Source organism: Vogesella sp., assembly GCF_046297735.1.
Lineage (GTDB): Bacteria > Pseudomonadota > Gammaproteobacteria > Burkholderiales > Chromobacteriaceae > Vogesella > Vogesella urethralis.
This window is the reverse complement of record NZ_JBKBHK010000004.1, coordinates 1-230,686: the sequence shown is the minus strand read 5'-3', so window position 1 is coordinate 230,686 and position 230,686 is coordinate 1. Positions and strand designations below refer to the sequence as shown.

Annotated in this window: 169 protein-coding genes, 13 tRNA genes and 1 riboswitch; of the genes, 117 read left to right on the top strand and 65 right to left on the bottom strand. The window is 62.5% G+C overall.

What is annotated here, in order from left to right; all coding sequences use genetic code 11:
* Positions 1–210: 210 nt before the first annotated feature.
* Positions 211–1,674: an IMP dehydrogenase gene (gene guaB / locus ACK4FZ_RS07025; protein ID WP_409819224.1), complete on the bottom strand. Its 1,464-nt coding sequence runs from the start codon at positions 1,672–1,674 to the stop codon at positions 211–213.
* A 134-nt stretch (positions 1,675–1,808) separates the two neighbouring features.
* On the opposite strand from guaB, the gene ACK4FZ_RS07020 reads away from it, so the two are divergent.
* The 12 genes from ACK4FZ_RS07020 (at position 1,809) to ACK4FZ_RS06965 (ending at position 8,975) form a co-directional block, all read left to right on the top strand.
* On the top strand, positions 1,809–2,228 hold the full coding sequence (locus ACK4FZ_RS07020) for a DUF4124 domain-containing protein (protein ID WP_409819222.1): 420 nt from the start codon (positions 1,809–1,811) through the stop codon (positions 2,226–2,228).
* A complete protein-coding gene (gene uvrC / locus ACK4FZ_RS07015; RefSeq protein WP_409819219.1) occupies positions 2,229–4,034 on the top strand; it encodes an excinuclease ABC subunit UvrC in 1,806 nt (601 codons plus the stop codon).
* A 17-nt stretch (positions 4,035–4,051) separates the two neighbouring features.
* Positions 4,052–4,633: a CDP-diacylglycerol--glycerol-3-phosphate 3-phosphatidyltransferase gene (gene pgsA, locus ACK4FZ_RS07010; protein WP_409819217.1), complete on the top strand. Its 582-nt coding sequence runs from the start codon at positions 4,052–4,054 to the stop codon at positions 4,631–4,633.
* A gap of 97 nt (positions 4,634–4,730) precedes the next feature.
* Positions 4,731–4,806, top strand: a tRNA-Gly gene (locus ACK4FZ_RS07005).
* Between the two features lie 25 nt (positions 4,807–4,831).
* Positions 4,832–4,907 (top strand) — tRNA-Gly (locus ACK4FZ_RS07000).
* A 25-nt stretch (positions 4,908–4,932) separates the two neighbouring features.
* Positions 4,933–5,008: transfer RNA gene (locus tag ACK4FZ_RS06995), tRNA-Gly, on the top strand.
* Between the two features lie 25 nt (positions 5,009–5,033).
* Positions 5,034–5,109, top strand: a tRNA-Gly gene (locus tag ACK4FZ_RS06990).
* A 50-nt stretch (positions 5,110–5,159) separates the two neighbouring features.
* Positions 5,160–5,233: transfer RNA gene (locus ACK4FZ_RS06985), tRNA-Cys, on the top strand.
* Between the two features lie 329 nt (positions 5,234–5,562).
* On the top strand, positions 5,563–6,774 hold the full coding sequence (gene hmpA, locus ACK4FZ_RS06980) for an NO-inducible flavohemoprotein (protein ID WP_409819215.1): 1,212 nt from the start codon (positions 5,563–5,565) through the stop codon (positions 6,772–6,774).
* A gap of 47 nt (positions 6,775–6,821) precedes the next feature.
* Positions 6,822–7,319, top strand: coding sequence for an RrF2 family transcriptional regulator (locus tag ACK4FZ_RS06975; protein WP_409819213.1), 498 nt, complete (start codon positions 6,822–6,824; stop codon positions 7,317–7,319).
* Between the two features lie 171 nt (positions 7,320–7,490).
* Positions 7,491–8,774, top strand: coding sequence for an acetyl-CoA C-acetyltransferase (locus tag ACK4FZ_RS06970; RefSeq protein ID WP_409819211.1), 1,284 nt, complete (start codon positions 7,491–7,493; stop codon positions 8,772–8,774).
* A gap of 116 nt (positions 8,775–8,890) precedes the next feature.
* A tRNA-Leu gene (locus tag ACK4FZ_RS06965) sits at positions 8,891–8,975 on the top strand.
* Positions 8,976–9,066: 91 nt separating this feature from the next.
* Here ACK4FZ_RS06965 and ACK4FZ_RS06960 read toward each other — a convergent pair.
* A complete protein-coding gene (locus ACK4FZ_RS06960; RefSeq protein WP_409819209.1) occupies positions 9,067–9,450 on the bottom strand; it encodes a VOC family protein in 384 nt (127 codons plus the stop codon).
* 25 nt (positions 9,451–9,475) lie between these two features.
* Positions 9,476–9,817 carry a hypothetical protein gene (locus tag ACK4FZ_RS06955; protein ID WP_409819207.1) on the bottom strand — a complete coding sequence of 114 codons (342 nt, stop codon included), beginning with the start codon at positions 9,815–9,817 and terminating at the stop codon, positions 9,476–9,478.
* Positions 9,818–10,126: 309 nt separating this feature from the next.
* Here ACK4FZ_RS06955 and ACK4FZ_RS06950 point away from each other — a divergent pair, with 309 nt between their 5' ends.
* The 5 genes from ACK4FZ_RS06950 (at position 10,127) to ACK4FZ_RS06930 (ending at position 15,256) form a co-directional block, all read left to right on the top strand.
* A complete protein-coding gene (locus ACK4FZ_RS06950; RefSeq protein WP_409819205.1) occupies positions 10,127–11,503 on the top strand; it encodes an esterase-like activity of phytase family protein in 1,377 nt (458 codons plus the stop codon).
* Between the two features lie 152 nt (positions 11,504–11,655).
* Entirely contained in the window at positions 11,656–12,558 is a 903-nt protein-coding gene (locus ACK4FZ_RS06945; RefSeq protein ID WP_409819203.1) for a hypothetical protein, read from the top strand.
* A 132-nt stretch (positions 12,559–12,690) separates the two neighbouring features.
* Complete coding sequence (locus tag ACK4FZ_RS06940; protein WP_409819432.1) at positions 12,691–13,908, top strand: MFS transporter; 1,218 nt, start codon at positions 12,691–12,693, stop codon at positions 13,906–13,908.
* Entirely contained in the window at positions 13,905–14,870 is a 966-nt protein-coding gene (locus tag ACK4FZ_RS06935; RefSeq protein ID WP_409819201.1) for an alpha/beta hydrolase, read from the top strand. Before ACK4FZ_RS06940 ends, ACK4FZ_RS06935 begins: the two co-directional genes overlap by 4 nt.
* 29 nt (positions 14,871–14,899) lie before the next feature.
* Positions 14,900–15,256: a translation initiation factor Sui1 gene (locus ACK4FZ_RS06930; protein WP_409819199.1), complete on the top strand. Its 357-nt coding sequence runs from the start codon at positions 14,900–14,902 to the stop codon at positions 15,254–15,256.
* A gap of 62 nt (positions 15,257–15,318) precedes the next feature.
* Here ACK4FZ_RS06930 and ACK4FZ_RS06925 read toward each other — a convergent pair whose 3' ends face one another.
* The 6 genes from ACK4FZ_RS06925 to ACK4FZ_RS06900 form a co-directional block, all read right to left on the bottom strand.
* A complete protein-coding gene (locus ACK4FZ_RS06925; RefSeq protein WP_409819197.1) occupies positions 15,319–16,635 on the bottom strand; it encodes an ATP-binding protein in 1,317 nt (438 codons plus the stop codon).
* Positions 16,632–17,294: a response regulator gene (locus ACK4FZ_RS06920; RefSeq protein ID WP_409819195.1), complete on the bottom strand. Its 663-nt coding sequence runs from the start codon at positions 17,292–17,294 to the stop codon at positions 16,632–16,634. Before ACK4FZ_RS06920 ends, ACK4FZ_RS06925 begins: the two co-directional genes overlap by 4 nt.
* Before the next feature lie 39 nt (positions 17,295–17,333).
* Positions 17,334–17,876: a cytochrome b/b6 domain-containing protein gene (locus tag ACK4FZ_RS06915; RefSeq protein WP_409819194.1), complete on the bottom strand. Its 543-nt coding sequence runs from the start codon at positions 17,874–17,876 to the stop codon at positions 17,334–17,336.
* 59 nt (positions 17,877–17,935) lie between these two features.
* Positions 17,936–18,205: a PepSY domain-containing protein gene (locus ACK4FZ_RS06910; protein ID WP_409819192.1), complete on the bottom strand. Its 270-nt coding sequence runs from the start codon at positions 18,203–18,205 to the stop codon at positions 17,936–17,938.
* Positions 18,206–18,434: 229 nt separating this feature from the next.
* Positions 18,435–19,160: a phosphatase PAP2 family protein gene (locus ACK4FZ_RS06905; RefSeq protein ID WP_409819190.1), complete on the bottom strand. Its 726-nt coding sequence runs from the start codon at positions 19,158–19,160 to the stop codon at positions 18,435–18,437.
* Between the two features lie 102 nt (positions 19,161–19,262).
* The gene (locus tag ACK4FZ_RS06900) at positions 19,263–20,150 is read right to left on the bottom strand and encodes a DMT family transporter (protein ID WP_409819187.1); all 888 of its coding nucleotides are present in this window, start codon (positions 20,148–20,150) and stop codon (positions 19,263–19,265) included.
* Positions 20,151–20,246: 96 nt separating this feature from the next.
* Between ACK4FZ_RS06900 and ACK4FZ_RS06895 the strand changes: the two genes are divergently transcribed.
* Positions 20,247–21,047, top strand: coding sequence for an AraC family transcriptional regulator (locus ACK4FZ_RS06895; RefSeq protein ID WP_144373507.1), 801 nt, complete (start codon positions 20,247–20,249; stop codon positions 21,045–21,047).
* Between the two features lie 59 nt (positions 21,048–21,106).
* Here ACK4FZ_RS06895 and ACK4FZ_RS06890 read toward each other — a convergent pair whose 3' ends face one another.
* Positions 21,107–22,528, bottom strand: a complete 1,422-nt coding sequence (locus ACK4FZ_RS06890) for a DUF945 family protein (RefSeq protein WP_409819184.1) — start codon at positions 22,526–22,528, stop codon at positions 21,107–21,109.
* A 147-nt stretch (positions 22,529–22,675) separates the two neighbouring features.
* Here ACK4FZ_RS06890 and ACK4FZ_RS06885 point away from each other — a divergent pair, with 147 nt between their 5' ends.
* On the top strand, positions 22,676–23,329 hold the full coding sequence (locus tag ACK4FZ_RS06885; protein WP_170252268.1) for a thermonuclease family protein: 654 nt from the start codon (positions 22,676–22,678) through the stop codon (positions 23,327–23,329).
* Positions 23,330–23,346: 17 nt separating this feature from the next.
* On the opposite strand, the gene ACK4FZ_RS06880 is transcribed toward ACK4FZ_RS06885, so the two are convergent.
* The 10 genes from ACK4FZ_RS06880 to ACK4FZ_RS06835 all read right to left on the bottom strand — a co-directional run bounded on the left by ACK4FZ_RS06880 (position 23,347) and on the right by ACK4FZ_RS06835 (position 32,571).
* Entirely contained in the window at positions 23,347–24,741 is a 1,395-nt protein-coding gene (locus tag ACK4FZ_RS06880; RefSeq protein WP_409819182.1) for an FAD-dependent oxidoreductase, read from the bottom strand.
* Positions 24,738–25,553, bottom strand: a complete 816-nt coding sequence (phnX, locus tag ACK4FZ_RS06875; RefSeq protein ID WP_409819179.1) for a phosphonoacetaldehyde hydrolase — start codon at positions 25,551–25,553, stop codon at positions 24,738–24,740. The genes ACK4FZ_RS06880 and phnX overlap by 4 nt, the downstream gene beginning before the upstream one ends.
* 11 nt (positions 25,554–25,564) lie before the next feature.
* Positions 25,565–26,665: a 2-aminoethylphosphonate--pyruvate transaminase gene (locus tag ACK4FZ_RS06870; RefSeq protein WP_409819177.1), complete on the bottom strand. Its 1,101-nt coding sequence runs from the start codon at positions 26,663–26,665 to the stop codon at positions 25,565–25,567.
* A gap of 68 nt (positions 26,666–26,733) precedes the next feature.
* The gene (locus tag ACK4FZ_RS06865) at positions 26,734–28,422 is read right to left on the bottom strand and encodes a putative 2-aminoethylphosphonate ABC transporter permease subunit (protein ID WP_409819175.1); all 1,689 of its coding nucleotides are present in this window, start codon (positions 28,420–28,422) and stop codon (positions 26,734–26,736) included.
* Positions 28,413–29,555: a putative 2-aminoethylphosphonate ABC transporter ATP-binding protein gene (locus ACK4FZ_RS06860; protein ID WP_409819173.1), complete on the bottom strand. Its 1,143-nt coding sequence runs from the start codon at positions 29,553–29,555 to the stop codon at positions 28,413–28,415. The genes ACK4FZ_RS06865 and ACK4FZ_RS06860 overlap by 10 nt, the downstream gene beginning before the upstream one ends.
* Positions 29,552–30,115, bottom strand: coding sequence for a phosphonate degradation HD-domain oxygenase (locus ACK4FZ_RS06855; protein ID WP_409819171.1), 564 nt, complete (start codon positions 30,113–30,115; stop codon positions 29,552–29,554). Before ACK4FZ_RS06855 ends, ACK4FZ_RS06860 begins: the two co-directional genes overlap by 4 nt.
* 42 nt (positions 30,116–30,157) lie before the next feature.
* Positions 30,158–31,171 (bottom strand): putative 2-aminoethylphosphonate ABC transporter substrate-binding protein, encoded by a 1,014-nt coding sequence (locus ACK4FZ_RS06850; protein ID WP_409819169.1) that lies wholly within the window; start codon positions 31,169–31,171, stop codon positions 30,158–30,160.
* A gap of 102 nt (positions 31,172–31,273) precedes the next feature.
* The gene (gene phnF, locus ACK4FZ_RS06845) at positions 31,274–32,005 is read right to left on the bottom strand and encodes a phosphonate metabolism transcriptional regulator PhnF (RefSeq protein WP_144373498.1); all 732 of its coding nucleotides are present in this window, start codon (positions 32,003–32,005) and stop codon (positions 31,274–31,276) included.
* A gap of 116 nt (positions 32,006–32,121) precedes the next feature.
* A tRNA-Thr gene (locus ACK4FZ_RS06840) sits at positions 32,122–32,197 on the bottom strand.
* Positions 32,198–32,211: 14 nt separating this feature from the next.
* On the bottom strand, positions 32,212–32,571 hold the full coding sequence (locus ACK4FZ_RS06835; protein WP_409819166.1) for a hypothetical protein: 360 nt from the start codon (positions 32,569–32,571) through the stop codon (positions 32,212–32,214).
* 12 nt (positions 32,572–32,583) lie between these two features.
* Between ACK4FZ_RS06835 and ACK4FZ_RS06830 the strand changes: the two genes are divergently transcribed.
* The 4 genes from ACK4FZ_RS06830 (at position 32,584) to ACK4FZ_RS06815 (ending at position 37,943) form a co-directional block, all read left to right on the top strand.
* Positions 32,584–34,116, top strand: a complete 1,533-nt coding sequence (locus ACK4FZ_RS06830) for a class I SAM-dependent methyltransferase (protein ID WP_409819164.1) — start codon at positions 32,584–32,586, stop codon at positions 34,114–34,116.
* 79 nt (positions 34,117–34,195) lie between these two features.
* A riboswitch (TPP riboswitch) is annotated at positions 34,196–34,290 on the top strand.
* A 55-nt stretch (positions 34,291–34,345) separates the two neighbouring features.
* Complete coding sequence (locus ACK4FZ_RS06825) at positions 34,346–35,359, top strand: thiamine ABC transporter substrate binding subunit (RefSeq protein WP_409819430.1); 1,014 nt, start codon at positions 34,346–34,348, stop codon at positions 35,357–35,359.
* Between the two features lie 123 nt (positions 35,360–35,482).
* Positions 35,483–37,015: an ABC transporter permease gene (locus tag ACK4FZ_RS06820; RefSeq protein WP_409819162.1), complete on the top strand. Its 1,533-nt coding sequence runs from the start codon at positions 35,483–35,485 to the stop codon at positions 37,013–37,015.
* Entirely contained in the window at positions 36,999–37,943 is a 945-nt protein-coding gene (locus ACK4FZ_RS06815; protein ID WP_409819161.1) for an ABC transporter ATP-binding protein, read from the top strand. The genes ACK4FZ_RS06820 and ACK4FZ_RS06815 overlap by 17 nt, the downstream gene beginning before the upstream one ends.
* Here ACK4FZ_RS06815 and ACK4FZ_RS06810 read toward each other — a convergent pair.
* Positions 37,906–38,256, bottom strand: a complete 351-nt coding sequence (locus tag ACK4FZ_RS06810) for a hypothetical protein (RefSeq protein WP_409819160.1) — start codon at positions 38,254–38,256, stop codon at positions 37,906–37,908. The genes ACK4FZ_RS06815 and ACK4FZ_RS06810 overlap by 38 nt on opposite strands.
* 184 nt (positions 38,257–38,440) lie before the next feature.
* Here ACK4FZ_RS06810 and ACK4FZ_RS06805 point away from each other — a divergent pair, with 184 nt between their 5' ends.
* Together ACK4FZ_RS06805 and ACK4FZ_RS06800 are read left to right on the top strand one after the other, a co-directional pair.
* Positions 38,441–39,028, top strand: coding sequence for an SIS domain-containing protein (locus ACK4FZ_RS06805; protein ID WP_144373491.1), 588 nt, complete (start codon positions 38,441–38,443; stop codon positions 39,026–39,028).
* Between the two features lie 349 nt (positions 39,029–39,377).
* Entirely contained in the window at positions 39,378–41,069 is a 1,692-nt protein-coding gene (locus tag ACK4FZ_RS06800; protein WP_409819159.1) for a methyl-accepting chemotaxis protein, read from the top strand.
* A gap of 129 nt (positions 41,070–41,198) precedes the next feature.
* Here the strand turns inward: ACK4FZ_RS06800 and ACK4FZ_RS06795 are convergent, their stop codons facing one another.
* The 8 genes from ACK4FZ_RS06795 to hemP (ACK4FZ_RS06760) form a co-directional block, all read right to left on the bottom strand.
* A complete protein-coding gene (locus ACK4FZ_RS06795; protein WP_409819158.1) occupies positions 41,199–41,675 on the bottom strand; it encodes a YbaK/EbsC family protein in 477 nt (158 codons plus the stop codon).
* A gap of 67 nt (positions 41,676–41,742) precedes the next feature.
* Positions 41,743–42,879 carry a methyl-accepting chemotaxis protein gene (locus tag ACK4FZ_RS06790; RefSeq protein ID WP_409819157.1) on the bottom strand — a complete coding sequence of 379 codons (1,137 nt, stop codon included), beginning with the start codon at positions 42,877–42,879 and terminating at the stop codon, positions 41,743–41,745.
* A gap of 199 nt (positions 42,880–43,078) precedes the next feature.
* Positions 43,079–43,858, bottom strand: a complete 780-nt coding sequence (locus ACK4FZ_RS06785) for an ABC transporter ATP-binding protein (protein ID WP_409819155.1) — start codon at positions 43,856–43,858, stop codon at positions 43,079–43,081.
* Positions 43,839–44,843 carry a FecCD family ABC transporter permease gene (locus ACK4FZ_RS06780; protein WP_409819153.1) on the bottom strand — a complete coding sequence of 335 codons (1,005 nt, stop codon included), beginning with the start codon at positions 44,841–44,843 and terminating at the stop codon, positions 43,839–43,841. The genes ACK4FZ_RS06785 and ACK4FZ_RS06780 overlap by 20 nt, the downstream gene beginning before the upstream one ends.
* Positions 44,840–45,655 (bottom strand): hemin ABC transporter substrate-binding protein, encoded by an 816-nt coding sequence (locus ACK4FZ_RS06775; protein ID WP_409819152.1) that lies wholly within the window; start codon positions 45,653–45,655, stop codon positions 44,840–44,842. Before ACK4FZ_RS06775 ends, ACK4FZ_RS06780 begins: the two co-directional genes overlap by 4 nt.
* Positions 45,645–46,700 (bottom strand): hemin-degrading factor, encoded by a 1,056-nt coding sequence (locus tag ACK4FZ_RS06770; protein ID WP_409819150.1) that lies wholly within the window; start codon positions 46,698–46,700, stop codon positions 45,645–45,647. Before ACK4FZ_RS06770 ends, ACK4FZ_RS06775 begins: the two co-directional genes overlap by 11 nt.
* A 10-nt stretch (positions 46,701–46,710) precedes the next feature.
* Positions 46,711–48,810, bottom strand: a complete 2,100-nt coding sequence (locus ACK4FZ_RS06765) for a TonB-dependent hemoglobin/transferrin/lactoferrin family receptor (protein WP_409819148.1) — start codon at positions 48,808–48,810, stop codon at positions 46,711–46,713.
* Between the two features lie 70 nt (positions 48,811–48,880).
* Positions 48,881–49,051 carry a hemin uptake protein HemP gene (gene hemP, locus ACK4FZ_RS06760; protein WP_144373482.1) on the bottom strand — a complete coding sequence of 57 codons (171 nt, stop codon included), beginning with the start codon at positions 49,049–49,051 and terminating at the stop codon, positions 48,881–48,883.
* A 260-nt stretch (positions 49,052–49,311) separates the two neighbouring features.
* Here hemP (ACK4FZ_RS06760) and ACK4FZ_RS06755 point away from each other — a divergent pair, with 260 nt between their 5' ends.
* Entirely contained in the window at positions 49,312–50,688 is a 1,377-nt protein-coding gene (locus ACK4FZ_RS06755) for an SEL1-like repeat protein (protein WP_409819146.1), read from the top strand.
* Between the two features lie 33 nt (positions 50,689–50,721).
* On the top strand, positions 50,722–51,483 hold the full coding sequence (locus ACK4FZ_RS06750; RefSeq protein WP_409819144.1) for a hypothetical protein: 762 nt from the start codon (positions 50,722–50,724) through the stop codon (positions 51,481–51,483).
* Between the two features lie 66 nt (positions 51,484–51,549).
* Here ACK4FZ_RS06750 and ACK4FZ_RS06745 read toward each other — a convergent pair whose 3' ends face one another.
* Positions 51,550–52,749: an ammonium transporter gene (locus ACK4FZ_RS06745; protein ID WP_409819142.1), complete on the bottom strand. Its 1,200-nt coding sequence runs from the start codon at positions 52,747–52,749 to the stop codon at positions 51,550–51,552.
* 424 nt (positions 52,750–53,173) lie between these two features.
* On the opposite strand from ACK4FZ_RS06745, the gene ACK4FZ_RS06740 reads away from it, so the two are divergent.
* From ACK4FZ_RS06740 to ACK4FZ_RS06725, 4 genes are all read left to right on the top strand, one after another.
* Positions 53,174–53,554, top strand: a complete 381-nt coding sequence (locus ACK4FZ_RS06740; RefSeq protein WP_409819139.1) for a hypothetical protein — start codon at positions 53,174–53,176, stop codon at positions 53,552–53,554.
* Positions 53,555–53,607: 53 nt separating this feature from the next.
* Positions 53,608–54,039 carry a hypothetical protein gene (locus ACK4FZ_RS06735; RefSeq protein ID WP_409819137.1) on the top strand — a complete coding sequence of 144 codons (432 nt, stop codon included), beginning with the start codon at positions 53,608–53,610 and terminating at the stop codon, positions 54,037–54,039.
* A gap of 27 nt (positions 54,040–54,066) precedes the next feature.
* A complete protein-coding gene (locus tag ACK4FZ_RS06730; protein WP_409819134.1) occupies positions 54,067–54,438 on the top strand; it encodes a hypothetical protein in 372 nt (123 codons plus the stop codon).
* Positions 54,439–54,527: 89 nt separating this feature from the next.
* On the top strand, positions 54,528–54,929 hold the full coding sequence (locus ACK4FZ_RS06725; RefSeq protein WP_409819132.1) for a hypothetical protein: 402 nt from the start codon (positions 54,528–54,530) through the stop codon (positions 54,927–54,929).
* 80 nt (positions 54,930–55,009) lie between these two features.
* Here ACK4FZ_RS06725 and ACK4FZ_RS06720 read toward each other — a convergent pair whose 3' ends face one another.
* A complete protein-coding gene (locus ACK4FZ_RS06720; protein WP_409819129.1) occupies positions 55,010–55,633 on the bottom strand; it encodes a 4'-phosphopantetheinyl transferase family protein in 624 nt (207 codons plus the stop codon).
* Positions 55,634–55,690: 57 nt separating this feature from the next.
* A complete protein-coding gene (locus tag ACK4FZ_RS06715) occupies positions 55,691–56,185 on the bottom strand; it encodes an Lrp/AsnC ligand binding domain-containing protein (RefSeq protein ID WP_409819127.1) in 495 nt (164 codons plus the stop codon).
* A gap of 181 nt (positions 56,186–56,366) precedes the next feature.
* On the opposite strand from ACK4FZ_RS06715, the gene ACK4FZ_RS06710 reads away from it, so the two are divergent.
* From ACK4FZ_RS06710 to ACK4FZ_RS06680, 7 genes are all read left to right on the top strand, one after another.
* Positions 56,367–57,686, top strand: coding sequence for a D-amino acid dehydrogenase (locus ACK4FZ_RS06710; protein ID WP_338116351.1), 1,320 nt, complete (start codon positions 56,367–56,369; stop codon positions 57,684–57,686).
* A gap of 7 nt (positions 57,687–57,693) precedes the next feature.
* Positions 57,694–58,761, top strand: coding sequence for an alanine racemase (alr, locus tag ACK4FZ_RS06705; RefSeq protein ID WP_409819125.1), 1,068 nt, complete (start codon positions 57,694–57,696; stop codon positions 58,759–58,761).
* A 144-nt stretch (positions 58,762–58,905) separates the two neighbouring features.
* Positions 58,906–60,081, top strand: a complete 1,176-nt coding sequence (locus ACK4FZ_RS06700) for a diguanylate cyclase (RefSeq protein ID WP_409819122.1) — start codon at positions 58,906–58,908, stop codon at positions 60,079–60,081.
* A gap of 112 nt (positions 60,082–60,193) precedes the next feature.
* Positions 60,194–61,246: a PAS domain-containing protein gene (locus ACK4FZ_RS06695; protein ID WP_409819121.1), complete on the top strand. Its 1,053-nt coding sequence runs from the start codon at positions 60,194–60,196 to the stop codon at positions 61,244–61,246.
* Complete coding sequence (locus tag ACK4FZ_RS06690) at positions 61,247–63,274, top strand: PAS domain S-box protein (protein WP_409819427.1); 2,028 nt, start codon at positions 61,247–61,249, stop codon at positions 63,272–63,274. It begins immediately after the preceding gene.
* Entirely contained in the window at positions 63,271–64,995 is a 1,725-nt protein-coding gene (locus tag ACK4FZ_RS06685) for a putative bifunctional diguanylate cyclase/phosphodiesterase (protein ID WP_409819118.1), read from the top strand. The genes ACK4FZ_RS06690 and ACK4FZ_RS06685 overlap by 4 nt, the downstream gene beginning before the upstream one ends.
* Positions 64,985–66,202 carry a response regulator transcription factor gene (locus tag ACK4FZ_RS06680; RefSeq protein WP_409819116.1) on the top strand — a complete coding sequence of 406 codons (1,218 nt, stop codon included), beginning with the start codon at positions 64,985–64,987 and terminating at the stop codon, positions 66,200–66,202. The genes ACK4FZ_RS06685 and ACK4FZ_RS06680 overlap by 11 nt, the downstream gene beginning before the upstream one ends.
* Here ACK4FZ_RS06680 and ACK4FZ_RS06675 read toward each other — a convergent pair.
* Positions 66,197–67,276: a hypothetical protein gene (locus ACK4FZ_RS06675; protein WP_409819114.1), complete on the bottom strand. Its 1,080-nt coding sequence runs from the start codon at positions 67,274–67,276 to the stop codon at positions 66,197–66,199. The genes ACK4FZ_RS06680 and ACK4FZ_RS06675 overlap by 6 nt on opposite strands.
* Before the next feature lie 74 nt (positions 67,277–67,350).
* On the opposite strand from ACK4FZ_RS06675, the gene ACK4FZ_RS06670 reads away from it, so the two are divergent.
* The 3 genes from ACK4FZ_RS06670 to ACK4FZ_RS06660 all read left to right on the top strand — a co-directional run bounded on the left by ACK4FZ_RS06670 (position 67,351) and on the right by ACK4FZ_RS06660 (position 69,349).
* The gene (locus ACK4FZ_RS06670; RefSeq protein WP_144373470.1) at positions 67,351–68,046 is read left to right on the top strand and encodes a GAF domain-containing protein; all 696 of its coding nucleotides are present in this window, start codon (positions 67,351–67,353) and stop codon (positions 68,044–68,046) included.
* Positions 68,047–68,131: 85 nt separating this feature from the next.
* Positions 68,132–68,740 carry a GTP cyclohydrolase II gene (gene ribA / locus ACK4FZ_RS06665; protein WP_409819112.1) on the top strand — a complete coding sequence of 203 codons (609 nt, stop codon included), beginning with the start codon at positions 68,132–68,134 and terminating at the stop codon, positions 68,738–68,740.
* A 78-nt stretch (positions 68,741–68,818) separates the two neighbouring features.
* A complete protein-coding gene (locus ACK4FZ_RS06660) occupies positions 68,819–69,349 on the top strand; it encodes a hypothetical protein (RefSeq protein WP_409819110.1) in 531 nt (176 codons plus the stop codon).
* A gap of 149 nt (positions 69,350–69,498) precedes the next feature.
* Here the strand turns inward: ACK4FZ_RS06660 and ACK4FZ_RS06655 are convergent.
* The 8 genes from ACK4FZ_RS06655 to ACK4FZ_RS06620 all read right to left on the bottom strand — a co-directional run bounded on the left by ACK4FZ_RS06655 (position 69,499) and on the right by ACK4FZ_RS06620 (position 73,667).
* Positions 69,499–69,574, bottom strand: a tRNA-Ala gene (locus ACK4FZ_RS06655).
* A gap of 9 nt (positions 69,575–69,583) precedes the next feature.
* Positions 69,584–69,659 (bottom strand) — tRNA-Glu (locus tag ACK4FZ_RS06650).
* Between the two features lie 7 nt (positions 69,660–69,666).
* Positions 69,667–69,742: transfer RNA gene (locus ACK4FZ_RS06645), tRNA-Ala, on the bottom strand.
* A 148-nt stretch (positions 69,743–69,890) separates the two neighbouring features.
* Entirely contained in the window at positions 69,891–70,865 is a 975-nt protein-coding gene (locus tag ACK4FZ_RS06640) for a DMT family transporter (RefSeq protein WP_409819108.1), read from the bottom strand.
* 463 nt (positions 70,866–71,328) lie between these two features.
* Positions 71,329–72,147, bottom strand: a complete 819-nt coding sequence (locus ACK4FZ_RS06635) for an AraC family ligand binding domain-containing protein (protein ID WP_409819106.1) — start codon at positions 72,145–72,147, stop codon at positions 71,329–71,331.
* A 72-nt stretch (positions 72,148–72,219) separates the two neighbouring features.
* Positions 72,220–73,329, bottom strand: coding sequence for a GGDEF domain-containing protein (locus ACK4FZ_RS06630; RefSeq protein WP_409819104.1), 1,110 nt, complete (start codon positions 73,327–73,329; stop codon positions 72,220–72,222).
* Positions 73,330–73,473: 144 nt separating this feature from the next.
* Positions 73,474–73,549, bottom strand: a tRNA-Glu gene (locus ACK4FZ_RS06625).
* A gap of 42 nt (positions 73,550–73,591) precedes the next feature.
* Positions 73,592–73,667: transfer RNA gene (locus tag ACK4FZ_RS06620), tRNA-Ala, on the bottom strand.
* 166 nt (positions 73,668–73,833) lie between these two features.
* Between ACK4FZ_RS06620 and hpnC the strand changes: the two genes are divergently transcribed.
* From hpnC to ACK4FZ_RS06580, 8 genes are read left to right on the top strand one after another with little or no spacing between them, the layout of a single operon-like run.
* Positions 73,834–74,670, top strand: coding sequence for a squalene synthase HpnC (gene hpnC, locus ACK4FZ_RS06615; RefSeq protein ID WP_409819102.1), 837 nt, complete (start codon positions 73,834–73,836; stop codon positions 74,668–74,670).
* Positions 74,667–75,512 (top strand): presqualene diphosphate synthase HpnD, encoded by an 846-nt coding sequence (gene hpnD / locus ACK4FZ_RS06610; RefSeq protein WP_144371297.1) that lies wholly within the window; start codon positions 74,667–74,669, stop codon positions 75,510–75,512. The genes hpnC and hpnD overlap by 4 nt, the downstream gene beginning before the upstream one ends.
* Positions 75,509–76,807, top strand: a complete 1,299-nt coding sequence (gene hpnE, locus ACK4FZ_RS06605) for a hydroxysqualene dehydroxylase HpnE (RefSeq protein ID WP_409819098.1) — start codon at positions 75,509–75,511, stop codon at positions 76,805–76,807. Before hpnD ends, hpnE begins: the two co-directional genes overlap by 4 nt.
* Positions 76,791–77,543 carry an SDR family oxidoreductase gene (locus ACK4FZ_RS06600; protein ID WP_409819424.1) on the top strand — a complete coding sequence of 251 codons (753 nt, stop codon included), beginning with the start codon at positions 76,791–76,793 and terminating at the stop codon, positions 77,541–77,543. The genes hpnE and ACK4FZ_RS06600 overlap by 17 nt, the downstream gene beginning before the upstream one ends.
* Before the next feature lie 9 nt (positions 77,544–77,552).
* Positions 77,553–78,203, top strand: coding sequence for a hypothetical protein (locus ACK4FZ_RS06595; protein ID WP_409819095.1), 651 nt, complete (start codon positions 77,553–77,555; stop codon positions 78,201–78,203).
* 8 nt (positions 78,204–78,211) lie between these two features.
* Positions 78,212–79,582, top strand: a complete 1,371-nt coding sequence (gene radA / locus ACK4FZ_RS06590; protein WP_409819093.1) for a DNA repair protein RadA — start codon at positions 78,212–78,214, stop codon at positions 79,580–79,582.
* Positions 79,583–79,591: 9 nt separating this feature from the next.
* Positions 79,592–80,155, top strand: a complete 564-nt coding sequence (locus tag ACK4FZ_RS06585; protein WP_409819090.1) for a sigma-70 family RNA polymerase sigma factor — start codon at positions 79,592–79,594, stop codon at positions 80,153–80,155.
* Positions 80,152–80,328, top strand: a complete 177-nt coding sequence (locus tag ACK4FZ_RS06580) for a zf-HC2 domain-containing protein (protein ID WP_409819088.1) — start codon at positions 80,152–80,154, stop codon at positions 80,326–80,328. Before ACK4FZ_RS06585 ends, ACK4FZ_RS06580 begins: the two co-directional genes overlap by 4 nt.
* A gap of 134 nt (positions 80,329–80,462) precedes the next feature.
* Here ACK4FZ_RS06580 and ACK4FZ_RS06575 read toward each other — a convergent pair whose 3' ends face one another.
* Positions 80,463–80,825 (bottom strand): DUF2325 domain-containing protein, encoded by a 363-nt coding sequence (locus ACK4FZ_RS06575; RefSeq protein WP_409819086.1) that lies wholly within the window; start codon positions 80,823–80,825, stop codon positions 80,463–80,465.
* A gap of 261 nt (positions 80,826–81,086) precedes the next feature.
* Here ACK4FZ_RS06575 and ACK4FZ_RS06570 point away from each other — a divergent pair, with 261 nt between their 5' ends.
* A complete protein-coding gene (locus tag ACK4FZ_RS06570; RefSeq protein WP_409819083.1) occupies positions 81,087–83,150 on the top strand; it encodes a TonB-dependent receptor in 2,064 nt (687 codons plus the stop codon).
* Between the two features lie 219 nt (positions 83,151–83,369).
* Positions 83,370–86,954 (top strand): pilus assembly protein, encoded by a 3,585-nt coding sequence (locus ACK4FZ_RS06565; protein ID WP_409819081.1) that lies wholly within the window; start codon positions 83,370–83,372, stop codon positions 86,952–86,954.
* An 86-nt stretch (positions 86,955–87,040) separates the two neighbouring features.
* Here ACK4FZ_RS06565 and ACK4FZ_RS06560 read toward each other — a convergent pair whose 3' ends face one another.
* The 3 genes from ACK4FZ_RS06560 to ACK4FZ_RS06550 are packed head-to-tail and all read right to left on the bottom strand — an operon-like array spanning position 87,041 to position 91,199.
* Positions 87,041–88,570, bottom strand: coding sequence for a DHA2 family efflux MFS transporter permease subunit (locus ACK4FZ_RS06560; RefSeq protein ID WP_144371306.1), 1,530 nt, complete (start codon positions 88,568–88,570; stop codon positions 87,041–87,043).
* A gap of 9 nt (positions 88,571–88,579) precedes the next feature.
* Positions 88,580–89,728: an HlyD family efflux transporter periplasmic adaptor subunit gene (locus ACK4FZ_RS06555; RefSeq protein ID WP_409819079.1), complete on the bottom strand. Its 1,149-nt coding sequence runs from the start codon at positions 89,726–89,728 to the stop codon at positions 88,580–88,582.
* A gap of 31 nt (positions 89,729–89,759) precedes the next feature.
* Positions 89,760–91,199 (bottom strand): efflux transporter outer membrane subunit, encoded by a 1,440-nt coding sequence (locus ACK4FZ_RS06550; protein WP_409819077.1) that lies wholly within the window; start codon positions 91,197–91,199, stop codon positions 89,760–89,762.
* 102 nt (positions 91,200–91,301) lie between these two features.
* On the opposite strand from ACK4FZ_RS06550, the gene ACK4FZ_RS06545 reads away from it, so the two are divergent.
* Entirely contained in the window at positions 91,302–91,916 is a 615-nt protein-coding gene (locus ACK4FZ_RS06545; RefSeq protein WP_409819076.1) for a TetR/AcrR family transcriptional regulator, read from the top strand.
* A gap of 75 nt (positions 91,917–91,991) precedes the next feature.
* On the opposite strand, the gene ACK4FZ_RS06540 is transcribed toward ACK4FZ_RS06545, so the two are convergent.
* Positions 91,992–93,089 carry a hypothetical protein gene (locus ACK4FZ_RS06540; RefSeq protein ID WP_409819074.1) on the bottom strand — a complete coding sequence of 366 codons (1,098 nt, stop codon included), beginning with the start codon at positions 93,087–93,089 and terminating at the stop codon, positions 91,992–91,994.
* A gap of 207 nt (positions 93,090–93,296) precedes the next feature.
* Positions 93,297–94,979 (bottom strand): ABC1 kinase family protein, encoded by a 1,683-nt coding sequence (locus tag ACK4FZ_RS06535; RefSeq protein ID WP_409819072.1) that lies wholly within the window; start codon positions 94,977–94,979, stop codon positions 93,297–93,299.
* A gap of 245 nt (positions 94,980–95,224) precedes the next feature.
* Here ACK4FZ_RS06535 and ACK4FZ_RS06530 point away from each other — a divergent pair, with 245 nt between their 5' ends.
* The 9 genes from ACK4FZ_RS06530 (at position 95,225) to ACK4FZ_RS06490 (ending at position 105,790) form a co-directional block, all read left to right on the top strand.
* The gene (locus ACK4FZ_RS06530) at positions 95,225–96,010 is read left to right on the top strand and encodes a C40 family peptidase (RefSeq protein WP_409819070.1); all 786 of its coding nucleotides are present in this window, start codon (positions 95,225–95,227) and stop codon (positions 96,008–96,010) included.
* A gap of 127 nt (positions 96,011–96,137) precedes the next feature.
* On the top strand, positions 96,138–96,350 hold the full coding sequence (locus tag ACK4FZ_RS06525; protein WP_144371313.1) for a hypothetical protein: 213 nt from the start codon (positions 96,138–96,140) through the stop codon (positions 96,348–96,350).
* A 5-nt stretch (positions 96,351–96,355) separates the two neighbouring features.
* Positions 96,356–97,603 carry a lipoprotein-releasing ABC transporter permease subunit gene (locus ACK4FZ_RS06520; RefSeq protein ID WP_409819068.1) on the top strand — a complete coding sequence of 416 codons (1,248 nt, stop codon included), beginning with the start codon at positions 96,356–96,358 and terminating at the stop codon, positions 97,601–97,603.
* Positions 97,596–98,288, top strand: a complete 693-nt coding sequence (lolD, locus tag ACK4FZ_RS06515; protein WP_409819066.1) for a lipoprotein-releasing ABC transporter ATP-binding protein LolD — start codon at positions 97,596–97,598, stop codon at positions 98,286–98,288. The genes ACK4FZ_RS06520 and lolD overlap by 8 nt, the downstream gene beginning before the upstream one ends.
* A 26-nt stretch (positions 98,289–98,314) precedes the next feature.
* Positions 98,315–99,598, top strand: a complete 1,284-nt coding sequence (locus ACK4FZ_RS06510) for a mechanosensitive ion channel family protein (RefSeq protein ID WP_409819064.1) — start codon at positions 98,315–98,317, stop codon at positions 99,596–99,598.
* Between the two features lie 9 nt (positions 99,599–99,607).
* On the top strand, positions 99,608–100,231 hold the full coding sequence (locus tag ACK4FZ_RS06505) for a response regulator transcription factor (RefSeq protein ID WP_409819061.1): 624 nt from the start codon (positions 99,608–99,610) through the stop codon (positions 100,229–100,231).
* Positions 100,228–100,671: a dihydroneopterin triphosphate diphosphatase gene (gene nudB, locus ACK4FZ_RS06500; protein WP_409819058.1), complete on the top strand. Its 444-nt coding sequence runs from the start codon at positions 100,228–100,230 to the stop codon at positions 100,669–100,671. The genes ACK4FZ_RS06505 and nudB overlap by 4 nt, the downstream gene beginning before the upstream one ends.
* Before the next feature lie 81 nt (positions 100,672–100,752).
* A complete protein-coding gene (locus ACK4FZ_RS06495) occupies positions 100,753–101,478 on the top strand; it encodes a response regulator (RefSeq protein ID WP_409819056.1) in 726 nt (241 codons plus the stop codon).
* 28 nt (positions 101,479–101,506) lie between these two features.
* Positions 101,507–105,790 carry an ATP-binding protein gene (locus ACK4FZ_RS06490; protein ID WP_409819054.1) on the top strand — a complete coding sequence of 1,428 codons (4,284 nt, stop codon included), beginning with the start codon at positions 101,507–101,509 and terminating at the stop codon, positions 105,788–105,790.
* Here the strand turns inward: ACK4FZ_RS06490 and ACK4FZ_RS06485 are convergent.
* Positions 105,787–106,479, bottom strand: a complete 693-nt coding sequence (locus ACK4FZ_RS06485) for an SOS response-associated peptidase (RefSeq protein WP_409819050.1) — start codon at positions 106,477–106,479, stop codon at positions 105,787–105,789. The two genes, ACK4FZ_RS06490 and ACK4FZ_RS06485, sit on opposite strands and share 4 nt — an antisense overlap.
* Between ACK4FZ_RS06485 and ACK4FZ_RS06480 the strand changes: the two genes are divergently transcribed.
* Positions 106,478–106,702: a hypothetical protein gene (locus ACK4FZ_RS06480; protein ID WP_409819047.1), complete on the top strand. Its 225-nt coding sequence runs from the start codon at positions 106,478–106,480 to the stop codon at positions 106,700–106,702. The genes ACK4FZ_RS06485 and ACK4FZ_RS06480 overlap by 2 nt on opposite strands.
* A gap of 93 nt (positions 106,703–106,795) precedes the next feature.
* On the opposite strand, the gene ACK4FZ_RS06475 is transcribed toward ACK4FZ_RS06480, so the two are convergent.
* Together ACK4FZ_RS06475 and ACK4FZ_RS06470 are read right to left on the bottom strand one after the other, a co-directional pair.
* On the bottom strand, positions 106,796–108,418 hold the full coding sequence (locus tag ACK4FZ_RS06475; RefSeq protein ID WP_409819046.1) for a VWA domain-containing protein: 1,623 nt from the start codon (positions 108,416–108,418) through the stop codon (positions 106,796–106,798).
* 10 nt (positions 108,419–108,428) lie between these two features.
* Positions 108,429–110,507 carry an AAA family ATPase gene (locus tag ACK4FZ_RS06470; protein WP_409819044.1) on the bottom strand — a complete coding sequence of 693 codons (2,079 nt, stop codon included), beginning with the start codon at positions 110,505–110,507 and terminating at the stop codon, positions 108,429–108,431.
* A 226-nt stretch (positions 110,508–110,733) separates the two neighbouring features.
* Between ACK4FZ_RS06470 and ACK4FZ_RS06465 the strand changes: the two genes are divergently transcribed.
* The 3 genes from ACK4FZ_RS06465 to ACK4FZ_RS06455 all read left to right on the top strand — a co-directional run bounded on the left by ACK4FZ_RS06465 (position 110,734) and on the right by ACK4FZ_RS06455 (position 112,803).
* On the top strand, positions 110,734–110,940 hold the full coding sequence (locus ACK4FZ_RS06465; protein ID WP_409819041.1) for a hypothetical protein: 207 nt from the start codon (positions 110,734–110,736) through the stop codon (positions 110,938–110,940).
* Complete coding sequence (locus ACK4FZ_RS06460; RefSeq protein WP_409819039.1) at positions 110,937–111,599, top strand: hypothetical protein; 663 nt, start codon at positions 110,937–110,939, stop codon at positions 111,597–111,599. The genes ACK4FZ_RS06465 and ACK4FZ_RS06460 overlap by 4 nt, the downstream gene beginning before the upstream one ends.
* Positions 111,600–111,675: 76 nt before the next feature.
* The gene (locus tag ACK4FZ_RS06455) at positions 111,676–112,803 is read left to right on the top strand and encodes a DUF3883 domain-containing protein (protein WP_409819036.1); all 1,128 of its coding nucleotides are present in this window, start codon (positions 111,676–111,678) and stop codon (positions 112,801–112,803) included.
* Between the two features lie 56 nt (positions 112,804–112,859).
* Here ACK4FZ_RS06455 and ACK4FZ_RS06450 read toward each other — a convergent pair whose 3' ends face one another.
* The 4 genes from ACK4FZ_RS06450 to ACK4FZ_RS06435 form a co-directional block, all read right to left on the bottom strand.
* A complete protein-coding gene (locus ACK4FZ_RS06450; RefSeq protein ID WP_409819034.1) occupies positions 112,860–113,792 on the bottom strand; it encodes an antA/AntB antirepressor family protein in 933 nt (310 codons plus the stop codon).
* Between the two features lie 195 nt (positions 113,793–113,987).
* Positions 113,988–114,290: a hypothetical protein gene (locus ACK4FZ_RS06445; protein WP_409819032.1), complete on the bottom strand. Its 303-nt coding sequence runs from the start codon at positions 114,288–114,290 to the stop codon at positions 113,988–113,990.
* A 322-nt stretch (positions 114,291–114,612) separates the two neighbouring features.
* Positions 114,613–115,989: an ATP-dependent nuclease gene (locus ACK4FZ_RS06440; RefSeq protein ID WP_409819029.1), complete on the bottom strand. Its 1,377-nt coding sequence runs from the start codon at positions 115,987–115,989 to the stop codon at positions 114,613–114,615.
* 116 nt (positions 115,990–116,105) lie between these two features.
* Positions 116,106–117,539 carry a P-loop NTPase fold protein gene (locus ACK4FZ_RS06435; RefSeq protein WP_409819028.1) on the bottom strand — a complete coding sequence of 478 codons (1,434 nt, stop codon included), beginning with the start codon at positions 117,537–117,539 and terminating at the stop codon, positions 116,106–116,108.
* A gap of 313 nt (positions 117,540–117,852) precedes the next feature.
* On the opposite strand from ACK4FZ_RS06435, the gene ACK4FZ_RS06430 reads away from it, so the two are divergent.
* From ACK4FZ_RS06430 to ACK4FZ_RS06245, 38 genes are all read left to right on the top strand, one after another.
* On the top strand, positions 117,853–118,596 hold the full coding sequence (locus ACK4FZ_RS06430) for an endonuclease/exonuclease/phosphatase family protein (RefSeq protein ID WP_409819026.1): 744 nt from the start codon (positions 117,853–117,855) through the stop codon (positions 118,594–118,596).
* 204 nt (positions 118,597–118,800) lie between these two features.
* Complete coding sequence (locus ACK4FZ_RS06425) at positions 118,801–119,457, top strand: PepSY-associated TM helix domain-containing protein (RefSeq protein ID WP_409819024.1); 657 nt, start codon at positions 118,801–118,803, stop codon at positions 119,455–119,457.
* Positions 119,458–119,463: 6 nt separating this feature from the next.
* Positions 119,464–121,245: an efflux RND transporter periplasmic adaptor subunit gene (locus ACK4FZ_RS06420; RefSeq protein ID WP_409819022.1), complete on the top strand. Its 1,782-nt coding sequence runs from the start codon at positions 119,464–119,466 to the stop codon at positions 121,243–121,245.
* Positions 121,242–123,185, top strand: coding sequence for a MacB family efflux pump subunit (locus tag ACK4FZ_RS06415; protein WP_409819020.1), 1,944 nt, complete (start codon positions 121,242–121,244; stop codon positions 123,183–123,185). The genes ACK4FZ_RS06420 and ACK4FZ_RS06415 overlap by 4 nt, the downstream gene beginning before the upstream one ends.
* Before the next feature lie 12 nt (positions 123,186–123,197).
* Positions 123,198–124,583 (top strand): efflux transporter outer membrane subunit, encoded by a 1,386-nt coding sequence (locus tag ACK4FZ_RS06410; RefSeq protein WP_409819017.1) that lies wholly within the window; start codon positions 123,198–123,200, stop codon positions 124,581–124,583.
* Between the two features lie 128 nt (positions 124,584–124,711).
* Entirely contained in the window at positions 124,712–125,899 is a 1,188-nt protein-coding gene (locus tag ACK4FZ_RS06405) for a DUF3857 domain-containing protein (protein WP_409819016.1), read from the top strand.
* Positions 125,900–125,959: 60 nt separating this feature from the next.
* Positions 125,960–126,472, top strand: a complete 513-nt coding sequence (locus ACK4FZ_RS06400) for a DUF2271 domain-containing protein (RefSeq protein WP_409819014.1) — start codon at positions 125,960–125,962, stop codon at positions 126,470–126,472.
* Positions 126,473–126,487: 15 nt separating this feature from the next.
* Positions 126,488–127,348 carry a DUF4198 domain-containing protein gene (locus ACK4FZ_RS06395; protein WP_409819012.1) on the top strand — a complete coding sequence of 287 codons (861 nt, stop codon included), beginning with the start codon at positions 126,488–126,490 and terminating at the stop codon, positions 127,346–127,348.
* A gap of 86 nt (positions 127,349–127,434) precedes the next feature.
* Complete coding sequence (locus ACK4FZ_RS06390; protein ID WP_409819010.1) at positions 127,435–128,448, top strand: FAD:protein FMN transferase; 1,014 nt, start codon at positions 127,435–127,437, stop codon at positions 128,446–128,448.
* Positions 128,445–129,797 (top strand): sulfite reductase subunit alpha, encoded by a 1,353-nt coding sequence (locus ACK4FZ_RS06385; protein WP_409819008.1) that lies wholly within the window; start codon positions 128,445–128,447, stop codon positions 129,795–129,797. The genes ACK4FZ_RS06390 and ACK4FZ_RS06385 overlap by 4 nt, the downstream gene beginning before the upstream one ends.
* A 346-nt stretch (positions 129,798–130,143) precedes the next feature.
* The gene (locus ACK4FZ_RS06380; protein ID WP_409819006.1) at positions 130,144–132,366 is read left to right on the top strand and encodes a catecholate siderophore receptor Fiu; all 2,223 of its coding nucleotides are present in this window, start codon (positions 130,144–130,146) and stop codon (positions 132,364–132,366) included.
* Between the two features lie 99 nt (positions 132,367–132,465).
* A complete protein-coding gene (gene hemP / locus ACK4FZ_RS06375) occupies positions 132,466–132,666 on the top strand; it encodes a hemin uptake protein HemP (protein ID WP_409819004.1) in 201 nt (66 codons plus the stop codon).
* Between the two features lie 119 nt (positions 132,667–132,785).
* Positions 132,786–133,547, top strand: a complete 762-nt coding sequence (locus tag ACK4FZ_RS06370) for a hypothetical protein (protein ID WP_409819001.1) — start codon at positions 132,786–132,788, stop codon at positions 133,545–133,547.
* A gap of 283 nt (positions 133,548–133,830) precedes the next feature.
* A complete protein-coding gene (locus ACK4FZ_RS06365; protein ID WP_409818999.1) occupies positions 133,831–134,568 on the top strand; it encodes a methionine ABC transporter ATP-binding protein in 738 nt (245 codons plus the stop codon).
* On the top strand, positions 134,569–135,255 hold the full coding sequence (locus tag ACK4FZ_RS06360) for a methionine ABC transporter permease (RefSeq protein WP_409818997.1): 687 nt from the start codon (positions 134,569–134,571) through the stop codon (positions 135,253–135,255).
* A 44-nt stretch (positions 135,256–135,299) separates the two neighbouring features.
* Positions 135,300–136,109 (top strand): MetQ/NlpA family ABC transporter substrate-binding protein, encoded by an 810-nt coding sequence (locus ACK4FZ_RS06355; RefSeq protein ID WP_409818996.1) that lies wholly within the window; start codon positions 135,300–135,302, stop codon positions 136,107–136,109.
* A complete protein-coding gene (locus ACK4FZ_RS06350) occupies positions 136,110–136,289 on the top strand; it encodes a hypothetical protein (RefSeq protein ID WP_409818994.1) in 180 nt (59 codons plus the stop codon).
* Between the two features lie 228 nt (positions 136,290–136,517).
* Entirely contained in the window at positions 136,518–138,989 is a 2,472-nt protein-coding gene (locus tag ACK4FZ_RS06345) for a TolC family outer membrane protein (RefSeq protein WP_409818992.1), read from the top strand.
* An 84-nt stretch (positions 138,990–139,073) separates the two neighbouring features.
* Positions 139,074–168,365 carry a VCBS domain-containing protein gene (locus tag ACK4FZ_RS06340; protein ID WP_409818990.1) on the top strand — a complete coding sequence of 9,764 codons (29,292 nt, stop codon included), beginning with the start codon at positions 139,074–139,076 and terminating at the stop codon, positions 168,363–168,365.
* Positions 168,366–168,406: 41 nt separating this feature from the next.
* Positions 168,407–168,694 carry a DUF3467 domain-containing protein gene (locus ACK4FZ_RS06335; protein ID WP_051028601.1) on the top strand — a complete coding sequence of 96 codons (288 nt, stop codon included), beginning with the start codon at positions 168,407–168,409 and terminating at the stop codon, positions 168,692–168,694.
* Positions 168,695–168,761: 67 nt separating this feature from the next.
* A complete protein-coding gene (locus tag ACK4FZ_RS06330) occupies positions 168,762–170,582 on the top strand; it encodes an efflux RND transporter periplasmic adaptor subunit (RefSeq protein ID WP_409818988.1) in 1,821 nt (606 codons plus the stop codon).
* Between the two features lie 4 nt (positions 170,583–170,586).
* The gene (locus ACK4FZ_RS06325) at positions 170,587–172,740 is read left to right on the top strand and encodes a PqqD family peptide modification chaperone (protein ID WP_409818986.1); all 2,154 of its coding nucleotides are present in this window, start codon (positions 170,587–170,589) and stop codon (positions 172,738–172,740) included.
* 2 nt (positions 172,741–172,742) lie between these two features.
* Entirely contained in the window at positions 172,743–174,719 is a 1,977-nt protein-coding gene (locus ACK4FZ_RS06320; RefSeq protein WP_409818984.1) for a hypothetical protein, read from the top strand.
* Between the two features lie 25 nt (positions 174,720–174,744).
* On the top strand, positions 174,745–175,476 hold the full coding sequence (locus ACK4FZ_RS06315; RefSeq protein WP_409818982.1) for an efflux RND transporter periplasmic adaptor subunit: 732 nt from the start codon (positions 174,745–174,747) through the stop codon (positions 175,474–175,476).
* Between the two features lie 24 nt (positions 175,477–175,500).
* The gene (locus ACK4FZ_RS06310) at positions 175,501–177,558 is read left to right on the top strand and encodes a ShlB/FhaC/HecB family hemolysin secretion/activation protein (protein ID WP_409818981.1); all 2,058 of its coding nucleotides are present in this window, start codon (positions 175,501–175,503) and stop codon (positions 177,556–177,558) included.
* Positions 177,559–177,584: 26 nt separating this feature from the next.
* Complete coding sequence (locus ACK4FZ_RS06305) at positions 177,585–187,091, top strand: filamentous hemagglutinin N-terminal domain-containing protein (protein WP_409818979.1); 9,507 nt, start codon at positions 177,585–177,587, stop codon at positions 187,089–187,091.
* 50 nt (positions 187,092–187,141) lie between these two features.
* Positions 187,142–187,681, top strand: coding sequence for a VanZ family protein (locus tag ACK4FZ_RS06300; protein WP_409818977.1), 540 nt, complete (start codon positions 187,142–187,144; stop codon positions 187,679–187,681).
* A gap of 35 nt (positions 187,682–187,716) precedes the next feature.
* Positions 187,717–189,006 (top strand): Xaa-Pro aminopeptidase, encoded by a 1,290-nt coding sequence (pepP, locus tag ACK4FZ_RS06295; protein ID WP_409818974.1) that lies wholly within the window; start codon positions 187,717–187,719, stop codon positions 189,004–189,006.
* Positions 189,007–189,050: 44 nt separating this feature from the next.
* Complete coding sequence (locus ACK4FZ_RS06290; RefSeq protein WP_409818972.1) at positions 189,051–190,220, top strand: FAD-dependent oxidoreductase; 1,170 nt, start codon at positions 189,051–189,053, stop codon at positions 190,218–190,220.
* A gap of 66 nt (positions 190,221–190,286) precedes the next feature.
* Positions 190,287–191,441, top strand: coding sequence for a UbiH/UbiF family hydroxylase (locus tag ACK4FZ_RS06285; RefSeq protein ID WP_409818969.1), 1,155 nt, complete (start codon positions 190,287–190,289; stop codon positions 191,439–191,441).
* Positions 191,442–191,464: 23 nt separating this feature from the next.
* Positions 191,465–192,223, top strand: coding sequence for a DsbC family protein (locus tag ACK4FZ_RS06280; protein ID WP_409818967.1), 759 nt, complete (start codon positions 191,465–191,467; stop codon positions 192,221–192,223).
* A gap of 51 nt (positions 192,224–192,274) precedes the next feature.
* A complete protein-coding gene (locus ACK4FZ_RS06275) occupies positions 192,275–192,868 on the top strand; it encodes a hypothetical protein (protein WP_409818964.1) in 594 nt (197 codons plus the stop codon).
* 106 nt (positions 192,869–192,974) lie between these two features.
* Positions 192,975–193,232 carry an acyl-CoA-binding protein gene (locus tag ACK4FZ_RS06270; protein ID WP_409818961.1) on the top strand — a complete coding sequence of 86 codons (258 nt, stop codon included), beginning with the start codon at positions 192,975–192,977 and terminating at the stop codon, positions 193,230–193,232.
* A 108-nt stretch (positions 193,233–193,340) separates the two neighbouring features.
* Positions 193,341–193,562, top strand: a complete 222-nt coding sequence (locus ACK4FZ_RS06265; protein ID WP_409818958.1) for a hypothetical protein — start codon at positions 193,341–193,343, stop codon at positions 193,560–193,562.
* A 71-nt stretch (positions 193,563–193,633) separates the two neighbouring features.
* A complete protein-coding gene (locus ACK4FZ_RS06260; RefSeq protein ID WP_409818956.1) occupies positions 193,634–196,423 on the top strand; it encodes a YjbH domain-containing protein in 2,790 nt (929 codons plus the stop codon).
* A gap of 100 nt (positions 196,424–196,523) precedes the next feature.
* The gene (locus tag ACK4FZ_RS06255; protein ID WP_409818955.1) at positions 196,524–198,800 is read left to right on the top strand and encodes an SLBB domain-containing protein; all 2,277 of its coding nucleotides are present in this window, start codon (positions 196,524–196,526) and stop codon (positions 198,798–198,800) included.
* 28 nt (positions 198,801–198,828) lie between these two features.
* On the top strand, positions 198,829–199,965 hold the full coding sequence (locus tag ACK4FZ_RS06250) for a GumC family protein (RefSeq protein WP_409818952.1): 1,137 nt from the start codon (positions 198,829–198,831) through the stop codon (positions 199,963–199,965).
* 41 nt (positions 199,966–200,006) lie between these two features.
* A complete protein-coding gene (locus tag ACK4FZ_RS06245; protein WP_409818950.1) occupies positions 200,007–201,107 on the top strand; it encodes an MraY family glycosyltransferase in 1,101 nt (366 codons plus the stop codon).
* A 70-nt stretch (positions 201,108–201,177) separates the two neighbouring features.
* On the opposite strand, the gene ACK4FZ_RS06240 is transcribed toward ACK4FZ_RS06245, so the two are convergent.
* Both ACK4FZ_RS06240 and ACK4FZ_RS06235 read right to left on the bottom strand, forming a co-directional pair.
* Positions 201,178–202,482, bottom strand: coding sequence for a nucleotide sugar dehydrogenase (locus tag ACK4FZ_RS06240; RefSeq protein WP_409818947.1), 1,305 nt, complete (start codon positions 202,480–202,482; stop codon positions 201,178–201,180).
* Positions 202,483–202,646: 164 nt separating this feature from the next.
* Positions 202,647–203,381, bottom strand: a complete 735-nt coding sequence (locus ACK4FZ_RS06235) for a peptidylprolyl isomerase (RefSeq protein WP_409818944.1) — start codon at positions 203,379–203,381, stop codon at positions 202,647–202,649.
* 194 nt (positions 203,382–203,575) lie between these two features.
* Between ACK4FZ_RS06235 and ACK4FZ_RS06230 the strand changes: the two genes are divergently transcribed.
* Complete coding sequence (locus ACK4FZ_RS06230; RefSeq protein WP_409818941.1) at positions 203,576–204,076, top strand: GNAT family N-acetyltransferase; 501 nt, start codon at positions 203,576–203,578, stop codon at positions 204,074–204,076.
* 116 nt (positions 204,077–204,192) lie between these two features.
* Complete coding sequence (locus ACK4FZ_RS06225) at positions 204,193–205,455, top strand: nitronate monooxygenase (protein WP_409818939.1); 1,263 nt, start codon at positions 204,193–204,195, stop codon at positions 205,453–205,455.
* 99 nt (positions 205,456–205,554) lie between these two features.
* Here the strand turns inward: ACK4FZ_RS06225 and ACK4FZ_RS06220 are convergent, their stop codons facing one another.
* Positions 205,555–206,439 (bottom strand): sulfite exporter TauE/SafE family protein, encoded by an 885-nt coding sequence (locus tag ACK4FZ_RS06220; RefSeq protein WP_409818936.1) that lies wholly within the window; start codon positions 206,437–206,439, stop codon positions 205,555–205,557.
* Between the two features lie 200 nt (positions 206,440–206,639).
* On the opposite strand from ACK4FZ_RS06220, the gene ACK4FZ_RS06215 reads away from it, so the two are divergent.
* From ACK4FZ_RS06215 to ACK4FZ_RS06200, 4 genes are all read left to right on the top strand, one after another.
* Complete coding sequence (locus tag ACK4FZ_RS06215) at positions 206,640–207,326, top strand: MarC family protein (RefSeq protein ID WP_409818934.1); 687 nt, start codon at positions 206,640–206,642, stop codon at positions 207,324–207,326.
* A gap of 93 nt (positions 207,327–207,419) precedes the next feature.
* Positions 207,420–208,181, top strand: coding sequence for a sulfite exporter TauE/SafE family protein (locus ACK4FZ_RS06210; RefSeq protein ID WP_409818931.1), 762 nt, complete (start codon positions 207,420–207,422; stop codon positions 208,179–208,181).
* Positions 208,182–208,250: 69 nt separating this feature from the next.
* Positions 208,251–208,946, top strand: a complete 696-nt coding sequence (locus tag ACK4FZ_RS06205) for a TerC family protein (RefSeq protein ID WP_409818928.1) — start codon at positions 208,251–208,253, stop codon at positions 208,944–208,946.
* 790 nt (positions 208,947–209,736) lie between these two features.
* The gene (locus tag ACK4FZ_RS06200) at positions 209,737–210,222 is read left to right on the top strand and encodes an Lrp/AsnC family transcriptional regulator (RefSeq protein ID WP_409818925.1); all 486 of its coding nucleotides are present in this window, start codon (positions 209,737–209,739) and stop codon (positions 210,220–210,222) included.
* 139 nt (positions 210,223–210,361) lie between these two features.
* Here ACK4FZ_RS06200 and ACK4FZ_RS06195 read toward each other — a convergent pair whose 3' ends face one another.
* From ACK4FZ_RS06195 to ACK4FZ_RS06180, 4 genes are all read right to left on the bottom strand, one after another.
* On the bottom strand, positions 210,362–211,213 hold the full coding sequence (locus ACK4FZ_RS06195) for a 23S rRNA (adenine(2030)-N(6))-methyltransferase RlmJ (protein ID WP_409818923.1): 852 nt from the start codon (positions 211,211–211,213) through the stop codon (positions 210,362–210,364).
* A 99-nt stretch (positions 211,214–211,312) separates the two neighbouring features.
* Positions 211,313–212,440 (bottom strand): hypothetical protein, encoded by a 1,128-nt coding sequence (locus ACK4FZ_RS06190; protein WP_409818921.1) that lies wholly within the window; start codon positions 212,438–212,440, stop codon positions 211,313–211,315.
* Between the two features lie 10 nt (positions 212,441–212,450).
* Positions 212,451–215,294, bottom strand: a complete 2,844-nt coding sequence (locus ACK4FZ_RS06185) for an ATP-binding protein (protein WP_409818919.1) — start codon at positions 215,292–215,294, stop codon at positions 212,451–212,453.
* Positions 215,295–215,485: 191 nt separating this feature from the next.
* A complete protein-coding gene (locus tag ACK4FZ_RS06180) occupies positions 215,486–217,648 on the bottom strand; it encodes a malate synthase G (protein ID WP_409818916.1) in 2,163 nt (720 codons plus the stop codon).
* A gap of 132 nt (positions 217,649–217,780) precedes the next feature.
* On the opposite strand from ACK4FZ_RS06180, the gene ACK4FZ_RS06175 reads away from it, so the two are divergent.
* Together ACK4FZ_RS06175 and ACK4FZ_RS06170 are read left to right on the top strand one after the other, a co-directional pair.
* Positions 217,781–218,677: a LysR family transcriptional regulator gene (locus ACK4FZ_RS06175; protein WP_144371361.1), complete on the top strand. Its 897-nt coding sequence runs from the start codon at positions 217,781–217,783 to the stop codon at positions 218,675–218,677.
* 130 nt (positions 218,678–218,807) lie between these two features.
* Positions 218,808–218,892, top strand: a tRNA-Tyr gene (locus ACK4FZ_RS06170).
* A gap of 135 nt (positions 218,893–219,027) precedes the next feature.
* Here ACK4FZ_RS06170 and corA read toward each other — a convergent pair.
* Both corA and ACK4FZ_RS06160 read right to left on the bottom strand, forming a co-directional pair.
* A complete protein-coding gene (corA, locus tag ACK4FZ_RS06165) occupies positions 219,028–219,999 on the bottom strand; it encodes a magnesium/cobalt transporter CorA (RefSeq protein WP_409818914.1) in 972 nt (323 codons plus the stop codon).
* A 156-nt stretch (positions 220,000–220,155) separates the two neighbouring features.
* The gene (locus ACK4FZ_RS06160; RefSeq protein ID WP_409818911.1) at positions 220,156–221,541 is read right to left on the bottom strand and encodes a PLP-dependent aminotransferase family protein; all 1,386 of its coding nucleotides are present in this window, start codon (positions 221,539–221,541) and stop codon (positions 220,156–220,158) included.
* A 127-nt stretch (positions 221,542–221,668) separates the two neighbouring features.
* On the opposite strand from ACK4FZ_RS06160, the gene ACK4FZ_RS06155 reads away from it, so the two are divergent.
* From ACK4FZ_RS06155 to ACK4FZ_RS06140, 4 genes are all read left to right on the top strand, one after another.
* Positions 221,669–222,430 carry a transporter substrate-binding domain-containing protein gene (locus tag ACK4FZ_RS06155; protein WP_409818907.1) on the top strand — a complete coding sequence of 254 codons (762 nt, stop codon included), beginning with the start codon at positions 221,669–221,671 and terminating at the stop codon, positions 222,428–222,430.
* A 57-nt stretch (positions 222,431–222,487) separates the two neighbouring features.
* Positions 222,488–223,573 (top strand): succinylglutamate desuccinylase/aspartoacylase family protein, encoded by a 1,086-nt coding sequence (locus ACK4FZ_RS06150; RefSeq protein ID WP_409818905.1) that lies wholly within the window; start codon positions 222,488–222,490, stop codon positions 223,571–223,573.
* Positions 223,574–223,644: 71 nt separating this feature from the next.
* A complete protein-coding gene (locus ACK4FZ_RS06145) occupies positions 223,645–225,396 on the top strand; it encodes an ABC transporter transmembrane domain-containing protein (protein WP_409818903.1) in 1,752 nt (583 codons plus the stop codon).
* A 61-nt stretch (positions 225,397–225,457) separates the two neighbouring features.
* On the top strand, positions 225,458–226,468 hold the full coding sequence (locus ACK4FZ_RS06140) for a nucleoid-associated protein (protein WP_409818901.1): 1,011 nt from the start codon (positions 225,458–225,460) through the stop codon (positions 226,466–226,468).
* A gap of 82 nt (positions 226,469–226,550) precedes the next feature.
* On the opposite strand, the gene ACK4FZ_RS06135 is transcribed toward ACK4FZ_RS06140, so the two are convergent.
* Both ACK4FZ_RS06135 and ACK4FZ_RS06130 read right to left on the bottom strand, forming a co-directional pair.
* Positions 226,551–227,183, bottom strand: a complete 633-nt coding sequence (locus ACK4FZ_RS06135) for a transcriptional regulator (RefSeq protein WP_409818899.1) — start codon at positions 227,181–227,183, stop codon at positions 226,551–226,553.
* 80 nt (positions 227,184–227,263) lie between these two features.
* Complete coding sequence (locus tag ACK4FZ_RS06130) at positions 227,264–228,232, bottom strand: ornithine cyclodeaminase family protein (RefSeq protein ID WP_409818895.1); 969 nt, start codon at positions 228,230–228,232, stop codon at positions 227,264–227,266.
* Positions 228,233–228,401: 169 nt separating this feature from the next.
* Here ACK4FZ_RS06130 and ACK4FZ_RS06125 point away from each other — a divergent pair, with 169 nt between their 5' ends.
* Both ACK4FZ_RS06125 and ACK4FZ_RS06120 read left to right on the top strand, forming a co-directional pair.
* Positions 228,402–229,184, top strand: coding sequence for a transporter substrate-binding domain-containing protein (locus ACK4FZ_RS06125; RefSeq protein WP_409818892.1), 783 nt, complete (start codon positions 228,402–228,404; stop codon positions 229,182–229,184).
* 114 nt (positions 229,185–229,298) lie between these two features.
* Positions 229,299–230,540: an NAD(P)/FAD-dependent oxidoreductase gene (locus tag ACK4FZ_RS06120; protein WP_409818890.1), complete on the top strand. Its 1,242-nt coding sequence runs from the start codon at positions 229,299–229,301 to the stop codon at positions 230,538–230,540.
* Positions 230,541–230,686 lie beyond the last annotated feature (146 nt).

Here is a 230,686-nt window from a genome sequence, read left to right as displayed (position 1 = left end):
GGATGACGAGTCGTGACACCCGGCAGTGCTTACCAGTGGTGGCGTCGCTGCATTCGCCGCAGCATACGGCGCCAAAAGACTTGCTGACCGAAATCTGGGCGCTGTTGGTGTGGCGTGGTTCAGGCAGGCTGAATCGCGAGTGGACAGGCCGGAACAAAAGAAAAACCCCGCAGCGTGCTACGGGGTTTTTGCGGCCAACCTTGGCGCAGCTTAGCGGCCGGCGTTGTAGTTGGGGGCTTCTTTGGTGATCTGTACGTCGTGCACGTGCGATTCGCGCATGCCGGCGGAGGTGATTTCCACAAAGCCGGCTTTTTCGTGCAGCACGTCGATGCTCGGGCAGCCCAGGTAGCCCATCGACGAACGCAGGCCGCCGATCAGCTGGTGGATCACCTGGGCGATCGGGCCCTTGTACGGTACGCGACCTTCGATGCCTTCCGGCACGAACTTGTCAGCAGCGTTGGAGCTGTCCTGGAAGTAGCGGTCGGCCGAGCCCTGGCTCATCGCACCCAAGCTACCCATGCCGCGGTACGATTTGTAGGAACGGCCTTGGTACAGTTCCACTTCGCCCGGGGCTTCCTCGGTACCGGCAAACATGCCGCCCAGCATCACGGCGTTGCCGCCGGCAGCCAGGGCCTTGGAGATGTCGCCGGAGTAGCGGATGCCGCCGTCGGCGATCATCGGTACGCCGGTGCCTTTCAGCGCTTCGGACACGTTGTGGATGGCGGTCAGCTGCGGTACACCGACACCGGCCACGATACGGGTGGTGCAGATGGAGCCGGGGCCGATGCCCACTTTCACGCCGTCGGCGCCGGCAGCCACCAGGGCCAGGGCAGCTTCGGCAGTGGCAATGTTGCCGCCGATCACGTCAACCTGCGGGTAGGTTTCCTTCACCCACTTCACGCGGTCCAGTACACCCTGGCTGTGGCCGTGAGCAGTATCCACCACGATCACGTCCACGCCGGCAGCCACCAGCGCTTTCACGCGCTCGTCGGTATCGGCACCGGTACCCACGGCAGCACCCACGCGCAGACGGCCTTGGCTGTCTTTGTTGGCGTTCGGGTGTTCGCTGGTCTTGATGATGTCCTTGACGGTGATCAGGCCTTTTAGCTCGAATGCGTCGTTTACTACCAGCACACGCTCCAGGCGGTGGGTGTGCATCAGCTCGCGGGCTTCTTCGATGCTGGCGCCTTCCTTGACGGTAACCAGGCGTTCGCGCGGGGTCATGATGCTGGAAACCTGCTGTTCGAGGCGGGTTTCAAAGCGCAGGTCGCGGTTGGTGACGATGCCGACTACCTTGCCATCCTGGACCACCGGCAGGCCGGAGATCTTGTGCTGGCGGGTCAGCAGTACCAGGTCGCGTACCAGCATGTCCGGGGCGATGGTGATCGGGTCTTTTACCACACCGCTCTCATGGCGTTTCACTTTGGACACTTCCAGTGCCTGCTTTTCGGCACTCATGTTCTTGTGAATGATGCCGATACCGCCTTCCTGCGCCATGGCAATGGCCAAGCGGGATTCGGTAACCGTATCCATAGCGGCGGATACCAGCGGCAGGTTCAGGGTGATATTGCGGGTGAGGCGGGTGTGGAGGGCAACGTCGCGCGGCAGTACAGCAGAATGGGCCGGGACGAGGAGAACGTCGTCGAAAGTATAGGCTTTCTCGATGATGCGCATCTTGGCGTTTCCTTAGGCGGCAAAAACGCATTATACCGATCTGGCCGTGTAAGTGCAAAACCCGCTTGCAGCGTTTTGCCTGCCTGGGGTAAGGCAGTGTATAAAGTGGCCTGCTGTGAGCACGGGGAAGTTTCATGAGAAAAGACAAGGTGATAGGGCTGTTGTTGCTGGCTGCCTGCAGCCTGGCCCAGGCCGAGGTATACAAGTGGGTAGATGCCAGCGGCAGGACCGTGTTTTCCGACCAGCCGCCGCCGGCCAAGCCGGGCGCTAAAGTGGAGCGTATCAAGGTCTATCCCGGGGGTACTGCGGCTGGTAAAACCCAGGCTTCGGACCCTGCGGCCAAAGCTGCACAGCCTGGTGGCAGTCTGGAAGGCGACATCAAGGCCATGAACGAGCGCATAGAAAAGCATAATCGCGACGTGAAGGCGCAAAACTGCCAGACGGCACAGGCCAACGTGGCAGCGCTAGACCGCGCCGGCAGCCGGCCCGACCCCAAGCGCGAGGACATGCTGAAGCGTGCGCGCGAGGAAGTGCGTATCTGGTGTAGCAAGTAAATGCAGCCAAGCCCGTTTGATTACCGGCCGGTACTGGCCAGCCTGCCCAATCTGCCCGGGGTGTATCGCATGTTCGATGCCTCGGGCAATGTGCTTTATGTCGGCAAGGCTATCGACCTCAAGAAGCGCGTCAGTTCGTATTTCCAGAAGAACGATCTCAGCCCGCGCATCCAGCTGATGGTGGCCCAGATCGCCAGCATCGAAACCACCGTGGTACGCAGCGAGGCCGAAGCGCTGATCCTGGAAAACAACCTGATCAAGGCGCTGGCCCCCAAGTACAACATCCTGTTCCGCGACGACAAGTCTTACCCCTATCTGATGATGTCGGGCCACGCCTGGCCACAGCTGGCGTACTTTCGTGGCGAACCCAAAAAGCCGCACCAGTATTTTGGCCCGTACCCCAACGGCTACGCGGTGCGCGAAAGCATCCAGATCCTGCAGAAGGTGTTCCGGTTGCGCACCTGTGAAGACAGCGTGTTTGCCAACCGCTCGCGGCCGTGCCTTTTATTCCAGATCAAGCGCTGCTCCGGCCCCTGTACCGGCGAGATCAGTGCCGAAGCCTATCGCGAAGACGTGCGCGGCGCCGTCTCCTTTCTGCAAGGCAAGCATAACGAGCTGATCGATACCCTCACCGAACGCATGCTGGCGGCTTCCGAGGCGCTGGCCTTCGAGCAGGCAGCCGAGCTGCGCGACCAGATCCAGGCGCTGGCGCGGGTGCAGGAAAAACAGTTCATCAGCAGCAATACCAGCCAGCTGGACGCCGACGTGGTGGCCATCGTGTGCCGTGGCGGGCTGGTGTGCGTCAACCTGGTGATGATTCGCGGCGGTCGCCACCTGGGCGACAAGAGCTTCTTCCCGCAAAATGCCGACGACAGCAGCGCCGCGGCCAACCTGGAAGCCTTCCTGGCGCAGCACTACCTGGGCGCCAGCCTGCCTGCCGTCATCATTCATAACGAACACGTGGCGCCAGAGCTGCAAGCTGCGCTGGTGGAGCAGGCCGACAAGCGGCTGGCGTTTGTGGGCAACCCCATCGGCGAGCGCCGCGTGTGGCTGGAAATGGCCGAGAAGAACGCCACGCTGGCTATCGAACAGCGCTTGCTGAGCGCCGCCAGCCAGCAGGGCAGGTTGGCCGCACTGGCCGAACTGATGGAAGTGGAGCAGGTGGCGCGGCTGGAGTGCTTCGATATCAGCCATACGCTGGGGGAAGCCACCGTGGCGTCCTGCGTGGTGTACGACCGTGGCGGCATGCAGCCGTCGGAGTACCGCCGCTTCAATATTGAAACTGCCGCCGCCGGCGATGACTACGCCGCCATGCGCGAGGCGCTGACCCGCCGCTACAGCCGCCTGGCCGCAGAAGACGGCCGCTTGCCCGACGTGCTGCTGATCGACGGTGGCAAAGGCCAGGTAGGCGTGGCGCTTGAGGTGCTGGCCGAAGTGGGCGTCGATGTACCCATCGTCGGCGTCGCCAAGGGCGAAGAGCGCAAACCCGGCCTGGAAACGCTGATCGTGCCGCATCTGCAAAAGACGCTACAATTGCCGCACGACCACGTCGCCCTGCACCTGATTCAAACCGTTCGTGACGAAGCGCACCGCTTCGCCATTACCGGCCACCGTGCGCGGCGCGCCAAGGCGCGTACCACCTCCACGCTGGAAGACATCCCGGGCGTGGGCCCCACGCGCCGGCAGCGGCTGCTCACCCGTTTTGGCGGGCTGCGTGGCGTGGTGGCTGCCAGTATCGACGACCTGGCGCAAGTAGACGGTATCAGCCGCGCGCTGGCCGAAAAAATCCATAATGCCCTGCACTAGCACTACAGAGCCGACTCATGCCCTTTAACCTCCCCATCCTGTTGACCTGGCTGCGCGTAGCCCTTATCCCCGTCTGTGTGGCGGTCTTTTTCCTGCCGGACAGCGTGCTGCTGCAGCACCATCGAAACAGCCTGGGCGCTTTCATCTTCGGCCTGGCTGCCGCCACCGACTGGCTGGATGGCTACCTGGCGCGACGCCTGGGGCAAACCTCGGCCTTTGGTGCCTTTCTGGACCCGGTAGCCGACAAGCTGATTGTGGCGGCTGCGCTGATCCTGCTGGTGGAACTGGGCCGTCTGGAAGGCTGGATGGCGATGATCATCATCGGCCGCGAGATCGCCATTTCGGCCTTGCGCGAGTGGATGGCGGAGATGGGTAGCCGCGGCAGTGTGGCGGTGGCCTATATCGGTAAGTTGAAAACGGCGGCGCAGATGGTGGCCATCCTGTTGCTGCTGTACGCCGGCCCGCTGCTACCGGGGCTGGATACCATGCTGGCAGGAAAGGTATTCATGATTGTCGCTGTCATTTTGACTTTGTGGTCAATGGTTTATTACTTGCAGATGGCAGCGCGCGAATTTTCGGGCAAAAAAATTGATGTTTGAGTGTTGACACCCCCGAAAAGATCATTATAATTCGCCTTCTCTTAACGACGCAGCGAAAACAAAACGCCGCGAAGTTCTGAGAAAAACCAAGTTTTATGCGGGAATAGCTCAGTTGGTAGAGCGCAACCTTGCCAAGGTTGAGGTCGCGAGTTCGAGCCTCGTTTCCCGCTCCATAAAACTTAAGCAGTACCATGCGACGCGGGAATAGCTCAGTTGGTAGAGCGCAACCTTGCCAAGGTTGAGGTCGCGAGTTCGAGCCTCGTTTCCCGCTCCATAAAATTTAAGTAGCACCATGCGACGCGGGAATAGCTCAGTTGGTAGAGCGCAACCTTGCCAAGGTTGAGGTCGCGAGTTCGAGCCTCGTTTCCCGCTCCATAAAATTTAAGCAGCACCATGCGACGCGGGAATAGCTCAGTTGGTAGAGCGCAACCTTGCCAAGGTTGAGGTCGCGAGTTCGAGCCTCGTTTCCCGCTCCACAGATTGTTCAAATTGTTTGAATGTGTTACCCTTCAGGCAATCAAGTTTTGGCGCGGTAGCAAAGCGGTTATGCCCCGGATTGCAAATCCGGTCAGTCCGGTTCGACTCCGGACCGCGCCTCCAGATAAAGCCCGATAGATCAATGATCTGTCGGGCTTTTCTCATTTCACTCTCCCCAAACGATCGTCTGGCCCGATGTTGTCATCGGAGCGTTGCCAGGGCCTGGCTGCGTGCCGGCGATGGGCTGTCACGCCCGTGTTGTATGGCTGTGGTGTGTTTTCGGCAAAATGCGGCGGGGAAGGGGCCTGTCTCTGGCTGTGTACTGGGTGCTTGTATTGCCAATCTTAAAGATGTATATTTTACACATCTTAATGTCGCAGGCGCCCGTTTGGTAGTGGCGCCGGTTTTTTACCCTTAAAGATGTATTTTTTGTTCATCTATTGGAGCCCGCTATGCTGGATCTCGCCACCCGTCAACTCGTCAAAGCCACCGCGCCGGTACTCAAAACCCACGGGGTTGCGCTTACCCGTCATTTTTATGTCCGCATGTTCCAGCACAATCCGGAGCTGAAGCAGCTATTCAACCAGGGCCACCAGCAGGCTGGCAGCCAGCAGCAAGCGTTGGCGATGGCGGTGGCTGCCTACGCCGAGCATATCGACAACCCGTCGGTGCTGGCGCCGGTACTGACGCTGGTTGCCAACAAGCACGCCAGTCTGGGCATTCGCGCTGAGCATTACCCCGTCGTTGGCCGCCACTTGTTGGCGTCCATTGCCGAAGTGCTGGGCGACGCGGCCGATGACGCGTTATTGGCCGCCTGGGGCGCGGCCTACGGCCAACTGGCCGACCTGCTGATTGCCGAAGAAGCGGCGCTGTACCAGCAGGCCGCCACGCAGGCGGGGGGCTGGAGCGGCTGGCGCGCCTGCCGTGTGGTACGCAAGGTGGCGGAAAGCAGCGAGATCACGTCGTTTTACCTGCAGCCGGCCGATGGCGGCAGCTTGCCGGCGTGGTTGCCTGGCCAGTACGTTACCGTGCGCGTACCAGTGCCGCAGCTGGGCATCATGCAGCCGCGCCAGTACAGCCTGTCGTCGGCACCGGGGGGCAGCGCCCTGCGCATTTCGGTCAAGCGTGAAGCGGCCGGCGCCGACCGCCCGGCCGGCATGGTGTCCAATGTGCTGCACGATACGCTAGAGGAGGGCGCGCTGATCGACGTGGCGCCGCCGATGGGCGACTTCTGGCTGGATACCGCCGCCGACACGCCGGTGGTGCTGATCAGCGCCGGCGTCGGCATTACCCCGATGATGGCCATGCTGGACGCGCTGCTGCAGGCCGGCCGGCCGCGCCCGGTGCAGTTCCTGCACGCCTGCCGCAGCCCGTCGGTACAGGCTTTTGGCGCGCACCTGGCCAATCTGGCGGCCGAATACCCGCAGTTGCAGCTGGCACTGTGGTACGAGCAGGCCGACAGCTTGCCGGCCCGCGGTGCGGTGGCCAGCCAGGTTGGCCGCATGCAGCTGACTGCGGCCAACGTGCTGCCGGCCGCGCATTACTATCTGTGCGGCCCGCTGGCCTTCATGCAGGCGCAGCAGGCCAGCCTGCTGGCGTTGGGCGTGCCTGCGGCCAACCTCCACGCCGAGGCCTTCGGCACCGGCGGTAACGGCCTGGGCTAAGCGGCCTTGCCCGCCGCCGGGTTTTGTCAGCCGGCGGCGGGCAGCGTATGCTGCGCACTGTTTCCACGCCGCCTACCGTTATGCAACTTACCCAGTTTACCGACCTGGGCCTGCGCGTCCTGATGTACCTCAGCTACCAGCAGCGCGAACAGCCCGTCACCATCGCCGAAATCGCCGAACGCTTTGCCATCTCGCGCAATCACCTGATGAAGGTGGTGCACGCCATGGCGCAGCAAGGCTGGCTGGCCACCACGCGCGGCAAGGGCGGCGGTCTGGCGCTGGCCATGCCGGCCGATCAGTACCGGCTGGGGCAGGTAATCCGCCAGTTGGAGCAGGTCACGGTGCTGATCGATTGCGCCGAGCCGCCCTGTGCGTTGCGCGGCCAGTGCCGGCTGAAAGGCGTGCTGGACGAGGCGCTGGCCGCCTTCTTTACCGTGCTGGACCGCTACACGCTGGCCGACGTGGTGGCGCAGCCCACCGGCCAGGCCATTGCCATCCTGCACCGGCTGGGTAGCGCCGGCCTGCCGCCAGCTGGCGGCAGCTAAGCGCGTTGCTACCGGCTACGCTATAAAAGGTGGCGCGGCCAGCCAGGCCCTGACCATGCACGGGGCTTGAGGCAAATTCAAACGCGTGTTTAACTGTGAGCCAGCGCTGCCGCCACGGCAGCCGGCAAGGGCCGCAGAGCCCCCCGCCCACACCAACACGAGGAATTTCCCATGCTGCACGGTACCCCGCGCAAAGTCGCCATCGTCGGCGCCAACCGCATCCCCTTCGCCCGCTCCGGCACCGCCTACAGCCAGCTATCCAATAGCACCATGCTCACCGACACCCTCAAAGGCCTGGTGGAAAAATGCGGCCTGCAAGGCCAGCTGCTGGGCGAGGTGGTGGGTGGCGCAGTGATGAAACACGCCCGCGACTGGAACATGGTGCGCGAATGCGTACTGTCCAGCGGCCTGCACCCCCACACCCCGGCCTACGACATCCAGCAAGCCTGCGGCACCGGGCTGGAGGCCACCATTCTGGTAGCCAATAAGATCGCGCTGGGCCAGATCGACGCCGGCATCGCCTGCGGTACCGATACCACCTCCGACGCGCCGGTAGCCGTCAGCCGGGGCCTGCAGCGTGCGCTGATGGACATCAACGCCGCCCGCAGCACCGCCGACAAGCTCAAGCTGCTGCCACGCCTGCTGAACCCGGCCAACCTCAAGCCCGAGCTGCCGGCCAACGCCGAGCCGCGCACCGGCAAGAGCATGGGCCAGCACGCCGAAATCACCGCCCAGCGCTACGGTATTAGCCGCCAGGCACAAGACGCGCTGGCGCTGGCCAGCCACCAGAAGCTGGCCGCCGCCTACGACCGAGGCTTCTTCGACGACTTGGTCATGCCTTACCACGGCCTGCAGCGCGACAATAACCTGCGCCCCGACAGCAGCCTGGACAAAATGGCCAAGCTTGCGCCGGCCTTTTCCCGTAATGGCGGCACCATCACCGCGGCCAACGCCTCGCCGCTGACCGACGGCGCCTCCGCCGTGCTGCTGGCCAGCGAAGACTGGGCCCGCGCCCACAACCTGCCCATCCTGGCCTACATCACCGCCGGCGAAGTGGCCGCCGTCGACTACATCGACGAACGCGAAGGCCTGCTGATGGCGCCGGCCTACGCCATCCCGCGCATGCTGCAAAAGCACGGCCTGACGCTGCAGGATTTCGACTTCTACGAAATCCACGAAGCCTTCGCTGCCGTGGTGCTGTGCACGCTGGCGGCGTGGGAGTCCGACGACTTCTGCCGCAATAAGCTGGGCCTGCCCGCCGCGCTGGGCAGCATCGACCGCAGCCGCCTCAACGTAAACGGCAGCTCCATCGCCGCCGGTCACCCGTTTGCCGCCACTGGCGGCCGGGTGGTGGCCACGCTGGCCAAACTGCTGGCCGAAAAAGGCAGCGGCCGTGGCCTGATCAGCATCTGCGCCGCCGGCGGCCAGGGCGTTACCGCCATTCTGGAACGCTAAGCCGCCACATGTCGCAGCGCAGGGCAGGGTGGGCAGCGCAGCCAGGGTTAGCCGCAGCCCACGCCGCCGGCATTGCCGCAATGCCCGCTTTCGGCTAGAATCCGCACCCTGTCTGTGCCCCGGTGGTGAAATTGGTAGACACAAGGGACTTAAAATCCCTCGACTTCGGTTGTGCCGGTTCGACCCCGGCCCGGGGCACCACAAAGAAATCAAAGGCTTACCGCTGCGGTAAGCCTTTTTGTTTGCCTGTTGCGGCCAAGGTGCCGCCTTCCTGAGCCCGTTCCGGGCCGTCTTACTCCGCTATTCCCATCGCCGCGCTTGATGCTGCCGACGGCTGGTTCAGCCCGATGCAGCAGCCAAACGGGTCTTTCAGCATTGCAGCTTGCGCGCCTAGGCTGGTAGTCATCGGCCCGCGATAGCGCGTGGCGCCAGCCGCCTCCAGCTGCGCCATGCTGTGGGCCAGGTTGACCACTTCCCAGTACACCGTGGTGCCGCCAATGCCGCCCGGGCTTTTCTCATCAGCCGGGTGAAAGCCCAGCAGCACACCCGGCCCGCGCACAAAGGCGTAGTGCGGGTTTTCGTATTGCACTTGCGACCCCAGCAGCGCGGCGTACCACGCCGCCGCGGTGTGGATGTCAGACACAAAAAAGATCACGGATTCGACGGCTTTCAGCATGGTGGGGCCTCATTGATGGATTCGGTTAGGGCACCGCTAGCCTGGGCAAGCCTGCGGCGCATCTTGCCGCAGGGGGGGATGCGCTCAGTGACAGCTGCACGCCGTCAGGGTGGGGGCACGGGTAGGCTTTGATGTCGTCACTCGGGTATCGGGACCATCTGGCGAAGTCCTCGTCAGCGTGGCGCTCCAGCACGGCGTCGGGTTCGTTGCGGATGTTCCATGCGTAATTGAGGTGGTGATACGCATGTGCCAGGTCGAGTTTCAGTTCGACTTCTTCATAATCAGGGTCAAGTAGCGATTTCTCGATGGCCTCAAGTTGCTCTCGTGCATCCTGGATGTTCATCAGAACGATATGGCGCTGAATCATGTTGTGTTCCTGCAAGTTATCACTCATCCGGGGCATGCCATGATATTGGCGTAGCATGAACACTGGCAATCACATGGCGGACGGCTCGTTACCATGCCCGCCTTGCCAAGCTCTCGGCACATCCAGAAAAAAACGCGGCCTGATGATCGTCAGCGATGTCTGCCTACCGTTCTTGCGGCCAACCTTGTCGTTTGCCGTGCTGTTACAACGCATCTGCCTGTCTTGCGCCTTTCACACCCGCGTCACGCTGTCGTCACCGTGGCGTCTTACCGTAGCGGCTTCCTTTTTTTGCTACCGGAGCTGTCTGCAATGAAACCCCTGTTTAGCCTGACGCTGGCCCTGGCTTGTTGTGCTACCGCTGCCCACGCGCAGCAGGCGGTGGAGGCCACGCTGGCCGGCCACGCCGTGGTGCCGTTCAATACCGTGGCCACGCCGCCGGCAGACGCAGGCGCCTTTTTTGCCACCTCTGGCAAGTTTGCCAACGGCAAGCGCGTGCGTAACGAGGTGCTGGGGTCGGAAGCGGCCAACACCTTTGTGGGCGACCCCAAATACCCGCGAGCGTCGGGCGGGGCGCTGCCGGTAAAGGGGCAGGCGGTACAGGGTTTTTCCGGCATCGCCATGCTGGACCGCAACCACTACCTGACGCTCACCGATAACGGCTTTGGCAACAAGATCAACTCGCAGGACGCGCTGCTGATGGTGCACCGCGTGGCGGTGGACTGGGCCAAGGGCAGTACCGCGCTGCAGCGGACGATCTTCCTGCACGACCCGGACCGCAAGGTGCCGTTTGCCATCCAGAATGAAGCTAGCGGCAAGCGCTACCTCACCGGTGTCGATTTCGACGTGGAGTCGCTGCAGCTGGTGGGCAAGGAGATGTGGATCGGCGACGAGTTTGGCCCCTACCTGATCCGCGCCGACCTGGACGGCAAGGTGCTGGCGGTGTACGAGACCAAGGTAGGCGACGTGGCCTACCGCTCGCCGGACCACTACCTGAACGGCCGCCTGGGCAACCTGCCTACCGACAGCATTGGCAGCTGGAACGTGCGCCGCTCCGGCGGCTTCGAGCCGATGGCCAAAGCGCCGGACGGCAGCAAACTGTACCCGGCGCTGGAATGGCCGGCTTTTGACGCCGCCAGCAAGGGCTTCGAGCGTGCGGCCAACGGCAAGACCTTCACCCGTATCTTCGAGTTTGACGTGGCGGCTGGCCGCTACACCGGCAAGCAGTGGAAGTACCAGTTCGAGCAGGATGGCAACGTGATGGCCGACTTCCAGCTGCTGGACGCCAGCACTGGCCTGCTGATCGAGCGCGACGACAGCAGCGAGGGCCTGGGCCAGGTGTGCCCCGGCGAGATGACGCGCACCGACTGTTTCAACAAGCCGGCGGCCTTCAAGCGCGTGTACAAGATCGACCTGGCGCAGGCCGACGCCGATGGCTTTGTGAAGAAGGTGGCCTATATCGACCTGACCCGTATTGCCGACCCCAAGCGCCTGTCACGCTACAGCGACGCCAACGGCCGCTTCGGCCTGCCGCACCTGGGGCCGGAAGGGCTGGTAGTGGTGGACGGTCACCACATCGTGCTGGTGAACGACAACAACTTCCCGTACTCGTCCGGCCGCCAGCTGGGCAAACCGGACGACAACGAGCTGACGCTGCTGGACATCCAGCCGCTGATCGACGCGCGTTAAGCCGGTGCCAGGTACAAGGGCAGGGCTGCCAGCAGCCCGGCCCTTGTTGCGTGCGCCGCCCCCATTCCCGCCGCAGGCCTTTTAACGTTGGCCGCCAGCATGACAGGGTGTTACTTCGCCGGCCGGGTGCCGGATTTCACGAGGGCAACACCATGAAAAAGATACTGGCTTTACTGGGCCTGCTGCCGCTGGCGGTACAGGCCGCCGTGCCGCTGCTGGACGGCGTGCAGTCGGCGGAAAACCAGCTGCTGACGCAGTCTGGCCGCTGGTTTGTCAGCGGTGAAAACGGCGTGTTCGAGGGGGATTTCGACGGGCGGGTATTCAGCAAGCAACGGCTGACGGCTCGGCTGCTGAACGGGCAGGCGCACCAGTGCTATTTTCTGGGCATGACCGAGCGCCAGGGCCGGCTGTACACGGTATGTACCGACAATGTGTTGAACCCGCTGGCCACCAAGCGGCTGTTCGTGCTGAACCTGGCCGACCCGGCGGGCGAGCTGAACGAGATGTTCAACCCCACCGACGTGGTGTTGCCCAACGGCATGGCCACGCTGCCGGATGGCAGCCTGTTGCTGGCCGATAGCGGCGCGCCGCTGCTGCCGGGCAAGTTGCTGCGCTTTACGGTGAATGCCCACGGCGCGGTGGATGGCCAGTCGGTGTATTACCGCTACGTGCTGAACAAGCCCAACGGCCTGAAGGTGGACGGCCAGCGCCTGTACGTGTCACTGAACCCGCTTGCCTACGCCGGGCTGTCACAGCTGCGCCGTTATACGCTGGGTGCCGCCGGGCCGCAGGACGGCGTGGTGCTGTTCAGCTCGTGGTGGTTTCTGGACGACTTTACGCTGAGTAGCGACGGTGTGGTGGTGGCGGAGTTTCTGGGTAACCGTGTTGTGCACGTCAGCGAAAGCGGCCAACTGCTGCGCGAGGCGCGTGTGACGCAGCCGACTTCGGTGCAACTGTGGCGCGGGGCGGCGGTGCCAGCCGGCGATGTGACGGTGACCGAACGCGGCAGCGGCCGCTTGTTGCGGTTGCCCGGCTTTGGCGCTTGGCCGCGTTAGTTCGCCATACGCCATCGTGGCAGAACGCAGCGTACTGCCAGGCCTACTGGTGCGCAGGCGGCAGGCGGCGTAGCCTGAGCGGCTTTTCCCCTTTCGCTTGCCTTTGCCATGCCCAGCCCAGCGTCGCAGCCCGTGTTGTCCTTGCGTCACCATCGCCCGTTCTGGCATTTCTGGACCGCGCGCCTGCTGCTGACCGGTGGCTTCCAGATCATGGGGGTGGCCGTAGGCTGGCAGATGTACACCCTTACCGGCAGCGCGCTGGACCTGGGCCTGGTGGGGCTGCTGCAGTTCCTGCCGCGCATCTTGCTGGTGCTGGTTACCGGTACGGTGGCCGACCGCTACCCGCGCCAGCGCATCGTGGCCATCAGCATGCTGCTGCAGGCGCTGGCGGCGGCCACCATGTTGCTGGCCAATAGCGGCGTGGGCCTGGCGGTCAGCCGCGAGCTGATCTTCGGCCTGTCGTTGCTGATCGGCACTTGCCGCGCTTTCGACATGCCCACCATGCAGTCCATCCTGCCCAATATCGTGCCGCCCGCCTTGCTGCCGCAGGCGGTAGCGGCGGCGGCCTCGGCCAACGAGATGGCCACCATCGTGGCGCCGGCGCTGGGCGGCCTGCTGTTTGCCTTTGGCGCGCCGCTTACCTACGGCCTCAATACATTGATGTTTGTGGCCGGCGTGGTGCTGGTGCTGGGCCTGCCGCTGCCGCCGCATGTGGCCGACAGCCGCAAGGTGAGCATGGATTCGCTGCTGGCCGGTATCCGTTTTATCCGCAGCCGGCCCGATATCCTGGGCGCTATCTCGCTGGACCTGTTTGCCGTGCTGCTGGGCGGTGCGGTGGCCTTGTTGCCAGTGTTTGCCGCCGACATCCTGCACACCGGCCCGTGGGGCCTGGGCCTGCTGCGTGCGGCGCCGGCGGTGGGCGCGCTGGCGATGTCGGTCTGGCTGATGCGCCACCCGGTACAGCGCAAGGTTGGCCGCACGCTGTTTGCGTCGGTGGCGGTGTTTGGCCTGGCCACCATCGGCTTTGGTTTGTCTACCCACTTTTTGCTGTCGCTGGTGGCGCTGATGGTACTGGGCGCGTCCGACATTATCAGCGTGGTGATCCGCGGCACGCTGGTTCAGCTGGAAACGCCGGACGACATGCGCGGCCGCGTCAATGCCGTCAACTCGCTGTTTATCGGCGCCTCCAATCAGCTGGGCGAGTTCGAATCCGGCGTGACCGCCCACCTGTTCGGTACCGTGCCGGCGGTGGTGCTAGGCGGTGCCGGTACGCTGCTGGTGGTGGTGCTGTGGATGCGCTGGTTCCCGTCGCTGGCGCAGCGCGACCGCATGGAAGGAGACCCGGTATGACCCCGCTTCACCCCGCACTGGCTACCTGGCTGGCCCAGGTCAACGCCATTCAGGCCCAAAGGTTGGCCGCCGGCCAGCAAACCACGCCCATCAGCGCGCGCGAGGCGCTAGCCGGGCTGATAGCCGCCATGGTGCCGCCCGGCCCCGCCTTGCCGTGGGTGCACGAGGCGATGGTGCCCGGCGACTACCCGGTGCCGGTGCGCGCCTACCACCCGGCGCCGGACACGCCGCTGCCGCTGCTGGTGTATTGCCACGGCGGCGGCCACATGGCCGGCAGTGTCAGTAGCTACGACCCGCTGTGCCGCCGCCTGGCGCAGGCCACGCAGCACGTGGTGGTGTCGGTGGAATACCGGCTGGCACCCGAATGCCCGTACCCGGCGGCGCTGCACGACGTGTGCACCGTGCTGCGCGGCGTGCGGCCAACCTTGCTGGCGCGCGGCGCCCGGCTGGCCGATAGTGCGCCGGTGCTGGCCGGCGATTCCGGTGGCGCCGCGCTGGCCGCCACGGTAGCGCAGTGGGCGCAGCACGATGCCAGTCTGGCCATCCGGGCCTTGCAGCTGATTTACCCCAGCGTCGACTACACGCTGGCGCAGCCGTCCATCCGGCGGCTGGGGCAGGGCTATCTGCTGGAGGCCGAGCGCATCGGCTGGTACTTCGAGCATTACTTCCGCCTGGGCGGCGACCGCGTGGCGGCGTCGCCGTTGCTGGGCGAGGTGTCGGCGCAGCACGTGCCGACGCAGATCCTGACCGCCGGCTACGACCCGCTGCACGACGAGGGCCTGGCCTACGCTCGCAAGCTGGCCGCCGCCGGCGTGGCGGTGGATTACCACTGCGCTGCCGACCAGATCCACGCCTACCTGCTGCTGGAAGCGCTGGTGCCGGACGCCTGCGCCGACGCCTACCGGCGCATGGCCGGCTTTGTGAACGGCAGCGCTTTACACGCCGCACCGCCCGTGGTGTGATGCGGGCCTTTCAACAAGGGGGGGCGGACATGCGCTACGGGAAAGAAGGCGGGCTGGTGTACAGCACCGAGCACGGCCAGATGTGCCCCGGCTGCCGTCAGCCACAAGCTGCCTGCCGCTGCGGCACGCAGACGGTACCGGCTGGTGACGGTGTGGTGCGGGTAAGCTGCCAGCGCAAGGGGCGCGCTGGCAAGACGGTAACGCTGGTACGTGGCGTGCCGCTGGCGGCCGAGGCTTTGGCTGCGCTGGGCAAGCAGCTGCGTAGCGCTTGCGGTAGCGGTGGCACGGTGAAGGACGGCGATATCGAGATTCAGGGCGACCACGTGGACACGGTGCTGGCCAGGTTGGCCGCGCTGGGTTACACGGTGAAGCGCAGTGGCGGCTGAGGCGCTGTGCCGCAGCGGCCCCGACACAGCAAGCCCCTGTCATGCCGACAGGGGCTTGGCCGTTATGGGCTGTCGGTCTGTGTGATGGCGGGGGTGGGCTGCAGCGTCACGCACAGCCCGCCTTCCGGCCGGTTGTGCCATGCCAGCTGCAGGCCGTGCAGGCGGGCGATGCGGCCAACGATGGACAGCCCCAGGCCGCTACCGCTGGCGTCTTGCCCCGGCGGGCGGTAGAAGCGCTCGCCAATGCGCGCCAGGTATTCGTCGGCGATGCCGGGGCCGTTATCCAGCACGAGCAGTTGCTGCGGGCTGATCTGCAATTGCACCTGGCTGCCGGGCGGGCTGTAGCGCACGGCGTTGTCCAGCAGGTTGCGCAGCAACAGCTGCAGCAGGCTGGCGTCGCCGTCGGTCAGCGGGCCGCTGGCGGCCAGTTGCAGCTCGATGCGGGTAGCGCGCTGTGCTGCCGCAGCGGCCACTTCGGCCACGGCGTTTTCGGCAATGGCCGACCAGGATAACGGCGCAAATGGCAGCGTTTGTTGCTGCTCCAGCCGCGATAGCGCCAGTAGCTCGTCTACCAGGTGGCTGGCGCGGTCCACGCTGGCCAGCACCTTGCCGATGGCCACCTGGCGGGCCGCCGGGTCGTCCAGCAGCTGTACCAGTTCGGCCTGTACCCGCAAGCCGGCCAGCGGGCTGCGCAGCTCGTGCGCGGCGTCGGCAGTAAAGCGGCGTTCATGCTGCAGCGTGTTGGCCACGCGGCCGATCAGCTGGTTCATGGCGTCGATCAGCGGCCGGATTTCGCTGGGTACATCGGTAGGGAGCGGGGTGTCGTCGTCGGTGCGGCGCTGCTGCAGCTGGGCGCGGATGTCGGCCAGCGGGCGCAGGCTGCGCCCCAGTGCCCACCAGATGGCCAGCATGGCCAGTGGCAGGATCAGCAGCCACAGCAGTTGGGTCAGCAGCATGCCGCGCATCAGCTCCCAGCGTTCGCTTTCCTCTTGCGCCACCGCTACGGTGCCCAGCTCACCGCTGTAGTAATAAACGCGCCAGATTTCCTGGTCGTGCAGGCTGGTGACATAACCGGTAAAGCCGGGGCGCGGCGAGAGCTGCATGCCGTCGGTGTCGGCCACCAGTGCGCGGGCCTGTTTATCCCAGATGGCGACGGCCTGATGGTCGGCGTTTTCTTCGTGCTGCACATCGGTACTGCCGTTCTTCAGCTGTGGCAGCGTGTGGTATAGCTGGCGGGCAAACAGCTGTTGCTGTTCGTCGTACAGCTCGGACACTTCGTGGTGTGCCAGCAGGCCCACCAGCAGGCAGGCCAGCAGCCAGAGCGGGGTGATGGTTTTCAGTAGCTGGCGGCCAACTATGCCGCGCAGGCTGCTGCTCATGCCTCATCTCCCAGCGTATAGCCCAGGCCACGGCGGGTCTTGATCAGCTCGCTGCCCAGCTTTTTGCGCAGGTGGTGGATGTGGACTTCCACCGCGTTGCTTTCCACTTCGTGCGCCCAGTCGTACAGCTTTTCTTCGATCTGGGCCCGGCTCAGTACGCGGCCCTTGTTGTTGAGCAGCAGCTCTAGCAGGGTGAGCTCGCGTGCGGCCAACTCCACCGGCTGGCCGTCCAGCAGCACGCGGCGGGCAGCCGGGTCCAGGCTGAGGCGGCCATGTTGCAGCAGCGGGCCGGCCTGGCCGCTGCGGCGGCGCAGCAGGGCGCGCAGGCGAGCGGCCACTTCGCCCAATGCAAAAGGTTTGACCAGGTAGTCGTCGCCGCCGCTGTCCAGGCCGCGGATGCGGTCGTCCACCGCGTCGCGGGCGGTCAGGATCAGCACCGGCAGCGTATGGCCGTGGCGACGCCAGCTGGCCAGTACGTCCAGCCCGTCCACGCCGGGCAGGCCCAGGTCGAGGATGGCGGCGTCGTAGGGGGCAGCGTCGGGGCCGCGCAGTGCCAGCTTGCCGTCGCGCAGCCAGTCGCAGCTGAAACCGAGGGCGGTGAGGCCGGCTTGCAGGCCGTCGCCGATCAGCGGGTCGTCTTCGATGATCAGAATGCGCATGGGGTATCCGTCAGCAGGTGATGGCGGCAGTGTACTGCGTCACTGGCGCCAGGTCTTGTAGCCGGTGATCATGGCGCGTACCAGGTTCACCTTTTCCAGCTTGCTCATCACGATGGCGGCGGCCGCGTGCAGGCCCACGGCCAGCATCAGGGTATTGGCCAGGCCTTCGTGCAGTTCTTCCAGCCAGTCTTCGCCCCAGTAGGTGTCGGTGCCCATCAGGTAGCCGGTAGCGCCCAGCGACAGCACCAGCGCCATCAGCGCCAGCATCATCAGTGCCCCTAGCGGGTTGTGGCCATCGCTGTGCGGCAGGGTGCCGGCACGCAGCTGCTGCAGGTGGTGGCGCAGGCGCGACGGGGTAGGGAAGAAGCTGGCAAAGCGGGCGTGCCGGCTGCCGACAAAGCCCCACACCAGGCGGAACAACACCAGGCCGCTGGCCATGTAGCCGGCCCAGCGGTGTGGCGGGTCACCTTCTTCCAGCAGCAGGAAGTTGGCCAGCACGCAGGCCACCAGGCTCCAGTGGAACAGGCGCACCAGCGGGTCCCATACGTATTGGCGGCGCGGGGTAGCGGTGAGGTTTTCCATGGTGATCTCCATCAATAAAAACGCCTGCCGGGCAGGCCGGCAGGCCAGGCCAGGACCGTTTAGTCTTCGATGTCGGTTTTAACCGGCGCGCCGCTTACCGGGTCGAAGTAGATTTCCACTTTCTTGCCGTCCTTGTTTTTGCCGTAGATCTCGTAGCAGTTACCGGAGACCTTGAACTTCTTGATCTGGTAGCCCTCGGCGGTCAGTTTTTTCTTGAAGTCAGCTTCTTTCTGCCATTTGTCTTTCGGCTGGGGTTTGCACTCGGCCCCTGCGAGGGCAAAGTTGGAGGCAAAGGCGGCGATCAGGGCAACAGCAAACAGTTTTTTCATGGTGACGCTCCGTGTAGACCCCTGCTGGAGTGCAGGTACAGGGTGATTAAAGCAAACCAGCCTTAACGCCTCCTTATGCCTGTCGGGTTCCTGTGCGTGGTGGCGCAGCGCGGGTGCCTGGGGCAAGCGGACGTGCCCGGCAGCCAGCGTAAATCGGGCCCGGCATAACAAAAAAACCCTGTTTGCGTGGCAAACAGGGCGGGGCAGCAGCAACATCCGTCGCGGGTGATCAGGCTTGGTGGCGGCGCGCAGCCCGGTAGTCGAACAGCGCAAAGCCCAGCACGCACACCACCCACACCATCCAGCCGCTCCACAGGTTGTGGCTGAGAAAGTGGGCGCCACGCGCAATCTGGCCCAGCCCCATCAGCATGCCGGCCGGCACGCCACCCCACAGCGCCATGCGCGCCCGGGCCGGGTGTGCCGGTTGCCAGTAGAAATACAGCGCCATCAGGGCAAAGCCAGCCGAGGCGTGGCCGCCCGGAAAGCAATGGCCGGGGCCGGCATTCAACGGGATGGTAGCGAGGGTAGGGAAGTGCTCGGCATTGCCGCCGTAGGCGGCGACGTCCCACGGGCAGGAATGGGCGCTGCGGGCCTTCAGCGCGGAGACCGCTGCCGCCCCCAGCATCATCATGGCAGCGGTGAAGGTGCGGCGGCTATCCCGACGGTACAGGCCGCTGGCCAGCAGCCATAGCCCGCAGGCGGCGACGGCGTATTTGGCCAGCCTATGGTTCAGCCATTCCAGCCACACGCTGTCCTGCAGCGGAAAACCGTGCAGGCTGGGGCTGTAGAACAGGCGGGTGACGCTGTCGTCCAGCCTGGTGTCGTATTCCAGTACCAGAAACAACAGGGCCAGTGTGGCACTGACCACCAACTGCCAGCCGGCACGGCGCAGCACGCGGCTGGCCAGGGTAACGGGCCGGGCCGCCCGCGTGGTACTGAGAATGCTGCCTTGCATGATGGCGCCTGCTGGACAAAAACATGCGCGCCATCCTGCCGCCGTTGCCTTAAGTTGACCTTAATCAGCCGCCTGCGGCATAACTTACGCAGACGGCCCGCCTCAGGCGTGTTGTTTTTTCCATAGTGGCAGCCGCAAGACGCCCTGGCTGAGGCTAACCCCCAGCAGGATCAGGCCGCCGCCCAGCCAGTGGTAACCGTGGATGGTCTCGCCCAGCGTCACGCTGGCCAGCAGCGCGGTGAACAGCGGCAGCAGGTTCATGAAGATGGCGGTGCGATCGCTGCCCAGCGTCTGGATGCCACGCATCCAGAAATAGGCCGCCAGAATGGACGAGGCAATGCCGGCAAACAGCACCAGCGGCACCCCGGCCGGCGGGATGGCCATGCTGTGTGCTGTGGCGGCTACCGGTATCAGCATCAGTACCGCCAGGCCCACCTGCACGTACAGGTTCAGCCACTGGCCGAACGGCGGCGCCCAGCGCTTGAACAGAATGCCGTACAGCGCGTAGCTGGCCGAACCCAGCAGCATCAGCGCGTCACCGCCGTTCACGCCACCGGCCAGCAGCGCCAGCGGGTTGCCGGCGCCCAGCAGGTACAGCACGCCCGACAGCGACACCGCCACCCCGGCCGCGGCGGCTGCACTGATGCGCTGCCGGAACACCACCGCATTCAGCAGCAGGCCCAGCAGCGGAATCAGCGCGCAGATCACGCCCATATTGGTAGCCGTGGTCAGGTGGGCGGCGTAGTAGGCCAGGCACTGGTACGCCACCATGCCCAGCAGGGCCAGCACGGCAAAGCGCGGCAGCATGGGGCGGATGGCCGGCCACTGCCGGCGCAGCGGGCGCCACATGAAAGGGCTGAGTACCAGCAGGGCTACCAGCCAGCGGTAAAACGACACCGCGGCCGGGTCCAGCACGCTGGCGGCAGCTTTGGAAACAACGGTATTGGCGGCCCAGATCAGCACCGCCAGCATGGGAAACAGACTGGCCATGACAGGCTCCTTGCAGTGGAATGCCGGCAGTGTAGCGTTGTCTGTTTACTGGCTTATACTTCGAAACAGACAATCCGATACGCCATTGCCGACAACATGCCCGCCTACCACTACAGCAGCACCGACCTGGGCCTGCCGCCGCCGGCGCCACTGCATTTCCGCCACGAGCAGTACCTGGCCAATACCGACTTCGAGTGGCACATCCACCCATGGGGCCAGATCAACCGCATCAGCCTCGGCATTCTGGAGCTGCAGCTGCCGGAGCGCACGTTGGCCGCACCGGCCGAGTACCTGGTGTGGATTCCGGCCGACCTGCCGCACGCGGCGCATATCCGCCAAGCGCTGGATTACGTGTCGGTGTACGTAGCGCCCGCCTTGGCCGCCAGCCTGCCGCAGCGGCCGTGCCTGATCCCGCAGACGCCGCTGTTGCGCGCCTTGCTGGACGATTTTTGCCAGCGCGGCGTGACGGCGATGGCCGACGCCTGGGACCAGCATCAGGCGCAGCTGCTGTTGCACCGTCTGGTGCAGGCCGGCAGCGTGGACGATTACCTGCCCGATAGCGACGACCGCCTGTTGCGGCCGGTGCTGCGCGCGGTACGGGCGCAGCCGGGGGACAACACCACGTTGGCCGCGTGGGCGGCGCAGGTACACAGCACCGAGCGCACGCTGGCGCGCCGTTTCCAGCAGCAACTGGGCATGAGCTTTGCCGCCTGGCGCAACCGGGTGCGCCTGCTGCAGGCGCTGGCCTGGCTGAAAGCCGGCCGTACCGTGGCCGATATTGCCGCCGAACTGGGGTACGCCACGCCGTCGGCCTTCATCGCCATGTTTTCGCGCCACACCGGCATGACGCCGGAGCGCTACCGCCGCCAGTTGCTGGCTGGCAAGGTGCTGCCGTAATGGCACAAGGCCCCGCCTGTGGCGGGGCCTTGTGCCGGCAGAAAACAGCCAGACTGGGCCTACAGCGGCGCGCCGCTGGTTTCCTCAAACGCCGGGGCGCTGGCTTCCGGTGCCGCTGCGGCGGCGGCCGGTGGCGGGGACAGCGGCGACAGGCCGGCCATCGGCAGGCCGTTCTGCAGCAGCTTGCCGCCCACCAGGTCAAAGCGCGTTTCCAGCCGGTTGCCGTTCTGGCGCAGGTGGCCGCTTTGCAGCAGCGGCGCCACGCTCAGCCGGTATTGCTGCACCAGCGCGTCACGCTGGTGTTCCGGCGCAAAGTCGTTCACCCAGCGCTCGGGCAGCGCTTGCGGCCACGATAGCCGCGCTTGCAGGCTGATCTTGTCTTGCAGTGCCCGCAGTTTTTCCTGCGCCAGGTCGGCTTCGGTTACCCCTTTCAGTGCGGCGTCCAGCTGCAGGTTGGCCGCACCGTCCGGCGTGGCCAGGGTCACGGCCACCGCCAACGCCGGGTTGCCGGCTAGCAGCTTGATCAGCAGTGCGCGTTGGTCGGGGTGGAGCAGGTCGTTGTTGAGCTGGCACTGCAGCAGGCCCTTGTGCAGCGTCTGGTGTTGCGATTCGGCCAGCGCGGCGGCGTTCAGGCGGCTGAGGTTGCCGCTGCTGCTTAGGTCACCCAGCGGTTTGTTGTTCAGGTGCAAGCCTACCCAGCTGAACTTGCCGCTGGTCTCCACTATGCCGCTTTGCTCGCGGCTGTCGTGGCTGGCCTGCAGCGGGCCGCTGCTGAAACCCTGCGCGCTGGTACCGCTGCCTTGTTGTAGTGTGAGGCCGCTTGTACGCCAGCTATCCTTGCCCAGCAGCAGACCGCTGGGGCTGCGCACCAGCTGGCTGCTGTATTCACTGGCTTGCAGTTCGATCTGCCAGCGCTGCGCGTCGTCGGCCAGGGCGAGGCCGGGTAGCGTCAGGCGGCTGTGCAGCCGCGTCAGCGCCTGGTCGTACTGCAGCACCAGCGTCAGCCCTTGCCAGTTCACGTGGCGGCTGTCGCGGTCCACCTTGACGCCGGGGCTGTGCAGCGTGGTTTCCACTTCGCCGTTCCAGCGCAGGCGGGTGTCGATGGCCAGCGGCGGCTGTTCGCCGTACAGTGTCTTGAGTTTTTCCTGCCACTGTGGCGACCACACGATCTCGGTGTGCACGCCGGGCTTGAGCGGGTTGTGCGACACCACGTGCCGCAGCGTCAGGCTGGGGCGCTGGCCGCCGAACATCTCGCTGCTGAACAGGTTGTCGCAGCCCAGCTGGTAACTGACGCGCTCTTCGCTTTGCAGCAGGCTGTAGGTTTTGCTGCGGGTAACCGGTTTCAGGATCGGGTAATCCGGCAGCGCGTTGTGAATGCGGTTCAGCTGCTGGTGCACGCGCCAGGCGCCGTAGGCACTGGCGCCGGCCAGGGCTGCCAGCAGGGCGGCGGTGACGCTGGCGACGAGAACGGTCTTTTTCATCGGGTGTGGCTCGCAGGTGGCGATGCGGACACCCTATGGCAATGGTATGCGATGGTCAATTTACGCGATGATCGCAACGTGTTTACATGGCTTTTTTGGTCTGCGAAGGGGAGCGTCGTGTTGCGATGGCTTGCAGGAGCGTTGGCGATGGCTTGGCTGCTGGCGGGCATGGCCGCCAGTTGCCGGGTAACCGCGGTTAGCGATGGCGATACGGTCAAGTGTTTGCAGGGGTGGCGCGAGGTCACGTTGCGCTTGTCGCAGATCGACGCGCCGGAACGGGCGCAGCCTTACGGCCAACGCGCCAGGGCGGCGCTGGCGGCGCGGGTGTTCGGCCGCAGCGTCGAGGTGGAGCGCCACGAAACCGACAAATACGGCCGCCAGGTGGTGCGGCTGTGGCTGGACGGCGTCGATATCAACCTGGCGCAGGTGCAGGACGGCTGGGCCTGGGCCTACCGCGACTACCTGAAAGAGCCGCACTATGTGGCCGCAGAAAACGCAGCGCGGGCGGCCGGGCGTGGTTTGTGGGCCGGTGACGGGCCGGTGCGGCCGCAAGACTGGCGCCGTGGCAGCCGCCGAGCCACGCCGTTGCCGCCGCCCGATGCACCGGCTGCACCGCCTGCGGCCAACCCTGGCCAACGCACGCCAGCCAGCCCGGCGCCAGCGTTCCAGTGCGGCAGCAAGCAGCGCTGCAGCCAGATGGCCAGCTGCGCCGAGGCGCAGTTTTACCTGCAGCAGTGCGGCGTCAAGAAGCTGGACGGCAATAACGACGGCATTCCCTGCGCTGCCTTGTGCCGTCGCTAAGTGCTAAGCGCTGAGCCTTAGCGGTCGGCCTTGCCGGCCATGCTGGCCAGCGCCGCCAGCCGGGTAGCCAGCCATGCCGGTGGCCGTCCGGCGTCCTGCCGGGCCTCGACGCTGCGTATCGCCTGCCGCACCAGCATGGCGCCCGGCCAGCGCAGCGGTTCGGGCGGAAACTGCGCCAGCGGCCCTTGCGCCAGCGGGCTGCGCGTCCAGGCATTGTCTTGCCCCAGCAGCAGGCTGCTCAGCAGTTGGCCGCCGAGGTGGCATTGCACCACGCCGTTGCCGGAATAGCCCATGCCGTACCACACGCGCCGGTAGCCGGGCAGTACGCCAAAGAACGGCATGCCGGTGGCCGAGCGGTCGGAGGCGCCGGTCCAGCTTTGCGCCAGCGGCACCTCGGCCAGCGCCGGGAAGAAGCGGGCCATGGCGGCTTGCAGTTGGCCGCGGTAGGCGCTGGGCTGGTCGAAATAGCCGTGCAGCCGGTTGCCCCAGGCAATGCGGTTGCCGCCCTTGCCCAGCATCAGCCGGCCGTCGGGCGTGCTGCGCCAGTAGTGCACGAAGGTACGCAGGTCGCATACCGCCTGGCCGCGCTGCAGGCCCAGTTGTTCGATGATCGCGGGTGCCGGCTCGGTGATCACCATATCGGACGACACCAGTACCACGCTGTCGGCCAGGCGGCCAAAACGGCGCGGCATGGCCGCGTTCAGCGCCATCACTGCCTGCCGTGCCCGCACCCGGCCGTGCGGCGTGTGCACGTGCACGTATTCGTCTTCCTGCAGCGTGGTCATCGCGCTGTGCTCGAACACGCGCACGCCCAGCTGACGTGCCACCCGCAGCAGGCCGCGTACCAGCAGCGCCGGTTGCAGGCTGCCGGCCGCCGCGCTGTACACGCCGTGTTGCAAGGCCGCGCTGCCGCCCAGCGCCACGGTGCCGGCAGCATCAAGCGCTTGCCAGCGGTTGCGGCCAACCTGGTCCAGCGCCCGCAACACGCTAGTGAGGCTGCCAACTTGCGCGGCGTTGCTGGCGGCGTACACGGCGCCGCCGAGGCGCAGCTGGGCATCGATGCCGTATTGCTGGCAGAAGGCGGCAATGTCGAACACCGCCTGTTCCGACGCGGCCACCAGGCGGCCGGCTTCTTCGGCGCCGTATAGCCGGCACAGCGTCAGGTACTTGGTACTCCAGGTCAGCATGCAGCCGCCGTTGCGGCCGGAAGCGCCGCTGCCACACAGGTCTTTTTCCAGTAGCACGATGCGCCATTGCGGCTGTGCCAGCTGCGTCATGATGGCGGTCCACAGCCCGGTAAAGCCGCCGCCGACAATGCACACATCGGCCTGCAACTCGCCTTGCAGCGGTACCGGCGCCGGCTGGTCTGTGCTGGCCAGCGCCTGCTGCAGCCAGAACGCTTGCTGCTTCATGGCCGTTCGCCGGCGGCCAGGCGGGCGTCGATGGCGTCCAGCACGGCTGGCAGCTCGCTCAGCGTGTCCACCACGTAGTGGGCGCCGGCCTCGCGCAGCATGGCGGCGGCAGGGCGGCGGTATTCGTCCTGCTGCGCCGGCGTCAGCGCCGCCCACTCGGCGGCGGTCAGCCCCACCGCGTTGCCGCTGGCGGCCAGGCCTACCGTCCACATGCCGGCACGCAGGCCTTCGCTAATGCCCGGCGCGGTGTCGTCCACTTTCACGCAGTGGCGCACGTCGCCCACGCCCAGCGCCAGCACGTTGGCCAGTGCCATCCACGGCCCGGGGCGGCCGCCTGCCGGCAGGTCGTCGGTGGCCACGGTGTGGTCGGGGGCGTAGCCGGCGGCGGCGGCCAGCGGCAGCAGCCGGTCCATCACCACGCGCGGGTAACCGGAGCAGCTGCCGATCTTCAAACCGCGCGCCCGCAGGCTGTCCACGGTGGCAAACGCGCCGGGGATGGCGGCGGAGTACTCGCCCACCAGCGCCACCTGCCGTGGCATGAACTGGGCGTACAGCGCGTCGACGTCGCTGTCCTGCATGGGCCGGCCAAAGCGCGCCAGCCAGCGTTCCGCCACGCCGGGCAGGCTGCCCAGCGCCTGGATGTGGTCCCACTTGGCCAGGCCCATCGGCACGCGCGCTTCGGCCAGGGTGACCGGCACGCCGACGCTGGCGAACACGTCCAGCAGTACGCGGGTGGGGGCGAAGGAGCCGAAATCGACGACGGTGCCGGCCCAGTCCAGGATCAGCGCTTCAAGGTGTTGGTACTGGTGCATGGGGTCAGTCCTCAAGCCAGCCAGCCGAGCTGGCGCAGGGTGGAAACAATGACGTGGCCGGCCTGGCCGATTTCGGCATGGTCGATGGCGCCGATGCAGCCGACGCGGAAGGTTTCCTGCGTGGTGAGCTTGCCGGGGTAGAGCACGAAGCCCTGTTCGCGCACCGCCTCGTAGAAGGTGGCAAAGCGGTAGTCGGGGTGGGCCGGCGCGTGGAAGGTCAGGATGATCGGCGCCTGTAGCGCCGGCGGCAGGAACGGGCGCAGGCCGCCGGCCTGCAGCGTGTCGGCCAGCAGCCTGGCGTTGGCCGCGTAGCGCGCCAGCCGCGCCGGCTGGCCGCCTGCAGCCAGGTATTGGTCCAGCGCGGCACGCAGCGCCGCTACCACGTGGGTGGGCGGTGTGTAGCGCCACTGGCCGCTGGCGTGCAGGTATTGCTGCTGCGCGTGCAGGTCCAGCGCCAGCGAATGGCTGTTGCCGGCGCTCTGTGCCAGGCTGGCCTGGTTGACGATGACGAAGCCCATGCCGGGCACGCCTTCCAGGCACTTGTTGCTGCTGGCCACCAGCGCGTCGATATGCAGCGCGGCCACGTCGATGGGCAGCGCGCCGAAGCTGGACATCGCGTCCACGATCAGGCGGCGGCCGGCAGCGTGCACGGCGGCGGCCAGCTCGGGAAGCGGGTTCAGCATGCCGGTACTGGTTTCGCAGTGCACCAGGCCGACGTGGGTGATGGCCGGGTCGTCGTGCAGCAGCATCGCCAGCGTGGCGGCGTCCGGCGCGCTGTCGTCGGCGGTGACGTACATGCTGTACGGGCGGCCCAGGTAGCGGGCGATGTCGGCCATGCGCTGGCCGTAGGCGCCGCCGGCCAGCACCAGCAGCTTGCCGTCGCGCGGCACCAGATTGGCCACCGCGGCTTCCACGGCAAAGGTGCCGGAGCCTTGCAGCGGCACGCACACGTGGCTGTCCAGCCCGCCGGCAATGGCCAGCAGGTCGTGGCAGACGCTGGCGGTCAGCGCCTTGAAGCGGCTGTCCCACGAGCCCCAGTCGGTGAGCATGGCGATTTTGGTGGCCAGGCTGGTGGTCAGCGGGCCGGGGGTGAGCAGGATGGGTTCGCGCATGATGTTCCTTGATATCTAGATGTCTTTGCGGGGTCAGAAAAACCGGGCCACAGCCCGGCAGGCAAGCGTTAACGAGGTTGTCGCCAGCGCTGGCTGCGTGCCAGCCAGACGCGGGACAGCAAGGCAAACAGCAGGCAGGCGGCGCCGGAGGTGGCCACGATCAGCGTGGCCATCGCCGCGGCGGCGGCGGTATCGCCAGCGTCGTCCATGTTCAGCACGGCTACGGCGGCCAGCACGCTGTCGGGGGTGTACAGGAAGATCACCGCCGACACCGTGGTCATCGCCGACACGAAAAAGTAGCGGGCAATCTCCAGCACCGCCGGCAGGCAGGCGGGCAGGGTGACGCGCCACAGCGTGCGCCACAGCGGCACTTTCAGCGAAGCAGCCACCGCCTCGGTGTCGGCGTCCAGCTGCGCCAGCGCGGTGCAGGCGGTGAGGTGGGCGGTGGTGTAAAAGTGCGCCACCGAACACAACACCAGTATGGCCAGCGTGCCGTACAGGCCGTGCAGCGGGTTGGCCGTATGGTTGAAGAAGAAGATGTAGCCCAGGCCCAGTACCAGGCCGGGTACGGCCATCGGCAGCATGGCCACCGCGTGCAGCCACTGGCCTGCCACGCCGGCGCTGCGCAGGCGGGTGGCGGCCCAGGCGCCGCCAAACACCACCACCGTTCCGGCCAGCGCGGTGTACAGCGCCATCTGCACGCTGTTGCCGAACGCCAGCCAGCCGCCGCCGTCCACCAGGTCGAAGTCGAAATGCTGCAGCGTGAACTGCAACTGGTACGGCCACTGTTTGATGAAGGCGGCGGCGATGGCGGTGGCCAGCAGGGCGAGCAGCGCAGCGCCCACCAGCGTGCACAGCAGCAGGCCGGCAGTACGCGGCAGCCAGCCGCGCAAGGGCTGCAGCGGCACGGCGCGGGCGCCTGCCTGGCCGCGCTGGCGCACCTGCAGCCAGCGGTCGACGCCAAACGACAGCAGCGCCGGCAGCAGCAATAGCAGGCCGATGACGGCGCCGTGGGCGAAGTCCTGCTGCCCCACCACCTTCTTGTAGGCCTCCAGTGCCAGCACCGGGTACTGGCCGCCTACCACTTTGGCCACGCCAAAATCGGTGGCCGCCAGCGTGAACACCACCATCGCTGCCGAGACCAGGCCGTAGCGCGTGGCCGGCAGCGTGATGGTGACAAAGCGGCGCAGCGGCCCGGCGCCCAGCGTGCGCGCGGCCTCATACAGGCGTGCGTCGCCGATGCTCAGCGCGGTCAGCAGAATCATCAGCGCGTGCGGAAAGGTATAGAACGCCTCGCCCATCACCATGCCGGGCAGGCCGTACAGCGCGCCGTCCGGCAGCCAGTGGCGCAGCAGGCCCTGGTTGCCGAACAGGTAAACCAGCGAAATACCCGGCAGCAGCGACGGCGCCAGCAGCGGCAACAGGGCCAGCAGGCGGAACAGGCCGGCGCCCGGCAGCGCCACCCGGGTGAGGGCGGTGGCGTAGGCGTAGGCCAGCGGCACCACCAGCAGCGTGGTGAGGCCGGCCAGCTGCATGCTGCCCAGCGTGGCGCGTGCCAGGCCCGGCTGCGCCAGGGTGGCCAGCAGCGGCGCCAGTGTGGTGTGGCCCTGGCTACCGGCGGGCAAGGCCTGGCCCAGCATGGCGCCCAGTGGCAGCAGGATGGCGACCACCAGCACCGCCAGCAGCAGCCACAGCAGGCATTTCACCAGCCGCTCGTCGACGCTGGCCTGCAAACGGGGGGCGAGGCTCAGGCGCATGGTGCGGCCTCCTCGCGGGCAAAGGCGCGCAGCCGCGCCAGGTCCAGCGACACCGGCACCCGCCGCGCATTGTCCAGGCCCAGTGCGGCCAACTGCGCGTGGCCAACATCGGCCAGTACCCGCTGCCCGCCCCAGGCCGGCACCAGCAGGCTCAGCCGGTACACCGGCCCCAGCAGTTCCAGCTTCAGCACGTCGGCCAGCGTGGCATCGCCGGCGGCCGGCCACGCCGGGTGCAGCACGATGTCTTCCGGGCGGATGAACAGGTCCAGCGTGTCGCCGTGGGCCACGCCGTGCGGGGTGGGCAGCAGCAGGCGCTGCTCGCCCAGCTGTACCTGCTGCACGCCGCAGCTGCGTGCCGGCAGCCAGTTGCCCTGGCCGACAAAGCTTGCCACGAAGCGGCTGGCCGGCTCGCGGTAGACGGTAAACGGGCTGTCGCATTGTTCGATGCGGCCGCCGTTCATCACCACCACGCGGTCGGCCATGGTCAGCGCTTCTTCCTGGTCGTGGGTCACCATCAGCGTGGTAATGCCCAGTTTTTGCTGCAGGGCGCGGATCTCGCGGCGCAGGTGCTCGCGCACGCGGGCGTCCAGTGCAGACAGCGGTTCGTCCAGCAGCAGCAGGCCGGGCGAGGTGGCCAGCGCGCGCGCCAGTGCCACGCGCTGTTGCTGGCCGCCGGACAGCTGCGCCGGGTAGCGTTCGGCAATGCCGTCCAGGCCGATCAGCGCCAGCAGGTCTTGCACCCGCTGGCGGCGGGCGGCGCGGCTGCCGCCCAGGCCGTAGCCGATGTTGTCGGCCACGGTCAGGTTGGGGAACAGCGCGTAACTCTGGAACACGATGCCGTAGTCGCGCGCGGCCGGCGGCAGCCGGGTGATGTCGCGGCCGGCCAGCGCGATGCTGCCGCTGTCGGCCGCGTCCAGGCCGGCGATCTGGCGCAGCAGCGTGGTCTTGCCGCAGCCGGACGGGCCCAGCAGGCACACAAACTCGCCTTTGGCGATATCGAGGTCCAGCTGGCGCAGCACCTGCTGCTGGCCAAAGCGTTTGCTGATGCCGGCCAGGCGCAGGTAGGGGGTGCCGGTGGCCGGCGTGGCGCCGGGCGGGGCGCGGTGCAGCAGGGCGGCAGGGTCGTGTTTCATGGTGTGTCTTTCAGCAGGGTGGCGGCGATGGCCAGGTAGTGCGCCAGCGGTGGCGTGGCCAGCCCTGGCGTCTTGGCGGCGTCGTCGTAGCGGCGCAGGCGCAGCGCGTCGGCAGCGTGCGGGTGGCGGCAGAAGCGCTGGCAGGCGGCGGCGTCCATCGCCCCGCCTTGCAGTGCCAGCGACGCGCGCGAGGCGGGCGACAGGCCGGCCAGGTAAGCCGGGTCCGTGGCGCACAGAAAGCGTTTGGCGGCCACGTGCAGCGCAATCGGCTGCAGTACCTCGTCGCCGAACAGCCGTCGCAGTACCTGCACGGCCACGGCTTCGTGGTGATCGTTGATGCCGTTGGCGATGTCGTCGTCGCCCTGCTCGCACACCAGGTGGCCGAGGTCGTGCAGCAGGGTGGCCACGATCAGCGCCGGGCTGGCGCCGTCCTGTTCGGCGGCCTGGGCGCCTTGTAGCGCGTGTGCCAGCTGGCTGACGGCTTCGCCGCCGTACAGGCGGTTGCCGCTATCGGCCAGCACGGCGGCGAGTTCGTCCATGGTGTTCAGCGATGCGTGCATGGCAGGCTCCGGCGGCGGGCCGGGCCCGCCGCGCGCAAGGGCTTACTTGGGTTCGGATTTGGCGTCGTAGCGGCGGGTCCACTCGGCCAGGATGCGGTCACGGTTGGCCGCAGACCAGCGCAGGTCCTGCTTCACCAGGCGTTTTTCGTAGTCGGCCGGGATGTGCGGGTTGGGCTTGGCAATGCCCGGCATGGCCACGATGGCGAAGTTCTTCTCGTACAGCTCGTTGGCCGACTGCGACGCCGACCAGTCAGCCAGGCTGCGGGCGGCGGCCAGGTTGCGGGTGCCTTTCAGGATGGCGGTGGCTTCCACGTCCCAGCCCAGGCCTTCTTTGGGGAATACCACGTCGATCGGCGCACCACCGTCTTTCAGCTTGGCAGCGCGGTATTCAAACGAAATGCCGATCGGGAACTCGCCGGCAGCGGCCTGCTTGCATGGCTTGGAGCCGGAGTGGGTGTACTGCGCAATGTTCTGGTGCAGCTTGTCCATGTAGGACCAGCCTTCCTTGTCGCCGAACAGCGTCAGCCAGGCGGTGACGTCGAAGTAGCCGGTGCCGCTGGACGCCGGGTTGGGCATCACGATCTTGCCCTTGTATTCCGGCTTCAGCAGGTCTTTCCAGCTTTCCGGTTTTTTCAGGCCCAGCTTGGCCGCTTCCACGGTGTTGAAGCAGATGGCCGCGCCCCATACGTCCATGCCTACCCAGGCCGGCGGGTTGCTGTCATCCACGTAGGCCTTGCTGAGCTTGGCCAGGTTTTTCGGCGCATAAGGCTGCAGCATGCCTTCTTTTTCCAGTACCAGCAGCGACGACGCGGCTACGCCCATCACCACGTCGGCCTTCGGGTTGGCTTTTTCGGCCAGCAGTTTGGCGGTGATGATGCCGGTGGAGTCGCGCACCCAGCGCAGCTTGATGTCCGGGTATTCCTGCTCGAACTTCTGCTGGTAGGCCTTCAGCTGGTCGGCTTCCAGTGCGGTGTAGACGGTGAGGGTGGTGTCGGCCAGGGCGGCCAGGCTGCACAGCGCCAGGGCGCCGGCCAGCAGGGTGCGGGAGGAGTGCATGTCGTGAGCCTTGAGTCGGGTTGGGTGACAGGCGCCACTGTAGCGACTCAAGGTTACACGCGATTTACATCTAGATGTCTAGATGACTTTGTGGCGACGCCGCTACAGGCTGTCCGGCGTGATCTCGATCTGCACGCTGTCGCCGCCAAAGCGGGTAATGCCGTATTCGATGGGCTGGCCGTCGCTGTCGGCGTACACGCTTTCCACGTACAGGATGGGCTGCTGCTTGCCCAGGCCCAGCGCGGCGGCCACTTCCGGACGCGGCAGGCGGGCGCTGATGCGGCTGAGCGTGCGGTTGAAGCGGGTAATGCCGACGCGGGCAAACGCTTCGCTGGTACTGCGGCTGTGGCGGTAGTGTTCGATAAAGCCTTCAAAGCGCGGCAGCGGAAAGTACTGGGTACAGACGCTGACCACCTTGCCGTCGGCCAGGTCCAGCGCTTCCACGCGCAGCAGCGGCGCACCTTCGGCCACGCCCAGCAGGCGGGCCACGGCGTCGCTGGCCGGCTCGAAGTGGCAGGACTGGATGTCCACGTCGCTGACCAGGTGTTGTTCGCTCAGGCTGTGCGAAAAGCGGCTGCTCTTGCCCAGGCGGTAGGCGATCAGTTCTTCCTGCACAAAGGTGCCACGGCCGCGTTCGATGCGTACCAGGCCTTTGGCCAGCAGTTGCTGGATGGCCTGGCGGACGGTGTGGCGGTTGACGGCAAAGCGTTCGGCCAGCGCCTGCTCGTTGGGCAGGCGGCCTTGCAGGGTACGGGCGAGGATTTCCTGGCTGAGGGTGGCTTCGATTTGCAGCCACAACGGGGTGCCGGCAGGGCGGCTCAGGCGTTTGTTCATGCGGGTACGGGGTAGCAACGGTTTGCCGCACCATAGCACGGCAATGTGACAGCTGCAGCTGTGCGGCCGGCCGCAAACGCAAAAGGCCCCTGTCTTGCGACAGGGGCCTAAATGCTTGGTGCCGGAGAAAGGAGTCGAACCCTCGACCTTCTGATTACAAGTCAGCTGCTCTACCAACTGAGCTACACCGGCGTAGGACGCGAATATTAGACAAGGCATGGCGCTTTGGCAAGCCCTGCTTGCAAAAAATCTGCAAGCGGGGTGCCGCGGCTGGCTGCCCGGCAGCGATTTACTGCAGCCACACCAGGTGCGACCACATTTCTTCCAGGCTGACGCGGTATTGCAGCAGGTGTTTCATGGCGGGCTCCTTGTGGGTTGATGTTGGCAGTATCGCGGTTTTTGATAGTAATGTTAAATTGATATTTATTATCCAATAGTTTTGATTCGGCTATGCGTGGTGACATTGCCGCAACCGCGTGCTGTGTGCCTGTCGCCATGCCGCGTGCAAGCTGCGCGCGGGGGGTGATCTGGGCTAAGGTGAAAGCCGCACCGTCATTCACTTTCACTGTGGAGTTGCCATGTCCTGGTCTGCCGGTTACGTCACCGAACTCGATTACACCTACGGTTATTACAGCGAGCTCAACCCGCACTACGCCGGCTTCGTGCTGCTGGACGCCGGCTTTGCCGTGCCGCAGTGGCAGCACGCCTGCGAACTGGGCTTTGGCCAGGGCATGAGTGTGAACCTGCACGCTGCGGCGGGCAGTACCCAGTGGTACGGCAACGACTTCAACCCGCAGCACGCGGCCTTTGCCCGGCAGTTGGCCGCCGATTGCGGCAACGGTGCGCAGCTCAGTGACGAATCGTTTGCTGAATTCTGCGCCCGCGACGACCTGCCACTGTTCGACTTCATCGGCCTGCACGGTATCTGGAGCTGGATCTCGCCGCAAAACCAGGCGCTGATTGTGGATTTCGTGCGCCGCAAGCTGCGTGTCGGCGGCGTGCTGTACATCAGTTACAACACCTTGCCCGGCTGGGCCGCCTTTGCGCCGCTGCGCCAGCTGTTTGTGCAGCACGCCGAACGCATGAGCGCACCGGGCCTGGGGGTAGAGGCGCAGGTGAAGAATGCGCTGGCGTTCAGCCAGCAGTTGCTGGCGGTGGCACCGCGTGCGCTGGCCGACGACAAGCTGCGCGAGCGGCTGACGCGCATTGCCGGCCAAGACCCGCACTATCTGGCGCACGAGTACTTCAACCGCGACTGGACGCCGATGTACTTTGCCGACATGGCGGCGGCGCTGGCGCCGGCCAAGCTGGGCTACGCCTGCCAGGCCAGCACGCTGGAGCAGGTGCCGGTATTGCACTACACGCCGGAACAGCAGGCGCTGCTGGACGGCACCGCCGACCCGCTGTTTCGCGAAACGGTGCGCGATTACATCCTGAACCAGCAGTTCCGCCGCGATTACTGGATCAAAGGCCCGCGCCGGCTGCAGCCGGCCGAGCAGGACGCGCGCTGGGGCCAGCAACGGGTAGCCCTGGCCTTGCCGCGTAGCGAGGTGAAAATGAAGCTGGCACTGCCGCGCGGCACCATCAATCTGACCCCGGCGGTGTACGACCCGGTGCTCGATTGCCTGGCTGACGGTCAGCCGCACTTGCTAAGCGAGCTGGCTGCCAAGGTGCAGCGCAGCTGCCGTGGCAGCCAGTTCCGCGAGGTAATCCGCGTGCTGGTGGGCGCGCGCATGCTGTTAGCGCTACCACCGCAGGCTACCGGAAGCCGTACCGTGGCGGCGCGTATCAACAATTTCATTCTGCAACAGGCCGTGCACTCGTCCCGTTTTGCGGCGCTGGCCAGCCCGGAGCTAGGTGGTGGCGTGGCAGTGTCGCGTTTCAGCCAGTGCTTTTTGCAAGCCTATCTGGCAGGGGAGTGCCACGCCGACACCATGGCAGCCACACTGGATGCACGGCTGCAAGCCAATGGCGAGCGCGTGGCGCATCAGGGCCAGGCATTGGCCAGCCGTGACGCGCAGCGCCAGTACCTGCAAGACCTGGCGCAGCGTTTCCTTGATCACGAGCTGCCCTTGCTGCGTGGTTGGGGTCTGCTGGATCAGGCTGGCTAAGGCCATGTGGGTGCCCGGCTGTCTGCGCCAATCCTGCGCCGGGTGTTAACGAATGTGACACAAAGCTCTATACTCGCGGCTCGATCACCGGGGGTGCCTGCGCGTGCGGGCTGAGACATACCCCAGAACCTGATCTGGATAATGCCAGCGGAGGGAGCGTGATGGGCGTCTGCCCGTGTCCCGCTTTCTTTTTTGGTAGCGTCATCACCAAAAGAGGATGTCTGAAATGTTGAAGAAGTCTGTATTGCTGCTGGCCCTGGCTGGCGTGTCCCTGTCTGCCTTGGCAGCCGAGCTGCGCGTGATGACGCACAGCTCGTTCAGCCTGCCCAAAGAGCGCATTGCCGAGTTCGAAAAGCAAAGCGGCGTCAAGCTGTCCATCGTCAAGGGCGGTGACGCCGGCGAAATGCTGAACAAGCTGATCCTGACCCGCGCCAACCCGATCGCCGACGTGGTGTACGGCATCGACAACACGCTGATCGCCAAGGCCACGGCCGCCGGCATTCTGGCGCCCACCAGCAGCAAGGTTGGCCGCACCGAAAAAGACGCGCAGCTGCCGGGCGCGGTAGCGGTGGACTACGGCTACGTAACGCTGAACTACGACAAGAGCTGGTTTGCCAAGGCCAAGCTGCCGCTGCCGGCCACGCTGGACGACCTGGCCAAACCGGCCTACAAGGACCTGCTGGTGGTACAAAACCCGGCTACGTCCAGTACCGGCCTGGCCTTCCTGCTGGCTACCATCGCCGACCGTGGTGAAGACGGCGCCTTCAAATGGTGGGAGAAAGTGCGCGACAACGGCCTGAAAGTGAGCAAGGGCTGGAGCGAGGCGTATTACACCGATTTCAGCCGCAACGGCGGCAGCCGCCCGATCGTGGTGAGCTACGCCACCAGCCCGGCGGCAGAAGTGTTCTACAGCAAGGAAAAAATCAGCGAATCGCCCACCGCCAACCTGCTGCTGAAAGGCGGCGTGTTCCTTCAAGTAGAAGGCGTAGCGCTGCTGAAGGGCGGCAAGGAGCCGCAGGCGGCGCAGGCGTTTGTCGATTTCCTGCGTAGCGACGGCGTGCAGACCGGCTTGCAGACCAAGATGTGGATGTACCCGGCCGTGGCCGGCACCGCCATCGACCCGGTGTTTGCCCACGCGCAAAAGCCGGTCAAGTTCAGCAACCCCAGCCTGGCTGCGATGAACGGCAAGACGGCCGGCTGGGTCAGCCGCTGGAACCGTGTGGTGGTGACGCCGGCAAACTGATCGCCGCTGCGGCCAACGTGGGCCGCAGCACGGCGTGGCAAGGGCGCCTGCGGCGCCCTTGCGCTTTTGTGACACAACGCCTCATTAAATGACCGACACCTTTTACCGGCACCCGTCTTGCACATGAATCGTTCCCTTGCCCTGCCAGCCCTGTTGCCGCTGGCCTTCCTGCTGCTGATGGTGGCTGCGCCGCTGGCGCGCCTGCTGCAGGAAGGGCACGCCGGTTTCAGCCTGGCCCTGCTGCAGGATAGCTATATCCAGTGGCGGCTACTGTGGTCGGCCGGCCAGGCGCTGGCTACCTGCGCGCTGGCGTTGCTGATCGGCCTGCCGCTGGCCTGGGTGCTGGCGCGTTTCGATTTTGCCGGCCGCCGCCTGCTGTTGCGCCTGCTGATGCTGCCCTTTGTCATGCCCACGCTGGTGGCCGGCATGGGGGTGCTGGCGCTGTTCGGCCCGCATGGCGTGGCCGGCGTGAATCTGCAGGACACGCCGTGGCTGCTGCTGTACGGCAACCTGTTCTATAACCTGCCGCTGCTGGTGCGCGCCGGCGTGGACGGCCTGGAGCAGGTGCCGGCCAGCCGGCTGGCGGTGGCGCGTACGCTGGGCGCCTCGCCGTGGCGTACCTTCTGGCGGGTAGAGTGGCCGGTGGTGCGGCCGTGGCTGGCGTCGGCGCTGTGCCTGATTTTTCTGTACTGCTTTGCCGGCTTTGGCCTGGCGCTGCTGCTGGGTGGCCAGCGCTACGCCACGGTGGAAGTCGAGATCTATACGCTGGTGGCCTACGAGCTGAACCTGGCCGACGCCGGCGTGCTGGCGCTGCTGGCGCTGGGCGTCGGCGCTGCCGTGGCGCTGGCTTACGCTGCGCTGGAGCGTGGCCTCGCGCGGCCGCAGCGGCTGGCGCCGACGCTGCGTACCCCGGCGCAGGGTTGGCCGCAACGTCTGCTACTGGCGAGTGCGTTGACGGTGCTGGCCCTGTGTTGCCTGCTACCGTTGCTGGCCATTGTATGGCGCGCGCTGCAGGCCGATGCCGCCGTGTGGGCGATGCTGGCCGAGCCCGAGGTGCTGGCGGCGCTGGGCAATACGCTGCGCTTTTCCGGCGCCGCGCTGGGGCTGTCGCTGCTGCTGGGCCTGTGCCACGGCTGGGCGGCGCAGCGCTGGCTGGCCTTGCGCGCGCTGGTGTTTTTGCCGTTCATGGTGTCGCCGGTGTGCCTGGCCTTTGGCCTGCTGCTGCTGTACCCGCAGTACAGCGCCAGCGTGGGGCTGCTGATCGCCGCCTACGCCTTGCTGGCGTACCCGTTTGTGGCCAAGGGCGTGCTGTCGGCCGCCGCCGCGCTGCCACCGCAGTTGCCGCAGGCAGCGCGCACTCTGGGCGCCACGCCGTGGCGCAGCTTCTGTCGCGTCAGCCTGCCGCTAATGCGCCCGGCGCTGCGGCGCGGGCTGGCGTTTGCTGCAGCCACGGCGGTGGGCGAGTTTGCCGTCAGCCTGTTCCTGTCGCGGCCGGAGTGGGCCACGCTCACCACGCTGATCTACCAGCACCTGGGGCGGCCCGGCGCGGCCAACCTGCAGCTGGCGCTGCTGCTGTCTTGTTTGTTGATGCTGTTTGCCCTGCTGGCCTTCGTGGTCATCGAGTGGCCGGAGAAAAACCATGCTCGAGCTGATTGACCTGTCGCTGTCCTACGCCGGCCGCGCAGTGCTGCAAGGCGTCAGCCTGCAAGTGGCCGCTGGCGAAACGCTGGCCCTGCTGGGGCCGTCGGGCGAGGGCAAGTCCAGCCTGCTGTCACTGGTGGCTGGCCTGCAGCGCCCGGCCGGTGGTCAGGTGCGGCTGGGCGGGCAGGACATCACCCGGCTGCCGCCGGAGCAGCGCCACATCGCCATGATGTTCCAGGACCACGCGCTGTTTCCGCACCTGGACGCGGCGGCCAACGTGGCATTCGGTTTGATAGAGCGCGGCGCGGGCAAGTTGGCCGCACGCCAACAGGCGGTGCAGATGCTGGCGGCGGTGGGGCTGGCCGGGCGCGAGGCGGCAGCAGTGCATACGCTGTCTGGTGGCGAGCGGCAGCGTGTGGCGCTGGCACGGGCGCTGGTGTGCCAGCCACGGCTGCTGTTGCTGGACGAGCCGTTTTCCAGCCTCGATACCCACCTCAAGCAACAGCTGCTGGCCGACGTACGCCGCCACCTGGCTGCCTTGCATGTGCCGGCGCTGCTGGTCACGCACGACCGTCACGAGGCGTTTGCGCTGGCGCAGCGCGTGGCCATCCTGCAAGCCGGGCGCATCGTGCAGCACGGTACGCCGCAGGCCATCCTGCAGGCGCCAGCCAGCGCCTGGGTGGCGCGCTTTGTCGGGCTCGATAACGTCTTCGACGACCACGCCATCCCGCCGCAGGCCTTTGTGCTGGGCGCCGGCCAGCCGCGGCGCGCCATCGTGGCTGCCGAAGCGCAGGCCGACGGCTGGCGTGTGACCGTGGCGGGCGACGGCGGCCAACCCTGGCAGCTGCTGCTGGGCGTACGCGAGCTGGCCGGGCAGGGCGCACCGAGCGTGGGGCAGCAGCTGGCTATCGGGCTGGACCGCCGCCAGGTGTTGTACTGGTAGCGTCGTAGCGCGACCAGAAAGTCAGCTTGGCACTGTCCGGTGCAATCAGCGCCAGGTAAGCCAGGCAAGCCTCGTTTTGCATGAAGCGCTGGCAGATGGCTTCAGCGCTGGCGCGGCTGTCGGCCAGCACCACGTCAGCCCACAGGCCATCGTCGCTTTGCAACAAGGCGTGCTCGACAAAGCCGGGCTGCAGCAGCAGGAACTGCTGACGCACGCGTTGGCTTGCAGCCAGTAATTGATCGGGTGTGACGCCATCGGCGGCGCGGAAGGTGGCAAATTCACAGCCAGCAAAGGGCAGGGTAGGGTAGGTCATGGCAAGTCTCCGGAAAAGGCCGCAACAGGCGGCCTGTGCCGGCAGCATGCACCACGATCTTGCCAGCGTACTGTCAGCAGCTTTTTCCGGCGCGTTGCCATTTTGTATGCAGATGATGGGTGATGGCGCGGCAAAGCACGGGTAAAATGCGGCATCGATTAGCCAGACAGAACACGCCCCACCTATGAAACCGCATATTGTTGCCACCCTCACCGAAGCCCGCAGCGCGCTGGACGCCCTGCTGTCCAACCCGCAGGCGCTGTCTGCCATCGAGGCGGCCGGCGATGCGCTGGTCAATGCGTTCAACAACGGCCGGCGCGTGTTCAGCTGCGGCAATGGCGGCTCGATGTGCGACGCCATGCACTTTGCCGAGGAGCTGTCCGGCCGCTACCGCAACGACCGCCGCGCGCTGCCGGCGGCCAGCATCAGCGACCCCAGCCACATCAGCTGCGTCGGCAACGACTACGGCTACGAAGCCATCTTCTCGCGCTATCTGGAAGCGCACGCCGGCGCCGGCGACGTACTGCTGGCCATCAGCACCAGCGGCACCAGCAAGAACATCCTGGCGGCGGTGAAAGCCGCCAAGGAACGCGGCATGGTGGTGGTGTCGCTTACCGGCCGCCCCGGTTCGGTCATCGGCGGCCTGGCCGATATCGATGTGTGTACGCCGGGCGGCCAGTACGCCGACCGCGTACAGGAGCTGCACATCAAGGTGATCCACATCCTGATCGAATCGGTAGAGCGCGCGCTGTTCCCGCAGAACTACGCCTGACTATTGCATGTCGCCCTGCACACCCGCCTTGATGGCGGGTTTTTTGTTTGATTACGCCCTTGGCATTTTTTTCCGCCAGCATTCCCTACACTGGGGCTTTGCATTTGGTATTGAAAAGGTATTTAACGGTTGCCAATGGTGCCACCGCTTATTTACGTGGCACAAAATGGTGTGCTTGCCATGGTTGGCCGCAGTTTGTGCTGCCATTTCCCTACAATGCTGCCCTACGTATAAATACTTGTCTTGCATAGCGCTTCTTGACTGTTCAGCCCGGCAACGCTAATTATCAGTAAGTAATCACTGTAGTATTTTGCTACACAACCTATAAAAAGTATGGGGGCAAGGCACTATGTCCACGTTAACCATTGGCCAGCGTCTGACGGTGCTGGTTTCCGTCTTACTGCTGATTGCCATGACGCTGGGTGGTTACGGCATGCTGACACAGTCACAAATATTGCATGATTTTTCAACTGCTTATCATGATCGTGTGGTGCCGCTGCAGCAGCTGAAGAAAGTCAGCGATGGCTACGCGGTAAGCATTGTGGATGCTGCGCACAAGGTGCGCGCCGGCAGCATGGACAAAGCAGCTTTTCTGAAAGAATTGGATAGCGCCCGTGCCGTGATCGGTACCGAGTGGCAAGCCTATCGTGCTACCTACCTTACCGATAACGAGCTGAAACTGGCTACCGAAGCCGAAGCGGCGATGAAGCGTGCCGACAGTGGCGTAGACCGTTTGCGCAGTCTGGTGGACGCTGGCGATCTGGCGGCTTTGCAAGCTTTTAACGATAGCGAGTTATACCCGGCGCTGGACCCGGTATCGGGCAGTATTTCGGCGCTGATCAACCTGCAGCTGAAAGTGGCGGCCGAGGAGTACTTGAAAGCGGAAGACAGTGCCACCTTGTCGGCACGTTTATCGATACTGCTGATGGTCGTCGGCGTGCTGGCGGGGGCGTTGCTGGCCTGGCAGATCATCCGCAACCTGCTGGCGCAGCTGGGCGGTGAGCCGCGTGATGTGGTGGCGCTGGCACAGCGCATTGCCAAGGGCGATCTTAGCCAGCGGTTGCAGGTGAAACCGGGTGACAAGGACAGCGTGGTGGCGTCGATGAGCGCCATGCAGAGCGGGCTGATCGGCCTGGTGCGCAACCTGGAAAGCATTATCTCGCGCCTGAGCGTGAACGCCAGCGAGTTGGCCGCAGCGTCAGAGCAGGTGGCGGTGAGTACCGAGGAGCAAACCCGTGCTGCGGCGTCGATGTCGGCGTCGGTAGAGCAGCTGTCGGTCAGCATCAGCTCGGTCAGCGACAACGCCCGCGAGGTGGCGGTGGATGCCAAGGCGTCCGGCCAGCTGGCGCTGGACGGCGAACGCATCATCGACCGCACGCTGGGCACCATCAACACCGTGGCCGACATGGCGCGCGGCTCGCAGCAGCAGGCCGACCTGCTGGGCGCCAAGTCGTTGCAGATTTCCAATGTGGTGCAGGTGATCCGCGACGTGGCCGAGCAGACCAACCTGCTGGCGCTGAACGCGGCCATCGAGGCGGCGCGCGCCGGCGAGCAGGGCAGGGGTTTTGCCGTGGTGGCCGACGAGGTGCGCAAGCTGTCGGAGCGCACCGCGCAGTCCACCGCCGAGATCAGCACCATCATTACCGAGATGGTTAGCAGCAGCCAGCAAGTAGTGCAAACCATTCATGCCACGGTAGACGAGATGGACGCCGGCCTGCAGCAAACCCTGCAGGCGCGCGAAGCGGTAAGCGGCATTACCAGCAACATGACGCGCATCAACGAGTCTGTGGCTGCCATTTCGGTGGCGCTGGCCGAGCAACAATCGGCTAGTGGCATGGTGGCCAGCAATGTAGAGCAAGTAGCACAGATGTCGGAAGAAACCAGTACCGCTGCGGTGCAGACTTCCAGCTCCGCCGAGCAGATGGAGCAGATGGCACACGAGCTGAAAGCCAGCATCGACTTCTTTACGCTGCCGCAGCCGGGGCAAAGCCGTGGCGGCGACGGTGTACAGCCGGTAGGGGTGGCGGTGGCGGTAGTGTAAGCGCGGCTGCCAACCTTCTGGCTTCAATACAAAGCCCTGCCGGCAGTGTTGGCAGGGCTTTGGTTTTGTGGGTGCGCGGGGCCGGCAAAGCCGGGCTACCCGCTGTTGGTGCAGGGCGCGGCGGCGGTATCAGGCTTCGGCAGTCTGGGCCTGGCAGCAGTCCACCCATTGGCCGCCCACCAGCGCGGCCAACCTGGCCGGCGTAATGCGCACCGCAGTGTGCACGTCGCCTGCCGCCGGCAGCACTTCGTCGAAGTCGCGCAGCGATACGTCCAGGTACACCGGCAGCGCGGTGGCCAAGCCGAACGGGCAGACGCCGCCTACCGGGTGGCCGGTCAGCTGTTGCACGTCCTCGGCCGGCAGCATGCGGCCCTTGCCGAATGCCGCCTTGAACTTTTTGTTGTCGATGCGGGCGTCGCCACGCGCTACCAGCAGCACGTTGCGGTCGTCGGCCAAGCGAAACGCCAGCGTTTTGGCAATGCGCCCCGGCACCACACCGTGGGCTTCTGCGGCCAACGCCACGGTGGCGGTGCTGGTGTCCAGTTCGATGATGGCGATGTCCGGTGCGTGGCAGGCCAGGTAATCGCGTACCGATTGCAGGCTCATCTGCAGTCCCCTTGCAGCAAAAAGGCCATTATCGATATTGCGCGCCGGCCTGCCAATGCCGACGTGCTCACCGCTGCTGGCCTTGCTGCACGATGCGCGACAACTGCTCGGTGATGTCCTGCGAGGTGGTGGCCTGCTGTTCGCTGGCTTCGGCGATCTGTACCACAAAGTCGCGTACCTGCTGGATTTCCTGCGCAATGGTCTGCAGTGCGGTTTCGGCGCGCTGGAAGTCCTGCTCGGTAGCGGCAACCTGATGCCGCCCCTGCTCGATGGCCGCCACGTTCTGCTGCACATCACGCTGGATGTCACCGATCATGCTGCCGATTTCCTGGGTGGCCTGCGTGGTACGTTCGGCCAGTTTGCGTACCTCGTCGGCCACCACGGCAAAGCCGCGGCCCATTTCCCCGGCGCGGGCCGCTTCGATGGCCGCATTCAGCGCCAGCAGGTTGGTCTGGTCGGCAATGTCCTTGATGACGTTGACGATCTTGCCAATGGCTTCCGAACGCTGGCCCAGCGAGGTCAGGCTATCGGCGGTACTGCGTACCATATCGGCTACTTCTTTCATGCTCTTGCTGGTTTGCCCGACGATGGTGACGCCTTGGCGGGTTTCGCCCAGCATCAGGTCGGCAGATGCCGACGCCGACGCGGTTTGCACCGCCACGTTTTCGATGGTGGCGCTCATCGCCTGCATATTGAACGAAATGTCGCCCACGCTTTTTTCCATCAGCTGATGGCGTTGGGCTGCCTCCTGGCTTAGCTGGTCGGCCAGGTACTGGGCACTGATGTCACGGAAACTGGCCATGAAACACAGCAGTTCGCGTGGCGCGTCTTTTTTCCAGATCGGGAACACCTTGGTTTCAAAGATCACGTTGCCCACCGGAATGGTGGCTTTGTGCACGTCTACCCGGCCGCTGCCCAGGTCGCGCAAAATGGCACGAATGCGCTCCGGGTCGCGGTGAAACTGGTGAATGCTGTGCTGGTAAGCTTTGTCGACATCGACACCGGGGCGAAATTTCTCGTTCATCGCGCTGCGGTATTTGGCCAGCACCTCGCGTGCAGTCCTGTTCATGTAAATGATGTTGTTGTCTGGCGTGGTGTCGGCCAGCATGATCAGGTTGTCTACACAGTCCAGCATCTGGCGGAGTTGGTGCAATTCTTCGTCTTGTAGCGTGCGGGCAGCGTCGCGCTTGGTAAAACCGAACATGGCAATCTCCCTGGTGGGTGGGTGAAGGCAGTGGTGTGTGCCGGCTTTGGTTTAGCACGCCGTCAGCGTCTTTTTTATAGAAATCTATTGCTCGTGGCGAAAGGTGCTCGGGTAGCTGTGGTGGCGGTGATACAAGGGGTAGTTATAGAAATTGTATGGAATCAGCGCATGGTGGCTTGTTACCCCCATGCGCTGAATGTCAGGCCGGCGCTGCTATTGTCCCCAACGTATCGATCAGCCAGTGTTGGTTGCCGGGCTGGCGTTCGGCGCGGATCGGCCAGCGGTATACCTGGCTGAGCAGGTCGCCGTGCAGCACCGCGTCCGGCCGGCCTTGCGCCACCAGCTCGCCGTCGGCCACCAGCAGCAGCCAGTCGGCAAAGTTGGCCGCCAGTTGCAGCTCGTGCAGCACGCAGACCAGCGTACGCCCCTGGCGTGCCAGTTGTTGTAGCTGGCGCAGCAGCAACTGCTGGTGGCGGATGTCCAGATGGTTGCACGGTTCGTCCAGCAGCATCAGCGGCGTGTCCTGCGCCAGCGCCCGCGCAATGGCGGCACGCTGGCGCTCGCCGCCGGACAGCGTGGCCAGCCGTTGCCCGGCCAGGCCTTGCAGCGCCATGCTGTCCAGCGCCCGCGCCACCGCCTGCTGGTCGGCCGCGCTGCTGCGCCCTAGCCAGCCCAGCTGCGGGCGGCGGCCCAGCATCACATAGTCGGCCACGCTCAGCGGGCTGTCGGCGCCTTCGTGCTGGCCCACCCAGGCCAGCGGGCGCGGCTGGCCGGCACGCAGCGGCTGCCCCAGGCTGTGGCCGTGGCAGTCGCCATGAAAACCGGCCAGCGCGCGCAGCAGCGTGGTCTTGCCGGCGCCGTTGGGGCCGATGATGGCGCACAGGCTGCCAGCGGGGATGTGCAGCTGGCGGGCGCTGAACAGGCAGCGGCCACCGGCGTGTACCGCGATGTGGTCCAGCTCAAATGCCGGGGCGTTCATGGCGGCCTCCTTGCAAGCGACGGAACAACCATAAAAAGAACACCGGCCCGGCAAAGGCCGCCATCACGCCGGCCGGCAGGTCTACCGGGTAGGCCAGCTCGCGGCCCAGGGTGTCGATCAGCAGCAAAAACAAGGCGCCGACCCAGGCCGACCACAGCATCAGCTGGCGCCGGGTGCCGCCGCCCAGCAGCGCGATGGCGTTGGGCACCATCATGCCGACAAAGCCGATGATGCCGGACAGCGTCACCGCGCCGCCGGCCAGCAGCGCCGCGCCAATAGTGGTAAGGGTGCGGGTGCGGCCAACCTGTACCCCCAACGAGCGGGCGGTGTCGTCGCCCAGCAGCAGGCAGTCCAGGTCGCGTGCCACCAGCAGCAGGATGGCCGCGCCCAGCGCCATCACCGGCAGCACATAGCCGTGCTCGGCAAAACGGGCTTCGGCCAGGCTGCCGGCTAGCCAGCTCATGGCGCCGCGCAGCGTCAGGTCGTCGGACAGGAACAGCAGCAGGCTGACGATGGCGCCGCAGCACGCCCCCACCACCACGCCGATGATCAGCAACCCGGCCTGGCCGCCTTGCAGCAGCCGGTTCAGCAGCAGGATCAGCGCGGTGACGGCCAGGCCGCCGCCAAACGCCGCCAGCGGCACGCTGAGGCCGCCGATGCCCAGCGCGATGACGCCGATCACCCCCAGCGCGGCGCCGGACGACGTGCCGATCAACCCCGGGTCGGCCAGCGGGTTGCGGAACAGCGCCTGCAGCGCCGCGCCGCTCATCGCCAGTGCCGCGCCCACCAGCAGCGCGTTGACGATGCGCGGCAGCCGCAGCTGGCGCACGATGGGGTCGTGCCAGTCCGGCGCCTGCCACTGCCCGCCGCCAAAGCCGGCCAGCAGCCAGATCAGCGCCAGCCCGCCCAGTGCGGCCAACCCTAAACCGATACCCGGCAGGCGCGGCCAGGCGGGCAGGGCGGCCAGCGTGCGGCTGCCGCTCATGACGCCAGCGCCCGCAGTTTCTGCACCGTGGCCGGGCTGGCCACGCCCAGGCGCAGGAAGTCGGCCGCCGGCCAGGCCAGCACGCGGTTTGCCTTCACTGCCGGGCTGCCCGCCAGCTCCGGCCGTGCCTTCAGCGCCGCCAGGCTGCCGAACACCGGCGCGTTGTGCGCGGCCACGATCACCACGTCCGGCGCCGCACGCAGCCACGCCTCTGGCGTCATTGGCAAGAAGCCCTGCACGTCGGCGGCGGCGTTCACGGCACCGGCGGCGCGGATGATGGCGTCGCCGGCGGTGCCACTACCGGCCACCAGCCGGCCGTCGTAGCTGAACAGCACGCGCTTGCCCTTGCCGGCCTGCGGCTGCAGCGCCTTCAGCCAGCGTGCGGCCAGCTGTTCGGCGCGCCCGGCTTGCCCCAGCGCCTGCCCCACCTGGCGAATGCCGTCGGCAAAGGCCGCCGGGTCTTCGCTGTGGCGGATGCGGCCAACCTTCAGCCCCAGCGCCTGCAACTGGTCGTAGATGGCGGGCGGTTGCGCCTGGTCGCTGCCCAGCACCAGGTCGGGCTTGCTGGCCAGTACCGGCTGCGGGGTCAGCGCGCGCGAGCTGCCGATCTCGGGTACCCGGGCCAGCTGCGGCTGGCGCGCCAGCTTGTCGCGGCCAACCAGCAGGTGCTGCGCGTCCAGCGCCAGCACGATTTCGGCCACGTCGGCGGTCAGCGCCACCACGCGCGGGCCGGCCGCCGACTGTGCCGGGGCGGCGGCCAGGGCGGGGGCTATCGCCAGTGCCAGCAATAGCGGCAGGCGTTTACGCCACATGGTCGGCCTCCTTGCGCGGCAGGGCGGCGGCCAGCTCGCGCCAGCCGGCCAGTTCCGGCTCGCCCTCGATGCGCTGGCCGAAGAAGCTGACAATGCTGTGGCCGTCGGCGTCGAACGCTTCGATGGCGGTGATGATGCCGTCGCGGGTGGGGCGGCGCACCAGCCAGGTTTCGTGCAGGCGGCTGTCCTGCAGGTGCAGGTTGAAGCCGGCGTCGAGGATGTTCAGCCACTCGCCGATGCGTTGCACGCGCTGCAGCGCGCCGGTATGGATCTGCACCATGCCGCGGTTGCCGACAAACACCATGATCGGCAGCGCGCTGTCGGCGGCGCCGCGCAGCAGGCGGTCTACCGCGTCGCCGGCCAGCTGCCAGGCGTGGCCGGCCGGCGCGTGGCGGAAGGCTTGCTGGCGGGTGAGGCCGTGTTTGCGCAGCAGGCCGTGGAAGTGGTGCACGTCCTGCAGCGCCAGCCAGGCGTCGGCAAAGGCGGCGGCGTCGAAGCCGGCCGGCAGCGGCTGGCTGGCCGGGGCGGCGTCGACATCGCTGCTGTCGAACAGCGGCGTGGTGGCCGCATCGGCAAACTCGGCCACCAGCGCTTGCCAGGCGGGCACGGCGCTGTCTTCTTTCAGGTACAGCTTGTGGATGGCGTGGCCGGCGGCGTCGTAGAACTGCAGCGAGCGCAGCATGCCGCGCGGGCTGGCCTGCTCGGCGGCGTAGGCGTGCGCCCAGTGCGCGGGGAACAGGCGCAGGTCGAGCTGGCCGGGGTTGAGCACCAGGCCCACTTTGTCGGATAGCGTCAGGTTGTCGTAGCGGCCGTCCTTCTCGTGTACCGCCAGTTCGTTGCGGGTAATGGCTTTCAGCGTGCCAAGCTCGGCCAGGCGCGGCAGCAGCGCCGGCAGGTCGCAGCGCAGGCGGGTACTGCCCGGCAGGCAGGCCAGCAGCTGCGCTTCGCTGACGCCCAGCTGTGTGGCCGCATCACGCTGGCGCAGGTGGGCCTGTTCGGCCTTCAGCGCCTCGTAGCGCTGCAGCAGGGTAACGGGTGCGTTCATGGCGGTCCTTTCAGAAACGGGTTTCCAGGCTGGCGCTGACGCTGCGGCCGGCCTGGGCGTAGAAGTCGACAGCGCTGCCGGTGATGTTTTTCACGTCGGCCCACTGCCAGTATTTCTTGTCGCCCACGTTGTGCACGGTGGCGCGCAGCGTGGTCTGCTTGCCCAGCTTCAGCCAGCCGCCCACGTCCAGCGTGCCGTAGCCGGGGGCCTTGAACTGGCTGGCGCTGGCGGCGCGGGTTTTGGCGGCTACCAGCGTGATCAGCACGTCGCTACCCCATTGCCCTTGCTGGTAGTGCGCGCCCAGCGTGGCTTTCAGCGGGTCGATGCTGTTGAGCGGGGTGCCGGTTTTGCGGTTGCTGCCGTGCGCCCAGGCCAGGCTGCTGTCCAGTAGCAGCGCGTCGCTGGCTTGCCAGCCGGCGCGGGCTTCCACGCCATGGGTTTGCACGCTGTCCAGGTTCTGGTACTGGAAGATGCCGCGCGGCGAGGCGGTGTCGGTGCCCAGGGTGACGGTATCGATGAAGTTGCTGTAGCGGTTGTAGAAGGCGGTGAGTTGGCCGCTGACGCTGCCGCGCTGGTATTTGCTGCCCAGCTCGATGCCGCGCGAGGTTTCCGACTTCAGGTTGGCGTTGGGGATGATGCGGTAGCCGGCCTGCGCGTTGTTGAAGGTCATGAACGAGCTGTCGAACGGCGGTGCGCGGAAGCCGGTGCTGAGGTTGGCAAAGCCGGTAATGCCGTCGGCCAGCGGCAGGCTCAGGCCCAGCCGGGGCGACCACGCGCTGTCCTGGAAGCGGCTGACCGGTACCGCGCCGCCGCTGCTGGCCTGGTAGATGGCGTCGCTTTGCGGCGTCATGGTGTAGCGGTCGTAGCGCAGTGCCGGAGTAACGGTGAGGCTGCCCAGGCGGAACTGGTCCTGCACGAACAGGCCCAGGCGCTCGCTGCGGTTATCGGGGAAGGTCTTGCTGCTGGTGGTGGTGCTGCCGCTGGTGGTGCGCGTCAGGCGGCTGGTGTCGGTGCGGGTGGCTTCAACGCCGGTCAGCACGCGGTGCTCGCCGAGGCGCCATTCCAGCTGGCCGTCCAGCCCGCTGATGTCCTGGTCGAAACGGTGGTTTTCGTAGCGGGTGCCGGTGCTGCGCACTTCTACTGCCTTGTCTTCGTTGCGCAGCGTTTGCTGGTACAGCTTGAGGTTGGCCGCCGCCAGGCTGCCGTCGCCCTGGTAGCGGTACTCGGCGCTGTAACGCTGGCGACGGGTGTCGTCGTCGCTGTCGCGGTCGCGCACGGTATAGCCGGTGGCGGCGCCGCGGGCGCTAAGCAGCTCGGTCTGGCGCTGGCGGTCGAAGCTTTCCACGCCCAGCAGCAGCTGGTGCGGGCCGTCCTGGCCCAGCGCCACTTTGGCTAGCACGTTGCGGGTGTCGGTCAGCTGCGGGTCGGCCACCGTGCGCTGGCCGCCTTCGATGTCGCGGCTGGCAGGGGTGTCCAGTTCGTGCGCGCGGCGCTGGGTCAGCATCAGTAGTGCGGCGGTATTGTCGCCGGCAGCCGCCACGCTGGCGGTGGTGGCGCTGCCGTGGCGGGCGCCGTCGTACGATTGCTTCAGGCCGAAGTGCAGCGGTTTGTCGCGGTCGACAAAGTTGCCGGGCTCGAAGGTGTGCTGGCTGATCACGCCGCCGATGGCGTCGCTGCCGAACAGCGCCGACGCCGGCCCCTTGATGATGTCGATCTGGCGCAGGGTATCCGGCTCTACCAGGTCACGGCCGGAGATGGCACCGCCGCCACTCATGTACGCTTCGGGCAGGCGGGTGCCGTCTACCTGCATCAGGATGCGGTTGGTTTCGATGCCGCGGATGGTAACGCCGGCGTTGCCACGGCGGCCCTGGTCGCCGGACACCGATACGCCGGGTTCTTGCGCGAGCAGGCTGTCGAGGTCGCTGGCGTGCTGGCGGTCCAGCTGTTTGCGGCCAACGGCCGAGATATTGGGCGCGGTATCGGCCAGCTGCTCGCTGATGCGGTTGGCGGTGACCGTGGTGGTTTCCAGCACGGTGGGGCTGTCGGCAAAGACGGGCAGGGCCGCTGTCGTCAGACAGATGCCCGCCAGGGTAATGCGATCCTTGGACACGGATCTTCTCCTGTATGCGTGGCACCGTGGCTGGCGATGGCTGGCTCGGTGGGGTGGTTGCAGTGCGGTGTTATTTCACCAGTATCAGTTTGTCGTTCTGCGTCAGTTGCAGGCGGTAGTACTCGCCGCGATGGCAGATCAGCAGCTGGCGGTCGCGCACGAACAGCGTGCGGGTATCCAGTACCGTGTACGGCTGCTTGTCGGCGGCCGGCTTGGCTTGCGCTGCGGGTGTGGGCGTCATGATGTCACCTCCTTTTATGATAATAATTCTTATTAACATGCGGGGCAAGTGTCAAGCACGCCATGCGCAGGCGCGTTGCTGAGTGGCAGGGCACAAGCGCCAGGGCTTGAGGCAAGGCTTCACCACAGCGCTCTAGTAAAAATCATCCAAATGGATGATTTAAAATTTACCCGATCATCTTATAGTTTTGGCATTGCTTGCCGTGCCGATGTCATTTGCAGGGTGCGACCAAGTCCTGTCACTACCGATGGAGAACCCCCATGCGCATGCGATCACTTTTGCTGGCCGTCTTGCTGGCCACCAGCCCGGCCCTGGCCTTGGTCGACTTTCAAACCGGCGAAGCAGCTTATAAGCGCCAGGATTACCCCGCTGCCCTGGCCGCTCTGCAGCCGGAAGCTGCGCAGGGTAATGCCAAAGCGCAGGATTATCTTGCCGTGATGTACTACTACGGTTATGGCGTGAAAAAGGATCTGGCCCAAGCCGTCAGTTGGAGCCGCAAAGCAGCCGAGCAGGGTTATGCCCCAGCGCAGTTCAATCTTGGCTTTTTGTACGACAAAGGCGAAGGTGTGCCGAAAGACGCCGCCCAGGCGGTGGCCTGGTACCGCAAAGCGGCCGAGCAGGGTTATGCCCATGCGCAGCTTAATCTTGGTCTGATGTATGAGCACGGCGAAGGTGTACAAAAAGACGCCGCCCAGGCGGTGGCCTGGTACCGCAAAGCAGCCGAGCAGGGTTATGCCCCAGCGCAGTTCAATCTTGGCCTTTTGTACGACAAAGGCGAAGGTGTGCCGAAAGACGCCGCACAAGCGTTGGCATGGTACCGCAAAGCGGCAGAGCAGGGTGTTGTGGAGGCCCAGCACAACCTTGGTGTGATGTATGAACACGGCCAAGGTGTACAAAAAGACGCCACACAGGCGGTGGCCTGGTACCGCAAAGCGGCGGAGCAGGGCTTCGCCGAAGCGCAGAAGAACCTTGGGTGGATGTATGACAATGGTAGTGGTGTGCCGAAAGACGCTGCCCAAGCGTTGGTCTGGTACCGCAAGGCGGCTGAGCAGGGCTATAGCCCAGCGCAGTTCAACCTTGGCTTGATGTATGCCAATGGCCAAGGCGTGCCGAAAGACGCGGCGCTGGCGGTGGCCTGGTATCGCAAGGCTGCTGCTCAGGGAGATGAACTAGCCCAGAACAATCTTGCTGTCATATATCATTATGGCCAGGGCGTACCTGCCAGTAGCGTGATCGCCTATGCACTGTACAACCTGGCGCAAGCGGCGGGTAATGAAAAGGCTGCCGACAATCTGCGTGAGCTGGAGCAAGACATGTCCAGCCGCGAGATAGCCACCGCGCAGCAGCTGTCACGCCAGATGTCGCAGCCGGGGCAGCTACTGGCGGCACTGGACCGTTTCCAGAAAACCCTGCCTGCCCCCAAGGCTGCCAAGCCCGCTCCGGCACGCCCACAGGCGGCAGCCGATCCGTTTCCGGCCCGCCCGGCGCGGGTGGCGGGCCGCACTACCTGCAATACGGTGTGCCACAACGCCGACTGCTACCGTACCTACGATTCCGGCAAGAAGGTGCGCTTTCGCGCCAAGCTCAAGTTTGACCCGTTTACCAACCAGCCTACCTGGGATGCTGGGGGCTGCTGAGCCCGCCACAGACCACTACGCCAGGAGTTGATGATGAAAAAGACCCTCTATGCTTCGCTATTGCTGCTGTTGCTGACTGCCTGCAGCAAGGGCATTGATAAAACGCCGGATACCAGCAGCCTGGATGTATACAAGGTGCGTATCGAGCAGGATTTTGCCGAGGCTACCCCCGAGCAGGTGGCGGCGTTCAACTACGCGGTGTCCGGCCTGGACTTTGACACCCTGAAGGCCAAGTACAAAGGCAGCAGCTACCGTGATATTGCCAGCCGCGAGTTGCAGGCGCATCTGGCAGGGCTGGAGGCACAATGGCAAGCGGTAGAAAAACAGAAGCCCCAGCTGCTGAAAACCAAGGCTGATTTTGCCCGCGTGCAGGTCTCGGTACTGTCCAGCGAGATCACGCACGACAGCTTTTTTGACAAATGGGACGTGCGCTACACCATGAAAGTGCGCAATGGCTCCAGTATTCCGCTTTCCAAGGTGAAGCTGCACGCCACGCTGGGCATTAATGGCCAGCCGGAGGTGCTGTATACCTTTGAACCGCTCGCCGAGTTCCAGAATGGTTTGCGCCCGGGGCAAGAGGCCACCATTACCGGCAGCATGGTGGGCTTTTTGTCGTTTGATAAGCCTGTAACGCTGGCCGTGCGCGAGGCGCAATCGCGCGAGATTGTGGCCCAAGTGCTGGACGCTACCGACTTTGCGGGTAAATGGGTTATCGGTAACGATACGGCGATGGACAAGCTGGAAACCCTGCCGCCGCAGATTGCCACCACCAAGCAGCATCTTGCCAGTCTGTAAGCTGTGGTATGAATAAAGCGCCCGGCGTGTCATCAACATGCCGGGCGCTTTTGCTTGCGGCCAACCTTACCAGTTGCTCTCGCGTTCCGGCGTGGCGGTAATCTGATGGATGGACAGGTCGGCGCCGTTGAATTCCTCTTCGTCACTCAGGCGGATGCCCACGGTTTTCTTCAGCACGCCGTACACGATATAGCCGCCGCCAAAACCCACCACCACACCGGCCACCGTGCCGGCCAGTTGCGACAGCAGCGTCACGCCGCCGGCGCCGCCCAGCGCTTCCAGCCCGAAGATGCCGGCCGCAATGCCGCCCCAGGCGCCACACAGGCCGTGCAACGGCCACACACCCAGCACGTCGTCGATCTTCCAGCGGTTTTGGGTGAGGGTGAACAGCCACACGAACATGGCACCGGCCACGCCACCGACTACCAGCGCACCCACCGGGTGCATGATGTCGGAGCCGGCACACACTGCCACCAGGCCGGCCAGCGGGCCGTTATGGATGAAGCCCGGGTCGTTCTTGCCCAGCCACATGGCGGTGAGCGTGCCGCCCACCATCGCCATCAGCGAGTTCATCGCCACCAGGCCGGAGATGCCGGCCACTTTCTGTGCGCTCATTACGTTAAAGCCGAACCAGCCCACGATCAGGATCCACGCCCCCAGCGCCAGGAAGGGGATGGACGACGGCGGGTGCGCGGCGATGCGGCCTTCCTTGCTGTAGCGGCCGCGGCGTGCCCCAAGATGCAGCACGGCGGCCAGGCCGATCCAGCCGCCCACTGCGTGTACCACTACCGAGCCGGCAAAGTCGTGGAACGGCGCGCCCAGGTTGGCCGCCAGCCAGTCCTGCACGCCGAAGTGGCCGTTCCAGGCAATGCCTTCAAAGAACGGGTACACCAGGCCCACCAGCAAGAAAGTAGCAGCTGTCTGCGGGTGGAACTTGGCGCGCTCGGCAATGCCGCCGGACACAATGGCCGGAATGGCGGCGGCGAAGGTGAGCAGGAAGAAGAATTTCACCAGTTGGTAGCCGTTGTCCTGGCTGATGTGCTGTACATCGGCCAGAAAGTTGACGCCGTAGGCGATGCTGTAGCCAATGAAAAAGTAGGCGATGGTAGAGACGGCAAAGTCGGTCAGGATCTTCACCAGCGCATTGACCTGGTTTTTCTTGCGCACGGTGCCCAGCTCCAGAAAGGCAAAGCCGGCGTGCATGGCCAGGATCATCACGGCGCCAAGCAGTAGAAACAGTACGTCGTTGGGGGTAGTGGCAGGCATGGCTTGCTCCCTGATTAATATTCTGGTGCAGGGTGAGCAATAACAGTGCCAGATGGTCGTTTTCGGTGCCCATTCAAGTTGGCCGCAGCAAGAGCAATGCACTTTGCCCTGCATTGGTATGAATTTAGCGAACTAATGGTGCATTTGCCGGTTGCTTTTCAGTGCATGGCACCAGTTAAGTGCATGCTATTGCGCTGATACTGCATGCCATCTGCCACCTCCCAGAACAAGGTGTATGCGCCCGGCTATCACCATGCCATACCGCCATTCATGGCCTGTATGGCCAGGCTCGGCCCCACCTTGCCCGGTAAACGTTTGCTGGGTGATGCACCCCGTGTCTGCAAAATCATCCATTTGGATGATTTTTGGTTTTTGGCATTGCTATAGCATCGTCTATGTCATCAAGAACTGAATGGAGACAGCCATGCAAGTAACCACGCTTATTCCTGCCATCTTGTTGGTGGCCAACCTTACGGCGTGTCTGCCGCAGGACAAGAGCGCTACGGCGCCGGTAACTGCCAAAAAGCCGCCCGAAAACTTCATGATCAGTACTTTGCCTGCGCTGCCAGGCTGGGACATCAAAGAAAGTAAAGGCATGTACTGCCAGATGTTCCGTCACATCGGTGAAGACAACTATGGTGCCCAGTTTCGCCAGGCAATGGCCGCCATCGAAGAGGAAGGCAAAAAGTCTGGGGCGCATGCACTGATCAATTTCAAGGTAACAGCGGCTACCTACGAGGTGCAAGGCGCTAAATGGTCGGCCGCTACGGTCAATTTGTGTGGTGATTTTGTGGTGTTAGCCTGAGTGCAGCCGTGCCGGTTGCGAAATGCAGTAAGTAAATGAGTGGAGTAAATACCATGAAAATGCCTAGTGTCGTGCTTGGCCTTGGTGGCCTGTCTGCTTTTATGGGTGCGCTGATGCCTCTGGCTAATGCAGGTGATCTGTATGTTTCCGTTAGTCACGCAGGGGGTGTGTATTTCCTGCTTTATCTGCTGCCTTTGATACTGATTGCGTTTGCGCTAATGCATCAGGCGGGTGCCATGCCCAGCCTGCTTTGGCCGGTAGTCATGGTGGCAGTGCCGGGCCTTGTGCTGGCACTGATGGGGGCGAATGCCGCGATGGATTACATCGCCTTTTTTGGTAACGCCGGAGCACTATTCAACAATATGGCTGGTGCAATCAATATGAACATAGCCAAGCCATCGGTAGGTGTGGGTGCTGTTGTGATGGTGGTTTCTTATTTGGTGTCTGCAGTCGCTGTGGTGTCAAAAAGTCGCGCAGAGTCTTGATTTTGCCAATATGGCTGAGGTGAAAGTATGCGCTACATCATAGCGAGGCTGGTGTCGTTTGCGTTTGCAATGGCAAGTTTTTTTTATGTGGTAACGGGCTTGTGGCGCTGGTGGCTTTATGGGTTTTACGATCATTCTGCGCCCGTCATGCTGCTGATTGCAGGAGTGTTTTTTTGCGGTAATTGTTGGCATTACTTGCGCATGACAAAGTACCAGACGCAAAACTATGACTGGTATCGTTCAAATCATCCTGACAGTATCTATCGCGATAGTGTGGCCTGCTGCACATGTGGCGCACGGCGAATTCATGTGCGTGCGTTATTTAACCATACTTATACTCGTGAGCATTTTTGCACACAGTGCGGTAAAACACTTTATTACTCGCCAGAAGGGCGCTGATATCGCTATATGGCAGACAGCAAAGTCTGGAAGCTTGTTTGCTTGAATGTGTCTGGCAAATAAAATCATGCTTTTACATGGAGAGCATCATGAAGAATAAAATTCTTGCAGTGCTAATGGCAGCTATCAGCTCTTTGGCGATGGCAGGTGAGTTTCAAGTTTCTTACAGCAGCGAATGCCAGTTGATGAGCAAACGACAAGTTTATGATCTTATCAATGAAGTAGGTATTGCTGAAGGGTTGAGCTTGAGACCCGAATACCATATTGCCGGTACGTTGAGATGTTTCTATCATCGCGGCCTTTCTGGGCCGGATAGCCCAGTATTGCCGTATACCTTTCGCGTAACCATAGAGAAGCAGGTGAAGGATGGTAACAAGAAAGGTTGGATGACTGTCAGTGAGTGGACCAGTTGGGGCGTGACCGATGGTACCCGGGCTTGGCATGATGAGTTGCGTAAGTCGGTTAGCCAGCTTATTCGCCAGTATCGCTAGTGCCTATTTGACAGCCTTGTTCTGGCATCGCTTTCGCAAGCGGCGTCAGAACGAGGCTTTCACAAGTTGTGATTATCTCTTCATTTGCTCGTAGTCAGCCATGGCATCAGGCTGACATGGGCAGCCTTGCCGGAGCCGCATTGCAGTTTGGCCTCCAGCGGCGCCGGGGCGGTAATGGCTAACAGCAGGCCGCAGTCTGGCAGCACCAGGTGGGCGGCGTAGTGGTCCAGCTGGTGGATGCTGCGAGTCTGTTGCGGGGTTTCCCAGCGCCGGCCGTGGTACTTGCCCAGCGCTTCTTTCAGCGTCCACACCGTCCAGAACGGGTCGCCAGGCAGGCTGCCGTCTGGCTGTGCGGCCAACCATGCGGCCTCATCGGGCGTTAGCAGTTCGGCCAGTTCATCTGCATCGCCCGCGTGGGCGGTTTGTTCCATGTCAAGCCCCAGTGGCCGGCAGGCCGACACTGCAGCGGCTACCCACGGCCCGCTGTGGCTGATGGAGAGGCCTAGCGGTGCCGGCGCGCCTTCCAGCAGCAGGCAGGCCGGTTTGTCGCTATCGATGGCAAAGTGACGAACCGGCAGCGCCATTAATTGTGATGCGGCTTGCAGTGCCAGTTGCTGGCCCAGGGCTGTCAGTGCCTGGCGTCGCGCCAGGCTGTCTTGTGCGGCGGTGTCCGGCAAACGGTCCAGCAGAATCAGCGTATTCATGGCGTTTTATCGATGGCAGTAGTCATGACGGCAGCTTAGTCAGGAATGACTTTGAAGTCACGCCCGTTCACGACCGGGGCTGTCCAGATTCAGCAGCAGCGTTTCTTTTACTTCTTCCATCACCACATAGCTGCGCGACTCGTTGGCCTGCGGCAGTTTCAGCAGGATGTCGCCGAGGATCTTGCGGTACATCGACATGTCCGGCAGCCGCACCTTTAGTAAGTAGTCGTACTCGCCGGATACCAGGTGGCACTCCTGCACGTCGGGCAGCTTCTGCACCTCACGGCGGAAGGCGTCGAAGATATCGCCGGATTTGGCCGACAGTTTGATTTCCACGAATACCAGCAGGCTGGCGCCCAGCGCCTGCGGGTTCAGGCGGGCGTGGTAGCCCTCGATCACGCCCTCGCGTTCCAGCCGGCGTACGCGCTCGGTGCAGGGGGTGGTGGACAGGCCCACTTTTTCGGCCAGTTCGGTCATGGCGATGCGGGCGTTGGCCTGCAGTTGCTGCAGGATCTTGATGTCCACTTTGTCCAGCTGGCGGCTTCTGTCCATTGTGCGTTGCGGTTTCACTGTTTTATCCTATTTTTGCAGCGATATGCACTGCGCTGTTATTAAATATAAGTGAAAAAAACTGTGTTTTAATCAATATACTACGCAAATTCACTGAGCGGTAACAGCCGCCGATTGCACACACGACAGGACAGCCCGCGCTGTCCTGTTTCAACAGGGTAGCCTGGAGGTAAACATGAAAGTCATCGTTCTTGGTGGTGGGGTCATCGGTATTTCCACTGCATGGTATCTGGCCAAAGCCGGCGTCGACGTTACCGTGGTGGAACGTCAGCCCGGCCCGGCGCTGGAAACCAGCTTTGCCAATGCCGGCCAGATCTCCCCGGGTTACGCGGCGCCGTGGGCGGCGCCCGGCATCCCGGCCAAGGCGGTGAAGTGGCTGTTCCAGAAGCACGCCCCGCTGGCGATTCGCGTGGACGGCAGCACCTACCAGTGGGAATGGATGGCGCGCATGTTCGCCAACTGCAACCCGCAGGCCTACAACGTCAACAAGGGCCGCATGATGCGCCTGGCCGAGTACAGCCGCGACAAGATCCGCGAGCTGAAAGCCGAAACCGGCCTCGGCTTTGAAGGCCGCGAAGGCGGCACGCTGCAGCTGTTCCGCAGCCAGCAGCAAGTGGACGCCATGGGCAAGGACATCGAGGTGCTGAAAGAGTGCGGCGTGGCCTACGAAGTGCTGGACGCCGACGGTTGCGCCCGCATCGAGCCGGCACTGAAAAAGACCAAGCACAAGCTGAAAGGCGGCCTGCGCCTGCCCAACGACGATACCGGCGATTGCCAGATGTTCACCACCCGCCTGGCCGAAATGTGCGCCGGCCTGGGCGTGAAGTTCCTGTGGGGCAAGAGCATCGACAGCATCCAGACCTACGGCGACAAAGTGACCGGCGTGGTGGTGGAAGGCGAGCTGCTGAGCGCCGACCACTATGTGGTTGCCACCGGTAGCTACTCGCGCGAAATGGTGAAGGCCATCGGTATCGACATCCCGGTGTACCCGGTAAAAGGTTACTCGCTGACGGTACCGATCACCAACGCCAAGGGCGCGCCGGTGTCTACTGTACTGGACGAGACCTACAAGATTGCCATTACCCGTTTCGATAACCGCATCCGTGTTGGCGGCATGGCCGAGCTGGCCGGTTTCGACCTCAGCCTGAACCCGAAACGCCGTGCTACGCTGGAAATGGTAGTGACCGACCTGTACCCGGACGGTGGCGACGTGTCGCGTGCCGAGTTCTGGACCGGCCTGCGCCCGATGACCCCGGACGGCACGCCGATCATCGGTGGCACCCGCTTTGCCAACCTGTCGCTGAACACCGGCCACGGCACGCTGGGCTGGACGATGTGCGCCGGTTCCGGCAAGGTGCTGGCCGACCTGATCACCGGTACGCAGCCGGAAATCCTGGTAGACGGCCTGTCGATGCAGCGTTACGCCAAGCAAGGCGAAACCCTGGTGGTGCCGATGTTCCAGCCCGCTGCGGCCAAAGCCTGAGATTGCCATGCGCCCATTGATTGCTTCGATCCGCCTGGATCACTTCCGACATAACTACCTGCTGGCGCGCCAGCAGCACGGCGGCCGTGCGCTGGCCGTGGTGAAGGCCAACGCCTACGGCCACGGCGCGGTGCGCTGCGCCCAGGCGGTGGCCGACGTGGCCGACGGTTACGCCGTGGCCTGCCTGGAAGAGGCGCTGCAGCTGCGTGCTGCCGGCATCAGCCTGCCCATCCTGCTGCTGGAAGGCGTGTTCGAGCCGGCCGAGCTGGCCGAGGTGCAGGCGCACGACCTGTGGCTGGTGGTGCAGAACCGCGAGCAGCTGGCCATGCTGTTGGCCGCACCGGCCGCCAAGCCGTTCCGTGTGTGGCTGAAGATGGATTCCGGCATGCACCGCGCCGGCTTCTTCCCGGCCGATTACGCCGCAGCCTACCGCGAGCTGGCAGCCAGCGGCAAAGTGGACGCCATCGTCAAGATGACGCACTTTGCCCGTGCCGACGAGCCGGGTTGCCCGGCCACCGACGCGCAGATTGCTGCGTTCGATGCCGCCACCGCCGGCCTGGGCGGCGACACCAGCCTGGCCAACTCGGCCGGCATCATGATCCACGCCGACGCCCGCCGCGACTGGGGCCGCCCAGGCATCATGCTGTACGGCGCCACGCCGCTACCGGCCGACCATGCGGCCAACGTTGGCCTCAAAGCGGTGATGCAGCTGACCACGCGCATTTTTGGCGTGCGCGAGCTGGGCGTGGGCGAGCCGGTAGGCTACGGCGCGTCGTTCCATACCGAGCGCCCCACCCGCGTCGGCCTGATGGCGTGTGGCTACGCCGACGGCTACCCGCGGCTGGCGTCTACCGGCAGCCCGGTGCTGATCGACGGCGTCAAGAGCCGCGTCATCGGCCGCGTGTCGATGGACATGATGACAGTAGACCTCACCGATATCCCGCAGGCTGGCGTAGGCAGTACCGTCGAGCTGTGGGGCGACACTATCAGCGTCAACGAGGTGGCCGCCCACGCCGGCACCATCGGTTACGAGGTGCTGTGCAACGTCAAGCGGGCGCATTTCCGCTACGTGTAAGCAGAAATTTTAATGGCATAAAGCGGTAAGCGCAGGCTTACCGCTTTTTTTATGGAACAATAGAAAAGGAGCTTGATTTTTAACAAACAAGCATGGCGTCGGCATGCCGATAATAGCCACCTCATCGATGAAGCCAGGGAAACAATGAGCCGTCTGTCTGCGCTGTTCTGGGTAAAAGTGCTGGGTCTGCTGCCGGGTGAGGGGCATCATGCCCACGCCAGTCACCTGCTGTCCCCGGCATCGCACATGTCCCTGCTTTGCAGCCGGCGCGCCCATATGCTGGTAAACCGGGTGCGGCTGTTTGCTTGCCTGTTTGCCATCCTTACGCCGTTATGGATCGTAGTCGACCTCTATACGCTACCGTCGCCGCTAAGCTGGAAACTGGCGGTGCTGCGGCTGCTGACGTCGGCCGCATTCTTTGCCCTTACCCGTCATTTGCGCCCAGATGGCACCCTGCAGCAAGCGTGGCGCGGCATGGCGCTGCTGTTTGCCATACCATCTTTGTTCTACCTGCTGTCGCACGTGTTGTTGACACAGCAGACCTTGCATGGCGTTCCCGGCATCATCAGCGCCGGTTACGGTTTCTTGCCTTTCGTACTGTTGGCCGGGCTGGCCATTTTTCCGCTTACCCTGCTGGAGTGCGCGCTGTTTGCACTGCCGGTTTTGCTGGCGCAGCTATTGTCCGGATATGTGCAGTGGGCTGCTCAGGACACGCATTTGTTCTGGGGCGCATTCTGGCTGCAGGTGTTGATTGCTGCAGTATCGGCGCTGGCCTGTACCACCCAGCTTACTTTCATGCTGGCGCTGGTGCATCAAGCCGTACGCGACCCGTTGACCGGCGTGTTTTCGCGCCGCAGCGGCGAGGAAATGCTGGAATTGCTGGCCGGCCAGGCAGTGCGCAACGCCATGCCGCTGACCGTGGTGTTTATCGACCTCGACCATTTCAAATCCATCAACGACCGTTTCGGCCACGCCGCAGGAGACCAGACACTGAAACGCTTGGCCAGCCATCTGGACGGCTTGCTGCGGCAGAGTGACATCCTGTGCCGCTGGGGGGGCGAAGAGTTTTTGCTGCTATTGCCCAATACCAGCCTGTTGCAGGCACGCGTGCTGCTGCGCCGCTTGCGCCGGCTGGGTCTTGGCCTGCGCCCGGATGGCCAGCCGCTGACAGCCAGCATGGGTGTGGCCGAGTGGCAGCAGGATGGCGTGCACGATTGGCGGCAGTTGCTGGCGCTGGCTGACGAGCGCATGTACCAGGCCAAGGCCGATGGTCGTAACCGTGTTGCGTATGGCAGTACACGGGCGGTAGTAATGTCTTAAGTTGATAAATAAGGCTTTTTAAAGTTACGACATATTAATAAATCTGTACTTGTAAACTGGTAAATCATGGCGAAAAAATGAAGGCGGCAAGTCCATGCGCTAGGAGTTTTTCATGCCGCTTCAGTCGTCGTTACCAGCCATCGCGTCGGCGAATCAAAGCCTGGGCGCCGATACCGCCTATTGGCTGGCCGATATGGCCCGTAGCCGGTTTCTGTACATGTCTGCCGGTTTCGAGGCGCTGTGGGGGTGCCCGCTAGCACAACTGCACCAAGACCCGGCCTGCTATCTGCACGCCATTCATCCCGACGATCTGGCGCGCTTCGGTCTGGGCCAGGCCACGGTCAGCGGCCGCCAGCAGCGCCAGTTTCGTGTGCGGCAGCCCGACGGCAGCTTTCGTTTACTGGGCGAATGCACCTTTACCATGATCTCGCCCTTTGGCGGCGAGCCACGTCTGGCCGGCGTGGTATTCGAGCTGCCCGCCTGCGCTGCCGACCCCGCGCAAGACTGGCTGGCCGGTCGGGAGCATATCGTGGACGAACTGGCCGAGCTGTACCAGCGCAGCATTACCAATGACGACAATCTGCGTCAGTTGTTTGCCCATTCCGCTATTGCCGTAGTAGTGCTGGACGCAGAAGGTTTTGTCTGCGAATGGAACGCCGAAGCCGAGCGGCTGCTGGGTTGGCACGACAGTGCCACGCTGGGGCGGCCGCTATCGGCGCTGATCGTGCCGCCGCAGCTGCAAAAGCGTTTTCATGACTGGTTGTTTGCCGATAGCCAGCAGGCTCTGGCGCATACCATGCGGCCGCTGGAGCTGCCGGCACTGCATGCCAACGGCAGCCGCGTGCCGCTGGAGCTGTCCGGCTGGCAGTTCGTCCTGTCCGGCCTGCCGTACCGTGGCATTACGCTGCGCGACATGACACGCCAGCACGTGGCCGAGCAGGTGCTGTACGAGCACATGGAGCGCGCGCGCAAACTGTTCGAATTTGCCAGCATTGCCATGGTGGTGCTGGACCATACCGGTACCATCATCGACTGGAACATCCACTGCGAGCGCATTTTCGGCCTGCGCGGTGAACACGCGGTAGGCCAGCCCTTGCTGGACGTGCTGCAGCTGGGGCCGGACCAGCTACCCAGCGGCTTGCGCCTGAGCGATGAAGGTCTGTAACTGGCTGGCGAGACCTCGCTGGAGTTCATACGCCAGCGTCCGGAAGGGCCACAGCATATCGAAGCCTCGTTCTGGCCGTTTTCGTCCAGCCAGCAGGGCTTCATCGGGGCCTTTCTGCGCGACGTCAGTGCCCGCAAGGCCGCTGTCAACGCGCTGCGGCAGTCGGAAGAACACTACCGGTTGGTGATCGATAACGTACGCGACGGCATCGTCGTAGTGCAGGGCATGCGTATCGTGCTGGCCAACCCGCGTGCCTGCGACATCAGCGGTTACTGTGCCGACGAGTTGGCCGCACTGGATTTTGCCACCCTCATTCACCCCGACGACCGCGAACGGGTACTGGGTGCGCACCAGCGCCGCACGCAAGGGCAGCAGGTAGACGCCCGCGACGATCTGCGCGTGGTTACCAAAGAGGGCAATGTGCGCTGGGTAGACAGCGGCGTGGTGATGATCGAGTGGCACGGCAGCCCGGCAGCACTGGTGTTTTTCACCGATATTACCCGTCGCAAAGGGCTGGAAGAAGACCTGACCAGCACCCTGCGCGAGCGAGAGTCCATCCTGGACAACAGCATTGCCGGCATGGCCTTTGTGGATGGTCAGGGTTTTGTGCGCTGGGTCAACCGTACGGCGGCCGAGCTGTTCCAGACCACGCCCGAGCGCATGCAGGGTGGCAGCCTGGAGCGTTACTACGACAACCAGCCCGACTTCTTGCGTACCAGCCGCGAAGCGCGGCAGGCTTTTGCTGGCGGGCGTGCCTACGTTAGCGAGATGCGCATGCGCACCGCCTGCGGCCAACTGTTGTGGGTACAGCTGTCGGGCAAACCGATCAACCCGGAGCAGCCTGGCCAAGGTACGGTGTGGGTGATGATGGACATCAGCCGGCGCAAAGAGCTGGAGTTCGAGCTGCTGCGCACCCATACCGAACGCGAGGCCATCCTGCAGTCGGCGCTGGTGGGCATGGCTTTTGTTACCAACCGCCGCCTGCTGTGGATCAACCGTACTTTCTCTAACCTGCTGGGCTACAGCGAAGAAGAACTCATCGGCAAAAGCAGCCGCATTTACTTTCGCAGCGATGAAGACTTCGACAGTTTCGGCCGTGACGCCTACGGCAGCCTGGCTGCCGGCCATATTTTCACTACCGAGCGCCAGCTGCAAACCAAGAGCGGCAAGCAGATCTGGGTGCAGATGAATGGCACCAGCATCGTGAAGAGCCAGCCGGAAAAAGGCACCATCTGGACCTTGGTGGACGTGTCGGAGCGCCACGCTGCCGAGCAGGAAATCCGCGACGCACTATCCCGCCAGCAAGAGCTGAACGTGTTGAAGTCACGTTTTGTATCGATGACTTCACACGAGTTCCGTACCCCGTTAGCCACCGTGCTGTCGTCGGCCGAACTGCTGCGCCACTACGAGCAGCGCTTGACCCCGGAGCGCCGCGACGAACTGCTGCAGACCATCCAGCTTTCAGTACAACGCATGACCGACATGCTGGATAACATTCTGCTGATCGGGCGCGTCGAAGCCGAGCGGGTAGCGTTTGTACCGCGGCAGCTGGATCTACCCCGGTTTTGTCACAACCTGGTACAGGAAGTGCGCCGCGCCTCGCAAGCCCGCGGTGACGTGGTGCTGGCCGAGGTAGAGCTGGATATCCAGCTGCCCGAACCGGTGCTGGCGCTGGATGAAAAGCTGCTGCGCGAGATTCTGGGCAACCTGCTGAGTAACGCCTTCAAGTATTCGCCCGACGGCGGGCAGATCCGCTTTGGCGTGCGCCAGCAGGGCCAGCAGGTGGTGTTCGACGTGCAGGACCAGGGCATCGGCATTCCGCCGGAAGACCTGCCGCAACTGTTTGACGCTTTTCATCGCGCCCAGAATGTCGGCACCATTCCCGGCACCGGTCTGGGCCTGTGCATCGTGCGCAAGTCGGTCGAGCTGCACCATGGCGAGATTTCAGTCAGCAGCGAGCCGGGGCACGGTACCCATTTCAGCGTGCGCCTGCCGCTGCAGGACGAGCGCAAAGGGGGAGCGACGTGAGACGCATCCTGGTGGTGGAAGACGATCTGGCCATCCGTAACAACATCATGGCGCTGTTGCGGCTGGAAGGTTACGACGCTGATGCCGCTGGCGATGGCGTAGAGGCGCTGGCTTACCTGCGTGCCGGCAATTATTCCTTGGTCATCAGCGACGTGATGATGCCGCGCATGGACGGCCACCAGCTATTGCGGCAACTGCGCAGCCAGGCAGCCACGGAGCAGCTGCCTGTCATTCTGCTGACCGCGCTGGCCGAGAAAAACGATCAGCGCCACGGCATGAACCTGGGGGCGGACGATTACCTTACCAAGCCCTTTCAGCGCGAGGAGCTGTTCAAGGCCATCGAAGCCCGGCTGGGGCGGCTGGCACAGCAGCAGGCCGAAGCACAACGCCTGCAGGGTGAGGCGCATCGCCTGCGTTACCTCGACCAGCTCACCGGCCTGGGTAGCCGCATGGCGCTGCTGGAGGCATTGTCGGGGCAAGGCGGGCTGGGCGACCCTGCCGTGGGCCCGCTGGTGTTGCTGGTGCTGGGCGTAGACCACTTTTCACGCATCAATGATTCGCTGGGCTACCAGGCCGGCGACGCGGCGCTGCGCGAGTGCGGCCAACGTCTGGAGCAGGTGCTGGGCGAGCAGGGCAGGGCTTATCGTCTGATCGGCCCCAATTTTGCCGTGCTGGCGCAGGTGTCGGGCCGCGAGCAGGCGCAGGCACTGGCGCAACAGCTGCACGAGGCCTGGCTGCAGCCGATGGGGGTGCTGGGCGAAGAAATGTTCATTCCGCTCAGTATCGGTTACTGCCTGTACCCGGCCGATGCCGACGACGCGCAACAACTGCTGGGCCGTGCCGAAGTGGCGCTGCACCAGGCGCAAGGCCTGGGTGGTAGCCAGGTGCTGGCCTATAGCGCGCAAATGAATGCCGAAGCCGGCGAGCGCCTGCGTCTGAACAACGACCTGTTCCGTGCGCTGGAACGGCACGAATTCGAAGTGTATTACCAGCCCCAGGTCAGTCTGGCAGACGGCCGGGTGGCTGGCTTCGAGGCCCTGCTGCGCTGGAATCATCCACGTTTGGGACGGGTATCCCCGCTGCGTTTCATCCCCTTGGCCGAAGAAAACGGCCAAATCATCTCGATAGGCTGCTGGGTGCTGGCTGAAGCCTGCCAGCGTCTGGCCGAGTGGCAGCGCATGGCGCCAGGCCTGCGCGTGGCGGTGAACCTGTCGGCACGGCAGTTTGCTTCGCCTGCGTTGCTGCACAGTATCGAGGCGGCGCTGGATTTCAGTGGCCTGTCGCCGGCACAACTGGAAGTAGAAATCACCGAAGGCACCGCGATGATCGACGCCGAGCGCACGGTAGACACGCTGCGACGGCTGAAAGACCTGGGCATCAAGCTGGCGCTGGACGACTTTGGTACCGGCTATTCCAGCCTGTCTTACCTGAAGCGTTTTCCGCTGGATGTGCTGAAGATCGACCAGTCGTTCGTGCGCAATATTCTGAGTTCCGATGGCGACCGCGCCATTACCCAGGCCGTCATCTCCCTGGCGCGCAGCTTTGGCATGGCGGTGATTGCGGAAGGCGTGGAAACCGAAGCGCAAAAGCAGCTGCTGCAGCAAATGGGTTGCGACGCCTATCAGGGATATCTGTTCAGCCCGCCGTTGAGCGCGCTGGAAGTGGTACAGCAAATCGGCGGCTGGCAGGCTGCCTGCAAAGGGGATCACCATGTTGTTTGACGAAGACACCATCATCGCCATGCCGTCAGTATCCGTGCCCGATGCGGTGGCAGCTACCCGTATCTTCATCGTGGAAGACCAGCCCACGCTGCGCAGTAACCTGCGCCAGTTGCTGGAACTGGAAGGTTATGCGGTGGAGGAGGCTGCTGACGGTGCCAGCGCCCTGCACAGGCTGGCGGTGCTGGCGGCGGAGGCAGAACTACGCCCGCAGCTGGTGTTGCTGGACGTGGGCTTGCCCGATATGGAAGGCTACGCCATCTGTCGTCACCTGCGGCAGGACAGCCGCCTGCAGCATGTGCCGGTGATCTTCCTGTCGGGCCGCGTAGAGCTGGAAGACCGCATGGCCGGTTACGAAGCGGGGGCGGAAGACTACATCGCCAAGCCCTATATCAACGCCGAACTGCTCAGCAAGATTGGTGTAGCACTGCGCAACGGGCAGAGCCGTCAGGCCAGCCACGAACTGCAAGGCCAGGTTAACCACGCCATGCAGGCAGCGTTTACTGCCATGACCAGCGCCAGCGAAATCGGCGTGGTGTTGCAGTTCATGAAAGGCAGCTTTGCGCTACAAGATAACACCGCTTTGCAACAAAGCATGTTGCAGGCTTTGCAGGAGCTGGGGCTGGACGCCAGCATCCAGCTGCGCTCGCTGCGCGGGGTCAGCACCATCAATGCCGAAGGCCCGTGCGGCCAACTGGAGATCGGCCTGATCGAAACGCTGGCCCGGCGTGGCCACATTGTGGACGCCGGCCGGGTAACGGTGTTCAGCTACGGCCAGCTATCGCTGGCGGTGAAGAACATGCCGCGTGAGGATGAGGAGCGCAACGGCCGCCTGCGCGACAACCTGGCCTTCATGGCGGAAGGTGCCGCCGCCAGGTTGGCCGCACTCGATACGGCCTGGCAGCAGCGGCAGCAAGCTGCCACCTTGGCCGAGCTGGTGGCTTGCACCCGAGAGGCGCTGCGCGTGGTGGACGAACGCTTCCGCTACCAGCAGTGGGCCAGCGGCGACATCATGCTGCGATTGCGCGAAAGCATAGACCGCGCTTTTGTGTCGCTGGGGCTGACGGAAGGTCAGGAGGGCATGATTGCCAGGCTGGTTACCGGGGCCGGTGAGGAGTTTACCCAGCTGAGCGAGCAGGGCGTAGACGTGGAGGCCAGCATGAAAGCCTTGTTAAAGGCATTGGAAGCCAGCCAGCCGCTAAAACTATAGCGCTGCGACGTCGTGCCACTGCTGGCGCAGCAGCCGCTCGTGCCATTCGTCGCCCAGCCGTTGGCTGGCCGCTACGGCGTCGGCCCACAGCCGGCGCCGTTCTGCATCGCGGCCGGCAAAGCGTTTCGGGTCGCCACGGTCGGGTAGCCGGCCCAGCCCCAGCGTGGCCAGGTAGGCGGGGCTGGGCGTGACCAGCAGCGTGTTGTGGTGGTGGCCGGCCTGCGCCTGCCGCCACGGCAGCAGCTTGTCGAACCAGCCCGGCACGATGCGCGGCTGGTAATGCAGGAATAGCGTGATGCCCGGCTGGCGCTGCCACGGGTAGTCCAGGTGGTAGTCCAGCAGCCCGCCGTCGCGGTATACGCCGGGGGTGGCGCCCGGTATCGCCACGCCGTCAAACAGCCCCGGCACCCCGGTGGTGCCCAGCAATGCCGCTTCCAGGTTGGCCGCATCCAGCACTACCCGCTGCGTGGGCAGGCCATCCTGCGGCACAAACGCCAGCGCGCTGCGTGCGTCGTGGCACACCAGCCGCTCGAACACGTGGCGCAGCTGGCGCCGCCCGGCGGCGTTGCAGGCCGCCGCCAGCCCCAGCCCCGCCAGCAGTGGCGCGCGCTGTTCGCGGCGCAGCAGGCCGCGGCTGCGTACCAGGATCAGGCTCAGCCGGTAGTGCGGGTGCTGCAGGATGGCCTGCTGGCCGCGCGGCCCCAGCGTGTCGTGCAGCAGCGCCTGCCAGTTTTGCCAGATCAGCTGACGCGTGGTCTGCCGGCTGTAATCCTGCGCCACGTAGTTGGCCGCAAAGCGCTGCAGCGTGGCCACCGGGTCGGGCTGCATGGCGCAGGCAAAGCGCCAGCCGCCGATCGACGCGCCCACCAGATCGCGCACTTGCGGGCTGCCGGCCAGCCACTGGAACACGGCCTGGTCCAGCCCGGCCAGGCCCAGCGCCTTTGGCCCGCCGGCGGCGCCGGGCAGGGCGGTGATGTCGCGGGCGTGTAGGCCGTGCTGCTGCAAGTGGTGGCGGGCACCGGCGCCGGCACGCAGCGTCAGCAACGGGCCGTGGCGCACGATAATGGCTGTCATGGCTGGAGTGTCCGGAATAAAAGGGTAATAATACCCGACTAAATTACTTTATTAACTACCCCGGAGTTTGCCCCATGCCTCAGGCCTATCTGGCTGCCACCGGCCTAGACCTGCCCGCCACTGCCGTCGCCGCCGCCAGCGCCGTGCTGCACGCCAACCTGCCCGGCCTGCCCAAGGCCGCCCCCGACGACCTGTACCGCTACCGCGTGCCCAAGCTGGGCGAGGGCGGCAGTTGTTCGCTGGTGGACGAGCTGGAAGAGCAGCCGTACGACGTGTCGCCGTGGCTGGGTGGCAAAAGCCCGGCTGCCGACGCGGCGCTGCGCCAGCTCAACGCGCTGGTGGAGGCCACGCTGCAGACGGTGCCGGCCGACTGGTTGGGGGTGTACTGCCGCTTTGAACAAGACGGCCTGCCGCGGCTGGTGAAACTGGCCTACCGGGGCCTGCCCAGCCGCGCGGAATTCCCGCTGACCGAAGACTTTGCGCTGTTCAGCAATAACAGCCGCGTCGGCCTTAGCGGCCGTGCCGCCATCGTGGCCGACGTGGCCGCCTGGCAGGCTGCCGGCGGCGCCTACTACGAGTGCGACCCCAAGGTACAAAGCGAGGTGTGCCTGCCGGTGCTGGCCGCCGACGGCCGCGTGGTGGGTATTCTGGACGCCGAAGACGCGCGCCCCGGTTTCTTTGGCGCTGCCGAGCAAGCCACGTTGGCCGCACTGGCGCTGGCGCTGTCGGCGCCGTTCAGCGCGCTGTCGGGTGTTGTTGAAAAAAACTGAGCAAGCTGTTCGCCGCTTTGCACTTTTCCCTGCGGGCATGGCCGGCTAAGCTGGCCACGCCCTGCTAACTGAATCGGAGTTTATTTTGAGTCAAGCCGACACCCAACCCCGCGTAGACCTGGTCGCCAGCTGCAAGCTGCCCACGCCCTGGGGTGTGTTCCAGATGCATGGCTTTGAAGAACACGGCGGCCGCGAGCACGTGGCGCTGACGCTGGGCGAGGTCGCAGACGGCGACGCGCCGCTGGCGCGCGTGCATTCCGAATGCCTCACCGGCGACGCGCTGTTTTCGCTGCGTTGCGACTGCGGCTTTCAGCTGGAAGCCGCGCTGGAAGCCATCTCCCGCGAAGGCCGTGGCGTGCTGCTGTACCTGCGCCAGGAAGGCCGCGGCATTGGCCTGATCAACAAGATCCGCGCCTACAAGCTGCAGGACGGCGGCGCCGACACCGTGGAAGCCAACGAACAGCTGGGTTTCCCCGCCGACATGCGCGACTTCCGCATCGCCCGCGAAATGCTGGCGCTGCTGGGGGTGGACGCGGTGCGCATCATGACCAACAACCCGCGCAAGATCGCCACCCTGGAACAGGCCGGCATCCGCGTGGCCGAGCGCGTGCCGCTGCAGGTTGGCCGCAACGAGTTCAACGACCACTACCTGAACACCAAGCGCGCCAAGCTGGGCCACCTGTTCGGTTTCTAGCCCGCAGCCCTCAAGCCCGCCGCCATGGCGGGCGATAAGACGGGTAAGGGCACGATCGCCCGCCACAAGGACCCCGCCATGATCAAGATTGCGCCGGTAGGCGGCCCGGATGCCATCAGCCAGCACCTGCCGCAGCAACTGCCCGGCCACGGCCACCCGCACGGCCATGCGGCCGCCGACCCCGGCACCACTTTCAGCGCCAGCCTGCTCAGCCAGCACGCGCTGCAGCTGGACCCGGACGGCGACGCCGGCGACAAAGCCACGCCGCAGCAGCTGGCGCAAGCGCTGTGGCAACTGCTGGCCTTGCTGGAAGAGCGGCTGGCCGACATGCGCGAGCGCGCGCTGATGGCCGGCGGCCAACCTTCGCACGGTCTGTTCAACGAACTGGTGCAAATCAGCGACGTGGTAGCGCGGCTGCGCCACCTGTGGCAACGGCTGCATCAGGAAATGCCCGAGGTGTGCCGCCAGGCCGGCGACCGCCTGCGGCTGCTGTTCGGCACCGTGCACTTCCTGCTGCGCGTACTGGCGCATAGCGCCGAGCCGGTGGACTGGCAGGCGCAAAGCCGGCTATGGGCCGAGCACGAGGCGGCGCTGCTGCTGCCGCTGTAGGCCGCGAGAGCAGTTTTTCATTGAGTGGGGTGTGCCGTAGATGCGGCAATGCGGGGTAGGGTAGCCGACCGGGAGGCTGGTAGCGCGGCTACGCTTGGCTGGCGGCAGAAACGAAAAAACCGGCCAAAAGGCCGGTTTTTTCTGATCGGTGGTGGAGGTAAGCGGGATCGAACCGCTGACCTCTTGCATGCCATGCAAGCGCTCTCCCAACTGAGCTATACCCCCACGCTGTGGTGGCGTCCCCACGGGGATTCGAACCCCGGTTATCGCCGTGAAAGGGCGGTGTCCTAGGCCTCTAGACGATGGGGACCTAGTCCTGGTGGAGGTAAGCGGGATCGAACCGCTGACCTCTTGCATGCCATGCAAGCGCTCTCCCAACTGAGCTATACCCCCACAGGTTTCTTCGTTTGCTGCATCGCTGCAGCGCTGAAGAGGTGCGCACTTTAACAAGCCACCCTGGGAGCGTCAAGCGCTTTGCAGCACTTTTTGCAAAGAAAAATGCACCTTTTTTGCAAGTGACTGATTTTTATAGAAGCGCTGCTTACGCCTCGGCCAACTTTTTTTCGTCGCCAGCGTGTACCGGGCGAATGCGCATGGCGCGCAGTACGCCGGCCAACAGCAGGCCGATGCCCAGTAGCGTCAGCCCGTCCGGCCATTGCCCGCGCAGCAGGTAGGCAAAAGTCAGCGCGGCCAGGGTTTCGAACACGATCAACTGCCCGGCCAGGCTGGTGGGCAGGCGCTGGCTGGCCTCGTTCCAGCACAGCGTGCCCAGCCACGACGCCAGCACCGCCACCGCCAGCATCATCAGCATGAAGGTTTGCGGGCGCGGGCCCAGCGGCATGGCAAACGCCGGTGCTTGGTAGTGTTGCCAGGCCCAGAACAGCGCGTAGCCCAGCACCGCCAGCGGCAGCGTGGCCAGGCCCTGCGCCGTGGCCCAGGCGCGCGGCTTGCGCTGCGGGTGGGCGCGCAGCCAGTTGCCGTTGCGGATCGGGTACCAGGTCCAGCATGCCACTGCCAGCAGTGCCATCAACGCGCCGCTGGCGTAGCGCGCCATGTCGCGCCCCGGCTGCTGTGCCAGGCTGGCCAGCTCGGCCTGGTTGACGCAGGCAATGCCGGCCAGCATCACCAGCAGCGGCGGCAGCAGCTGGCCCCACGGCAGGCGGCCGTCGCGCTGGTGGTTGAACAGGTTGGCGCTGATGGCAATCACCACCGGCAGCGTGCCGATCAGCATGGTGGGCAGCGGCCCGCCGGTGCGCTGGATGGCGCTGGCCAGAAACAGGTAGTACAGCACATTGCCCACCAGCGACAGCTGCAGCGCCTCGCGCCAGTCGGCACGGGTCAGGTGGGCCAGCTCGCGGCGGTCCAGCCAGGCCAGCGGCAGCGCAATCAGGCCAAACGCCAGATAGCGGCCAACGCTGAGCAGGGCGGCGGGGTAGTCGGGCAGCAGCAGCGGGGCGATGAAAACCAGCCCCCACAGCGTGCCAGCGGCCAGGGCAAAGGCAATACCGGTCAGCATGGGTGTCTCCATAGGGTGACCGGCCAGTATGCGGTGCCGTGCAGGCGGCGTCTTGTACCAGCTTGCGGTGCGGCAAGGTTGGCCGCAGGGGAATGCCGGTCAGTTAATGCTGGCTTAGGGATTTAAGAGGCTTGGGTGTCCGCGATGCGGACAATGTTTGCATGCCGGTTCCGCCCGGCAGGCGGGAAAGGGGGCGGATTGCCGCCCCCTTTTCATTCCCCCGCAACCCGGGGCTGCTCGAAACCCCGTTCAAAATGGCACGCCCCAGGCGCCGCCGAACTCGCCCCTCGCTAACGGCTCGGGGCTCAAACAAATCGGCGTCTTAAAACCTGGGGCGAACCATTTTGACCGGCTCGCGCCAACGGGATGGGGCGCTTCGCTCACGCTCTACCAATTGATGGCCAAGTACATTTGCTTAACTGAATCGGATTGGGTCGTAGGGGAGGGCGTATTGGGCAAGAGGCTAGCCGCACACCGCCTTCTGGTAGCGCGCCGGCGTGGTGCCGTAACGTTTGACGAAGCAGCGGTTCAGGTGCGACTGGTCGCTCAGGCCGCAGTCGGCGGCCACCTGCGCTGGTGCCAGCCCGGCGGTGAGCAGCTGTTTGGCGCGGTGCAGCCGCAGCGCCATCAGCATCTGCTGCGGCGTGGCGTGGTGCTGCGCCTGGAACTGGCGCAAAAAGTGGAACGGGCTCAGTCCAGCCACGGCGGCCAGTTGCTCCAGTGAAATGCGCTGCGCCAGATGGGCCTGCATGTAATCGATCACCGCATCGAAGCGCTGCGTGGCAGTGTGGGGCGGGCGGCTGCCGGCCAGCGGCGCCAGCAGGGCCACCAGCTGCGCCAGCAGGCAATCGAACGCCAGCGCGTCGTCGGCCTGCCATAGCGCGGCCAACAGCTGCGACAGCTGCTGCGCCCGCGCCGGCTGCTGCTGTACTGCGTCGGCAAACCACCAGCCGCGCTGGCCGGCAATGTCGTCCAGCACCTGCGGCTCGATGTAGATCATGCGGTACTGCCAGCCGCCGTCGCTTTCGGCGCGGCCGGTGTGCAGCACGTCCGGGTTCATGGTGACGATGCCGCCCGGCGCCGCCAGGTACTCGCTGCCACGGTAGCGAAAGCGCTCCACGCCGCTGGCCACCGCGCCAAAGCCGTAGGCGGCGTGGGTGTGCGGCTCGAAGGCATGGCGCACGATGTGCGCCCGGTACAGCTCGATACCCGGCCGCGCCGGCGGGTGGAAGAACTCCGCGCGGTCGCTGGCAAACTCAAACTGCTGCGGCACGCCCTGCATGGTGGTGGCTTATCGAAATGAAAGGACAGGGCTGCAGCTTAGCGGTAGAAGCGCGGCTGCGGCAATGATGGTTTAGAGGCGAACTGTCTGATTGCGTCCCTGATGTTTGGCTTGGTACAGCGCTTGGTCGGCACGCGAAAACAGTATGTCGAATGCTTCGTTCGGGGTGGGTGTGCACGTCAGTCCGATGCTGATCGTAAAGGGTATGGCATCGCCTTGCCGGCTGATAATTTGCGCGCTGGCGGCCTGGGTTCTGATGTGTTCCGCGAGCGCTTCGGCATCGTGGGTTGGTAGGTGGGTCAGAATGGCAAACTCCTCGCCGCCTATGCGATAGCTGCTTGAGTCTTTGCTTTCGATTTGTTGCAACATGCGGCCAAGATGGGTGATGACCAGATCGCCGTTGTCGTGGCCAAAGCGGTCGTTGATCGACTTGAAGTGATCGATATCGATAATCAGCAGGCTGGTGCATTTGGGTGCGGCTGATGTGTTGTTGATAGCGTGCAGTCGTTGCTGCAGCAGGCGCCGGTTGCCCAGCCCTGAAAGCGGGTCGTGCTCCGAGGCGTGCTTCAGCTGCATCTCGCTCAGATGGCGTTTCAGGTAATTGTCTGCAATTGCGTATTGCGCTAGCAAAGTCAGTGACAGGGCGTGCCACATCAGCACGCCGTAGCGCAGGTGTGGAAAGTGTTCTATCAGTCCGGTGGCGGCGTACAAGTGGGGTAGTAGTACAGCCAGCAGGGTAAACAGGAAGCCTTGCAGTACTGGCAGGCATTGCGATGTCAGTATTGAGATGATCATGCCGTACATGAAGCCGGGCATGCCGTGGATAAAGCCATCGTTGAGCAGTTTGAGGATTTCCAGGAATACGATGATGCCCACGAGCAAGAAGAGCGCCATTAATGTCACCAGCGTGCGGCGGCTGAATGCGGATGACAGGAATGCCAGCCCCAGTGGCAGTCCTAGCAAGTAATAGGCACGATACTGCAGGGTGAGTTGTGCATGGGTGGGGTCGGTGGTCAGGTCCCAAAGCCAGAGGCTGGGAATGCTGAGTGCGACTATGATCAGCGCAAATGAAACGAACTGTCGATGTTCGGCAAATTTGGCTTCCGCGAAAGACTCATCCCCTTGCAGCAGGAGTGGCAAGCGTTGTCTGGCTTCGGTTAGTAGCGAGGCGATTGCTTTCATGGCGGGTAGGGCTTGTCCATCGCGATAGCTTGTTACTGATATTCTAGCTTTTGTGTAAATATTGCGGCGAGTTTGTATCGGGCTTGTCTGCTAGTGCCAATGCGAATGCAAAAAGCCCGCTGCGGTAGCAGCGGGCTTTTGTCTTGGCGTCCCCACGGGGATTCGAACCCCGGTTATCGCCGTGAAAGGGCGGTGTCCTAGGCCTCTAGACGATGGGGACATATTGTGGAAAACAGTCTGGCGACAGTTTTCAGTGTCTTAGTGGTGGAGGTAAGCGGGATCGAACCGCTGACCTCTTGCATGCCATGCAAGCGCTCTCCCAACTGAGCTATACCCCCACTGAGGCGTTACGTTGTGCGTCAGTCACAACGTGGGGCGCATAATAGACGCCCGTTTTGGGCGTGTCAAGCATTGGCCTGCATTTTTTTGCCAGATGGTGCCCGGCTGCGGTTTGGCGGCCACTTGCCTTTATAATGCAGGCTTTGTTTCGCGCAGGGTGCTGTCATGTCGGTAGGGCATTACGAAAACTTTCCGGTAGGGTCCATCCTGTTGCCGCGGCGCATGCGCCGGGCGGTGCACGCTATCTACCATTTTGCCCGCTACGCCGACGATATTGCCGACGAGGGCGATGCGCAGCCGGCAGCAAGGTTGGCCGCACTGCAGGCACTGCGCGACGAGCTGGGCCGCATCGAGGCCGGGCAGGCGCCGCAAACCGCGCTGATGCAGCGGCTGGCGGCGGTGATTGCCGAGTACCGGCTGCCGCTGGCGCCGTTTTACGATCTGCTGTCGGCGTTCAGCCAAGACGTGGAGAAAACCCGCTACCAGAACTTTGCCGAGCTGGTGGACTACTGCCGCCGTTCGGCCAACCCGGTGGGGCGGCTGATGCTGCACTTGTACGGCGAGCACGACCCGAAAAGCGTGGCGATGTCGGACGGCATCTGCACCGCGCTGCAGCTGATCAACTTCTGGCAGGACGTGGCGGTGGACTGGAGCAAAGGCCGCGTCTACATTCCGCAGGACGACCTGGCGCGGTTTCGCATTAGCGAGGCGCAGATTGCGGCCCGCGACGCCGGCGGCGTTTGGCCGATGCTGATGGACAAAGAAGTGAAGCGCGCGCTGGCCATGCTGGAGGCGGGCTCGCCACTGGGGCTGAAACTGAAGGGCCGCCTGGGGCTGGAGCTGCGGCTGATTATCCTGGGCGGCGAGCGCATACTGAAAAAGATTCACGATGCCCGTGGCGATGTGCTGACGCAGCGCCCGGTGCTGGTGTGGAAAGACTGGCTGTACATGGTATGGAAGGCACTGACCGTACCGTACGCCACCAAGAGGAGGCGGGCGTGACCCCCCAACAATATTGCGAAGACAAAGCGGCGAAAAGCGGTTCCAGCTTCTATAGCAGTTTCCGCTACCTGCCGGCCGACAAGCGCGACGCCATGGTGGCGCTGTACGCGTTTTGCCGCGAGGTGGACGACGTGGTGGACGAGATTCACGACGACAACGTGGCGCGTACCACGCTGGCGTGGTGGCGCACCGAGCTGGCCGCGCTGTACGAAGGCACCCCCAGCCACCCGGTAATGCAGGCGCTGAAGCCGCACGTGGCGGCGTTCGACCTGCCGCAGGCCTGGCTGGCCGAGATCATCGACGGCATGCAGATGGACCTGGACGTGCCGCGCTACAGCCGCTACAGCGACCTGCAGCTGTACTGCCACCGCGTGGCGGGCGTGGTGGGCCAGCTGTCGGCGCAGATTTTCGGCTACACCGACCGCGCTACGCTGAAATACGCGCACGAGCTGGGGCTGGCGTTCCAGCTCACCAACATCATCCGCGACGTGGGCGAAGATGCGCGCCGTGGCCGGCTGTACCTGCCGGTGGAAGACCTGCAGCGCTTTGGCGTGCCGGCGGCCGACATCATGGCGTACAAGGAGTCGGACGCGTTCGACGCGCTGATGCGCTTCCAGATCGAACGCGCCCGCGAGTGCTACCAGCGCGCCTGGCAGCTGCTGCCGGCGGCCGACCGCAAGGCGCAGCGCATCGGTCTGGTGATGGCGGCCATCTACCGCGCCACGCTGGACGAAATCGAGCTGGACGGCCCGCGCAAGGTGCTGAACCAGCGCCTGTCGCTGTCGCCGGGTCGCAAGCTGTGGCTGGCGTGGAAGACCGCCACCTTCGGCTACAAGCCTTGACCCCGCGCGTTGCCATCATCGGTGCCGGCTGGGCCGGCTTGTCGGCGGCGGTCGCGCTGGCGCCTGCGGCCAACCTTGTATTGTTTGAAGCCGGCAAGGTGGCCGGTGGCCGCGCCCGCCGCGTCGAGCTGGACGGCATGGCGCTGGACAACGGCCAGCACATCCTGATTGGCGCCTACCGCGACACCCTGCAGCTGATGCGTACCGTCGGCGCGGACCCGGCGGCGCAGTTGGCCGCACAGCCGCTGGCCTGGCTGCAGGTAGACGGCATGGCCATGCGTTGCCCGGACTGGCCGGCGCCGCTGCACCTGCTGGCCGGGCTGCTGAGCGCGCGTGGCCTGCGCTGGCGCGACAAACTGGCCATGCTGCGGCTGTTGACTTGGCTCAGGTGGCAAGGCTGGAAAATCGGGCAAGATGCGCCGGCTTTGGCCTGGCTAGCCGCCCACGGCCAGAGCGAGGCGCTGCTGCAGCGCTTCTGGACGCCGCTGATCCTGGCCACGCTCAACACCCCGCCGGTGCAAGCTTCCATGCAGTTGCTGGCCAATGTGCTGCGCGACAGCCTGGGCGCGCCGGCCGCCGACGCCAGCCGCCTGCTGCTGCCGCGCTGCGATCTGGGCCGCCTGCTGGTGGACCCGGCGCTGCAATGGTTGGCCGCACGCGGCGCCGACATCCGCCTGGGCCGCCGCGTGGCGGCGCTGGCACCGCAGCCCGATGGCCGCTGGCTGGTGGACGGCGAAGCCTTCGACGCCGTGGTGGTGGCGGTGGCGCCGTACCACGCCACTGCGCTGCTGGACCACGCGCCGTTGCAGGCCTTGCTCAAGGGCTGGCAATACCAGCCGATAAGCACCGTATACCTGCAATTCGAGGGCAGGGTGCGTTTGCCGGCGGTGATGACCGGCCAGGCTTACGGCTGCGGCCAGTGGTGGTTCGACCGCCAGGCGCTTAGCGGCGAGCCGGGGCTGGTGTCGGTGGTGATCAGTGCGCAAGGGGCGCACGATACGCTGACGCGCGACGCGCTGCGCGAGCAGCTGCTGGCGGAAATGCGTCGCCATGTGCCGGATTTGCCGCCGCTGAAAGCCAGCTGGCAGATCACCGAGCAGCGCGCCACCTTTGCGGCCAACGTGGGCTTGCCGCGCCCGGACGTGCGTCTTGGCGTAGAATCCGCTTATCTTGCGGGCGACTGGCTGTGTGCCGACTACCCGGCCACGCTGGAAGGTGCCGTACGCAGCGGCATCGTGGCTGCCCGAACCCTCATGCAGGACTGGACTAAAAAGAATGATGGAAACCTTCGATAAAGATTACCTGGCCGGCCGCGTGCTGTTGGTGACCGGCGCCACCCAGGGCATTGGCCGCGAAACCGCGCTGGCCGCTGCGGCGCATGGTGCTACTGTGGTATTGCTGGCGCGCAGCGTGAAGGGCCTGGAAAAAGTGTACGACGCCATCGTCGAGGCCGGTGGCCCGGAGCCGGTGGCCATTCCGCTGGATTTGCTTACCGCCAGCGACGACGACTTCAACACGCTGGCCTACCAGATCAAGCAGGCCGTGGGCCGCCTGGACGGCATCGTGCACTGTGCCGCGCATTTCTATGCGCTGTCGCCGCTGCGTGACCAGCGTATCGATGAATGGATGAACCAGTACCGCATCAACACGGTGGCGCCGTTTGCGCTTACCCGCGCCTGCCTGCCCTTGCTGGTAGAGGCGCCTGACGCCAGCGTGCTGTTTGTGGGTGAAACCCACGGCCTGCAGCCGGGGCCGTTCTGGGGCGCGTTTGGTGCGTCCAAGGCCGGCGTCAGCTACCTGACCAGCGTGGCCGCGGCGGAGTGGGACGTGTTCCCAAATCTGCGCGTGAACCAGCTGGTGCCGGGCCCGGTCAATTCTCCGCAGCGTACCCGCACCCATCCGGGCGAGGCCAAAAACGAGCGCGGCGAGCTGGCCGACCTGATGCCGCACATGCTGTACTGGCTGGGTGCTGCCAGCCGTGGCCGCAGCGGTGAAACCACGGTGCTGGATCTGCGCAAGAAACTTGCATAAGGACAAGGGATGCGGGCTTATCTGTTACTGCCGGCGTTGGCATTGCTGACGGGCTGCAACTGGGTGATGAACGTCAGCGGCCTGGCCGCCGAGTCGAACAAGGCGATTGGTGCGTCCTGCCGCCAGACCGGCCGTTCGCTCGAAGAGTGCTATAACCGCAACCCGGATGCAGACAAGGCGCAGATTTTTGCCGGCTGGCGCGAGATGCACGAGTACATGACCAAGAACAAGCTGGAAACGGTGGCGCCGCCACCGGAGCCAGTGCCGCCACCGCCCGAGGTGGCAGAAACCAGCGAGGCGCCGCATGCGTCCTCTGCTGATACGGCTCAAAAAAAAAGTGAGCCCGTAGCCGCTGCCGCACCGGCGGCCGTTCATGGTGCGAAAGCCGCGCCGCCGGCCGCTGCGGCTGTGGTGCCGCAAGGGCGCCGCGTGCTGACCAACGAAGAAGCCGAAGCGTTGGCCAAGAACGACCCGCTGATCGATTCCATCCTGTCTACCGTGCGTGGTGCCGAGAGGGAAGACAAGGCTGACAAAGGCGCGCCCAGTGCCAAAGACAACCGCCTGCTGAACATCCTGAACGAGCTGGAGGCCGACAAAAACGCGCCGGCCGCCCCCGCCAAACCGGCTACCCCGGCACCCAAGCCGGCGGCTGGCAACTGATTCCCCACATGGCAAAAATCAAGACGCAGTACCAGTGTGGCGAGTGCGGTGGCACCTCGCCCAAGTGGCAGGGCCAGTGTCCGCATTGCGGCGCCTGGAACAGCCTGAGCGAGACCGTGGCCGCGCCGCCGGCTGCTGCGGCCAACGCCCGCTTTCAGAGCTGGACGGCGCAGACGCAGCCGGTGCAACAGCTGTCGCAAGTGCAGGCGGCTGAAGTGCCGCGCGAATCGTGCGGCATCGAAGAGCTGGACCGCGTGCTGGGCGGCGGCATCGTCAAGGGCGCCGTGGTGCTGCTGGGGGGCGACCCCGGCATCGGCAAGTCCACGCTGCTGTTGCAGGCGCTGGCCACCATCGGCAGCACGCGCAAGGTGCTGTACGTGTCGGGCGAGGAATCGCCGCAGCAAATCGCGCTGCGCGCCACCCGCCTGGCGGTGGACGCCAGCCGCGTGCGGCTGCTGTCCGAGATCCGGCTGGAGGCCATCATCCCCACGCTGCAGGCCGAAATGCCGGAAGTGGCGGTGATCGACTCCATCCAGACGCTGTATTCCGACCAAGTAACGTCGGCGCCAGGCTCGGTGTCGCAGGTGCGCGAGTGCGCGGCGCAGCTGACGCGCATTGCCAAGCAGAGCGGCATCACCATCATCCTGGTGGGCCACGTCACCAAAGAAGGCTCGCTGGCCGGGCCGCGCGTGCTGGAGCACATTGTGGATACCGTGCTGTACTTCGAGGGCGACAGCCACTCCAGCTACCGCATGATCCGCGCCATCAAGAACCGCTTTGGCGCGGCCAACGAGCTGGGCGTGTTCGCCATGACCGACCGTGGCCTGCGCGGCGTGTCCAACCCGTCGGCCATCTTTTTGTCCAGCTACCGCGACGACGTGTCCGGCTCCTGCGTGCTGGTGACGCAAGAGGGCAGCCGGCCGCTGCTGGTGGAAATCCAGGCGCTGGTGGATGACGCGCATGGTTTTCAGCCCAAGCGCCTGAGCGTGGGCCTGGAACAAAACCGGCTGGCCATGTTGATGGCGGTGTTGAACCGCCACGCCAGCATTGCCTGCTTCGACCAGGACGTGTTCCTGAACGCGGTAGGCGGGGTGAAGATCAACGAGCCGGCTGCCGACCTGGCAGTCATTCTGGCCATGGTGTCGTCGCTGCGGAACAAGCCGCTGCCGGAAAAACTGGTGGTATTCGGCGAGGTGGGCCTGTCCGGCGAGGTGCGGCCGGTAACGCGTGGCCAGGAACGCCTGAAAGAGGCGGCCAAGCTGGGCTTTACCCGCGCCATCGTGCCGGCGGCCAACAAGCCGCGGCAGGACATCGAAGGCCTGGAAGTGATTGCCGTCGAGCGGCTGGCCGAAGCTGTTGATTATTGTGTGCGCCGTTAAGGAAGCCTGATGACCGTTACCCCGCAACAAATCGAAGCCGAACGCGCCTACCTGCTGCGCTATGCGCGGGCGCAGCTGCAAGACCAGGCCGCTGCCGAGGACGCGGTGCAGGACGCGCTGCTGGCGGCGCTGGAAGGGCAGGCGCGCTTTGCCGGCCAGTCCAGCGTGCGCACCTGGCTCACGTCCATCCTGCGTTTCAAACTGGTGGATGTCATTCGCCGCCAGGGGCGCGAGTTGGCTACCGACCTGAGCGAAGACACCGACTTGTCCGACCTGGACGGCCTGTTCGACGGCCATGGCGCCTGGCAGCAGGCGGTGCGCGCCTGGGGCGTGCCGGAGGAAGGCTTGCTGGCCAAGCAGTTCTGGCAGGTATACCAGCAGTGCGCGCAGGCGATGCCCAAACGCACGGCGATGGTGTTTGCCATGCGCGAGGTCATGGACATGGACATCGCCGAGATTTGTCAGAATTTATCGATTACGGCGACTAACTGTTCGGTCATGTTGTACCGCGCACGCATGAGCCTGCGCGAATGCCTGGAGACGCGCTGGTTTCAGCAGGAGGTAGCCCGATGATGATGAATTGCCAGCAGGCCAGCCGCCTGATTTCGGATGGCATGGACCGCCCGCTGACACGTAGCGAACAGGTGCGCTTGTCGTTTCACCTGTTGATGTGTCGCAACTGCCGCCACTTCCGCCAGCAGATGCAGCAGTTGCGCCAGGGTATACGCCGGGGGCGAGAAGAATAAGTGCCGGGCGGCGGCAGGGTTGGCCGCAGACGATGCCCCGAAAAAGACGGCCAGCGTGCTACCCGCCGCTGGCCGTATCACATGAAGAGGAAGCGATCGTCCGCGTACGGACTCGTTAGTATCTGATAGACGGCTTAGTGCTTGCGCGCTTTGCCGCCGTGGCTGGTTTTCTGCCAGGCATTCGGGCAGCTGGCACAGTGCGCTTTTTCGGCAATGCCGACACAGTCCAGTTGCTGTTTCAGCGAGCACACCGAGCGGCGGCAGGCAATGAAGCGCACTTTTTCTTCGTTGGCCAGTTCGCGGAAGTGCTTCATCACGTTGTGGCCTAGGAAGTCGGTAAACAGGATCAGCAGGTCGGTGCCGGCCGGCAGGCGGTCCAGCTTGCGCTGGTGTGAGCTGTTGCGGCCGCTCAGGTGCTTGTGGATGCTGATGCCGTATTCGTCCAGCACGCCCGGGATATTGCCCAAAGTATCTGCGCCTACCAGCATGGCATTCATCTCGCTTACTCCTGCATTGGTTGATTGGATGCGGTGATGATATCCATTCTCATTCTTGATATCAAGAATAATTCTCATTAAAAGTTTGTGACTGTGGTTTTTATTTGTCATTGCCAGGCCCGGTGTGGCGTGTAGCGGTTTTGTCCGTGCTGGTATCGTGGTTGATACAGCAAATAACAATCAGTATTATTCGCGCCCTAAATAATATCGCCGGGCTGCGACTAGCCGCCACGGCAGCCAACCCTCTCCGGACCCGAACGCATGATGCACACACTTACTCCCCGTACCTTGCCGCTGCTGGTGCTGGCGGCACTGGCCGGCCCGGCGCTGGCCGACGTTACGCTGCCGACAGTGACCGTTTCCGCCGACGAGGCCGCCGCTGAAAACAGCGTGCGCCTGCCAGAGGTGACTACCGCCACCCGTACCCGTACCCCGGCCAAACTGGTGCCGCAAACCATCGATAGCGTGAAAACTGAACAGATCACCGCCTACGGCCAGCGTAGCCTCAGCCAGGCGCTGGTTGGCGTGCCGGGCGTGGACGCCAGCGGCGATACCCGTTTCGATGGCGTTACCATCCGTGGCTTCAGCGCCGGTACCGATATGTACCTGGATGGTTTTCGCGACGACATGCAGTACACCCGTGACCTGGGCAATATCGAACGGGTAGAGGTGCTGAAGGGTCCGGCAGCGGTGCTGTACGGCCGTGGCAGCAGCGGTGGCATCGTCAACCGCATCAGCAAGCGCCCGCAAAAGGGCTTGCCGTCGACCGTTAGCGCCGAGGTGGGCAGCCATGACCGTTACCGCCTGCAGGCCGACCTGAACGGCGAATGGCGCGACGATATCCGCGTACGCCTGAACGCCGCGCAAGAGGAATACGGCAGCTTCCGCAACGGTGTGAACGGCACCCGCAAGCTGTTTGCCCCGTCGCTGAACTGGCGCCTGGCGCCAGACCTGAACTGGCTGCTGCAGTATGAGTACAACGAACACAGCCGCACGCCGGATCGCGGCATTCCCGGCGTGAGCGGCGCGCCGGCCAACGTGCCGCTGGAAAGCGTGTATAGCGATACCCGCCGCGACAATATCCGCGATGTGTCGCAGTCGCTGCGCTCGCGCCTGAGTTACGACCTCAATGCGCAGTGGCAGCTGCGTCACCTGCTGGGCCTGATCCGCCTGGACAGCCAGTTTGACAATACCTACGTCACCGGCGTCAGCGGCAGTAACGTCAACCGCCAGCGCTGGCAGCAAGACCTGACGGCAGACAACCTGATCAGCCAGACCGAGCTGGAAGGCGAAGTCTACAGCGGCAACGTCAAGCACCAGCTGCTGCTGGGCCTGGACCAGGGCTGGCAGGAACGCAACCCCAAGCTGTACAACAACGCCACCACCATTGCGGCGGCCAACCTGTACCGGCCGGAAGCGCTGGCGCAGTACAACGGTGCCATGCGCGTCAACAGCGACGCCCAGCACCGCGTGCGCAGCCGCGGCGTGTACGCGCAAGACCAGCTGACGCTGGGCGATTGGCAATTGCTGGCCGGCCTGCGCCACGACGTGTTCCACGTCAGCAGCCGCCGGCTGGACACCGGCGCCAGCGAGTCGCGCAACAGCAGCAGCCTCAGCCCGCGCCTGGGCGTGGTGTGGAACGGCCTGCCGGCGCACGCGCTCTACGCCAGCTACAGCAAGACCTTTGCCCCGGTGGGCGGTAGCCTGATCGGCCTGACGCCGGGCAGCCAGGGCAACACGCTGGACCCGGAATACACCCGCCTGTACGAAACCGGCATCAAGAGCGACTGGCTGGGCAACCGCGTGGCCACCACGCTGTCGCTGTACCGTCTGGAGCTGTACAACCGCCGTACCACCGACCCGGCCGACCCCAGCCGCACCATCCTGACCGGTCTGCAGCGTAGCGAAGGCGTGGAGCTGAGCGCCCAGGCCCGCCTGTCGGGCCAGGCCTATCTGCGTGGCGGTGTGGCGGTGCAGGATGCCAGCCTGGTCCGTGCCGAGCCGGCCAACCAGGGCAAGCGCCCGGCCAACGTGTCCAAGCATAACGGCAGCCTGTTCGTGGGCGTGGACGCCAGCCAGGGCTGGTTTGGCGAGGTGGGCGTTACCGCGGTAGGCAAGCGCTTTGCCGACAGTGCCAACACCACCGTGCTGCCGGGCTACCAGCGCTGGGACGCCCGCGCCGGCTACCGCCAGAAAGCCTGGGACGCCACCTTGGCGGTGGAAAACCTGGCCGATCGCCGCTACTTCGTCAGCGCCACCTCCAGCGCGCAGATCATGCCGGGCAACCCGCGCCAGTTCCAGCTGAGCACGCGTTACCGCTTCTGAGTGGTGTAGTGCCCCGTTAACGCACAAGGCCTGCCGGCAATGCCGGCAGGCCTTGTGCATTTGCCGCTGGCGGCTGTCAGCAGCAGATCGCAGCATGAATGTGTGCTGCCAGATACAAACTGGGAAAAGTGGCTACTTGCGGCGTGGCTAGCATCGAGCGTGGACCCTCGGTGTTGTCGCCTGTCGTGCGGCAGGAGGGCGTCTATGCTGGAGCCTGCCATGCCTTTGCCATCCGCCAAGCCTGTCTTGCGCACCGTCGGCCAACGTTGCCTGTTCGCGCCGGCCTTGTTGCCGGCGCTGGATATTCCCGCCACGCCGCTGAAAGCCACGCAAAGCGTCTATCCGAATATCCTGTTCCTGCTGGATGATTCCGGCTCCATGCAGTGGGAGATCATGCCGGAAGACTACCTGTACAGTTACCACCTGTTTCCGCCACCGGCGGCCCAGCTGTACGGCGGTACCGGTTACGGCGAGGGTAGCGGCAGCGCGCTGTACCGCTTGCCGTCGTTCCGCGAAGACAACATTTACAATGTGTTCTTGCGCTCGTCCGGCAACAACACCGTCTATTACGACCCGTCCATTACCTACTTGCCGTGGAAAGATGCCAACGGTGATTACTATGCTTCCGGCGGCAAGGCGTATGCCGACCCGACGGCGGCATACTGGAACCCGGGCCTCACCAGCAAGGGCAGCATCGATCTGACCGCGCAGCAAACCAGCAAACAGTACTGGTTCCAGGGTACCGGCACCTTCCCGGCTACCATGCGCTATTGCAGCAATACCAGCTGTAGTACCGATGTGTCGCAGACCTCCAGGACGCAAAGCCACAGTTACTGGCCCATGACGTGGCACGTGTACAAGGGCAGTGGCAGCAAGCTGGTGGTGGGCAGCTATTACCGCTACCAGATCCGTACCGTGTCGTCGCAGCTGGTGGGCTACAGCAAAGACCTGTCCAGCGGTAGCGAAACCGAGATCACCATCTTTCCTTCCGGCCGCACGGTACAGGAAGAGGCGCGCAACTTTGCCACCTGGTTCCAGTACTACCGCTCGCGGCTGCTGGCGGCCAAGGCCAGCACCTCGCTCGCGTTTGCCGACCTGGGCACCAGCTACCGGGTCGGCTTCGCTACCATTAACGGTCGCGGCAGCGACAGCAGCTACATCAGCGTGCCCAGCAGCGGTGATTTTTCGTCTACCGCGCGCAGCAATTTCTTTGACGCCTTGTTACAGCTGCAAATCGACAACAGCGGCACCCCGCTGCGTACTGCGCTGGCCTGGGCCGGCAGCAATTACAAAAGCAACTACTGGAAAGACACCATCAGCTGCCGTCGCGCCTTTACCATCCTGACCACCGACGGTTACTGGAACGACAGCTATAGCGGCGTGGGCAACGCCGACAGCGACCAGGGCCTGCCGTACAAGGACAGTTACAGCAATACGCTGGCCGACGTGGCGATGCATTACTGGAAAACCGACCTGTCCACGCTGGGCAATACCGTGTTTGCTACCTCGAAAGATACGGCCACCTGGCAGCACATGAGCACCTTCGGCTTGTCGCTGGGTACCAAGGGCTCGCTGGACCCGGCCAGTGATCTGCCCGGGCTGGAGGCCGGTACCACCAGTTGGCCGAACCCCACCGCCAGCAATGCGGCCAAGATCGACGATTTGTGGCACGCGGCGGTCAACGGCCATGGCAGCTTTGTGGCTGCGGCCAACCCCGAGGAGTTCCGCGAAGGCCTGGCCAGCGCCCTCAGCCAGATCAGCCAGCAGGCCGGTTCGCAGTCGGCAGGCGAGGGCAGTACCGAGGTGTATGCCGACGACAGCCTGTATTTCCAGGCTTCGTTCGATTCGGCCAACTGGACCGGCGAACTGATGGCTTACCCGCTGACGCTCAGCAGCGGCTCGGTGGTGCCATCTGCAACTGCCAGCTGGCAGGCGGCCGCCCAGCTGAGCAGCGACAGTAACCGCAAGATCCTGTTTGGCGATGGCACGGTGGGCAATGCCGGCTACCGCTTTGTCTGGGGGGGGAGCGGCCAGTCCACGCTCAGCAGCGCCGGCCTCAGCGAAGCGCTGGTGAACTACGTGCGCGGCAGCGGCAGCAACGAAGGCACTACCAGTACCAAATACCGTATCCGCACCACGCGGCTGGGCGACATCATCGGCTCTTCGCCGCTGTACGTGGGCGCGCCGTCCTCGACGCTGTCCAGTGCCAGCAGCCGTAGCGCCATGGTGTACGTCGGCGCCAACGACGGCATGCTGCACGCCTTCTACGCCAGCAGTGGCAAGGAGGCGTTTGCCTACATCCCGTCCTTGTTGCTGTCCAAGCTGTCCAGCCTCAGCGCCCAGGATTACAAAGAAAACCACCAGTACTACGTGGATGGCTTGCTGTCGGTGGCAGAGGCCGAGGACCAAGCCGGCAGCGGTTGGGGGACGTATCTGGCGGGTAGCCTGGGGCGCGGTGGCGAGGGATTGTTCCTGCTGAACGTCACCCAGCCCGACAGCGTGGCCGACAGCGACGCCAGCGCCCGCAGCCTTGTGGCCTGGGAGTTCACCAAGAAACACGACAGCAATATGGGCATCCTGCACCAGTCGGCGCCGGCGGTGGTACGGCTGAACGACGGCAAGGACTACGTGCTGGCGCCTAATGGCTACAACAGCAGTACCGGCAGTGCTTCGCTGTTCATCCTGCCGGTGCGTCGCGGCCTCAGCAGCTGGTCGGGTAACTACTACCGGCTGCAGGCCCAGGCCGGGCCGGATAACGGCCTGTCGGCGATTACTCCGTACGATATGGACGGCAATGGCACCATCGACCTGGTGTACGCTGGCGACCTCAAAGGCCAAGTGTGGAAGTTTGACCTGAGCGGCAGTACGCCGTCCAGCTGGAAGGTGGGCATTGGCGGCGCGCCGCTGTTCCAGGCCTACGGACCCAACGGCAAGCCGCAGCCGGTGATATCGGCGCCGGTGGTGGCGACCCATCCCAGCAATGGCGCCACCTCGCCCAGCGCCGGCCAGACCGGGCTGATGGTGTACGTGGGCACCGGCCGCTACCTGGCCAGCTGTGACAAGGCCGGTGGCAGCTGCAGCGGGGAAGACACCACCGATTCCATCTATGGCCTATGGGACTATGGCGGCCAGATCTGCAGCCGGCTGGAGCTGCTGAACCAGACGCTCAGCACGCTGACGCTGGACGGCACCACCTACCGCACCATCACCAACCACACCCTGGCGTACCCGCCCAGCGGCATTGCCGCGACGGCCTGCAGCAGCAACAACACCGCACGCAGCGAGATGTACACCCTGAAAGCCGACGGCATCTCCATTGATACCCGTTATGCCTTCCCGGCGCTGACGCTGAGCGACAGCGAGCGCGCGGCACAGTCCAGCTACTGGCTGGGGTGGCGCATCGACCTGCCAGTGGCCGACGAGCGCGTGGTGTCTTATCTGGATTACTACAAGAAGCGCCTGGAAGTGCAAACCTTCATCCCGGCCAGCGTATCTAGCGACCCGTGCGTCACCGGTGACGATGTCAGCTATATCCTGCGGCTGAATTACCAGAATGGCGGCACCTTCAGCAAACCGCGTTTTGTCGACGACACCATCACTAGCGCCATCAGCAGTGGCAACAGCAGCGCTAGCAGTATTGTCGGCAAACAGGTTTCTGGCTCGTTGGGCCGTACCAAGGTGAAAAACGGCGCGCGCTACTCCACCTTGCTGTCACTGACCGGCGGCGGTACCGGCGGGGCGCTGGACGAGGCCATCGCTCGGGTGGTGAAGCGGGTGAGCTGGCGCGAAGTGATCAGCGAATAGCCGGCAGCTAGATGTGCCAAGGCCCCGCCTGGCGGGGCCTTGTGCGCGGATGCAGCGGCCAACCTTGCGTCAGGCGTTAACAGGCCCTAGTGCGCCTGGCTGGTGTCGGCCACGCGGGTGGGGCGCGGTGCCAGCCAGATCATGCAGGCGGCCAGCACGAACGACAGGCCGGACAGCCAGAACAACTCGTTGGTGGACAGCATGATGCTTTGCGACTGGATCAGTTGCGACAGCTGCTGGCGACCGGCATCGATACTGCCGCCGCCCAGCTGCTGCAGTGCCTGCGGGCTGCTGTCTACCAGTGCCGTTAGTTCGGCATGGTAGTGGCTGGCCTTGTCGTCCCACGCGGTAGTGACGATGGAGGTGGCAAAGGCACCGGACAGTGTACGCATGAAGCTCATCAGGCCGGCGGCCGACGCCATTTCTTCCGGCTCCACGCTGGCCATGGCCAGACCGGTGAGCGGCACAAAGAAGAACGGCATGCCCACGCCCTGGAACAACAGCGGCAGCGCCACTTGCCAGAAGTCCATGTCGGTGGTGGCAAAGCTGCGGTACAGGGTGACTGCCCCCAGCCACATCACGCCGGCAAACACCAGCGGGCGTGGGTCCATCTTCTGCGACAGCTGCGCGGCCAACGGCGCTACCAGTACCGCCAGGATGCCGCTCATCGCCGTGGCGTGGCCGGCCTCGGTGGCGGTGTAGCCCATATAGGCCTGCAGCCACTGCGGCGTCAGCACCGTGGCGCCAAAGAACGAGCCGAACGCCAGCGAGATGGTGGCTACGCTCACCCAGTAGCCGCGGTGGCGGAACACGCGCAGGTTCACTACCGGGTTGCGCTCGGTCAGCTCCCAGATCATGAAGGCGGCAAAGCCGATGGCGCTTACCACCGCTAGGCCCACGATGATGGGCGAGCCGAACCAGTCCAGGTTCTTGCCTTCGTCGATCATGATCTGGAATGCGCCCACCCACAGCACCAGCAGCGCCAGGCCAATGGTGTCAAAGCGCATCTTCACGATGGGGCTTTGGTAGCGTTTGAGCAGGCCCCAGCCAAAGTAACCGCAGGCAATGGCAATCGGCACGTTGATATAGAAAATCCACGGCCAGCTGGCCTCGTCACACAACCAGCCACCCAGAATGGGGCCCATGATCGGTGCCACCAGCGTGGTCATGCTCCACAGGCCGATGGCGGCGCCGGCTTTTTCTTTGGGGAAGATCTGCAGCAGCAGCGTCTGCGACATCGGCATCAGCGGGCCGCCGGCCAGGCCTTGCAGTACGCGGAACAGGATCAGCATTTCCAGCGAGGTGGCCATGCCGCACAGCAGCGAGAACACACCGAACAGCACCATCGCACCGGCAAACAGCCGCACTGTGCCAACACGTGCCGCCAGCCAGCCGGTCAGGGGCACAGTGATGGCTTCGGCCACCGCGTACGAGGTAATGACGTAAGTGCCCTGGCTGGACGACACCCCCAGGCTGCCGGCGATATTGGGTACCGACACGTTGGCGATGGTGGTGTCCAGCACGGCCACGAAGTTGGCCGCCGCCAGCAGCAGGGCCGCCAGCCACAGCTGGCCGCCTTGCAGCGGGGTGATGGGGGGGGAGTTGGGCGCGGACATGCGGCCTCCTTATTCGCTACGGGTGTCGATGGTGGCGGTCATCGACAGGCCCACCTGCAACGGGTGACGCTGCAGCTCGGCCGGGTCCAGCGTAATGCGCACCGGTACGCGCTGTACCACCTTGATCCAGTTGCCGGTGGCGTTCTGCGCCGGGATGGTGGCAAAGGCGGCGCCAGAGCCGCCGGACAGGCCGGCTACCTTGCCGTGGTATTCCACCTCGCTACCGTACAGGTCGGCCTTCAGCGTGACCGGCTGGCCAATGCGCACGGTGCGTAGCTGGCCTTCCTTGAAGTTGGCATCCACGTGTACGGCCTGCAGCGGTACCACCGACAGCAGCGGGTTGCCAGCTTGTACGCGCTGGCCCAGCTGCACCTGGCGTTTCGCCACCACGCCGTCTACCGGGGCGCGGATCACGGTGCGCGCCAGGTCCACGCGGGCCTGGTCACGTTTGGCACGGGCCAGCGTCACTTCCGGGTTGGTGTCCACGCTGCTGTCGCGGGTGAGGGTCTGGTTGGCTTTCAGGCTGCCTTCGGCGGCACGCAGGTTGGCCGCACTCTGTTTGGCGGCCGCTTCGGCGGCCTGGTACGCCGCTTCGGCCACGTTCAGCGTACTGCGGGCGTTGCTGACTTCCTCGCCGGACACCGAGCCGTTTTTGGCCAGCGCCTGGCGGCGGTTGTAATCGAGCCGCGCGCGTTCCAGTTCGGCACGGGCCGATTCCAGCTGTGCCTGGCTGCGTACCTGCTCGGCGGCGCGGGCCTGTACCTGGGCGCTGAGGCCTTCATCGCTGGCCAGATAGCCTTGTACGCGGCGTTGGGCGCGTGCCAGTTCGGCTTCGGCTTGCGCCAGCGCCAGGCGGGCGTCGGTATCGTCCAGCACCACCAGTACGTCACCGCGCTTGACGGCCTGTGTATCCACCACGGTCACCTGACGCACGGTGCCGCCCACTTCGGGGGTCAGCTGCGCCATTTCGGCCGCCACGTAGGCGTTGTCGGTGCTGACGTGGTGGGACGCCACCAGATACCAGTAGCTGCCGTAGGCCAGCGCGCCGACGGCGACCACGCCGCCCAGCAGGGCAAACAGGGTTTTGCGGCGTGCTGCCGGGTTGGCCGCGTCGGCGGGCATGTCTTGTGGCGGAAGGGTTTGGGTGTGTTCGCTCATGATGTGTTTTCTCTCAATCGGTTTTGTCGGGTCAGGCGGGCTGGTGGTTGCCACCCAGCGCCTTGGTCAGGGCGATATCCAGTTGCGCTTGCTGGCTTTGCAGCTGGGTCAGCGTGCGGCGGGCGGCAATCACGCTGTCTTCGGCGTTCAGTACGTCCAGGTAGCTGGCCAGGCCGCCCTGGTAGCGGTCGTGAGTCAGCTCCCACGCCCGTTCGGCCGCCTCGGTGGCCTGCTGGCGCTGCGCCAGCTGTGCGGCCAACCCTTGTTGACGGGTGTAGGCCTGGGCGATGTCTTGCAGCGCTTGCAGCAGGGTCTGGTTGTAGCTGGCGACGGCGCTGTCGTATTCGCCGCGTGCGCTGCGGTAGCTGCCTTGCAGTGCGTCCTGGCGGAACAGCGGCAGGCTGATGGCCGGGCCGAAGCCGGCAATGCCGGAGCCGCCACGGGTCAGCGCGTCCAGCCCCAGGCTCTGGGTGCCGACGTAGGCGCTGAGGTTGACGTTGGGGTAGAAGCCGGCACGGGCGACCTGAATACGGCTGGCGGCGGCTTCAGCACGCAGGCGGGCGGCGGCGAGGTCGGGGCGGTGGCCGATCAGGTTGGCCGCAAGCGTAGCCGGCAGCGCTTGCGCCTGGCTGACATTCAGTGCCGGGCGTTGCAGTGCCAGGCCGCGGTCGGGGCCGGCGCCCAGCAGGGCGGCCAGGGCCTGGCGTTGCAGGGTGATGGCTTCTTCGGCAGCCTGCAGATCGGCTTCGGCGGCGGCGCGGCGCGAGGCGGCCTGGGCCACGCTGGCACGGTTTTCCAGGCCCTGGCTTTCGCGTTCGCGCATCAGGCCTTCGCTCTGGCTGCGTACTTTCAGCGCCTGCTGGCAGGCGTCACGGTCGGCAAACAGGCGCGCCAGCTCGGCGTACTGGCTGGCCACGGCGGTGGTGAGCAGCAGCCGGCTTTGCGCCAGTTCGGCCTGGGCGGCGGCCTGTTCGCTGCTGGCGGCGGCGATGGCGCTGCGGTTCTTGCCCCAGAAGTCCAGCTCGTAGCTGACGTCCAGCGCCACGCGGCTGCTGGTGTTGAAACCCGGCGGCACGAAGGCGGCTGGCATGCCGTTGTTCAGGCTCTGGCGCAGGCGGGTGAAGTCGCCGTTGGCGCTGACGTTGGGCTGCTGGGTGGCGCCGGCCTGTTGTGCCAGGCCTTCGGCTTGCAGCAGACGGGCGCGGGCACTGTCCAGCGACGGCGACTGCGCCAGCGCTTCCTGCATCAGCTGGTCCAGCTGCGGGTCCTGATAGCGCTGCCACCAGTGCGCGCCCGCCCACTCGCCGTGGCTGTCCGGCAGCGTCTGCTGGCTTTGCAACTGGCTGGGCGGCAGCAGGGCGGGGCTGGCGGGCAGGTCGGGAACGCTGGCACAACCGGCCAGCAGGCTGCCGGCACCCAGCAGCAGGGCTAGCCGAGTACGCGCATGAGAAGCGGGAAGGGTCTGGTTCATGATCTCGCTCAATAATTAAACTGTACGGTACGGTTATAATCGTGGTGTACAATGGCTGTCAATAGAAAATTGAACTAACCGGTTCAGTATTGAGGGGTGAGCATGCGCGTCAAGACCGAAGCAAAGCGCCAGAGCATCGTGGATGCTGCGGCCGAGGTATTCATGGAGAAGGGCTACGAAGCGGCGTCGATGGCAGAAATTGCCAGCCGCGCCGGCGGTTCCAAGGCCACGCTGTACAGCTACTTTCCGTCGAAGGAAGAGCTGTTCCTGATGGTGATGAAAACGCTGGCGGAAGAGCGCATGAGCCAGGCCCACGCGCGGCTGACGGCCGATGGTGACTTGCGCGCAGCCCTGTTGCGTTTTGGCGAGCAGATGCTGCGCAATCTGCTCAGCCCGGAAATCGCCGCCTTACGCGGTATCGTGCTGGGCGAGGGGCGGCGTTCTGGCGTGGGCCAGCTGTTCTTCGATAACGGCCCGGCCATCGGCTGGGGCAAACTGGCCGCATTTCTGGAAGGGCAGATGCAGGCCGGTCGGCTGCGCCAAGCCAAGCCGTGGACGGCGGCGGTGCACCTGCTGGCGCTGCTGGAGGCCGAGTTCATGGAGTGGTCTATCGTCGGCGCGCGTGACATGCCGTCCGACGAGGCGGTCAGCGAGGCGGTAGTGGCGGCGGTGGACGTGTTTCTGGCTGGTTACGCACCGCAAACCGCTGGCGATTAAAGCTGGAGCGGGGGAACAAGCACCAAGGGCGGCCTGCGCATGCAGGCCGCCCTTGTTGTTGGTATAGCGCCTGGCTCAGGCGGTAAGGTCTAGCTGCGAGATCAGGCCGGCCTGGCCGCTTTCGGTCAGGTAGACGCCGGCTTTGCGCATCTGGGCCACGGTGTGGTTGGCCGCATCGGTGTGGCGGAACTCGGCGTCCACGTGCGGCAGCAGCAGCGCGCCGATGCCCACGTCCAGCAGGCTGGTCAGCTGGTCCTGGCCGTCTTGCTGGCCCTGCCACAGTTGCAGGCGGGCAAACAGCGGGTCGCCCTCGTCGATGGCACCGTTGCCGTCGCTGTCCAGCGCGGCCAGCTCGCCAAAGCCGTTACCGCTTTGCGGGCCGAACAGCTCGTTCTGCTGGTCGATCTTGCCGTTGCCGTTGCGGTCCAGCGCCAGCCAGCCGCCGTGCTTCGGTACTGGTAGCGTATTTTTCTTGCCGTCGTTGTCGATGTCGAACTGCACGGTCGCCCCCGACAGCGTGCCAGCGTCGCTGCCCAGGCTGATCATCAGCGGGTCGCGTGCGGCAGCGCCGAAGTTCAGTGTTTCCTTGCTGCTCACCGAAAAACTGCGCTGCAGGCTGACGTCCAGCTGGAAGCTGAGGCTGCGGCCGTCGCGGGTGGTGATGTTGCCGCTGGCGGAAAACTGCAGCGCTTCCTGCTCGCTGTAACGCGTTTCGCGCTCGATGCGCAGCCCCCAGTCTTCGTCGCCCTGTTCGCGGCGCGACGCGGCCTGGTCATCGTTGCCGCGCGTCTCGCCCAGCATGGCCTGTTCCTGGGCGGCCGCCTGCAGGTGCGCTTTGTCCATCGGGTAGACGTCGGACAGGTCGATGCGGATGCCGAAGGTGGACTCCAGGATATTGCGCAGCAAGGACAGCGTCGGGCTCAGGTCGGCTTCCAGCGGGCTGTCGCTGGCCTGCACGCTGTTACCCGCCTGGGCGGCGTTGCTGTCGGCAACGTTCTGGCTGGCGGCGGACAGCGCACTGGCGGCACGGCCACGCTCGCTGATGTCCACCTGGTCTTGTGGTGCGGTGTCACGCGGGTTCTGTTGCCAGAAGGTCACGCGCTGTTGCGTGCTGTGGGTTTGTTCCAGGTAATGCTGGCTACTGAGGTCCAGCGACAGGCTGTCGATTCTCATGGCGATGCTCCCGCTTATCCGCAACCAGTGCTAGCTGGCCAACAGACGCTCCGATATTGTTATATCGGCAGCATAACGGCAGGGCTTAGCTTTTTTTGATAGCAAGTGCTAACAAAAGCAAGCAGCCCAGGGTAGGCGGGCGAAGCAGGTAGCTAAAGCTGAAAAGCCAGTGCTATCAGTCGATTACAACAATCTGGTGCGCCGTGTTTACAGATGCTTGCCGGCGCGCCAGATCGACCAGATCAGCCACAGGCTGTTGAAAAACGCCACCATGAAGCCCAGAAAACCGAACATCGGCAACCCGAACAGCGTGGGCCCGCCCTTGACCGTCATCACGATGGACGAGCCGATGATCAGGCAGCCGGTGACGATGCCCATGGTCAGGCGGTTCACGCTCTTGTCCAACTGCTGACCAAACTGCTCCAGCCGTTTGAGGTCGAGATTGATGCGGAAGCGGCCATGACGCACGTCCTTGGCCAGCCGTATCACGTCGCCGGGCAGGTTGGCCAGCATGCCCAGGCCTTCGGTGACCGTGGTTTTGCCGCGTTTGAACAGGTTGCGCGGGTCGTAGCGCGCCAGGATCAGCTGCTTGACGAAGGGTGCCAGGTGTTCCACCAGCTGGAAATCCGGGTCCAGCTGGCGCCCCAGGCCTTCCAGCGTGATCAGCGCCTTGAACAGCATGGCCATGTCCGGCGGCAGCAGGATGCCGTGGTCGCGGATCAGCGCCATGATGTCGTTGATCAGCTGGGTGATGTTCAGGTTTTTCAGCGGTACATGGTCGTACTGGAACAGGATCTCGCCGATGTCTTCGGCAAACTGGTCCTCGTCTACCGGCGTGCTGCCGGTCCACTCCAGCAGCACGTTCATGATGCCGCGCTCGTTGCGCTCGGCCAGCGCGGCCAACATGTCCACGATCTCGTCACGGCGCTTGTGCGATAGCCGGCCCACCATGCCGAAGTCGATGAAGGCGATGCGGTTGTCGGCCAGGAAAATCACGTTGCCGGGGTGTGGGTCTGCGTGGAAAAAGCCGTTGATCAGGATCATCTTCAGCACCGCGTCGGCGCCACGCTTGGCCAGCAGCGGCGGCGACAGGCCTGCCGCCGGCAGGGCCGCAACCGGGTTGGCCATCCAGCCGGCAATATAGTCCTGCACGTTGATGCCGGGACGGGTGTAGTCCCAGTACACCGCCGGCACACGGATATGCGGGTCGTCGGCAAAGTCTTTGCCGAAGCGCTCCATATTGCGTGCTTCTACCGCCAGGTCCAGTTCGCGCCGTAGCGAGCGCGAAAACTGCGCCACGATTTCAGATGGCTGGAAGCGACGTGCGTCTGCGAATTCCAGCTCGATCAGGTGCGCAAGATGTTCCAGGATGCGCAGATCGGCTTCTACTTTTTCCACAATGCCGGGGCGGCGCAGCTTAACCGCCACTTCGACGCCGTTCTTCAACACCGCGCGGTGCACCTGGGCGATGGAGGCCGAGCCGATGGGCTGGCGGTCGAACTCGGCAAACACCTCGTCAGGCGCGCAGCCCAGCGCTTGCGTCAGCAGCGCATCGAGAAAGCCATCGCCGATGGGTGGCACCGTGCTTTGCAGCTTTTCGAACTCGGTAATCCACTCCGGGCCGAATACGTCGACGCGGGTGGACAGGATCTGGCCCAGCTTGATGAAGGTGGGGCCCAGCTCTTCAAAGGCGCGGCGCACGCGAATGGGGGCGGGGATAGCGTTGGCCGGATCGGGCAGGGTGATGTTCAGCCACTCGCCGGCTTTTTCCACCGCTCGTGGCAGGCGCAAGCGCTGCGCAAATTCGCCCAGGCCGTGGCGGAACAAAATGCCGCTGATCTGTTTCAGACGGGGCAGGTCGCGCATGGCGATCAGGGTTTCTCTGAGCATGGCAGTCGTCTTGCAGAAAGGGGGCAGGGCCGTTGATGGCGCACGCCGGCCGGCGTGGCGCGGCCAGTATCGCAATATTTACCCTGCATCGACAATAGCCGGCAGGGTTGGCCGCAGTATGCATTGCTGCTTGGTTACCGGGGGGAACGATGGTATCGTTCAGCACAATTTTGTTCAAAACCAGCCACAGGACAGACCGTCGGCGCCAGCTGCGCACCGGCCCGGGCAGAACACCGCTTGCATTTATGACATTTCACCGACAACTGCTGGCCTTGTTTCTGGCAGGTTTCATGGCATTTGCCCACGCGGCGCCGGAAACCATGCCCGACGGCGAGGCCGACCCGATCGCCCGCTTTGCCTCGCCAGGCGAAGAAGCAGCAGGCGACCTGCTGCTGCAGGCCATGAGCCTGATTGGCGTGGCGTACCGCTTTGGCGGTAATAGCCCCGAAACCGGCCTCGATTGCTCCGGCTTCATTCAGTACGTGTTCAAAAAGTCGTTGCGGGTGACGCTACCGCGTACCTCGGCTGGCATGGCCCAAGTGGGCCGCGAGATCGAACGCGATGAACTGAAAGCCGGCGACTTGGTCTTTTTCAATACCCGTGGCTTTCGTTATTCCCACGTAGGCATTTATCTGGGCAACAACAAGTTCATCCACGCCCCGCGTACCGGCAAGAACATCGAAGTGGCCAATATGAGCCAGAGTTACTGGACCGGCCGCTATAACGGCGCCCGCCGTGTATCGCGTACCGGCTTGCCGGTGGCAGCTGCCGAGGCCGACAAACCGGTGAGCAGTGCGCTAGCTGAAAAGCGCAGCAGCAAGAGCCGTAAAGCCGAAGCCGCTGCCCGCGAGACGCGTGAAGCGAAAGGCAAAAAGCGCAAAGCCAGTCGCGAGTCGGCAGTCAAGAGCCGCAAGGCCAGACAGGCCGAGCAGGGTCGCAAGAAGTCTTCGCGCAGCGAGCAGGCTGCCAAGAAGAGCAGCAAGAAAGCCGCTGAAAAGAAAAAAACCAGCAAGCCCAAGCAGAAAGATTGATGCCGGCTTTGCTGGTACTGGTTTGCTCCTGGTCCCGGCGCTGCCGGGACTCTCTGTTTACAGGCAGTGCCCGTTACTGCAGCCTGGCCGCGCTGCGGCCAACCCCGATTGACGTGAAAGGTAAGCAATGAAGCTGGATTTGCCGGTCTGGCACGGCCCTGATGGCAGTGTGGTGTCCTGCACCGAGAAGGTGAAGGTGATGACCGAAAATATGGAAGAACTGGCGCAAATGGCGCAAGACGCGTTTGAAGACGCCATTCTGATGGGCTGCGACGAGCACCAGGTGCGGGCCTTCCTGGTCAGCCTGATGCAGCAGCTGGACAACCCCTACCAGGCCTGAGCCCGATGTCGCTACCCTACGAGGTCTTTATCGGCCTGCGCTATCTGCGCGCGCGCCGTCGCAACGGTTTTATCTCGTTCATTTCGCTGATGTCGGTACTGGGCATTGCCTTGGGCGTGGCCGCGTTGATCGTGGTGCTGTCGGTGATGAACGGTTTTCAGCAGGAAATCCGTGGCCGCATGCTGTCGGTGGTGTCGCACCTGGAAGTCGGCAGCTATGATGGCCAGATCGCCGGCTGGCAACCGTTGCTGTCGCAACTGCGGCAACAGCCGCACGTGGTAGCTGCCGCGCCGTATGTGAATGCACAGGGCTTGCTATCCAGCCGAGGCAATGTGCGCGGCGCGCTGGTGCGCGGCATCGATCCCGCCGCCGAGCAGACGGTAGTCAATCTGGGCAATGAAATGCTGCGCGGCAAGCTGGCTGATCTGGAAGGCGGTAGCTTCCGCATCGTGCTGGGCGTGGAACTGGCGCGCCAGCTGGGCGTGGAAGTGGGCGACAAGGTCACGCTGATCACGCCGCAGGGCAATGTGACGCCAGCCGGCATGATGCCGCGCCTGAAGCAGTTCACCGTGGCTGGCGTATTTAAGGCCGGCATGTTCGAGTACGACTCGTCGCTGGCCATGATCTCGTTGCGTGACGCGCAGGTGCTGTTCCGGCTGGGGCAGGACGTGTCCGGCATTCGTCTGAAACTGGACGACGCCATGCTGGCGCCGCAGGTGAAAGCCGCGCTGCAGCCGCAGCTGGCGGCCAACCAGGTGGCCACCGACTGGACCGACATGAACGCCAACTACTTCCGCGCGGTGCAGATCGAAAAACGCATGATGTTCATCATCCTGACGCTGATCGTGGCAGTGGCCGCGTTCAACCTGGTGTCCACGCTGGTGATGGTGGTTACCGACAAGCAGGCCGACATCGCCATCCTGCGCACGCTGGGCGCCAGCCCGGGCAGCATCATGAAAGTATTCATGATCCAGGGCTCGGTTGCCGGTGTGCTGGGTACCGTCGCCGGCGTGGCCGGCGGCCTGCTGCTGGCTTACAACCTGGGCGCGGTGCTGAGCACGGTCGAACACCTTATCGGCGCCAAGCTGCTGTCCAGCGACGTGTACATGATCGACTACCTGCCCACCGACGTGCAGCTGGGCGACGTGGCTACCATCGGCCTGATTTCGCTGGCGCTGGCGTTGCTGGCTACCATTTACCCCAGCTGGCGCGCCGCGCGCGTGCGCCCGGCGGAGGCACTGCGTTATGAGTGACAAGCAAACCATCCTGCACTGCCAGGGCCTAGGCAAGCGCTTTACCGAAGGGCCGCAGGCGCTGGACGTGCTGGCCGGCGTCGATCTTGCCGTGGCGCGAGGCGAGTTTGTCGCCATCGTTGGCGCTTCCGGCTCTGGCAAGAGCACCTTGCTGCACCTCTTGGGCGGGCTGGATACGCCGACCAGTGGCAGTGTCAGCGTGCTGGGCCAGGCGCTGGGCGGTATGAACGAAGCCGAGCTCGGCCGCTTCCGTAACCGCCACCTGGGTTTTGTCTACCAGTTTCACCACCTGCTGCCGGAGTTCACCGCGCTGGAAAACGTGATGATGCCGCTGCTGATCGCCCGTCAGCCGCGGGCCGAGGCCGCCAGCCGTGCCGCTGCCTTGTTGGAGCAGGTAGGGTTGGCCGCACGCGCCAGCCACAAGCCGGGCGAACTGTCTGGTGGCGAGCGCCAGCGCGTGGCTATTGCACGCGCGCTGGTGATGCAGCCGGATTGCCTGCTGGCGGACGAGCCCACCGGCAATCTGGACCGTGGCAATGCCGAAGCCGTGTTCGCGCTACTGCGCGAACTGAACCGTACGCTGGGCACCGGCATGGTGATGGTCACGCATGATCGCGAGCTGGCCGCCCGTGCCGACCGCGTGCTGCTGCTAGGCCCTGCCGGCCTGCAGCCGTTGGCTGAGTAAAATCCGATTTACCCGTAAGGACACGCATGCTGGAACACACTTCCACCCTCACTTTCGACCGCCTGATCGCCGCTATCGAAGGCCCTACCGGCTGGATGGAACTACTGGTGGCCGCCATTGGCGTTGGTTTGGCTTTCTGGCTGTCGCGCGTTATCCACGCGCGCTATTTCGCCAGCGACAGCAGCGACTGGGGCTTTGGCAAATACCTGCTGTACCGGCTGGTGCTGCCGTTGTCAGCGCAATTGTGGACCCAGGTGGCAGCGGTAATCTGGCAGTTGGCTGTCGGGGTCAAGTCAGACCTGCTGGTGGTGTCGGCAACGCTGCTGTTGTGGATGTCCATCATCCGTATCCTGGCGGCCGTACTGCGCCATGCGCTGCCGGATGGCAAGCTGGAGCGCAGTACCGAGCATTTTCTGTCCATGTTGCTGTGGCTGGCATTTGCCAGCTGGGCGGTGGGCTTTGATATCGTGGTGCTGGACTGGCTGGAGTCGATCAGCTTCCGTGTCGGCAAAACCCAGATCGACCTGCTGATGATCCTGTCGGCGCTGGTGTGGGTGTCGGTGATCATGGTCGGCGCGATGTGGCTGAGCAAGCTGATCGAAAAGCGGGTGATGAAGCTGTCCGACGTGGACCTCAGCCTGCGTATCGTGTTTACCAAGCTGGCCCGCACGCTGCTGATGGTGGTGGGCGTGATGGTGGCGCTGCCCATCGTCGGCATTGATCTGACCGTGCTGTCGGTATTCGGCGGCGCGCTGGGTGTGGGCCTGGGTTTCGGCCTGCAGAAAATTGCCAGCAATTACGTGTCCGGTTTCATCATCCTGCTCGATCGCTCGATCCGTATCGGTGACCGCCTGATGGTGGATAACCGTGTCGGCTATGTCAGCAAGATCACCAGCCGTTTTGTGGTGCTTAAAAGTGCAGACGGTTCCGAGATACTGGTGCCGAACGAGGCGCTGATCGCCAATACCGTCATCAACCAGTCTTACACCGACAATGCGCTGTGGATCAGCCTGCCAGTACAGGTGAGCTATGACACCGATCTGGAGCAGGCGTTGGCACTGCTGCGTCAGGCCGCTAACCACCCGCGGGTAAAAACCGACCCGGGGCCAGCGGCTTTTGTTACCGGCTTTGCCGATTCCGGCATCAATCTGGAGCTGGGCATCTGGGTGAAAGACCCGGAGAACGGTATGCTGTCGCTGCGTTCCGACGTCAATTTGCGCATCTGGAAGCTGTTTGCCGAGCATGGCATCCAGATTCCTTACCCGCAACGCGAGGTGCGCGTGCTGGGCGATGTCGCTGCCGGCGCCTGAGGAGACGACATGAGCCAACAAACCTTGGCCGTCATTGACGACGATCTGGCCGTACGGCAATCGCTGCTGTGGTTGCTGGAGAGCCCCAGTCTGGTTGTCAGCGGTTTTGACAGCGGCGAGCGCTTTCTAGCGCTGGGTGAGGCCGCGGCCAACTTCAACTGCCTGATCGTGGACCTGCGCATGTCCGGCATCAGCGGCATCATGCTGCTGGAAAAACTGGCGCAGTGGCCCTACTGCCCGCCGGTGATCATGCTTACTGCGCACGGCGACGTGCCGCACGCCGTAGCCGCCTTCAAGCTGGGCGTGGCCGACTTTCTGGAAAAGCCGTTTGACGATGCCCGCCTGTTGGCGCTGGTGGACGCTTGCCTGGCCAGAGATGCACAAGAGCGCGAACGCTTCCAGCGCCGTGTCCGCGTGGGCGAGGCGCTGGCTACGCTGACCGAGCGCGAGCGCGAGGTGATGCAGCACATCCTGCAAGGGTTGCTGAACAAGCAGATCGCCGAGGTGCTGAGCATCAGCATGAAGACGGTGGAAGTGCACCGTGCCCGCGTATTCGACAAGATGGGCGTCAAGTCGGCAGTGGAGCTGGCCGGGGTGATGGCGGTACTGGACGAGGCAGGCAGCAAGGCATGAAAGCATTGAAACAACCGCAGTCGGTGCTGGTCGTCATCCACACCGCCGACTTGCAAGTGTTGCTGATCGAACGGGCTGACAAGCCCGGCTACTGGCAATCGGTCACCGGCAGCCGCGAGGGTGACGAAGCGATGGCCGACACCGCGCACCGCGAAGTGGCCGAGGAAACCGGCTTTGCCGCCGATGCCGGCCAGTGGCAAGACTGGCAGCAGCAGAACGTCTACGAAATTTATCCCCACTGGCGTCACCGTTATGGCGAGGGCGTTACCCACAATACCGAGCACGTGTTCAGCCTGCAGCTGCCGGACACCCTGCGGCCAACCCTGGCGCCCGGCGAGCACCTGGCCTGGCAATGGCTGCCGTGGGAGCAGGCCGCCGAACGGGTGTTTTCGCCGTCCAACGCCGAGGCTATCCGCGCCTTGCCTTTGCGGCTTATTTAAAGAATACCGTTATTGATTCTTGCGCCATTTTGTAGCACACACCATCATGTAAGAGAGAAGACGTGATGGAAGGAGGACATCATGGCGCTAGATCTGGCCAAGCTGAGGATTCTGGTTGTTGACGATCAGCTACTGGTACGTTCGCTACTGGTGCAGTCGCTCAAAGCCATGGGCGTCAGCCCCGATAACATTTATCAAGCTATCGACGGTGCTACAGCCAAGCGCGCGCTGGACGGCAAGCCGGTAGACTTAGTGTTGTGCGACCTGCAGATGGAGCCGATGAACGGCATGGATTTGCTGAAGGAAATCCGCTGTGGCCGCACCATGAACCCGCCCAATATGCCTTTTGTGTTCCTGTCCGGCCATGCCGAAAAACAGAACATCCTGCTGGCGGCACAGCTGCATGCTGACGGTTTCGTGATCAAACCCCCCAAACCCGCCGAACTCGAAAAAAACATCGTGGCCGCAATGAGCCGCACGCGGCCAGAGATGGACCCGTTCGCCTATTACCTCATTGCCACTGGTACCGCCCACGACCGGGTGGTATTCGGCGAAAAAATGGCCGAGGCCGCACGCCAGCTGGACGAAGCTGGCCAGCCGGTAGAAACACTGGCTTTGAAGGACGTGCAAGCAGGGCGAGTGCTGGCAGAAGACCTGTACAACAAGACCGGTCAGCTGCTGTTGCAGCGTGGTAGCGAGCTGACGCTGACCCAGCTGCGCGTGCTGCGTAATTTCCCTGACCGCTTTGGCGTCAGCCAGCTGGTGTTGCGGCAGCAAGGCAGCCCCCAGGCGAGCATAGAAGCCTGATAAGCCGGCCTGGTAACGGGGGAAGGCAATGAACAAGACACCGCGCAGTAACGGCCAGACATCGGCTATCGGCCGCGCAGCCATCTATATCGTCGTGCTGTTGGGTGGCATTCAGCTGATCGCCTCCGCCATGTTGATCCACTCCGGGATTGATGGCTACCGTAGTGCCAGCGAGCACGAGATGCTGAATCGCGATAACCAGGGTTTGTTCATGGCGGCGCAGGCGCTGGCGCGCGAAAGCAACCAGACCATGACCTTGTTGTCCGGGGTGCGGGCCCCGGCAGCGGTAGAGCTGGAACGCTTGCAACCCTTGCGTCGCGAGACCGACCTGCTGCTGGCCCGCGCACTGGCCACGCCGCGCGAAGATGCCACAACGGCCGCCTTGCTGGCCGAAGTGGGTGCCAAACGTGACAGCCTCAAGCAACACCGCAAAGACATCGACAGCGTGCTGCGGCGGCAACCGTTTCAGCTGGATGAAAACGCCAGCTATGGCTGGCGTCTGTTTGTGGCGTCGCTGTACGGCTCGCTCGACAAAGCCTTGCGCCGTGATTCCTTTAACCTGGGCGATGAGTCTGACCCGCGGCTCAACCGCATGGCCGAGGTCAAGTTTGATATCTGGAGCCTGAGCAGGGTACTGAACGAAGAGGCACACGCGCTGAGCCTGCGTGCCAGGTTCCAGCGCAAACTCAACAGTACCGACGAATACCAGCTGATGCGTGACCGTGAGCGCACCCAGCTGATCATGGAGCGCTTGCGGGAGTCGGTGCAATACCTCGATCACAGCAAGCTGGAGCAGCGTTTGCGTCAGCTCAACAGCAGCATTCTCAGCCTTAACCGCCAGACGGATCTGCAACTTGCGCTGCTGGAAAGTGGTAAGGGCGCGCAGCTGGTAACCGGCGATCATCTGACACTGTGGGGCCGCCTTGGCACCCAGCTGGACGATTATTTCGCCACGCTCAGCGATTTGACGCACCAAACGGTGCAAGACTACATGCGCAGCTACCAACTGGGCCTGTTGTTCAACGGCAGCTTTGCCCTGCTGTCGATGTGCCTGTACTTGTTTTTGCTGCTGCGCATGCGCAAACAGATCCTGCACCCGCTGCGTCGGCTACAGCGCCTGCTGGACGCCGCGGCCGACGCCATTCTAACCGTAGACGAGCAACGGCGTGTCGTGGTGGCCAATCACGGTGCCGAGCGCATGTTCGGCCGTAGCAAGGAAGAACTGGGCCAACTGCCCATCGGTGAGTTGCTGATCATCGACTCTCAAGACAGCGACTGGATGGAAAGCCGTGACGGTCTGGACCACTCCTTGCCCGGGCGCGGCATGCATGCTGATGGCAGCATCTTCTACGCTGGTGTTGCCATCAGCCCGTTGAGCGACAAGGAAGGCGGTAGCGACCACTATCTGTTGATCGTGCGCAACGAACAGGAACGTCGTGTGGCGGAGGCGTCGCTGGCGCGCAGCCTGCAACTGCTGTCCGGCATTCACCGCGTGGAAGGGCTGCTGTTTGCCCGTAGCCCGCGCCATAGCGTGTATGCCGAAATCTTGCGTATCTTGCTCGATTACTTCCGGCTGGATAGTGGCCTGATACTGGCACTGGAAACCGGTCGCGACAAGACCGCATCATTTCACGTGCAGGCCAGTCGCGGCATTGCCAGCGCACCGGCCTGGGTAGAGGCTTTCCGTCGTCAGCCGCAAGCACAGGCAATGCAGCTGGGTGCGCAGCAACACATCGTGCGCGAAGACGGCTGGGTATACATTCCGGTGGAAATTGACGCTCGCACCGTACTGGTTGCCGGTTTGCAAGACTGCCACCTGGATGAAGACCAATACCTGGCCTTGCAGCCACTGCTAGGCACCTGCGGCAGCATTGTCGGCTTCTATGCCGAGGAAGACCGGCGCCGCAATTCGGAACGCCACTTGCGGGAAGTACTGCAGCAAGAAGAAGCCATTTACAGCGCGTCCCCGGTCGGCCTGTTGCGCGTGACTTGCGACTACGCCATCGTACGCGCCAACCGTACCGCCGAGCGCCTGTTCGGCGCTGGCCCGGACAGTCTGCAAGGTTTGCATCTGCAAGAGGTACTGGCCACTGAAGGCGAATGGCTGGCGCTGATGCGACAACTGGACGAGGCCCGTCAGCACGACCGCCCGCTGCACGCCGAGATCGAGTGCCTGCAGGTAGGCGGCCGGCCGGTGTGGGTAATGTTCACCGGTCAGTTACTGTTTCCGGGCATGGTTAATCACGACATGATCCTGGCGTGTATGGACGTGTCTGACCGCCGTGCTGCCGAAGAAGGCCTGCTGCGTGCCCGCGACGAAGCGGCCGAGGCGCGTAGCCAGCTGGTAGTGGCCATCGAATCGCTGGAGGAAGCGTTTGCCTTCTTCGACGTGCACGACAAGCTGGTGCAGTGCAACCAGCGCTTTGCCGACTTAGTGGGCCACGGTTACCAGCCCGAGCAGCTGCGGGGGCGTACCTTCGAGGCGCTGGTGCGGGGTGCACTGGACGAGGGCGAGCACCCAGAGGCTGGTTTCAGTCATCCGGAATGGGTGGCCGAGCGCCTGCGCCGCCATGCCAGCGGCAGCGCGGCCTTCCAGCTACGCGTTGGCGAGCGTTGGTTCCAGGTAAGCGACCACGCCACGCCGGGCGGCGGCTCGGTATGCATTCACGCTGATATCACCAGCCTGAAGCGGCAGGAGGGCGACCTGCTGTTGGCCCGCGACCTGGCCGAGCAGGCCAACCGTGCCAAGAGCGCGTTCCTGGCCACCATGAGCCACGAAATCCGCACCCCGATGAACGGTGTGCTGGGCATGCTGGAACTGCTGTCGCTGACGCGGCTGGAGGCCGAGCAGCAGGAAACGGTAGAAGCCATCCAGGATTCGGCCCGTACCCTGTTGCGTCTGATCGACGATATCCTGGATTTTTCCAAAATCGAGGCCGGCAAGCTGGATATCACGCCGGAACCCGCTGCGATCCCCGACGTGATGCACAAAGTGCACCAGCTATACGCCGAAATGGCGGCCAACAAGCAACTGTCGTTCCGGCTGGATATCGACCCGCAGGTTGCGCCAGCATTGCTGGTGGACCCGCTGCGGCTGCGCCAGATCCTGCAGAACTTCTGCAGCAATGCGTTGAAATTCACCCATCAGGGTGAAGTGGTACTGCGGGTGCGCTGTCTGGCCGACCTGCCAACGCATCAGCAGCTGCGCTTTGAGGTGCAGGATACCGGCATCGGCATTTCGCGCGAGAACCTTACCCGTTTGTTCCAGCCGTTTACCCAGGCTGAAAACTCTACCGCGCGCCGCTTTGGCGGTACTGGCCTGGGCCTGGTCATCTGTCGCCGCCTGGCCGTGCTGATGCAGGGCGAGGTAGGCATGAGCAGCAAGGAGGGTGAAGGTACGCTCGCCTCGCTGGAGCTGGATTTGCCCAAGGCAGATCAGGCAGATATCCGCACCGCGCCGCTTGAAATTACACCGGTTGCGCTGGCAAGCAGCCGGCAGCAGATAGCGGCCAACCTGCTGCCGGTGCTGTTTGTAGAAGACAACCCCACCAACCGCAAGCTGACGCTGAAGCAGTTCGAACTGCTGGGCTACCCGGTAGAGGCGGCTGAAAACGGGGTGGAAGCGGTCAACAAATGGCAGAAGGGCGAGTACTCGCTGATCCTCACCGATTGCCACATGCCGGAAATGGACGGCTACGAACTGGCGCGTACCATCCGCTACTACGAGAGCACCGTGTTCGATGCGCGCCGTATCCCCATCATCGCCTGCACGGCCAATGCCTCGCGCGAGGAGGTGGAAAAAACCAGCGCTGCCGGCATGGACGACTTCATGACCAAGCCACTGAGCCTAGGCACGCTGAAGGCGATGCTGGAAAAATGGATGACCCAGGCCAACGAAGAGGCGCTGCAGGCGCAGGAAACGCACAACCTGCCCGCTGCCGCTGACGATGGTGCGCAGCAGCAGTTTGCCAGTGCCATGCCGATCGATCGCAGCGTGCTGGAGGTGTACAGCGGCGGCGACTGGATGATGGAGCGCGCCATCCTGGACGAATTCCTGCTGGCTAACGACGACGATGTGGCGGTGTTGCAAAAGGCTGTCAGCGAGCGCGATGCCGAGCGGGTGGCCTGGAGTGCACACCGCATCAAGGGCGCCAGCCGCATGGTGGGTGCGCTGATGCTGGGCGATGCGGCCGAACTGCTGGAAAAAGCCGGCAAGGCCGGTGAACTGGCGACCATTGATACCGAATGGCCAGGCTTTGTGCAGACGCTGGCGGTGTTGAAGGCATGGCTGGAAACTCAGCCCACGGCCTAGGCTGGCGGCGGGTCTGCGCCAAACAGGTCGGGTGTAAACGGCTGGGCGGCAGGCGCTGGCCGTAATGGCGCCGGGCAATCGGCCATCAGCCCGGCGGGGTAGGGCAGTAGCAGACGCGCGGCGCTGGCGGGCTGCCGGCAGCCCAGCCAGCGGCCATACTGGCCACGCGGCACGATCACCAGGCTGCGCTTTTCGTCGCCGGGGCGGTGCATGCGGCGCATCAGCGGGTGGTCGTCCGCATTGATGGTGAGCTGGGCAAAGGCCAGGCTGCTACTGCCGTCGGCCTCCTGCCAGCGGCGCCACAGCCCGGCCACGGCAAACGGCTGGCCGTCGGCCAGCGCAATGCGGTGCCGCACTGCGCGGCCCGTTTCGTAACACGGCTCGAAAAACGCCTGCATCGGCACCAGGCACAGTTGGCCGCGCTGCCACGCTTCGCGCCAGGTGGGGCGTAGCGCGACGGTGTCGTCACGGGCGTTGAGCGTGGTCAGCCGCATGCCGTCGCGCTGGTGGCGGCGCGGGATGAAGCCATAGTTGGCCGCATAGGCTTGCAGCTGGCCGTTGTTGTCCAGTAGCAAGATGGGCGCGGCATGGTCTTGCCAGCATTCGTCTGGCCAGTCATTGTCTGGCGGGGTAACGCCAAAGTGCTCGCGCAGCTGCTGGCGGTTGGCGGGGAGGTAGTTCACACACATGGCGGTGATCATAGCAGTGCCGGCCGTGGGCGGTGATGGCCGGATGCAGATGTGTAATGACCCAGCCCTTTCTGCTCTGGTGCTGGGCACCGGTGCCGGCCTGCTGTTTGGCGGCCTGCGCCTGGACAACACCCTGGCCGGGGTGGTGATTGGCTACCTGTTCAACGAAGCCAGTGCGGTGACGTCTTACTTCTATGGCGAGGCCCACAAGAGCGGGCAATAGCCGGGGCATGACAGCGCCCGCGTCGCGTTAAGCTGCCTGCGGGGCGCATGCATTTTCACCGCGGGCATCTTGCAGCCAGCTGGGCAGTCAGGATCATAAAACCACCACTTCATCGCTGAAGTTATCGTCAACCCGCTTGCCATTGCATAGCACTGAATACACCGAGCAATCCAGTCGGGATTTTTCCTGCTTGATAAATTGGGCGCATTTGCTGCTTAACGCACAGTCACCATCGGAAATCATCAGCACATCGGCCTTCAGGTAAGCTTCTTGATGGGATATTAATGCCAGTGCATGTTTTAGCGGTGTCTCAAAGTCCGTACCACCACCAAAGCCCTGCTGCAGAAATAGAAGCAAACCAGAAGCATTGCGGGCGTCGAGCATGGAATACTCCCGGATCTCACCCGTTGAGCCAAACAGCAATACATGCAGCGACCGGCCTTCTTTCTGCAGGATATTGGCAATGGCCAGCAGTAGTGCTTTGGCCTTCAGTAGTGGCTTGCCATCCATACTGCCGGAGGTGTCCAGGCAAGCTACTATCGGGCCAGTACGCTTGCGATTGGCTTCCGTTTCTTCGCCGTTCTGGTAGTCAATGCCAGACAGTTCATACGTTTGCAGGTTGTGTTCCAGCAAGCCTGCGTAGAACAACATTTCCAGTTCCTCATCTTCCAGCTTGGTGAGTTCACTCGGTAGCAGGCGCTGCAAATCTGCGCTGTGGTGGGTGCCATGCACTTCACTCTTGCTGGCAACAGGGATGCGGGTTTGGCGTTTTTTCTCTTCCGAGATATAAGCACGCCCCATCTTGTGCGCTAGTGCCTTGATGGCGGCATTCTCTTCCAGCAGCTGTGCCAATGCCTTGAAGTCATCACGGCATGCCTTTATGTCGGCATAGGAAAGCTGCGCGCCGGGGCAGCGTGCCAGAAAAGCCTTCACGCCCTCGTATGTTTGCACCACCGTGTCTAGTGTGTGCCGGAAGCTGCTGATACGCGCCTTGATCGGTGCGGGGATATTCTCGTCAGCGATTTCCGTCTCGTACTCGTTCGTGGCGGCCAGCTCGGCGCGGATGTACTCGACAGATTCTGCATTCAGCTGCAGGTGCCGAAAGTGATCCTCATAGGCCTGCCAGTCGGGCTCTGGCGGTGGGTTGTCACGAATATCATTATCCCAGTCCCACAGTTTCCACTTGCGGGCCCCCAGTTTGGTGCGTGCAGCCCGTTTCAGGGAAGCAATTGTCGGCTCCCAGCTTTCCGTGTCGGTGTCAAAGACACGACTAAACCAGGATTGAGGCTGCACAGCATCACCGGCATAGTGCACACACTTGCTGGAAAATTGATGGCAATTCTTGAACACTAGCCCGTAGAAAGACTTTTCACCGACGTGCTTATCCGCACCATCCGCCACGGCATGGTGGCCAACAGCCCCCGAGGCGTCGCAGGATACATAAATCTTGCGGCCAAGCAGGCTTTTCGAGGTAAACGAGCGAGGGCTGCTGAGCCGTACCGTACTTTGCGCAATGCCATCGACCACAATATTGGATATCTTGCCATCGCCGACATAAATGCCGGAATGCTCCACTGCAAAAAACAGGTCGCAATACAGAACACTGCCGGGAACGGGGCTCACCTTGTCGCGGAAGGTGCTGTCGACAAAGTACTTCAAAAATTTTACCCCCACTTTAGTGGTGAGCGTAATTTTTTTATTAAGGGCGTTCAGCATTATGATTCGCTTACAGCCAGATGTTGCGACTTATTTGCTGGTTAAACAGATCAGGATTGCTTGCGTTGCTCGGTTTCTCTAGCAACGTAATAGGGTGAGATGAGTGGTTGGGCTTGCGTAAATTTGGTGAACTCCTTACGGCATCCCATTCCCAGGTGTTCGTGAAGTCCCACTGCAATGTGTGCTCAAGAAAATGCTGGTTGCAATTTGCTTCGGAAAGGCCGCCGCCTGATGGATCATTCTGTGTATCCTCAAGATGCGCTTCAAGGTTTGCTTGCATTAAGAATAATTTCGCTAGACCTTGATATGGGTGAATGCTCTTTTTCACTGAGTCAAGTACGTAATTTGATATTAGAGTGGAGGAGGTTGAATCTTTGCAGATGCCATCGATACGAACGTTCGTGCCGCTAACCCAAAGTGGCCCAACCAGACAGTTGCTGATTGAACTGTCAGAAATCTGAGCCGCAATGCCTGAAAATTGCAACGGATTGTTTCTGGCATTAGCATAAAGTAATTTCCCCGAAACCGTACAGGATGTGACGCTGCTACCGGCTGTCAGCATTCTGGTGATCCCTCCGGCAAGAAGATTTGCATCACCTTTGTAATTAATCACAACCTGACAATTCGTAATTGTGCAATTCGATGCAATATCCGGGATAAGAATGGCACTGCTGCGGCAGGCCTGGATAGTGCAATCCTCGGCCGACGGAGCAATGCCGGCAGACTGACAGTCAGTGATGTCGCAAGCAGTTATTTTTTTGTCAAAAAGGGGTTGATTGGAACTACACGCCAAAATCTCGCACTTCTCGGCCGTTGCAGCCAAAGAGAGATCAGCTAATTGAACAAGCTGGATGCTGGAGCCAGGCTGTAAGCTGTCAAATAGCGTTTTGTTATCTGTGTGCCCTTTAATGGTAAAGCTGCCGCCATTGTAGTGCCCCTTGAACGGCATGGCGTGCCAAGTCTTGAGTGCGGAGATGTCAATATCCGCAGTCTGCTGAAAATAGTACCCTTTCAACCCGATATCGGGTTGGCCTAGCCAAAGCAAGTCATTGATATTTCTGATCAATACTGGGTCTTTGGGTGTGCCACTTCCGAGGTATGTCGTAAGGATGTTGCGTGTGGTCGAGTGTGTACTTGGCGTGGCTAGCGGTGAGTCTGCATCCGGCACCACCTGCGGCAAAGTCAGGCTCTTGCGCTGCAGTGTATTGCGCAACAGATCCACAACCTTGCCAGCATTGTCCGGGTGGCTCCACAGGCAATCTTTCAGCAGTAGCAGATCTGACAGATCGACTTCCGTCCGCTCGTTGGTGGCTGCAGAGACCCGCAGCAGAGACAGTATTTTTATCAACCGCCGGTCGGACAACTGCTCGCGCCGGTCTTCCTTGAACATCTCCCGCAGTTGAAGCCAGATACTTTCGATGCATTCACGCACGGCCAGGGGGAGTGTGACGGCCTGGGCGGCATGCCTGATAGCGGCCAGATCCTCCGCGCTCAGCCGGCCCTGAACGTCAGCACCGGCCGACACCTCAAACAGGCGTGAAAGACTATCTTCCGGCACATAGCCGACATAGCAGCGGACAAGAAAGCGGTCGTACAGGGCATTCAGCTCTTCTTGCCCGGTAGGCAGCTCGTTAGAGGCCGCGATGAGTGCCTGTAGCGGCACCTTTTCGGCCTGGCTGCCGTTGTGATAAACCCGCTCGTTCAGAATGGTCAGAAGCGCATTCAGAATGGACGAGCTGGCCTTGAAAATTTCATCCAGAAAGGCAATGCGTACTGTGGGAAGGTAGCCTTCGGTGTTGCGTTTGAAGCGATCTTGTTTCAGCTCGCTGATGGATAGGGGGCCAAAAATTTCTTCCGGCGTGGAAAACTTGGTCAGCAGGTATTCGAAGTAGTCGCTTTTTGAAGGCTTGCCGCTTTTGAAGCAGTCTGCAATGCGGCGGGCAATCATGCTTTTGCCGGTTCCCGGCGGGCCGATCAGGAGCAGGTTTTCGCCGGCCAGTACCGTGAGTAGTGCAAATTTCAGTGCATCTTCCCGATCAACCAGCCCTTGGTTGAGCTCTTTGAGTAGCGATTGAAGTCTTTGTCTCATGAATGTGAACGCCTGCGAATGGAGTGGCCGCCTGGAAAGGGTTGGCAGAGTGCATTATTTTATCAGTTTAATTTATTGGCATAATATATACAAACAGACTTAAGGCCATGCATCAGGCCCGCTGCTCGCGACAGCGTAGTGTCACAAGCCAGCAGCGGCTCCGCCGACAGGTCGGCCAGAAGCGCGGGGCCGACAAGTGTTTATCTGTTTTGACATAAGGCAATCAATGATCCGGCAAATAGTAGAGGTAGGCGGCAAGCGCTACGAGGTGACGTGTGTGGACTTGGGCGATCACGTCAAAGTCTATGGCGAGCGGGGCGAGCAGCAGGTGAACAAACACGGCTTTTCGACAGAAAAAGCGCTGTGGCATGCCGTGAACAATCTGGTCAGGGCTGGCGCGGTGGACCCGCTGGATGATGAGGGGCAAGCATGACGGCGGAAGAGGTGACTGTGCTGGCTGATTTGCTACAGAAGGTACCGCCTTACGTGTTAGGTATTGTGCTGTGCTTGTACATTCTTCAGGTATGGATGAATCAGGGTTTTTCCCGCCTCATGGAGCCCGTGTATTTCAGGCGCAATCGCCGGCGCGAGCTGCTGGACGCCTACCTGGCAGCCCATGGTAACGATGGTACGGCCCCCGAGATGCTGGCCGTGATGTCAGACATGCGGGATGCGCTCTACTTTTACGAGGCTACCGGTATCCATGAAGAGAAGAAATGGCGTGACAGGCTGGTAAAGCTGCATGAGCAGACCTCGCCAAGCGTGTCGTGGCGCACTATCCGGTATGCCAAAGAATACTTGCGCCCGGTTGGCGCCGATGGGCTGGTGGTGCCACCATTCAACTGGTTTGAGCAGCTGGCAATGGTGTGGACGGGTGTCATGACCCTGCTGCTTCCTGTGCTATGTGCCGCCTATCTCTATGCACTGCAAAGCACACTCCTGCAAATCATTGCCACTGGAGACGTAGACAAAGTGGCTAGCCTTGCGTTGGCTAGCCTGATGCTTGTCGCTGCCTTTGCTGTCAACATCAAATCATTTCTACCTTACCTGGCCGCCCGGAAAATCCGCAAAGAACTTAGTACACAGTCCTAAGCCGAGCGCCAGGAGCTTGTTAGCCAAGATGGCGGTTTCTTGGCACCTGCAATTAATTTAATAAGGATGCCCGAATATGTTGATAAGCCCTGCCGACCTGAAGAAATTTGAGAAAAAATTCGATCCTGCCTATGAGGATAGGGCAGTGATTGCGCGAGGGCAGTTTTTGCAAAGCTATCCTCTGGATAGTCTGGCCCATATCACGCTGGATGATTATGTAATCGGAAAAGGTACGCCAACATTTTGTGCTTGGGTGGAGGCAAAAACCAGACCGTGGGCTAACATGCAGGGTGCAACTTCAAAGAAATTTGGTATTTACTTCGGGAAAACAAAATCTGACCCAAGTGTGCGGTATCGATTTTCCAAGAAGTTTGGAGAAACAACAAATGAGGCCTTTGCTGTAGTAAAGCAAGCACTATTGAGTCTTGTTGAGTCAGGTCGGTCAAAGAACTTTAGAGAGATTGATGCAAACCCGCTTTCCCAGATGTTCAAGGCGAAGATATTGAGTCTTTATTTTCCTGACGACTATCTGAATATATGCAGTGCTGAGCATCTTGAGGAGATCGCTTTGGCAATAGGCATTCCGGAGCAGCAGTTCACCAGCACCTACCAGCACCTGCTGGCAAAAGAAAAGTTGAAGAGTGATATAACGAAGAGTTGGAGTAATCCAAAGTTTATGTCATTCCTTTATGCGAAATTTATTGGCGGAAACCTTGAAGAAGATCGTGGTGGTGTAGTTGAGAAGCCGAAGGAGAAAAGTAACCGCAGAGTCGATTTTGAGGAAATTGCTGAAATAAGGAATGAGATCGGAAAACTCAGTGAAGAGTTTGCTATTGAGTGGGAGAGAAACCGATTGATCGGCCTTGGCTATCCCGAGCTGGCCAAGAAAATAAAAGATCGGCGTCAGTCGCCATCCTATGGTTATGATTATCTTTCATTCAGTGCTCCAGGGCATGAGCGATTTATCGAGGTAAAGTCGGCTGGCAAAGATCGGCGGGGCGGTAGCTTCCGCTTTTACCTGTCCGAGAACGAACGTGCCGTTTCGGAGTCTGCCACCGCCAAAGATGATTATTATTTCTACTTGGTGTTTTTTGACAAGACCGGTAAACCATGCGATGTGCTGGTGAAACAGGCGAAAGATATGTATGAGAATAGTGAAATGACCCCGTGCGCTTACGTGGTGCGTTTTGATCGTAATGAATAGGACGCCCGTATATTGAAAAAGGCCACCGGCTGGGGTGGCCTTTTTCTTGCCGGCATTCATGCCGGCCGGCAGTACACCCAGTGGCGGTGGCCTTGGCTGTCTGGCGGTAGCCGCCGTTTCACCCAGCCCAGGCGGGCCATGGCCTGGCCGATGCGGGTGGCGGTGGCGCGGTCGGTGGTGGCTGCGCTGCCGGGCAGGGCGGCCATCATGTCTTCGGTAGTGAACTGTCGCAGGTGGGCCTGCGGGGGTTCGGCCAGCCAGCGCCGCAGCTGGTTGACCAGCGCGTCTTCCGGCTGCGGGGTGGTAAACGGCCGGCGGGTGGCGTGGGGCGGGCTGGCCGGTTGTGGTGTGTAGACGCTACCCGCTGGTGCCGGGCCCTGTGCCGGCTTGGCTGCCGTGTCGATGGTCAGGCCCATGGCCGCCAGCAGATCCACGCCGGTATGGTGTAGCGTGGTGTGGTTGGCCGCTTGCAGGGTGGCGCCGGGCGGTAGCTGTAGCTGGCTGGCGGTTTTCAGGATGCCGTTAAAGCAGCGGGCGGCGGCCAGCACCTGGCGCACACGCTGCTGTACCGATGCCAGCGGCGGCGCCTCGCTTGGCTGCTTGGCCTGCTGCGCATGCAGCGCCTTTTCGCACTGGATGAAGTAGCGCCGCGCCTCGCGGCCTTTCTGGTTGCGCTCTACCATGGCCAGCTCCTTGGCCATATCCAGTGTCAGGTGGTATTCCTTGCTGCGGCGGTCGCCGCCTCTGCCCACTTGTTGATTCGCCAAAATTGGCGAATCAACTGTCCAACCTGTGTTTTGATTTTCCAGATTTGGAAAACCAATCACATAGTCCTGATTTTCAACGAATCCGTACTGCTGGATCCGCTCCTGAATCCATGCGGCAAATACCTTGCCTACTTCCAAGAACGCATGCAGCTCGCGGGCGTTTACGGTCTGGATGGCGTCGTCGCCGATGCGCCGGGTAGAGAGGGGGATAAGGGGTTGCATCACACGCTCCTTGCAAGGTTGGCCGCATGCTGCGGGCGCAGCCGGCCGGACAGGGCGGCAAACAGTTGCCGGCCCGGTAAAGGGGTGGTGTGCCTGTGGCGCAGGGGCGGCCGCCACGCGTGCGCGGGCCATCGGCTGGCCGCGTGGCTGGCGTGGGGTACGGCGCTATCCGGTGCGGGCAGGCACCGGACGGGCTTACGCGTGCGGCCTGCGGCTTGTCCGCGGGTAAGCGGGGCGCAGCCTGGCCAGGCTGGCGCGGCTGTCTTCGCGGATGCCGTCGAGGGTGTTGCGGTAGTCTTCCATCAGGTGCGTGGCAATCAGCATCAGGCTTTTGGTGTGGCCAGCGGCCGTGGTGCCTGGCTGGCTGCCCAGCTGTTCTACCGCATAGAGCAGGGCGGCAAGCAGATCGATGGATTCCATGCCGATATGGCAGGCGTCTTCAACGTGGGTGAGCAGTTGCCGCGCTGGGGCGGCGATAACGGGGGTATACGCAGGCATGGTGGCCTCCTGTGCTAATGAGGCCTGCCGTCCGCTGTCAATCGGAGGTGGCAGGCGCGTGGCAGGGTTGACAGACCGGCGCACAGGGAACCGGCAGCCCGAAGGCTCCCCACCACGGCCCACCATAGAAAAGGCGCACGCGTGGCGTGTTACGGACAAAAAAATACCGCTCTCGCGGCGGTGTCCGCCTGTGCAATTCGAGCTGTCAAACCCGGTGCCGCTATTGAACGACACAGCAGGATTGTGCGCCCAGGTTGGCCGCAGCGTCAATAGGAGGAAAGGCAGAGCTGGTGAACTTGGTTTTTGTGTCACCAGAGCTATATCAAAATCTCATGTGCTGTGAAAGTTCGTTGAATAATTTTCTTACTTCGTCTAAATATTCATGTTTTAAATTCAATTCCTTATTTAGCAGTCCGTTAACTTCTTCAGTTGCTTTTCTTGCTTTTTTTGTCCGTATATCTTTGGCAGGAATGCATGCAAAGTGGAAATCTGGAAAATCATCTGCCAGTGAGGTGCGTAATGCATCCTTGTCATTGTCAAGTATGGCTGCAACTTTTTGATAACCAAGATCTGACAGGATGGTGCATAAATGCTTTATATTGTCAGCGCCGCCAGCACCCCAGCCAAAAAAGCTTCCGGTGATTTCTGATTGTGCTTGCTCTGCAACATGAGGTAGTAGCAATACATCCTCTTGGCCTTCGGTTAAAATAATTTGATCTTCCAGGAAGAAAAGTTCACGTGCATCCAGACCAAAAACATGTGGGTTGTATATATTGCCTTCTGACAGCCTTTGTATAGAATGTTTCGTCGTGCTTGATGCTTGATGTACTTTGGTTCCTTGGGGGCCGGTCACCACCCTGATAATATTTCCACCATTTCGCAAGGATTTAAGATCAATGAAATAGGGTGAGTGGGTGGCTATGATAATCTGCCTGTCTTGTGCGTATTTTGATAATAGCTTGGAGAGTCTTTTTTGTAGTGCAGGATGAAGAGATAGCTCCGGCTCGTCAATAACAATGGCATCACCGGGGGCTGAGTCGTAAAGAGAGTCGACTATGGCAAAAATACTGACAATGCCTTCGCCCATGCCATCACTGGAGTGTCCTGCGTTGCCATTAAAGAATTTCAAAAAATAACTGCCCTGATCGGACAAGTCAATTGACCACTCTGGCATGTATGTTAGCACTTCGCTTAGGATATTGTTAAACTCAGTGGGTTCCTTTATTATATTGAAAAGTCTGTACTCAAAATTGCTTAGAGTGGATGTGCGCTGATGTGGCAGCGAAGTGTTTGTCAGGTGGTCTTTTCTATTAAATTCTGACTTTGCGAAATATGGGTTAAACATGCGGCGAGAAGGAAGAATGAATATCTCATACTCTTCATCTTTTCCTTCTCTAATGGTTTCGCTTGACCCCTTTTTAATTGACTTAATCGATTCTTCTTTTCCGGCTATGATGTATTTTATGTCGACTTCTTCTATGCTTGCGTTTCGCGTTCCCGATGTAAAGCTCGGCGAATTGTAACCGGAGCGAGCTTTAAGGCACTCAATGATTGAGGATTTTCCTGAGTTGTTTGGTCCGGTAATGATGGTTAGGCCACTGCCTGGCTCTCCGTTAGGAATTGCAAAATCTATCGTTGCCCGCTCTTTGAACCCCCGGTAGCCCAAAATCTCCATTTTTTGGATGTGTTTGATCGACATTTCTTGCTCCAGAATACTAATGCTCAGCATTGAAGGTTGGTTTGAAATTTAAGAAATTCAGAAAGTACGCTGCTTAAAGGTGAGTTTTATAGATCCTCACTGGTTTTGAGCTGTATTTATATTTGCATTGTTACATGTCCCAGCATCTCGACTTGCTCTTTGTATGCTGTGTATGAAAATTCATCTTGGTGTATTCTGTTAAGCAGTGCGACTCCGTTTGCTTTCTGGTTTGAAATTTGCGATGAGCTACAGTAATAAGAAAATAGCATGACTGTTGGAATTGAATGAAGGCCATTCCCTAGGTCTGCACAGAACTCTGCATTTTCGGAATCATATGTTTTTGCTCTTAGGGCAGTGGCAAATCGGTTGTCCGTGGAGTGAAGTGTAACAGTTATATTCTTTTGTTGGGCGAACAGTAACGGCATCAGGCAGCCGATGTGTAATTGTTGGTTGCCAGTATTGATACGGCCGTTAAGCAAATACAGCTTGAAGCAAACCTGTTCAATGTCACGTGGCGTCAGGCCAAAAGAGTGGGATAAATCGTTCAGGTATGTGGTGATCTTGTCGGAACCTGGGAGGTATAGTTTCTCTGTCAGCTTGCCATATCTGTTGAGATGTACCTCCCATAGCTCTGCCGATACCGTGACTTTTACTTTGTAATCCACGTCAAAAAACCGCTGCAAGTAATGACGGCTGTCGAATGACTCGCCGTAAATCACCTTGATCGAGTTGATCAGCTCTTCCTTGTTGACTGCTACCAGAAAGCAAATGCCATCTACTTGAAAGATATGTTTGATCGCCTCTAGCAATTCGATGGAAAAGTTTGGCCGGCAACGATCCAGCTCGTCAACGAGTATGAAGATGGGTTTGGGGGGGCTTTCTTGGCTTTGGTAAAGGTCCAGCAGGCTCTTTCTTAGAAGGGCAACTTGCTCTTTCAAGTCTTTGTGTTGGGTAAACAGGTCTTTGGTGAATTCCGGGGAGGCGCCTTCTCCTATCTCGCCATTGGCTGCCTCAACAAGGTCGTCAATGGCCGCGCCGGATAGCTTCTTGAGTGCAGCGGCAAAGAATACTTTTGATACATCCCAGGCGATGCGCTTTGCGCTTTTCTTGAAATCTGCCACCTTTTCATTGCCTGTGCCGAACAGGCTTTCTATCTGATCGCCCATTTCGGCGAGAAACGACGACAGCGCATCTTTGGAGTAGTCGTTTTCCCACGCGTTAAAGCGCAATACCTTGTAGCCCGCACGCCCCAGGTTTTCTGCTATGCCATTCAGCAAGTAGGATTTGCCGCCGCCCCACGGGGCGTTGATCGCCATTACCAGGCCATTTTTGCCGGTTACCACACCTTCGTCGTGAATCTTGCGGGCGGTGTCAATAATGATTTCGGCGTCTAGTTGTCTATTGAGCTTGTCGTTTTTCCAGTGGCTCATTGTTTCGCTTTCGTTTGCAGCAGGGGTGTTAGGCGCATGGCCAAGTTTGTTCTGGCCACCTTGAGCCAGCGCGCGCAGGCTCAAGGCGGTGCTGGCGGCTGTACGCGCTTGGTATGGCAACTGCGCCGTGCCATCTTATTGGCATGAAGCTACCACAAAATGCCTGATGAATGATTGACGGGTGCCAATGCTTTATAGATGTCTATCCGGCGCCAGCTGCGGCGCGTGTGGCTGGCTGTTTGCGGCCGACGCTATCCGTGCATCTGCGCTGGTTTTGTGCGTTGTCACGGTTGGATACGCATTTATCGAGTAGGCTTTATAAGAGAATGCCTTGTCAAAATCGTGCTTTAACTCATTGATTTTTAAAGGGTGTATCAGGCGGTTTTGTGCTGTTTCGGTGTCTGCAAAATAAGGCTAAGTGCTTGATAAAACTATGAATTCCATCTCTGTGCTTACCTATAACCTGCACAAAGGCATGTCGCCGCTGGGCGGGAGCGTGCGCTTGTCGCAAATGGCGGCGGCGCTGCAGCAGCTGGATGCAGACGTGCTGTGCCTGCAGGAGGTGCAGGGCCGGCACCAGCGGCGCCAGCTACGGCATGATGGTTGGCCGCAGCACGATTATCTGGCGACTGCGCTGGCGCGGCAGGCGTGCTACGGCATGAACGCCCGCTACGATCACGGCCACCACGGCAATGCGGTGCTGGCGCGCTTTCCGCTGGCGATGGCGGCCAACCATGACCTGTCGGTAAACCGGCTGGAGCAGCGTGGGCTGTTGCATACGGTGGTCCAGCCGCCGGGTTGGCCGCAGCCGCTGGCCTGCCTGTGCGGCCATTTCAATTTGCTGGCGCACGATCGCCGCCGCCAGTACCGCGTGCTGCTGGATTACCTGGCGCAGCATGTTCCGCCAGACATGCCGCTGATCCTGGCTGGCGATTTCAACGACTGGCGCAGCGAGGCCGACCGCCATCTGCTGGCCGAAGGCGGGCTGCAGGAAGCGCACGCCAGCGTGCACGGCCGCCACGCGCGCAGCTTTCCTTCCGGTTTGCCGCTACTGCCGCTGGACCGCATTTACATACGCGGCCTGCACGTGGCCGAGGTGACGGTGTGCCGCGGCGCGCCGTGGTCGGCGCTGTCCGACCATCTGCCAGTGCTGGCACGGCTGCAACTGGCAAGCTGAAGCCGGCACCACGTAGCGTGCAGCCGGTGATTGCAGGCCATTTATTTCATTTCATTAACGAGTATGAACCGCAGTGCAAAAAGCGCTGGTTCGTTATTGCAAATCATTCCCGTTGTCTCTAACATCGCCGCTCGCTGTACAAGCCAGCCGTGCGCGCACGGCAAGCCAGTCAGTTCCCTTTGTCATCACAAACCGAACCCGTACATGGCTTTCCGACTCTTTTCGCGCCGCGCCCCTGCTGCGGCCAACCCTGCTGGCGGCATCGCGCTGCGCACCCTGTTGCAATGGCACTGGATCACTTCGGCTGTCTGTCTGGGCGGCATGCTGCTGTTTGCCATCACCGGCTTCACGCTGAACCACGCCAGCCAGATCGAAGCCAAGCCCGTCATCCACAACCAGCAATTCCCGCTGCCCAAGGCGCAGGCCGAGCGCCTGCAACTGTTGGCCGAAGCCGAGGCGCCGCCGCCGGTATTGCCGCAGGAAACCCGCACCTGGCTGGCCGGCCTGTGCCGCTGCCAGGTGGACGAGGCGGTGCCGGAATGGTCTGCCGACGAGGTTTACCTGCCGATGCCGCGCCCCGGTGGCGACGCCTGGCTGCGCGTCAGCCTGGCCGACCAGGTGGTGGAGTACGAAGTCACCGACCGTGGCTGGCTGGCCTATTTCAACGACCTGCACAAAGGCCGCCACACCGGCGATGCTTGGCGCTGGTTTATCGACGCTATTGCCATCGGCAGCGTGGTGTTCTGCGTTACCGGCCTGCTGATCCTGCAAAAACACGCCGGCAACCGCCCGTCTACCTGGCCGCTGTTCGGCCTGGGCCTGTTGCTGCCTGTCCTGATTGCCTTACTGACCATCCATTAAGCCGACATGAACCCGACTTCTGCTTCCCCCCGTCGCCGCAGCGGCAAGCGCATTGCGCTGGCCGGCGGTATTGTTGCCGCCCTGGCGGCTGCCGGCTGGTATGGCTGGCAGCACTACCACGCCCAGGACGATGCGCTGTCCCGTTACCTGATCGCCACCGTGCAGCCGGGCGACATCGAAGACCTGGTCACCGCCACCGGTAGCCTGCAACCCAGCGACTACGTTGACGTCGGCGCCCAGGTGTCCGGGCAGCTGGAAAAGATCTACGCCGAAGTGGGCTCGGTGGTGAAGAAGGGCGACCTGCTGGCCGAGATCGACTCTACCGTCTACCGTGCCACCGTAGATGCCCGCCGCGCGGCGCTGAAAAACCTGCAGGCTACGCTGGTGGCCCGCGAGTCCGACCTGCAGCTGGCCGAGCAGCAACTGCAGCGCCAGCAGAACCTGGCGCGCGACAGCGCCACCAGCGACGACAGCCTGCAGCAGGCGCAAGCCAGCCTGCGTAGCGCCCGCGCCCAGGTGGCGTCGGTGCAGGCGCAGATCGAGCAGGCCGAGTCTACGCTGCGCGTCGATGAAACCAGCCTCAAGTATTCGCAAATCCTGGCGCCGATGGACGGCGTGGTGGTGTCGATCTCGCTGAAGCAGGGCCAGACCATCAACGCCAGCCAGTCGTCGCCCACGCTGCTGCGCATTGCCGACCTGTCCACCATGACGGTGCAGACCCAGGTGTCCGAGGCCGACGTCACCCGCCTGCGCCCCGGCATGCCGGTTTACTTCACTACGCTGGGCAGCCGCAACCGCCGTTACCAGGGCGAGCTGCGCAAGGTGGAACCCACTCCCACGGTGAACAACAACGTGGTGCTGTACAACGCGCTGTTCGACGTGAAGAACCAGCAGCGCAACCTGCTGCCGCAAATGACGGCGCAGGTGTTCTTTGTGGCAGCCGAAGCGCACGACACGCTGGTGGTGCCGGCCGGCGCGGTGAAACTGGCGCGCATGGCGCCGGGTAGCCGTCGCGGCCAGCAGGAAGCGTCCGGCCCGGCCGGCGAGCCGCCGCGTGGCGAGGCCAGTGCCGGCCATGGCCAGACGCCGCAGGCCGGCGCCACGGGGCCGGGCAAAGAGGGCAAGGACGGCAAAGCGGCGGCTGCGGCCAACCATCAAGAAACCAAGCGCCAGGCGCCGCCGGCCAACGCGGCGATGGGCGCAGGCAGCATGCCGCCACCACCCGCCGGTGAACGCCCGGCCGGCTTTGGCGATGCGCCGCTGTCCGACGCCGAGCGCGAAGCGCGGCGCAAACAGTTTGAAAGCATGACGCCGGAACAACGCGAAGCGTGGCGTGCCCGCCGCGCCGAGCAGCGCCAGGCGCAGGGCGAGGGCGGCATGCCGCCGGCCGGTGCGCGTGGTGGCGCCACGCAGCAAGCCGCTGCGGCCAACCCGGGCAAAACGGACAAAGCCGGCAAGGCGGCCACCCCTGCTGCCGACACCGCCCGCGTCAAGCCGCGCACGTTGCCGGTGTGGAGCGGCGTCGGCAGCGGCGGCCGCCAGCAGCGCGTGCGCGAAGGCACGGTGCGCGTGGTGTTGCCGGACAACAGCATCGTGGAGCGCAAGGTAACGGTGGGCATTACCGACCGCGTCAGCTACCAGGTGCTGGGCGGCCTGAAGCCGGGTGAGCGCGTGATCGTGGGCGAGAAGGCGCAAGACAAGGAAGCGGCACGCAAGAGCAGCAACCGTAACGCCGAGATGGGCCCGCCGCCGGGCATGGGCGCACCGGGCATGGGGGCCGGCCGATGAGCCAGCAGCCAGCCGTACCGCTGATCCAGCTGTCGGCGGTCACCAAATCCTACCGCCAGGGCGAGTTGGAAAGTACCGTGCTGCACGGCATCGACCTCGCCATCCACGAAGGCGAGTTTGTCGCCATCGTCGGCGCGTCGGGTTCCGGCAAGTCCACGCTGATGAACATCCTGGGCTGCCTGGACCGCCCCGGCAGCGGCCGCTACCTGTTTCGCGGCCAGGACGTCAGCGGCCTTAACCGTGACGAACTGGCGCGCTTACGGCGCGAAGAGTTCGGCTTTGTGTTCCAGAGCTACCACCTGATCGCCGCCGGCACGGCGGTGGAAAACGTGGAGATGCCGGCCATGTACGCCGGCGTGCCGCACGCCGAGCGCCGCGCCCGCGCCGTGCAGCTGCTGCGCGAGCTGGGGCTGGAAGAGCGCTTGTACCACCGCCCCAGCCAGCTGTCTGGCGGCCAGCAGCAGCGGGTGTCGATTGCGCGCGCGCTGATGAACGGCGGCCGCATCATCCTGGCTGACGAACCCACCGGCGCGCTGGACAGCAAGAGCGGCGCCGACGTGATGCGCCTGCTGAAAGACCTGTCGCAACGCGGCCATACCGTGATCCTGATCACCCACGCCGCCGAAGTGGCTGCCCACGCCAGCCGCGTTATCGAAATCCGCGACGGCCATATCCTCAGCGATAGCGGCCGCCACGGCGAGCTGGCGGCCAACTACCAGCCGCCGCTGGTGCACCGCGCTTTCAGCACGCTGGCCGATCTGGCCGAAACCGTGCGCCTGGCGTTGCGCTCGCTGCGCGGCAACCTGTTCCGCGCCGTGCTGACGCTGCTGGGCATCGTCATCGGCGTGGGCTCGGTGATTACCATGATGGCCATCGGCGACGGCGCCAAGCAGCGCGTGGTGGACAATATCAGCGCCATGGGCAGCAATTTGCTGCTGGTACGCCCCGGCGGCAGCAACCAGCGCGGTTTCAGCCCGTCCACGCTGGTGCTGGAAGACGTGGCCGCCATCAACAAGCAGGTAGACAACGTGCTGGCAGCGGTGCCGGAGCAACAAACCAGCGTCACGCTGCGTGCCGGTGAAAACGACGTCAGCACCACGCTGATCGCCACCTCGGCCAGCTACCCGCTGGCGCGCAACTGGCCGCTGTCCAGCGGTACCTTCTTTACCGAAGAGGACGACGACAGCTACGCCGGCGTGGCGGTGCTGGGCAAGACCGCGGCGGAAAACCTGTTTCCCGGCAACCCCAGCCCGCTGGGCGAGTTCGTGATGGCCAATAACGTGATGCTGCAAGTGGTGGGCATCATGAGCCGCAAGGGCGCCTCGCCCAGCGGTACCGACCAGGACGACGTGATCATCGTGCCGTACGCCACCAACAACCTGCGCATCTCTGGCGCGCGCAGCCTGCGCAACGTCAACGTGGCGGTGAAGGATGTGGCGCGTATCGATGAAACCCAAGCGGCGGTAGAGCAGCTGCTGGCCGAGCGCCACGGCAAGGTGGATTTCCAGATCCGCAACATGGCGTCCATCATCGCTACCACCGAGGAAACGCAAAACACCATGACGCTGCTGCTGGGCGCCATTGCGGCCATCTCGCTGCTGGTGGGCGGCATCGGCGTGATGAACATCATGCTGGTGTCGGTGACCGAGCGTACCCGCGAAATCGGCATCCGCATGGCTACCGGCGCCCGCGAGCGCAATATCCTGCAGCAGTTTTTGATCGAGGCGCTGGTGGTGTCGGCCATCGGTGGCGCCATCGGCGTGGTGGCCGGCCTGGGCACCGCCTGGCTGATCGCTGCGTTCGATACCCCGGTCAAGATCACCGTCATGCCCATCGTGCTGGCCTTTGGCTGCGCGTTTTCCACCGGCCTGCTGTTCGGTTACCTGCCGGCGCGCAAGGCTGCCCAGATGGACCCGGTGGCGGCACTGGCGTCGGATTAGGAGTCAAGCATCATGCGTTATCAAGCTTTTACCCTGTCGCTGCTGGCCGCTGCCCTGGCCGGTTGCGCACAAACTACGCCGCCGCAGGACGTAGCCCAGGCCTTGCCGGATGCCTGGCAGGCGCCGGCGGGCGCCCGTGGCAACGCCAGCGTGCTGGACGACCGCTGGTGGCAGCTGTTCGGCTCGGCCGAGCTGAACCGGCTGGTAGAGCAGGCGTTGCAAGGCAGCCCGGATCTGGCGCAGGCAGTGGCCCGCGTGCAGCAGGCGCAAGCCAGCGCCGACAGCGCGGCGGGCAGCCTGTTTCCGTCGGTTAGCCTGAGCGGCAGCAGCAGCCAGCGTGAAACCGAAACCGCCGCTGGCGCCCGCAGTAGCAGCAAGAGCAGCAGCCTGGCGGTCGGCCTTAGCTACGAAGTGGACCTGTGGGGCAAGGTGGCCGCCAGCCAGCGCGCGGCGGCGGCCAACCTGCAGGGCAGCCGCTACGACCTGGCCACCGCACGCCAGACGCTGGTGGTGGCGGTGGTCAACGCCTACTGCCAGCTGCAGGCGGTGCGCGAGCGGCTGACGCTGGCGCAGGCCAATCTGCGCGACAGCCGCCAGTTGCTGGACATCAGTGAAGCGCGCTTGCGCCACGGCGCCGCCACCGAGCTGGACGTCAGCCAGGTGCGCAGCAGTTGGCTGGCGCAGCAGGCCACGGTGCTGAGCCTGCAAAACCAGCAACAGCCGCTGTTGAACACGCTGGCCATTCTGGCCGGCCAGCTGCCGCAGGGCTTCAGCGTGGCCAGCGAGCCGCTGCTGGAGCTGCGGGTGCCGGACGTGCCGGCCGGCCTGCCGTCCGAGGTGCTGCGCCGCCGGCCCGACATCGCAAAAGCGGAAAGCGAGCTGGAAGCCGCGGCGGCCAACCTGGACGCCGCCCGTGCCGCGCTGTACCCCAGCCTGCAGCTGTCCGGTAGCGCCGGGCTGGCCTCTAGCGCCTTGCTGTCGCTGTCCGGCGCGACGCAAACCCTCAGCCTCGGTGCCAGCCTGGCGCAAACGCTGTTTGATGGCGGCAAGCTGCGCGCGCAAGTGGCCAGCAGCCAGGCCGCCCGCCAGCAATTGCTGTACGGCTACCGCAAGAGCACGCTGACCGCGCTGGGCGAGGTGGAAGACGCGCTGAACGCGGTGGCGCTGGCGCGACAACAGGAGCGCCTGCAACAGCAAAGCAGCCGCGAAGCCGAGCGCACGCTACAGCTGACGCGCATCCGTCAGCAGCAGGGCCTGGTAGATATGGCGACCTTGCTGACGGCGCAGAAGAGCCACGCCAGCAGCCGCGACAGCCTGCTGCAGCAACGGCTGGCGCGCCAGCAAGCGGTGGTGACGCTGATCAAGGCGCTGGGCGGCGGCTGGCAGCCCGAGGCGTAGTTTGACCAGAGTGGCCACGCCGTGTCGGCGTGGCCGCAGCAATGAGCAGCGATTGCATGCATTTTGCATGGCTGGTGTCGTGTTTTTTATATATGATAATGGTTCTCAAATAGATTATTATTACGAAAATGAACGCACCGCATCTGTTCCCGCTGGCCTTGTTGCTCAGCCTGCCGGCCATGGCCGAAGTCAACCTGGTGTACCACGTCGATCTGCAGCTGCAGGCTGGCCGCAGTACGCAAGACATGACGCGCGACATCCTGCTGGAAGACGACAGCGACGTGGCACGCAACCGCGTACGCCAGCTGGAGTACCGGCCCGAAACGCAAACCGTCACCGTGCTGGAGGCCTACACCGTGCTGCCCGACGGCCGCCGCGTGCCGGTACCGGCCAGTGCGATGACTGACCAGCCGTACAGCAAGGGGCAAGACAACCCTTACACGCAAAGCATGCGCAGCCTGGACATTGCCTTTCCGCAGGCAGGCAAAGGCGCACGCGTGGTGTATCGCTTCCGTACCGACAGCCAGCGGTTACCGCTACAGGCAGCGCAGGGCGACTTCTACCCGGCCAGCGTCAAGAACCTGCGTTCGGTGCGCTTCAGCCTTGGCGCGCCGGCCAGCTCGGGCCTGAAAGTGGCGGCCAATGCCGACATCCGCGAGCAGGCGCCGGCCGATGGCCGCGTGCAATGGCAGGCGCAGTGGCAGTTAAACGGCGACGACGCGCAGCCGGTGCCGCACTTTGCCTACTCGGCCTACCGGGACTGGTCGGCGCTGGGTCAGGCCTATGCACAGCTGTGGCCGCTGCCGCAGCCGTCAGCTGCCGTCAAGGACAAGGCCGCGCAGCTGGTAGCCACCAGCGATGGTGAGCGTCTGAAAGAGATGCAGGCGCTGTACCGCTGGGTGGCCGAGCTGCCAGCCCCGTACCTGGCCTACAGCAGCCATGCGCTGCAACCGCGTGCTGCTGAGCAGGTGCTGGCGCAGGGCTACGGCAATAGCCGCGACAAGGTCGCGCTGCTGCAGGCGCTGTTGGCCGCTCGCGGTATCGACAGCTACCCGCAGCTGGCCCGGCGCCATCGCAGCGCGCTGCCACTGTTGCCCACCAGCCTGGCGTTTGATTACGTGCTGTTGCACGTGCCGGCGCAGGGCAGCATGCGGGCGCAGTGGCTGGACCCGGCCGAGCGTGTCAGCGCAACGGCGTTAACCATGCTGCCTGTTGTGCCAGACGTCACGCCGCTGCCGTTTGGCAGTTTCAGCCAGGCACTGATGGGCAGCCCGCAGTTACCGCTGCGGGCACCGTACGACCCGCGGCCGCTGTAAACCGATTTTGCATTGCAGCCTGGCTGCACTTTATCCACCCCCCTCCTAGCGAGTTTGAGCATGAAATACCGTTACCCCGTGGCGCTGGCGCTGGCGTCTGCTGCCGCACCAGGCATGGCGGCCAACCTGGCCGTGAAAGTAGAACTGCCGCAGCTGAACGTGGCCGAGTACCACCGCCCCTACCTGGCCATGTGGCTGGAAACCGCCGACCAGCAGTTCGCCGGCAACCTGTCGGTATGGTACGACCTGAAAAAGAAAGACAACGCCGGCACCAAGTGGCTGAACGACATGCGCCAGTGGTGGCGCAAGAGCGGCCGCGAGCTGACCATGCCGGTAGACGGCGTGTCCAGCGCCACCCGCGCACCAGGCGAGCACACGCTGGTGTTTGCCGATAACAAATCGGTGCTGGGCAAGCTGGCGCCGGGTGCTTACCAAGTGGTAGTGGAAGTGGCGCGTGAAGCTGGTGGCCGCGAGCTGGTACGCGTGCCGCTGCAATGGCCGCCTAAGGGCGAAAAGCAGACCAGCGCCCAAGGTAAGGGCGAGCTGGGCAAGATCACCGTTACCGCCAAATAAGCTGGAGCACACACCATGAACAAGAAACTGCTCGCCCTGGCCGCCATGGCCCTGGTTTCGCTGTCTGCCCAAGCCCACCGTGGCTGGCTGCTGCCGTCTGCCGGCGCCATCGAAGGCGACAAGCCGTGGGTAACCGTGGACGCCGCCGTGTCCGAAGCGCTGTTCGACTTTGAGCACCAGCCGCTGAAGCTGGACGGCCTCACCATCACCGGCCCGGATGGCGCTGCCGTTAACCCGCAAAACATCACCAGCAGCCGCTTCCGCAACAGCTTCGACATCGAGCTGAAGCAGCCTGGCAGCTACCGTGTTTCGCTGGTAAGCGAAGGCGCGATGGCCAGCTACAAACTGGGCAACGAAGTGAAGCGCGTGCGCGGTACACCGGCCACCATCGACCAGCAGATTCCGGCCGGGGCCACCGAGGTGAGCAAGTCGCTCAGCGTCAGCCGTATCGAAACCTTCGTTACTGCCGGCAAACCCACTGCCGGTGTGCAACAAGCGGTTGGCAAGGGGTTGGAGCTGCAAGCACTGAGCCACCCGAACGAGCTGTTTGCCGGTGATAACAGCAGCTTCCGCCTGCTGATGGACGGCAAGCCGGTAGCCGGCATTCCGGTGAGCGTGGTGCGCGGCGGCGTGCGTCACAGTGGCCTGCTGGACGAGCAGGTGTACACCACCGACGCCAAAGGCGAGATCAAGGTGAGCTGGAAGCAGGGCGGCATGTACTGGGTGAATGCTAGTTGGCCCAAGCGCGAGGCTGCACCGCAAGGCGGCCAGCCGCCAGTAGCAGGCAAACCGGGTCAGTCGGCACCGGCAGGCCAGCCGCCGGCGATGCCGCCGTTCCGCGCCAGCTACACCGCCACGCTGGAAGTGCTGCCATAAGCACGCCGGGCGGGTCGCATGACTCGCCTGTTTTGACACGGCAGGCCGCTGGCCTGCCGCTTGACGTTGAAAGACTGCACAAAAGCATGACTGCCATCCTCATTCCCCGCCATATCGACCCGGCCTGTCCGCCGGCCAGCGCCAGCGTAGTGCGCTTTGCCGGCCACGCCATGGGCACCAGCTGGCAGGTGCTGGTGGCGATCGATGGCGAGGTCCCCGATTTTCTGGCTGCCGGCCTGCAGCAGCAGCTGGACGGCGTGGTGGCCGAGATGAGCCACTGGGAAGCCGGCTCCGACCTGGACCGCTTCAACCGTGCGCTGGCGGGCAGCTGGCACCCGCTGCCCGGCGCTTTTTTTGGCGTACTGCAGTACGCGTTGCAGGTGGCGGCCGCCAGCGACGGTGCCTACAACCCGGCCGCCGGTGCGCTGGTGAACCGCTGGGGCTTTGGCCCGGCACCGCGCTACGACGCCCCCGGCTTTGTGCCGCCGTCGGCGGACGAGGCTCGCGCCTTGCTGGCGCAGTGCCGCTGGCAGGCGCTGCAGCTGGATGTGGCCACGCGCAGCGCGCTGCAGCCGGGTGGCGTGCAGCTGGACCTGTCGTCGGTGGCCAAAGGCTTCAGTGTCGATCTGCTGGCGCGCTATCTGCGCCTGTACGGTTACCGCCACTTTCTGGTGGAAGTGGGCGGCGAGCTGCGCGGCGAGGGCATGAAGCCGGACGGCCAGCCGTGGTGGGTGGCGCTGGCGCTGCCGAACGACAGCCAAAGCGCAGGGTTGGCCGCGCCGCGGCTGGCGCTGCATGGCCTGTCGGTGGCCACCTCCGGCGATTACCTGAAGGTGTTCTGGCACAACGGGGAGCGTTGCGCGCACACGCTGGACCCGCGCAGCGGCCAGCCGGTGCGCGGCGTGGCCTCGGTGACGGTGATCCACCCCGAGTGCATGGCCGCCGACGCCTGGTCTACCGCGCTGACGGTGCTGGGCCCGCACGCCGGCATGGCGCTGGCCGAACAGCAAGGGTTGGCCGCGGCCTTCCTGCTGCGCGACGGCGAGCAGCTACAGGCGCGCTACAGCCGCGCCTTTCTGGACATGATGGAAGAGCAATGATGGAACAAGAACGCCTGATCTGGGCGGCCGGCCTGGGGCTGGCCTATGCCGGTGTGTGTGTGGCCGCCTGGCGGCAGTGGCGTCGCAGCCGGCGCGCCGCCAGCGTGGCCGCGCCGTGGCTGGTGGCCTACGCCAGCCAGAGCGGTCAGGCCGAGGCGGTGGCGCAGCAGTCGGCCGCCGCCTTGCAGGCCGCGGGCTTGGCCGTGCAGTGCCTGCCGCTGGCGCAGCTGGACGTAGCCGCCTTGCAGCAGGCCAGCCGCTTGCTGCTGGTGGCCAGTACCGCGGGTGAGGGCGAGCCGCCCGATATGGCGCGCCGTTTTGCGGCCAACCTTGCCAAGCCTGCTGCGCTGGGCGAGCTGCAGTACGCGGTGCTGGCGCTGGGCGATCGCCGCTATGCGCAGTTCTGTGCCTTTGGCCGCGCGCTGGACGCCTGGCTGGCCGATAGCGGTGCCCAGCCGCTCTACCCTTGCCTGGCAGTGGACGCGTTGGACGAGGTGGCACTGGCGACATGGCGGCAGCAGCTGGCCGAGCTGGCCGGCCTGCCGGACGGTGACATCGCTATCGATATGGCGCCGGCGGCACAGCCGTTCGCGCGCTGGCAGCTGCAGGAGCGGCGCTGCCTCAACGAGGGCAGCTGTGGCGCAGCCACCTACCACCTGGCGCTGTGGCCGGCCGACGGCGGCGCGCTGCCGCAGTGGCAGTCTGGTGACTTGGTGGAGGTGCAGGTGCCGGCCGACCCGGCGCGGCCGCGCGAGTACTCGATTGCGTCGATCCCGGCTGACGGCAGCCTGCAACTGCTGGTGCGGGTACGCGCTGACGAGCAGGGGCGGATTGGTCTGGCGTCGCAGCACCTTACCCGCGACTTGGCGCTGGGCGAGGTGCTGAATGTGCGCATTCGCCCGCACCGCCGCTTCCGCCTGGCCGACAACGCCACGCGCCCGCTGATCCTGATCGGTAATGGCACCGGCCTGGCCGGCCTGCGCAGCCACCTGCGCGCGCGCCAGCAGTTGGCCGCCGCGCAGCCGGGCTGGTTGCTGTTTGGCGAGCGCCAGGCCGCGCACGATTTCTACTACCGTCACGAGTTGCAGGCTTTGCAGCAGCAGGGCGTGTTGCAGCACGTGGATACCGCGTTTTCGCGCGATCAGGCGCAGCGCCGTTACGTGCAGCACGTACTGGCCGAGCAGGCGGAGCGCTTGCAACAGTGGGTGGCAGACGGCGCGGCCATTTACGTTTGCGGCAGCCTGGCCGGCATGGCCAGTGGCGTGGATGCGGTACTGCGCGAGGTGCTGGGCGAGGCAACGCTGGACGCGTTGGCCGCAGAAGGGCGCTACTGCCGCGACGTGTATTGATCACGCTGTCCCCGGCTTGCATCCCCCGTCTGTAGTACAGGCGGGGGATTGTTTTTCTGCCCGCCTGTTGTCTGGCGGGGTAAGGGGCAGCGATGTCTGACCAGGATTGCGCCGCGCTTGCGGCAGCAGAGTTTGGTCGCAAGGTAGCGGCCCGGCGGGCAGACAGTACCGGTTTCTGTCGGCAGTTTGTTGCTAGTGTGTGAACAAGTATTGCGTAAAATTAATGATAGTTGTTATCATTACGATGTTTTCAAGAATGTTAGCCAGCCAGCTGTAGCCCACCGCCTGGGGTATGTAATGCAGTAAGCCAGCAAAACCACTCACGACATCCCGACTGGAGAAACAATTGGCTCACTCTGCATACATCAAGAGCGGCAAGACCCTGGGTCGCCAAGCCGCTGCCATCGCGCTGCTGACCATGCCAGCCATGGTGCTGGCGCAAACCGAAGCTACCTTGCCCACCACCAAGGTAAGCGCCCCGGAACAAACCACCCCGGCCATCAAGAAAGAAAAGTCGGCGTCGCCCAAGCTGACGCAGCCGCTGGTGGATACCCCGCAGACCGTTACCGTGATCAGCAAGGAAGTGCTGCAGCAGCAAGGCGCGGTGTCGCTGATGCAAGCGCTGCAAAATACCCCTGGCATTACCATGCAGCTGGGCGAGGGTGGTGCTACTAATGCCGGTGACACGTTTTCCATGCGTGGCTTCCGATCAGAAACCAGCACCTTTGTCGACGGCGTGCGCGACCTGGGCGCGGTATCGCGTGATACCTTCAACCTGGAGCAGGTGGAAATCGTCAAAGGCCCGTCCGGCGCCGATATCGGCCGCGGTGCCACCAGCGGCTACATCAACCTGATCAGCAAGAGCGCTAACCTGGAAGACAATATCTCCGGTAGCGTCGGCGCCAGCACGGCAGATAACCAGCGCTTCACGCTGGACGCCAACAAGGTGATCGACGATACCACCGCCGTGCGCGTGAACCTGCTGCGCCAGCAGGGTAGTGTGGCTGGTCGCGACAAAGTAGAAAAGAACACTGACGGTGTGGCAGTGTCGCTGGCTACTGGCCTGGGCACCAACACCGTGTTCACGCTGAATGCACAGCACATCAAGCAAGACAACGTGCCGGATGGCGGCGTACCTACCATCGGTCTGGAAGGCTACTACAATAGCGGCCTGCCGGCTGGCGTGACCGCGTCCCCAGTGAACAGCAGCAACTACTACGGCTTGAATGGCGATTACGAAGATGTGACTGCCGACATGATCACCGGCAAGCTGGAGCACACTTTTGCCAACGGCAACAAGCTGACCAATATCACCCGCTTCGGTAAGTCTGATACCGACCGTATCATGACTGCGATTACCGCCAGCACGACGACCAGCACCAACGCTGCCGCGTGGACCAGTACGCGCAGCCGTCAATACACGCTGCAGGACAACACCATCCTGGCCAACCAGACCAATCTGCAAAGCCAATTCAAGACCGGCAGTATCGAGCACGACCTGCTTGTGGGCATGGAGCTGCTGCACGAAGGCCAGAATAGCTACACCCGTAGTGGCCTGGGTACCGTGGCTGCGGCCAACGCCTATAACCCGAACAGCGGCGATACGCTGACCGGCTACGCCCCTTACCTGACCGGCGCGTCGACCAAAGGCTTTACCAATACCATCGCCGTATATGGTTTTGACACGCTGAAACTGAACGAGCAGTGGCAACTCAGCGGCGGCCTGCGCCTGGAGCACTACAACACCCAGACCGACGTCACCACCGTCTCCGGCAGCAACCTGATTGCCAGCAACCTGGAAAAATCCGGCAATCTGCTGGGCGGCAAGCTGGGCCTGGTGTACAAGCCGGCGGCCAACGGCAGCGTTTACCTGGCGTACGCCACCTCGCAAAAGCCGGCCGGTAGCGACAACTTCACGCTGTCCACCAGCGCCACCAGCAGCAGCAATACCGCGCTGGACCCGCAAAAGACCGAAAACATCGAGCTGGGTACCAAGTGGGACCTGCTGGACAACAAGCTGGGCCTGACCGCCGCCATTTACCAGACCACCAACAAGAACGAGCTGGCCAAGGCCGATAGCGTTACCGGCGCCATCGTGCAGTACGGCAAGCGCGAAGTGAAAGGCATGGAGCTGGGCCTGGTCGGCCAGATCACCCCGGCATGGCAGGTGACTGCCGGCGTGGCACACATGAAGACCGACATCACCGAAGGTTCCACCACCTCTACCGCAGGCCTGACTGGCCAGTCGGCAGACTGGTCGCCGGAGTGGAGCGCCACCCTGTGGAGCAGCTACAAGGTAAACAACGACCTCACCATCGGTGGCGGCGTGCGCTACATGGGCAAGAACACCAATACCAAGGTGCGTACTACCGAGTACATTCCAGGCATTCCGGCCTACACCGTGGTGGACGCCATGGCCAGCTACAAGCTGAACAAGAATGTGAACCTGCAACTGAACGTGTACAACCTGTTTGACGAGGACTACATCGCTTCGCTGAACAACAACCGTACCCGTTACGTGCCGGGTACCCCGCGTACCGCCAACCTGACCGCGAACTTCACGTTCTAAGTCGCAGCCGGGCTACTGCGTGCGGTGGCCTGGCCTGTACGGCACCCCTGTCTTGGGTAGGGGTGCGTTTTACATGATGACCCGACCCTGGTTACACCGATGAGTACACTCAGTTTCTCGCTCGACTCCCTTGCGGCAGGCCTGCTGCCGCAAGGTGTTGGTGCCGGCACCCAAGCCGATGTGCCGCTGATCAGCAGCGAACAGCTGTTTGCCGACTGTAAAGCACTGCTGATTGAGCACAACGGCCAGCAGTACCGCTTGCAGATTACCAAGCAGAACAAGCTGATCCTCACCAAATAACCGTTGGTTGTTCATTCTGCGCCCTATGGTTTGCCACGGGGCGCGCTGCCGTCTGTAGCTTGCTAGGCTTGGCCATTGCCGGTAAAACGCCGTTTTGCCCAACGTAACGGAAACCCGCCATGACGCCCGATACCTGCCGCCAGGCTGCCATTACCCTCGCTTCCCGCCGTCTGTCCGGTAGCCGCGGCCCGCTGTTGGCCGCCGAACTGGCGCCGGCCACGCTGGACGACGCGCTGGCCATTCAGCAAGCCGTCAGCGAACTGTTGGGCAATGCCATTGGCGGCTGGAAGTGCGGCCTGCCGGACGCCGAGCGCAAGGTGGTGGCGCCAATCTACGCCAGCACCGTCAGCGACGGCGACACCTGCCACGCCTGGGTGCGTGATGGCATGGTGAAAGTAGAGCCGGAGTTGGCTTTTGTGTTTGCCGAAGGCCTGCCACCGCGCGCCACGCCGTATAGCGAGGCCGAGATTCTGGCGGCCATCAGCCAGGTACGGCTGGCGCTGGAGCTGATCGACAGCCGCTTTGACGCCGAACCCAAACCGCCGTTTTTGCAGTCGCTGGCCGACGGGCTGGTGAACCAGGGCCTGCACCTGGGGCCGGCGGTGGCCATCGACGCCGCACGGGCGGCCAGCATGCTGGCCTTGCGCGTGCAGCAGGGCCAGCGCGACGACACGCTGCAAGGCGCGCACCCGGCCGGGCAGCCGCTGGCGCCCTTGCTGTGGCTGGTGCAGCACCTGCAGGAGGGCGGGCAGGGTATTCTGCCGGGGCAGGCGGTGATTACCGGTAGCTACGCCGGGGTGCTGCTGTTGCAGCCGGGCGTGCCGGCCAGCCTGCAGTTTGGCGATTTGGGCACGCTGACGGTGACCTGTCAGCCGCGCTAGGCCGTGGTGGCAAGTTGCCTGCCAAGGTTGGCCGCGGCGCGGGTCGGCTGCGGCCAACGGCCAGTGGTAGTAACGTGGTAATAAATGCTTGACACAAACGAACGAGTGATGTTCAATTGCAATCAGGATTTTGATTTAACGCCGATTTGACACAGCTTGCGGGCGTAAAACAGCTAAAGCGTGGGGAGTAGCAACCAACACTACTCGCCAGAATTTTCAAAGCCGAAAATTCCCAGCTTAAGCCCGCCAGCGTTACGGCGGGCTTTTTGCTTTGGAGCTTTGGATGATTCACCTCAAGAACGTACACAAGCGTTTCCGCAAGCCGGAAGGCGGCTGGTTCGACGCGGTACGTGATACCAGCCTGCACATCCGTGCCGGCGAGATCTTCGGCCTGATCGGGTTTTCCGGCGCCGGCAAGTCCACCTTGCTGCGCCTGATCAACCTGCTGGAACGTCCGGACAGCGGCAGCGTTACCGTGGACGGCCAGCAGCTCACCGCGTTGTCTGCCAGCGCGCTGCGTCGCGCCCGCCAGAACATCGGTATGGTGTTTCAGCAGTTCAACCTGATGGCCAACCGCACCGTGGCCGACAACATCGCCTTCCCGCTGGAAATTGCCGGCTGGGGCCGCGCCGAGATCGACGCCCGCGTTGCCGAGTGCCTGGATGTCGTTGGCCTTGCCGAGCGCGCCCAGCACTACCCGGCGCAGCTGTCCGGCGGCCAGAAGCAGCGCGTGGGCATTGCCCGTGCCCTGGCGCCGCGCCCGCACGTGATTCTGGCCGACGAGCCCACCTCGGCGCTGGACCCGAAAACCACCCAGTCCATCCTCGACTGCCTGCAGGACATCAACGCCCGCTTTGGCGTGACCGTGGTGATCGTCACTCACGAAATGCACGTCATCCGCTCCATTTGCCATCGTGCCGCGCTGCTGGACGCCGGCGAAGTGGTGGAAATCCTGACGGTGCAAGACAAGCAGGTCAGCGCGCAGTCGGCGCTGGCCAAATCCCTGCTGGAGGTGGCGTAAATGGAAGAACTGACCCTGGCCCAGGCGCTGGCCAACCTGTCCGACCTGGCGCCCGAAATCTGGCAGGCCAGCCTGGAAACCGGCCTGATGCTGGCCATCGGCTTGAGCGCGGCCATCCTGCTGGGCGGCCCGCTGGGCATTCTGCTGTACCTGACTCAGCCCGGCCAGCTGTTCGCCCACCGCACCGTCAACGGCGTGCTGGGCTGGCTGGTGAACCTGGTGCGTTCCTTCCCCTTCATCATCCTGATGGTGTCGCTGGTGCCGCTTACTCGCGTGCTGGTGGGCTCCACCATCGGCCCGGTGGCCGCCGCGGTGCCGTTGTCGTTTGCTGCCATTCCGTACTTTGCCCGTCTGGTGGAGCAGACCTTGCGTGAGATCCCGCGTGGCGTGGTGGAGGCGGCGGAAGCGATGGGTGCCAGCCCGGCGCAGATCATCGTCAAGGTGCTGATCAACGAAGCCCGTGCCGGCCTGATTTCCAGCCTCACCATTCTCACCATCAGCTTCCTCAGCTACTCGGCCGTGGCCGGCGTGGTGGGCGGCGGCGGCATCGGCGACCTGGCCATCCGCTACGGCTACTACCGCTTCCAGAGCGAAGTGATGATCGCCATGGTGCTGTTGCTGGTGGTGATCGTGCAGCTGATCCAGTTTGCCGGTAACCGCCTGGCCGCGCGCCTGGATAAACGCTAACCCTGTCAAAAACAAAGAGATCCCTCTCACAAGGAGCTAGAACAATGCGTCGTATCGCCCTCAAGACCCTGGCAGTTGCCACCCTCGGCCTCGCTTTCGCGGCCAACGCTTACGCGGCCGACCCGGCCAAGAAAGAAATCGTGTTCGGTACCACCGTTGGTGACTTCGGCGACCAGGTAAAGCAGGCCATCAAGCCGATCCTGGAGAAAAAAGGCTACACCGTGAAACTGGTGGAGTTCACCGACTACGTGCGCCCGAACCTGGCGCTGCAGGAAGGCTCGCTGGACGTGAACGTGTTCCAGCACAAACCCTACCTGGACAACTTCTCCAAAGAGCACAAGCTGAGCCTGAAAGAAGTATTCCAGGTGCCCACCGCACCGCTGGGCGTGTACCCGGGCAAACTGAAGTCGCTGAAAGACGTGAAGCCGGGTAGCACCGTGTCCGCCCCGAACGACCCGTCCAACTTCGCCCGCGCGCTGGTGATGTTCAACGATCTGGGCTGGATCAAGCTGAAAAAAGGCATCAACCCGCTGACCGCGTCCGAGCGTGACATCGACGTCAACGTGAAGAAGATCAAGATCGTTCCGCTGGAAGCCGCCCAGCTGCCGCGCTCCCGCGCTGATGTGGACTTCGCCGTGGTGAACGGCAACTACGCCATCTCCTCCGGCATCAAGTTGACCGAAGCCGTGTATCAAGAAAAGAGCTACGCCTACGTAAACTGGGGCGTGATCCGTGCCGCCGACGTGAACAAGCCGTGGGTGAAGGATGTGATCGCTGCCTACCAGTCGCCGGAATTCCGCGCCTGGGCGCAACCCAAGTACGCTGGCTACAAGTTCCCGGCGGCATGGAAGTAAATGCTTTCTCCGCGCAGCCAGCGCTGCGCGGCCGATTTCCTTGAAAACTCCTGGCATTCAAGGCTTCTGACGCGGGCTTCGGCCCGCTTTTTTTATGGTTATTTCATTATTTTGGTATCTGAGTGGTATTTTTCGCTGCCGATACGCCACCTTGCTTGGCCATTTCTGGCGCAAGTGTGATTTTTCAGCATTGATATGATTCAGTTTGTGCTATTTGCTTAAAGTTGCGTAGCAGTTTTGTACCTATTTCAATACAATACTCTAACTAAAAAACCGTCTGCAGCGGCAGGCAGGCGGGCAACCGATACCTAGCAAGGGTGGCACACTTTGGATATCTGCAAGAAACCTCTCAGGGTTCTGACACTGGCGCTGATGCTGTCTGGCCTTGCACCGGCCATGGCAGCGGGCGTGGCGAATGTAAGCATCAAGGCAGAGGGCGATGCGGTACGCCTGCAACTGGACGTGCCTGCCGGCACGCTGCACAGCGGTTTGCAAGTGCAAGACAGTACCGAGGTGGTGCTGTTGCTGAAAGATATCGACCCTGCCGCCTTGCGTGCCAGCCTGGCAAACCTGAAGGCACACCCGTTCATCAAGCGTATCGACACTTTGGTGCCGAGCCAGGGTCTCACCCCGCTGCGTATCGAGTTTGCCCGCCCCGTAAAAGTTCAGGATGAAAAGCTGGTTTCGCTGCAAGATCGACGTACCCGCTGGGAAATGATTTTTGCCCCCGATACCCAACGGGTTTTGCCGCCGAAGCCGGCGCTGGAACAGCTGGTAGTGGTTAATCGAGAAGGTCGTGCCGACTTGCGCCTGATCGGTTCGGCTACGCTGGAGGCTGACCTGGCGTTCGATTCCGACGGCCGCCAGGTGGTATTCGAGCTGCCCGGTATCCGGCGCCAGGATCTGGAGCGGGTGATTGCCGCCGCTGATCTGGCGCGCAACCCGCTTTTGCAGAAGCTCAGCGCGCTGGATGGCGGCAAAGGCAGTAGCCGCTTGCTGGTAACACTGGCTGCCGATGCCGACGTGGTGGCAGGCGAGGGTGTGGTAAGCCGCGGTAAAGGCGAAATTCTGGTGTCGTTTGTGCCGGATGCGGCGCCACAGGCCCAGGCGCCGGCCATCTCCGCCATGCAGCTGGCCGAGTCTGCCGGTGCCTTGTCGGTGTTTGCCGACAATCTGGGTGCCGCCAGAATCAGTGCCTTTACGCTGGATAAGCCTCCGCGTCTGGTGGTAGACGTGCTTGGCAGCAGCGTGGAAGACATCAAGCCTCTGCTGCCCCGTGTGGGCGGTAGCAGTGACCTTGTGCATGGTGTGCGCCTGGAGGAAACGCGTTTGGGTTCGGCGCGGGTCATTTTTGATCTGCAGCGTTCGCAGGCACTGTTGGCTTCCGGTCTGCAAAACCAGGGCAACCGCTGGATTGTGTCCCTGAACGGCAAGGGCCATCTGCCAGCCGAACAGGGTGCGGCTGCGCTGGCAGCCTTTGCCGGAGAACCCATCTCGCTGGAGCTGCGTCAGCGACAAGACGCCGACGAGCTGCATCGTCCCAGAATGCTGATCAAGCCGGTGGTGCTCAGCGGCAAAGCGCTGAACCCGCGTGCGGCCAACCCTGCATTGGTGCAGTCCGGCCTGCCGGCCTTGTTTGAACGTGCGCTGCAGAACGACCCTAAATACCTGGCCGCCAAGAGCGACTTCATGATCGCTGCAGAAAGCGTACCGCAGGCCCGTGCTGCGCTGCTGCCCAGTGCCGTGATCGACGTCAGCCGTTCCATGGTGCAGCAAAACATTACCGAAGCACCGAACAAGGCCTTCCCGACGGGTAGCACCAATTACCCGTCGTTTTCGTGGTCGCTGTCCATCAGCCAGCCCGTGCTGAAATTGCCAGCCATTTACAAGCTGGATCAGGCCGAACTGGCGATCGAACAGGCCAAGCTGAATGTGGTGGCAGCAGAGCAAGACTTGTTGCTGCGTACCTCTGCAGCCTACCTGGGCTTGCTGGCGGCACTGGACGGCATGGAACTGTCCAGTGCCGAACGCGAGGCCACCCAGAAACAGTTCGAGCTGGCCAAGTCACGGCTGGATAACGGTCTGGGCACCATTGCCCAGGTGCACGATACCGAGTCGCGCTTTAGCCTGGCGCGTGCCCGAGAGATCGAAGCGCGCAACCGCCTGCAAGATGCCCGTAGCGCTTTGAAGGAAATCGTCGGTAGCGATGTGGCAGCCGTGCTCAGTTTCAAGACCCACTTTGACCCTGCTTTGCCCCAGCCTGCCAACCCGGAGGCCTGGGTTGATGCTGCCATCAACCAGAACATTGCATTGCAATCGCGCAAGCTAGCCGAGCAGATTGCCGGTCTGGAAATCAAGCGCCAGAAGGGGGGGTACTACCCCACCATGGCGCTGGTCGGCACCACCAACGGGCAGAATACCAAGGGCTCCTTCTACGGTGGCGGCCAACGTCAACAGAACAACGAGCTGGCGTTGAAGCTGAACATGCCGGTGTACGAGGGTGGCATGACCAATTCGCTGGTGCGTGAAGCCGGTGTCCGTCTGGAAAAAGCCATGCTCGAGCGCGAACAGGAAGAGCGCAAGACCGAACGTGCTACCCGTGCCGCTTACCAGAGTGTGGAGACCAGTGCTTCCATGCTGGAAGCACTGCGCAAGGCGGTCATTGCCCAGGATAGTGCGCTGCAAACCCGCCAGGAAGGTTACAAGGCCGGCGTCAGCAGTGTAGTAGCGGTTGCTGACGCCTACCGCTTGTACTACTCCGCGCGGCGCGATTATCTGCAAGCGCGTTACGACTATCTGGTCAATCGCCTCAAGCTCAAGCAAGCCGTAGGTGCATTGGGGCGCGAAGATCTGACCGATCTTGCCAGCTTGATGCAGTAGCACGCAGTTTTACCTCATACATAACAACCATAAATCAGCCAGCAGCCCCCCTGCTGGCGTTGCCGTTCTAGCTGGAGTCAGACCATGAGCCGCCATCCGAAGAAAAAGCCGCACACCGCTCGCAACCCCGCCGTGTGGATTCGTGCCCTGCTGAATGTTCCTTCGGGTGGTCGTAGCCGCCAGGTTGGCCGCCAGCCTACTTTGTTTGTCGAGCAAGTAGAGCCGCGCTTGCTGCTTTCCGGTGACGGGCTGGTATTACCGCCTACGCCGCAGCAGCAAAAGCACGAAGCGATCATCGTGCCGCACGACCTGCTGATGGGCCAGTTTGGTGTCAGCCAGGCCTTGCAGTCCGGTTTGACCGGGCAGCATGCCAGCTTGCGCCAGGTCATCAATGAAGTGGTGTTTGTCGATCAGGCGGTAGACAACTACCAGCAATTGCTGGCTGGCATCGTTGCCCGTCCGGATGAGGGGCGCAGCCCCGGTCAGCTGGAAGTGGTCGTGCTGGACAGCAGCCGCGACGGTCTGCAGCAGATGAGCGACTGGCTGCGCCAGTACCAAGGTATTCGTGCCGTTCACGTCATTTCGCATGGGAGCGAGGCCGCTCTGCAGCTGGGCAATAGCGTGCTGGACGATATGAGCCTGGCCGAGCGCGCCGATACGCTGCTGGGCTGGCGCAACGCGCTGGCCACCGGTGCCGATGTACTGCTGTATGGCTGCGATGTGGCCAAAGGCAGCCGCGGGGCGGCCTTTGTCGAGGCGATGTCGCGCATTACCGGCGCCGACGTGGCTGCCTCGGATGACCTTACCGGCAACCCGGCCCAGGGTGCCGACTGGCTGCTGGAAATGGCCACCGGCCAGCTGCAAGTACAGCCGCTGTTTGCCATGAGCACCCTGGACTATCTCGGGGTGCTGGCCAGCCACCCGGTCGCCAATGGCCTGTCTGACAGCAGCCTTGTCGTAGCAAATGGCGACACGGTAGACCTGAGCCAGGTAGCAGGTGACCTGGTGGTCACGGCTACCCAGAGTGGCCTCAGCGTACGCTACGCCGACCCGACGCGGCTGGGTACGCTTACCATCACTGGTGGCGCCGGTTTGCATTTGATTGGCGGTCAGGGCAGTAACCGCTTTGTCATTGAAGACGCCAGCCGTATTGCCAGCATCACTGCCGGCCATGATGCGCAAGACAGCGTAGAGCTGAAAGAGCAGGCAGGCCTGAGCAATGACGGTAGCGGCAAGACCGTTGTCAGCATGAACGGCACGACGTTTACCGTAGACAAGGTAGAACAGTTCAGCGGTAACATTTCGCTGGGTGCGTCAGCACAGTCTGCCTTGCAACAGGCCATGGCTAAGTGGAATGACATCACTGCCGAGCTGATCAATTTGCCGCAGCTGCAAAGCAAAGTCCCGCTACTGGATAAAACCCTGGGCGAGCTGCTGGGCAGCGCCCTGTCGGCTACGCCGGGTGGGCTGGGCAATCTGGCCAATGTGCTGGGCTTTGACAAAGGGGCTGCTGCCATCGCAGCCGCGACCAATCTGGGTAGCCTGGCCAGCGCCTTGCAAGACGAAATCAACAGTGGCGTGGCGGGTAGCCCGTTTACCGTGCGCGCGGTGCTGGCGGGGGACTGGAGCGAGTTGCGCCTGAGCCTGCAGTTTGATGCCAGCCGCACGCTGACAGTCAGCCCGGTGCTGTCGCAAGATATCAACCAGAAGCTGGCAGCAGCCGGCTTTGCCATCGATACCCTGTCCGAACTGGATGCGTTGCTCGGTTTGCGTGGCCAGGTAGATATCGGTCTCAAGCTGGCCGGTCTTGGCAGCCTGCAGGACAGCATGAGCCATGCTGCCTTCTTGCGCGTCGCCCCGCTGGTGGTGGGGCTGGACCTGGCCGCGCGTAATGTCAGTGCTACGGTTGGTCTGTCGCGCCAGGTATTTGGTAGTGGTGCAGCTGCCGTCATGGTCAGCAATGGCAGCATAGACCTGAGCTGCCGCACCGAGTTGCGTTTTGCCGAAGCCTTCTGCGACGAACAAGGCCGCTTGCCGCTGGCCAAGCTGACCGGCGAGGTGATCTCTGGCGGCTTTACGGTGAGTGCTACCGGCAGCCTTAACGCTACGCTGCCGCTGAACGCCACCCTGGGTAATTTCAACCTGTCGGCTTACGGCACCCCGACGCTGATTCTGGAAACCGACGAGCTGTTCCGTGTCGCCAGCGGCGAGAAAATCAGTGTGACCAGCCCGGCGGTATCGCTGGATGTTTCCCTGAGTGCCGAGCTGCAGCAGTCCATTCTGGATATGCTCGGCGGTGCCAAAGAGCTGGGCGAGAAGCTACCGTTTGGCCTGTTCGACCAGGAAATCCCCGGCGTGGGCAAGTCGCTGGCCCAGCTGCTGAACGACAGCAATGACAAAGCCGCTGCGGGCATTGGTGGCGTGTTCAACCTGAAAGACGCCGCCAAAACCTATTTTGACGGTTTCAGTGGCGGCAGCCTGCCCAGTATCCGTGGCCTGGTAGCCAGCCTGTCAGCGACATTGAGCAGTGCTTTCAAGAAAGCCTTCGATGCCACCCAGTTCAATTGGTCTGGCAAGAGCCTGAGTGGTTTTGACTTTGCTGCTTTTGCCAACAGCAAAGGCCTGAGCCTGGATTTCCTGCGCGGCATGAACTTCAGCGGCGCTGACCTGCGTGGTGCCCGTTTTGATGGCCTGGACCTGAGCGGTATCAACTTTAGCGGTGCTCGCCTGTACGGCGCCAGCTTTAGCCTGGCCACGCTGCGCGGCGTGAACTTCAGCGGTAGCTGGCTGGACGGCGTAAGCTTTGCCGGCTTGGACCTGCGTGGGGTGAACCTTGCCGGCGCTAGCATTGCCGGGGTGAATTTTACTGGTGCGGCGGCTTTTGGCGTGAACTGGGCGGGCGTACGCTTCCCGCAGTTGCAGCTGCCGCATGTCACCAATCTGGTTAGCGATATCAATCTGAGCAGCCTGTTTGGTGCCAACAGTGGCTGGAAGCAGCTGCAGTGGGGGCTGGATTTGTCGGCCCTGAAACTGGACTGGTCGCGCTTCGATCTGTCGGGTATCGACTTTTCCGGGGTCAACCTGTCCGGCTTCAATCTGTCGGGTGCCAACTTGCGTGGCGCCACCTTTGACGGCGCCAACCTGTCCGGAGTTGATCTCAGTGGCGCTTTTGGCTGGCAGGTGAAGTGGGGTAGTGTGCTGACGGACGCGCTGACCAAACTGGATAACCTGATCACCGACGTCAACCTGTCGTTGGCCGGCATCGGCAGTTTCAAGCTGTGGCAAACCACCACCAATTTCAACGGTTTCAACTTTAGCGGCTGGGACATGTCCGGCCTCGATTTTGGCGGCAAATCGTTCCTGGGTTCGCTGTTCCGCGGCGTGGATTTCTCTGGTGCGCGCCTGGGCGGTGCCTCGTTTGACATCGCTACCGACTTTTCCTGGGCCGACTGGCGCGGTGTTGACCTGAGCGGCATCAGCACTTTGCTGGGCAAGTTCCGTGGCGTGAATTTCAGCGGTCTGAACTTTAGCGGCATCAGCTTTGACAGCCTGGTGGTTGACCTGTCCGCTGCCCGCTTCAGTGCAGCCAGCAACTTGGCTGGCCTGTTCTCCGGCCTGTCGGCCAGCGCGAAGCGCCTGTTCACCGCTGCCGATTTTAGCGGAGTGGATCTTTCTGGCCTGTCGGCGCTGACTACCTTCAAGTTCGCCGGCTTCAAGCGCGTCAACTTCAGTGGCGCCAATCTGTCCGGCCTGGATTTCAGCGGCGTCGACCTGTCGTTTGCCAGCCTGCGCAATGTGTCGCTGGCCGACCTCAAACTGGATGGCGCCTTGCTGTCCGGCGTGGATTTCAGCAATGTGGTGGGTACGCTCAAGAGCGCGGCCAAGGCGTTTTACGATGCGCTGACCAAGCTGCCTTCGCAGTTTGACAACGTGCTCGGCAGCATGAACAAGCTGGTGGTGGAAGACATCCTGGCTACCGGGGCCAATGGCCCGGCTTTTGCCTTCTCGGGCGGCCTGAGCTTTAACGGCAACGCGCTGGACCTGCGTCTGAACCTGCAAGCCAATCTGGATCGCAGCTTCGAGGCGGCCTTCCATTTCAGTAGCGCCGACCTGGTCAATAACAGCATGCTGCCGGTGTTTGACGTTAGCGGTACCGCGTTGGGGCGGGCAGTGCTGGCGTTGAACTTTGACATTGGCGCGCGTATTGGCCTGCTGGATAAAAATGTTGCTGGTGTGGTGAACGTGCCGCTGCCTGCGTCGATCGACCCATACTTGCGCCTGAACCGCCTGGATGCGGCAGCGTCCTTGGGTGTGGCCAACCTGGCTGCCAGCATCAGCCTGGCTAATCTGGGGACCGCCAGTTTGCTAAATGGCCAGTTCTCGCTGGCAGTTGGCGGGCGCATGTCGCTGAATGGCCCGGCTGGCGACGGCCTGCTGCGCTGGAGCGAGCTGGCGGCGCTGAAAGCAGCCAACCCTGCTGACTGGTGGAAAAATCTGGCCACCCTAACGCCTTCCACCAAGCTGGATGCATCGTTTGGTGTCAATCTGGACGTGCAACCCACGATTGGCGGCCAGGGCTTTACCGACATTTTTGGCACGCCCTACATCACGCTGGACACCGACCAGCTGTTCCGCCTCAGCGACGAAGGGCTGGTGGTGTATCAGGCACCCTCTGTCAGCGTAGATGTGCTGCTGTCTGCCACGCAGAAAACCCAGCTGCTTAATGTGCTGGACAAGCTGAAAGCGGCAGGTGAGGGCGCGTTTAACCCGGATTTCCTGTCTATCAAGCTGCCTGGCATTGGCAAGAGCCTGTCCGAGCTGTTTGGCAACAAGAGCGCCGACTCTGGTAGCAGCTTCTTCAACCGCCTGCTGAACCTGAGTGATGCGGCCAACGCTTACTTTAATAGCACCAAGCTGGCGGCTACCCCGCCCGCCGGCGCCACTGACGCTACCTTGCTGGGCTTGGTCAATGCGCTGAATACGGCGCTATCGCACAAAGTCGCTATCGATTTTGACGCCAGCCAGCGCGACTGGTCGGGCAAACAGCTGGCCAATGTGAGCTTTGCCGGCTTGAACCTGCGTGGCTTCAATTTCAACGGCGCCGACCTCACTGGCGCCGACTTCAGCGGGGCCGACCTCACTGGTGCCACCTTTGCCGGCGCCAACCTGAGCTTTGCCGCGTTTGCTACCCGCAAGCCGGATGGCAGCGTAGACCGTAGCAATGGCAAAGCCGGTGCCGCACGTCTGGAAGGGGTGAATTTCAGCGGTGCGCGTCTGAAGGGTGTTGACCTGGGGGGGCTGGACCTGCGTGCGGCCAACTTTGACCTCGCGGACATCAGTACCACCGTATTCGATAAAGCTTCGCTGGTAGGCGCCAGTTTTGCCGGGAGTGTGGTATCGGCCAGCACCCGTCTGGCCAATGCGCTGTTTAGCGGTGTGTTGCCGGCCGAACTGCTGCAGGCCAGTGGTAATGCCATTGCGCTGGACCCGGTAAGCGGCGCTGCCGACCTGAGTGGCTTTGACCTGAGCGGCTTCAATTTCAGCGGCCTGGACCTGTCCGGCATTACGCTGACCAATGCCAAACTGGTTGCGGCTAACCTGTACGGCGTGAAATTCGGTGCTGCCAACTTGACGGGTGCCGATCTGAGCAGTGCTTATCTGGCCAAGGCAGATTTGGCCACGGCAACGTTGAACAACGCTACCAAGCTGGATGGCGCGCTGTTTGCCAAGACCGATAGCGTGCCCACGACTGCTTCGGGTAGCGCGCTGGTGATCAAGCAGGGCAGCTCGCTGGCCGGGCTGAACCTCTCCGGCTACGATTTCAGCGGTATCGACTTTAACGGTGTTGACCTGTCCGGTGCGCGCCTGGTGGGCGCCGTCTTTAGCGGTGCCAGCCTGGCTGGCGCCACATTGAGTGATAGCAGCGATTTCAGTCATGCCGACCTGCGCGGTTTGGCTGCGGTGAGCGCGGCCAGCAGCGACCCGCAAATCAGCTTGCCGGCCACACTGAAAGGTGTCTTTGCCGGTGCAGATTTGTCCGGCCTGAACCTGTCCAACATCAGCCTGAGTGGCCTGAACCTGGCCGGTGCCAACCTGCAAGGTGCCGTGGTAGCCGGTGCCGATCTGTCGCTGGCCAATCTGCGGGCAGCCAACCTGCTGTTGGTAAGCGGTACCCCTGCCAGCGCCAAAGGTGCCTTGTACGATGCCGACACCCGCTGGTACGCGGGGGCGGCGAAGTGGGCTGGTGTACAAAAAGCGCTAGAGGCACCTGCCAGCGCGCATTTGTACGACGGCCCGCTATTCGACTTCCGCGGTACGCTGGATACCAGCGGTACCGAGATCCGCATTGCGCTGAATTTCCAGATCAACCTGAACCGCCAGGTAGCCATGGGCTTTGCGCTGGGCAGCAGTGACTTGCCCGAGGCTGCCCGCAAGCTGCTGCCGCAGTTTGCGTTGTCTGGTACCGCGCTCGCTGATATCAAGGCCGCAGCCGATATCGACCTGGGTGTGGTGTTAGGTAGCAAGACCGTGGGTAATGGTGCGGCCAACTTTATTGTGCCCAGTGCTGATCAGGTACAGACCTACATCAACGTGAACCGCCTCCAAGCCGAGGCCGAGCTGCAGCTGCAAAACCTGCAGGCGCTGCTGAACGTGGCCGGCCTGCTGGACGTGGGCATCGAGCAGGCCGATATCAGCCTGAAAGCCGCGGTCAAAGCCGTGCTGGACGACCCGGATAACCGCGATGGCAAGGGGCGTGTGTATCTGTCGGAAATCGCTGCAGCCCAGGGCGGCCTGGCCGGCCTGATCCATAGCGACAGCATCGCCAGCCTGTCCGGCGCCATTACCCTCAACGCCAAAGGCCAGGGGTTTAATCTGAACGACTTCGGTCTGCCAGTCATCAACCTGGATGCGCCGGTGCTGTTCAAGCCCGACGCGACTACCGGCAAGCTGGTAGTGCAGCGCCCCGACGCCTCGCTGGACGTGCGCCTGACCGAGACCCTGCGCGACAAGTTGCTGGAAGTGTTGGACAAGGTGGACAGCACGGCCAATCAGAACGTGCTGGGTGTGGGTTTGCTGAACAGCAAAGTGCCCGGTCTGGACAAGAGCATCAACGAGCTGCTGGGCTTTGACAGCGATGATACCGACGCTGTCGATATCAAGGTATTTGCCCTCAAGCAGGCAGCACAGGCTTTCTTTGCCCAGTACACCTTCAGCGATAGCGCCGAAGCGAACAAGAAAACCGGCTGGCCAACCCTGCGCGAGGCCACGCAGCACCTGAAGAAGGAACTGGCCAAAAAATTTGGCCTGCCGCTGGATGCCAACCGCCGCGACTGGTCGGGCGAAGACTTGGCCAATTACGATTTCAGCCAGCAAAGCCCTAACCAGCTGCGTGGCTTCGACTTCAGCGGTGCCAACCTGAGTGGTGCCAACTTCAGTGGTCTGAACCTGGACGGCGTGAACTTTAGCGGCGCCAACCTGCAAGGCGCGATTTTTGATGCCGACACATCACTGCGCGGCGCCAATTTTGACGGTGCCGACCTGCAGGGCATCAGCTGGGCGGCGGTAGACCTGCGTGGCGTGAACATGGCCAACGCCAATCTGCTTGCGGCTAACTTTAGCGCTAAAGACCTCTCTGCAGCCGACCTCAGTGGCGCGCTGCTGGCCGGCGCCGACCTGAGCGGCAGCAACCTGCGCAATACCAGCCTGGCCCGTGCCGACCTGTCCGGTGCGCGGCTGGAAAACGCACTGGCCATCGGTGCCAGCTTTGCCTGGGCCAGCTACGACGGCAATACCTTCCTGGATGGCATGGTGGTAGACCGCACCGTCAAGGCAGTATTCGGTACGGCGCTGAGCGCCAATGTGGTTTACCTGGGCGCCGGCGGCGTCACGCTGGATGGTAGTAATCATCGCTACAACTGGCAGGGCTGGGACCTGTCGTTCATCGATTTCTCGCTGTTCCAGAACCTCACCATCAAGGATTTCGACTGGTCCGGCGTCAACTTGCGCGGCGTGAACTTCAGCGGTATCAGCTTTGCCGGCAGCATCAACCTGAAAGGGGTGTTTGCTGTAGACGTCATCTGGCCCAGCGTCGATTTCTCCAGTGTTTTCAAGTTTGACGGTGGCAGCGGTTTCTTCTTTAACAGCAGCGGCAGCGGCCTCTCCCTGCCAAGCTGGTTGACGGGTATCAGCGGTTATCTGCCGTCGCTGGATTTCAATTTCGGTGCCAATGGTCTGCTGTCGCTGCGCGGCTGGGACCTGTCCGGTCTGGATTTCAGCGGCCTGAAGCTGAACCTGTCCGGCATCGACCTCAGTTTTGCCAACCTGAGCAAGCTGAAGTTTGGCGAGCTGCTGCTGGACTTCAATACCAACTGGACTGGCAGTATCTGGTCCGGCCTGAGCTTCAGCAGCGGCAACTGGCCCAGCTTCAGCGGTATCTTCCGCGACGTGGACTTCAGCGGCTTCGATTTCAGCGGCTTCAAGCAGCCAGGTAGCTGGAGTTTTGATGGCGTGCACCTGCCAGACTTCAGCGGTGCGCGCTTTGCCGGCGCCCTGAACGTAGGCGAATTCCTGATCGGCCTGAAGCTGAAGCTGCAAAAGCTGAACATCGACCTGAGCCTGCCGCAAATCAATTTCGCGTTTGCCGACTTCCGCGGGCTGGATCTGAGCGGCTTGCGTGGCCTTTTCGACAGCATCAACTGGACTTCGGCTGGCATGACACAGCCTGCGGATAGCAATGCCTGGCTGGGCAAGCTGTTCCAGGGTTTCAAGCTGCCGTCTGTGAACCTGTCCGATATCAAGTTGCCTGATATCAGCTTTGATTTCAGCAAGCTGGACCTCTCTTTTGCCAATCTCAACGGCATCAGCTTTGCCACGCCTGCTTTCAAAGGCTTCAAGTTTGACGGCGCCAACCTGCGAGGTATCGATCTGTCCGGCGTGCTGGGCTGGATCCAGTCGGCGTCCAAAGCCATGTTCAACAAGACCGATGCTTGGGTAAGCAGCGTGGCTGACGCGCTCAAGACGCTGGACATGGATGCCGTGGTGCTGGACGACGTGTTTGCCGGCGATGCCAGCGGCCCCGAGTTTGCCGTGCTGCCGATGTTCGATACCACCGGTAACGAAATTACCTTGGGTCTGGGTGTCAAGATCAATCTGGACCGCAGCCTGCAACAGCAGTTCAGCTTTGGTCTGGCTAATCTGGCGGGCGATGCTGCCACCAAGATTGCCAACTTTACGGCCAGTGGTAACGCCATTGGCCGCCTGGTACTGCACGCCGATCTGGAAGCAGGCATGGCGCTGGGTACCAAGCGTGGCGATAACAGCCTGAATCTGCCGGTGCCGACCAGTGCCGACCTGTACTTCCGCATCAACCGCTTCGACGCCGGCGCTGCGCTGAATGTCTATGGCTTGCAAGCCAGTGCCAGCTTGCTGGGCGACTTGGCCAATGTGCAGCTGGTGGATAGCGATTTTGCCGTCAAAGCCGCGGCCAAAGTGCTGGTAACCGACCCGGATAACCGTGATGGCAAAGGCCGCATTACGCTGAAAGACCTGGCAGCCTTGTCCGGTCAAGGCAAAACGGTGGCGGGTTTGTTTACCGTGACGCCGGCGGCGTCGCTGGAAGGTAACCTCGTGTTTGATGCCAGTGTCGGTGGCGTCAACATGGGCATGTTCGGCAACCCCACGCTGGCGATCCGCTCTGACATCATCCAGGGCAAGCTGACACCGCAGTACTTCTTTGATGTCAGCATTGACGGTACCGAAGCCAGGAAAAACCTGAAAGCCATTTTCGATCAGGCAGCCAGCGTGGGCGATTCGCTGGATGGCATGGGTTTCATGTCCAGCCAGTTGCCATTTGTCGGCGAAAGTCTGGGCGGCATCATGCAGAGTGACGACGGTCGCAAGCTGGGTGATGTACTGTCTTTCCGCCGCGTGGTGGACGGCACCAAGTTCTCGGTGCTGGACGACTACTACAACAAGGCCGGCCCGCACACTTATAGCGGTCTGATCAGCATGCTGAAAGACTACCTGTCCGCCAGCGGTGACTACAGTGGCCTGCAGTCGCTGTTCCCCAACCAGTATGGCGAAACCCAGGCCGGCCCGTTTACCGTGGGCGGTGGCCTGGAGTTCCAAGGCAGTAACGAGCAACAGATTGTCGATCTGGGCGGTGCCACAGGTGGCAGCTTCAAGCTTACTTTCAGCCATAACGGCGACGATTACACTACGGAAGCCATTCTGCACAACGCCTCTGCCGACGCAGTGAAAGCAGCGTTGTTGGCCGCCAAGACAAGCAGTGACACCGCACTGAATGGCTTGCTGCTGGATGTAGTCAAGCTGGATGGCCGTTATCTGGTGACCTTCGCCGGCTTGCTGGCGGGCCGGGATGTTGCGGCCATGCAAGTAGACGCTACGCAGCTGAGCAAGGGCGGCAATAGCGTCAACGCCACAGTACGTACCCAGCGCGAGGGCGCCAGTAAAGAGCTGCGCCTGGATTTGAAGCTGGACCTGAGCAAAACCACCAGCCTGCCGTTTAACTTGGGCAGCGGTCTGGACAGCCTGGGTCTGAAGCTCAAGGGCAGTGGGGACATTGACCTGACCGGCGAGATCAAGCTCGATCTGTCTTTCGGTTTCAATTTCGACAGCCTTGCTACCGCAGCCGACAATAGCCAGCTATTCATGCAGGCCAACCAGATCTCGGCCAAGGCCAGTGCCAACATGCAGAATTTCAATGCCGGCGTGGCCTTGGGTGTACTGGACGGCCAGGTAGACAACGGCACCATGAAGTTCGAGGCCAATGCCAGCGTGGGCCTGTCTGCCCTGGCCAACGATGATGGCCGCAATGGCGAGCGCGTGTTGCTGGGCAGTGTTGGCAAGCTGAGTGACCATGTCAATGCGACGGCAGATGTTTACGCTGTGGCAGACCTGCCAATCAAGGCCAACCTGTTTGGTGGCGACCTCACCAAACTGACCGGCGGGGCTAACCCCAAGGTAATCGTAGAGTGGGGTAGCGAAAGCACCCCGCTGGCGCTGGAAGACATCAAGACGGCCAGCCCGGTGATCCGCAAGGAAAATTTCACCAATCTGGCCAGCCTGTCCAATATGACACCGGCGCAGATGGTTCAGTTGCTGGCCAATGTGGGCGACTTCCTCAACCAGTTCCGCGACTCTGACCTGTTCGATATCAAGGTACCGTTCAGCGGTGCCGATCTGGGCGATGTCTTCGACTTTGGCTACGGCTGGACCAAGGTGCTGAATGAGCGGCTGCAGGGCATCACCGCGATGGACCTGACTGCTACCACTGCCATCTCGCCCGTTTTGGCGGACGACGTAGCGTTTGACCTGGTGCTGCAGCGCCCGGGCGATGCGGTGCCAAGCAAGTACACGGTTACCGTAAAGGCGGCCGAAACAGCTGCGTTCAAGAGCATTAACGAGTTGGCAGAGCTCATCAACGGCAAAGTGGCCGAGGTGATGAATGGCGCACTAAAACTCAATTCGGCACTGCCGGTTTGGGTGACCGAGGGCCAAAGCAACAGCAGTACCCAGGGTAGCCAGCAAACGGCTAACGGTGATGCAGCCAAAGTGACCCAGTTGCAGCAGGGTGGAGAAGCCATCAATAGCGTGCTGCTGCTGGATATCGGTACGGCTAATGGTACGCTGACCTTGAGTAATGTCGGTAATGGTACGCAAGCCAGCGTCAACGTGTTGGCCAGCGATAGCGATGATACCATCGCTGCCAAACTGGCCACGGGTGCCGCCACCGTGTTTGCGACCGATGCGGCCAACCTCAAGGTAAGCGGCAGCCGTGCCGACGGTTTCCGCATCGAGTTTGGCGGCAGTCTGGCTGGCAAGGCGTTCCTGGCCCGCGAACAACTCGGCGGCCTGGTCTCGGCGTCAGGCAGCAATGCCTTCCTGTTCAAGCCCGGCCTGCGTGAGGGCGTGGTCAGTTTCCCGGCTGCCGGTGGCAGCGAAGGCAAGTTTACCCTGCTGGCCGATACCAGCCTCAGCACCCTTTACAACCAGATCAGCCAGGCGGTTGCCACTGCCAGTGGTCGCGATGTGAGCGATATCACGGTAAGCGGTGATCGCAACAGTGGTTTTGTCATCCGCTTTACCGGCGCTACCCAGGCCAGTCTCGCTGCCAGCATGGCCGTAGGTGGCGTCAATGCCCTGTCGGTCAGCTTCGTGGCACCGGCCGATGCCAAGGCCGCGGTGAGCGAAACCCTGTCGCACAGTACCGGCGTCAGCGAAGTGAAAGTGCTGGCCTTTACCGGCTACGAGCGCGGTACCTTCGAGCTGGAGCTGTACGGCAAGAAAACCGGTCCTATCCGCTACCTGCACAATGCGGTAGATGCCCAAGCCCTGGCTATCCAGCAGGCGCTGGAAGGCATTGTCGGCAAAGGCAATGTGGAAGTCAGCTTCCCGCAGAAAGACCCGCTGGACGCTAGCGGCAAGAAAACCAACTTTGGCTCGGCGCCCAAGTTCAAGATTGCGTTCAAAGGCAGTTACGCCCAGCAAAACATTCCCGACATGACCGTCTATTTTGGCGGCCTGAAGGCAGGCAGCTATGTGCCGGCTGGTGAAGTGCGCGGCGTAGAGCTGATCGAGTTCAAGCCGGGGGTGAACAAGCGTGGCGAGGTGCAGACCGTGGTGGTCAGCGCTGCGGCTGCCAGCCCGGCCAGCTTCAGCTTGTCATGGACGCACGGTGGCAAGACTTACACCACGGCTACCCTCAACAGCAATATGGGTTCTGGCGAGCTACGCAGCCAGTTGCTGGCCGCCAGTGACGGTAGCGGTGCCAAGCTGGGAGATATCCAGGGGCTGGAGCTGGGGGTGTCGCTGGCAGAGCGCGGTGCCTGGAAGGTGAGTTTTGGCGGCAGTCTGGCTGGCATAGAGCTGGCAGAGCTGCAAGTTGGCCAGCTGAGTAATGCGGTTAACCCTGTCGTCAGCTTGAGCCTGGTGCAGGAGGGCCGCTTCCGTAGCGAGGTACAGCAGGTGGTGTTGGCCGCATCCAGCGGCTTGATGCGCGTGCAGCTGGGCGATGGCGCCTTGTCTGCAACCTTCCCGGCGCTGGCGACCGCCAAGGAGCTGCAAGCCATTCTGGAAGCCATGCCGGACATCGGCGCGGGTAATGTCATTGTCAGCGGCGAACCGCAAAAGTGGACTGTCAGCTTCCAGGGCCGCCTGTCCGGCCGCGACGTACCATTGCTGGTGTTCAGCCCGGTACAGGAGCTGGCCTTGCAAGCAGCTGCTAGCGGTAGCACCAGCTTTAGCGTGAAGCTGGCCGGCAGCAGCACGGCCAGCAAGACGCTCACCATTAGCGGTTTCGATGACGATCAGGTCCGTGTCGCCCTGCAAGATGCGCTGGCTGGGCTGGAGGGCGTCGGCGCAGGCAATGTGAGCGTTGCCGGCCAGAACGGTCAATGGCTGATTACCTTTACCGGCGAGCTGGCCGGCCAGGTTGTGGCCGGGGTCGAGCTGACCCGTACCGTGGACAGCACGGTAGAAAAAGTAAAAGCCAAGGCCGTATCGGCTGCCATGATCCAGGTTGCTGCCGTTGAGCCGCAACTGAAGGCAGGCGGCATTACCTGGGGCAAGCTGCAGTTCAAGCCGGTGAATGTGGATGACTTCGCGTATTTCGCCATCCGCCCGAGTGCCGGCGTATCCATCGATGTGGTGACGCCCGGTACTAGCCAGGTGGCCGAGGTACAGCGTTTGCGCATCGTCAATGCGGCCGTCGCGGCAGCCTCGCAGTTCGAGCTGCAATTTGCCGACAAGAGCGGCAAACAGGTAGCGATCAACGGTTTGGCGGTCGATATCAGCGCCAGCGAGCTACAGCAGCGCATCAATACCGCATTTGCAAATGCTGGCATTGATGGCAGCGTAGCGGTGGCCGTATCGGTGCTGAACGAGCCCGTCGGTACCCGCGTGCCAGAAGGCACCCGCGCGTTTGACATCACCTTTGCCGGCAAACTGGCTACCGGTGACCAATCATCGTTTACGGCCAGCTACCAGAACCTGCGCGCCAAACCGGCTGCGCAAATGGTGGCCTACACCCTGCAACATGGCGCCGCAGCCGCAGACGGCAGCGTGGCCAAAAACGAAGTACAGCGCCTGACCATCAGCAACGCGGTTGGGGGTACTTACGGCTTTGCCCAGCGTGTAGGCAGCGAGTACTACACGCTGAACGAACCGTTCTTGTACGGTGCCAGTGCCGAACAGCAACAAACCGAGTTGAAGAAGGCCGGCCTCGATGATGCGGCCATTGCCGCCCCGACCGAGGGCAAGTCGGCCGAGGAGGCGCACGCCATCCGTCAGGCCAAGCTGATCGAGCTGGGCCTGCGTAAGGCCTTTGCCACCGGGCCCAAGGCCATTGCCGGGGTCGATGTTACCGTTACCGCGGTAGCCGGCCAGCCTGATACTTTCGATATCGTGTACGGCGGTAGCCTGGCGGGTGAAAATCTGCCCACCTTGCTGCTCAACAGCAGCCAGCTCAAGAGCGCAGACCAGACCGCGGGCGACCAGGGTTATGCCGGTGTCGGTCTGCTCGGTCTGGACGTACTGGGCCAGGAAGCCCGTACTCAGACCGGCCCCAAATTCAATACCCTGGAAGATTTTGCGGCGGTGCTGCAAGACGCGGTCAACGAGCTGCTGCCCAAGGGCGAAACCTTCAACGTCACCGCCCGTTTTGACGCACAGGCCATGGACTTCATGTTCGACCTGCGCTTCACACCGGCCATGCCGCAGCAGCTGGTGCCACTGGACTTCGGCTTCGATCTGTCACCGATTGGCGACTTCAGTGCCAAAGGCCAGTTGGTACTGAACGCCGGTATCGACTTTGTGACCACCATCGGCTTGGACTTCAACCGTCCTGACAACTTCAGTGCCGTCGGCGGCTCCGTCAGCAAGGCAGAGCTGGTAGCCAGTGCGGCCAATGGCCTGGCAGGCATTGGCCGTCTGCTGTTCAATCAGGGTGCAGCGTACAACGCCAGCAGCAACCCGGCAGTCGATGCCAAGTTCAGCATCGATATCGACGGCGAACGCTACGACCTGACGTTGACCGCCGCCAGCCAGGCCGACAATAGCAGTGAGGCCGACCTGTTGGCCGACCTCAACGTGCTGCTGGGTGCTACCGCTGTGAAAGCCAATGGCAAGCTGGCTGTGCGTAACTATGCCAACCTGGGGCAAGCGGCCAACTTTACGCTGGTAGAAGTTGCCGGCAAGAAACAATTGCAGCTCAACCTCTACGGCAGCGGTTTGCAGCAGCTTACCGTGGCGACCCAGGCTGTCAGCGTGACCGCCGGTGGCGAGACCCGCAGCATTAACGCTGCGCGTGATGTACTGGGTCTGGGCGGCAGTAAAGCCATTGAAGCGGTGACGGTTGCGCTACCGTCTGATGGCAAGCTGGCCGGCAGCATCGCCTTTGATCTGTTGATCGATGGGGCTGACGACAAAGTCAGTGGCGGCATGACGGCTGCCAGCAACGACAATGCCATTACCGTAGCGGTCAACCAGTCGGCTTTTGCCGATAACACCAGTGCCGAGCACCTGGCTGCCGACATCCAGGCGGCGCTGGACGCTATCACCACGCTGGGCCCGCTGGAAGGCAAGCTCTTGCCATCCGGTCAGGCCATCAGCAACCTGGGCCAGGTATTGAAAGTGAAAGTACTGAGCCAGGGTGACAGCAAGGTCCTGGCGTTTGTTACCCAGGGCCAGGTGATCAGTACCTTGGGCTTCCGGGTGGCCGATACCGACCCGCTGGTGCGTCAGCTGGGCATGCAGCCTGGCGTAATCTACAAGGCCAGTGGTGTTTCGCTGTTCCTGCAAGACACCTTGCTGGGTGGCAAGATTGTTGCCGGCGTAAAAGACTTCAGCGCCAGTGGCAAGTTGGGCTTCGTGGCGGTCAGCATGGACCAGATGAAGGCTGCCATCAGTGCCGGCGTTAACGTACAGATGCAAAACGGTGCCAGCGGTCAGGCAGGTGATCGTGTTTATCTGGGCGACTTGCTGGACGCCGGCAGCCGTAATGACAGTTTGCTGGGCTCGCGTGCCGACATTGTGCTCGATGCCGGTCAGAGCAAGAGCCTGAGCGCGCTGGCGATCGACCCGCTTACCGGCCAGCTACCGCTGGACGTGGGCCTGCGGGTGACGCTGACCGATCCGGCGGTGAACGCAGGCAAAGCCATTACGCTGGATGTGACTGTACTGGCAGCCGATGCGGCCAACAATATGTCGCTCGCCGACCTGGCAGGCGATGTCAATGCTGCCATCAAGGCCGCGCTGACCGCCTGGGCTGGCAAGCAGGTGCCGCCGCTGGCCAGCGTGCCGTTTGCCAGCCATACCTTCGTCACATTGGGCGATCTGTACAAGCTGGACGGTAGCGTACAGCAACAGAATGCGGTGCTGAAATTTACAGCGCCCACTGCCGCAGCCATGACCGTGGTTGGCCGCAGTCTGATCAAGGACTACTTCACCCCGATTACGTTCAGCGACGCGACCTATGGGGTGGGCACCCAGCCTACCGCCAGCCTGACCATCGAAGGCATCAAGGTAGACGCCGGTGGCCTGAACTTGCTACCACCGGATGCCAACCCGAGCATCGATATCAGCTTGCCTATCGTCGACGTATGGAAAGGCGTCACCAGCCTGAAGGACGCAGTAGACGTACGGGTCACGGGCGCAGATGTACTGATGGGCCTGCGCAAGCTGTCGTGGGTACAGCTGATCGACGGTCTGAAAATGGTGGGCAACCTGCTGGGTCAGATGGACAGCTTTGCTTTCCTGAACCAGAACATTCCGCTGATCGACCGTAGCGTTAACGACATGCTGGACGTGGCGTCCTCACTGGCGCACGCGCTGGACAAGCTGGGCAGCAACCCGGCCCAGGGCGTGACCGAGCTGCGCAAGGTGCTGTCCGAGAGCTTTGGCATGCCGATTTACGACCCGGCACGCCCGGACGTGTTCGGTATCAACATCGATTACGATGCCAAGACCAATGCATTGGCTATCACCATTCCTTATGTGATCAAGTTGGCAGACCAGCACTTCTCGCTGGCCATGGATCTGGAAAAACTGGGCGATCTGATCGGTGGTGATACCGTCAAACAGCTGATGGGGGCCGTGAGCACGCTGGCCGACGTGGGTGGCAGCGCCAAGATCGGCCTGAAATCCAGCGCCATGCTCAATATCGCCTTGGGCGTGGACCTGGACTCTGGCGAGCTGTTCGTGTTCGATCACGACAACAACGGCACCGCTGATAACTACAAGGACGACAAAGGGACCTTTGCCCAACTGGGGCTGGAGGTAAATGGCCAGGATCTGAACTTTGCGGCCGGCCTGGGGCCGCTGTCGCTGAAAATCAGCAACGGTATTGCCAGTGTGCTGGCCCGTGCCGGCTTGTACCTGAACGACGAGCCTGCCGGTAGCGCCGGCCATGGCGATGGCCGCCACTATCTGTCGTCTGCCGTGGCGGTGAGCGTACTGCAGCAAGGCGATAGCGTCGCCTTGCAATGGCAGGATGCTGCGGCCAACTTTGCCATTACCGGCAATACCGGCGGGGCCGTCATCAAGCTGGTGCCGCCGGCCGATGATGTTGCGTCCACCGCTGACGAAACCTACCGCCTGAAGCTGGTAGTGGGGGGCAATACTTACTACACCGATAGCTTTAGCCGCAGCTACGACGCAGATGCCATGCAAGCCCTGCTGGAAAAAGCCCTGTTCTTTGGCCCGCAGGCCATCCAGGGCAGTGTGAGCGTCACCGCGGTCAACCCGTCAGATCTCGGCCAGGGCTGGAAAATCACCCTCAGTGGCAGTGCGCTTAGCGGCAAGACCATCGCGATTACTGCCCATGCCCTGAAAGAGGGTGACGCCGCGCTGGGCGCTGCCGACACCATTCAGTGGGTACGTGTGCCCAGCGGCTCGGGCGGCAGTTTTACCTTGTCAGTAGACATTGCCGGCAAAACCTACACCACCGATGACATTGCCTGGAACGCCAGCGCTGCAGACGTAGCAGCCGCACTGACCACCAAGCTGGCGCCAGTGCAGGTAGGCGGCGTGGCGGTCAGCGTGAGCGTGACGGCACACAATGCGGCTAACCCGGCCCAGGGCTGGGATGTGCGCTTCATGGGCGGCCTGGCGGGTAAGTCTGTCGCGGCCATGAGCGCCAACGCAGCCAAACTGACGCATCAGGGCGCAGTCGCCGTGGTGCCGGTGGTTGCTGGCAAAGACCCGAATGGCCTGCAAACCGCTACAGTGGCGCGCGTGTCGGTGGTGGCAGGCACCAGCGGCACCTTCGACCTGACCTTCAGTGCCGGCGGGATAAATTATGTCGCGACCAACCTGGCTTACGATATCAGCGCGGCGGAACTGCAAACCCGCCTCAACCAAGCGGTAGCTGCTGGCTACAGCGGTATCGAGGTGGTTGTCGACAAGAACTACGGTGGTTTCAGCATCCGTTTTGGCGGCAACACGCTGGCCGGCAAGATGGTGACGCTGACAGCCGATACTGCCAAGCTCAAGGCCAGCCCGTTCGGCACGCTGTTCAATAACCTGGACGTAGTGTTTGACGGCACCGCCAGTGTGCTGTTGCCGGCCAGCGTAGAGCTGGATAGCGAACTGGTCGAGTTGGGCCAGACGCTGATTCCGGGCTTGGAAAGTACTTACCAGGTAGGCAATGTCGAGGTTCGCATCAACAGCCTGAAGGCGCTGACACAGGCCATGCTGCAAGGCGTGGCGGTCAGCTCGGTGCAGATCCAGACGGCGGGCGAGTACGACACTACCAAGATCATCAATTACGCGTTGCCGGACTTGGGCCGGATCTACGACGTGATGGCGCTGAAGAACCCGCTGATTCGCTTGATCCGTGACCCGGGTATTGTCATTGATGGCATCGACTACGCGCTGAAGGGTATCCAGAAGAGCCTGGACGCCATGGCCTCGCTGCCACTGCCCTTGATTGGCGATCAGCTGAAAAAAGGCACCCAGTTCGTCGGTGACTTCCGCAGCAACGTTATCGCCAAAATCCGTGACTTCATCGACAGTACGGTGGATACCTACGGCGGCATGGAGAACGCGCTGCGCCAAGTCTTGTTCGAGGCATTTAGCCACGACAGCGATGGCGACGGTGTCATCCGTGTGGCAGCCATGGACCAATGGCTGGAGAAGGGCGAGGCTGCCGGTGATAACCCGTTCTTGAACTTCCTCAAAGACTACAACGGTGACAGCCTGATTACCGCCGACGATATCGTGGTGGAGTTTCTGGCCATGGGCCTGACCGGTGTGGCCAACGGTACCCGGCTGGGCTACACCCTGGCCGGCACCAAGGATGACAAGAAAGGCGATCGCAAGGGCGGCGATGTCATCAATACCTATCCGGGCAAAGACGCGCTGCTGGACGCCAAGGCGCTGCAGTTCCGCATGCACCTGGGGCAAAACTTGCTGTCCCGCGATATCGACTTGTCCTTTGACATGGGCTTGCCTGGCCTCGCGCTGGAAGTAGATGGCGGCGTTCAGCTGGATCTGGGCTGGGACTTCTACCTGGGCTTTGGTGTCAATACCACCGATGGTCTGTACCTGGTTAGCAATATGGCGGGCATGGCAGGCTTGCCGGACGGCCAGTACGTGGTGGCTGCCGATCAGCAAGCCGCCTACGCGGCGGCCAACCCCGAAATTATCAACCCGTGGCAGCTCACCGAGGCACAAACGGTCAAAGAGATCAGCATCAGTTTTGACGCCTACCTGATTGCCGGTGGTGGCGGCCAGCTGGATGTGACCAACAGTGCAACTGAAAGCAGCTTCACCTTTACCAAGGGGGATGCGGGCAGCTTCACGCTGAGTTTTAGCGACGGTAGCAAGACTTACACCACCGCCGCCATCAGTCGCAGTGCGTCGGCCAGTCAGATCCAGGCCGCATTGAACAAGGCTGTGGGCAAATCCTATACCGGGATTGAAGTTGTGGCGGTCAAGGATATGGCCAGCGGCAAGATCACTGGCCACAAGGTGGTGTTTGGTGGCGATAAGCTCAAGGACAAGACGGTTACCCTGAGTGCCGATGCCAGCAAGCTGAAGGACAGCACCAAGCCGGCCTCGATGACGGCCAAGATCTTCTTCTTGCAAGGCAAACTCACCGACGATCGCAGTGACGAGATTGTTGGCCCCAACGGCGAAACCGTGTACACCAAAGCCAGCGAGGGCGGCCTCTTTATTGCCGGTAACCGCGGCGATATCGGTTCGCGCACCTGGTTCCACGGCAGCTTTGCCATCGACATGATCGATCGGCCCGGCAGTAACGATGGCCGCATCACCTTTGGTGAAATGACACGTGGCAAATTCGGCGATCTGTTCAAGTCGGAAGTGACCGGCAAGGCGCAGGCGAACTTCAAGATGGACCTGTCCATCGAGGGCAGCAAGGTGCTGCCGCGCCTGATAGCCGATTTCCACCTGACGTGGGGGCTGAAAGACCCGGTTAATCCGCTGGGTTATGGTGCGCTGTTCACGCCGTCGCCGAAGGTGTGGATTACCGACCTGGGTATTGATGTCGGCAGCTTCTTCAGTGACTTCCTGGGCCCGATCGTTTCCAAGGTGCAGGACATCACCAAGCCGCTGCAGCCCATTATCGACGGCCTGACGACACCTATCCCCGGCTTGTCCAAGCTGGCCGGCAAGGATTACAGCCTGCTGGATCTGGCGTCTGACCTAGGCAAGGGTGACAAGCGCATCGAGTTCATCAAGACCTTTGTGGTGATGCTGGATCTGTTCAACAGTATTCCGGTGGACGCCGAAGGCTTGATCATTCCGGTTGGCCGCGTGTTCAACTTGGCGGGCGATCTCACCAATGCATCCAGCCGCAAGGGTGCGTCGCTGACCGGCCAGACCCAAGACGTGAACAAGGCGCTGGATAACCCCAAACCTGCGAGCAGTGGTGCAGGTGGCGGCGCAGCCCAGACCCCGAGCGCCAGCGGCACCAAGGGCTTCCTGGCCAAACTGAATAACCCGAATAACGCGTTCAAGATTCCGCTGTTGCAAGACTTGTCCAAGGTGCTGGATCTGATCATGGGCAAACCGGTAGATCTGGTGACCTACACCCCGCCAAGCCTGGGGGTGGGTGTGATGATCGATGTTGGCGCTTTTGTCTTCCCCGGCCTGAAAGTGGGCATGCGCGGTTCGCTGGACATTGCCGTGAACCTGACACTGGGCTTTGATACCAGCGGCATCATCAAGTTTATTGATTCGGGCAACGCGCTTGATATCTTCGACGGTTTCTACGTTAGCGATAACTTCAAGAACGGTATCGATCTGCCGGAAATCGATGTGATGGCCAAGCTGGCCATTTACGGCGAGTTCAACGCCGGCGTGTTGCGTGCCGGTATCGAGGCGGGCCTGAAGCTGAAAGGCGAGGTGGACTTCTGGGATGAGGAAGGCCCGGGCGCAAACGACGGCAAATTCCGCGCCAAGGAAATCATTAACGCGCTGATGTGCAACCCCTTGAACGTGGTCGAGGCCAGCATTGCCGGCTCGCTGTACGTGGACGTGTACGTCAAGCTGTTCGTGCTGTTTGGCTGGGCGACCGTGTTCGACAAGACCCTGCTGGAAGTAGACCTGTTCGAGCTGCGCTGGACACCGACACCCTGCATGCCGATTCTGGCGTCTGACGACAACGGCGACGGTACCTGGGTACTGCACATGGGCTCGTTCGACGGTGCCAACCTGATTGACGTGGATGCCACCTACGGCAGCGACATCAACAAACAAGCCAAAGACCGCATCAACCGCAATATCGAAGATGGCGATGAGAAGTTCGTCATCAAGGAAATCGGCAACGGCGAGATCGAAATTACCGCTACCTTGGATGGTGTGGAGTACGTCAAGACCTATAGCGGCGTGAAGCGCATTCTGGGTTACGCAGGCAAGGGTAATGACATCATCGATGCCAGCGGCCTGAAGACCATCCAGGCCATTCTGGTGGCAGGCGCGGGTAAAGACCAGATTATTGGCGGTGCTAAGGACGATATCCTGATCGGTGGCAGCGGTAGCGCCATTCTGCGGGGCAATGCCGGCAACGACCTGCTGATCGCCCGCGGCGGCAGTACCGAAATGATCGGCGGCACTGGCAGCGACAGCTACCGGTTCCTGGAAAACTGGGCCAGTGCCAATGTGCACGATGACGATAGCGGCGGTGCGGCCAACGTGTTTGATTTCTCGGCCGTTAGCAGCAACTTGCTGCTGGATACGGCGGGTCTGAGTGTCAGCGCGGGCAGCAACAGCATGCGCTTCGACGCGGTGACCGAGCTCGGCCTGTTTGTGGGTGGCCAGGGCGATGACAGCATCGACATGTCCGGCGAAGAAGCCATGCTGCACATCAATGTCAGCAATGTCGCCGAAGACGTGGCCGCGCTACAGGCTGGCATGGGTAGCAAGGCCGCCGCCAAGCTCGACAGCCTGATTACGGCTGACGAGGCACTGGACGAGGGTGTCATCACCAACACCGCTGCCGGTAAAGCCAACGACGACAACAACTTTGGCGATCGCCTGTTCCGTTTTGTCGGGGTGGAAAACCTGATCGGTGGCAGTAATAGCGATGTGTTCGTGTTTGCCAACCAGGCAGCCATTACCAACAGCATCTACGGTGGGCCTGGTCGCGGTATCGGCGTGTCTGGTGGCAATGAAAAAGCCGGCGCGCGCAACATCCTTGACCTGTCACAGTACAACAGCGGCGTCCGCATTAACGAAAGTGGCCGCGCCTACACCCTCCCGGCCGCTGTAAAAGGCCAGCTGGCCGATGTGCCGTCGGAGAGCCGCTTTACCAGCGATGCGGCCAACGTCACCGTACGCGGTTTCCATACCATGATTGGCGGTGCCGGCGACGATGTGCTGGTGGGCGATGCCAGCCAGAACGTTATCCTGGGCCTGAAAGGCAATGACGTACTGGTGGGCATGGAAGGCGCCGACCTGCTGGTAGCCGACACCCTGAAAATGAAAGAGAGCGGCAAGCTGGTAGAGCTGGTATCTGGCAAACCGGCGTGGGAGCTGCTGCCAAGCCGTGCCTGGACCTGGTACGGCACCACTATCCAGAACGCCAAACTTGGCGACGCACCGGGTGCGCAGGTGCTGGTGGGCGGCCTGGACAGCCATGACGGCAACGACGTGATGATGGGCGCCAGCGGTGCCGACCGTTTCTACACCGGTGGCGGCGACGACACCGTGGTAGGCGACTTTGGCCGTCTGGCGTTCGAAGCCCGCGGCGAGCTCAAAGATGGCGACGCCAGCCAGGTGCAGTCCGCGGCCAACGGTGGGGGCGGTAACGACACCATTGTCGGTCTCAACGGCAACCATGTGGTATTGGGCGGCCTGGGGCAAGACAACATCACGCTGGGTAATGGCAACAACCTGGTGCTGGGCGACCTGGGTAGCTTCACGCTGAAATCCGACACCCGCCTGACGCTGACCGCGCAAACCAGCGTGGGTAGCAGCTTTGACGAAAACGGCGGCGCCGACACCATCACCCTGGGTAGCGGCAGCAATGTCGTGATCGCCGGCGCCGGTGCCGACCGCGTCACCATTAATGATGCAGCGGACAGCCGTAACGTGGTGCTGGGCGATAGTGGCCACGTGGTATTCGGTACTGCCAAGAAAGACGCCCATCTGCTGCAAAGTGTCGAGGCCGACGTACGCGAAACCACCGGCGACGCCGACAGCATCAGCCTGCAGTCCGGCAGTGCCGTACTGGCCGGCGGTGCCGGTGCCGATGTCATTACGGTGAGTGCAGCAGCGTCGACTGCGGCCAACTATCGCTATATCAGTGGCGATCATGCCATCTTCGGTTTTGACACGCTGGGGGGGCTGACCCGTCTGAGCAGCACTGACGTGGCAGACGCTACCGGCGGCAACGACAAGATCACCATCGCCAGCAGCGGTATGAGCAGCGATATTGGTCTGAACATGGTGATCGCCGGTATGGGCAGCGATACCGTACTGGTCAGTGCCGAGATCGACCCGGTTACCGGCGAAATCCGCCGCGGTACCGCCACGAGCCAAGACATCCTGCTGGGTGATAACGGTGACATCCACCGTACCGCTGCCGACGCCAGCAATGGCCAGCGCAATCTGCTGCTGCAAGTGAAGAGCACGGTGAATGACAAGGGCGGCAACGATATTCTGGCCAGCGGTGACGGTGGCAAGGTGCTGCTGGGCGGCTTTGGTGCCGACACGCTGTACGCCCGCGATGGCGCGCAGCTGGTAGTAGGCGACAATGGCGAGCTGAACTACGACAGCGTGGCGCGTAACGGCATGCTGCGCGACATGCAGAGTACCGACCCGGTCATCGGCGGTGCTGACCGTATCTTGCTGCGCGACGGCATCAAGCACGTGATTGGTGGCATTGGCGCTGACGTGATCGACATCGACGCCAGCGGCCTGCCGCAGTCGGTTAACCCGGCCACCGTGACCGGCCTGGACCTGCAAGACAATCTGGCAGGCAGCCAGGGCCGCTTTGTGGCCGGTGATAATGCCCGCTTCAGCTACGACGCACGCAGTGGCCTGACCGACGTGGTCACCACCGATGCCATCACGGCCACCGGCGGTGACGATGTGATCAGCCTGGGCCAGAAAGACCTGGCTACCAACCTGGGCCTGCAAGTGGTGTTTGGCGGCATGGGCGCCGACCAGATCGTGGTACGCAGCGTGGCGCGCAGCCAGGACATCCTGTTTGGCGACAACGGTGAGCTGCGCCGCAAACCGCTGGGTTACGGCGTACTGTCGGCCGCCAGCCTGGCCGCCAGCCTGGGTGGAGATGACCAGATTCGTACCGGCAAGGGCGACAAGCTGATTGTGGCGGGTTTCGGTAATGACCTGATCGTGGCCGAGACCGTGCGTGAAGGCAGTGCGCCGGAACGCGTACTGGCACTGGGCGATGCTGGCCGCGTGGTGTTCGACGCTGCCGGTGGCCAGCAGCTGCAGATGCTCGAAAGTACGGATATCGGCTTTGGTGGCGACGACCGGATCACCCTGGGTGATGGCGACATCACCGTGGTGGCCGGTTATGGCCGCGATGTGGTGCAGGTCAATAGCAGCGAAAATGCCTTCCGCACTCTGGTGGGTGATAACGCCCAGTTGCTGTTCTCGGGCGAAAGCGACGCAGCGCGTCAGGCGGCTAGCCTGGTGTCCCTGCTGACATTGGATCAAACCGCGGTAAGCGGTGGCGGTGATACGCTGCAGATCGGCACCACCGGCGCCGTAAGCGGGGCGTTAGGCGAAGCGCAGCTGGTAGGCGGTATGGGTGAAGACACCTTGTCAATCTATGGTGCCTCGGTCAACGCCGTCTTGCTGGGTGACAACGGCCAGCTGCAGCGTCAGAGCGGGCGCCAGGCGGCGCTACTCAGCGTGAGCAGTCTGCTGCCGGAGCAAGGTGCGGGCGATACGCTTACCCTGACGCACGGCGAGCACGTCGTTATTGCCGGTCAAGGCGCCGACCGGGTCACTGCCGGCAAGGGCTTTGGCGTGGTGTTGGGCGATAGCGGCAACGTGAGCTTTGCCAGCAACGGCAAATTGGCCTCGGTCAGCAGTGCCGGCATTGCCCAGGGTGGCAACGATGTGTTGCAACTGGGCGTGGGCGTATCGGACATCGATGGCGACAAGGTGGTCATCGGCGGTTTTGGTGCCGACAGCATCAGCCTGCAATCGCAGCGCGGTACTGCCAGCCTGGCGTCCGAGCGGGCGGTAGCCGGTGATAATGCCAGCATGATCTTCGATATCGCCGGTCGCCTGACTTCGTTCGGCACACTGGATAGCGACCCGTCTACCGGTGGTAACGACGACATCACCGTGTCGATGACCGGTGAAGCCATTGCCGGGGTAATGGCTGACTTCAACATCGTGGCTGGCGGCATGGGCAGCGACCGCATCAACGTGCTGGGCAGCGTGCTGAGCCGCGACGTGGTATCGGGCGACAACCTGGACTACCGTCGCAGCGGTGCGGCAACCGGCTACCAGCACCTGTTTGCCGAAAGCAGCCAGCCGCAAAGCGGCGGCGACGACAATATCCGCGTGGGCAGTGGCGACAAGCTGCTGTTTGGCGGCGCGGGTAACGACAAGGTGGAATCGCTCACCGTGGCGGGCGACCGCAATATCGCCTTTGGCGACGCCGGCAGCGTATCTTTTGCGGTAGACGGTAGCGGCCAACTGGTGCGCGCAGGCACCTTGAGCGATAGCAGTGGTGGCGACGATACGCTGAACATCGGCGCCGGCACGGCGTATGTGTTTGGTGGCTTTGGCCGTGACACGCTCACGCTTAGCGGTGGCGATGCCGCGTTGCGCGTGGTGGCCGGCGATGGCGCCCAGGCCAACTTCGACACCGCAGGCGCACTGCAGCTGGTGCAAAGCACCGGCAGCGACGCGGCCGACCCGCTGCTGACCAGCGACAGCTTTGTGCTGCCGAATACTGGCCGCAATATCGTACTGGGCGGCACCGGCGTCGATACCTTGTCCGGCAGTGTGGAGCTGGATGCGGCCAACCCGCAGCACACCATCATCCCGGGCAGTGGCCTGGCCGATCTGGTGCGCCAGATCGTCAGCGTCGTCATGTTGGGCGAATACGGCGAGATGGGCGTGACGACCAGCGGCTACGTCAAGCCGCAAAACGGTAGCGGTGGTGGCGTTGTTGAAGGCGACCTCGACGGTAAGGGCAGTGTCACCGAAGACAGTACAACCCGCGCCAGCGGCCGTATTGCCTACCCGGCACTGTCGGGTGGTGTAGCCAGTTTCGACCCGGTCAGCAATACCCAGCAAGGCCGCTTTGGCAAGCTGGAAGTCAAAGTTGATGGTAGCTGGAGTTACACCCTTGGCAATGACAGCGCCAGCAATGCCCGCGTTCAGGCGCTGCGTGATGGCGACGTTCGTAGCGAGGTGTTTGTACTCACCACCACCGACGGCAGCCAGACCACCGTTACCCTGAGCATTCATGGCAGTAACGATCAGCCGCAAGCGCAGCTCACCAGCCTGGTAGAGGATGGCGCCGCCAGCAGCAGCGGTCGCCTGCAAGATAGTCTGGCAGGTCTTGCCAGCGTATTTCTGGCAGGTAGCTTTGTCGGCGAACTGGGTACCTTGCAACTGCAGTCCGATGGCAGCTGGGCGTTTGCACTCAGCGCCAATGTGCAGGCGCTGGCGGCCGGTAGTAGCCGCCGCGAGAGCTTCACCGTGCAGACCGTTGACGGCGCCAGCACCACGCTCACTGTCGAGATCATCGGCGTGAACGACGCTGCAGTGATCAGTGGCCAGCAAACCGGCAGCGTGGCGCAAGAGGGTGTACGTACCAGTAGCGGTCAGTTGCAAATCAGCGATGTCGATGACGGCGAGGCCGAGTTCCAAGCCGGTAGCCAGTCTGGTAACTACGGTACCTTGCAACTGGCGGCAGACGGCAGCTGGACCTATGTCCTCAGCCAGGGTGAAGCGGTAGCCAAAGGCCAGACCGTCGCCGAGCAGTTCACCGTATTGGCCAAGGACGGCACCAGCAGCAACATCAGCATCAGCGTGACTGGTGGTAATCACGCCGCCATCATCGGTGGCGAGCAAACTGGAGCGGTTGCCCAAGATGGCCAGCAGCAAGCCAGTGGTCAGCTCAGCATTAGCGATATCGACGCTGGCGAGGCTGTGTTCATTGCCCAGACGCAAGCAGGCCAGTATGGCAGCTTCAGTCTGCAGGCTGACGGCAGCTGGGTATACCGCTTGCTGGACGGCAGCGCTATTGCCAAAGCTGCCGTGGTGCAGGAAAGCTTCCAGGTACTCACTGCCGATGGCACCCGCAGTATGGTGGTTGTGGCGGTAACCGGTGGTAACCATGCAGCCAGCATCACTGGCCAGCTGGCTGGTGCCGTGGCCCAGGATGGTCAGCGCAATAGCAGCGGCCAGCTACTGGTCAGCGATATCGATGCCGGCGAGGCGGCCTTCGTGCCACAGAGCAGCCAAGGCCGCTATGGCCAGTTGCAATTGCTGGCCGACGGCAGTTGGGCGTACCAGTTACTGGATGCAAGCAGTATCGCCAAGGGCGCTACCAGCCAGGACAGCTTTGAGGTGCGCAGCGTAGACGGCAGTAGCGTACAGCTGCTCATCACCGTTACCGGAGGCAATCATGCGGCCGTGATCGATGGTGTTCTTGCCGGTGCGGTGCAGCAAGGAGGCAATAGCGTGGCCAGCGGCCAACTGCAGATCATTGATATCGACGCCGGCGAGGCGCTGTTCGTGGCGCAAACCAGCCAGGGTAACTATGGCGTGTTCAGTCAGACGGCTGATGGCCATTGGGTATACCAGCTGCAAGATGCCAGTGCGGTAGCCAAGGGTGCGGTGGTTAGCGAAAGTTTCGTCGTCAGCAGCCTAGATGGCAGCCAGCGTACCGTGACCATTGCGGTAACCGGAGGTAACCATCTGGCGCAAATCAGCGGCGATAGCCAGGGGGTAGTCAAGGCCGGAGGCACTCAGCAGGCCAGCGGCCAACTGCAGATCATTGACATTGACGCTGGCGAAGCCGCGCTGCAGGCAGGTTTGCAGACCGGTTTGTACGGTCAGCTGAGTCTGAGTGCCGATGGTCAGTGGCAATACAGGCTGGCCGACAATGCCAGCCTGCCGGCTGGCAGTCAGCAGCAAGAACGCTTTACCGTACTGTCGCAAGACGGAAGCGCCAGCGTCGAGATCGTGATCTCGGTAGCCGGCGCCGATGCGGCAACGCAAAACGACAACACGCCGCAAGTGGTGCAGGCGCAGCAGCTGGCAACAACAGGTCGTGGCGCTACTGTCAGCATCAGCCAGCCTGCGGGCAACGATCAGGCCATGGCTGGCCGCGACGATGCCAGCGCCGGCGAACAGCCTGCCGATGACGCCGAGCAGGATGCGCAGTCAGTGCCGCTCTCGCTGCCTACTCTGGGCGATGTACTGTTTACGCCTATCCAGTCTGCACAGGGTAATTTGCCACCCGTCAGCCCGGTCAGCGTGGTACTGACAGCAGCACCGTCGGCGGTACAGGCGACGCTGCAGGATGTAGTGCTCAGCCAGCAGGCTGCTGCCGATGAGGAGGAAGATGCTGGCGCTGCAGTCGTCGATGACAGTGCACCGCCGGTCGCCCCGGATCTGCAGACGGCACCGGCGGCAGTAGCTGGTAGTGATGTGGTATCCTCCGCGGCGCAGCCTGCTGTGTCGTTGCCCTCGGCACAGCCGCAAGCGGTTGCCGCGCAGGCATCAGACGCGACAACCGCGGCTGATGCGGTTGTGCAGACGCAGTTGCAAGACATGGCGCTGGGGCTGGCCGCACTCACCGGTGTGGGGCGCAGCAAAATTCAGTGGGACCGCAAGCCGGGTACCAGCAAACGTGCTGCGGCAAGCGCTAGCAAGCTCCGCCGATAATCAGGTTTTCCCGTAACCATAGCCAAACGCAAGGAACGAATATGAGCCAGCAACAAGAGAATAACGAAGCCGTTGTACCGCAGATCGTGTGGGATGACTCCCGCATGGTGACGACCTACGCTAACGTGTGCAATGTACTGGGTACCCGCGAAGAGATCATGGTGCTGTTTGGTGCCAACCAGGCTTGGCAAAGCGATCAGAAGCAGGTGCAGGTCACCCTCAGCAACCGCGTGGTGTTGAACCCGTATGCGGCCAAGCGTCTGCTCACCATGCTCGAACTGGGCCTGAAAGAGTACGAAGCCCGCTACGGCGAGCTCAAGCTGGGCTAGCCTTCCTCGTGCCGCCAGCCATGTCGCTGGCGGCTTTTCTTTGTCTGTTGTTCACCGCATGTCCCTCATGACCACAAGCCAAAGCAGTGCGCCCGACACCTGGCTGCAGCTAGCCCGCACCCCGTACAACGATGACGCTTACTGGCAAGCCTGGCTGCAATGCTGTCGCCAGGGGGTGCCGTCCCTGACCGAGCTGGCCATCGTGCTGGCCGAGACGCCGGATGCGGGGCCGTTCGCCCCGGCACTGCTGTGGCCTGATACTGGCGGCGTGTCACCGCTACTGGCCAACCTGTGCGAGCGGGTGCTGGACATGCGATTGCCTCTGCAACAAGTACACGACGGGGTCTTGCTATTGGCGATGCCGGTGCTGGCCGGCGATCAGTTACACGGTGTGCTGGCGGTGGCAATGCCGGCGACCGCTTACGACCGCCATAGTCTGGCTTGGCTGAAGTGGGGGCAGGGCTGGCTATTACCGGCTGGCAGTACCTTGGCCGCAGACCAGGCAGCGTTTACCGAACGGCTTTTGAAGTCGCTGGACCTGTTGATGCTGGTCATCGGCGAGAACTCGGCACACGACGCCGGTCATGCCGTGGTGACGGATATGGCCGTGGCGCTGGGCTGTGATCGCGTGTCGGTAGGTTTTGCCCGGCGCATGACGGTCAAATTGCAAGCACTGTCCCATTCGGCAGAGTTTGCCGGTCGTCAGGATCTGGCGTCATTTTTGACCGATGCCATGAACGAAGCGGCGGACCAAGGGCAGGCGCTGCACTTTGATACGACGGACACGCAGCCTGTTGCTGGCTTGCGTATCGATCGTGCACACCGCGCCCTGGCCGAGCGCTTTGGTGCCGGCTACATCCTGAGCGTGCCGTTTTATCTTGATAAGCAGCGCTATGGTGTGTTTGTGTTTGAGTGGACCGATGCCGGCCTGCCGGACACGGCTCGTGACCTGGCGCAGATGTTGCCCCCCATCGTTGGCCGCATGCTGCTGGACAAGCGACATGCAGAAAGACCATGGTGGCGTCGCGCCATTGATGTAGCCAAGACCGAGCGCGACCGCTTGCTGGGCCCGCTGCATGCCGGGCGCAAGCTCACCGCGATTGTGCTGTTGGGCTTGGGTTTGTTTCTGGCCCTGGCCACTGGCGATTACCGTATCGGCGCCCAGTCCGAACTGGAGGGGGCGGTCAAACGTACCATCGTTGCACCGTTCGACGGCTTTGTGGCCCAGGCATTTAAACGCGCGGGGCAAGTCGTACCTGCCAATGGCCTGCTGGCGCAGCTGGATGACCGTGACTTGCAGCTGGAAGCGAGCAAATGGCGCAGTACGCAGTCGCAGTATCAGAACCAGCTGCAGGATGCCCAGGCACAGAATGACCTGTCGCAAATCCAGATTTCCATCGCCCAGACCGAACAGGCCGAGGCGCAGCGCGCTTTGTCGCAGACCATGCTGGAACGTTCGCGCATTCGTGCACCGTTTGCAGGCTTCATTGTCAGTGGCGACCTGTCGCAGCAGCTGGGCGGTGCCGTGAAAAAAGGCCAGACCCTGTTCGAGATTGCGCCGCTGGACTCGTATCGCGTCATTCTGTATGTGGACGAGGCCGATATCGACGAGATCGTTGTCGGACAGCGCGGCGAACTGATGTTGACTGCGATGCCGGGAGAGCGGCAGCCGTTCCGCGTATCGCTGGTCACTTCGGTAGCCCAGGCGCGCGACGGCAAGAACGTGTTTCGCGTCGAAGGGGTGCTGACTGCCGGCAACAAGACCTTGCGCCCTGGCATGGATGGCGTTGCCAAAGTCCATGTCGGCGAACGCAAGCTGGTGTGGATCTGGACCCATGGCTTGTTGGACTGGCTGCGCTTGAACATCTGGTCTTGGCTGGGGTGGTAAGGCTATGAGCGCATCGCTGTTTTCACCCTCATGGTACCGCGTGGCAGCACTGAAGCCCCGCTTGCGCCAGCAAGCCACCATGGTGCGCCATGTCTACCGTGGCGAGCGCAGTTACATTCTGCAGGATCAGGGCAGTGGCCGCTTTCTCAAGCTGAACCCTGCGGCGTATCAGATCGTGGCGCTGATGGATGGCGAGCTGACGCTGGATGCCATCTGGCAGCGTGCTTGCGAAGTGCTGGGCGATGATGCCCCGACACAAGACGAAGTGCTGAACCTGATGACACAGCTGCACCAGGCCAATGTGTTGCTGACCGATCAGGCGCCCGATCTGGCCGAACTGAACGAGCGACGCCAGCGTCTAGGGCGCATGAAGCTCAAGCAGTACCTGATGAACCCGCTGTCATTGAAGATTCCGCTCTTTGACCCTGACCCGTTCATTACCCGGCTTTACAACGCGGTACCAGCCTGGTTACTGCGCTGGTTCCTGCCCCTCTGGCTGCTGGTGGTCGGTAGCGGTGCGGTGCTGGCCGGCATGCACTGGGACGAACTGACTGCCGATCTCACTGCCCGGGTTTTCCGACCTGATAACGTGCTGATGCTGGCGCTGATCTTTCCGGTGCTCAAGGCCCTGCATGAAATAGGCCACGGTCTGGCGGTGAAAGCTTATGGCGGTAGTTGCCATGAAACCGGGGTGATGATGCTGGTGATGATCCCGGTGCCGTATGTTGATGCAGGCTACGCCATCGGCCTGCCTGCGCGCCGACAGCGCATGCTGATCGGTGCTGCTGGCATGATGACCGAGTTGTTCCTCGCTGCCATCGCCATCTGGTTGTGGACCTGGGTAGCCCCAGGCCTGCCCAAGGCTGCCTTGCACCAGGTCGTCATCCTGGCCGGTGTCACGACCTTGCTGTTCAATGCCAATCCGCTGGTACGCTTTGACGGCTACTACATCCTCTCCGACTGGCTGGAAATACCTAATCTTGGCCAGAAGGCTAATCAATACATGGCTTACGTGTTCAAGCAGCACGTTTTCCGTGTGCGCAGTGAGCAAACTCCGCCACCCACCACGCCGCGCGAGAAGGGCTGGCTGGTGTTTTACGCTATCGGCTCGTTCTGCTATCGCATTCTGTTGTCGATCTCCATTGTGTTGCTGGTGGCGGAACGTTTCTTTTTCGTCGGCGTTCTGCTGGCGATCTGGAGTGCATTCAACATGCTGTTGTTGCCGTTATGGCGCCAGATCCGCTTCTTGCTCGATGACCCGGTATTGCAGGGCGTGCGTGCCCGGGTGCTGACGCTGACGGGTAGCTTGGTACTGGCCTTGGTGCTGTTGCTGACCTTGTTGCCGGTGCCGTCATGGACGATGGCTGAAGGTGTGATCTGGATGTCGGAGCAATCGCGGGTGCGCGCCCCGGTCAGCTGTATCGGTAGCCGCGTACTGGTGCCGTCCGGTAGCGAAGTCCGTCGCGGCCAACCTTTGCTGGCTTGTGACGAGCCGGAGCTGGCAGCCATGCTCGCAGAAACCCGTGCCAAGATTGCCGAGATGGAAAGCAAGCGTGACAAAGTGCTGTTGACCGACCGTGTGCAGGCCCAGATTGTCGACGCCGAAGTGGGCTATCACCGCAATCGTCTGCACGACTTGCAGCAGCGCCAGGACGCGCTGGTCATCCGTAGCCCGCTGGCTGGCCGTTTCGAAGTGTCGTCCACCCTGGACTTTGTCGGCGCTTACGTGGCACGGGGTGATGTCGTCGGCTACGTTCTGGATCCCTCGCGTTACACCTTGCTGACCGTGGTACCGCAAGCCGATGTCGATCAGGTTCGGCGGCGCAATATCGGGGTGGAAATTCGCAGTGCAGTGGATGTCGGTAGCCTGATCCCGGCCACCATGGTACGCGAAGTGCCTGGTGCCACCCGTGATCTGCCAAGCCTGGCGCTGTCCTTGCAGGGGGGCGGCAAAATCGGTCTGGACCCGGAAGCCAGCCGCGAAGCGCCGGTCGCGCTGAATTCGCTTTTCCAGTTCGAGCTGCGTTTTGATAACCGTGCCGTGCCGCGTACCTTGGGCAACCGCGTCTACGTACGCTTTATCCAGCAACCTGAGCCGCTTGCCAGCCAGTGGTATCGGGCGCTGCGCCAGATGTTCATCAAACGCTTTGCGGTGTAGTCATGTTTGCGCTTTCCTTGCTTGCAGATCTTTACCCACAGCGCCGTGACTGGCAGGACCGAAGCTGGCTAGACCGTCAGAGTGAGCGCCTGCGTACCTGGCTGCAAGCGAAGCTGGGCCTTTCAGCCTGGCGTCTGAACCGTTTTGTACGCCGGGTAGACGCAGCGCAGCCGGCTATTGATGCGATGAGCGAGCAAGCATTGCAGGCTTTTGGTGCAGAGCTCCAGTTGCAGTTGCGCCGTGACGGGCTGCAAGACAAGCACGTTGCACCAGCCTTTGCCTTGGTACGCCGCCGGGCGGGCGAGCTGCTGGGTAAACGCCATTTCCCCACCCAGCTCAAGGGTGGCTACATCCTGTTGCAAGGTTTTTTGCTGGAGATGGATACCGGTGAAGGCAAGACGCTGACGGCCACGCTGGCGGCGGCGGTAGCCGCCATGGCCGGGCGCAAGGTGCATGTGGTGACGGTGAACGACTATCTGGCCGAGCGTGACGTGGCATTGATGGCGCCGCTATATCACGCGCTGGGCCTCAGTACCGGTCTGGTGCTGGAAAGCATGAAGCCGGATGAAAAAAAGCCCGGTTATCAGGCTGATATCGTGTACTGCTCCAATAAATCGGTTGTGTTTGATTACCTGCGCGACCGCCTGGCCCTGGCTGACAAGATGTCGCCCATGCAGCTGGCTTTGGGCCGGTTGAGTGGGCGCAGTGCCGCCAATATCCTGCTGCCGGGTTTGCAGTTTGCCATTGTGGACGAGGCCGACAGCGTGTTTATCGACGAAGCGCGGACGCCGCTCATTATTTCGGCCAGTCGCCCGGGCAGTGAAAGCGAGGCCTACTATCGCCAAGCTATCGAGCTGGCGCGCGCCCTGCAGCCTGGCGTGCATTTCTCACAAGCCGGCCCCGGTGCGCACCCGCATCTGAACGGTGCCGGTCGCGACGAGCTGGCCAGGTTGGCCGCACACCTGCCACCGGTCTGGCGTGCACGCAATCGTCGCGAAGAGGTAGTCGGCATGGCGCTGATGGCTTGTCACGGTCTGCGCCGTGATATCGATTACATCGTCACCGACGGCAAGGTGCTGATCGTAGACGAAAACACCGGCCGTACCATGGCAGACCGCTCTTGGGAGCGCGGGCTGCACCAGATGGTGGAGGTCAAGGAAGGCTTGCCACCGGGTGACGAGCGCGAAACGCTGGGCAAGATCAGCTACCAGCTGTTTTTCCGCCGCTATCTGGTGTTGTCCGGCATGACCGGCACCTGCCGCGAGGTAGCGGGAGAACTGGGCGAGGTCTACGGGCTGGGCGTGGTGCGTGTGCCGCCGTACCGTCGCTCGCGGCGCCGCTATTTGGGTGCCAGGCTGTTTGCCACTGCCGACCAGCGTTGGACGGCGGTGATCGCTGCCGTTCAGAAAATGCAACAGCACGGCCGGCCGGTGCTGATCGGTACGCGCAGTATCAAGGCCTCCGAAGCGCTATCGCTGCGTTTGCAACAGGCTGCGATCGCCCACCGCGTGCTGAATGCCAAGCAGGATGCACAAGAGGCTGAAGTGGTAGCGCGGGCCGGCGAGCCAGGCGCGGTTACTATCGCGACCAATATGGCTGGGCGGGGCACTGACGTGCTGTTGCAGGATGACGTCAAAATGAAAGGTGGCCTGCATGTGATCCTGACAGAGCGTCACGACAATGCACGCGTTGACCGGCAATTGATTGGCCGCTGTGCCAGGCAGGGCGACCCCGGCAGCTACGAAATCATGCTGTCTCTGGAGGACGATCTTGTCGTGCAATTTATAGCAAGATTTAATGCTATATTATCGAGATCGTTACAAACTACCAACAATAATTGGGCTAGCAACATCGGTTTGCTGTACTACCGCGCCGCCCAGCGTTATGTGGAATGGCAGCACCGACGCCTGCGCCAGCACATGCTGAGTGCGGATTTCAAGTCGCGCCAGGCACTGTCCTTTTCGGGGCAGTCCGAATAATGCGGCACTAGGGAAACTCTGGAAAATGATAAAAAGCCTTACTCGTCCTGGCCTGCTCGCGGGCGGATTGCTGCTGGCCTTGCCGGTGTGGTCGTGGGCTGCAGCGGCAGCGACAACCTGCCTGATCGTGCCTTCGCTGGAAGTGAATGTGGGTACGCCGGTAGACGGTGTGCTGGGCCAGGTCCTGGCGGACCGTGGTGATGTAGTGCGCGCCGGTCAGTTGCTGGCCAGGTTGCAAAGCGGCGTAGAAGAGGCAGCTGTCGAGTACCAAGCGGCCAAGGCGCAGTTTGGTGCCCGCAAAGTGCAGCGCAACCAGGAGTTGCAAAAAAAACAGCTTATTTCGAGCCAGGAGCTGGACGAGATGAGTACCGAGTACAAACTGTCGGAATTGGAACTGAAAGAGCGCCGCGAGCAGTTGCGTTTGCGCAGCTTGTTCAGCCCGATCAACGGCGTCGTGGTAGACCGTTACCGTCAGCGTGGCGACTTGGTGAAGCAGGAGCGCATCTACCGTATTGCCCAGCTTGACCCGCTGTACGTGGAAACGGTCGTGCCTGCTGCCATGTTCGGCAAGATCCGCAGCGGCCAGAGTTACGACGTGACACCCCAGTTGTCCACCACCCCCTTGAAAGCCAGGGTGGCCAATGTTGACAAGGTGATCGATGCAGGCAGCGGCTCGTTCCGTGTGCGTCTGGTCTTGCCTAATCCCAAGTATGCGTTGCCGTCCGGGCAGCGTTGCAAGGTTGCCTTCTCCGAATAATCGCGCCGGGCTCATCACAACACCATGGAATACTCCCCTCTGAATGCCAGACAGTGTCGTACCCGCGCCTTTGGGGCGCCAGTGGCTGCCTTGACCCTGCTGCCACTATTGCTGCCGGCCAATACCGTTGTTGCCGGTGTTACCCAGACGCCGGCATCGCAAGACGTTGGTGTCATTTTCAACGCACAGAAACAGGCGCCCGCCAGCTTGTTTCCGCGCAAGCGTGACAAAGTGCAGTTGCGAGCCAGCATTCCGCCAGTCAGCACTGATAACGAGAGCATCCGCTTGTCTGTTGGCGGGTTCCGTTTTGAGGGTGATGCGGCCATTGATCAGCAAGCCCTGCAGCGTATGCTGCAGCCATGGCAAGGGCGTGATCTGAGCTTTGCGGAGTTCGAACAGGCTGTGCACCAGGTGGCTGATTACCTGCGCAGCAATGGTCATCCGTATGCCGAAGTGAGCATGAACCGTGCCTTGCTGGGCGAAGGCACGGTAGCCATTGCCGTACAGGGCCTTACGCCCAAACCGGAGCCGGTTGTGCCGCAGGTACTGGTTACCGGCTTCAGTTTTGAGGGGCTGACGCTGGCCAGCGCGGAGGAAATGCAGTCGGTGCTGAAGGCGCAGCTGGGGCAGCCGTTGAGCTTGCCGCAACTGGAGGCCGCAGCACAGCAGGCTGCAGCACACTTGCGTGCCAAGGGTTATCCGTTGGTGCAGGCTTATCTGCCACCGCAGAGAATTCAGGATGGTGTAGTACGCATTGCCCTGCAGGAAGGGGCGCTGGATGGCGCTTCCGGCAGTAAGGGCATCGTGGTACGCAGTAATGCCTCGCCGGTAAAAGACAGTACCGTGGCGGCACTGCTGGCGGAAGGTGCGCCAGCTGGCAAGCCTATCCAGGCGGCGGCACTGGAGCGTGCGTTGCTGGTGGCAGGGGAAGTGCCGGGCATCAAGAAGGTACAGGCCGAGCTGACGCCGGGTAGCGTGGCCGGTACCACCAAGGTGGAAGCTGACGTGGAAAGCGCAGGTTTGGTCGCCGGTGCGGTCTGGGCCGACAACTACGGTAACCGCCATGCCGGGGTCAATCGTCTGAATGCGCTGCTGAACCTGAATAGTCCGCTGGGTTACGGCGAACAGCTGTCAGTGAATGCTACCAAATCCGACAGTCTGGAAAGCGGCAAAGTGGCCATTCAGCTGCCGCTTGGCAACCGTGGTGCGAAGGTGGGGGTGTCGGCTTCCAGCATGAATGTCGATATGGGCATTACCACCGATGTACCGCGTAATCTCAGCGGTGACACCAAGGTGGTATCACTGTTCGGTAGCCTGCCTATGACCCGCTCTGCTACCGCCAATACCACGCTCACCGCTAGTCTGGACCAGAAAGACTTGAAAAACAGCCTGAGCACGCTGGCACTGGATGATCGCAAGATCACCATGCTCAGCCTGGGTGTCAACGGTGATCGCTACGACAGCTGGGGCGGGCGTCTGGGCTGGAGTGTCGTGTTGGCCAGCGGCGACAACGATCTGTCCGGTGACCTCGGCTATGCCGCACTGGATGCTGCCTCGGCGCGTACCGGTGGCAGCTTTCAGAAGCTGAACGTGGCGCTGAGCCGCCTGTCGCGCCTTGATAAGGCGGGTGACTATCAGCTGGCGCTGTCGTTGTCGGCGCAGCTGGCAAGCAAAAACCTGGATAACAGTGAAAAACTGCAACTGGGTGGCCCCAGTGGTGTCCGTGCCTACCCGATGGGTGAAGGGCTGGGCGATGACGGCTGGCTGGCTAGTGCCGAAGTGCGTACCGCGCTGGGCAAATTTGCTGGTGGCGATGTCACCTTGTTCGGCTTTGTCGACGCCGGTGGCGTTAAACAATACAAACACACTTGGAACGGCGCCTTGCTGCCTGGCAAGCCCAACCAGTACACGCTGGCCGGTGCTGGTGCCGGCCTGAGGCTGAGCTACGACGACAAAGGTGGTGTCAGCATCACCGTGGCCAACAAGCTGGGTAATAACCCGAACCAGAGTGCCAACAATACCGACGCTGATGGCCGCAACCGTGCTGCCCGCGTTTGGGTAATCGGCAATATCGCCTTCTGATCGTGGCCGCTGAACGGATAAAGACAATGAAAGCAAACCACTCGCATAACGCCGGCAATCTGGCTATCCGTACGCTGCCACTGCTGGTGGCTATGGCATTCAACCCGGCATTGGCTCAGGTAGCCAGCAATGCGCTGCCTTCCGGTGGCCAGATTGTTGCCGGCCAGGGGGCGTTGCAACAGGCTGGCAGCACGCTCAATGTGTTGCAGAACAGCCAGCAGATGATTACCAACTGGCAAAGCTTCAATATTGGCCAGCAGGCTACGGTCAATTTCATTCAGCCTAATGCGAGTGCACTAGTGCTCAACCGGGTCATCGGTGCGGACCCGTCGCAAATTTTTGGTCAGATGCGTGCCAACGGCCAGGTCATGCTGATCAACCCGAACGGCATCCTGTTCGGGCCGACAGCCCAGATTAATGTCGGTGCGCTGATGGCGGCGTCGCAGTCGATCAGTAACGAAGACTTTCTTGCTGGCAAGTTCAAGCTCGACGGTGCCAGTCAGGCGGTGCGCAATGCTGGCAGCATCAATGCTGCCGAGGGCGGCTACGTGCTGCTGGCGGGTGCCCAGGTGGATAACAGTGGCACCATTACCGCGCATAACGGTAGCGTGGCATTGGCCGCAGGCCGGGACGTCAGCGTGACGGTTGGCCAGACCGGCCTGCTCAAGGTGAAAGTGGATGCTGCTGCCGCGCAGGCCAGCATCAATAATGCCGGCGCGCTGGTGGCAGATGGCGGCCAGGTGTTGCTGACGGCCAGCCAGGCTGCTCCGCTGGCGTCGGTGGCGATTAACCAGGCCGGCGTTGTACGTGCTGATACGTTGAACCAGAAACAAGGCGAGATCTGGATTGACGGTGGTGACGGCAAGGTAGTGCTGGCAGGGGAGACGCGCGCGCAAGCAGCCAGTGGTCAGGGTGGCCGCATTGTAGCGACAGGTGGCGATGTCGATGTTAGCGGTAGCGTCAATACATCCGGTGCTGAAGGCGGTGGCCAGGTGTATCTGGGCGGCGGCTGGCAGGGCAAGGACCCTGCCATTGCCGAGGCCACCAGTGTTCATATCCGACAGGGGAGTCTTGTGGCCGCCAATGCCACCGTGGCGGGTGATGGTGGTACGGTGGTGGCCTGGTCTGCGGATGCTACGCGCCTGGAGGGCCGTATCGAGGCACGCGGCACTGCGCAAGGCAAAGGCGGCGAAGTGGAAACCTCCAGCCGCGGTGTGCTCGGGGTATCTGGCCGGGTGGATGTTGCCGCAGACAGTGGCCAAGGTGGCCGCTGGTTGCTAGACCCGACCGATATCACGGTAGTCGGAGGCGCTACCGGCACCGCCTGGGGCACGGCTAATGGCCAGTCCGGCGCCGTGAACAATGTGCTTGCCAGCAGTATTGAAGCTTCGCTGAATGCAGGGAGCAATGTCGAGTTACTGGCAACAGGCGCCATCACCATCCAGAGCGACATTTCCAAGACGGCTGGCGGTAACGCCTCTCTGGGCCTGAGCGCCGATGGCAATATCCTGCTTGATAGTGGTGCCGACATCTCGTCTACCGCAGGCAAGCTTAACGTGGATTTTGGCACCGCCAGCAAGACGGCGGGCACTGCTACCCTGAAGGGTACCGTCAATACCAACGGCGGCAATGTGACCTTTCACAAGGAAGCCGTCCTGGCGCACGCAACGCCTATTTCCACCAAAATTACCCAGACCAGTAGTGACGCGTCGGGTGACATCACATTCAATAAAGACGTGACGTTGGCCGCACAGGCCTACAGCGTGGCGTTGAACGCGCAAGGTGCCCAAAGTGGTGCCAATTATACCGGTGCCGGTGGCAATATCATTTTCAACGGCAGCATCACTTCGGCCAAACCAGACCTGGTGCCACTCTCGCCTCAAGCCCTGTCACTGGATACCACTGGCATCACGGCTGGCAATATCGTACTGGGCGGTCAGGCCAGCGACCGTATCGGTGGCGGCGGTAACGAAGCGCTGCGCAGTCTGACGCTGGCTGGCGACACCAATATTGCGCTGCAAGCCGGTACCATCAACCTGCTTAGCTCCAGTGGCGATGTCCTGACGGCTTCCAACATCGCTGGTATCACGACCACGCTGACGCTGAATACCGATACCGTCATCAATGTGGGCGGCGGTAGCATTCCGGGTGTGGCCACTGGCTATACCGACTATCGCCAGCAAACCTTCAATATCAGTGGCCAGGCGCATGCGCTTACCATCAACTCGGCGCGCTCGATCAAGCTGAAAAACACCGGTATCGATGTCAGAACCCTCAGCCTGAACGCTTTTGCCGATAGTGCTGCCACGGCGGGTGGCGTGTTACTCGATAATGCCAGTCTGACTACTCGTGGCGGTAGTCTGTTTATCGGCAAAGATGGTGGGTTTGCGACTGGCTTTGGTGCCGATGCCGACGGTGTTACCGACGGCGTACGCTTGAGTAATGCCGTCATTAATACCCATGGCGGCAGCTTGCAGATCAGCGGCCAGGCACCCACCAGCAGCAGTGCCGGAGCGGGCGTGAAGATCACCGGGGCAGCCACCGTGATCAGCACCGGCGCAGGCGACCTGACGATCAGCGGCAAAGTGAACCATCAGGCGGGGTCTGGTAACAAGGACGGCGTAATCATCGGCGAAGATGGTGCCTCCCGCGTTACGCTGCAAACGGCTAGTGGCAAGCTCACCATCGATGGTGACGCCAGCGGCCTGACCAGCACGCCTACCGGCGGTACCCGCTACGATGGCGTGATCATTTCGTCCAAGGCACTGATCAAGACCGATAGCGGCGATATCCAGATTACCGGCAAGGGCGGTGGTGGCAGTCATGCCTTCCTGACCGAAAACCATGGTATCCGCATCGAAGATACCGAAACCAGCATTCTGTCCAATAGCGGTGACATTACGTTGTCTGGTACGGCAGGTGGCAAGACCAGCGCTACCGGTGGCGAGAACAGCTTTGGCATCTACGCCAAGGGCCAGACCATGTATCTGGGCAGCTCTGCTACCGAGAATGTGGCCGCTACCGGCGTCGTGACGCTAGAAGCCGATAGCATGCAGCTGGTCAATAGTTCGGATTTCCACTTGAATGTCGCCAGCAGCGGCGAGCTACGCGTGCGACCGCTGACTGCCAGCCGCAATATCGATATCAGCAGCGCGGGTGCAGTAGACAAGCTGTATCTGGGTAACGACTGGTTCAATGGCAGCAGCCGGGCCATTTTCCGCCCTGGCTTTGGTAGCGGTAATGCGGCCAACCCCGGTATTACGTTGGGTCGTAGCGACGCTACCGGCAGCCTGACCATAAGCAGTGCTACCACCCTGCGCGATAATACCGCCTTGGTGATGGGCGGCTCGGGTGGCAAGGTGCTGATCAACGCCGCGCTGACCGTCAAGGCCAGTGATGCGGCCCAAAGCCGCCAGCTGGTGCTGGACGTGAACGGCGGTGCAACGGGCAATGGTCTGATCAATACCAACAAGCTGTTGTTGAACGGCAGTGGCGATGTGGTGCTGGGTGGCGCCAATCTGGTCGATACCCTCACCGCCAACCTGGCAGACCGCCTTGACTTTACCAACGCCAAATCGCTGCAGATTGGTCAGGGTAGCTATGTGCGAACCAATGACCCGTTGGCGGCCAACCTGCAGCCCAATACACAGACCACCACCAGCAGTGACGGTATCGTCACCAGCAACGATGCGGTCAATATCACGCTGAGCAACGGCGATCTCACCTTGGACCGCAGCATTAGTGTGGGTAGCGCCACGCTGGCATTGACAACCCAGGCCGGTGGCATTGTCGAGCAATCGGCAGCCATCATTACCGCAGACAAACTGGCGCTCAGCAGCCAGGATAGCGTGACGCTGGATAACACCAACCAGATCAACGTACTGGCGGCCAACGTGAGCGGCAGCAGCGCCGACCTGAAACTGACCAATGGCAAATCGCTGCTGCTGGACCGCGTGGCGGTGACGCCGCTCAGCGCCGACAGCAGTGCCACCGTGACCGCAGGCAGCACGCAGCAGCGCGATGGCGTCAGCGTAAATAATATGGCCCGCCTGAACCTGACGGCTGGCGATCTTAGCCAGTCCGCCACCGCCGGCCAGGGCCGGGTAACGGCGGCCAACGTCAAACTCACCCTGGCTAGCGGCCAGGTGGCGCTGAACGACAGCAGCAATGACATCGGCACCCTCGCGGCCACGCTGCAAGGCAGCGGCCAAACCCTGAGCGTGAAAGACAAAAACGCGTTGCAGGTTGGCACGGTAGACGGCAGCAATGGCGTGCAGACCACCAACGGCGACATCACGCTGGAAGCCTCGGCCGACGCCGTCTCCAGCGCGGGTGACCTGCTGCTGGCCCAGCAAGTCAACGCCGGCACTGCCGACGTGCGCCTGGCTTCCGGTAAAGGGGCCATCAACGAAACGGCAGCCAGCGGCATGATCACCGCGAACGAGCTGAAACTGGTGGCCGTGAATACGTCCACGCTGGACAGCAACAATGCGGTAGACGAAGTGACCGCCAGCATCAGCGGCAGCGGCCAGGGCGTACGCCTGAGCAATACCCGCAGCCTGGTCGTAGGCGACCTGGACAGCCAGACCGGCATTACCGCACCTGGCGACGTGCGCCTGACGCTGGCGGCAGGTGATGCCAGTGTGCGCAACTTGACGCAAACGCAAGACATCAAGGCAGGCGGCCTGAACGTAGCCAGCGACACCGGCGATATCATGCTAGAGCGTACTACTAACGAAATCGGCAAACTGGCCGCTCGTCTGGACGGTGCCGGCAAAGCGCTGAAGCTGAAAGACAAAGACGGCATCGAGATTGCTAGCGTCGATGGCCGCAGCGGCCTGCAAACCAATGGCGGTGACATCAACCTGGTGGCTGCCGCCGATGCTGCCAGCACTAGCGGCGACTTGGTGATGACAGCTGATGTCAGCACCGGTGGCAGTGACGGCGTAGTGCGCTTGTCTTCGGCCCAGGCCGCTGTCAGCGGTGGTGGCAAACTGACTGCCAAGGCCTTGCTGGCGCAGGCGGTGTCCGGCGTGAATCTTTCCAGCAAACTGAGCAATGTGGAAACCGTAGCCGGTACGGTCAGTGCTAGCGGCGTGTTCAGCTACAAGGATATCGATACGCTGGAGGTGGGTAGCGTGGCCGATGCGGCCAACGTGGCGGTAAGCGGCATCAGTACGCATAGCGGTAATGTACAGGTATCGGTAGCTGAAGATGCCACCGCTACGGGGGGCGACCTGAACCTGACCCAATCGGTAAGCGCGGGTGGCAGCGGCAAGAATATTGCCCTGCAGGCTTACAAAGGCAAGGTCACCGAAACGGCCAATGTGAGCCTCAGTGCCGACCAGCTGCAGTTGCTGGCTCGCGATACTACCGCGCTGACCAACCCGGCCACCGGTAGCGGGGTACACAATATCGGTACGCTGGCGGCGACCATCACCGGTGCCGATCAGAGTCTCACTTACTTCAATAGTGGTGCCTTGACTGTAGGCAGCGTGACGGCCAACGATACGGTGAACCCGTTGCATGGCGTGACCACCGCCAGTAGCGGTCACATTGCCATCGCCACCGGCAACGGCACGCTGACGCTGGACAAGAATGTGAGTGCGGGCGGTGCAGGCTCGGTAGACCTGCGTGCCGGCAGCAGCGGCAGCGATATCGTATTCAATGGTGGCCAGGCTAAATCCGGCAGTGGCACCGTGCAGCTGGTCTCTGCGCGCGATATCAGCACCACCACCAATAACAGTCAGGTCAACGAACTACAGACCACCGGCAATGTGTTGCTGCAAGCTGGCCGCAGCATCGGCGCCGACGGCAAGCGTATTGAAGTGGCCGATGCCGACAAGCTGGCCGCCGGGGCTGGTGGCGACGTCTGGCTACACAAGACCCGCCAGACGGGCAGTGGCGATGTGAAAGTGGATGCCGTTGCCCAAACCACTTACAACAGCAGCAGCTTTGGTGGCGCAGCCAGCGACCAGTCTGGCGTGCGTGCTGCCGGCAATATTGCGCTGAACGTTGCCGACGGCCAGCTTGCCATCAACCGCGATATCGTCGCCACGCAAGGTGGCAGCATTGACCTGCGTACTGGCGCCAGCAACAAGGACATTGTTTTTGCTGCGGATGCCGGTGTGGAAAGCAGTGGCAGTAGTGGTGATCGCCGCATCCAGCTGATCAGTAGCGGTAATGTACTGGCCAGCGGCGTGGACGCCGACAGCAATAATGAAATTCGTACCGGTGGCAATGTTTTGATTTCGGCCGCAGGCCGCGTTGGCAGCAGTGGTCAGCGCATAGAAACCAGCGCCGTTGATACCCTGGCGGTCGAGAGCGGTAGCGAGCAGTGGTTGCGCCAGCATAACGGCAGCCTGACCCTCGGTAGTGTGGCGGCACTGAGCCCGTCCGATAACGCGCTGACCCGTACTGCGGCCAACCTGTCCGGTTTGGTGAGCAAGAGCGGCAATAGCGCGATTCATCAGGATGTCAGCGCCGGTCAGCTGGTAGTAGACAAAACCGTGTCTGCCAGTGGCAGTGGCCAGGTGGACCTGCGCGCCAGTGCCGCCATGGTCGTGCAGTCTGGTGCCAATATCACCTCGCAAAGCGGCAATATCCTGCTGTCTACCGGCGCTACCTTTAGTGCCACTGATAACAGCCAGGGCGTGCAGACCATCCGTACCGCCGGCGGTACGCTGGTCATCGAATCCAGTGGCGCCATCAATCTGAGCCAGGGCCGTCTCGACACCTCGGGGGCAGCGGCAGGCCAGGGCGGCGAAATCTATCTGCATAATGCCGGCGCCAATGGTGCCATTACCGTCGGCCAGAGCATCAAGAGCCAGGGCGGCAGCAACGCCAATGGTGGTACCGTGACCCTGCGCAACCAGAATGGCAACATTCTGCTGGCCAATACCATCGACGTGACACGCGGGATGGGTGGTGCAAGCGACGGCAGCATCCAGCTGCAAGCACATGGCGACATTACCGATACCGCCAGCGGTCTGCTGGTAGGCGACAGCAATGGTGAACTGTCGGTAAGCAGCAGTGATGGCAGAATCAGCCTGCTGGCCGGCAGCAACGGTGGCCACCAGATGGCGACGGCAGCCTTTGCCACCAGCGCCAGCGGCAAAACGGCCACTGTGGATTACCGCGACAAGACCGCGTTGACCGTGGGTACTGCCGGTGGCAAGGGCTCGGCCCTGGCCGGCCCGCTGGCCGCACCGAGCAGCCAGGTGGCAGCGGTGTCTGGTGTACGTACCGTTGCCGGTGGCGCGCAAGGTAGTGTGGTGGTGCAGAGTGGCGGCGCACTGACAGTAAGCCAGGCTATCCAAACCCAGCCGGCTGCCGGTACCGGCGGCAAGGTAACGTTGCGCAGCGACGGCGCCCTGCAAACCCAGGCCAGCATCGATACCTCGGGCAGCGTAGCCGGTGGCGACGTGTTGCTGGAGCGCACCGGCAGCGGTGTCGCAGACATCACCGTGGCAGCCGCCATCAATAGTAATGGTAGCCAGGGCGGTAGCGTTACCCTGCAGAACATGGCAGGCGGGCTGCTGCTCAATGGCCAGATCGACACCGACGGCAGCAGCCAGGGTGGTCGTATCCAGCTGTCCAGCAGCGGTGACATCAGCCAGAGTGCAGCGCTGAAAGCCAGTGGTGGTGGGGCTGGTGCATTGAAGGTCATCAGCGCCGGCCAGGTCACGCTGGAACACGCGGGTAACAATGTCGATACGCTGGCGGCCAGCCTGAGCGGCAGCGGCAAGGCGTTCAGCTATCTGGATGTAGATGGCCTGAGCGTGGGTGGTGTGCCTGCCCATGAGGGCCAGGCGGCTATCGCCGGTATCAGCAGCAACAACGCCGACATCACCCTGCGCAACCAGGCCGCTGATATCACCGTGGCGCAAGCCGTGGCAAGCCAGGGTGGCAAGGTAGTGCTGAATGCTGCACAAGACGCGCTGGTGAATGCCGATGTGCAAACCGCTAACGGTAACGCCACGCTGAATGCTGGGCGCAACCTGATCCAGAACGCAGGTAGCTTGCTGGCGGGTACCGGTCGCGCCACCGTGACCGTGGGTGGCGCAGCAACCCAGGCCGGGGTTGGCCGCATCGAGGCGGGCGAGCTGGCACTCAGCGCGGTGAACAACAGCAGCCTGCAGCAAGCCAATAATATCGGCACCCTGGCAGCCAACATCAGCAACGGCAGCCTGCAGCTGCGCGATACCGACGCTTTGCGTGTGGGCACGATAGGCAGCCTCAGCGGTGTCACTAGCAATGGTATGCAGCACATCAGCGTAGACGGTGGTGACATCGATGTAGCACAAGCCATGCAGGCCAACGGGGGGGCACTGACGCTGCTGGGTGGTACCGGTGCCATCAGCATCAACGCTGGTCTTACTGCCAATGGCGCAGACCTGACTGTGCGCAGCACCAACGGTGCCATTGCCCTGAACGGTGATGTGAACGCTGCAGGCAGCACGGCCACGTTGGCCGCAGGCGGTGCCCATGGCCAGCTGCAACTGGTGGCCAACGTCCGTGCCGATACGGTACTGCTGGATGCGGCGCAGGATATCCTGCAGCAGGGTTCGGGTGGCTTGTCGGCTACCCGTACCGAGATCAAGGCCGGTGGCAGCGCCCGTCTGGAAGGCAGCAATAACCTGGCGGGCATCCTGGCGGCGCGTACCGGTGGCCAGCTGCGCTATCAGGACGCGGGCGACCTGACTGTGGCTACGGTGAACGGTAGCCAGGGCATCCAGACTGGCGGCACCCTGTGGGTACGTGCCAAAGGCAATGTCACGCTGGATCAAAGTGTTAGTGCGGCAGGTGGCGGCAATAACGCGCTGGTATTGGTGGCCGGCAAGCGCCTGCTGAACAATGCCGGCAGCAACGCCCTGCAGGCCAGCAACGGCCGCTGGCTGGCCTACGACGATAACCCGCTGCTGCTGAGTAACAATCTGAACTACACCTTCCGCCGCCTGGCTACCCACTACGACCGCTACAACGAGTTTCAGGTGGCGGAGCAAGGTAACGGCTATCTGACCACGGCAGTCATCGGCTTTACCGAGCAGTACTCGCGCCTGAACGGCGGTGCTGCCGAAACGCCTGATGCCGTGCAAGGCATTGCGCTGTCTGGTGGCATTACCCGAAACCGTGTGCTGGAAGTGCCGGTACGACAGTCGGATTCGGCCTATGCTGTGGTGCTCAGTCGTCCGTCGCTGGCCAATCCGCAGCTGTCCGCCAATGGCCCGGTGATTCAGTCCACCTTGCCACTGGTGTTGCCGGTGCAACCGGGGCGTGACTTTGTTGCCAGCTTCCGCGACCTGATCGGCGATGCCACCATCGAGTCGTTGCGCATGGCTGACGGCAGCGAACTGCCAGGCTGGCTGCTGCTCAATAGCAGTGATCAAACGCTGGCAGGCAGCTTCCCGAAAGAGCTGAATGCGGCCGTCAAATTGCAGGTACGGGTGATGGATGCGGGCAGCTCGGACATTTACCCCGTGGAACTGACCATCGTGCCGCGCGATCGTATGGCAAGCGTGGGTTACTATTGAGCTTTAGCCGGTAATCAGCATCCGGGCGCTGGTTTGCTTGGGGTCTTTGGATGGAAGACAAAGCCTGTTTGCCTTGCAAACAGGCTTTCGTTTTGTGGGTGATAATGTGGCGGCGTTATCGGGCTTGGGGGGGGCGGTGGTTGGCGACTTCACTGCAAACCGTCGCCCCGGCTTTGCCGGGTTTTCAGAATATGGCCAGGATGGATATGGGGTTGCGTTTTCGTCGTTTGTTACCGTACTTGCCGGCCTTGGCATGGTGGGGTGTGATGGTCTATCTGTTGTGGTTCAAGGTCGGCGGGCCGCCGTCGTCGATACCGCATATGGATAAAATCGGCCACTTTGGCCTGTTTGCTGTCTGGGCCATGTTGTTGACGGCACCGGCTATGTGGCGTGGCCAGCCATTGCGTCATCTTATGCCCGCTGTGCTGTGTGCTTGCCTGCTCTGGGCGGCTGGCTCCGAAGTGGGGCAGGCGCTGTTTACCACGACACGCAGTGCCGAGGTGCTGGATGCGGTGGCCGATATGGCCGGGGCTTTGACCGGCGTCATGTTGGCCGCGCATGGCGTCGCCCTGTGGCGCAGACGCGTGTAAACTGGCGCGGTTTTCTCCTGCCTGGTTGCATGCTCATGCCGCATAGCCTGCTTCAACGTCGCCAGCGACTGCTGGTCACCCTGGGCGACGCTATCGCCGTCCTGCCCACCGCCCCGCTGCAAGTCCGCAACGCCGACGCTCACTACCCGTACCGCGCCGACAGCCATTTCCTGTACCTCACCGCGTTCGACGAGCCGGAAGCCGTGCTGGTGCTGGATGGCCGCCGTGGCAAATCCATCCTGTTCTGTCGCGATAGAAACCCCGACATGGAAATCTGGGATGGCTTCCGTTACGGTCCGGCAGCCGCCGTGGAGGCGTTCGACTTTGACGAGGCCTACAGCATTACCGAGCTGGATACCCGGCTGCCGCAGCTGCTGGAAAACGTGCCGGCGCTGTTCTGGCCGGTGGGCAACCGCAGCATCGATGGCCGCGTGGCCGGCTGGCTGGAGGCGGTACGTGCCCGCGCCCGCGCCGGTATCGACGCGCCACAGCGCTTTGGCGACTTGCTGCCGTTGATCGACGAGATGCGGCTGATCAAGGACGAGCGTGAGCTGGCGGTGCTGCATCGTGCCGGCCAGATTTCGGCCGAAGCCCACGTGCGGGCGATGCAGGCCACGCGGCCCGGCATGTACGAATACGAGGTAGAAGCCGAGCTGCTGCACCACTTCATCCGCAACGGTGCGCGCTACCCGGCGTACGAAAGCATCGTGGCCGGCGGAGCCAACGCTTGCACGCTGCACTACGCGGCCAACAATGCGCGCCTGAACGACGGCGATTTGCTGCTGATCGACGCCGGCTGCGAGTTCCGCGGTTACGCCGGCGACATCACCCGCACCTTCCCGGTAAATGGCCGTTTCAGCGGCCCTCAGCGCGACCTCTATGAAGTGGTGTTGGCCGCCGAACTCGCCGCCATCGCCGAGGTCAAGCCAGGGGCGGCGCTGGATGCGCCGGCCAACGCGGCGCTGCGCGTACTGGTCCAGGGCATGCTGGATTACCAACTGCTGCAGGGTACGGTGGATGGCGTGATCGAATCCGGCGACTACCGCCGCTTTTACATGCACGGCATCGGTCACTTTATTGGCCTGGACGTGCACGACGTGGGCGCGCGCAAGCCTAGCGGCCAGTGGCGCACTTTCCAGCCCGGCATGTGCACCACCATCGAACCGGGGCTGTATATCCGCCCGGACGACCGCGTGCCGGCGGCTTACCACCATATCGGCATCCGCATCGAAGACAATGTGCAAGTGACCGCCAGCGGTCATTACGTGTACACCGCCGCAGTGCCGAAACAGATCGACGATATCGAAGCCCTGATGCGGGGCTGAGCCGGTTTTCTTTGCAAGGGGGCGCCCGCACAGGGTGAAGCAAGATGCAGAACATGCCACAGCATGGCGACGTAGTGATTGTGGGCGGCGGCCCGGTGGGTGCGCTGGCGGCCTTGCGCCTGGCGCAGGCCGGGCGCGACGTGATCCTGGTGGAGGCGCGGGCGCAGCACGAGCCGGTGCGCGACGCGCGGGCGCTGGCGCTATCGTGGTATAGCCGCGAACAGCTGGCGCTGGCCGGTGCCTGGCCTGACAGCCTGCCAGCCACGGTGATCGACACCGTGCACGTGTCGCAGCAGGGCGGCTTTGGCCGCACCGTGCTGCAGCATGACGACCTGGGGCTGCCGCATTTGGGTGCCGTGATCGATTACCCGGTGCTGACGGCCGCATTGGCCGACGCGCTGGCTGCGTCCGGCGTGAAGGTGTTGTGGCAAACGCGGGTGGAAGGCGCTCAGTCGCTGTCGCGCTACGCCACGCTAAGCCTGCGCACGGCGGATGATGCGGTGGCCACGCTGACCTGCCGCCTGCTGGTGCTGGCCGAGGGCGGCGCGTTGGCCGAGCGCCTGCCGGGCATTACCCGCCGCGTACACGATTACCGCCAGAGTGCGGTGCTGGCTGAGGTCAGCAGCAGCCAGCCGCACGGCAATGTGGCTTACGAGCGCTTTGGCGCTGAAGGCCCGTTTGCCTTGCTGCCGCACGGCGAGCGCATGATGCTGGTGTGGACGCGCAGCCATGACGATGCACAGCGCCTGAAGGAAGGTGACGACGCCAGCGTGCTGGCCGAACTGCAGCAGGCTTTTGGCGAGCGGCTGGGGCGTTTTGACAGCATTGGCGAGCGTGCGGTGTTCCCGCTGGCGTTGCGTCAGCTCAACCGCGTGGTATCCGGCCGAGTGGTGATGATCGGCAACGCGGCGCAAACCATGCACCCGGTGGCGGCGCAGGGTTTCAACCTGGGCTTGCGCGACGCGGTGGGGCTGGTGGACGCGCTGGCCGGTGCGGCCGACCCGGGCGATGCGGCCGTGCTGCGCCGTTACAGCGCCGGGCGCCGCGTTGATAGCCACGCGGTGGTGGGCTTTACCCACGGCCTGATCCAGTTGTTTGATGGCCATCATCCGCTGGTAAAAGCCTTGCGTGGTGTCGGCATGAGCGCGCTGGACGCGCTGCCGCCGGCGCGCCGTGCGTTTGCCAGCCACCTGGTGTTTGGCGTCGGCGTCTAGCAATGACGGTTTTCTTGCGGCCAACCTTCGGTTAAGGTTGGCCGCAGTCATGTCAGAAAGCAGAAAATGAACGAGCATTACGATGTGCTGGTGGTGGGCGGTGGCCTGGTGGGCGCCGCGCTGGCGCTGGCGCTGGACAAACAGGGCCGGCGCGTGGCCTTGCTGGAAGGGCTGGGTGAGCCGCTGGACGGCCTGGAGCAGGGCTGGGACGCCCGCGTCTACGCCGTCAGCCCGGCTAACCGGGCGTGGCTGGCCGGGCTGGGTGCCTGGCCCGATATGGCGCGCATTGGCACCATCGCCGCGATGGACGTGTGTGGCGACCAGGGCGGGCGCATTGCGTTTTCCGCCGAGGATGCCGGGGCCGAGGCACTGGCGTGGATCGTGGAAAACCGCTGGTTGCTGGCGGCGCTGTGGCAGCAACTGCAGCAGGCCAGTGGCGTGACCATCCTGCGTGGGCAGCGGCCGCAAGCGCTGTGGCACGGCCCGCGCGAAGCCGGCGTGGTGCTGGCTGACGGCAGCAAACTGGCGGCTGCGCTGGTGGTGGGCGCAGACGGGGCTAACTCCTGGGTGCGGCAGCAGAGCGGCATTGCGGCCAACGTCAAACCTTATGGCCACAGCGGCGTTGTCGCCAACTTTGCCTGCGAGCGGCCGCACGGCGACATCGCACGGCAATGGTTTCTGGGCGATGGCATCCTGGCGTGGTTACCGCTGCCGGGCAACCGCATCAGCATGGTGTGGTCTACCAGTCAGCCGCAGCCGTTGCTGGCGCTGGACGACGCGCGGCTGGCTGCCGTGGTGGCCGATGCCGGTGGCCACGCGCTGGGGCGCCTGGATGTCTTGACCTCGGCGGCGGCGTTCCCGCTGCGCCTGATCACGCCGGAGCAGGTGATTGCCGAGCGCGTGGCGCTGGTGGGCGATGCGGCGCATACCGTGCACCCGCTGGCCGGGCAGGGCGTGAACCTGGGCTTTCAGGATGCGGCCCGGTTGGCCGCAGCGCTGCACGGGCGCGACGATTGCGGCCAGTGGCTGGCGCTGCGGGCGTATGAACGAAGCCGCAAAGAGGCTGTCCGAACCATGCAGATCACTTGTGATACCTTGTTTGGCCTGTTCCACGACAAGGGCACGCCGGGCCTGGCCTGGTTGCGTAATACCGGGCTGAACCTCACCAACCGCCTGCCGTTGATCAAGCGGCAACTCGCCCGCCACGCGGTGGGTTTTTGAGCAGAATTCAATAAAGGATGAGCATGTCTTTCCGTTTCCGCCAGCTGGTGCTGGCCACCATGATGCTGCCGCTGATGGCGTGCAGTGCTTCCGCCGCCGATGAGTCCAGCGATGCCGTCAAAGCTGCCTTCAAGGGCAAGTTCCCGCAGCACGAGGTATCGACCGTGCAGCCGGCGCCGGTAGCTGGCCTGTACGAGGTGGTGGTGAAGATGAAGCGCGGTGGTCGCGAAGAGTTCACCGTCGTCTACGTGGACGGCAAAGTGGACCACCTGATTACCGGCGACCTGATCGATACCAAGTCGCGCCGCAGCCTGACCGAAGCCCGTCTGGATGATCTGAACAAGGTAGTGGTGGACTGGAAAACCCTGCCGCTGGACAAGGCCATCAAGGAAGTGCGCGGCAAGGGCGAGCGCAAGCTGGTGGTGTTCTCTGACCCGGACTGCCCGTACTGCAAGCAGCTGGAGCGCGAGTCGCTGGCCAAGCTGGATAACGTCACTGTTTACACCTTCCTGTACCCGCTGGCGCAGCTGCACCCGGACGCCGAGCGCAAGTCGCGCCTGATTTGGTGCAGCAAGGACCCAGCCAAGACCTGGACCGCATTCATGCGTAACGGCACCCCGCTGAGTGGCAAGGATAACTGCCCGGCTCCGCTGGCCGAAGTGGCTGCCATCGGTGAAAAGCTGGGTATCAGTGGTACGCCGGCGTTGATCTTCCCGAATGGCACGCTGGTGCCCGGCGCCATCCCGTTGGCAGCCATCGAGGAAAACCTGGCTGCCAAGTAAGCCCTCATGCACTGGCTGCCACGTACGCCCAGAGAGCGACTGCAGTTAGCCATGCTGCTGTCGCTGCTTTGTCATGTCGTGATCTGGCTACTACTGGACGCTATGCCTGCTGCTTCGACTGGGATGGTGGCAGGTTTACCGCAGCGTATAGTGCTAGCGGCGCCAGTGTCGTACTCGCCACCGCAATTGCTTTTGCAGCCGCCCCCCGGCGTGCCCTCGTTACCCGCGACGCCGCCGGCGGCTGCAGCGCAGGAGGCTGCATTCCCCGTTACACCTGCGTCCTCGCCGCAAGCCCTCCCGCCCGATGCCGCCAGCCCGCCAAGTACTGACACCTTGGCGTCTGCGGCGATGGCGGCGTTGAGCCTGCCGCGTTTTTACACCGCCAGCGAGCTCGATGTATTGGCCGAGCCTCTGGTACCTATTGTCTTGCCGGACGCCGAAGACCTGCCGGAAGATGCGGAACTGGCAGTTTATATTGACGCGAATGGCTTGGTTTTGCGTGTGGATGTACCGGCCATTATCGCCGCTGATTATGCTGAGCAGCTGCGACAACGTTTTATCGAAGCACGCTTTTCCCCGGCACAAATTGCAGGTGTCGCTGTGCCCAGCATCAAGCGCATTGCACTGGTGGCAGAGACATTGTGAAACGGGCGTTTCATGGTAAATTGACGCCAGCCAGACACGATGGCGGCTAAACAACACATGAACTGATGTTGCCATGCAACACAATAGACCAGAAAAGGAAAACAACATGTCCGATTTGAAAGCCTTGTTCGAACAAGCCCAGAAAGACGTAACCAGCCTGGCCGAGCGCCCGGACAACCAGACCCTGCTGCAGCTGTATGCCCTGTTCAAGCAAGCTACAGAAGGCGATGTGAAGGGTGAACGCCCGGGCATGATGGATTTCATCAACCGCGCCAAGTACGATGCTTGGGCCAAGCTGCAAGGCCAGTCTGCTGACGAAGCGATGCAGGGCTACGTCGACGTGGTGAAGCAACTGATGGTCTGATCGAGTTTTTGCACAAAGATATTCGGATGACGGCTGACTTGGCAGCGAGCATGCGTCTATAATGCCAAGGCTTGGCATTGCCTTTTCTTTGTTCTTCAGGAGTATGTTATGAAAAAATCTTTGATGACGGCGTTGATGCTAGCGGCAATCTCTGGTGCTGCTTTCGCTCAGGATGCAGTGCCTGCTTCCATTACAGTGACTGAATCTGCTCCTGCTGTGGTAACCCAGACTCTTTCGTTGGGTACCGCTGCGACCGTCGGCGCCGTAGTTGCAGCAGGCTTGGCAGCTACTGCTGGTGGTAGCACCACTACTACACACCACGGTAACTGATCGGTTGGTCATCAGAAAGCTGCCCTGGCTTGCCAGGGCGGCTTTTTTTTGTCTTGCACTTAGGAAGCTTCATGCGTCTCAAGCCCATCGCATTGTCCCTGCTTTGTCTGCCGCTTCATGCTCTTTCCTCGCCTTCCCTTACGGGTCAGACTGGCCTGATGGCCATGCCGGACGCTCGGATGGAAGCCGACGGTACTTTTGGTATCGGCTATAGTTTCGACCGCCCATACAGTACGATCTGGCTTAATAGTACGGTATTGCCCTTTTTGCAGGTGAACGGTCGTTTTGTTGGTGTGCGTGGTATTCAGGGCTTTGCCAATAATTCGCAGTATGGCAGCTACAAAGACAAAGTCATTGATGCGAAGCTAAAGCTTTTGAGTGAAACTGATCTTTTGCCTCAGTTGGCAATAGGAAAAACCGATCTGTTCGGTACGGAGCTATTCAAAGGTGAATACCTCGTAGCAAGCAAGCAGATAGGTCCGCTGGACGTAACGCTTGGGTATGGCAAACGACGGCCGGATGGTTTGTTTGGCGGTATGCGCTGGCAATTGCCATACGAGAATGGCGCTTGGACTGTGCTGGCTGAATACGATGCCAATAATTACAAGAAGGATTTTAGTGCCGGTGCAACATTTGCCGGCAAGCGCGATCCCGGCCCATCACTTGGCTTGGCCTATCGTTGGGGGTGGCTGGGCGCTCAGGTGAGTAAGTCACGCGATACGGCCAGTATCAATACCTATGTGCAAATTCCCTTTGATGAAAAAGAGTACGTTCCCAAGTTTCTTGAGCCTGCACCCTATCGCAGTGAAGTCAGGGTAAGGCCATCTGCCGAGCAGTGGCATGGCGAGCAAGCGTACCGCAGAGACTTTCTGAAAGCCTTGCATCAGCAGGATTTCAACGCTGTTAGTGTAGGTTACGATAATGGTGTGCTGAGTCTGTCATTTACCAATACTCGCATCAGCAATATTGGTCGTAGTGTCGGACGTGCACTGCGTACTGCTTTGTATTTTGCACCGCTAGAAACACGGGTGATCAAACTGCGGGTGAATCGTAATGATCTCGCTATCGCGGATTACGAGTTTTTCGATTTGCCACGTGTCCAAGACTACCTGAACGGTAAAGCTACCCGGCAACAACTGCAAGATGTCGCCATTGTACGCCATGCACAAAAAGATCAGCTGGCCGAGTCTTTCGATATTGTTTCAGCGGCATTGGATGAAGGTCTGGACGCCAAGCTGGTGAGTGATGAAGATGGGCATGCCATTCAGCTGAAAGGGCAGGATAGGCAGTTAAATCGCTATAGTCTTGCGCCGCGTGTTGGCATGTTCTTTAACGATCCTTCTGGCGCGTTACGTTACGAAATCAACGCATACGGCAGTGCACAGTTCCGTCCTGCTGAAGGTCAGTACCTTGATGCCGGTTTTAGCCAGAAGGTATTCGAAGACATCAGTAAGGTTGACAATCCCAGCAATAGTCGCTTGCCTCATGTGCGGACTGATATCGCAGAGTACAAACGAGGTAATCATCCCAAGCTAATCCAGCTAGCCTGGACTGGCCTGTTTCAGCCTGGAGAGCGGCTGTACGGCAAGGTATCAGCTGGCGTATTTGAGGAGATGTTTGGCGGCCTTGCCGGCCAGCTCGTGTACTACCCGGCTGGTGCGCGCTGGATGGCCGAGTTGAGTACTGAAGCCGTGCAGCAGCGTGACTTTAAGGGCTGGTTTGGTCGTCGTGATTATAAAACCGTCACTGGGCTTGCTTCTTTGCACTATCGTATGCCGATGGGCGTAACAGTCACCGGGCGTGCTGGCCGTTTTCTGGCTAGGGATAGCGGCCTGCGTATGGAGGTGAAGCGGCGCTTCAAGAGTGGTATCGAGGTGGGTGCCTGGTATACCTATACCGATGGGCGAGATACTACTAATCCTGGAACGCCAAGCGACCCATATAAAGATAAAGGCATTTTCATGGCGATACCACTGGGTATCATGCTGCCAACTGATACTCAGGCGGCGGTGAAAATGTCGCTATCACCCTGGACGCGTGACGTTGGTCAACGCGTAGACGTGCCCCATGACCTGGTGCGCATACTGGAAGAGCCCAACCGAGAGTTGGCATTGGGCGATGGCATGGGCAATATCGGCGAGCGCCCGGATGACCCAAGTTACGATGCCTTGCCCGACCCGGCATGGTGGCCATCGGCCAATGGCGTGCGTAACCGTTTTGCGGCCAGCTTGGGCCAGGCGCCAGCACTCAGTGATACGGCGCTGGCAGTAGGTGCGGGTGGCGTTTTGTTGGCTGGTGTAGCCAGCCGTGACAAGTCATTGGACAAGCGGCTTGGCAAGCACAGCCCTGGGAGTGCGCAGAAAGCCTGGGACAAGGTAGGGAGTGCCGCACCGGTGCTGGCGGTAGGTGCGGCTGGCGCAGCCATGGCGCTATCTGATGACCCGGTGCTGGTGAATACCGCCATTATCAGCTTGCAGTCCGCAGTGGCCGCGACGGCAGGCAGCATGGTGCTTAAAAATGCGGTAGACCGGGCTCGTCCCAAAGAAGCACAAGGGGATAGCTGGGCCAAGAGCAAAAGTGGTGACGCCAGTTTTCCATCCAATCACGCGGCCGCGCTGTTTGCCGCCGTCACCCCCTTTGCAGAAGAGTACCGCGCCCCTTGGCTTTACGGCGTGGCAGGGTTGGCCGCAGCCGGCCGGGTTGCTGGCCGCGATCATTGGGCTAGCGACGTAGCAGCCGGTAGCCTGCTAGGCTATGGCACCGGTTACTGGCTATGGAAAACACAGCGTAAGTTAAGTGTTTTGCCGCTTGTTGGTGAAGATGGCAAGTCAGTGGCAATGACAATGAATTATCAGTATTAGATTGATTAATCTAATCAAGCCTGTTAATCATCTTTACGCAAAAGTATCATGCACCGCTGTATGGCTCGCATACTCGTTTGTGCGCACGGAAATCAACTCTATGAACAGCAATCTCTCGCGTTTGGCAGTCCTGCTGGCAGCCGCCGGTATGGCAAATGGCAGTTACGCCCAGGTAGCGAATGCCGGTACGGCGCTGGCAAGCTACCCAATCGGTGGCATGCAGAACGTGTCCCCGGCCTCGGTCAATATCCCCACTATTCCGTTGGAGCCGGCCCAACAAGCCGCGGCCAACGGTAGTAACAGCCAAGACGCCCTGGTTAGCGACAGCACGGTAGACAGCAGCGCCCAGGTACAAAGCTGTGTTGCTGGCAAATTCGACAATGACTTCCAGGCCTTGGTATGCGAAGCCCTGGGCACAAGGCTGCCGGTATTCGGCAGCGATCTGTTCACCAAAGCGCCGTCAACTTTCAGCCCGGTTGAGAACGTACCGGTAGCCGGTGACTACCGGCTGCAGCCTGGAGATGAATTCGAGTTGACGGTTTGGGGCCAGGTCAACATGCAACAGCGCTTGCGTGTGGACAATAACGGCGACGTGTTTGTACCGCAGGTTGGCAAGTTCAATGTGAGTGGTGTGGCTTTCAGTGACCTAGAAGGCCGTATCAATATGGAAGTAGGCCGTCTGTTCCGTAACTATCAGCTATCCGTCACCATGGGGCGGCTCAACCAGCTGGCTGTTTTTGTCACCGGCTTTGCCAACAAGCCTGGTCGGTACAATGTCAGCTCGGTCAGCACCTTGCTCAATGCACTGTTTGCCTCGGGCGGCCCAAGCCAGCAAGGTACGCTGCGCCGCGTAGAGCTGAAACGCGATGGCAAGCTGGTAGGCAGCTTCGATCTGTACGCCCTCCTACTAAATGGTGATAAACGTGCCGACTTGCGTTTGCACGCCGGAGACGTCATTCACATCCCGGCGGTTGGCGAGCGTGTCGCCATTGCAGGCCAGGTCAAAGTGCCCGCCATTTACGAACTTAACCGTAACGAGACCCTGGCAGACCTGATGAAATGGGCGGGTGGCCTGACCACCACCGCCAGCAGCTTGCAAGCATCACTGGAGCGCATCATCAACCGTGAAAACCGCACGGTAGACCAAGTAGATCTCAAGCGGGCAGGGGGCCTTAATCTGGCAGATGGCGACATCGTACAGATTTACCCCATGTCATCCCGCTACGAAAACATGGTTTCCATACGAGGCAGCATAGGTCTGGCACAACGCGTGCGCTGGAAACCAGGCATGACCATAAAAGACCTGATCCCCAGCCGTGAAATGCTGCTGACCCCAGCCTACTGGAACCGGGTAAACAATGCGGTAGATACGCGTACCATGGGTGAAGGCAGTCTGCGCTACGACCTGAAGCGCGACGAGTCCACCGAAATCAACTGGGACTACGCCGTCATCGAGCGCATTCGCCCTGATGACTTCGGCACCGAACTCATTACCTTCAATCTCGCCAAGGCCATTGCTGGCGATGCGGCCAACAATCTTCAGCTACAGTCTGGCGACGCCATTTCCATTTTCTCCAAGAACGACGTGCGCGTGCCGGCAGAAAAGCGCACCCGCTACGTAAGGGTAGAAGGCGAACTGGCAGTACCCGGCGTGTACAGCGTGCAGCCAGGTGAAACCCTGCGACAGCTGGTGGCACGCGCCGGTGGCTTGTCTCGCCATGCCTATCTTTACGGTGCGGTATTTACCCGTGCCAGTATCCGTGACGAACAGCAGAAAATGCTGACCGAAGCCGTTGACCGTTACGAACGCGAGGTAGAGGCCGCCGCCGCCGCCAAACTATCCGATGCAACGCTTAAGGAAAACGTATCGGCAACCGAGGCCGAGCTGCAGCGCAATCGCCAGCGCGTAAAAGCCATGCGCAACGTGAAAGCCCCAGGGCGTGTAGCGTTCGAGTTTGACAGCTTTAAGGTGGGCCTGAAGGACGTGCCGGATATTGAGCTGGAAGACGGCGACAACCTTTACATACCGCGCCTGCCATCCACCATCAACGTTTTTGGCGCGGTCAACAGCCCGTCTGCCTACTTGTACAGCCGCAACAAAAATGTGGGCGACTATCTGGACAGTGCCGGTGGCTATAACCGCCTGGCGGACAAAGGCGGTGTTTACGTGCTGCGTGCCAATGGCACGGCCTACGGAGTCAATAGCACCGGCTGGTTCAGCACCATCGCCGGCTACCAGCCAGCCCCCGGCGATGCCATCGTGGTGCCAGAGCAGCTTGAACGTGGCCTGAGCTTTACCCAGAACCTGAAAGAGTGGACCAGCATTCTGTACCAGTTCGGTTTGGGCGCGGCGGGTCTGAAAGTCTTGAAGGATTAATGCGTCGACAGGGATGCCGGAAACAAACATGAACCATAAGATGCAATCTGATACCGCGGCAGACGATGAAATCGACCTGAGTCAGTTGCTGGAAACGATATGGCAAGGACGTTTAACCATCGTCTTGTCGAGTGCCTTATGCGGCGCGGTAGCTTTGGCGGTGGCCTTGAGTTTGCCATCCGAGTTTACTGCCCGCAGCAGCGTGATGCCTCCACAGCAACAGTCCTCTGGTCTAGCTGCGGCATTGGGCTCGCTTGGCGCGCTAGCCGGCGTGGCGGGTGCCAGTGGCTTGAAAAATCCGAATGATTTGTACGTAGGTATTCTGAAGAGTCAAAACGTCTCTGATAGCCTAATCAAACGTTTTGAATTGAAAGCGCGCTACGAGGTAAACACGTTTGTTGATGCGCGTTCTGCTCTGGCAGCTGCTGCTGATATTCAGTCGGCCAAGTCTGGTCTGATTGAAATTGCCGTCAAAGATACCGATCCGGTTTTTGCTGCCAAGCTGGCTAATGCTTATGTAGATGAACTTAAACGCGTTAATCAGAGTATGGCTGTGACAGATGCTGCAAAACGCCGCTTGTTTTTTGAAAAGCAGCTCCAGGATGTGCGTGCGGATCTGAATGTGGCAGAAAGTCGACTGGAGCAGTTTCAGAAAAAGTCCGGTCTTATCCTCCCAGAGGGGCAGGTCAGTGGTCTTCTCAAAGCAGTCGCTGAGTTAAAAGCGATGATTGCAGCTAAAGAAGTACAACTGACTACCATGCGCAGCTTTGCAACTGACAAAAATGCGGATGTGGTTCGGGTGCAAGGGGAGTTAACGGCATTGCGAGCGCAGTTGCAACAGCTTTCGGCGGCTGGAGGTGATGAGGCTGGCTTGATGCCAGGTGCTGCTAAGTTGCCTGAAAAGGGTTTGGGCTACATCCGCGCTTTGCGTGAGGTGAAGTATCAGGAGGCTCTGTTAGAAATCATGGCCAAACAGTATGAACTGGCAAGAATGGAAGAGGCCCGTGACAGTTCTCTGATCCAGGTACTGGACGTAGCTACGCCGCCTGATCGCAAGAGTGGGCCGAAACGGTCAATGATTGTGCTCGCAGGCCTGATGGTAGGTACGATGCTGGGTACGGCTCTGGTTTTTATTCGTCGCTGGCGTCAGGGAGGTTTTGCTTGAACCGGAGGCAATTGTGCTTTCTCGGTTCAGCGTAGTGACCAATGGCTCTTTATATACTTTTGGCTTCATTGTTTTCGGCGCTGGTAACGGCAGCCGTGATCATTCGGTATCAGCATCTACACGGACATCTGTCGATGGACCACGACTTGGATGGTGTGCAGAAGTTTCATGCTCAACCTACCCCTCGGGTGGGGGGCGTACCCATCATTGTCGGTCTGGTCTCTGCCCTTCTTGTTTGGCAGGCTTCCTCCCCCAGCACAGCAGAAGCATGGTGGTTGTTATGTGCTGCCATGCCGGTTTTCATGGCCGGCTTGATTGAAGACTTGACGAAGCGCGTATCGCCCTTGGTCCGATTATTGGCGGCGTTTGTGTCTGCAGCTCTGGCCGCTTTTATGCTGGGTGCTTTGTTGGATCGTCTAGGTTTGCCGGTGGTGGATGGCTGGCTGGGTCAGTTGCTGGTTCTACAGGTGGTGATCACGGTGTTTGCAGTGGGCGGTGTCTGCCATTCAGTCAATATCATTGATGGTTACAATGGTTTGATGGCTGGCGTGGGGGTATTAGCCTGTGCTGCTTTTGCTTATGTTTCGTTTCAGCTTGACGATCAGTTTCTGTTTGTCGTTGCCATGTCATTGGCTGGCGCATTATTGGGCTTCATGTTCTGGAACTTCCCGCGCGGGCTGATTTTTGCTGGTGATGCAGGTGCCTACTTGGTAGGCTTCCTGTTGGCTGAGTTAGCCGTTCTATTGGTAGCACGGCACCCTGATGCGGTGTCGCCATGGTTCCCGATGCTGGTGCTGATTTATCCGATTTTTGAAACGGTCTTTACTATTCTGCGCCGTAAGCAGCGTAAAGAGGCTGCCGGACTGCCCGACAGCATGCACTTTCACCAATTGGTTTACAAACGTTTGGTGCGCTGGGTTGCTGGGAGTGATAGCCAGGAATACTTGCTAAAACGCAATAGTATGACTTCGCCCTACCTGTGGTTGATTGCCATGATGACTATTATTCCTGCGGTGATTTTCTGGCGTCATCAGTGGGTATTGCAGGCTTGCTGTGTTTTGTTCATTGCGACTTATGTCTGGCTTTACAAACGCATTGTGCGCTTTCGTGCGCCCAGATGGTTACATCTTTACAAACACTGAGACTTTGCTTGATGTAGTAAGCAATAAAAACGCCACCCAAGAGTGGCGTTTTTATTTTCGGGTAGTGCGCTCAAGCCTTCACCACGTTGGCCGCGCCTTGCTGATACTTGCCGCGGCTGTCTACCAGTAGCTGGGCATGCTGTAGCAGCATGGCGAAGTCGAACTTGTCGTGGTCGGTGGCCAGCAGCACGCAGTCGTAGCTGGCGACCGATTCTGCAGTCAGGGTAACACTCGCCAGATCGAAATGGTGTTCGCGCATTTTTGGGAATACTGGTACGTGCGGGTCGCTGTAGCTGATGTCCGCGCCCAGGTCGCGCAGCTTTTCCATCAGGAATACCGACGGGCTTTCACGCATGTCGTCGACGTTTTTCTTGTAAGCAATCCCCAATACCAGAATCTTGCTGCCATTGATGGCTTTCTTGCGCTCGTTCAGCGCAGCTGCCACTTTGCTGACCACGTAGTCCGGCATCGCCGAATTGACTTCGCCTGCCAGCTCGATAAAGCGGGTGTGGACGCCGTATTCGCGCGCTTTCCAGGTCAGGTAGAACGGGTCGATCGGGATGCAATGGCCACCCAGGCCCGGGCCGGGGTAGTAGGGTACAAAACCGAACGGTTTGGTGGCGGCGGCGCGGATCACCTCGTGAATATCAATGCCCATCTTGTCAGCGACGATCTTCATCTCGTTGACCAGGCCGATATTGACGGCGCGGTGGATGTTTTCCAGCAATTTGGTCATCTCTGCGGCGCGGGTGCTCGACACCGGTACTACTTGGTCGATGACGGCGCTGTATAGTGCCACGCCCACTTCCTGGCAAGCTGCAGTCACGCCACCGCACACTTTGGGGATGGTGCGGGTGGTGAAGTTGGGGTTGCCCGGGTCTTCGCGTTCCGGCGAGAACACCAGGAAAGCGTTTTCGCCAACCTTCAGACCGCGCGATTCGATGCGCGGCAGCAGCTCTTCATCGGTGGTGCCGGGGTAGGTAGTGGATTCCAGCGACACCAGGTGGCCTTCGCGCAGGTGCGGGACCAGGCTGTCGATGGTGTTGATGACGAAGGACAGGTCCGGCTCGCGGTATTTGTTGAGCGGCGTCGGGACGCACAGGATCAGCGCGTCGGCTTCCGGTGCGCGGCTGAAGTCGGTGGTGGCTTCGAAGCCGGCGGCGCGGGCGCTGGCAATGCTGTCGGCGCTGATGTGTTCGATATAGCTTTTGCCGGCGTGCAGCGCGTCGACTTTGCTCTGGTCGATATCGAAGCCCAGTACCTTGTAGCCGACTTCGGCAAAGCGCAGCATCAGTGGCAGGCCGACGTAGCCTAGGCCGACAATGCCGATCACCGCCGATTTGTCGGTGATGCGGTTCAGGAATGCGGTTTTCACGAAATGGTCTTTCCGGATGCAAGAATAAAGGTGGCGCACAGCGGCCACGGTTGGTAACTATTTTACGCTAAATGGACGCGGCTGGCCGCTGGTGCTTGTCACATCTTGTAAAGCAAAAAGCCCTGCGGGCGAGGCGCGCAGGGCTTGGCAGGGTTGGCCGCAGCTTACAGGCTGGGCATGCTGTAGCCCTTGATGTCGGCAGCCTGTACCAAGCCACTCAGATACTCGTGCATGGCTTGGCGGCCAGCCATTTCGTTCAGGTATTGCTGCAGGCGCGGGAACACGTCGGCAAAGGCCAGTTGGCCGCCTTCCTGGCGCTCTTTGACCTGGATGATGTGGTAACCGAACTGGGTTTCTACCAGGTGCGGGGTGATCTGGCCGGCGTCAGTGCTGAATACCGCTTGTTCGAATTCCGGCACCATCTGACCGCGACCGAACTGGCCCAGGTCGCCGCCCTGTTTGCCAGATGGGCAGGTGGAGTGTTCGGCGGCCAGGCTGGCAAAGGCTGCCGGGTTGGCTTGCACTTGTTCCAGCACGCCCTGTGCCTTGGCCTTGGCCAGCGAGGCAGCCAGTTCGTCACCCTGACCCAGCGGGAACAGGATGTGGCTGGCGACGGCGCTTTCGCCTTGCTTGAAGTATTGCGGGTTGGCGTCGTAGTAGGCCTGGCAGGCGGCTTCGTCGGCCGGGGTGAAGTTCAGTTCCTGATCCAGCAGCGCGCCAATCGCCTGGCCTTCGTTACTGGTGTCGTGGCCTTGTTCGCGGGCTTTTTGCAGCAGCAGCTGGTGCAGCACCAGTTGTTGAACGGCGGAATCGCGCGGGCTGGCGGTGTCTTCATGGTTGGCTAGCTCGGCCTGCACCATGGATTCGGTGATTTCTACGCCGTTAACGGTAATGGACATGGAGGTTTCCTGTGTAGGTTGGTCTGCTGCGACCGGCGTGTGCCGGGCAATGCAGCATTATTTAGGGGCGATCGGTATTGTATCAATAGCAAATTGCGGTTTTTTTCTGTGTTCACCTATCGTTTACAGACGCGGGCAGCACGGTAGGGTACAGTGCGGCTGTCTTCCCGCTGATTGTCAGCCGTGCCCTTGCCATGCTGCCCATTCTTACTCCTCGTTTGCGTTTGCGCGAGCTTACGCTTACCGATGCTCCGCACGTCCTGGTATTGCTGAATGACCCCGACTTCATTCATTACATTGCCGACAAAGGTGTGCGCACCGAGGCGGCTGCGAGGGTCTATCTGGCAGAAGGGCCACTGGCCAGTTATGCGGCCAACGGCTTTGGCCTGTGGGCCGTCGAGCGTCGCGAGGATGGTGCCTGGCTGGGGCTGTGCGGTTTGTTGCGCCGTCCGAACGTACCGCATGTTGATGTCGGCTATGCCTTGCTGGCACAGGCGCGGGGCTGCGGTTACGCCACCGAGGCTGCGGCTGCGGTTCGGGCATATGGCCTGAACGAGCTAGGCTTGCTGCGGATAGTGGCGTTTATCGACCCTGCCAATCGGGCTTCTGCTCGTGTATTGCAAGCCATTGGTCTGCAGTCGCAGGGCAGGGTCGTGCTGCCGGGGGTGGAAGGCGAAACCGAATTATTTGCCTGACGCGGCAGGGTTGGCCGCAAACGGGCTTGGCTGGCTGAGAGCAAATGCTCTATTTCGTTGGATTTTATCGTGCTGCTTGGGCGATAATGCCGGCCATCTAAATGGAGAGATGTGTAATGCGTTGTCTGGATGATTTCCGTCTGCGTCTGGCGGGCAAGGAACTGGTGCCCATCATGCAGGGCGGTATGGGGGTGGACATTTCCACCGCGTCACTGGCGCTGGAAGTGGCTCGTCTGGGTGGTATCGGGCATATTTCCGACGCCATGCTGCCTACCGTAGCGGATCGTCGCTATAACACCAAGTACGTCAAGAACAAGCTGAAGCAGTACAAGTTCAACGTCGAGAATACCGACAAGTCGGTGGTGAAGTTCGATCTGGACGAGGTGGCAGAGTCTACCCGCCTGCACGTCGAAGCCACGATGAAAGCCAAGCAGGGTGATGGCCTGATCTTCATCAACTGCATGGAAAAACTCACCATGAACGCGCCCAAGGACACCTTGCGCGTGCGCATGCGCGCAGCCATGGATGCCGGTATCGATGGCATCACGCTGGCGGCAGGCTTGCACCTCGGTTCGTTTGCACTGATCGAAGACCACCCGCGCTTCCGCGAGGTGCAGCTGGGCATCATCGTGTCGTCGGTACGGGCCTTGCAACTGTTCCTGAAGAAAACCGCGCGTACCCAGCGCTTGCCCGACTACGTGGTGATCGAAGGCCCGCTGGCCGGTGGCCACCTGGGCTTTGGCATGGATTGGGAAAACTACCGCCTGGAAGACATCCTGGTGGAAGTGCGCGACTGGCTGCAAGCCGAAGGCCTGGACATTCCGATCATCGCTGCCGGTGGCGTGTTTACCGGCGCCGACGCGGTACGCATGCTGGAACTGGGCGCCAAGGGCGTGCAGGTGGCTACCCGCTTTACCGTGACCCGCGAGTGCGGCCTGCCGGACAAGATCAAGCAGGAGTACTTCCGCGCTGACGAAGACGACATCGAAGTCAACCAGCTATCGCCAACCGGTTACCCGATGCGCATGATCAAGCAGTGTCCCGCCATCGGCGACGGCATTCGCCCCAACTGCGAAGCCTACGGCTACCTGCTGGATGCCAGCGGCAGCTGCCAGTACATCGAGGCGTACAACCGTGAAGTAGCCGCCCATCCGGGCGAGCGCCGCGTCAAGGTGATGGACAAAACCTGCCTGTGCACCCACATGCGCAATTTCGACTGCTGGACCTGCGGTCACTATACCTACCGTCTGAAAGACACTACTCACCGCCTGGCCGATGGCAGCTACCAGCTGCTGACCGCCGAACACGTGTTCCGTGACTACCAGTTCACTACCGAAGGCGTAGCCTTGCCGGCGCTGGAAGAAGTGTGCCCTGCCTGAGCGAGGTAGCGCGTTGCGGCCAACCTTGGCCGTAGCGCCCGCAAAACAAAACCCCCTGCACTAACAGTGCAGGGGGTTTTGCTATTGCATGCCGTATGGTCAGGCCAGTGCCTTGTACAGGTTCCACGCCGACAGGCAGGTAATCAGTACGCCGACGATGGTCATCAGCGCACGTGCCGGCAGGTAACGCGTAGTCCAGGCAGCCAGCGGTGCCGCGATCATGCCACCGATAACCAGGCCGGCGATTAGCTCCAGCTGCTCGAATACCCCGATAAACACCGCAAACGAGGCAGCGCCGGCAACAGACAGGAAGAACTCTGCTGCGTTGACCGAACCAATGACGTGGCGCGGCGCGCCACCACGGCCAATCAGCGAGGTGGTTACCACCGGGCCCCAGCCGCCACCACCGATGGAATCCAGCGCGCCGCCCAGAAACGCCAGCGGGCCCAGCCGTTTTGGCGGTTGGCGCTCGGCCAATTGCTGGCGGGCTTTCAGCAGGATGTAAATCCCCATCAGCAGCAGATAGGCAGACACTACCGGTTTGATGATGCTGACGTCGACATAAGCCAGTACTGCCGCGCCAACGATGCCGCCCAGCACACCAGGAATGACCAGCCGTTTGAACAGGCTGCGGTCCACATTGCCGAATTTCAGGTGAGATAGCCCGGAAGCCCCTGTGGTGAAGATTTCGGCCAGGTGGATGCCGGCGCTGGCGGCGGCCGGCGGTACCCCGGCTGACATCAGCGCGGTGTTGGCGGTGACGCCGTAAGCCATGCCCAAGGCGCCGTCGATGATCTGGGCGCCAAAGCCGATGGCGATAAAGGTCCAGAACATCGGGTCGCTGGTCCAGCCAGAGGCGGCGTGCAGGGCCTGGTTGGCCGTGTCGCCAAGGTGGATAGAGCCAGCCAGATGGATCAGGCCGGCGCACAGTAGTACGGCCAGTGCCGAGTAACTGGTCCAGTGGCGTCGCAGTCGTTGCAGCATAGTGTGGCTCCGGAAACGAATGGCTGCAGTCTAGTGGCCTGCTTCATCACCACAAAGCTTGATTTCTGATGTTGTTAGCAGTTTTTTTCATAAGCAGCTTGGCCCTATGGCTGGTCGCCGGGTTTACCTGCGGTGCCACCAAGCGCAGGCTGGGATGCTAGAATCGCTGCCATTGCCACCTTGCCAGGTTACGTTCTGCCATGACCCCGATGATGACGCTGTTTGTCAGCAAATTTCTGTTTATCGCCGCCGCCTTGCTGCCCATCATCAACCCGCCCGGCCTGGTGCCATTCTTCATTTCGCTCACCGCGCACAATACCCAGGCGCAGCGTGCTTTTCTGGCGCGTCGCATTGCCATCTACTGCTTTCTGCTGTTGCTTGGCAGCATGTATATCGGTGGTTTCGTGCTCAGCTTCTTTGGCGTGTCGCTACCGGTGGTGCAGCTGTCGGGTGGTTTGCTGATTACCTTTGCCGCCTGGCGCATGCTGAACGACGCCCCGGCCGAAGCGTCGCCGGATGTGGGTGAAATCGAAAACCGGGAAGTACTGAAGCAGCGCGCCTTCTACCCGCTAACCTTTCCGCTGACCGTGGGGCCGGGCTCGATCTCGGTGGCCATTACAGTGGGGGCATCGCTTAGTAGTGCTGGTCGCGGCCTGGAAAAATTTGCCGTGGCGCCGTTGGCCGCCGTGGCGGCGGTGGCGGCCATCAGCGTGCTGACCTGGTGGTGCCTGACGCATGCCGACAAACTGATGCGCTACCTGGGGCGTACCGGCTCGGTGGTATTCCTGCGTCTTACTGCCTTCATCTTGCTCTGCCTTGGGGTGCAAATTATCTGGGAGGGTTTCTCCGGCTTGGTGGAGCCGATGCTGAAGGGCATTGGCAAGTAAGCCTGGCTGGCGGATACACACTGTTTCGTAGCGGCCTCCGACAAGGCGGGCGTATCCCGCTACAATGGCGCCTCGCTAAAAAACGGGGTGTGTATGTTTACGCTGGCTTTTTTGTGCGTATTCGCTTTTCTGGCTGGCCTGATTGATGCGGCTGTCGGCGGCGGCGGCTTGATCCAGATTCCGGCCTTGTTCAATGCGCTACCGCAGGCCTCGGTAGCCACGCTGTTCGGTACCAACAAGATGTCTTCGGCCGTGGGTACCGTATTCGCGGCACGTTCCTACCTCAAACGCGTGAAGATACCGTGGCGGCTGGTGCTGCCGGCTGCGTGCGCGGCCTTCGTGATGTCGTTTGCCGGTGCGGCGGCAGTCAGCTACATCCCGCCCAGCATTATGCGTCCTTTGGTATTGGCGCTGCTGATCGTGATGGCGATCTACACCTTCCGCAAGAAACAGCTGGGCGCGGTGCACGAGCCGGTGGCCATTGGCCGCCGCGAAATGCTGGTTGGTCTGGCCATCGGCGGTGGCATCGGCTTCTACGACGGCTTGTTCGGCCCGGGCACTGGCAGCTTTTTGATGTTCCTGTTCGTGCGCTTTTTTGCCTTCGACTTCTTGCACGCATCGGCCTCGGCCAAGGTGGTGAACCTGGCCACCAATATCGCCGCGCTATGTTTCTTCATCCCCAGCGGCAACGTGCTGTTTGCCTATGCCATCCCGATGGCAGTGTGCAATGTGGCAGGGGCGTTAGTGGGTTCGTGGTTGGCCATGCGCAAGGGAGCAGGCTTCGTGCGGGGGCTGTTTCTCGTGTTGGTGACGGTGCTGATCTGCAAGCTGGCGTGGGACATGTTGTACGCCTGACAGCTAAATGAAAGTTTTGGCGGCCATAATGCAGGCTGCTCGTACAAGTTCTGATCGGAGGATAACAATATGCTGGAAATGATGGGTGAAAGCACCTTCTGGATTTCGGTGCTGCAGATCATCGCCATCGACATCCTGCTGGGTGGGGATAATGCGGTAGTGATTGCGCTGGCGTGCCGCAGTTTGCCGGAACATCTGCGCAAGAAGGGCATTTTCTGGGGCGTCGTGGGCGCCATTGGCTTGCGTGTGGTGTTGATTGCCTTTGCACTGCAGATTCTGGATATCCCGTTCCTGAAGCTGGTCGGCGGCGTGCTGTTGCTGTGGATCGGCATGAAGCTGCTGGTGGGCGAGGACGACGATGGTCACGATGTGGATGGTAGTGCCCACCTGTGGGGTGCGGTAAAAACCATCATTGTGGCCGATGCTGTAATGAGCGTGGACAACGTGATTGCTGTTGCCGGTGCATCGGGTGGCCACATGCCGCTGGTAGTGTTCGGTATCGTGATCAGCATCCCGATCATCGTATGGGGCAGCCAGCTGGTAATGAAACTGATGGACCGCTTCCCGATGGTGATTACCCTGGGTGGCGGCCTGCTGGGCTGGATCGGCGGCTCCATGCTGGTGAGCGACAAGGGTTTGACCGATTACATCGGTGTGTTGCCTGCCTGGTCGCATCAAGTTAGCGGTGCGATTGGCGCTGCATTGGTGGTGATTGTCGGCACGGTATTGGCCAAGCGCAAGGCGGCTGCCGTCAGCGCCGAATAAGCATCGTCACCTTGTGTAATGCCAGGGCCGCCCTTCGGGGTAATGCCAGTCAGTTAACGCTGACTGGCATTTTTTTTGGCTAGGGGTTTGCGGTGTTTGAAGAGTGCTATTGTGTCCGCGATGCGGACGCTGTTTACATGCCGGTTCCGTCCGGCAAACGGGAAAGGGGGCGGATTGCCGCCCCCTTTTCATTCCCCCGCAACCCGGGGCTGCTCGAAACCCCGTTCAAAATGGTACGCCCCAGGCGCCGCCGAACTCGCATCGCTGAGCAAATCAAAGATTTGCACGCAGATCGCTAACGGCTCGGGGCTCAAACAAATCGGCGTCTTAAAACCTAGGGCATACCATTTTGCCCGGCTCGCGCCAACGGGATGGGGCGCTTCACTCACGCTCTACCAATTGATGGCCAGGTACATTCGACGAACTGACTAGCATTAGCCCTTCGGGGCGGCCTTTTGCATGGGTGCGTTTACGCAAACACTTGCGGCCAACCCCGCAAGGTTGGCCGCAAGTGTCCGGCCCGTGCCGGCGTGGTCTTTGTCCCGGGTGCTCTGGCGCCCTTAGTTTTGTGTGCACCTGTCGCCTGATGCCCCGGTCGGGCGGTTGGCGTGCAGTACAGCCCGTGGCGTGAGTGGCCGGCGGTGGGCAGTGCCGCGATGGCAGCGCTGTCTGTGTGGCAGTACGGATACTGTATCGCGCCAAGGCGCGAAGGTGCTTTCTATCGTTCAGCACTTTTGCGTTGATTGCGGTAGATTGTTCCTTGTTTATAAAAATTGTCGGAATGATCTTCATGAATAATGATCAGGCAGACCAGACTGTCGCCCTTAGCGCGCAAGACCGAAAGATCCTGCGCGAGCTGCAGCGCAACGCGCGCTTGTCCAACGCCGAGCTGGCCGAGCGGGTAGGGATGTCGCCCACCGCGTGCTGGAACCACACCCGGCAGTTGGAAAAAGACGGTTACATCCAGGGTTACGTGGCGCTGATCGACCAGAAGCGCATGGGCTTGCGCGATACCGTGCTGATCGAGGTTACGCTGAACGCGCACGAGGATGACACGCTGGCGCGCTTTGGCGAAGCGCTGGCAGCGCTGCCCGAGGTGCTGGAGGCGCACTTGGTGTCCGGCGAATACGACTACCTGATCAAGGTGGCCGTCGATGGCACCGCCGGTTACGAGCGCTTTCTGCGCGAGAAGCTGTACAAGATTTCCGGCATCCGCCACAGCCGTTCGCACTTCACGCTGCGCTGCATGAAGTCGGTGCCGTCGGTGCAGGTGTAGGCCGGACGTGACTGCGGCCAACCTGGCGCGTGGCAAGGTTGGCCGCAAGATGGGTGGCATGGTTGGCGGGCGTGGCTTAGGGCCTGTTAACACCACCGCCTGACAAGCGCCGCCGCATCAAAAATAGCGTTAACGGGCCCTAGTTCTCCCGGTATTCCAGGCTGTGCCAGGCGCCGTCATCCAGCGCCAGCGCCTTGCTCAGCCACGGCAAGGTTTCTTGCAGCGTGGCGTGTAGCGTCCACGGCGGATTGACGATGAACATGCCGCTGCCGTGCATGCCGAAGCCATCCTTGGACGGCGTGCGTACCGTCAGCGTGGCGTCCAGCCAGCTGTGGCAGGGCAGCTTTTTCAGGTCTTGCACCATTTCTTTGACTTCTGCGCGCTGCAACAACGGGTACCAGATGGCGTAGGTGCCGGTGGCAAAACGCTTCAGTGCTTCTTTCATCGCCTTCACTGCGTGCTGGTAATCGGCTTTGTCTTCGTACGGCGGGTCGATCAGCGTCAGCGCGCGCCGCGGCGGCGGCGGCAGCAGCGATTTGATGGCTTCAAAGCCGTTGGCGCGTTCGATGCGCACGCGGCGGCCGGCGTCGGCAAAGCAATCCTGCAGCAGCTGGTGGTCGCTGGGGTGCAGCTCGAACAGGCGCAGTTTTTCGCTGCCGGCCATGGCTTCGGCGGCAAACCACGGCGAGCCCGGGTAGTAGCGCAGCGCGCCGTCGGCGTCGCTATTGATGGCGGCAACCACTTCCAGGTAGCGCTGCACCGCGGCGGGGGCGTCATCGCGCTGCCACAGGCGGGCTACGCCTTCCACGTACTCGGCGGTTTTGGTGGCGTAGCCTTCGGTCAGGCTGTAGGCGCCGGCGCCGGCGTGGGTGTCGATGTACCAGAACGGTTTGGCCTTCTGGCCGAGGTAGTCGATGATCTGCACCTGGATCAGGTGCTTGAGCACGTCGGCGTGGTTGCCGGCGTGAAAGGCGTGGCGGTAGCTGAGCATGAAAAAAGCCGTAAGACAGGGTTGGCCGCCATTGTAGCGCATCCCTGTCGCCGGCTGCGACCGGCCCGGCGCCGCTGGGGGCTGCCGGGCCGGCGTGGCTTACGATTTCTTGCTGCGTTTCAGCGTGGCCGGGGTGCAGTTTTGCACGGCGGTGGCGTAGCTGGTGTTCTTGATCGAGGTGTAGTAAAGGCGGCAGGCTTGTACTTCGTTTTGCCAGGTCTGCTGGCAGCTGCTCATGGTGGCTTTGCCGTCGGCGGCCGGGTTCTTGCCCATGGCGGCTTGCCAGCACGACACGGTCAGGTCCTGGCGCATGATGCTGATGCCCTGGCTGTCGCTGCCGGCATTCCAGATCAGGCTGGGGTGGTTGCCTACCGCTACCGGTACTTTCTGGTTATTGCCCAGGTCCAGCGTGAACTGGTCGCCTACTTTCAGCGTGCCCAGCTTGAACTGCTTGGCCAGCCACTGGCGCGCCGGGCTGCCCAGCACCACCATCGGTCGCGGCTGGGTCGTGCCGGGTTTGGGGGCGGTCCAGCGTTGCATCAGTGCCAGCGTGTACGGGGTGAAGGTGTCGTAGACGCCATCCAGCTTGCTGCCGTCGTTGGCCGGGGCGGCAATAGGGGCGATGTCGTCGATGGTCTGGTACAGCGCATTCTGGCGCACGTCCACACCGTTAAAGCCCAGCAGGTTGCCCCAGCGGATGGTGGTGGCGGCGCTGAGGTAATCCTGGGTGTCGTTCAGCACGGTATCGGGCGGGAAATGCAGCAATTGCACGGTGGCATGGTTGCGCATGGCCATGCCCAGCGTCAGGAAGAAACGCCAGTCGGCTTGCCACAGCGGCGTCTGCTTCAGCTCTTCGGCTTTGGCGTAGCCGATGTCGGCCACGTCCAGATAGCCTTGCACCACGTCGCGGTAGTCGTCCGGCGCCGGGTACTTGTTGGCGTCAGGGTGGGCCGGGTCGGTATCGCGCACCAGTTCGGCAATCAGGCGGTCGTCACGGCGGAAGACGCGTACCGGCGAGGTGTAGCCGTCGCGGCTGACGCTCTGGCCCAGCCAGTGTTCCACCGTTTGCTCCAGCGAGTTGGCCGGGGCCGGGCAGTTGTAGCTGCAGTTGGGGTAGGAGAACAGTTTGCCTACGCGGTCGGCGCTGCCAAGGTCGATTTCCAGGTTGGCCGCAAAGGCGGCCTGGCTCAGTAACAGGCTGCAGGTAAGCAGCAGGCGGGTTGTCATGGCGAGGGTCTCACTCAGCGTTATTGCGGTGGTTAAAGCGTTGCGCCAACTGTTGCTGCACGTGGTCCAGTTCGCTGGCCAGCGCCTCTACCAGCTGCGGTGGCGTGCTACCTTCTTTGGCGGCCGTATCCAGCTGTTTTGCTAGTTGCTGTAACGGTGCTTGCCGGATGTAATGACCAACCGATTTCAGGTTGTGGGCAATCAGCTGTACCGCCTCGATATTGCCCTGCAGGCTTGCCAGGCGCAGCTGGCTGGCGTCGTCGGCGTGATGCAGCAGAAACTTTTGCAGCAGGTTGTCCAGCTGGCTTTCTGTCAGGTTTAGCCCGTTTTGCGATGCGGGCGTTTGGTCAGGCGGGTTTGGGCTGTCTTCCGGGCTGCGGGCCGGCGTAGTGGTGGGCATGTAGCGGCACAGTAGCTGGTAAAGCTGTTCCGGGGTGTAGGGTTTGCTCAGGTGTTCGTCCATGCCGGCTTCCAGTGCTTCCTGGCGGGCCGCGTCGAAGGCGTGGGCGGTGACGGCAATAATGGGCAGCGTAGTCAAGCCATGGGCGCGGATCTGGCGCGAGGCCTCCAGGCCATCCATCACTGGCATGTGTACGTCCATCAGGATGGCGTCAAACAGGCCATGCAGTGCCATTTCTACCGCTTGCTGGCCGTTCTCGGCACAGATGACGGTGGCGCCGGCTTCTTCCAGTAGCTCGCTGGCGATCTGGCGGTTGATTGCGTTGTCTTCTGCCAGCAGGATCTGACGGCCGCGCAGGCAGCCAGGCTGTGCCGGCTGATCATGGGGAGGCCTGTCGTGGCTGCGGGTGTCTGCTTCGTGCTGTAGCGCCTTGCGCAGTTTCTCGGAAGAGAGCGGCTTGCTGAGTAATGGTACCGGCGTATTGCCGCTGGCGGCACTTTGGCTGTAGTGCGGCTCTATCAGCAGGATGTCCGGCGTGCGACCCGGCACCAGTCGCTGCAGGTTGGCCAGATGGCTATCCAGCGGTGTGCCATCGGGAAGCTCGGCGATAAGGATAGCTGGCGGGATGTCACCTTGCTGATACAGCATAGCGCGGGCAGTGCCGATGCCGTTGGCACTGATGACCTGCATGCCCAGCGCTTGCAGGGTGCGGCCAACGCTGTCGCGGATACCGTCGTGACGATGGATAAGCAAGAGCGTATCGGGCTTGTCCACTGGCGCAATACTGCTGCCGCTTTCATAGGGCAGGTGGATGGCAAAGCTGAAGCAGCTGCCCTGGCCAGGTGTGCTGCTGGCTTCAATGCGCCCGCCCATGGCGCTGACCAGTTGTTGGCAGATGGCCAGCCCGAGGCCGGTGCCGCCGTAGCGACGGGTAATCGACTCGTCTGCCTGGGTAAACGGCTGGAACAGCCGCGCCAGATGGGTTTCGTCGATACCGATGCCGCTGTCACTGACGGCAAACTGCAGTTTGACCAAGGCTTCGTCGTCGGCATCGCTTGGCAGACGCTGGATGCTGAGGCAGACCTCGCCGCGCTCGGTAAACTTCACCGCATTATTGAGCAGGTTCAGTAATACCTGCCCCAGGCGTACGGTATCGCCGCTGAGCACACGCGGTACGTTGGGTGCGATATCCAGCACTAGCTCCAGTTGCTTGTCGTCCAGCTGGGTACGCAGCTGGTCGCACAGCGTGTCGATGAAATGGTCCAGCTTGAAGGCGCGCTGTTCCAGCTGCAGGGTGCCGATTTCAGAACGCGAAAAGTCCAGAATATCGTTGATGATCACCAGCAGCGAGTTGCCAGCATGGTGGATTTTCTGCAGATAGTCGCGCTCGCGTGCATTCTTGTTATGCTGCAGCGCCAGGTTGGACAGGCCAATGATGGCGTTCATCGGGGTGCGGATCTCGTGGCTCATGCGCGCCAGAAAACCGGACTTGGCGCGGTTCGCGTCTTCGGCATGACGTACTGCTTGTTGCAGTTCGCCCACCCAGGTGCGCACAAAGCGATAACCCAGCGAGGCCATTGCCAGGAACAGAATGGATAGCACCAGATAGACCGACGACGACGAGGCCGTGATCAGCTCGGTAGCGTGCTGCCAGCCAGCCACAGTATTTAGCCCGGTACTGGTGCTGATGGCTTGGTGGCTCAGCCAGAAAGACAGTGCGATGTACATGTAGACACCGATAACGACCATGCTGGCGGTCAGCAGCATCCAGCGCAGGCTGGTATGCGGGCTGTCGGCCAGCTGGAACAGGTTACGGTTGCGCCAGCTGCCCAGCGGGTCGGCCACGATGGCCAGAATGGGCGCGGTAATGAACAGCATCTGCAGCAGGTTGCCCAGCCACCAGCCCTGCCACAGGGCAAAAGCCTCCCCTGACGCAATATTGTTGGTGTAAATCCAGATGAAAGCGCCACTGGCGCTGAACACGCTGCTGAAAAAGGCCAGCAGGCCGTAAAACAGCAGCGAATCCATGCTGCGCAGGTTCAGCGGTACCGATAGTGCCCGGTAGGCAATGGTGAAAACGCTCAAGCCCAGCGGGTTGGCCAGGGCAAACAGTGCCGCCCAGCCGGGGTGCAGCCCGGCGTATACCGATAGCACGAAAGTGGACAGGTAGGCGGGTATCACACCCCATGCCAAGCCGAACAGCAGCGTCCATAGCAGGCAGATGGTCAGCGGCGGGTAGGCCGACACGTAAAACGACACGCCGCCAAAGTTCATCGGCATGCCGGACCACTGAAAAATTACCGCGCCCAAGCCCAGTGCCACGCAGGCTGCAATCGACAGCAGCCAGCTGCCGATGAGCATATTGCGTGGCATGGGGGGGCAGAGGCGGAGTCGGCGTAGGGAAACCGGCCGGTAGCTGCCGCTTTCCATGATGCGCTTGCTTTGAATATCCACGCGATCATCCTATCAGGGAGGAGTTTGCTGTTGTTGCTAGCATTTTGGCATAGATATACGGCCTCTGTGTGCAAGGTTTGCACTGAATTCAATAAAAAAGCGACGCAAATCATGCGTCGCTCGGGTTTTGCCACGGTCAGCTGTCGGCTTTAAATAAATGCCGACGGCTATATAAAGCAATTGCTACACAATTACTGTGCCTTGGCCACCAGACGCCAGGCGTGCAGTAGCGGCTCGGTGTAACCGGACGGCTGGGCGCAACCCTTGAATACCAGGTCGCACGCGGCCTTGAACGCTACCGAGCTGTCGAAACGGCCGGCCATGTTCTGGTAAGCCGCGTCGCCGGCATTCTGCTGGTCTACCACGGCGGCCATGCGTTGCAGCGTTTCGGTAACCTGGGCTTCGGTCACAATGCCGTGGCGCAGCCAGTTGGCAATGTGCTGGCTGGAGATGCGCAGCGTGGCGCGGTCTTCCATCAGGCCCACGTTATGGATGTCCGGTACCTTGGAGCAGCCCACGCCCTGGTCGATCCAGCGCACCACGTAGCCCAGAATGCCCTGCGCGTTGTTGTCCAGTTCCTGCTGGATGTCGGCGGCGCTCCAGTTGGGGGTGGCCGCCACCGGGATGGTGAGCAGCGCGTCCTGCAGGTCTTCGGCCGGCTGCGCTTCCATGCCTTTCTGCACGTCTTGCACATTCACCTGATGGTAGTGCAGCGCGTGCAGCACGGCGGCGGTAGGGGACGGTACCCAGGCGGTGTTGGCGCCGGCTTTCGGGTGGCCGATCTTCTGCTTCAGCATTTCGGCCATCAGGTCCGGCATCGCCCACATGCCCTTGCCGATCTGGGCGCGGCCACGCAGGCCGCTGGCCAGACCTACCTGCACGTTATTGCGCTCGTAAGCCTGGATCCAGCTGCTGGTTTTCATGTCACCCTTGCGGATCATCGGGCCGGCTTCCATCGAGGTATGCATCTCGTCGCCGGTACGGTCCAGGAAGCCGGTGTTGATGAAGGCCACACGGTGGCGGGCGGCGGCAATGCAGGCGGCCAGGTTGACGCTGGTGCGGCGCTCTTCGTCCATGATGCCCAGCTTCACCGTGTATTGCGGCAGGCCCAGCAGGCTTTCCACCGCGCCGAACAGTGTATTGGCGAATGCCACCTCGTCCGGGCCGTGCATTTTCGGCTTCACGATGTAGATGGAGCCAGTACGCGAGTTGCCACGACGTTGCTGGTCGTGCAGCGCGATCAGCGTGGTCACCACGGCGTCCATGATGCCTTCCGGAATCTCGCGGCCTTCGCCGTCCAGAATGGCCGGGTTGCTCATCAGGTGGCCCACGTTACGGATGAACAGCAGGCTGCGGCCGTGCAGGGTCAGGCTGCCACCGGCGGCGGCGGTGTACTGGCGGTCGGCGTTCATGCGGCGGGTAAAGGTCTTGCCGCCCTTGGCCACTTCTTCGGTGAGCGTGCCCAGCATCAGGCCCAGCCAGTTGCGGTACACCACCACCTTGTCGTCGGCGTCCACGGCGGCAACCGAGTCTTCGCAGTCCATGATGGTGCTGATGGCGGCTTCCATCACGATGTCTTTCACGCCGGCGCCGTCTTGGGCGCCGATGGCGCTTTGCTTGTCGATCTGGATCTCGAAGTGCAGGCCGTTGTTTTTCAGCAGTACCGCGGTGGGGGCGGCGGCGTCGCCGGCGTAGCCGATAAACTGCGCCGGCTGCTTCAGGCCGCTGCTGCTACCGTTTTGCAGTACCACCTCCAGCTGGCCGTTTGCCACGCGGTAGGCGGCAGCGTCGCTGTGCGAGCCGCTTTCCAGCGCGGCAGCCTGGTCCAGGAAGGCGCGGCCGAAGGCGATGACCTTGGCGCCGCGCACCGGGTTGTAGCCGCCGGCACGGGTGGCGCCGTCGTCTTCGCTGATGGCGTCGGTGCCGTACAGCGCGTCGTACAGGCTGCCCCAGCGCGCGTTGGCCGCGTTCAGCGCGTAGCGGGCGTTCATCACCGGCACCACCAGTTGTGGGCCGGCTTGTTCGGCCAGCTCGGTATCGATACGGCTGGTATCGATGCGGCTATCGGCCGGCAGCGGTTTCAGGTAGCCGATGCCGGACAGGAAGGCCTTGTAGGCGGCCATATCGGCAATCGGGCCCGGGTGCTGGCGGTGCCAGGCGTCGATCTCGCTTTGCAGGCGGTCGCGCTCGGCCAGCAGGGCGCGGTTTTGCGGGGCCAGTTCGTGTACCAGTGCGTCAAAGCCTTGCCAGAATGCATCGCTGGCAATGCCGGTACCGGGCAGGGCTTCCTGCTCGATGAAGTCGTGAAGGTTGGCCGCAACGGCGAGGCGATGCTTCTGGATGCGTGCAGTCATGGAAGGCTCTCTTTGTCGTGTTGCGCGGCTGCGCATGGGTTTGGAATAAGTATCGATGGGCTCAGTGTAGCCATGTTGCTGCGCTGCGCAAAGCGCTAAAATGCCATAACATTTTTTACTTTTGGTGCCGTAATGGACGTGTTCAAGCAGCTGGAAACCTTTGTTTCAGTGGTGAATCTGGGCAGTCTGTCGGCGGCGGCGCGGCAGGAAGACGTGGTGCCGGCCATCATCGGCCGCCGGCTGGACGCGCTGGAGCACCGTCTGGGCGTCAAGCTGCTGGTACGCACCACGCGCAGCATTTCGCTGACGCAGGAGGGCAACGCTTTTTATGAGGACTGCCAGCGCATCCTGGGCGAGCTGTCGGAAGCCGAGTCGGCGGTGGCCAGCGGCAGCGCCCGCGCCCGCGGCCATTTGCGGCTGTCGGCACCAGCCGGCTTTGGCCGCCGCCATGTGGCGCCGCACGTGGCCAGCTTTTTGCGGCTGCACCCCGATATCCGCATCACGCTGGACCTGTCCGACCGGCTGACCGACCTGGTGCGCGACCGCATCGACTGTGCGATCCGTATTTCCGATTTGTCTGACTCCACGCTGATCGCGGTGCGGCTGGCAGAAAACCGCCGCGTGGTGGTGGCGGCGCCGGCGTACCTGGCGCGGCGTGGCACGCCGAAGACACTGGCCGACCTGGAGCAGCACGATTGCCTGTCGCTGGGTGAAAGCCAGAGCCGCGGCTGGACCTTCAAAGTAGGCGGCGAGCTGGTGAACCTGAAAGTGCGCGGCGCGCTGGAGTGTAACGACGGCGCCGTGCTGCACGATTGGGCCTTGCAGGGGCTGGGGCTGACCTGGCGCTCGATGTGGGAAGTGAAAGACGACATCACCGATGGCCGCCTGGTGACGGTGCTGGACCGTTTTTCGTCGCCGGATTACCCGGTTTATGCGGTGGTGGCGCAAAGAAAATACCTGCCGGGGCGGGTGCGCTTGTTCATCGAACACCTGAAAACCGTGTACGCCACGCCGGGGTATTGGGATTGATAGCGCCGTTTGTGGTGTGCAAGTTTTTGAAAAATAGCGTTTTTTTGAAAATGAATTAGAAAATTGCATTAATTCTACAAAAAACGCTTGACGCTAAGGGCAGTTGGGAGCATACTTCGTTTCCTGATGTGGCGGGATTCCCGAGCGGTCAAAGGGAGCAGATTGTAAATCTGCCGGCTCTGCCTTCGAAGGTTCGAATCCTTCTCCCGCCACCACAGATTCAGAAAAGCCCGTGTCGAAAGACGCGGGCTTTTCGCATTGTGCGATTGCTTTGCCTGGCAAGTTGGCCGCAGATGCGGTGCAGCCATGCCCGGGCAGGGCGCAGCGTGGCCGCCCTGCCAAAGTGGCCGCTACAGCCAGCCCGACTTTTTGAAGCGCCACCACAGGATGGCGTCCAGCACCAGCATGATCAGCAGCGTCACCGGGTAGCCGTCTACCGATTTCAGCTCCGGCATGTGCTCGAAGTTCATGCCGTAGATACCGGCGATCATGGTGGGCACGGCAAACAGCGCGGCCCAGGCGGCCAACTTCTTGCTGACGCTGGAGTCGTCCAGCGAGATCATCGCCAGGTTCACCTGGATGGCGGTGGACAGCATGTCGCGTTGCGACTCCAGGTTGCGGATGATGCGCGCCAGGTGGTCGTCCACGTCGCGGTAGTAATCCTGCAGCCCGCCGCACACGCGGGGCACGCGGCCGCCGTGCAGGCGGGCAGTGGCTTCGTGTAGTGGCACCAGCGCGTGGCTCACCAGAACCAGTTTGCGCTTCAGCGCGTACAGGTCTTCGATGTTTTGCCGCGCCGAACCATTGCGTGAGAACAGCCGGTCTTCCAGTGCCTCCAGCTCGTCTTCCAGCTGGTGCATTACCGAAAAATAGCGGTCCACCACCGCGTCCATCAGCGCATAGAACACAAAGCCGGCGCCGTGCTGCAGCAGGTGCGGTTCTTTCTCGCAGCGGTCGCGCACGTTCTGGAAGCCCTTGCGCGTGCCGTTGCGGATCGACAGCACGTAGTTGGCGCCCACGAACACGTCCACCTCGCCTTCGCTGAGCGTGCCTTCGTCGTCCAGTTGCAGGGTTTTCATCACGCAGAACAGCATGTCGCCGTACTCGTCCAGTTTGGGGCGCTGGTGGCCGTGTTGCGCGTCTTCTACCGCCAGTTCGTGCAAGCCGAACTGCTCACCCAGTGCCGTAATTTCGCTGGGTAGCGGGTCTTTCAGTGCTACCCAGACAAAACAGTCCGGTCGCAGCAGGGTGTCGTGGATGTCGGCGACAGCGATGTCGCCCAGTTTCTGGCCGTTCTGGTAGGCCACGCAGTTGATCAGCATGAGGGTCAGTCCGGAGCGAGGCGTGCGGCGCCGGCCAGTATGGGCCGCACGGTTGGAAACAGGGGAAAGGGCCGGGGCAATCGCGCTGGCTACCAGTAGACACTATCGAATTTTGCTCAGCCTCGCGCGAGTTTATTGTGGGTGCTGAATCTATTGTTATGCCAGCGCGGCGGCCTGTGCCAGAAATGCAAACAGCGGTGGCTGGCAGTGGGCGATATTGCAGCGTAGCCAGGGTAGCGGCGTGCGGCTGGGGCTGAACAATACGCCGGGTGCCAGCAGCAGCCCGTGTGGCAGCGCGGCTTCGGTTAGCCGGATGGCATCCAGCTGCTCGGGTAGCCGCACCCACAGGAACAGGCTGTTGCCGGGCGGGGCGAACACCTGCCAGCCCAAGCCGGCAAAACCGTCGCGGGCGGCCAGGTTGGCCGCCAGCAGGCGCTGTTGCAGCTTGTGCAGCCGGCGGCGGTAACTGCTGTCGCGCAGCATGCCCAGTGCCAGCTGTTCGTTCAGCAAAGAAGAGCTGAGGCCGCACACCATCTTGTGGTTGACCAGTGCGTCGATCACGCTGTCCGATGCCAGCACGAAACCCACTCGCAGGGACGGGGCCAGGTGTTTGGACACGCTGCCGATGTAGACGACGCGCTCGGTGCCACCCAGCGCTTGCAGCGGGCCGGGGCCGTGGTTGACCAGCGCGGCAGAAACGTCGTCCTCCACGATCCAGCAGGCATGCTGCTCGGCCAATTGCAGTACGCGGTGGGCAGTGGCGTAGTCGTAGCTGGCACCGGTGGGGTTGTGCAGGCGCGGGTTGGTAAAAAACACGCGTGGCTGGTGTTGCTGCATCAGGCTGGCCAGCTGGGCGGTGTCGGGGCCGTGCTCGGTCCACGGTACGCCCACCACGCGGGCGCCAGCCATGTGCAACAGGGTGATCAGGTTGCAATAACCGGGGTCATCCACCAGTACGCAATCCCCCGCTTCTACCAGCACGCGGATGGCCAGCTGCAGCGCCTGGCTGGCGCCTTCTGTCAGTAGCAGGTTGTCCAGGCTGGCGGGCAGGCCGCTTTCCTGTAGTTGTGCGGCCAACCATTGTCGTAAGGGTGTGCAGCCCATCGACTCGCCATAGGCGGTGGGGGGCGTGCCACGCCCCAGCGCGCGCAGGCTGCGCGCCAGGCTTTCGTGGTCGTACCAGTCGTCCGGCAACCAGCCACTGCCTGGCTGACGGTCGCTGTCGGCCGGGTTGAAACGGTTGTCGATCAGCCAGAACGCGTCGGCGGTTTTCTGCGGCTGTCTGGGGGGCGCCGGTTGCCGGCCGGCAGCCGGGGTGACAAAAAAGCCCTCGCCCCGGCGCGCCTGTAGTACGCCTTCGGCCACTAGCCGGTCGTAGGCTTCCACCACGGTAAAGGTGCTGACGCCGTGCCCGGCCGCCAACTGGCGGATGGAGGGCAGCTTTTCGCCGGGCTTGAGCTGGCCGTGGCGGATGGCGCTGCGTACGGCGGCGATGATGCGGTCGGTGAGGGAGCCGTGATGTTGATCCAGTTGCAGAGGCATGGCGCGTGTCGCTGTGAAGGCGGGACGACCTGTACAGTCAGGCCGAAACAACCCGGGGCTGTACATGTTAGCCGCTTTGGCTGGCACGTACAGTGGTGGCGTCTGCATCGAGACACCAGGAGAAAACATGAAAACCCGCTTGCTTGCCGGCAGCTTGCTGCTGATTGCCGCCTCGGCATACGCCGACACTACTTTGCGTGTCGTGACCGAAGGTACTTTTCCGCCGTATAGCATGGTACGTGCCGATGGCGCCCTTACCGGTTTTGACGTTGAGATTGCCCAGGCACTGTGTCAGGAAATGAAGATCAAGTGCCAGGTGGTGGCCAATGAGTTCGACGGCATCATTCCGGGCCTGATTGCCAAGAAGTTCGATCTGGCCGTGGCGTCGATGGCCATTACCGAGGAGCGCAAGAAAGCGGTGGCGTTCAGCGACAAGTACCAGGGCGGCTATACCACCTTCGTCGGTCGCGCCGGGCAGAAGCTGGATGGTTCGCCGCAAAGCATGAAAGGGCGCCATATCGGCGTACAGCAGGGCACCATCCAGGCCAATTATGCTCGTGCCGTGTATGCGCCGGCCGGGGCCAGACTGAAAACTTACAGCACGGTGGAAAACGCCTTTCTGGATGTGGCCAGCGGGCGGCTGGACGCCCTGATGGTGGAAGTAGGCAGTGCCTACGAACTGAAGAAAAGCCCCAAGGGCAAGCAGATGGAGATGTTCGGCCCGCGCATGAATGACCCGAAATACTTCGGCACCGGCTCCGGCATCGCCATGCGCAAGGACGACACCGTGCTACTGGGCAGGGTGAATGCGGCGCTCAAGACCATTCTTGCCAACGGCACGTACAAGAAGATCAACGACAAGTACTTCGACTACAACCAGTACGACTGATATGTCTTATCCGGCACGCCGGCCACCACCGCGTGCCATCCTTGCACGGAACCCTTCATGATCTGCCAACAACACGACCTGCCCGGCCTGGTGCCGGGTACCCGACATACCTTCAATAGCTATCACTTCGGCCAGGATGGCGGCGGCCCGCATGTCTACCTGCAGGCTGGCCTGCATGCCGACGAGTTGCCCGGCGTGCTGCTGCTGCACCGTTTGCGCCGCGAGCTGACAGTGCTGGAGCAGGCCGGGCGTGTGGCTGGCCGCATCACGCTGGTGCCGATGTGCAACCCGCTGGGGATGGCGCAGCATTGGCAGGGGCAGCATCACGGCCGCTTCGAGAGTGATAGCGGAGAGAACTTCAACCGCCACTACCCCGACCTCAGCGAGCGCGCCGCGCAGTTGTGCCGGGAAGGGCAGCTGCCCCCCCGTGCCGCCTTGCGCCAGGCACTGGCCGAGCTGCCGCAACGCACCGCGCTGGATGGGCTGCGACATGCGCTGACCGACATGGCGCTGCAGGCCGACATGGTGCTGGACGTACATTGCGATAGCGAGGCGGTGTTGCACCTGTACGGCAATCACCGCCACGCGGCCGAGGCGGCCGTGCTGGCCGGCTTCATGCAGGCAGGCGCCACCTTGCTGTGCGACGAGGCTGGCGGCATGTCGTTCGATGACGCTGTGGTGCAGAACTGGCTGCGGCTGGAGCGCCAGCTGGCGCAGCCCTTGCCGGTGCCGTTTGCCGTGACGCTGGAGTTGCGCGGCGTAGCCGATGTAGACGACAGCTTGGCCGCAAGGGACAGCGACAGCCTGCTGGCCTGGCTGATGGCGCAAGGTGTGCTGACCGGCGAGCCGCTGCCCGCACCGCTGCCACCCAATCCGCCCACACCGCTGGAAGGTGTCGCCTGCATCGTGGCGCCGCATGGCGGGGTAGTGGTGTATCAGGTACCTGTCGGGCGGCAGGTGCAAGCCGGTACCCGCCTTGCCTACCTGCTCGATCCGCTCAGCGGCGAGCGCACGCCGCTAGTGGCCAGTCACGACGGTTACTATTACGCTCGGGTGGCCGGGCGGCTGGTTTGCGCTGGCGCCGAGGTGGCCTATATCGCTACCCCGCACGCCCTGCGCCAGGGCCAGTTATTGTCGGCTTGAGCGGGCAGGGGCTTGAATTGCAGGCACGGCGGGGCCATCTGCCTGTTTTGCCCTGAAGAGCGGAGCCTGTGGTGAGTACGCCGACACTGTTGCAGAAATTCCTGCCGCTGGGGGGCTTGCTGCCTTTCCTGCGGCCTTATCGCGGCCGCATGTGGCTAGCCGGCCTGGCGCTGTTGCTGGCGGCGGGGGCCACCTTGCTGCTGCCGGTGGCGTTCCGTTACCTGATTGATCACGCCTTTGTGCAGCAGGCGGCGGTGGATCGTTACTTCCTGTTGCTGTTCGGCCTGGCCGCCGCGCTGGCGCTGTTTACCGCGCTGCGTTTTTATCTGGTGTCGTGGCTGGGCGAGCGCGTTACCGCCGACCTGCGCAACGCGGTGTACCGCCACGTCATCGCCATGAGCCCGCAGTATTTCGAGACCTTGCAAACCGGCGAGGTGCTGTCGCGGTTGACCACCGATACCACGCTGGTGCAGACCGTGGTGGGCACCAGCCTGTCGATGGGCCTGCGCAACCTGTTGCTTATGCTGGGCGGCCTGGTGATGCTGACAGTGACCAGCCCCAGCCTCACCGGCTACATCCTGCTGACGCTATTGCTGGTGATCGTGCCGATCCTGGTCTATGGCCGCCGCGTGCGGGCGCTGTCGCGTGCCAGCCAGGACCGCATTGCCGATTCCAGTGCGCTGGCCGGCGAAAAGCTGAACGCGGCGCAGACGGTGCAGGCTTTTGCCCAGGAAGGTGCCGAAGTGGCGCGCTTCGAGGCCTCGGTGGCGCATAGTTTCGACACCGCGCTGGCACGCATCGGCGCCCGCAGCCAGCTTACCGCCTTGGTGATCCTGCTGGTGTTTGCCGCCATCGTGTTCGTGCTGTGGCTGGGCGCGCACGCGGTGCTGGCCGGGCAGATGAGCAGCGGCCAGCTGGCGCAGTTCATCCTGTACGCGGTGGTGACCGCCGGTGCCATCGGCGCCGTGGCCGAGGTGTGGGGCGACCTGCAACGCGCGGCCGGCGCCACCGAGCGGCTGCTGGCCTTGCTGGCGCAACGCTCGCCGGTGCAGCCGCCGGCGCAGCCCTTGCCGCTGCCGGCCAGTGGTGACGGGCTGCGGCTGCAGGATGTCGGCTTTGCCTACCCGTCGCGCCCCGAGCAGCCGTCGCTGCAGGGGCTGAACCTGCACGTACGCCCGGGCGAGCACGTGGCGCTGGTGGGGCCGTCCGGCGCTGGCAAGACCACGCTGTTCCAGCTGCTGCTGCGCTTTTACGACCCGCAAGTTGGCCGCATCCAGCTGAACGGCGTGGCCATCGACCAGCTGGACCCGGCGGCCCTGCGCCGCCATATCGGCATCGTGCTGCAAGACACGGTGATCTTTGCCAGCAGCGCGCTGGAAAACATCCGTTACGGCCGCCCGGAGGCCAGCGACGACGAGGTGATCGCCGCCGCCCGCGCGGCCGCCGCGCACGACTTCATTACCCAGCTGCCCGATGGTTACCACAGCTTTCTGGGCGAGCGCGGCGTGCGCTTGTCCGGCGGCCAGCGCCAGCGCATTGCCATTGCCCGCGCCATCCTGAAGAACCCGCCCATCCTGCTGCTGGACGAAGCCACCAGCGCGCTGGACGCCGAGTCGGAGCAGCTGGTGCAGCAGGCGCTGGAGCAGGCCGCCGCCGGCCGCACCACGCTGGTGATCGCCCACCGACTGGCTACTGTGCGCCAGGCAGACCGCATTATCGTGCTGGACGGCGGCCGCATCGTGGCCGAAGGCCGTCACGAACAGCTGCTGCAGACCTCGCCGCTATACGCCAGGTTGGCCGCATTGCAGTTTGGCCAGGCGTAGGGCCTGGCGGCCGGATGTGCGATAATCGCCACCCGTTTTTCAGCCCTTAACAGGAAGCATCATGCAGATAACCGAAGCCCGCGTAGAACGTCTGGTGGTACACCGTGTCGGCAACCCGGCCCGCAGCGAGCCCTTGCAGCTGTCCGGCAAGGCCACCCAGGTGGACGAGGGTGTGTCGGCGCTGATCCTGGACGGCTACCTGAAGGGCATTGTCTCCGACAAGAAAAAGTACCAGTTCTATCACGAGAGCGACCTCAACCTGAACGAGCTGTACCACTACAGCCGCCAGTTCTTCCGTGGCGAGGCCGACCTGCTGGAGGTGTCGCAGCGCATCGCCAAGCACTTGTACGCCCGCTCGCAGCACCCCAACATCATGGCCGGCGACCTGCTGGTGATCCTGTTTTCCGGCCTGAGCGACGGCGACCGCGAAGTGCGCGCGTTGGGCCTCTTTAAGGCTGAAATCCAGGAAGACTTCCTCACCATCGTGGAAAGCGGCGAGGTGTTCGACATCAGCCACGCCAGCGGCATCAACCCGCGCCTGATCGACAAGGGCGCGTTGCTGCTGGAGCACGGCCCGCTGCTGTACGCGGTGGACCGCCAGGGCAACGAGGCCAAGTTCTGGCTGGACGACTTCCTGCAAGCGATGCGGGTGCCGGATACCAGCACCAGCAGCAAGGTGGTGGCCGAGGTGCTGGAGCAGATCTCGGAAGAAATCGAGGACCCGCAAGAGCAGGTGCGCTTCAAGGACGAAGTGATGAACCTGTGCAAGACCGAGCCGGAGTTGTCGCCACGGCAGATGGGCAGCATGGCCGAACGCTACGTGGGCTCGGAAGAGGTTGGCCGCCTGTTCGATAACGCCGCCGAAAGCTACGGCTTTTCGCTGGAAAGCGACGCGCCGCTGCCGGCGCAGTCGGTGGCCAAGCGGCTGGAAAAGAGCTGGAGCAAGGTCGGCATCGGCCACGGCGTCAGCCTGCTGCTGCCTTCCGACCTCAGCCTGCAGAACGTACGCAGCGTGAAGGGCGAAAACGGCGAACTCACGCTGACGCTGTTCTTGCAGCAGAAGGAAGACTGAGCGCTAGCCGTTCAGACGAACAAAGGCCCACCGCATGCGGTGGGCTTTTGGCTATTTGCGGCCAACCTTGGGGCCTTGCTGCTCAGCTTTCTTTCAGCTCTTTCAGGTACTTGTACACGGTGGCGCGCCCCAGCCCCAGTACGTTGGCGATGTAGTGGGTAGCGCTTTTGCCCTGGAACGCCCCTTCGGCGAACAGCGCAGCCACCAGCTCGCGGCGCTGGTCGCGCGTCAGGCCGTTCAGCGCCAGCTGGCGCTGCTGCAGCCAGCCGTGCATGAAGGTGTTGATGCGTTCCTGCCAGTCGTCGCGGAACAGCTCGGCTGGCTGTTCTACCAGCCCGGCGCCTTTGAGCAGCATGCCCAGCATGCCGTGCATGTCTTCGAACACCGCGATGTTGAAGTTGATGCACATCACGCCCAGTGCTTGCCCGCCATCGTCGAACAGCACGCTGCTGACGCAGCGCATGCGGCGGCCGTCCCAGTTCAGCTTTTCGTAGGGGCCGACAAAGCGGTCGGCAATGGTGCGTTCGATGTCTTCCAGCCCGGATGCATCGCCAATTTCACGCCGCGACAGGTTGTTGGCCAGGTAGCGCACGCGCTGCTCGGCCAAGTCGTGGATGACGACTTCGGCATACGGAAAAAACAGCTTGGCAATGCTGTCGGCAAGGTGGGCGTAGCGGGACAGCAGTAGGTCGGTAGCGTGGGCGGCTTGGCTCATGGGGGCGGGTTCCGGGCAGAGACGGCATAGTGCCGCAGCGCGGGGTTGGCCACAAGCGCGGCCAACCTTTTATCGAGGCGCTAGCCGGCCTGCTGTACGCGTTGCAGCAGGGCGTGGGCGATGGCGATGTCTTGCAAGCCCATGCCGATGGAGCGGAAGAATACGTGGCGCCGGTAGTCGGGGCGCGGGCAGCGTTCGCTTACCAGTTCGGCCAGGTCGCCACGGATGGCGTCGGCCTGCCACTGGTGGTCGCGGGCGGCCAATACCATTTCGCCGGCACGGCTGGGGGTGCTGGCGCGGTGGTCGCAGTACACGTCCAGCTGTGGCAGCTGGGCCGGGGCGATCTCGTGCGCCTGGGCCACGTTGGTGCTGATCGAGGTAATCAGCGCCGGGCGGCGCAGCGCCGCCACGTCCAGTACCGGGCTGCCGGAAGACGTGCACAGCATCACCACGTCGGCGTCGGCGGCGGCGTCTTCGGCCGAGGTGGCCAGTTCGATGCGGTTATCGATGGCCAGCAAGGTGTCCAGCAAGGCGCGGTCGGCGGCAAGGCCCGGCGCAAACACGCGGATGCGCGTCCACGGCCGCAGCGCCAGCACATGGCGCAGGTGGGCCTGGCCAACGGCGCCGCAGCCGATCAGCGCCAGTTGCCGGCTGTCCGGGCGCGCCAGCAGCTCTACCGCCAGCGCGGTGGTGCCGGCGGTGCGCTCCACGGTGAGCAGGCTGGCGTCACAGAACAGTAGCGGCTGGCCGGTCTGCATCGAAAACAGGCTGGTCCAGGCGGTGACCAGCGGTTTGCCGCCGGTCACGATGTAGGGCGATAGCTTGGCGCCGAACAGTTGCTGGCTGGCCAGCACGCCCTGGTAAGTGATGACGTCGCCGGCGTCGCCCGGAAACAGGGTAAGCGTTTGCGCCGGCTGCACCGCCTGGCCCTGGCCCAGTGCGGTAAACAGCTGCAGCAGTACCTGGCGTACCGGCAGTAGCGGCAGGTGCGGGCGGATGGCGTCGGCGTTGAGGATGAGCGGGGCGGCGTGATGGTCTATGGCTTGCATGGTGTCTCTGTGTGTCGGGTCACGATGGCCACAGCTTAGCGATGAAGAAAAAAATTGTCCACGATGGAAATTTTATCTATTCTTGCCGGCAAGCGGTCATCACGAGCCGCCACCCGCAGTCGACACGCTGTCGATGCGCCATCACCGGATCAGGCCAGGAGAAACCATCATGAGCAAAACCCGCACTGCCAGCCGTTACCTGCTTCCCCTTCTTGCCGTGCTCGCGGCCCCGGCGCTGGCCGGCGGCCAGGTCATCCGCATGGGGCTGGAACCGTTTTACGCCCCGTTTGAAAGCAAGCAGGCCGACGGCAAGCTGGTCGGCTTCGATATCGACATCGGCAACGCTATCTGCGAACGCATGACTGCCAAGTGCAGCTACGTGGAAACCTCGTTCGAGGGACTGATCCCGGGGCTGAAGGCACGCAAGTTCGACGTGATTAACTCGGCGATGAACATCACCGCCAAGCGCCGCGAATCCATCGACTTCACCGTGCCGATCTACATCGTGCCCATCCAGATGGTGGCGCGCCGCGACAGCAAACTACTACCCACCGTGGCTGCGCTGAAGGGCAAGACCGTCGGCGTGCTACAGGGCGCCACCCAGGAAGACTTCGTGCGCAAACACTGGGAGCGTGAAGGCGTGAAGGTGGTGGCCTACCGTGACCAGAGCCAGATCTACCTGGACCTGGCTGCCGGCCGCCTGGATGCCTCGGTACAGGAAGGGCAGAATGCGCAGGAAGGCTTCCTCGACAAGCCGCAGGGCAAGGCCTTCGAGTTCAAGGGCAAGGTGCTGAGCGACTTTGCCACGCTGGGCGAGGGCACCGGTTTCGGCGTACGCAAGGGCGACCCGCTGAAGGCCGAGCTGGACAAAGCCATTGCCGCGCTGAAGCAGGACGGCACCCTCAGTCGCCTGTCGCAGAAGTACTTCAAGCGCGACATCATCGCCAAATAAGTTATCCGGACCCGCCCGGCCATCGGATGGGCAGCGGTGTGCCAGGGTTGGCCGCCGCCAGGTCATGACCGCCGCAGCCAACCCTGGCGCGGCAGCAGGAAGGCAACACGCAGCATGGATGCAGATGTAATCGTACTGGGCGCCGGCATGGTCGGTGTATCGGCCGCCTTGGCCTTGCAGCAACGTGGCCGTCAGGTGTGGCTGCTGGACCGCCGCGCGCCTGGCGAGGAAACCAGCCACGGCAACGCCGGCTTGCTGGAACGGGCGGCGGTCATTCCGTATGGCTTTCCGCGCCAGCTGTCGTCGGTATTGCGGCTGGCGGCCAACCGCTCGCCCGATGTGCGCTACCACCCGGCCACGCTGCCGTCCTACGCCGGCTGGCTGTGGCAGTACTGGCGCGAGTCGGCCCCGGCCCGCTTGGCCGCCACCGGCCGCGCCATGCTGCCGCTGCTGGAAGCCTGCCTGCCCGAGCACGATGCCTGGATTCGCGCCGCCGGCGTTACCGAGTTGCGCCGCAGCGAGGGCCTGCTGGAGGCGTGGCGCAGCGAGGCCGGCTTTGCCGCCGAGGCGGCTAACGCGCAGCGCATTGCGCACGATTATGGCCTGGGCTTGACGGTGCTGGACGCGGCGGCGCTACGCCAGACCGAACCGGGGCTGGGGCAGGGCTTCAGCGGTGCCATCCACTGGCACGACCCGCACAGCATCCGCGACCCCGGCGCCCTGGTGCGCGGCTATGCGGCCTACTTCCAGACCTTGGGCGGGGTAGTCAAGCAATGTGCGGTGCAGGCGCTACGCCAGCATGGCAAAGGCTGGCAGGTGATCACCGACGCTGGCGTACTGCAGACGCGCGAGGTAGTGTTGGCGCTGGGGCCATGGTCGGACGACGTGTTCACGCCGCTGGGTTACCGTATTCCGTTGCAGGTGAAGCGTGGCTACCACATGCACTATCGCGCCAGCGGCCCCGGTTTGCAGCGGACTGTGGTGGACATGGAAAACAGTTTTCTGGTGGCGCCGATGGCGCGTGGCCTGCGGCTGGCTACCGGCGTGGAGCTGGCGCGCCGCGACGCGCCGCCCACGCCCAATCAGCTGGCGCAAGCCGAAGCGCTGGCACAGGGGCTGTTTCCGCTGGGCGAGCGCGTGGATGCCGAACCGTGGGTAGGCTGCCGGCCGTGCCTGCCGGACATGCGCCCGGTAATCGGCGCCGCGCCGCGTCACCCCGGCTTGTGGTTCTGCTTTGGCCACAGCCATCTGGGGCTGACGCTGGGGCCGGTGTCGGGGCGCCTGCTGGCCGAGATGATGCTAGGCGAAAAGCCGTTTACCGACCCTGCACCGTACTCGCCGGCGCGCTTTGCCTGAGGGTGGTTTAGGTACAGGTTTGGCAGGTGTGGTGTGGTGGGAGTATTGGCACAGGGACCGTCGGCGGGATAACGCGGGATGATGTGGGAAGAACCTAGACGTGGCGAGGATTTGCGGGCCGCCTGGGTTCGACAGTTCAAAATCAC

What these genes read in the sequence shown, in the direction of transcription:
- hpnC (WP_409819102.1), top strand. Translation starts at nt 73,834, where the DNA reads ATGTCGGTAGGGCATTACGAAAACTTTCCGGTAGGGTCCATCCTGTTG.
- ACK4FZ_RS06755 (WP_409819146.1), top strand. Translation starts at nt 49,312, where the DNA reads ATGCGCATGCGATCACTTTTGCTGGCCGTCTTGCTGGCCACCAGCCCG.
- ACK4FZ_RS06725 (WP_409819132.1), top strand. Translation starts at nt 54,528, where the DNA reads ATGAAGAATAAAATTCTTGCAGTGCTAATGGCAGCTATCAGCTCTTTG.
- ACK4FZ_RS06225 (WP_409818939.1), top strand. Translation starts at nt 204,193, where the DNA reads ATGCGTTGTCTGGATGATTTCCGTCTGCGTCTGGCGGGCAAGGAACTG.
- ACK4FZ_RS06440 (WP_409819029.1), bottom strand. Translation starts at nt 115,989, where the DNA reads ATGTCGATCAAACACATCCAAAAAATGGAGATTTTGGGCTACCGGGGG.
- alr (WP_409819125.1), top strand. Translation starts at nt 57,694, where the DNA reads ATGCGCCCATTGATTGCTTCGATCCGCCTGGATCACTTCCGACATAAC.
- ACK4FZ_RS06220 (WP_409818936.1), bottom strand. Translation starts at nt 206,439, where the DNA reads ATGCTGCAACGACTGCGACGCCACTGGACCAGTTACTCGGCACTGGCC.
- ACK4FZ_RS06635 (WP_409819106.1), bottom strand. Translation starts at nt 72,147, where the DNA reads ATGCAGGGCGTGCCGCAGCAGTTTGAGTTTGCCAGCGACCGCGCGGAG.
- ACK4FZ_RS06260 (WP_409818956.1), top strand. Translation starts at nt 193,634, where the DNA reads ATGCGTCTCAAGCCCATCGCATTGTCCCTGCTTTGTCTGCCGCTTCAT.
- guaB (WP_409819224.1), bottom strand. Translation starts at nt 1,674, where the DNA reads ATGCGCATCATCGAGAAAGCCTATACTTTCGACGACGTTCTCCTCGTC.
- ACK4FZ_RS06445 (WP_409819032.1), bottom strand. Translation starts at nt 114,290, where the DNA reads ATGCCTGCGTATACCCCCGTTATCGCCGCCCCAGCGCGGCAACTGCTC.
- ACK4FZ_RS06235 (WP_409818944.1), bottom strand. Translation starts at nt 203,381, where the DNA reads ATGTCCATTACCGTTAACGGCGTAGAAATCACCGAATCCATGGTGCAG.
- radA (WP_409819093.1), top strand. Translation starts at nt 78,212, where the DNA reads ATGGCAAAAATCAAGACGCAGTACCAGTGTGGCGAGTGCGGTGGCACC.
- ACK4FZ_RS06425 (WP_409819024.1), top strand. Translation starts at nt 118,801, where the DNA reads ATGGCTTTCCGACTCTTTTCGCGCCGCGCCCCTGCTGCGGCCAACCCT.
- ACK4FZ_RS06850 (WP_409819169.1), bottom strand. Translation starts at nt 31,171, where the DNA reads ATGCACTCCTCCCGCACCCTGCTGGCCGGCGCCCTGGCGCTGTGCAGC.
- ACK4FZ_RS06350 (WP_409818994.1), top strand. Translation starts at nt 136,110, where the DNA reads ATGCTTTCTCCGCGCAGCCAGCGCTGCGCGGCCGATTTCCTTGAAAAC.
- ACK4FZ_RS06420 (WP_409819022.1), top strand. Translation starts at nt 119,464, where the DNA reads ATGAACCCGACTTCTGCTTCCCCCCGTCGCCGCAGCGGCAAGCGCATT.
- ACK4FZ_RS06270 (WP_409818961.1), top strand. Translation starts at nt 192,975, where the DNA reads ATGTCCGATTTGAAAGCCTTGTTCGAACAAGCCCAGAAAGACGTAACC.
- ACK4FZ_RS06135 (WP_409818899.1), bottom strand. Translation starts at nt 227,183, where the DNA reads ATGAGCCAAGCCGCCCACGCTACCGACCTACTGCTGTCCCGCTACGCC.
- ACK4FZ_RS06935 (WP_409819201.1), top strand. Translation starts at nt 13,905, where the DNA reads ATGACCCCGCTTCACCCCGCACTGGCTACCTGGCTGGCCCAGGTCAAC.
- ACK4FZ_RS06510 (WP_409819064.1), top strand. Translation starts at nt 98,315, where the DNA reads ATGCTGGAACACACTTCCACCCTCACTTTCGACCGCCTGATCGCCGCT.
- ACK4FZ_RS06385 (WP_409819008.1), top strand. Translation starts at nt 128,445, where the DNA reads ATGATGGAACAAGAACGCCTGATCTGGGCGGCCGGCCTGGGGCTGGCC.
- ACK4FZ_RS06230 (WP_409818941.1), top strand. Translation starts at nt 203,576, where the DNA reads ATGCTGCCCATTCTTACTCCTCGTTTGCGTTTGCGCGAGCTTACGCTT.
- ACK4FZ_RS06680 (WP_409819116.1), top strand. Translation starts at nt 64,985, where the DNA reads ATGTTGTTTGACGAAGACACCATCATCGCCATGCCGTCAGTATCCGTG.
- ACK4FZ_RS06490 (WP_409819054.1), top strand. Translation starts at nt 101,507, where the DNA reads ATGAACAAGACACCGCGCAGTAACGGCCAGACATCGGCTATCGGCCGC.
- hemP (WP_409819004.1), top strand. Translation starts at nt 132,466, where the DNA reads ATGAGTACACTCAGTTTCTCGCTCGACTCCCTTGCGGCAGGCCTGCTG.
- ACK4FZ_RS06465 (WP_409819041.1), top strand. Translation starts at nt 110,734, where the DNA reads ATGATCCGGCAAATAGTAGAGGTAGGCGGCAAGCGCTACGAGGTGACG.
- ACK4FZ_RS06325 (WP_409818986.1), top strand. Translation starts at nt 170,587, where the DNA reads ATGAGCGCATCGCTGTTTTCACCCTCATGGTACCGCGTGGCAGCACTG.
- ACK4FZ_RS06140 (WP_409818901.1), top strand. Translation starts at nt 225,458, where the DNA reads ATGCAGATAACCGAAGCCCGCGTAGAACGTCTGGTGGTACACCGTGTC.
- ACK4FZ_RS06215 (WP_409818934.1), top strand. Translation starts at nt 206,640, where the DNA reads ATGACCCCGATGATGACGCTGTTTGTCAGCAAATTTCTGTTTATCGCC.
- ACK4FZ_RS06275 (WP_409818964.1), top strand. Translation starts at nt 192,275, where the DNA reads ATGCTGCTGTCGCTGCTTTGTCATGTCGTGATCTGGCTACTACTGGAC.
- ACK4FZ_RS06450 (WP_409819034.1), bottom strand. Translation starts at nt 113,792, where the DNA reads ATGCAACCCCTTATCCCCCTCTCTACCCGGCGCATCGGCGACGACGCC.
- ACK4FZ_RS06700 (WP_409819122.1), top strand. Translation starts at nt 58,906, where the DNA reads ATGAGCCGTCTGTCTGCGCTGTTCTGGGTAAAAGTGCTGGGTCTGCTG.
- hmpA (WP_409819215.1), top strand. Translation starts at nt 5,563, where the DNA reads ATGCTGGATCTCGCCACCCGTCAACTCGTCAAAGCCACCGCGCCGGTA.
- ACK4FZ_RS06895 (WP_144373507.1), top strand. Translation starts at nt 20,247, where the DNA reads ATGCCCGCCTACCACTACAGCAGCACCGACCTGGGCCTGCCGCCGCCG.
- nudB (WP_409819058.1), top strand. Translation starts at nt 100,228, where the DNA reads ATGAAAGCATTGAAACAACCGCAGTCGGTGCTGGTCGTCATCCACACC.
- ACK4FZ_RS06455 (WP_409819036.1), top strand. Translation starts at nt 111,676, where the DNA reads ATGTTGATAAGCCCTGCCGACCTGAAGAAATTTGAGAAAAAATTCGAT.
- ACK4FZ_RS06630 (WP_409819104.1), bottom strand. Translation starts at nt 73,329, where the DNA reads ATGAAAGCAATCGCCTCGCTACTAACCGAAGCCAGACAACGCTTGCCA.
- ACK4FZ_RS06470 (WP_409819044.1), bottom strand. Translation starts at nt 110,507, where the DNA reads ATGAGACAAAGACTTCAATCGCTACTCAAAGAGCTCAACCAAGGGCTG.
- ACK4FZ_RS06885 (WP_170252268.1), top strand. Translation starts at nt 22,676, where the DNA reads ATGGCTTGGCTGCTGGCGGGCATGGCCGCCAGTTGCCGGGTAACCGCG.
- ACK4FZ_RS06730 (WP_409819134.1), top strand. Translation starts at nt 54,067, where the DNA reads ATGCGCTACATCATAGCGAGGCTGGTGTCGTTTGCGTTTGCAATGGCA.
- ACK4FZ_RS06805 (WP_144373491.1), top strand. Translation starts at nt 38,441, where the DNA reads ATGAAACCGCATATTGTTGCCACCCTCACCGAAGCCCGCAGCGCGCTG.
- ACK4FZ_RS06360 (WP_409818997.1), top strand. Translation starts at nt 134,569, where the DNA reads ATGGAAGAACTGACCCTGGCCCAGGCGCTGGCCAACCTGTCCGACCTG.
- ACK4FZ_RS06205 (WP_409818928.1), top strand. Translation starts at nt 208,251, where the DNA reads ATGCTGGAAATGATGGGTGAAAGCACCTTCTGGATTTCGGTGCTGCAG.
- ACK4FZ_RS06245 (WP_409818950.1), top strand. Translation starts at nt 200,007, where the DNA reads ATGGCTCTTTATATACTTTTGGCTTCATTGTTTTCGGCGCTGGTAACG.
- ACK4FZ_RS06640 (WP_409819108.1), bottom strand. Translation starts at nt 70,865, where the DNA reads ATGCTGACCGGTATTGCCTTTGCCCTGGCCGCTGGCACGCTGTGGGGG.
- ACK4FZ_RS06575 (WP_409819086.1), bottom strand. Translation starts at nt 80,825, where the DNA reads ATGAATGCCATGCTGGTAGGCGCAGATACTTTGGGCAATATCCCGGGC.
- ACK4FZ_RS06495 (WP_409819056.1), top strand. Translation starts at nt 100,753, where the DNA reads ATGGCGCTAGATCTGGCCAAGCTGAGGATTCTGGTTGTTGACGATCAG.
- ACK4FZ_RS06545 (WP_409819076.1), top strand. Translation starts at nt 91,302, where the DNA reads ATGCGCGTCAAGACCGAAGCAAAGCGCCAGAGCATCGTGGATGCTGCG.
- ACK4FZ_RS06335 (WP_051028601.1), top strand. Translation starts at nt 168,407, where the DNA reads ATGAGCCAGCAACAAGAGAATAACGAAGCCGTTGTACCGCAGATCGTG.
- ACK4FZ_RS06520 (WP_409819068.1), top strand. Translation starts at nt 96,356, where the DNA reads ATGTCGCTACCCTACGAGGTCTTTATCGGCCTGCGCTATCTGCGCGCG.
- ACK4FZ_RS06300 (WP_409818977.1), top strand. Translation starts at nt 187,142, where the DNA reads ATGGAAGACAAAGCCTGTTTGCCTTGCAAACAGGCTTTCGTTTTGTGG.
- ACK4FZ_RS06195 (WP_409818923.1), bottom strand. Translation starts at nt 211,213, where the DNA reads ATGCTCAGCTACCGCCACGCCTTTCACGCCGGCAACCACGCCGACGTG.
- ACK4FZ_RS06905 (WP_409819190.1), bottom strand. Translation starts at nt 19,160, where the DNA reads ATGCAAGGCAGCATTCTCAGTACCACGCGGGCGGCCCGGCCCGTTACC.
- ACK4FZ_RS06250 (WP_409818952.1), top strand. Translation starts at nt 198,829, where the DNA reads ATGAACCATAAGATGCAATCTGATACCGCGGCAGACGATGAAATCGAC.
- ACK4FZ_RS06970 (WP_409819211.1), top strand. Translation starts at nt 7,491, where the DNA reads ATGCTGCACGGTACCCCGCGCAAAGTCGCCATCGTCGGCGCCAACCGC.
- ACK4FZ_RS06900 (WP_409819187.1), bottom strand. Translation starts at nt 20,150, where the DNA reads ATGGCCAGTCTGTTTCCCATGCTGGCGGTGCTGATCTGGGCCGCCAAT.
- ACK4FZ_RS06160 (WP_409818911.1), bottom strand. Translation starts at nt 221,541, where the DNA reads ATGCCTCTGCAACTGGATCAACATCACGGCTCCCTCACCGACCGCATC.
- ACK4FZ_RS06950 (WP_409819205.1), top strand. Translation starts at nt 10,127, where the DNA reads ATGAAACCCCTGTTTAGCCTGACGCTGGCCCTGGCTTGTTGTGCTACC.
- ACK4FZ_RS06190 (WP_409818921.1), bottom strand. Translation starts at nt 212,440, where the DNA reads ATGACAACCCGCCTGCTGCTTACCTGCAGCCTGTTACTGAGCCAGGCC.
- ACK4FZ_RS06815 (WP_409819161.1), top strand. Translation starts at nt 36,999, where the DNA reads ATGCTCGAGCTGATTGACCTGTCGCTGTCCTACGCCGGCCGCGCAGTG.
- pepP (WP_409818974.1), top strand. Translation starts at nt 187,717, where the DNA reads ATGCCGCATAGCCTGCTTCAACGTCGCCAGCGACTGCTGGTCACCCTG.
- ACK4FZ_RS06475 (WP_409819046.1), bottom strand. Translation starts at nt 108,418, where the DNA reads ATGCTGAACGCCCTTAATAAAAAAATTACGCTCACCACTAAAGTGGGG.
- ACK4FZ_RS06150 (WP_409818905.1), top strand. Translation starts at nt 222,488, where the DNA reads ATGATCTGCCAACAACACGACCTGCCCGGCCTGGTGCCGGGTACCCGA.
- ACK4FZ_RS06265 (WP_409818958.1), top strand. Translation starts at nt 193,341, where the DNA reads ATGAAAAAATCTTTGATGACGGCGTTGATGCTAGCGGCAATCTCTGGT.
- ACK4FZ_RS06925 (WP_409819197.1), bottom strand. Translation starts at nt 16,635, where the DNA reads ATGAGCAGCAGCCTGCGCGGCATAGTTGGCCGCCAGCTACTGAAAACC.
- ACK4FZ_RS06460 (WP_409819039.1), top strand. Translation starts at nt 110,937, where the DNA reads ATGACGGCGGAAGAGGTGACTGTGCTGGCTGATTTGCTACAGAAGGTA.
- ACK4FZ_RS06790 (WP_409819157.1), bottom strand. Translation starts at nt 42,879, where the DNA reads ATGTTCGGTTTTACCAAGCGCGACGCTGCCCGCACGCTACAAGACGAA.
- ACK4FZ_RS06770 (WP_409819150.1), bottom strand. Translation starts at nt 46,700, where the DNA reads ATGAACGCACCCGTTACCCTGCTGCAGCGCTACGAGGCGCTGAAGGCC.
- lolD (WP_409819066.1), top strand. Translation starts at nt 97,596, where the DNA reads ATGAGTGACAAGCAAACCATCCTGCACTGCCAGGGCCTAGGCAAGCGC.
- ACK4FZ_RS06745 (WP_409819142.1), bottom strand. Translation starts at nt 52,749, where the DNA reads ATGCCTGCCACTACCCCCAACGACGTACTGTTTCTACTGCTTGGCGCC.
- ACK4FZ_RS06580 (WP_409819088.1), top strand. Translation starts at nt 80,152, where the DNA reads ATGATGATGAATTGCCAGCAGGCCAGCCGCCTGATTTCGGATGGCATG.
- ACK4FZ_RS06740 (WP_409819139.1), top strand. Translation starts at nt 53,174, where the DNA reads ATGCAAGTAACCACGCTTATTCCTGCCATCTTGTTGGTGGCCAACCTT.
- ACK4FZ_RS06670 (WP_144373470.1), top strand. Translation starts at nt 67,351, where the DNA reads ATGCCTCAGGCCTATCTGGCTGCCACCGGCCTAGACCTGCCCGCCACT.
- ACK4FZ_RS06780 (WP_409819153.1), bottom strand. Translation starts at nt 44,843, where the DNA reads ATGAGCGGCAGCCGCACGCTGGCCGCCCTGCCCGCCTGGCCGCGCCTG.
- ACK4FZ_RS06485 (WP_409819050.1), bottom strand. Translation starts at nt 106,479, where the DNA reads ATGTGTGTGAACTACCTCCCCGCCAACCGCCAGCAGCTGCGCGAGCAC.
- ACK4FZ_RS06480 (WP_409819047.1), top strand. Translation starts at nt 106,478, where the DNA reads ATGGCGGTGATCATAGCAGTGCCGGCCGTGGGCGGTGATGGCCGGATG.
- ACK4FZ_RS06175 (WP_144371361.1), top strand. Translation starts at nt 217,781, where the DNA reads ATGGACGTGTTCAAGCAGCTGGAAACCTTTGTTTCAGTGGTGAATCTG.
- phnX (WP_409819179.1), bottom strand. Translation starts at nt 25,553, where the DNA reads ATGCACCAGTACCAACACCTTGAAGCGCTGATCCTGGACTGGGCCGGC.
- ACK4FZ_RS06530 (WP_409819070.1), top strand. Translation starts at nt 95,225, where the DNA reads ATGACATTTCACCGACAACTGCTGGCCTTGTTTCTGGCAGGTTTCATG.
- ACK4FZ_RS06255 (WP_409818955.1), top strand. Translation starts at nt 196,524, where the DNA reads ATGAACAGCAATCTCTCGCGTTTGGCAGTCCTGCTGGCAGCCGCCGGT.
- ACK4FZ_RS06820 (WP_409819162.1), top strand. Translation starts at nt 35,483, where the DNA reads ATGAATCGTTCCCTTGCCCTGCCAGCCCTGTTGCCGCTGGCCTTCCTG.
- ACK4FZ_RS06750 (WP_409819144.1), top strand. Translation starts at nt 50,722, where the DNA reads ATGAAAAAGACCCTCTATGCTTCGCTATTGCTGCTGTTGCTGACTGCC.
- ACK4FZ_RS06180 (WP_409818916.1), bottom strand. Translation starts at nt 217,648, where the DNA reads ATGACTGCACGCATCCAGAAGCATCGCCTCGCCGTTGCGGCCAACCTT.
- ACK4FZ_RS06290 (WP_409818972.1), top strand. Translation starts at nt 189,051, where the DNA reads ATGCAGAACATGCCACAGCATGGCGACGTAGTGATTGTGGGCGGCGGC.
- ACK4FZ_RS06595 (WP_409819095.1), top strand. Translation starts at nt 77,553, where the DNA reads ATGCGGGCTTATCTGTTACTGCCGGCGTTGGCATTGCTGACGGGCTGC.
- pgsA (WP_409819217.1), top strand. Translation starts at nt 4,052, where the DNA reads ATGCCCTTTAACCTCCCCATCCTGTTGACCTGGCTGCGCGTAGCCCTT.
- ACK4FZ_RS06795 (WP_409819158.1), bottom strand. Translation starts at nt 41,675, where the DNA reads ATGAGCCTGCAATCGGTACGCGATTACCTGGCCTGCCACGCACCGGAC.
- ACK4FZ_RS06565 (WP_409819081.1), top strand. Translation starts at nt 83,370, where the DNA reads ATGCCTTTGCCATCCGCCAAGCCTGTCTTGCGCACCGTCGGCCAACGT.
- ACK4FZ_RS06120 (WP_409818890.1), top strand. Translation starts at nt 229,299, where the DNA reads ATGGATGCAGATGTAATCGTACTGGGCGCCGGCATGGTCGGTGTATCG.
- uvrC (WP_409819219.1), top strand. Translation starts at nt 2,229, where the DNA reads ATGCAGCCAAGCCCGTTTGATTACCGGCCGGTACTGGCCAGCCTGCCC.
- ACK4FZ_RS06130 (WP_409818895.1), bottom strand. Translation starts at nt 228,232, where the DNA reads ATGCAAGCCATAGACCATCACGCCGCCCCGCTCATCCTCAACGCCGAC.
- ACK4FZ_RS06570 (WP_409819083.1), top strand. Translation starts at nt 81,087, where the DNA reads ATGATGCACACACTTACTCCCCGTACCTTGCCGCTGCTGGTGCTGGCG.
- ACK4FZ_RS06830 (WP_409819164.1), top strand. Translation starts at nt 32,584, where the DNA reads ATGTCCTGGTCTGCCGGTTACGTCACCGAACTCGATTACACCTACGGT.
- ACK4FZ_RS06155 (WP_409818907.1), top strand. Translation starts at nt 221,669, where the DNA reads ATGAAAACCCGCTTGCTTGCCGGCAGCTTGCTGCTGATTGCCGCCTCG.
- ACK4FZ_RS06560 (WP_144371306.1), bottom strand. Translation starts at nt 88,570, where the DNA reads ATGTCCGCGCCCAACTCCCCCCCCATCACCCCGCTGCAAGGCGGCCAG.
- ACK4FZ_RS06540 (WP_409819074.1), bottom strand. Translation starts at nt 93,089, where the DNA reads ATGAGAATCGACAGCCTGTCGCTGGACCTCAGTAGCCAGCATTACCTG.
- ACK4FZ_RS06310 (WP_409818981.1), top strand. Translation starts at nt 175,501, where the DNA reads ATGGAATACTCCCCTCTGAATGCCAGACAGTGTCGTACCCGCGCCTTT.
- ACK4FZ_RS06555 (WP_409819079.1), bottom strand. Translation starts at nt 89,728, where the DNA reads ATGAGCGAACACACCCAAACCCTTCCGCCACAAGACATGCCCGCCGAC.
- ACK4FZ_RS06910 (WP_409819192.1), bottom strand. Translation starts at nt 18,205, where the DNA reads ATGAAAAAACTGTTTGCTGTTGCCCTGATCGCCGCCTTTGCCTCCAAC.
- ACK4FZ_RS06955 (WP_409819207.1), bottom strand. Translation starts at nt 9,817, where the DNA reads ATGATTCAGCGCCATATCGTTCTGATGAACATCCAGGATGCACGAGAG.
- ACK4FZ_RS06865 (WP_409819175.1), bottom strand. Translation starts at nt 28,422, where the DNA reads ATGCGCCTGAGCCTCGCCCCCCGTTTGCAGGCCAGCGTCGACGAGCGG.
- ACK4FZ_RS06125 (WP_409818892.1), top strand. Translation starts at nt 228,402, where the DNA reads ATGAGCAAAACCCGCACTGCCAGCCGTTACCTGCTTCCCCTTCTTGCC.
- ACK4FZ_RS06920 (WP_409819195.1), bottom strand. Translation starts at nt 17,294, where the DNA reads ATGCGCATTCTGATCATCGAAGACGACCCGCTGATCGGCGACGGCCTG.
- ACK4FZ_RS07020 (WP_409819222.1), top strand. Translation starts at nt 1,809, where the DNA reads ATGAGAAAAGACAAGGTGATAGGGCTGTTGTTGCTGGCTGCCTGCAGC.
- ACK4FZ_RS06975 (WP_409819213.1), top strand. Translation starts at nt 6,822, where the DNA reads ATGCTGCGCACTGTTTCCACGCCGCCTACCGTTATGCAACTTACCCAG.
- ACK4FZ_RS06945 (WP_409819203.1), top strand. Translation starts at nt 11,656, where the DNA reads ATGAAAAAGATACTGGCTTTACTGGGCCTGCTGCCGCTGGCGGTACAG.
- ACK4FZ_RS06915 (WP_409819194.1), bottom strand. Translation starts at nt 17,876, where the DNA reads ATGGAAAACCTCACCGCTACCCCGCGCCGCCAATACGTATGGGACCCG.
- ACK4FZ_RS06585 (WP_409819090.1), top strand. Translation starts at nt 79,592, where the DNA reads ATGACCGTTACCCCGCAACAAATCGAAGCCGAACGCGCCTACCTGCTG.
- phnF (WP_144373498.1), bottom strand. Translation starts at nt 32,005, where the DNA reads ATGAACAAACGCCTGAGCCGCCCTGCCGGCACCCCGTTGTGGCTGCAA.
- ACK4FZ_RS06395 (WP_409819012.1), top strand. Translation starts at nt 126,488, where the DNA reads ATGAACAAGAAACTGCTCGCCCTGGCCGCCATGGCCCTGGTTTCGCTG.
- ACK4FZ_RS06405 (WP_409819016.1), top strand. Translation starts at nt 124,712, where the DNA reads ATGAACGCACCGCATCTGTTCCCGCTGGCCTTGTTGCTCAGCCTGCCG.
- ACK4FZ_RS06320 (WP_409818984.1), top strand. Translation starts at nt 172,743, where the DNA reads ATGTTTGCGCTTTCCTTGCTTGCAGATCTTTACCCACAGCGCCGTGAC.
- ACK4FZ_RS06720 (WP_409819129.1), bottom strand. Translation starts at nt 55,633, where the DNA reads ATGAATACGCTGATTCTGCTGGACCGTTTGCCGGACACCGCCGCACAA.
- ACK4FZ_RS06525 (WP_144371313.1), top strand. Translation starts at nt 96,138, where the DNA reads ATGAAGCTGGATTTGCCGGTCTGGCACGGCCCTGATGGCAGTGTGGTG.
- ACK4FZ_RS06415 (WP_409819020.1), top strand. Translation starts at nt 121,242, where the DNA reads ATGAGCCAGCAGCCAGCCGTACCGCTGATCCAGCTGTCGGCGGTCACC.
- ACK4FZ_RS06535 (WP_409819072.1), bottom strand. Translation starts at nt 94,979, where the DNA reads ATGCTCAGAGAAACCCTGATCGCCATGCGCGACCTGCCCCGTCTGAAA.
- ACK4FZ_RS06280 (WP_409818967.1), top strand. Translation starts at nt 191,465, where the DNA reads ATGTCTTTCCGTTTCCGCCAGCTGGTGCTGGCCACCATGATGCTGCCG.
- ACK4FZ_RS06600 (WP_409819424.1), top strand. Translation starts at nt 76,791, where the DNA reads ATGGAAACCTTCGATAAAGATTACCTGGCCGGCCGCGTGCTGTTGGTG.
- ACK4FZ_RS06340 (WP_409818990.1), top strand. Translation starts at nt 139,074, where the DNA reads ATGAGCCGCCATCCGAAGAAAAAGCCGCACACCGCTCGCAACCCCGCC.
- ACK4FZ_RS06505 (WP_409819061.1), top strand. Translation starts at nt 99,608, where the DNA reads ATGAGCCAACAAACCTTGGCCGTCATTGACGACGATCTGGCCGTACGG.
- ACK4FZ_RS06715 (WP_409819127.1), bottom strand. Translation starts at nt 56,185, where the DNA reads ATGGACAGAAGCCGCCAGCTGGACAAAGTGGACATCAAGATCCTGCAG.
- ACK4FZ_RS06330 (WP_409818988.1), top strand. Translation starts at nt 168,762, where the DNA reads ATGACCACAAGCCAAAGCAGTGCGCCCGACACCTGGCTGCAGCTAGCC.
- ACK4FZ_RS06675 (WP_409819114.1), bottom strand. Translation starts at nt 67,276, where the DNA reads ATGACAGCCATTATCGTGCGCCACGGCCCGTTGCTGACGCTGCGTGCC.
- ACK4FZ_RS06870 (WP_409819177.1), bottom strand. Translation starts at nt 26,665, where the DNA reads ATGCGCGAACCCATCCTGCTCACCCCCGGCCCGCTGACCACCAGCCTG.
- ACK4FZ_RS06550 (WP_409819077.1), bottom strand. Translation starts at nt 91,199, where the DNA reads ATGAACCAGACCCTTCCCGCTTCTCATGCGCGTACTCGGCTAGCCCTG.
- ACK4FZ_RS06860 (WP_409819173.1), bottom strand. Translation starts at nt 29,555, where the DNA reads ATGAAACACGACCCTGCCGCCCTGCTGCACCGCGCCCCGCCCGGCGCC.
- ACK4FZ_RS06355 (WP_409818996.1), top strand. Translation starts at nt 135,300, where the DNA reads ATGCGTCGTATCGCCCTCAAGACCCTGGCAGTTGCCACCCTCGGCCTC.
- ACK4FZ_RS06695 (WP_409819121.1), top strand. Translation starts at nt 60,194, where the DNA reads ATGCCGCTTCAGTCGTCGTTACCAGCCATCGCGTCGGCGAATCAAAGC.
- ACK4FZ_RS06960 (WP_409819209.1), bottom strand. Translation starts at nt 9,450, where the DNA reads ATGCTGAAAGCCGTCGAATCCGTGATCTTTTTTGTGTCTGACATCCAC.
- ACK4FZ_RS06315 (WP_409818982.1), top strand. Translation starts at nt 174,745, where the DNA reads ATGATAAAAAGCCTTACTCGTCCTGGCCTGCTCGCGGGCGGATTGCTG.
- hemP (WP_144373482.1), bottom strand. Translation starts at nt 49,051, where the DNA reads ATGACGCCCACACCCGCAGCGCAAGCCAAGCCGGCCGCCGACAAGCAG.
- ACK4FZ_RS06365 (WP_409818999.1), top strand. Translation starts at nt 133,831, where the DNA reads ATGATTCACCTCAAGAACGTACACAAGCGTTTCCGCAAGCCGGAAGGC.
- ACK4FZ_RS06410 (WP_409819017.1), top strand. Translation starts at nt 123,198, where the DNA reads ATGCGTTATCAAGCTTTTACCCTGTCGCTGCTGGCCGCTGCCCTGGCC.
- ACK4FZ_RS06930 (WP_409819199.1), top strand. Translation starts at nt 14,900, where the DNA reads ATGCGCTACGGGAAAGAAGGCGGGCTGGTGTACAGCACCGAGCACGGC.
- ACK4FZ_RS06660 (WP_409819110.1), top strand. Translation starts at nt 68,819, where the DNA reads ATGATCAAGATTGCGCCGGTAGGCGGCCCGGATGCCATCAGCCAGCAC.
- ACK4FZ_RS06210 (WP_409818931.1), top strand. Translation starts at nt 207,420, where the DNA reads ATGTTTACGCTGGCTTTTTTGTGCGTATTCGCTTTTCTGGCTGGCCTG.
- ACK4FZ_RS06775 (WP_409819152.1), bottom strand. Translation starts at nt 45,655, where the DNA reads ATGTGGCGTAAACGCCTGCCGCTATTGCTGGCACTGGCGATAGCCCCC.
- ACK4FZ_RS06400 (WP_409819014.1), top strand. Translation starts at nt 125,960, where the DNA reads ATGAAATACCGTTACCCCGTGGCGCTGGCGCTGGCGTCTGCTGCCGCA.
- ACK4FZ_RS06785 (WP_409819155.1), bottom strand. Translation starts at nt 43,858, where the DNA reads ATGAACGCCCCGGCATTTGAGCTGGACCACATCGCGGTACACGCCGGT.
- ACK4FZ_RS06800 (WP_409819159.1), top strand. Translation starts at nt 39,378, where the DNA reads ATGTCCACGTTAACCATTGGCCAGCGTCTGACGGTGCTGGTTTCCGTC.
- ACK4FZ_RS06370 (WP_409819001.1), top strand. Translation starts at nt 132,786, where the DNA reads ATGACGCCCGATACCTGCCGCCAGGCTGCCATTACCCTCGCTTCCCGC.
- ACK4FZ_RS06200 (WP_409818925.1), top strand. Translation starts at nt 209,737, where the DNA reads ATGAATAATGATCAGGCAGACCAGACTGTCGCCCTTAGCGCGCAAGAC.
- ACK4FZ_RS06855 (WP_409819171.1), bottom strand. Translation starts at nt 30,115, where the DNA reads ATGCACGCATCGCTGAACACCATGGACGAACTCGCCGCCGTGCTGGCC.
- ACK4FZ_RS06735 (WP_409819137.1), top strand. Translation starts at nt 53,608, where the DNA reads ATGAAAATGCCTAGTGTCGTGCTTGGCCTTGGTGGCCTGTCTGCTTTT.
- ACK4FZ_RS06890 (WP_409819184.1), bottom strand. Translation starts at nt 22,528, where the DNA reads ATGAAAAAGACCGTTCTCGTCGCCAGCGTCACCGCCGCCCTGCTGGCA.
- ACK4FZ_RS06810 (WP_409819160.1), bottom strand. Translation starts at nt 38,256, where the DNA reads ATGACCTACCCTACCCTGCCCTTTGCTGGCTGTGAATTTGCCACCTTC.
- corA (WP_409818914.1), bottom strand. Translation starts at nt 219,999, where the DNA reads ATGCTGATCAACTGCGTGGCCTACCAGAACGGCCAGAAACTGGGCGAC.
- ACK4FZ_RS06305 (WP_409818979.1), top strand. Translation starts at nt 177,585, where the DNA reads ATGAAAGCAAACCACTCGCATAACGCCGGCAATCTGGCTATCCGTACG.
- ACK4FZ_RS06390 (WP_409819010.1), top strand. Translation starts at nt 127,435, where the DNA reads ATGACTGCCATCCTCATTCCCCGCCATATCGACCCGGCCTGTCCGCCG.
- ACK4FZ_RS06285 (WP_409818969.1), top strand. Translation starts at nt 190,287, where the DNA reads ATGAACGAGCATTACGATGTGCTGGTGGTGGGCGGTGGCCTGGTGGGC.
- ACK4FZ_RS06880 (WP_409819182.1), bottom strand. Translation starts at nt 24,741, where the DNA reads ATGAAGCAGCAAGCGTTCTGGCTGCAGCAGGCGCTGGCCAGCACAGAC.
- ACK4FZ_RS06430 (WP_409819026.1), top strand. Translation starts at nt 117,853, where the DNA reads ATGAATTCCATCTCTGTGCTTACCTATAACCTGCACAAAGGCATGTCG.